The 228,766-nt window shown below is 61.7% G+C and carries 207 protein-coding genes, 2 tRNA genes and 5 pseudogenes (1 of these 214 cut by a window edge); 126 read left to right on the top strand and 88 right to left on the bottom strand.

The features are described from left to right. The 3 genes in view from NKJ73_RS15125 to NKJ73_RS15115 are tightly spaced (at most 56 nt apart) and all read right to left on the bottom strand, a layout consistent with a single transcriptional unit that may run on beyond the window. Positions 1 to 1,322: the 5' portion of a mandelate racemase/muconate lactonizing enzyme family protein gene (locus tag NKJ73_RS15125; protein WP_352569984.1), read on the bottom strand. It extends 40 nt beyond the left edge of the window; only the first 1,322 of its 1,362 coding nucleotides appear in the window; its start codon is at positions 1,320 to 1,322; its stop codon lies beyond the left edge, outside the window. Positions 1,323 to 1,378: 56 nt separating this feature from the next. Further along, a complete protein-coding gene (locus NKJ73_RS15120) occupies positions 1,379 to 2,545 on the bottom strand; it encodes a mandelate racemase/muconate lactonizing enzyme family protein (RefSeq protein WP_352449172.1) in 1,167 nt (388 codons plus the stop codon). Positions 2,546 to 2,599: 54 nt separating this feature from the next. Continuing rightward, on the bottom strand, positions 2,600 to 3,310 hold the full coding sequence (locus NKJ73_RS15115; protein WP_023679253.1) for a GntR family transcriptional regulator: 711 nt from the start codon (positions 3,308 to 3,310) through the stop codon (positions 2,600 to 2,602). Positions 3,311 to 3,518: 208 nt separating this feature from the next. On the opposite strand from NKJ73_RS15115, the gene NKJ73_RS15110 reads away from it, so the two are divergent. The 6 genes from NKJ73_RS15110 to NKJ73_RS15085 all read left to right on the top strand — a co-directional run bounded on the left by NKJ73_RS15110 (position 3,519) and on the right by NKJ73_RS15085 (position 9,997). Then, the gene (locus NKJ73_RS15110) at positions 3,519 to 4,997 is read left to right on the top strand and encodes an ABC transporter substrate-binding protein (protein WP_352569982.1); all 1,479 of its coding nucleotides are present in this window, start codon (positions 3,519 to 3,521) and stop codon (positions 4,995 to 4,997) included. A 76-nt stretch (positions 4,998 to 5,073) separates the two neighbouring features. Then, positions 5,074 to 6,033 (top strand): carbohydrate ABC transporter permease, encoded by a 960-nt coding sequence (locus NKJ73_RS15105; protein WP_352569980.1) that lies wholly within the window; start codon positions 5,074 to 5,076, stop codon positions 6,031 to 6,033. Beyond that, positions 6,030 to 6,920 carry a carbohydrate ABC transporter permease gene (locus tag NKJ73_RS15100; RefSeq protein WP_352569978.1) on the top strand — a complete coding sequence of 297 codons (891 nt, stop codon included), beginning with the start codon at positions 6,030 to 6,032 and terminating at the stop codon, positions 6,918 to 6,920. The genes NKJ73_RS15105 and NKJ73_RS15100 overlap by 4 nt, the downstream gene beginning before the upstream one ends. Positions 6,921 to 6,930: 10 nt before the next feature. Beyond that, complete coding sequence (locus tag NKJ73_RS15095) at positions 6,931 to 8,028, top strand: ABC transporter ATP-binding protein (RefSeq protein WP_352569977.1); 1,098 nt, start codon at positions 6,931 to 6,933, stop codon at positions 8,026 to 8,028. Between the two features lie 33 nt (positions 8,029 to 8,061). After that, entirely contained in the window at positions 8,062 to 9,225 is a 1,164-nt protein-coding gene (locus tag NKJ73_RS15090; RefSeq protein ID WP_352569976.1) for a mandelate racemase/muconate lactonizing enzyme family protein, read from the top strand. 22 nt (positions 9,226 to 9,247) lie between these two features. Continuing rightward, entirely contained in the window at positions 9,248 to 9,997 is a 750-nt protein-coding gene (locus NKJ73_RS15085; protein ID WP_352569974.1) for a ribonuclease activity regulator RraA, read from the top strand. Here the strand turns inward: NKJ73_RS15085 and NKJ73_RS15080 are convergent, their stop codons facing one another. Genes NKJ73_RS15080 through NKJ73_RS15070 form a run of 3 tightly spaced genes read right to left on the bottom strand, consistent with a single transcriptional unit; the run spans position 9,998 to position 13,560 of the window. After that, positions 9,998 to 10,819: an alpha/beta hydrolase gene (locus NKJ73_RS15080; RefSeq protein WP_352569973.1), complete on the bottom strand. Its 822-nt coding sequence runs from the start codon at positions 10,817 to 10,819 to the stop codon at positions 9,998 to 10,000. It lies immediately after the preceding gene. An 8-nt stretch (positions 10,820 to 10,827) separates the two neighbouring features. Then, positions 10,828 to 12,315, bottom strand: coding sequence for an NAD-dependent succinate-semialdehyde dehydrogenase (locus NKJ73_RS15075; protein ID WP_352569972.1), 1,488 nt, complete (start codon positions 12,313 to 12,315; stop codon positions 10,828 to 10,830). An 18-nt stretch (positions 12,316 to 12,333) separates the two neighbouring features. Beyond that, positions 12,334 to 13,560 (bottom strand): iron-containing alcohol dehydrogenase, encoded by a 1,227-nt coding sequence (locus tag NKJ73_RS15070; RefSeq protein ID WP_352569971.1) that lies wholly within the window; start codon positions 13,558 to 13,560, stop codon positions 12,334 to 12,336. Between the two features lie 322 nt (positions 13,561 to 13,882). Here NKJ73_RS15070 and NKJ73_RS15065 point away from each other — a divergent pair, with 322 nt between their 5' ends. Together NKJ73_RS15065 and NKJ73_RS15060 are read left to right on the top strand one after the other, a co-directional pair. Beyond that, a complete protein-coding gene (locus NKJ73_RS15065) occupies positions 13,883 to 14,584 on the top strand; it encodes a GntR family transcriptional regulator (protein WP_352569970.1) in 702 nt (233 codons plus the stop codon). 151 nt (positions 14,585 to 14,735) lie between these two features. Beyond that, complete coding sequence (locus tag NKJ73_RS15060) at positions 14,736 to 15,329, top strand: DJ-1/PfpI family protein (protein WP_352493019.1); 594 nt, start codon at positions 14,736 to 14,738, stop codon at positions 15,327 to 15,329. A 134-nt stretch (positions 15,330 to 15,463) separates the two neighbouring features. On the opposite strand, the gene NKJ73_RS15055 is transcribed toward NKJ73_RS15060, so the two are convergent. Next, positions 15,464 to 16,375 (bottom strand): GntR family transcriptional regulator, encoded by a 912-nt coding sequence (locus NKJ73_RS15055; protein ID WP_352569968.1) that lies wholly within the window; start codon positions 16,373 to 16,375, stop codon positions 15,464 to 15,466. A 168-nt stretch (positions 16,376 to 16,543) separates the two neighbouring features. On the opposite strand from NKJ73_RS15055, the gene NKJ73_RS15050 reads away from it, so the two are divergent. From NKJ73_RS15050 to NKJ73_RS15015, 7 genes and pseudogenes are all read left to right on the top strand, one after another. Beyond that, positions 16,544 to 17,596 carry an ABC transporter permease gene (locus tag NKJ73_RS15050; RefSeq protein ID WP_352569967.1) on the top strand — a complete coding sequence of 351 codons (1,053 nt, stop codon included), beginning with the start codon at positions 16,544 to 16,546 and terminating at the stop codon, positions 17,594 to 17,596. Further along, positions 17,593 to 18,379: pseudogene (locus NKJ73_RS15040) on the top strand (ATP-binding cassette domain-containing protein). The gene NKJ73_RS15050 and the pseudogene NKJ73_RS15040 overlap by 4 nt, the downstream one beginning before the upstream one ends. 93 nt (positions 18,380 to 18,472) lie before the next feature. Next, positions 18,473 to 19,387: a sugar ABC transporter substrate-binding protein gene (locus NKJ73_RS15035; protein WP_352569964.1), complete on the top strand. Its 915-nt coding sequence runs from the start codon at positions 18,473 to 18,475 to the stop codon at positions 19,385 to 19,387. Positions 19,388 to 19,630: 243 nt separating this feature from the next. After that, positions 19,631 to 20,655: pseudogene (locus tag NKJ73_RS15030) on the top strand (zinc-binding alcohol dehydrogenase family protein). 99 nt (positions 20,656 to 20,754) lie between these two features. Beyond that, positions 20,755 to 20,855 (top strand): annotated as a pseudogene (locus tag NKJ73_RS15025) (EamA family transporter); the annotation flags it as partial. Positions 20,856 to 20,988: 133 nt separating this feature from the next. Continuing rightward, entirely contained in the window at positions 20,989 to 21,216 is a 228-nt protein-coding gene (locus NKJ73_RS15020; RefSeq protein ID WP_352569963.1) for a CopG family transcriptional regulator, read from the top strand. Continuing rightward, the gene (locus NKJ73_RS15015; protein ID WP_352569962.1) at positions 21,213 to 21,650 is read left to right on the top strand and encodes a TA system VapC family ribonuclease toxin; all 438 of its coding nucleotides are present in this window, start codon (positions 21,213 to 21,215) and stop codon (positions 21,648 to 21,650) included. Before NKJ73_RS15020 ends, NKJ73_RS15015 begins: the two co-directional genes overlap by 4 nt. 289 nt (positions 21,651 to 21,939) lie before the next feature. Here NKJ73_RS15015 and NKJ73_RS15010 read toward each other — a convergent pair whose 3' ends face one another. Beyond that, positions 21,940 to 23,067, bottom strand: coding sequence for an NAD(P)/FAD-dependent oxidoreductase (locus NKJ73_RS15010; protein ID WP_352569960.1), 1,128 nt, complete (start codon positions 23,065 to 23,067; stop codon positions 21,940 to 21,942). 64 nt (positions 23,068 to 23,131) lie between these two features. Continuing rightward, the gene (locus tag NKJ73_RS15005) at positions 23,132 to 24,133 is read right to left on the bottom strand and encodes an SIS domain-containing protein (protein WP_352569959.1); all 1,002 of its coding nucleotides are present in this window, start codon (positions 24,131 to 24,133) and stop codon (positions 23,132 to 23,134) included. Between the two features lie 101 nt (positions 24,134 to 24,234). On the opposite strand from NKJ73_RS15005, the gene NKJ73_RS15000 reads away from it, so the two are divergent. From NKJ73_RS15000 to NKJ73_RS14985, 4 genes are all read left to right on the top strand, one after another. Next, on the top strand, positions 24,235 to 25,101 hold the full coding sequence (locus tag NKJ73_RS15000; protein WP_352569958.1) for a PfkB family carbohydrate kinase: 867 nt from the start codon (positions 24,235 to 24,237) through the stop codon (positions 25,099 to 25,101). Positions 25,102 to 25,260: 159 nt separating this feature from the next. After that, entirely contained in the window at positions 25,261 to 26,097 is an 837-nt protein-coding gene (locus NKJ73_RS14995) for an ABC transporter substrate-binding protein (protein WP_352569957.1), read from the top strand. A gap of 76 nt (positions 26,098 to 26,173) precedes the next feature. After that, positions 26,174 to 27,703, top strand: coding sequence for an amino acid ABC transporter permease/ATP-binding protein (locus NKJ73_RS14990; RefSeq protein WP_352569956.1), 1,530 nt, complete (start codon positions 26,174 to 26,176; stop codon positions 27,701 to 27,703). A 108-nt stretch (positions 27,704 to 27,811) separates the two neighbouring features. Then, positions 27,812 to 28,921, top strand: a complete 1,110-nt coding sequence (locus tag NKJ73_RS14985) for a LacI family DNA-binding transcriptional regulator (protein WP_352569955.1) — start codon at positions 27,812 to 27,814, stop codon at positions 28,919 to 28,921. Between the two features lie 717 nt (positions 28,922 to 29,638). On the opposite strand, the pseudogene NKJ73_RS14980 reads toward NKJ73_RS14985, so the two are convergent. From NKJ73_RS14980 to NKJ73_RS14970, 3 genes and pseudogenes are all read right to left on the bottom strand, one after another. Beyond that, positions 29,639 to 30,517, bottom strand: a pseudogene (locus NKJ73_RS14980) (metallophosphoesterase); the annotation flags it as partial. A 245-nt stretch (positions 30,518 to 30,762) separates the two neighbouring features. Continuing rightward, a complete protein-coding gene (locus tag NKJ73_RS14975; RefSeq protein ID WP_352569952.1) occupies positions 30,763 to 31,161 on the bottom strand; it encodes an ISAzo13-like element transposase-related protein in 399 nt (132 codons plus the stop codon). A 345-nt stretch (positions 31,162 to 31,506) separates the two neighbouring features. Beyond that, positions 31,507 to 33,063 (bottom strand): family 16 glycosylhydrolase, encoded by a 1,557-nt coding sequence (locus NKJ73_RS14970; protein WP_352569951.1) that lies wholly within the window; start codon positions 33,061 to 33,063, stop codon positions 31,507 to 31,509. Between the two features lie 1,502 nt (positions 33,064 to 34,565). Between NKJ73_RS14970 and NKJ73_RS14965 the strand changes: the two genes are divergently transcribed. After that, on the top strand, positions 34,566 to 35,399 hold the full coding sequence (locus NKJ73_RS14965) for a class I SAM-dependent methyltransferase (protein ID WP_352569950.1): 834 nt from the start codon (positions 34,566 to 34,568) through the stop codon (positions 35,397 to 35,399). Positions 35,400 to 35,527: 128 nt separating this feature from the next. Here the strand turns inward: NKJ73_RS14965 and NKJ73_RS14960 are convergent, their stop codons facing one another. The 5 genes from NKJ73_RS14960 to NKJ73_RS14940 are packed head-to-tail and all read right to left on the bottom strand — an operon-like array spanning position 35,528 to position 41,006. Then, positions 35,528 to 36,409: an NAD-dependent epimerase/dehydratase family protein gene (locus NKJ73_RS14960; RefSeq protein WP_352569949.1), complete on the bottom strand. Its 882-nt coding sequence runs from the start codon at positions 36,407 to 36,409 to the stop codon at positions 35,528 to 35,530. Between the two features lie 6 nt (positions 36,410 to 36,415). Next, complete coding sequence (locus NKJ73_RS14955) at positions 36,416 to 38,032, bottom strand: Rossmann-fold NAD(P)-binding domain-containing protein (RefSeq protein ID WP_352569948.1); 1,617 nt, start codon at positions 38,030 to 38,032, stop codon at positions 36,416 to 36,418. After that, positions 38,033 to 39,211 (bottom strand): glycosyltransferase family 2 protein, encoded by a 1,179-nt coding sequence (locus NKJ73_RS14950; protein WP_352569947.1) that lies wholly within the window; start codon positions 39,209 to 39,211, stop codon positions 38,033 to 38,035. It lies immediately after the preceding gene. Then, complete coding sequence (locus tag NKJ73_RS14945) at positions 39,199 to 39,720, bottom strand: glycosyltransferase family 2 protein (protein WP_352569946.1); 522 nt, start codon at positions 39,718 to 39,720, stop codon at positions 39,199 to 39,201. The genes NKJ73_RS14950 and NKJ73_RS14945 overlap by 13 nt, the downstream gene beginning before the upstream one ends. After that, on the bottom strand, positions 39,717 to 41,006 hold the full coding sequence (locus tag NKJ73_RS14940; RefSeq protein WP_502896647.1) for a glycoside hydrolase 5 family protein: 1,290 nt from the start codon (positions 41,004 to 41,006) through the stop codon (positions 39,717 to 39,719). Before NKJ73_RS14940 ends, NKJ73_RS14945 begins: the two co-directional genes overlap by 4 nt. Positions 41,007 to 41,340: 334 nt before the next feature. Between NKJ73_RS14940 and NKJ73_RS14935 the strand changes: the two genes are divergently transcribed. The 11 genes from NKJ73_RS14935 to NKJ73_RS14885 all read left to right on the top strand — a co-directional run bounded on the left by NKJ73_RS14935 (position 41,341) and on the right by NKJ73_RS14885 (position 54,141). After that, complete coding sequence (locus tag NKJ73_RS14935; RefSeq protein ID WP_352569945.1) at positions 41,341 to 43,020, top strand: glucosamine inositolphosphorylceramide transferase family protein; 1,680 nt, start codon at positions 41,341 to 41,343, stop codon at positions 43,018 to 43,020. Positions 43,021 to 43,721: 701 nt separating this feature from the next. Further along, positions 43,722 to 44,540, top strand: coding sequence for a glycosyltransferase family 2 protein (locus tag NKJ73_RS14930; RefSeq protein ID WP_352569944.1), 819 nt, complete (start codon positions 43,722 to 43,724; stop codon positions 44,538 to 44,540). Continuing rightward, a complete protein-coding gene (locus NKJ73_RS14925; RefSeq protein ID WP_352454206.1) occupies positions 44,528 to 45,673 on the top strand; it encodes a glycosyltransferase family 4 protein in 1,146 nt (381 codons plus the stop codon). Before NKJ73_RS14930 ends, NKJ73_RS14925 begins: the two co-directional genes overlap by 13 nt. Next, the gene (locus NKJ73_RS14920) at positions 45,673 to 47,649 is read left to right on the top strand and encodes a putative glycosyltransferase family protein (RefSeq protein WP_352569943.1); all 1,977 of its coding nucleotides are present in this window, start codon (positions 45,673 to 45,675) and stop codon (positions 47,647 to 47,649) included. Before NKJ73_RS14925 ends, NKJ73_RS14920 begins: the two co-directional genes overlap by 1 nt. A gap of 100 nt (positions 47,650 to 47,749) precedes the next feature. Next, positions 47,750 to 48,394, top strand: a complete 645-nt coding sequence (locus NKJ73_RS14915; RefSeq protein ID WP_352569942.1) for a hypothetical protein — start codon at positions 47,750 to 47,752, stop codon at positions 48,392 to 48,394. A gap of 14 nt (positions 48,395 to 48,408) precedes the next feature. Further along, the gene (locus NKJ73_RS14910; RefSeq protein ID WP_352569941.1) at positions 48,409 to 49,686 is read left to right on the top strand and encodes a glycosyltransferase family 4 protein; all 1,278 of its coding nucleotides are present in this window, start codon (positions 48,409 to 48,411) and stop codon (positions 49,684 to 49,686) included. Next, positions 49,677 to 51,011, top strand: a complete 1,335-nt coding sequence (locus NKJ73_RS14905) for a lipopolysaccharide biosynthesis protein (protein WP_352569940.1) — start codon at positions 49,677 to 49,679, stop codon at positions 51,009 to 51,011. The genes NKJ73_RS14910 and NKJ73_RS14905 overlap by 10 nt, the downstream gene beginning before the upstream one ends. Before the next feature lie 13 nt (positions 51,012 to 51,024). After that, positions 51,025 to 51,294 (top strand): hypothetical protein, encoded by a 270-nt coding sequence (locus NKJ73_RS14900; RefSeq protein WP_352569939.1) that lies wholly within the window; start codon positions 51,025 to 51,027, stop codon positions 51,292 to 51,294. A gap of 40 nt (positions 51,295 to 51,334) precedes the next feature. Then, positions 51,335 to 52,516, top strand: coding sequence for a GNAT family N-acetyltransferase (locus NKJ73_RS14895; protein ID WP_352569938.1), 1,182 nt, complete (start codon positions 51,335 to 51,337; stop codon positions 52,514 to 52,516). Positions 52,517 to 52,610: 94 nt separating this feature from the next. Then, positions 52,611 to 52,901, top strand: a complete 291-nt coding sequence (locus NKJ73_RS14890) for a hypothetical protein (RefSeq protein ID WP_352569937.1) — start codon at positions 52,611 to 52,613, stop codon at positions 52,899 to 52,901. Between the two features lie 70 nt (positions 52,902 to 52,971). Then, entirely contained in the window at positions 52,972 to 54,141 is a 1,170-nt protein-coding gene (locus NKJ73_RS14885; RefSeq protein ID WP_352569936.1) for an FAD-dependent oxidoreductase, read from the top strand. Between the two features lie 127 nt (positions 54,142 to 54,268). On the opposite strand, the pseudogene NKJ73_RS14880 reads toward NKJ73_RS14885, so the two are convergent. The 3 genes and pseudogenes from NKJ73_RS14880 to NKJ73_RS14870 all read right to left on the bottom strand — a co-directional run. Further along, positions 54,269 to 54,505 (bottom strand): annotated as a pseudogene (locus NKJ73_RS14880) (class I SAM-dependent methyltransferase); the annotation flags it as partial. A 514-nt stretch (positions 54,506 to 55,019) separates the two neighbouring features. Continuing rightward, positions 55,020 to 56,945 carry a polysaccharide biosynthesis/export family protein gene (locus tag NKJ73_RS14875; protein WP_352569935.1) on the bottom strand — a complete coding sequence of 642 codons (1,926 nt, stop codon included), beginning with the start codon at positions 56,943 to 56,945 and terminating at the stop codon, positions 55,020 to 55,022. A 531-nt stretch (positions 56,946 to 57,476) separates the two neighbouring features. Next, entirely contained in the window at positions 57,477 to 57,926 is a 450-nt protein-coding gene (locus NKJ73_RS14870) for a hypothetical protein (RefSeq protein ID WP_352569934.1), read from the bottom strand. Here NKJ73_RS14870 and NKJ73_RS14865 point away from each other — a divergent pair. Continuing rightward, entirely contained in the window at positions 57,904 to 58,725 is an 822-nt protein-coding gene (locus NKJ73_RS14865) for a LuxR C-terminal-related transcriptional regulator (RefSeq protein WP_352569932.1), read from the top strand. The two genes, NKJ73_RS14870 and NKJ73_RS14865, sit on opposite strands and share 23 nt — an antisense overlap. A gap of 336 nt (positions 58,726 to 59,061) precedes the next feature. After that, positions 59,062 to 59,328: a hypothetical protein gene (locus NKJ73_RS14860; RefSeq protein WP_352454217.1), complete on the top strand. Its 267-nt coding sequence runs from the start codon at positions 59,062 to 59,064 to the stop codon at positions 59,326 to 59,328. A gap of 114 nt (positions 59,329 to 59,442) precedes the next feature. Here the strand turns inward: NKJ73_RS14860 and NKJ73_RS14855 are convergent, their stop codons facing one another. Together NKJ73_RS14855 and NKJ73_RS14850 are read right to left on the bottom strand one after the other, a co-directional pair. After that, a complete protein-coding gene (locus NKJ73_RS14855; RefSeq protein ID WP_352454218.1) occupies positions 59,443 to 60,201 on the bottom strand; it encodes a LuxR C-terminal-related transcriptional regulator in 759 nt (252 codons plus the stop codon). 550 nt (positions 60,202 to 60,751) lie between these two features. After that, positions 60,752 to 61,408: a Crp/Fnr family transcriptional regulator gene (locus NKJ73_RS14850; protein WP_352454219.1), complete on the bottom strand. Its 657-nt coding sequence runs from the start codon at positions 61,406 to 61,408 to the stop codon at positions 60,752 to 60,754. A gap of 646 nt (positions 61,409 to 62,054) precedes the next feature. On the opposite strand from NKJ73_RS14850, the gene NKJ73_RS14845 reads away from it, so the two are divergent. Further along, on the top strand, positions 62,055 to 62,897 hold the full coding sequence (locus tag NKJ73_RS14845; protein WP_352569931.1) for a D-glutamate cyclase family protein: 843 nt from the start codon (positions 62,055 to 62,057) through the stop codon (positions 62,895 to 62,897). Positions 62,898 to 63,040: 143 nt separating this feature from the next. Beyond that, complete coding sequence (locus NKJ73_RS14840; protein WP_352569930.1) at positions 63,041 to 63,898, top strand: protein-L-isoaspartate O-methyltransferase family protein; 858 nt, start codon at positions 63,041 to 63,043, stop codon at positions 63,896 to 63,898. A gap of 229 nt (positions 63,899 to 64,127) precedes the next feature. On the opposite strand, the gene NKJ73_RS14835 is transcribed toward NKJ73_RS14840, so the two are convergent. Continuing rightward, entirely contained in the window at positions 64,128 to 64,391 is a 264-nt protein-coding gene (locus NKJ73_RS14835) for a glutathione S-transferase N-terminal domain-containing protein (protein WP_352569929.1), read from the bottom strand. Between the two features lie 307 nt (positions 64,392 to 64,698). On the opposite strand from NKJ73_RS14835, the gene NKJ73_RS14830 reads away from it, so the two are divergent. The 13 genes from NKJ73_RS14830 (at position 64,699) to NKJ73_RS14770 (ending at position 74,734) form a co-directional block, all read left to right on the top strand. Continuing rightward, positions 64,699 to 65,868: a coiled-coil domain-containing protein gene (locus NKJ73_RS14830; protein ID WP_352569928.1), complete on the top strand. Its 1,170-nt coding sequence runs from the start codon at positions 64,699 to 64,701 to the stop codon at positions 65,866 to 65,868. 40 nt (positions 65,869 to 65,908) lie between these two features. Further along, a complete protein-coding gene (locus NKJ73_RS14825; protein ID WP_352569927.1) occupies positions 65,909 to 66,637 on the top strand; it encodes a hypothetical protein in 729 nt (242 codons plus the stop codon). Between the two features lie 699 nt (positions 66,638 to 67,336). Further along, positions 67,337 to 67,513, top strand: a complete 177-nt coding sequence (locus NKJ73_RS14820; protein ID WP_352569926.1) for a hypothetical protein — start codon at positions 67,337 to 67,339, stop codon at positions 67,511 to 67,513. Between the two features lie 3 nt (positions 67,514 to 67,516). Further along, positions 67,517 to 67,759, top strand: a complete 243-nt coding sequence (locus tag NKJ73_RS14815; protein WP_352503357.1) for a DUF982 domain-containing protein — start codon at positions 67,517 to 67,519, stop codon at positions 67,757 to 67,759. 233 nt (positions 67,760 to 67,992) lie between these two features. After that, on the top strand, positions 67,993 to 68,238 hold the full coding sequence (locus tag NKJ73_RS14810; protein ID WP_352503356.1) for a DUF982 domain-containing protein: 246 nt from the start codon (positions 67,993 to 67,995) through the stop codon (positions 68,236 to 68,238). A gap of 8 nt (positions 68,239 to 68,246) precedes the next feature. Beyond that, complete coding sequence (locus NKJ73_RS14805; protein ID WP_352496211.1) at positions 68,247 to 68,492, top strand: DUF982 domain-containing protein; 246 nt, start codon at positions 68,247 to 68,249, stop codon at positions 68,490 to 68,492. Positions 68,493 to 68,500: 8 nt separating this feature from the next. Next, a complete protein-coding gene (locus NKJ73_RS14800) occupies positions 68,501 to 68,893 on the top strand; it encodes a DUF982 domain-containing protein (RefSeq protein WP_352569925.1) in 393 nt (130 codons plus the stop codon). A 38-nt stretch (positions 68,894 to 68,931) separates the two neighbouring features. Then, positions 68,932 to 69,594: a TetR/AcrR family transcriptional regulator gene (locus tag NKJ73_RS14795; RefSeq protein ID WP_352569923.1), complete on the top strand. Its 663-nt coding sequence runs from the start codon at positions 68,932 to 68,934 to the stop codon at positions 69,592 to 69,594. A gap of 111 nt (positions 69,595 to 69,705) precedes the next feature. Further along, the gene (locus NKJ73_RS14790; RefSeq protein WP_352569922.1) at positions 69,706 to 70,569 is read left to right on the top strand and encodes a TauD/TfdA dioxygenase family protein; all 864 of its coding nucleotides are present in this window, start codon (positions 69,706 to 69,708) and stop codon (positions 70,567 to 70,569) included. A 24-nt stretch (positions 70,570 to 70,593) separates the two neighbouring features. Further along, the gene (locus NKJ73_RS14785) at positions 70,594 to 71,541 is read left to right on the top strand and encodes a carbohydrate ABC transporter permease (RefSeq protein ID WP_352569921.1); all 948 of its coding nucleotides are present in this window, start codon (positions 70,594 to 70,596) and stop codon (positions 71,539 to 71,541) included. Continuing rightward, positions 71,531 to 72,367 carry a carbohydrate ABC transporter permease gene (locus NKJ73_RS14780; RefSeq protein ID WP_352569920.1) on the top strand — a complete coding sequence of 279 codons (837 nt, stop codon included), beginning with the start codon at positions 71,531 to 71,533 and terminating at the stop codon, positions 72,365 to 72,367. Before NKJ73_RS14785 ends, NKJ73_RS14780 begins: the two co-directional genes overlap by 11 nt. Positions 72,368 to 72,395: 28 nt before the next feature. Beyond that, positions 72,396 to 73,685, top strand: coding sequence for an ABC transporter substrate-binding protein (locus NKJ73_RS14775; RefSeq protein ID WP_352569919.1), 1,290 nt, complete (start codon positions 72,396 to 72,398; stop codon positions 73,683 to 73,685). 395 nt (positions 73,686 to 74,080) lie between these two features. After that, positions 74,081 to 74,734, top strand: a complete 654-nt coding sequence (locus tag NKJ73_RS14770) for an aromatic-ring hydroxylase C-terminal domain-containing protein (protein WP_352570003.1) — start codon at positions 74,081 to 74,083, stop codon at positions 74,732 to 74,734. A gap of 233 nt (positions 74,735 to 74,967) precedes the next feature. Here the strand turns inward: NKJ73_RS14770 and NKJ73_RS14765 are convergent, their stop codons facing one another. Next, complete coding sequence (locus NKJ73_RS14765) at positions 74,968 to 75,441, bottom strand: phosphatidylglycerophosphatase A family protein (protein ID WP_352569918.1); 474 nt, start codon at positions 75,439 to 75,441, stop codon at positions 74,968 to 74,970. 274 nt (positions 75,442 to 75,715) lie between these two features. Between NKJ73_RS14765 and NKJ73_RS14760 the strand changes: the two genes are divergently transcribed. From NKJ73_RS14760 to NKJ73_RS14750, 3 genes are all read left to right on the top strand, one after another. Next, positions 75,716 to 76,342, top strand: coding sequence for a CDP-alcohol phosphatidyltransferase family protein (locus NKJ73_RS14760; RefSeq protein WP_352569917.1), 627 nt, complete (start codon positions 75,716 to 75,718; stop codon positions 76,340 to 76,342). Positions 76,343 to 76,410: 68 nt separating this feature from the next. Continuing rightward, a complete protein-coding gene (locus tag NKJ73_RS14755; RefSeq protein ID WP_352570002.1) occupies positions 76,411 to 76,845 on the top strand; it encodes an antitoxin Xre-like helix-turn-helix domain-containing protein in 435 nt (144 codons plus the stop codon). Continuing rightward, positions 76,842 to 77,324, top strand: a complete 483-nt coding sequence (locus tag NKJ73_RS14750; protein ID WP_352569916.1) for an RES family NAD+ phosphorylase — start codon at positions 76,842 to 76,844, stop codon at positions 77,322 to 77,324. Before NKJ73_RS14755 ends, NKJ73_RS14750 begins: the two co-directional genes overlap by 4 nt. A gap of 51 nt (positions 77,325 to 77,375) precedes the next feature. Here the strand turns inward: NKJ73_RS14750 and NKJ73_RS14745 are convergent, their stop codons facing one another. The 6 genes from NKJ73_RS14745 to NKJ73_RS14720 form a co-directional block, all read right to left on the bottom strand. Continuing rightward, positions 77,376 to 78,395 (bottom strand): LLM class flavin-dependent oxidoreductase, encoded by a 1,020-nt coding sequence (locus NKJ73_RS14745; RefSeq protein ID WP_352569915.1) that lies wholly within the window; start codon positions 78,393 to 78,395, stop codon positions 77,376 to 77,378. A gap of 161 nt (positions 78,396 to 78,556) precedes the next feature. After that, entirely contained in the window at positions 78,557 to 78,763 is a 207-nt protein-coding gene (locus tag NKJ73_RS14740) for a hypothetical protein (protein WP_352569914.1), read from the bottom strand. A gap of 18 nt (positions 78,764 to 78,781) precedes the next feature. Next, positions 78,782 to 79,924 (bottom strand): DegT/DnrJ/EryC1/StrS family aminotransferase, encoded by a 1,143-nt coding sequence (locus NKJ73_RS14735; protein WP_352569913.1) that lies wholly within the window; start codon positions 79,922 to 79,924, stop codon positions 78,782 to 78,784. Positions 79,925 to 80,176: 252 nt separating this feature from the next. Then, the gene (locus NKJ73_RS14730) at positions 80,177 to 81,100 is read right to left on the bottom strand and encodes a carbohydrate kinase family protein (RefSeq protein ID WP_352569912.1); all 924 of its coding nucleotides are present in this window, start codon (positions 81,098 to 81,100) and stop codon (positions 80,177 to 80,179) included. Beyond that, entirely contained in the window at positions 81,097 to 81,543 is a 447-nt protein-coding gene (locus NKJ73_RS14725; protein ID WP_352569911.1) for an RbsD/FucU family protein, read from the bottom strand. Before NKJ73_RS14725 ends, NKJ73_RS14730 begins: the two co-directional genes overlap by 4 nt. Positions 81,544 to 81,545: 2 nt before the next feature. Continuing rightward, positions 81,546 to 82,775 (bottom strand): ROK family transcriptional regulator, encoded by a 1,230-nt coding sequence (locus tag NKJ73_RS14720; RefSeq protein ID WP_352569909.1) that lies wholly within the window; start codon positions 82,773 to 82,775, stop codon positions 81,546 to 81,548. Between the two features lie 229 nt (positions 82,776 to 83,004). Between NKJ73_RS14720 and NKJ73_RS14715 the strand changes: the two genes are divergently transcribed. From NKJ73_RS14715 to bglA, 10 genes are all read left to right on the top strand, one after another. Then, complete coding sequence (locus NKJ73_RS14715; protein ID WP_352449223.1) at positions 83,005 to 84,021, top strand: sugar ABC transporter substrate-binding protein; 1,017 nt, start codon at positions 83,005 to 83,007, stop codon at positions 84,019 to 84,021. Between the two features lie 88 nt (positions 84,022 to 84,109). After that, complete coding sequence (locus NKJ73_RS14710; protein WP_023679302.1) at positions 84,110 to 85,192, top strand: ABC transporter permease; 1,083 nt, start codon at positions 84,110 to 84,112, stop codon at positions 85,190 to 85,192. Then, positions 85,189 to 85,977 (top strand): ATP-binding cassette domain-containing protein, encoded by a 789-nt coding sequence (locus NKJ73_RS14705; RefSeq protein WP_023679303.1) that lies wholly within the window; start codon positions 85,189 to 85,191, stop codon positions 85,975 to 85,977. Before NKJ73_RS14710 ends, NKJ73_RS14705 begins: the two co-directional genes overlap by 4 nt. Positions 85,978 to 86,150: 173 nt before the next feature. Further along, positions 86,151 to 88,619: a glycogen/starch/alpha-glucan phosphorylase gene (locus NKJ73_RS14700; RefSeq protein ID WP_352569908.1), complete on the top strand. Its 2,469-nt coding sequence runs from the start codon at positions 86,151 to 86,153 to the stop codon at positions 88,617 to 88,619. 146 nt (positions 88,620 to 88,765) lie between these two features. Beyond that, on the top strand, positions 88,766 to 90,979 hold the full coding sequence (glgB, locus tag NKJ73_RS14695; protein WP_352569906.1) for a 1,4-alpha-glucan branching protein GlgB: 2,214 nt from the start codon (positions 88,766 to 88,768) through the stop codon (positions 90,977 to 90,979). A 35-nt stretch (positions 90,980 to 91,014) separates the two neighbouring features. Continuing rightward, entirely contained in the window at positions 91,015 to 92,280 is a 1,266-nt protein-coding gene (gene glgC, locus NKJ73_RS14690; protein WP_254819896.1) for a glucose-1-phosphate adenylyltransferase, read from the top strand. Positions 92,281 to 92,283: 3 nt separating this feature from the next. After that, a complete protein-coding gene (glgA, locus tag NKJ73_RS14685; protein ID WP_352569905.1) occupies positions 92,284 to 93,729 on the top strand; it encodes a glycogen synthase GlgA in 1,446 nt (481 codons plus the stop codon). 3 nt (positions 93,730 to 93,732) lie between these two features. Further along, positions 93,733 to 95,361, top strand: coding sequence for an alpha-D-glucose phosphate-specific phosphoglucomutase (locus NKJ73_RS14680; protein WP_352569904.1), 1,629 nt, complete (start codon positions 93,733 to 93,735; stop codon positions 95,359 to 95,361). Positions 95,362 to 95,605: 244 nt separating this feature from the next. Continuing rightward, a complete protein-coding gene (gene glgX, locus NKJ73_RS14675) occupies positions 95,606 to 97,612 on the top strand; it encodes a glycogen debranching protein GlgX (RefSeq protein ID WP_352569903.1) in 2,007 nt (668 codons plus the stop codon). Continuing rightward, positions 97,602 to 99,230 carry a beta-galactosidase BglA gene (bglA, locus tag NKJ73_RS14670; protein WP_352569902.1) on the top strand — a complete coding sequence of 543 codons (1,629 nt, stop codon included), beginning with the start codon at positions 97,602 to 97,604 and terminating at the stop codon, positions 99,228 to 99,230. Before glgX ends, bglA begins: the two co-directional genes overlap by 11 nt. 16 nt (positions 99,231 to 99,246) lie before the next feature. Here the strand turns inward: bglA and NKJ73_RS14665 are convergent, their stop codons facing one another. Both NKJ73_RS14665 and NKJ73_RS14660 read right to left on the bottom strand, forming a co-directional pair. Next, entirely contained in the window at positions 99,247 to 101,031 is a 1,785-nt protein-coding gene (locus NKJ73_RS14665) for a pilus assembly protein TadG-related protein (protein WP_352569901.1), read from the bottom strand. A 1-nt stretch (position 101,032) separates the two neighbouring features. Next, complete coding sequence (locus NKJ73_RS14660; RefSeq protein ID WP_352569900.1) at positions 101,033 to 101,512, bottom strand: TadE family protein; 480 nt, start codon at positions 101,510 to 101,512, stop codon at positions 101,033 to 101,035. Between the two features lie 382 nt (positions 101,513 to 101,894). Between NKJ73_RS14660 and NKJ73_RS14655 the strand changes: the two genes are divergently transcribed. From NKJ73_RS14655 to NKJ73_RS14640, 4 genes are all read left to right on the top strand, one after another. Continuing rightward, positions 101,895 to 103,487 (top strand): peptide ABC transporter substrate-binding protein, encoded by a 1,593-nt coding sequence (locus NKJ73_RS14655; protein ID WP_352569899.1) that lies wholly within the window; start codon positions 101,895 to 101,897, stop codon positions 103,485 to 103,487. Between the two features lie 159 nt (positions 103,488 to 103,646). Then, on the top strand, positions 103,647 to 104,570 hold the full coding sequence (locus tag NKJ73_RS14650) for an ABC transporter permease subunit (RefSeq protein ID WP_023679313.1): 924 nt from the start codon (positions 103,647 to 103,649) through the stop codon (positions 104,568 to 104,570). Beyond that, positions 104,563 to 105,681, top strand: a complete 1,119-nt coding sequence (locus NKJ73_RS14645; protein ID WP_352569898.1) for an ABC transporter permease — start codon at positions 104,563 to 104,565, stop codon at positions 105,679 to 105,681. Before NKJ73_RS14650 ends, NKJ73_RS14645 begins: the two co-directional genes overlap by 8 nt. A gap of 1 nt (position 105,682) precedes the next feature. Further along, positions 105,683 to 107,302, top strand: a complete 1,620-nt coding sequence (locus NKJ73_RS14640) for an ABC transporter ATP-binding protein (protein ID WP_352569897.1) — start codon at positions 105,683 to 105,685, stop codon at positions 107,300 to 107,302. A 70-nt stretch (positions 107,303 to 107,372) separates the two neighbouring features. On the opposite strand, the gene NKJ73_RS14635 is transcribed toward NKJ73_RS14640, so the two are convergent. Then, positions 107,373 to 107,449, bottom strand: a tRNA-Pro gene (locus NKJ73_RS14635). 205 nt (positions 107,450 to 107,654) lie between these two features. Between NKJ73_RS14635 and NKJ73_RS14630 the strand changes: the two genes are divergently transcribed. After that, positions 107,655 to 109,169, top strand: a complete 1,515-nt coding sequence (locus tag NKJ73_RS14630) for a phosphomannomutase/phosphoglucomutase (protein ID WP_502896646.1) — start codon at positions 107,655 to 107,657, stop codon at positions 109,167 to 109,169. Positions 109,170 to 109,186: 17 nt separating this feature from the next. Next, positions 109,187 to 111,457 (top strand): AGE family epimerase/isomerase, encoded by a 2,271-nt coding sequence (locus NKJ73_RS14625; RefSeq protein ID WP_352569895.1) that lies wholly within the window; start codon positions 109,187 to 109,189, stop codon positions 111,455 to 111,457. On the opposite strand, the gene betB is transcribed toward NKJ73_RS14625, so the two are convergent. The 5 genes from betB to betI are packed head-to-tail and all read right to left on the bottom strand — an operon-like array spanning position 111,421 to position 117,723. Beyond that, a complete protein-coding gene (betB, locus tag NKJ73_RS14620; protein ID WP_352569894.1) occupies positions 111,421 to 112,884 on the bottom strand; it encodes a betaine-aldehyde dehydrogenase in 1,464 nt (487 codons plus the stop codon). The two genes, NKJ73_RS14625 and betB, sit on opposite strands and share 37 nt — an antisense overlap. A 59-nt stretch (positions 112,885 to 112,943) precedes the next feature. Further along, on the bottom strand, positions 112,944 to 114,596 hold the full coding sequence (betA, locus tag NKJ73_RS14615) for a choline dehydrogenase (RefSeq protein WP_352569893.1): 1,653 nt from the start codon (positions 114,594 to 114,596) through the stop codon (positions 112,944 to 112,946). Between the two features lie 3 nt (positions 114,597 to 114,599). Further along, positions 114,600 to 115,607 (bottom strand): threonine/serine dehydratase family protein, encoded by a 1,008-nt coding sequence (locus NKJ73_RS14610; RefSeq protein WP_502896654.1) that lies wholly within the window; start codon positions 115,605 to 115,607, stop codon positions 114,600 to 114,602. After that, positions 115,607 to 117,136 carry a choline-sulfatase gene (gene betC / locus NKJ73_RS14605; RefSeq protein ID WP_352569891.1) on the bottom strand — a complete coding sequence of 510 codons (1,530 nt, stop codon included), beginning with the start codon at positions 117,134 to 117,136 and terminating at the stop codon, positions 115,607 to 115,609. Before betC ends, NKJ73_RS14610 begins: the two co-directional genes overlap by 1 nt. After that, positions 117,133 to 117,723, bottom strand: coding sequence for a transcriptional regulator BetI (gene betI / locus NKJ73_RS14600; RefSeq protein WP_352454288.1), 591 nt, complete (start codon positions 117,721 to 117,723; stop codon positions 117,133 to 117,135). Before betI ends, betC begins: the two co-directional genes overlap by 4 nt. A 224-nt stretch (positions 117,724 to 117,947) precedes the next feature. Here betI and NKJ73_RS14595 point away from each other — a divergent pair, with 224 nt between their 5' ends. Both NKJ73_RS14595 and NKJ73_RS14590 read left to right on the top strand, forming a co-directional pair. Then, positions 117,948 to 119,114, top strand: a complete 1,167-nt coding sequence (locus NKJ73_RS14595; RefSeq protein ID WP_352569890.1) for an acetyl-CoA acetyltransferase — start codon at positions 117,948 to 117,950, stop codon at positions 119,112 to 119,114. 26 nt (positions 119,115 to 119,140) lie between these two features. Next, positions 119,141 to 120,145: an asparaginase gene (locus NKJ73_RS14590; RefSeq protein ID WP_352569889.1), complete on the top strand. Its 1,005-nt coding sequence runs from the start codon at positions 119,141 to 119,143 to the stop codon at positions 120,143 to 120,145. Here the strand turns inward: NKJ73_RS14590 and NKJ73_RS14585 are convergent. After that, a complete protein-coding gene (locus NKJ73_RS14585) occupies positions 120,138 to 121,514 on the bottom strand; it encodes a TIGR03808 family TAT-translocated repetitive protein (protein WP_352569888.1) in 1,377 nt (458 codons plus the stop codon). The genes NKJ73_RS14590 and NKJ73_RS14585 overlap by 8 nt on opposite strands. 92 nt (positions 121,515 to 121,606) lie before the next feature. Continuing rightward, entirely contained in the window at positions 121,607 to 122,392 is a 786-nt protein-coding gene (locus NKJ73_RS14580) for a TetR/AcrR family transcriptional regulator (RefSeq protein ID WP_352569887.1), read from the bottom strand. 21 nt (positions 122,393 to 122,413) lie between these two features. Between NKJ73_RS14580 and NKJ73_RS14575 the strand changes: the two genes are divergently transcribed. Both NKJ73_RS14575 and NKJ73_RS14570 read left to right on the top strand, forming a co-directional pair. Beyond that, positions 122,414 to 123,232, top strand: a complete 819-nt coding sequence (locus NKJ73_RS14575) for a class I SAM-dependent methyltransferase (protein ID WP_352569886.1) — start codon at positions 122,414 to 122,416, stop codon at positions 123,230 to 123,232. A gap of 74 nt (positions 123,233 to 123,306) precedes the next feature. Beyond that, a complete protein-coding gene (locus NKJ73_RS14570; protein ID WP_352449075.1) occupies positions 123,307 to 123,780 on the top strand; it encodes a GreA/GreB family elongation factor in 474 nt (157 codons plus the stop codon). Here NKJ73_RS14570 and NKJ73_RS14565 read toward each other — a convergent pair. From NKJ73_RS14565 to NKJ73_RS14550, 4 genes are all read right to left on the bottom strand, one after another. Beyond that, on the bottom strand, positions 123,777 to 124,166 hold the full coding sequence (locus NKJ73_RS14565; RefSeq protein WP_352569885.1) for a type II toxin-antitoxin system death-on-curing family toxin: 390 nt from the start codon (positions 124,164 to 124,166) through the stop codon (positions 123,777 to 123,779). The genes NKJ73_RS14570 and NKJ73_RS14565 overlap by 4 nt on opposite strands. Next, a complete protein-coding gene (locus tag NKJ73_RS14560) occupies positions 124,163 to 124,384 on the bottom strand; it encodes an AbrB/MazE/SpoVT family DNA-binding domain-containing protein (protein ID WP_095496758.1) in 222 nt (73 codons plus the stop codon). The genes NKJ73_RS14565 and NKJ73_RS14560 overlap by 4 nt, the downstream gene beginning before the upstream one ends. A gap of 76 nt (positions 124,385 to 124,460) precedes the next feature. Next, positions 124,461 to 126,584 (bottom strand): methylmalonyl-CoA mutase, encoded by a 2,124-nt coding sequence (scpA, locus tag NKJ73_RS14555; protein WP_352569884.1) that lies wholly within the window; start codon positions 126,582 to 126,584, stop codon positions 124,461 to 124,463. Further along, positions 126,581 to 128,023, bottom strand: coding sequence for a methylmalonyl-CoA mutase subunit beta (locus NKJ73_RS14550; RefSeq protein ID WP_352569883.1), 1,443 nt, complete (start codon positions 128,021 to 128,023; stop codon positions 126,581 to 126,583). Before NKJ73_RS14550 ends, scpA begins: the two co-directional genes overlap by 4 nt. 275 nt (positions 128,024 to 128,298) lie before the next feature. Here NKJ73_RS14550 and NKJ73_RS14545 point away from each other — a divergent pair, with 275 nt between their 5' ends. From NKJ73_RS14545 to NKJ73_RS14525, 5 genes are all read left to right on the top strand, one after another. Continuing rightward, entirely contained in the window at positions 128,299 to 129,831 is a 1,533-nt protein-coding gene (locus tag NKJ73_RS14545; protein WP_352569882.1) for a helicase HerA-like C-terminal domain-containing protein, read from the top strand. Positions 129,832 to 130,265: 434 nt separating this feature from the next. Further along, entirely contained in the window at positions 130,266 to 131,303 is a 1,038-nt protein-coding gene (locus NKJ73_RS14540) for a YncE family protein (protein ID WP_352569881.1), read from the top strand. Between the two features lie 132 nt (positions 131,304 to 131,435). Then, complete coding sequence (locus NKJ73_RS14535) at positions 131,436 to 131,705, top strand: c-type cytochrome (protein ID WP_352532616.1); 270 nt, start codon at positions 131,436 to 131,438, stop codon at positions 131,703 to 131,705. 801 nt (positions 131,706 to 132,506) lie between these two features. Then, complete coding sequence (locus tag NKJ73_RS14530; protein ID WP_245274795.1) at positions 132,507 to 133,649, top strand: MFS transporter; 1,143 nt, start codon at positions 132,507 to 132,509, stop codon at positions 133,647 to 133,649. Between the two features lie 811 nt (positions 133,650 to 134,460). Continuing rightward, a complete protein-coding gene (locus NKJ73_RS14525) occupies positions 134,461 to 134,652 on the top strand; it encodes a DUF6494 family protein (protein ID WP_023679340.1) in 192 nt (63 codons plus the stop codon). Positions 134,653 to 135,072: 420 nt separating this feature from the next. Here the strand turns inward: NKJ73_RS14525 and NKJ73_RS14520 are convergent, their stop codons facing one another. The 4 genes from NKJ73_RS14520 to NKJ73_RS14505 form a co-directional block, all read right to left on the bottom strand. After that, positions 135,073 to 135,969, bottom strand: coding sequence for a hypothetical protein (locus NKJ73_RS14520; RefSeq protein WP_352569880.1), 897 nt, complete (start codon positions 135,967 to 135,969; stop codon positions 135,073 to 135,075). Between the two features lie 199 nt (positions 135,970 to 136,168). Further along, positions 136,169 to 137,224, bottom strand: coding sequence for a hypothetical protein (locus NKJ73_RS14515; RefSeq protein WP_031213483.1), 1,056 nt, complete (start codon positions 137,222 to 137,224; stop codon positions 136,169 to 136,171). Positions 137,225 to 137,776: 552 nt separating this feature from the next. Further along, positions 137,777 to 138,601: a L,D-transpeptidase gene (locus NKJ73_RS14510; RefSeq protein WP_023677853.1), complete on the bottom strand. Its 825-nt coding sequence runs from the start codon at positions 138,599 to 138,601 to the stop codon at positions 137,777 to 137,779. Positions 138,602 to 138,775: 174 nt separating this feature from the next. Further along, positions 138,776 to 139,438, bottom strand: a complete 663-nt coding sequence (locus NKJ73_RS14505; protein ID WP_023677852.1) for a haloacid dehalogenase type II — start codon at positions 139,436 to 139,438, stop codon at positions 138,776 to 138,778. 151 nt (positions 139,439 to 139,589) lie between these two features. On the opposite strand from NKJ73_RS14505, the gene NKJ73_RS14500 reads away from it, so the two are divergent. The 4 genes from NKJ73_RS14500 to NKJ73_RS14485 all read left to right on the top strand — a co-directional run bounded on the left by NKJ73_RS14500 (position 139,590) and on the right by NKJ73_RS14485 (position 142,751). Then, positions 139,590 to 140,468: a branched-chain amino acid aminotransferase gene (locus NKJ73_RS14500; RefSeq protein ID WP_352470990.1), complete on the top strand. Its 879-nt coding sequence runs from the start codon at positions 139,590 to 139,592 to the stop codon at positions 140,466 to 140,468. A gap of 107 nt (positions 140,469 to 140,575) precedes the next feature. After that, on the top strand, positions 140,576 to 141,172 hold the full coding sequence (locus NKJ73_RS14495) for a superoxide dismutase (protein ID WP_023677850.1): 597 nt from the start codon (positions 140,576 to 140,578) through the stop codon (positions 141,170 to 141,172). Between the two features lie 175 nt (positions 141,173 to 141,347). Next, positions 141,348 to 141,791: a c-type cytochrome gene (locus tag NKJ73_RS14490; RefSeq protein ID WP_352566539.1), complete on the top strand. Its 444-nt coding sequence runs from the start codon at positions 141,348 to 141,350 to the stop codon at positions 141,789 to 141,791. Between the two features lie 9 nt (positions 141,792 to 141,800). Next, positions 141,801 to 142,751: a cytochrome c gene (locus NKJ73_RS14485; RefSeq protein ID WP_352569879.1), complete on the top strand. Its 951-nt coding sequence runs from the start codon at positions 141,801 to 141,803 to the stop codon at positions 142,749 to 142,751. A gap of 11 nt (positions 142,752 to 142,762) precedes the next feature. On the opposite strand, the gene NKJ73_RS14480 is transcribed toward NKJ73_RS14485, so the two are convergent. The 3 genes from NKJ73_RS14480 to NKJ73_RS14470 all read right to left on the bottom strand — a co-directional run bounded on the left by NKJ73_RS14480 (position 142,763) and on the right by NKJ73_RS14470 (position 146,107). Then, positions 142,763 to 143,146, bottom strand: coding sequence for an SET domain-containing protein (locus NKJ73_RS14480; RefSeq protein ID WP_023677847.1), 384 nt, complete (start codon positions 143,144 to 143,146; stop codon positions 142,763 to 142,765). Positions 143,147 to 143,291: 145 nt separating this feature from the next. Continuing rightward, positions 143,292 to 143,918, bottom strand: a complete 627-nt coding sequence (locus tag NKJ73_RS14475) for a LysE family translocator (RefSeq protein ID WP_023677846.1) — start codon at positions 143,916 to 143,918, stop codon at positions 143,292 to 143,294. Positions 143,919 to 143,995: 77 nt separating this feature from the next. Continuing rightward, the gene (locus tag NKJ73_RS14470; RefSeq protein ID WP_352566131.1) at positions 143,996 to 146,107 is read right to left on the bottom strand and encodes a S9 family peptidase; all 2,112 of its coding nucleotides are present in this window, start codon (positions 146,105 to 146,107) and stop codon (positions 143,996 to 143,998) included. A gap of 674 nt (positions 146,108 to 146,781) precedes the next feature. Here NKJ73_RS14470 and NKJ73_RS14465 point away from each other — a divergent pair. Next, positions 146,782 to 147,207: a Ros/MucR family transcriptional regulator gene (locus tag NKJ73_RS14465; RefSeq protein WP_023677844.1), complete on the top strand. Its 426-nt coding sequence runs from the start codon at positions 146,782 to 146,784 to the stop codon at positions 147,205 to 147,207. 114 nt (positions 147,208 to 147,321) lie between these two features. On the opposite strand, the gene NKJ73_RS14460 is transcribed toward NKJ73_RS14465, so the two are convergent. Next, positions 147,322 to 147,750 (bottom strand): SufE family protein, encoded by a 429-nt coding sequence (locus NKJ73_RS14460; protein ID WP_023677843.1) that lies wholly within the window; start codon positions 147,748 to 147,750, stop codon positions 147,322 to 147,324. Positions 147,751 to 147,862: 112 nt separating this feature from the next. Then, positions 147,863 to 148,231: a DUF5330 domain-containing protein gene (locus NKJ73_RS14455; RefSeq protein ID WP_023677842.1), complete on the bottom strand. Its 369-nt coding sequence runs from the start codon at positions 148,229 to 148,231 to the stop codon at positions 147,863 to 147,865. A gap of 519 nt (positions 148,232 to 148,750) precedes the next feature. Between NKJ73_RS14455 and NKJ73_RS14450 the strand changes: the two genes are divergently transcribed. From NKJ73_RS14450 to NKJ73_RS14440, 3 genes are all read left to right on the top strand, one after another. After that, entirely contained in the window at positions 148,751 to 150,496 is a 1,746-nt protein-coding gene (locus NKJ73_RS14450) for an ATP-binding protein (RefSeq protein ID WP_352570001.1), read from the top strand. Further along, positions 150,471 to 151,238 carry a peptidoglycan-binding domain-containing protein gene (locus NKJ73_RS14445; RefSeq protein WP_352566132.1) on the top strand — a complete coding sequence of 256 codons (768 nt, stop codon included), beginning with the start codon at positions 150,471 to 150,473 and terminating at the stop codon, positions 151,236 to 151,238. Before NKJ73_RS14450 ends, NKJ73_RS14445 begins: the two co-directional genes overlap by 26 nt. Before the next feature lie 94 nt (positions 151,239 to 151,332). Then, positions 151,333 to 151,680 carry a DUF1491 family protein gene (locus tag NKJ73_RS14440; protein WP_352454316.1) on the top strand — a complete coding sequence of 116 codons (348 nt, stop codon included), beginning with the start codon at positions 151,333 to 151,335 and terminating at the stop codon, positions 151,678 to 151,680. Between the two features lie 10 nt (positions 151,681 to 151,690). Here the strand turns inward: NKJ73_RS14440 and NKJ73_RS14435 are convergent, their stop codons facing one another. Next, a complete protein-coding gene (locus NKJ73_RS14435; RefSeq protein WP_352569878.1) occupies positions 151,691 to 152,701 on the bottom strand; it encodes a DUF2336 domain-containing protein in 1,011 nt (336 codons plus the stop codon). Between the two features lie 187 nt (positions 152,702 to 152,888). Between NKJ73_RS14435 and NKJ73_RS14430 the strand changes: the two genes are divergently transcribed. After that, a complete protein-coding gene (locus tag NKJ73_RS14430; RefSeq protein WP_023677835.1) occupies positions 152,889 to 153,074 on the top strand; it encodes a hypothetical protein in 186 nt (61 codons plus the stop codon). Between the two features lie 14 nt (positions 153,075 to 153,088). On the opposite strand, the gene NKJ73_RS14425 is transcribed toward NKJ73_RS14430, so the two are convergent. The 5 genes from NKJ73_RS14425 to NKJ73_RS14405 form a co-directional block, all read right to left on the bottom strand. Beyond that, positions 153,089 to 153,637, bottom strand: a complete 549-nt coding sequence (locus NKJ73_RS14425) for a DUF1254 domain-containing protein (RefSeq protein ID WP_352569877.1) — start codon at positions 153,635 to 153,637, stop codon at positions 153,089 to 153,091. Then, complete coding sequence (locus NKJ73_RS14420) at positions 153,630 to 154,214, bottom strand: DUF1214 domain-containing protein (protein ID WP_352569876.1); 585 nt, start codon at positions 154,212 to 154,214, stop codon at positions 153,630 to 153,632. Before NKJ73_RS14420 ends, NKJ73_RS14425 begins: the two co-directional genes overlap by 8 nt. Positions 154,215 to 154,311: 97 nt before the next feature. Next, on the bottom strand, positions 154,312 to 156,471 hold the full coding sequence (locus tag NKJ73_RS14415) for a transglycosylase domain-containing protein (RefSeq protein ID WP_352569875.1): 2,160 nt from the start codon (positions 156,469 to 156,471) through the stop codon (positions 154,312 to 154,314). 175 nt (positions 156,472 to 156,646) lie between these two features. Beyond that, entirely contained in the window at positions 156,647 to 157,279 is a 633-nt protein-coding gene (locus tag NKJ73_RS14410) for an NAD(P)-dependent oxidoreductase (RefSeq protein WP_352569874.1), read from the bottom strand. A 19-nt stretch (positions 157,280 to 157,298) separates the two neighbouring features. After that, on the bottom strand, positions 157,299 to 158,192 hold the full coding sequence (locus tag NKJ73_RS14405; protein ID WP_352569872.1) for a class I SAM-dependent methyltransferase: 894 nt from the start codon (positions 158,190 to 158,192) through the stop codon (positions 157,299 to 157,301). Between the two features lie 129 nt (positions 158,193 to 158,321). Here NKJ73_RS14405 and NKJ73_RS14400 point away from each other — a divergent pair, with 129 nt between their 5' ends. The 16 genes from NKJ73_RS14400 to NKJ73_RS14325 all read left to right on the top strand — a co-directional run bounded on the left by NKJ73_RS14400 (position 158,322) and on the right by NKJ73_RS14325 (position 175,902). Then, complete coding sequence (locus tag NKJ73_RS14400) at positions 158,322 to 159,218, top strand: LysR family transcriptional regulator (RefSeq protein ID WP_352569871.1); 897 nt, start codon at positions 158,322 to 158,324, stop codon at positions 159,216 to 159,218. Between the two features lie 308 nt (positions 159,219 to 159,526). After that, entirely contained in the window at positions 159,527 to 159,799 is a 273-nt protein-coding gene (locus NKJ73_RS14395; RefSeq protein ID WP_352570000.1) for a hypothetical protein, read from the top strand. 157 nt (positions 159,800 to 159,956) lie between these two features. Continuing rightward, the gene (locus tag NKJ73_RS14390) at positions 159,957 to 160,421 is read left to right on the top strand and encodes a DUF3168 domain-containing protein (protein WP_352569870.1); all 465 of its coding nucleotides are present in this window, start codon (positions 159,957 to 159,959) and stop codon (positions 160,419 to 160,421) included. Positions 160,422 to 160,794: 373 nt separating this feature from the next. After that, entirely contained in the window at positions 160,795 to 161,094 is a 300-nt protein-coding gene (locus NKJ73_RS14385) for a hypothetical protein (protein ID WP_352569868.1), read from the top strand. 64 nt (positions 161,095 to 161,158) lie between these two features. Beyond that, positions 161,159 to 161,824 carry a response regulator transcription factor gene (locus tag NKJ73_RS14380; protein WP_352569867.1) on the top strand — a complete coding sequence of 222 codons (666 nt, stop codon included), beginning with the start codon at positions 161,159 to 161,161 and terminating at the stop codon, positions 161,822 to 161,824. Positions 161,825 to 161,834: 10 nt separating this feature from the next. After that, positions 161,835 to 163,262: an ATP-binding protein gene (locus NKJ73_RS14375; RefSeq protein ID WP_352454424.1), complete on the top strand. Its 1,428-nt coding sequence runs from the start codon at positions 161,835 to 161,837 to the stop codon at positions 163,260 to 163,262. A 121-nt stretch (positions 163,263 to 163,383) separates the two neighbouring features. Further along, positions 163,384 to 163,818 carry an RT0821/Lpp0805 family surface protein gene (locus tag NKJ73_RS14370; RefSeq protein ID WP_352569866.1) on the top strand — a complete coding sequence of 145 codons (435 nt, stop codon included), beginning with the start codon at positions 163,384 to 163,386 and terminating at the stop codon, positions 163,816 to 163,818. 222 nt (positions 163,819 to 164,040) lie between these two features. After that, positions 164,041 to 165,177, top strand: a complete 1,137-nt coding sequence (gene ccmI, locus NKJ73_RS14365) for a c-type cytochrome biogenesis protein CcmI (RefSeq protein WP_352569865.1) — start codon at positions 164,041 to 164,043, stop codon at positions 165,175 to 165,177. Between the two features lie 3 nt (positions 165,178 to 165,180). Beyond that, positions 165,181 to 165,624 (top strand): cytochrome c maturation protein CcmE, encoded by a 444-nt coding sequence (ccmE, locus tag NKJ73_RS14360; RefSeq protein ID WP_352454332.1) that lies wholly within the window; start codon positions 165,181 to 165,183, stop codon positions 165,622 to 165,624. A 14-nt stretch (positions 165,625 to 165,638) separates the two neighbouring features. Further along, positions 165,639 to 167,627: a heme lyase CcmF/NrfE family subunit gene (locus NKJ73_RS14355; RefSeq protein WP_352569864.1), complete on the top strand. Its 1,989-nt coding sequence runs from the start codon at positions 165,639 to 165,641 to the stop codon at positions 167,625 to 167,627. After that, entirely contained in the window at positions 167,624 to 168,088 is a 465-nt protein-coding gene (locus NKJ73_RS14350; RefSeq protein ID WP_352569863.1) for a cytochrome c-type biogenesis protein, read from the top strand. Before NKJ73_RS14355 ends, NKJ73_RS14350 begins: the two co-directional genes overlap by 4 nt. A gap of 116 nt (positions 168,089 to 168,204) precedes the next feature. After that, complete coding sequence (locus tag NKJ73_RS14345; protein ID WP_352569862.1) at positions 168,205 to 169,761, top strand: Do family serine endopeptidase; 1,557 nt, start codon at positions 168,205 to 168,207, stop codon at positions 169,759 to 169,761. Positions 169,762 to 170,160: 399 nt separating this feature from the next. Beyond that, positions 170,161 to 170,835, top strand: a complete 675-nt coding sequence (locus tag NKJ73_RS14340; protein ID WP_352454335.1) for a response regulator transcription factor — start codon at positions 170,161 to 170,163, stop codon at positions 170,833 to 170,835. Between the two features lie 6 nt (positions 170,836 to 170,841). Next, the gene (locus tag NKJ73_RS14335) at positions 170,842 to 172,311 is read left to right on the top strand and encodes a sensor histidine kinase (protein ID WP_352569861.1); all 1,470 of its coding nucleotides are present in this window, start codon (positions 170,842 to 170,844) and stop codon (positions 172,309 to 172,311) included. Continuing rightward, entirely contained in the window at positions 172,311 to 175,277 is a 2,967-nt protein-coding gene (locus NKJ73_RS14330) for a bifunctional [glutamine synthetase] adenylyltransferase/[glutamine synthetase]-adenylyl-L-tyrosine phosphorylase (RefSeq protein WP_352569859.1), read from the top strand. The genes NKJ73_RS14335 and NKJ73_RS14330 overlap by 1 nt, the downstream gene beginning before the upstream one ends. A gap of 145 nt (positions 175,278 to 175,422) precedes the next feature. Beyond that, the gene (locus NKJ73_RS14325) at positions 175,423 to 175,902 is read left to right on the top strand and encodes an EF-hand domain-containing protein (protein WP_352569858.1); all 480 of its coding nucleotides are present in this window, start codon (positions 175,423 to 175,425) and stop codon (positions 175,900 to 175,902) included. 51 nt (positions 175,903 to 175,953) lie between these two features. Here the strand turns inward: NKJ73_RS14325 and NKJ73_RS14320 are convergent, their stop codons facing one another. Together NKJ73_RS14320 and pepN are read right to left on the bottom strand one after the other, a co-directional pair. Next, positions 175,954 to 178,278 (bottom strand): PAS domain-containing sensor histidine kinase, encoded by a 2,325-nt coding sequence (locus NKJ73_RS14320; protein WP_352569857.1) that lies wholly within the window; start codon positions 178,276 to 178,278, stop codon positions 175,954 to 175,956. A gap of 189 nt (positions 178,279 to 178,467) precedes the next feature. Beyond that, the gene (gene pepN / locus NKJ73_RS14315) at positions 178,468 to 181,113 is read right to left on the bottom strand and encodes an aminopeptidase N (RefSeq protein WP_352569856.1); all 2,646 of its coding nucleotides are present in this window, start codon (positions 181,111 to 181,113) and stop codon (positions 178,468 to 178,470) included. A gap of 154 nt (positions 181,114 to 181,267) precedes the next feature. Between pepN and NKJ73_RS14310 the strand changes: the two genes are divergently transcribed. Both NKJ73_RS14310 and NKJ73_RS14305 read left to right on the top strand, forming a co-directional pair. After that, a complete protein-coding gene (locus NKJ73_RS14310) occupies positions 181,268 to 181,492 on the top strand; it encodes a hypothetical protein (protein ID WP_352570006.1) in 225 nt (74 codons plus the stop codon). After that, complete coding sequence (locus NKJ73_RS14305; RefSeq protein ID WP_502894781.1) at positions 181,489 to 182,466, top strand: DMT family transporter; 978 nt, start codon at positions 181,489 to 181,491, stop codon at positions 182,464 to 182,466. The genes NKJ73_RS14310 and NKJ73_RS14305 overlap by 4 nt, the downstream gene beginning before the upstream one ends. On the opposite strand, the gene NKJ73_RS14300 is transcribed toward NKJ73_RS14305, so the two are convergent. The 3 genes from NKJ73_RS14300 to NKJ73_RS14290 all read right to left on the bottom strand — a co-directional run bounded on the left by NKJ73_RS14300 (position 182,467) and on the right by NKJ73_RS14290 (position 184,951). Further along, on the bottom strand, positions 182,467 to 183,282 hold the full coding sequence (locus NKJ73_RS14300) for a helix-turn-helix domain-containing protein (RefSeq protein ID WP_352569855.1): 816 nt from the start codon (positions 183,280 to 183,282) through the stop codon (positions 182,467 to 182,469). 105 nt (positions 183,283 to 183,387) lie between these two features. Beyond that, on the bottom strand, positions 183,388 to 184,269 hold the full coding sequence (locus NKJ73_RS14295; protein WP_352569853.1) for a uracil-DNA glycosylase: 882 nt from the start codon (positions 184,267 to 184,269) through the stop codon (positions 183,388 to 183,390). 37 nt (positions 184,270 to 184,306) lie between these two features. Beyond that, positions 184,307 to 184,951: a hypothetical protein gene (locus NKJ73_RS14290; protein ID WP_352569852.1), complete on the bottom strand. Its 645-nt coding sequence runs from the start codon at positions 184,949 to 184,951 to the stop codon at positions 184,307 to 184,309. On the opposite strand from NKJ73_RS14290, the gene NKJ73_RS14285 reads away from it, so the two are divergent. From NKJ73_RS14285 to NKJ73_RS14275, 3 genes are all read left to right on the top strand, one after another. Then, a complete protein-coding gene (locus NKJ73_RS14285) occupies positions 184,902 to 185,084 on the top strand; it encodes a hypothetical protein (RefSeq protein WP_198023574.1) in 183 nt (60 codons plus the stop codon). The genes NKJ73_RS14290 and NKJ73_RS14285 overlap by 50 nt on opposite strands. Before the next feature lie 106 nt (positions 185,085 to 185,190). Continuing rightward, positions 185,191 to 186,870 carry an electron transfer flavoprotein-ubiquinone oxidoreductase gene (locus tag NKJ73_RS14280; protein WP_352569851.1) on the top strand — a complete coding sequence of 560 codons (1,680 nt, stop codon included), beginning with the start codon at positions 185,191 to 185,193 and terminating at the stop codon, positions 186,868 to 186,870. 111 nt (positions 186,871 to 186,981) lie between these two features. Next, entirely contained in the window at positions 186,982 to 187,578 is a 597-nt protein-coding gene (locus tag NKJ73_RS14275; protein ID WP_352454346.1) for a DUF922 domain-containing protein, read from the top strand. Between the two features lie 30 nt (positions 187,579 to 187,608). Here the strand turns inward: NKJ73_RS14275 and NKJ73_RS14270 are convergent, their stop codons facing one another. The 5 genes from NKJ73_RS14270 to NKJ73_RS14250 all read right to left on the bottom strand — a co-directional run bounded on the left by NKJ73_RS14270 (position 187,609) and on the right by NKJ73_RS14250 (position 191,251). Next, the gene (locus NKJ73_RS14270; protein WP_031212023.1) at positions 187,609 to 188,646 is read right to left on the bottom strand and encodes an endonuclease/exonuclease/phosphatase family protein; all 1,038 of its coding nucleotides are present in this window, start codon (positions 188,644 to 188,646) and stop codon (positions 187,609 to 187,611) included. 80 nt (positions 188,647 to 188,726) lie between these two features. Next, a complete protein-coding gene (locus tag NKJ73_RS14265) occupies positions 188,727 to 190,229 on the bottom strand; it encodes an AMP nucleosidase (RefSeq protein WP_023677804.1) in 1,503 nt (500 codons plus the stop codon). Between the two features lie 80 nt (positions 190,230 to 190,309). Further along, positions 190,310 to 190,504, bottom strand: a complete 195-nt coding sequence (locus NKJ73_RS14260; protein WP_352454349.1) for a hypothetical protein — start codon at positions 190,502 to 190,504, stop codon at positions 190,310 to 190,312. A 42-nt stretch (positions 190,505 to 190,546) separates the two neighbouring features. Continuing rightward, positions 190,547 to 190,696, bottom strand: coding sequence for a hypothetical protein (locus NKJ73_RS14255; RefSeq protein ID WP_352569850.1), 150 nt, complete (start codon positions 190,694 to 190,696; stop codon positions 190,547 to 190,549). A 210-nt stretch (positions 190,697 to 190,906) separates the two neighbouring features. Further along, a complete protein-coding gene (locus tag NKJ73_RS14250; RefSeq protein WP_023677801.1) occupies positions 190,907 to 191,251 on the bottom strand; it encodes a DUF2147 domain-containing protein in 345 nt (114 codons plus the stop codon). Between the two features lie 459 nt (positions 191,252 to 191,710). Here NKJ73_RS14250 and NKJ73_RS14245 point away from each other — a divergent pair, with 459 nt between their 5' ends. Together NKJ73_RS14245 and NKJ73_RS14240 are read left to right on the top strand one after the other, a co-directional pair. Then, entirely contained in the window at positions 191,711 to 191,977 is a 267-nt protein-coding gene (locus NKJ73_RS14245) for an SEL1-like repeat protein (protein ID WP_352569849.1), read from the top strand. A 379-nt stretch (positions 191,978 to 192,356) separates the two neighbouring features. Next, complete coding sequence (locus NKJ73_RS14240) at positions 192,357 to 193,478, top strand: branched-chain amino acid ABC transporter substrate-binding protein (protein WP_352569848.1); 1,122 nt, start codon at positions 192,357 to 192,359, stop codon at positions 193,476 to 193,478. Positions 193,479 to 193,576: 98 nt separating this feature from the next. On the opposite strand, the gene NKJ73_RS14235 is transcribed toward NKJ73_RS14240, so the two are convergent. The 11 genes from NKJ73_RS14235 to NKJ73_RS14185 form a co-directional block, all read right to left on the bottom strand. Then, on the bottom strand, positions 193,577 to 195,565 hold the full coding sequence (locus NKJ73_RS14235; protein WP_352569847.1) for an acetyl/propionyl/methylcrotonyl-CoA carboxylase subunit alpha: 1,989 nt from the start codon (positions 195,563 to 195,565) through the stop codon (positions 193,577 to 193,579). 111 nt (positions 195,566 to 195,676) lie between these two features. After that, complete coding sequence (locus NKJ73_RS14230) at positions 195,677 to 196,051, bottom strand: hypothetical protein (protein ID WP_352569846.1); 375 nt, start codon at positions 196,049 to 196,051, stop codon at positions 195,677 to 195,679. Between the two features lie 43 nt (positions 196,052 to 196,094). Then, on the bottom strand, positions 196,095 to 196,475 hold the full coding sequence (locus tag NKJ73_RS14225; RefSeq protein WP_352569844.1) for a hypothetical protein: 381 nt from the start codon (positions 196,473 to 196,475) through the stop codon (positions 196,095 to 196,097). Positions 196,476 to 196,504: 29 nt separating this feature from the next. Continuing rightward, the gene (locus tag NKJ73_RS14220) at positions 196,505 to 196,879 is read right to left on the bottom strand and encodes a hypothetical protein (protein ID WP_352569999.1); all 375 of its coding nucleotides are present in this window, start codon (positions 196,877 to 196,879) and stop codon (positions 196,505 to 196,507) included. A 115-nt stretch (positions 196,880 to 196,994) separates the two neighbouring features. Further along, the gene (locus tag NKJ73_RS14215; protein ID WP_352540759.1) at positions 196,995 to 197,525 is read right to left on the bottom strand and encodes an O-acetyl-ADP-ribose deacetylase; all 531 of its coding nucleotides are present in this window, start codon (positions 197,523 to 197,525) and stop codon (positions 196,995 to 196,997) included. 1 nt (position 197,526) lies between these two features. Then, positions 197,527 to 199,134, bottom strand: a complete 1,608-nt coding sequence (locus tag NKJ73_RS14210; protein ID WP_352569843.1) for a carboxyl transferase domain-containing protein — start codon at positions 199,132 to 199,134, stop codon at positions 197,527 to 197,529. A gap of 4 nt (positions 199,135 to 199,138) precedes the next feature. Then, positions 199,139 to 199,522 (bottom strand): type II toxin-antitoxin system VapC family toxin, encoded by a 384-nt coding sequence (locus tag NKJ73_RS14205; protein ID WP_023677795.1) that lies wholly within the window; start codon positions 199,520 to 199,522, stop codon positions 199,139 to 199,141. After that, a complete protein-coding gene (locus NKJ73_RS14200; protein ID WP_352449021.1) occupies positions 199,519 to 199,911 on the bottom strand; it encodes an AbrB/MazE/SpoVT family DNA-binding domain-containing protein in 393 nt (130 codons plus the stop codon). Before NKJ73_RS14200 ends, NKJ73_RS14205 begins: the two co-directional genes overlap by 4 nt. Positions 199,912 to 199,993: 82 nt before the next feature. After that, a complete protein-coding gene (locus tag NKJ73_RS14195) occupies positions 199,994 to 201,157 on the bottom strand; it encodes an isovaleryl-CoA dehydrogenase (protein WP_352454356.1) in 1,164 nt (387 codons plus the stop codon). Between the two features lie 48 nt (positions 201,158 to 201,205). Beyond that, positions 201,206 to 201,868: a TetR/AcrR family transcriptional regulator gene (locus tag NKJ73_RS14190; protein WP_023677792.1), complete on the bottom strand. Its 663-nt coding sequence runs from the start codon at positions 201,866 to 201,868 to the stop codon at positions 201,206 to 201,208. Between the two features lie 148 nt (positions 201,869 to 202,016). Continuing rightward, positions 202,017 to 202,295 (bottom strand): acylphosphatase, encoded by a 279-nt coding sequence (locus NKJ73_RS14185; RefSeq protein WP_352569842.1) that lies wholly within the window; start codon positions 202,293 to 202,295, stop codon positions 202,017 to 202,019. A 197-nt stretch (positions 202,296 to 202,492) separates the two neighbouring features. Here NKJ73_RS14185 and NKJ73_RS14180 point away from each other — a divergent pair, with 197 nt between their 5' ends. Beyond that, a complete protein-coding gene (locus tag NKJ73_RS14180; protein WP_023677790.1) occupies positions 202,493 to 202,993 on the top strand; it encodes a MarR family winged helix-turn-helix transcriptional regulator in 501 nt (166 codons plus the stop codon). 32 nt (positions 202,994 to 203,025) lie between these two features. Here the strand turns inward: NKJ73_RS14180 and NKJ73_RS14175 are convergent, their stop codons facing one another. Continuing rightward, the gene (locus NKJ73_RS14175; RefSeq protein ID WP_352569841.1) at positions 203,026 to 204,132 is read right to left on the bottom strand and encodes a pyridoxal phosphate-dependent aminotransferase; all 1,107 of its coding nucleotides are present in this window, start codon (positions 204,130 to 204,132) and stop codon (positions 203,026 to 203,028) included. A gap of 120 nt (positions 204,133 to 204,252) precedes the next feature. Here NKJ73_RS14175 and NKJ73_RS14170 point away from each other — a divergent pair, with 120 nt between their 5' ends. After that, complete coding sequence (locus NKJ73_RS14170; RefSeq protein WP_352569840.1) at positions 204,253 to 205,905, top strand: tetratricopeptide repeat-containing sulfotransferase family protein; 1,653 nt, start codon at positions 204,253 to 204,255, stop codon at positions 205,903 to 205,905. A gap of 80 nt (positions 205,906 to 205,985) precedes the next feature. Then, positions 205,986 to 207,638 (top strand): tetratricopeptide repeat-containing sulfotransferase family protein, encoded by a 1,653-nt coding sequence (locus NKJ73_RS14165; RefSeq protein ID WP_352569839.1) that lies wholly within the window; start codon positions 205,986 to 205,988, stop codon positions 207,636 to 207,638. A gap of 263 nt (positions 207,639 to 207,901) precedes the next feature. On the opposite strand, the gene NKJ73_RS14160 is transcribed toward NKJ73_RS14165, so the two are convergent. From NKJ73_RS14160 to NKJ73_RS14150, 3 genes are all read right to left on the bottom strand, one after another. Next, entirely contained in the window at positions 207,902 to 209,053 is a 1,152-nt protein-coding gene (locus NKJ73_RS14160) for a porin (RefSeq protein WP_352471037.1), read from the bottom strand. 134 nt (positions 209,054 to 209,187) lie between these two features. After that, entirely contained in the window at positions 209,188 to 209,430 is a 243-nt protein-coding gene (locus NKJ73_RS14155; RefSeq protein WP_023677785.1) for a GIY-YIG nuclease family protein, read from the bottom strand. A 222-nt stretch (positions 209,431 to 209,652) separates the two neighbouring features. Then, positions 209,653 to 209,743 (bottom strand) — tRNA-Ser (locus NKJ73_RS14150). 449 nt (positions 209,744 to 210,192) lie between these two features. Between NKJ73_RS14150 and NKJ73_RS14145 the strand changes: the two genes are divergently transcribed. Both NKJ73_RS14145 and NKJ73_RS14140 read left to right on the top strand, forming a co-directional pair. Further along, positions 210,193 to 211,389 (top strand): porin, encoded by a 1,197-nt coding sequence (locus NKJ73_RS14145; RefSeq protein ID WP_352569838.1) that lies wholly within the window; start codon positions 210,193 to 210,195, stop codon positions 211,387 to 211,389. A 238-nt stretch (positions 211,390 to 211,627) separates the two neighbouring features. Beyond that, positions 211,628 to 212,686 (top strand): tyrosine-type recombinase/integrase, encoded by a 1,059-nt coding sequence (locus NKJ73_RS14140; protein WP_352795750.1) that lies wholly within the window; start codon positions 211,628 to 211,630, stop codon positions 212,684 to 212,686. A gap of 306 nt (positions 212,687 to 212,992) precedes the next feature. On the opposite strand, the gene NKJ73_RS14135 is transcribed toward NKJ73_RS14140, so the two are convergent. Both NKJ73_RS14135 and NKJ73_RS14130 read right to left on the bottom strand, forming a co-directional pair. Next, on the bottom strand, positions 212,993 to 213,886 hold the full coding sequence (locus tag NKJ73_RS14135; protein ID WP_352569837.1) for an alpha/beta fold hydrolase: 894 nt from the start codon (positions 213,884 to 213,886) through the stop codon (positions 212,993 to 212,995). Between the two features lie 230 nt (positions 213,887 to 214,116). Beyond that, entirely contained in the window at positions 214,117 to 216,156 is a 2,040-nt protein-coding gene (locus NKJ73_RS14130) for a lytic transglycosylase domain-containing protein (protein ID WP_352569996.1), read from the bottom strand. Between the two features lie 327 nt (positions 216,157 to 216,483). On the opposite strand from NKJ73_RS14130, the gene dapA reads away from it, so the two are divergent. From dapA to NKJ73_RS14110, 4 genes are all read left to right on the top strand, one after another. After that, positions 216,484 to 217,365, top strand: coding sequence for a 4-hydroxy-tetrahydrodipicolinate synthase (dapA, locus tag NKJ73_RS14125; protein ID WP_352449009.1), 882 nt, complete (start codon positions 216,484 to 216,486; stop codon positions 217,363 to 217,365). A 25-nt stretch (positions 217,366 to 217,390) separates the two neighbouring features. After that, positions 217,391 to 217,870: an SsrA-binding protein SmpB gene (gene smpB, locus NKJ73_RS14120; protein WP_023768487.1), complete on the top strand. Its 480-nt coding sequence runs from the start codon at positions 217,391 to 217,393 to the stop codon at positions 217,868 to 217,870. A gap of 106 nt (positions 217,871 to 217,976) precedes the next feature. Further along, complete coding sequence (locus NKJ73_RS14115) at positions 217,977 to 218,705, top strand: GH25 family lysozyme (RefSeq protein WP_352569836.1); 729 nt, start codon at positions 217,977 to 217,979, stop codon at positions 218,703 to 218,705. A gap of 107 nt (positions 218,706 to 218,812) precedes the next feature. Next, positions 218,813 to 219,334, top strand: a complete 522-nt coding sequence (locus NKJ73_RS14110; protein WP_352454369.1) for a hypothetical protein — start codon at positions 218,813 to 218,815, stop codon at positions 219,332 to 219,334. A gap of 29 nt (positions 219,335 to 219,363) precedes the next feature. Here the strand turns inward: NKJ73_RS14110 and NKJ73_RS14105 are convergent, their stop codons facing one another. Both NKJ73_RS14105 and NKJ73_RS14100 read right to left on the bottom strand, forming a co-directional pair. After that, positions 219,364 to 220,041, bottom strand: a complete 678-nt coding sequence (locus tag NKJ73_RS14105) for a uracil-DNA glycosylase (RefSeq protein WP_352454370.1) — start codon at positions 220,039 to 220,041, stop codon at positions 219,364 to 219,366. Further along, positions 220,038 to 220,619 carry a LabA-like NYN domain-containing protein gene (locus NKJ73_RS14100; RefSeq protein ID WP_023677774.1) on the bottom strand — a complete coding sequence of 194 codons (582 nt, stop codon included), beginning with the start codon at positions 220,617 to 220,619 and terminating at the stop codon, positions 220,038 to 220,040. The genes NKJ73_RS14105 and NKJ73_RS14100 overlap by 4 nt, the downstream gene beginning before the upstream one ends. Before the next feature lie 278 nt (positions 220,620 to 220,897). Here NKJ73_RS14100 and rpoZ point away from each other — a divergent pair, with 278 nt between their 5' ends. The 9 genes from rpoZ (at position 220,898) to era (ending at position 228,490) form a co-directional block, all read left to right on the top strand. Further along, complete coding sequence (gene rpoZ, locus NKJ73_RS14095; RefSeq protein WP_023677773.1) at positions 220,898 to 221,299, top strand: DNA-directed RNA polymerase subunit omega; 402 nt, start codon at positions 220,898 to 220,900, stop codon at positions 221,297 to 221,299. A gap of 111 nt (positions 221,300 to 221,410) precedes the next feature. Continuing rightward, a complete protein-coding gene (locus NKJ73_RS14090) occupies positions 221,411 to 223,639 on the top strand; it encodes a RelA/SpoT family protein (protein WP_023677772.1) in 2,229 nt (742 codons plus the stop codon). Positions 223,640 to 223,755: 116 nt separating this feature from the next. Beyond that, the gene (gene pyrE, locus NKJ73_RS14085) at positions 223,756 to 224,334 is read left to right on the top strand and encodes an orotate phosphoribosyltransferase (RefSeq protein ID WP_352569834.1); all 579 of its coding nucleotides are present in this window, start codon (positions 223,756 to 223,758) and stop codon (positions 224,332 to 224,334) included. A gap of 42 nt (positions 224,335 to 224,376) precedes the next feature. Further along, a complete protein-coding gene (locus NKJ73_RS14080; RefSeq protein ID WP_352569833.1) occupies positions 224,377 to 224,787 on the top strand; it encodes a VOC family protein in 411 nt (136 codons plus the stop codon). 231 nt (positions 224,788 to 225,018) lie between these two features. Continuing rightward, positions 225,019 to 225,600: a DUF2062 domain-containing protein gene (locus NKJ73_RS14075; protein ID WP_023677769.1), complete on the top strand. Its 582-nt coding sequence runs from the start codon at positions 225,019 to 225,021 to the stop codon at positions 225,598 to 225,600. Then, positions 225,597 to 226,010, top strand: coding sequence for a holo-ACP synthase (acpS, locus tag NKJ73_RS14070; RefSeq protein WP_352569831.1), 414 nt, complete (start codon positions 225,597 to 225,599; stop codon positions 226,008 to 226,010). The genes NKJ73_RS14075 and acpS overlap by 4 nt, the downstream gene beginning before the upstream one ends. A gap of 77 nt (positions 226,011 to 226,087) precedes the next feature. Continuing rightward, entirely contained in the window at positions 226,088 to 226,837 is a 750-nt protein-coding gene (gene lepB, locus NKJ73_RS14065; protein ID WP_352569994.1) for a signal peptidase I, read from the top strand. A 4-nt stretch (positions 226,838 to 226,841) separates the two neighbouring features. After that, positions 226,842 to 227,567 carry a ribonuclease III gene (gene rnc, locus NKJ73_RS14060; protein ID WP_352569830.1) on the top strand — a complete coding sequence of 242 codons (726 nt, stop codon included), beginning with the start codon at positions 226,842 to 226,844 and terminating at the stop codon, positions 227,565 to 227,567. Continuing rightward, a complete protein-coding gene (gene era / locus NKJ73_RS14055) occupies positions 227,564 to 228,490 on the top strand; it encodes a GTPase Era (RefSeq protein WP_023677765.1) in 927 nt (308 codons plus the stop codon). The genes rnc and era overlap by 4 nt, the downstream gene beginning before the upstream one ends. The last annotated feature ends 276 nt before the right edge of the window (positions 228,491 to 228,766 follow it).

Genomic DNA, 228,766 nt, shown 5'->3' with positions numbered 1-228,766 from the left:
TGATCCGTGGGCTGCCAGATGCCGGTGACACCCGGCTGCAGATGTTGCGAGATCACCTCGTCGACGACGTCGTCAATCCCCAGGCCAGGTTTGTCCGGAACAGTAATAAAGCCGTCCTTCACGAGCGGCTTGGGAACGCCGGTGACGATATCGTCCCACCAGTCGACATCGGCAGAGTGGTATTCGAGCGCCATGAAGTTTTCGGTCGCGGTCGCGACATGTGCCGCGGCCATTGCGGCGATCGGACTTTCGGCCATATGGATGGCCATTGCGACGCCGTGGTCCTGGGCCATGTCGCCGATCTTCTTGGTCTCGAGGATGCCCCCGCTGGTGAGCAGGTCCGGGTGGATAATGGAGAGGCCGCCGCTCTTGAGCAGAGGCTCGAAGCCTTCCTTAAGGTAGATGTCCTCGCCGGTGCAGATCGGCACCGTGGTGGCGGCCTGCAGTTGCCGGAACTGCTCGGTGTACTGCCATGGGATCACATCCTCGAGCCAGGCCGGCACGTATTTTTCAATCCGCCTGGCGAGCCGAATGCCGTCCTGCAGCGAGATGTGGCCGACATGGTCAATGGCGAGCGGAATATCCATGCCGATAACATCGCGAACCTCGGCAATGTATTGTTCAAGCAGGTCGAGGCCCTTGTCGGAAAAGTGGAGGCCGGTAAACGGATGGGGGACGTTATGCAAATCGTAAGCGGCATTGCGGGCGCGCCGCTCGTCCATGGTCTTGACCGGGCCGCGGCCGGGATGGATGCGGTACCCTTCAAGTGAACCGGCAGGGGAGACGACCGCACCGGGTACATCCGCGATCTGCATCAGCCCCAGATCCATCTTGAGGAAGGTGAAGCCGAGCGCCATGCGCTGCTTGAGGCGCTTGCCGGTCTCGGTGCCGCTCGGCACGGTAGCGTCGGTGTCGCAATAGACGCGCACCTTCTCCCGAAACCGGCCGCCGAGCATCTGGTAGATGGGAACGCCATAGGCCTTGCCGGCGAGATCCCACAACGCGATCTCGACCGCCGAGACGCCGCCGCCTTGCCGGCCGTGGCCACCGAACTGCTTGATCCGGCGAAACAGGCGGTCGATGTCGCAAGGGTTCTCGCCAAGCAGCCGGCTCTTCAGCATCAGCGCGTAGGTGGCACTGGCGCCGTCGCGCACCTCGCCAAGCCCGACGATGCCCTGGTTGGTGTAAATCTTGAGCAGGGTTGAGGTGAACGGCGCGCCGACGATTTCGGCTACCCGCATGTCGGTGATGCGAAGCTGGGATGGCTTGGAGTTCGCGTTCACCCGATTGAGCGCTTCGTCGGCGCCACTTGTCTTTGCCATGACTTATCCTCATTTTCGGCTTGTCGCCCCGCCCCCTGGGCCGGCATAGAGTGTTGCTAGCCCAGCTCAATCTCGTGGGCCTGCAGGTAGTCGCGGTCCATCTCAATACCGAGACCAGGCTTCGACGTCAGCTTGAGGCTGCCGTTCGAAATGTCGAGTGGTCTGTCGATCAGGTGATCGTATTTGCCCAGGTTCCACTCCGATGTTTCGAGTTTGTAGAAGTTGGGAACGGTCATCATCACCTGCGCTCCCGCAACCACGTTGATCGGTCCCGCGGCGTCATGTGGCGAGACCGGCACGTAGTAGGCTTCGCACAGCGCAGAAATCTTCTTGAGTTCGGTAATGCCGCCGGTCCAGGTAACGTCGGGCATGATGTAGTCGGCGAGCCTGTTCTCGAGTACCGGCACGAAATCCCATTTCGTGTGGCCGCGCTCGCCCCACGAGATGGCGGTATTGACCTTCTCACGTACCTGCTTGAGGGCGTTAAGGCTCTCGGGCGGGCAGGGCTCCTCAAACCAGTCGATCTGGCCGGCCTCCTCGAGGCTCCGACAGAGGCGAATGGCGGTGGGGACATCGAAGCGGCCGTGCGCATCGATGAGAATGTCGACATCGGGTCCTGCCGTTTCGCGGATCAGAGCCGTGAGTTCGGCGGCTTCGCGCTCGTCCTTGCGAGTCATGCTGCCATCGAGGTAGCCGTCTCGCTGTTCGCGGGGCAGGCCATCGGCGCTGCGGCCCTGGTGGGGGTAGGGATCGAACTTGAGCGCAGTGTGTCCGGACTCGACAATGTCTAGAATTTCGCGGACCACAGCCTCCTTGCTGGTGAATTTGGCCTGGTTGGGATGGGTGTAGAGCGCGATTTCATCGCGTACCGGCCCGCCAAGCAGCTCGTAAATCGGCTTGCCGAGGACTTTGCCCCGGATGTCCCAGAGGGCAATATCGATGGCGCTCACGCATTCGACGGCGGCGCCGCGGCTTCCCATGTAGGTGAAGCTGCGGAAGATCTTGTGCCAGAGATGCTCGATACGCGCCGGATCCTCGCCTGTCACGGCGACGCCGATCTGCCGCAGGATCGTGCAGAGAGCGCGGTTGGCGAGCCTTGTCGTGGTGGTGATCTCTCCCCAGCCACTCACTCCCTCGTCGGTCGTCACTTCGACGAACAGGAACTCTCCCCAGTAGGAAGCATCGGACTTGATCAGCCACGGCCGAATGCTCGTGATTTTCATCTCAACTACCTTTGCCTGAAAATGGTCAGCTAACGATGTTCTGGACTGGACATTCTATCCGGCCCGAGCGGCGTTGCGCGCTCGCATCTGTTCGAGAATATGCCGGCCCGAACCCTCGACATGGCGGGAAACGAGTTCGGCCGCCTTGTCGGCCTCTCCCGCCTTCACAAGCGCGATGAGTTCGCGGTGCTCGCGCATGATCGCGGCACGTCGCGCCAGCGTGAAATTGAAACGACGGCTCACGGCTCGCAGCACTTCGCGATGCTTCCACCAAAGCTCGGCTGCGTGGCGGTTGTAGTGCCGCTGGTACATCACGGTGTGGAAAGCGGTATCCAGCTCACTATGCCTGAATGTGTCGGCGAAATTGTTCTCTTCGATCAGGCCTTGGAGACGTTCGAGTTCGGCGATGTCCTCGCCGGTCGCCATATTCACAAACCATCGTGTCAGGGCTGGCTCGATCAGAACACCGATCTCGTAGATATCTCGGACAAAATCTTGATCAATGGGTCGGACGCGCGCCCCGCGGTTGGCGACAAAGGTGACAAACCCTTCGCCGCGCAACAACTGCAGGGCCTCGCGCACAGGATTGGTCGAAGTGCCGTGACGCCGGGCGAGATCGGTGACGACAAGCCGTTCGTTGGCGGCAAGCCGTCCCTCGATGATATCTTCCCTGATCAATTCATAAAGCGAGGCGCCCTCGCTGGAGGCCCCGATGGGATCGGTCCCCACCGGTGGCATCGCTTTGAAATCGCTTATTTCGGCCAAGGCCGGCTCCCCAATTTAATACATACGTTGCCCGATATCACACACGGCTTTCGCAAACAATGTACGATTCTGCGCGTTGACAGGCAATCTATGATCTGAAAACGTACCAAGCGATCGAGAGGATACACTGAGCTGAAAGAAGCATCCTCGCGATCGAAACGAGCAAGGACCGCTTTAGGGCGGCATGGGAGAACCAGGGAGGATACCTATGACGAGAATTGCGCTCGGCAGTGCCGTCCTGCGCGGCACTGTCGCCACTGCTTTGATGGCATCCCTGACGTCTACATCGGCGCTGGGTGCACCGCCGGTCGACCTGAGCAAGTGGTCGCCGGAATATGTGCGCTCGATTGCGGGCACACAGGATTTTGACACGGCGGCCGATTGCGCCAAGGTCACACCACTCGACTACAAGGGGCGACTGACTTTCTGGTATCAGGGCGTGTTCGAGGGCGACCCCGACCTCCTGCGCCAGTACTACAAGGAATTCTTCGAGACCTTCCGCAAGACATATCCGAACATCCAGCTCGAGGAACAAGCCCTCACCTATAACGACCTTCTCGACAAGTTCCGCACCGCGCTCCTGGGCAATGCCGCGCCTATGGCGGTCCGCCTGCAAATCCTGGGTGGTACCGAGTTCGCCTCAAAGGGCTATCTGCAGCCGTTCAAGCCAGAGGACGTGGGGTATTCGACCGAGGATTTCTGGCCCGGCGCCATGAAGGCCGTGACCTGGGAGGGCGTGACCTACGGCATTCCGACCAACAATGAGACGATGGCGTTCATCTGGAACGCCGACATCTTCAAGCGTGCGGGCCTCGATCCAGACAAGGCTCCGGCAACCTGGGACGACGTCGTCAAATATTCCAAGCAGATCCACGACAAGCTTGGCATTGCCGGCTACGGCCTCGTGGCTCGCAAGAATGCCGGCAATACGCCGTACCGCTTCATGCCACAGCTATGGGCCTATGGCGGCGGCGTCTTCGACGAAGCGACGGCAAACCCGACCTATGAGCAGGTCCAGCTCGATAGCCCGCAGAGCAAGGCAGCGCTGCAAGCCTCCTACGACATGTATGTTCGCGACAAGTCGGTTCCGGTTTCGGCACTCACCAATCAGCAGGCCGATAATCAGCCCCTGTTCGTCGCCGGCCAGCTCGGCATGATGATCTCGCACCCGTCCGATTACAACGTCATGCTCGACCTGCAGAAAAAGGCGACGGGCACCGACAAGGACAAGGCGCAGACGGTCATCGACAACATGCGCTACGGCCTGATCCCGACTGGTCCCGACGGCAAGCGCGCCGTCGTGTTTGGCGGCTCGAACATTCACATCCTGAAACCCGAATATGTCGAGGGCGGCAAGGTAGACGAGCCGGCCGCGAAAGCTATCATCTGCATGTGGACGAGCCCTGAATGGTCGCTGAAGATGGCCTACGCCGGATCAAACCCGGGCAACCTCAACGGCTTCAAGACCAAGTGGATGAAGGAACGTCTGGACAACATCAAGTTCCTCGACGTCACCACCTCGATGCTGCCATACGGCATCCCGTTCCCAGCTCTGCCGCAGGCCCCCGAGATCATGAACATCATCATCCCGGACATGCTGCAGAATGCCCTGACCGGAGCGATGACCGTCGACGAGGCAGCGGACGACGCGGCCAAGAAGGTAAAAGACCTGATGGGCGGACTCTAGTCCAGGCCGGACCTACGACTGACGGCTGCGCCGCTGGCGCAGCCGCCTCGTTCCGAAGAAAAAGGGCACGCCACAAGTGACGATCGTGACCGGCAAGGCCGAGGCTCGCCGAAGATTGCAACCCGGTTGGTCCGGCGCGCTGCGGAAGATCTGGGAGCATCGCGCGGACTACGCGTACGTGCTCCCGGCGATCGCCGTGATGCTCATCGTCATCGCCTATCCGATCTACTACACGGTCGAGCTGTCGTTCTTTAAGACACCGCCTGGCCTGCAACTCCGCGACAAGACCTTCATCGGCTTCGACAACTACACGACCATCCTCACCAGTCAGGTGTTCTGGAAGGTCACCTGGAACACACTGATCTGGACTCTGGGGTCAACTTTCATCTCCTTTGTCCTGGGGTTTGCCACAGCGCTGGCGCTCCACCGCGACTTCATCGGCCGTGGTGTCCTGCGCGCCGTCCTGATCATCCCTTGGGTCATCAGCGCCGTCGCCGCCTCCTACATCTGGAAGTGGATCTACCATTCGGACTTCGGGATCATCGGCGCGGTGCTGGTCGGCCTCGGATTGGCCGCCCAGCCGCCGAATTTCATCGACAATGTCAGCACGGTGCTGCCCTCCCTGATCGTCGTCAATATCTGGCGCGAGTTTCCGTTTGCCATGATCATGATGATGGCCGGCCTGCAGACAGTCCCCGACCAATTGCTACGCGCCGCAAAAGTCGATGGTGCCAATGCATGGCAGCGCTTTTGGCACGTCACCTTCCCGCACTTGCGCAACGTCTCGGTGGTGACGATGCTGCTGCTCGCGGTGGCCAACTTCAATTCCTTCATCATCCCCTGGATCATGACCGGCGGCGGGCCGTCGAACGCATCGCATATCTGGATAACCTACATTTATGAGCTCGCCTTCGGACGGCAGCGCTGGGGCGTGGCATCGGCTTATTCGGTGCTCCTGTTCCTCACGCTGATGACGCTGGGCTACTTCTACGTCCGTGCGTTAAGCGGCAACGAGCGGAAAGAGGGCAGCGCATGAGCACGATTGCCGAGACAGCCCCTCGAGCCCAGACCCGTCGCCGCATGCGCGTCGACGGATGGCGGTGGGCCGGGCGCATATTCCTCGTGTTCATGCTGCTTTATACCGCGTTGCCGATGATCTGGATGCTGATCACCTCGATCAAGTCCGGATTCGCGGCGACGCAATTCCCGCCGCAATGGTGGCCGGACGAACCTACCCTCGCCAGCTATCAGAAACTGCTCGATCCGCAGAACAGCGTCGGCCAGGACTTCCTCCGCTTCTTCTGGAACAGCCTTTTGGTGTCGACCGTCACGACAATCCTTTCGGTGATCGTGGCTGTCCCAGCGGCCTACGCGTTTTCGCGCTTCAGTTTCCCCGGCCGCAATTTCCTGTTTTTTGCCGTGCTGCTGCGCAATATGTTCCCGGCGGTGATCTTTCTCGTGCCACTCTTCATCCTGATGCGCGCGATCGGTCTGATAAACACGCATGGCTCACTGATACTCACCTATCTCACCTTTGGCCTGCCGCTGGCGATTTGGCTGCTCAAGGGCTTTTACGACAATATCCCGGTGCAGCTTGAGCAGGCGGCGCGCATCGATGGCGCAACACGGTTCCAGGCCTTCATCATGATCGTGATGCCGCTCTCGACGCCGGGGATCATCGCCACCGCAATCTATTCCTTCATCGGCGCGTGGAACGAGTACATCTACGCCTACACCTTCCTCTCCAAGAACGAGCAGTTGACCCTGCCGGTCGGCATCCAACGCTTCTTCTCGGAAAATACGACGGACTTTCCGGGCCTGATGGCGGCCAGCTTCATGATGAGTGTGCCCGTCGTGGTGCTGTTCCTGGTCCTGCAACGATACTTCGTACGCGCCCTTACAGAAGGCGCGGTCAAGCACTAGGGAGTTGCCGATGGCCCACGTGGTCCTCCAAGATCTCGTCAAGAGCTATGGCAGCTTCAAAGCTGTCAACCACGTCTCGCTGACGGTCAATGACGGCGAGTTCGTTGCGCTCGTCGGCCCTTCAGGCTGCGGCAAGACAACCACGCTCAATCTCGTCGCTGGGCTGACCCCGATCACATCGGGCGACATCATCATCGGCGAGCGCGTGGTCAACGACCTCGACCCCAAGGACCGGGACATCGCAATGGTGTTCCAGAACTACGCGCTCTACCCGCAGAAATCGGTCTACAAGAACCTGGCGTTCCCGCTTCAGATGCGCAAACTCCCCAGGGACGAGATCGACAAGAAGGTCAAGGAAGCGGCGCGAGTGCTCGACATGACGCACCTGCTCGAGCGCAAGCCGCGCGAACTTTCGGGCGGGCAGCAGCAGCGTGTGGCTCTTGGCCGTGCCCTCGTTCGCGACCCCGCAGTGTTCCTCATGGACGAGCCACTGTCCAACCTCGATGCCAAACTGCGCGTGCAGATGCGGTCGGAGATCAAGCGTTTCCACCAGGACCTCAAGGCGACGATCATCTATGTGACGCACGACCAGCTCGAAGCCGTGACCATGGCTGACAAGATGGCGGTGATGAATGGCGGCTACCTGCAGCAATACGATTCACCGGCGCAGGTCTTTGCCCATCCGGTGAACATGTTCGTGGCCAGCTTCATCGGCAGCCCGGCGATGAGCCTTATTCCGCTGCAGGCCTCGACGGCAAACGGCAACACGGTGTTGACCGGCGCCGAGGGCTGGCGCCTTGAGCTCTCACCGCGCAATGCCCAGAAGGTGGCGAAAGCGACGACCCGGAAAGTCGTGCTCGGCGCACGTCACTCGACGATCAAGCTCCACAAGAGTGCGGTGCCAGGCAGCGTCCCGGCCAAAGCCTATACGGTGGAGCCGACCGGCGACGTCACCTTCGTTCAGGCGTTCCTGTCCGGCGCCATCGTCAACGTCAGCGTGCCGCCGAACATTGCCGTCGCGCCCGACGAGCAGATCTGGCTCGAGTTCGACCAGGAGCGGATGCATCTGTTCGATGGCGAAACTGAAATGGCCCTCAAGGCCAACTGAGATAGGGCGAATGCGCGTGAAACGTGGGCGTGGATGACTGAGAAGCTTAAGATCACCGCCATCAAGCCCTATCCGGTGTGGGTAGGAACGCGCAACCAGATGCTCGTCAAGGTCGAGACCGACCAGGGCATCTTCGGCTGGGGCGAGAGCGGCTTGAGCGGTCGCGAGAGGGCCGTGGCCGGCGCGGTCGAGCACTATCGCGAGTTTCTCATCGGCCGCGACCCGATGCAGATCGGGCGGATCTGGCAGGAGGTTTACCGCAGCCAGTACTTCGAAGGCGGGCGAGTCCTTCAGGCGGCGATTTCCGCCATCGACATCGCCCTTCACGACGTCAAGGGCAAGGCGCTGGGCGTGCCGGTCTACGAGCTGCTGGGCGGCAAGCAGCGCGACCGCGTTCCCACCTTTGCCTCGACCGGCGACGAGGCCGAGGGCGACGTTGCCATCGAACGCGCCCGCGAACTTCGCGCGCAGGGGTGGCAGGCGATCCGCTTCTTCCCCTTCGGGCAAAACAGCAAGGACATCTTCGAGCCGCGCGAGTCCATCGGCGCTACCGCGAGTATGCTGAACAAGGCGCGCGAGGCGCTGGGCAGCGACGTGGTCCTCGGCCTCGACTATCATCATCGGCTGTCGGTGGCAGAGGCGGCGAGCTTCTGCAACAAGCTCGGTCGCGGCGTGCTTGATTTCCTCGAGGAGCCGATACGGGCCGAAACGCCGGAGGCCTATGAATCGCTGCGCACGATGACCGACATCCCCTTTGCCATCGGCGAGGAATTTGCCAGCAAGTGGCAGTTCCTGCCCTACATTGAGCGCGGCATCCATCAGTTCAACCGGATCGATGTTTGCAATGTCGGCGGGCTCACCGAGGCGATGAAAATCGCTGGCTGGAGCGAGGCGCACTATGTGGACTTGATGCCGCACAATCCGCTTGGCCCAGTGTGCACGGCCGCGACCGTGCATCTCGCTGCCGCGGTACCCAACTTCGCGTGGCTCGAGACCAGGGCGCCCGAAACAAAGCTGGGCTTCGACAATTCCGACTTCTTCCCCGTGCAACCACGGCTCGACGGGACCGATTACCCGGTCGGCGATCTGCCGGGACTCGGCGTCGAGGTCAACGAAGTTGCGGTCCAGGCGCAGAGTTTGCGTTTCTGGGAAGCGCCTCACCTTAAGCGCCGCGATGGTTCTGTTACGAACTGGTAGTTCCATTCAATCGGAGTCCACAATGACGCATACTTCCGACATCATGCGGCCGCCTAAAGACCTGATCGACGCGCTAAGGGAGATCGGCGCCGCGACGGTAGCCGGCACGCTTGGCCACATGGGCTTCCGCAATCCGCACATGGTTGGTCCGGTGGCGCAAAACCACGGGAAGTCGATCGTCGGGCCGGCGTTGACGCTGCAGTTCCTGCCGCAGCGGCCTGACCTCTTCACCGAAGGAGAATATGCCGATCCGGAGACGCAGCTGCACCGACACGTGCTCTATCACGCGCAGGAGGGCGATGTGGTCGTGGTCGACGCGCGCGGCGATATGAGCTCGGGCGTCTTCGGCGATATGATGTCGACGTATTTCAAGGGCAGGGGCGGGGCGGGTATCGTCATCGATGGGTGCATGCGCGACCGGCCCAATGTCGAAAAGCTCGACCTGCCCCTATGGCTGCGCGGCTGGACGCCAAACTATCATGTGCAAACCAGCATCTATCCCAATGCCGTCAACGTTCCGATTGCCTGCGGCGGTGTCACGGTGATCCCCGGCGACATCATCGTCGCCGACGACGACGGGGTGGTGGTGCTTCCCGTCGCAATGGCCCCGAAGGTGATCGAAGAATCACAAAAGCATCACGATTGGGAGGAGTTCTCGCGAGCGAAGCTCATGGAGGGCGGCCCGTTGCAACGCTACTATCCGCTGCATGACGATGCCCGCGGGGAGTACGAGGAGTGGCGCAAAACAAACCGCCTGGAGAACCCGAGTTAGTCAGCGGGCCTTGGCGATCAGTTCTGTAAGGCAATCAGCAGCGTCCGTCCCTGGCACGCCAAGATCTCTGACACTGTCCATGTGGTTGCGGTTCGTGAGCACAAGCGATGTTACCAACGATCCCTGCCGCAGCAAGCCCGCTATGAATCGATCGGCTTGCTGATGGAAGGGTGGCGTCTCATTGGCTCCGACCAGAACCGCCGCCCTGGTTTGAGGATCATGCCGACAGGCGAGCGGCGTAAACATGGCGACTTCCTCGTCGGTGATTCCAATCTCGTCGGCGAGAAAGGAATCCTGGAGCGGTTTCAAATCGTAGAGCCCGCTCAGCAGAAGGGCTGCCCTCACATTCGAGGGGGTATGCTCGCCGTCGAACAGAAACGTTGCAAGATGGGCTCCAGCCGAATGACCACTGACGGTCAGGGCCGCCGGGCTTCCGCCATGATCGGCGATGTTGGCCAGGACCCAGTGCTTGGCCCGGCGCACCTGGTCGACGATCCTCGCCATTCGGACCTTGGGCATCAGAGCATAATCAAGGATGACGGCAATGGCCCCGGCCTGGGTAATCGTCGTCGCCATATATGAATAGTCGCGCTTGGAGAACGTTCTCCAGTAGCCGCCATGGACAAAGATGTGCACCGGAAGCGCCGTTCTTTTGCCCGCGGGAAAGAACAGGTCCATGGTCTCGGTCGGATCCGGTCCGTAGGCCACGTCAGCGGTCATCGCAATGGTGGCGCGGGCGACCTCGCTGCGATCAACGAAGTCCTGCACGATTTCGTCAAAATCCGCGACGTGGTCGCGGATGCGAAAGGGATCGCCTTGCATTCTTCTGCTCACATGCTGATGGCGAGGTATTTCGCCTCCATGAATTCCGCAATGCCGTGATGCTGCCCTCCCTCGCGGCCGAGCCCGCTCTGCTTGACGCCGCCGAAGGGGGCTGCCGGATCGGACATCAGCCCGCGGTTGAGAGCAATCATTCCGGCCTCGATCCGGGAGGCCACCCGCATGCCGCGCGCCAGATCGCGCGTGTAGATGTAGGCAGCAAGCCCATATTCGGTGTCATTGGCGCGCGCGATGACCTCGGCCTCCGTTTCGAAGCTGGAGATTGGCGCCACCGGCCCGAATATCTCCTCATGCGCCATCTTTGCGTCGCCCGGCACGTCGCGAAGCACTGTCGGAGGGTAGAAGAAACCACGTCCGGACAGGACTGAGCCGCCGCACAAGACCCGCGCGCCGCGTGTGACCGCGTCGACGACAAGGCGGTCTATCTTCTCGATCGCCTTTTTCGTGATCATAGGCCCGCATTCCGTGTCCGGGTCGGTGCCGGCGCCGACCTTGAGCGACGACATCCGCTTCTCGAGGCCCTCGCAGAAGGCTTCGTAGATGCCAGATTGGACGTAGAGGCGGTTTGCGGCCGTGCAGGCCTCGCCGGCGTTGCGCATCTTGGCCACCATTGCGCCATCGAGCGCCGCTTCGAGATCGGCGTCGTCGAACACAATGAACGGTGCGTTGCCGCCGAGTTCCATGGAACACGAGATCACATGCCTGGCAGCCTCTGCCAGCAGAGCGCGACCCACACCCGTCGAACCGGTGAAGGAGAGTTTGCGCACCCGCGGATCGGCCAGCATGGCGGCTGTCAAAGGCCCGGGACTGGAGGTTGTCAGGACGTTGACCACCCCTGGTGGAACGCCTGCGTCCTGGTAGAGCGCGGCCAGCGCATAGGCGGTGAGGGGTGTCTCACTGGCTGGCTTCAGGATCACCGTGCATCCAGCGGCAAGTGCCGGCGCGATCTTGCGCGTCGCCATCGCGGCAGGAAAATTCCAGGGCGTGATCAGGATGCATATGCCGATCGGTTCGTAGTCGACCACAATGCGATTGGTGCCGGAAGGCGCAGTACCGAATTCACCGGTAATGCGAACGGCCTCCTCGGCATTCCAACGGAAAAATTCCGCGGTATAAGCGATCTCGCCGCGGGCATCCCGCAGGGCCTTGCCGTTTTCCAGTGCGATGAGAGTAGCCAGTGCCTCCGATCGTTCCGTCATCAGCTCAAAGCAGCGTCTGAGGACCTCGGAACGCTTTCGCGGCGACGTTGTCCGCCAGCCATGGGCTGCTTTGGCAGCGGCGTCAACGGCGGCGGCCGCGTCCTCCAAGGTCGCATCGGGTACGGCAGCGATGATGGCTTCCGTCGACGGATCAATGACCGGAATTACCCTGCCATCCGCGGACTGCCGCCATTGGCCGCCAATATACAGCCGGTGCGAAATTGTGTGGAAGTCGCTGACGCCCTGATCATCCGACAGAACCTGTGAAAACGTGTTCATCTCGATATTCCCGATTGTTTACATGACGCAGCTGGCGAGGTCGCCATCAAAGGCGGCCTGGACCAGACGTCGCATGGACCTCAAATCGAATGGCCGCGGATTGTTCTTGATGAGGCGCTCGATACCGATCGCCTGTTCCGCCGTCCAATCGAGCTTGTCGGCAGGCAGCCCCAGCTCGGCCAACGTGGGGATGATCCCGATTGCCCCAAACAGCCGACTGACCTCGCCAATGGTCGCGTCGGCCAACTCTTCGGGCGTCCGGCCTTTTCCATCGAGGCAGAGCGCGCTGGCGATCTCGGCCATCTCGGTCGCTGCGGCTGTTCTGTTGTACTTCATGACGTATGGCAGCATGGTGGCGACACCCAATCCGTGAGGGGTGTGGGTGATCGCGCCAACCGGATATTGCACGGCGTGCGCTGCCGCCGTGCCGGCCGTTCCGAACGCGCAGCCGGCTGCAAGTGCACCCATCATGACGTCGGCCCGGGCGTCCTCGTCGGAGGGCCGGCGGTATGCCATTTCAAGGCTTCGGCCAAGCAGCTTGATCGCCAGCAGGGCGAAGTGATCGGTCAAGGCGGTTTTGCCGATAAAGACATGGTTCTGCGGAAGGCCGGGATCGGTCCCACGCCTGGCGGCGGTGAAGGCCTCGATTGCATGCGTCAGTGCATCGGCGCCTGCCATTGCCGTCAATCCCGGCGGGCATGTCATCGTCAGTTCAGGATCGCAGATGGCCGCGGCCGCGATCAGATACGGACTGGAGATGCCGACCTTCAGAGTGCGATCCGGATCGGAGATCACGGCGACCGGGGTCACTTCAGAGCCCGTGCCGGCTGTCGTCGGCACCGCGATCAACGGCAGCGTCGGACCGGGCACCTTGAACTCGCCGTAGTAATCCTGGAGCTGACCGCCGTGACTGATGAGCAACGCGGCGCATTTCGCCATGTCGAGACAACTGCCGCCGCCAATGCCGATCACCACGTCGGGCGCGAACTTCCGTGCTTCCTGGACGCAGACGGCAACGGTGTCCCGAGGAACGTCGGGCAGCACACGATCATGCACCAGTACGTCTATCGAGGCGGCTCGCAGCCCCGTGACAATCTCTGCGAACAGGCCCGTTGCGGCAAAACGTTCATCGGTGCAGACGAGTGCGCGACGCCCGAGCCTGGCCGCGACAACCGGGATGACGTGGCGTTGGCCCTTCCCGAAGAGGATTTCGCGCGGCAGCCTTAGGGCAGCGAAAAGGCTCATGACCTGCATCCTGTGATGATGACTGGATTGGAATGCGAGATGGCGTTCAACTCGGCCCCAAGGCCGGGTTCGATATAAACCCGTCTCGCAGCGCGGTTGCGTATCGACGTGCCGAACCATCGCCCGCAACGCTGGCGGTCCGTTCAGCAGGTGAGGAAGCACGGGCTGCCAGGGCGGCACGCTGTTCCAGCAGGGCCACTGCAAATTCGATTGCTTTGTCTCCTAGCTGCCGCAAATGATATCCTCTATAAAATCGTATAGGATATAGGATTGCATTGGCCGGAGCATCGTGTTAGCAACTCAATGTGTCAAGAGGCAAAACATGCAGGCCATGAACTTACCCAGCCTAGACGAAGCGAACCTCGCCGGCGGGCGTATCCAGCGCTCCAGCAGCCTGGTTGAGGACGTCTACGAAGCGATCTTTGCGCAACTCATGTCCCTGAAGATTGCGCCGGGCTCGCGCATCACCGTCGACAGCCTGGTCAAGGAATTCAACGTATCCCACACGCCGATTCGCGAGGCGCTCGGCCGGCTCGAAGGCGAAGGCCTGGTGCTGAAGACGCATCTGATCGGTTACCGCGCTGCGCCGCAGATTACGAAACGGCGGTTCGATGAACTCTACGAGCTTCGCCTGCTGCTCGAGCCTCATGGTGCAGCCAAGGCAGCGGTGCTCATGGACGAGGTAAAGCTCGCACAGCTTCAGACATCGGCCGGCGTCATGGCGCGCCGTGAGGGCAAGGACGAGCGCCTGCGGTATTCCAACTTCGCCCGCCAGGATGCCATTTTCCATGACAAGGTCATGGAATTCGCCAACAACGAACTCGTGCGCGAGACACTGGCGCACCAGCATACCCACTTCCACATATTTCGCCTGATGTTCCATTCGCGCGTCACCGAGGAGGCGCTTGACGAGCATGAGGCCATCCTGGCCGCTTTCGCTGCGGCCGATCCTGCCGCTGCCGAGCAGGCGATGCGTCGCCATATCGAGCATTCCCGCGACCGTTTGTTGCTGGCGTTCGACTGAGACTGTCCCGATGTCCCCGTACCCGCCGTTGACGGTCATCACGCAGGCCAGTGCCAACGAAGACTACTTCCCCGTTTCACCCTTCTAGAAACTCAAACCTACCAGGCGAGTACAGGTCTCGCCCGGCCGTTGTCACAGGAAAGGAAGTACCATGCCAGGCAAAAAGATCCTGATGCTGACCGGTGAATTCACCGAGGAATACGAAATCTTCGTCTACCAGCAGGCGATGGAAGCGGTGGGCCACACCGTGCACGTCGTGTGCCCAGACAAAAGCGCCGGAGACCTGATCAAAACATCGCTGCACGATTTCGAGGGCGATCAGACCTACACCGAAAAGCTCGGCCACTATGCGCTGATCAACAAGACCTTTTCCGACGCTGAGAAGCAGCTGGAGCAATACCACGCTGTGTACTGCGCCGGCGGCCGTGGCCCCGAATACATCCGCACCGACAAGCGCGTACAGGCGATGGTGCGCCACTTCCACGAAACCAAGAAGCCGATCTTCACGATCTGCCACGGCGTGCAGATCCTGATTGCGGTGGATGGCGTCGTGCGTGGCAAGAAGGTCGGCGCGCTGGCGGCTTGCGAGCCCGAAGTGACGCTTGCGGGCGGCACCTATATCGACCTGTCTCCAACGGAGGCATATGTGGATGGGACGATGGTTTCGGCAAAAGGCTGGACGGCGCTTGCTGCGTTCATCCGCGAATGCCTGAAGGTGCTGGGAACGGAAATCCGCCACGCTTAGACCTTCTTCCGACGCATCTTAAAGGGGTGCGTCGGTTCCCTTTCTGGAAGGGGAACTTGTCACCGCCAGTTCGGCCCGGATCATAAAACGCCTGCATCACGCTGAGTTTGCCTCCCATGGGCGGAGGTCTTTCGTTATGCATTGATGCTCGTTTCATCAAATCCCGTAAGCGAACGCATAAGTGTTTCCCTCGCTGAGGCCAGATGCGCTCGGCAGGCCACCTCAATCCGTGTGGAGTTGCGGCTCTCAAGCGCATCGATATAGGCAATGTGTTCGTGGATTGCGGCAAGGTTGCGCTGCTTTTCGTCCTGCTTGTTCCACTGATAGTGATAGTGAAAAATGAACGTGATGATGTCGTAGAAATCATCGATGAAGCGGTTCGGTGAGGCCTCGTTTATGAGCCGGTGAAACCGGTTGTCCAGGCCGGAGAAGTCGTGAAAACGGCCTTCAATTCGCTCCAGCAGGTCGGCATGCGCCATCTTGAGCGCTGCGAGTTTCGACCATAGCGGAGAACTGTCCGGCTGCAATGAAAACAGTTGTGCCGAACGCAGTTCGAACATCACCCGGATCTCGAAGAGCTCAAGTGCAAAGTCTTCGGTGAAACCCTTGAAAAGCCAGCCTGTATTCGGCCTTTTCTCGATCAGTCCAAACCGACTGAAGCGGATCAGGAATTCGCGAATTCCGTTGGTCGCAACACCGAATTGGCGCGCAAGCTCGAGCTCATTGATGCTGGTTCCGGGCCTGGTGTCACCCCGCAGCATCCACTCCATGAACTGTTGTTCGACATGCTTGGCGCGAGGCGTGGTTTCGGCGTCCGGATAGTAGTCGTTGTCGCTGACCGGGCGGCCCGTCGACCTGAGGCCGCTGCGTTCGATGACAAGTTCGCGGTGAACAAGTTCCCGCAAAACCTTTCTGACGGTTGTGCGGCTGACGCACATTCGCCGTCTAAGCTCATTTTCGGAAGGAAGTTCACCGGCCAGTTGCCCGTCGCGCAGCATATTTGCAGCTCGATTGAAGGCCTTCTTGTAGACGGTGTCGGTTCTCATCGGATTTTCCTTGGGAACAATACCTTGTCCTTTTTAGCATGAACTTTATCCATAAAAAACAACTTGACCCGCCTCGGTCGGTTGTTTTTTCTCGATAAGAAGAGGACCTGAACACGAATTGAGTTCTTGACGACGCGGCTCGCACAAGCCGCGGCGGGGAGGGGAAATTTGCCTGAAACGAGAAACACCGGCACGACTGTCGGCGAGGCCGCGTTGCCGGCATCCAGGAAGCCAGAAGCCATCCCCGGCCTTGCGCTTGGCCTGATGCTGCTGAGCGCTGGTCCGGTCGTCATCCTGGTGCTGCTGATCGCCGTTCTCAGCTTTCTGTCGCCCTATTTCCTGACGGGACGCAATCTCAGCAACATCCTCGCCCAAACGGCCGTCATCTCGGTTGTCGCGATGGGCCAGCATCTGGTCATCCTGACACGCGGCATCGATCTCTCCGTCGGCTCGAACCTTGCGCTGGCTTCCGTCGTCGGCGCGCTGAGCTTTCATGCCGGCGCCCCCACCATCGTCGTGATCGCGGTGATGGTTGGCTGCGGTGCCGCGGTCGGCGCCATCAACGGGCTCTTCTACGTCTTCGGCCGGCTGCCGCATCCTTTCATCATCACGCTGGCGACGTTGAGCATCGCCAAGGGGCTGGCGCTGCAACTGGCCGACGGCCGGGCCATCCCTGGCATGCCGGATTCGATCGATGCGCTTGGCCGCGACGCGGTCTGGGGTCTGCCTGGATCGGTGTTCGTCGTTGCCGGCGTTGCCGCGGTTCTTTTCATCATGGCTAAAACCATGGTCTGGGGGCGCTGGATTTATGCGGTCGGCGGCCGGCCCGACGCTGCATTGCGCATGGGTATTCCCGTGTCCTGGGTGCTGGTTTCCGTCTATGTCATCTCAGGGCTGTGTGCCGGCATCGGTTCCGTCATCCTTGCCGGCCGCACCGACGCCGGTTCGCCGTTGTTCGGCAATCTGCTGGAACTGGATACGATTGCGGCGGTGATCATTGGCGGCGCCAGTTTTCTTGGCGGACGCGGCCACCTCGGCCATGCCTTTATCGGCGCCATCATGATCGGCGTTATCCGCAACGCGCTCAACCTGCTCAACGTCAATGTCTTTTTCCAGCTCATCGTCATCGGCGTGGTTATCGTCATAGCGGTCGAGTCCGACGTGCTGCGCAATTACCTCGAAGGGCGTGTGCGTGTCCTGCAAGCCGGGAGGCAGTCATGAGTGCCGTTGCGGCCAAAGTCGATCACGCGGTCACGGCGGACAATCCCGTGCTGGCGGTACGCGGTGCTACCAAGCGTTTCGGTTCGGTTCTGGCCCTGGACGATGTCAGCATCGAGGTGCGGCGAGGCGAGATCGTCGGCCTGCTCGGCGACAATGGCGCGGGTAAATCGACGCTGACCAAATGCATCAGCGGGGTGCACCAACTCGATGCCGGCGCGATCTTTTTGGATGGTGCGCCAACGCAGATACGCTCCCCCTGCGGATGCGCGCTTCGCCGGCATCGAGACCGTCTATCAGGATCTGGCGCTGTTCGACAATCTGACGCCGGGGCAGAACTTCTTCGCCGGCCGCGAGCTGGCTGGCCCGCAATGGCTTCCGCGCGGCCTGCGATTTCTGCAGCAGCGCCGGATGGACGCCGAGACCCGCGCTCTGCTGGCAAACCTGAAGGTTACGTTGCCGCGGCTGGATGCCGTCGTCGCCATGATGTCTGGCGGTCAAAGGCAAGCGATCGCGGTGGCCCGCTCGACCGTGTTCGCCCGCAAGGTTGTCATTCTGGATGAGCCGACCGCCGCACTCGGCCTGCGTGAATCACGCCAGGTGCTCAATCTGGTCGCTGCGCTCCGCGACCAGGGCAATGCCGTCATCCTGATCACTCACAACATGGAACACGTCGTCGAGCTCGCCGATCGCGCGGTGGTGCTTCGCCAGGGCCGCAGGGTCGGCGAACTGGTGCCGACGAAGGGCAACAAACAGGAACTGGTTTCCATGATCGTTGGAGCCTGACCCGTTCGAAATTTGGAGACCTTTCCGGTCCGCAAATGCCTGAAGCGTCTTCCGCCGGGAGGCGTCTCAATCCAAGGGAGGAATACAATGCCAATGAACCGAAAACTGTTCGCAGGGCTGGCGATCGCCGTTGCGTTTTCCGTGCCGGCTTCGGCCGCAGACAAGATCAAGGTCGGCCTGATTACGAAATTCCCGGTGCCGTTCTACTCGACCATGGAGGACGCTGCCAAGAAATATGCGGCCGCTCATCCGGAGATCGAACTGGTCACAGGCCAGGGCCAGGCGGCTACCGACATTGAAGGCCAGATCGCTCTGATCGAATCCATGATCACGCAAGGCGTCAAGGGGCTTGCAATCACTCCGGTCGACCCGACGGTCGCGCCGGCGCTCGACAAGGCGGTGGCCGCCGGCATCAAGGTGGTTCTCGTCGACAACAGCATCCCCAACTGGAAAGGCCAGACTGCGTTGGTATCGACCAACAACCTCAATGGCGGCAAGATCGCCGGAGAATACCTCAAGACGGTGCTCAAGAGCGGTGACAAGATCGGTATCTTGCAAGGCGTTCCCGGCGTGCCGGCTCTGGATGACCGGGTCACGGGCATGATGGAGGGACTGGGCGACGTCAAGGTCGATGTCGTCGGCAAGGGTGCAACCAACTGCACGCTGGAGCTTGGTACGTCAGTGACCGAAGACATCCTGACCGCCAATCCGGATCTCAAGGCAATCTACTCGGCCTGCGGCCCGCCGATCCCTGGCGCCGTCAAGTCGATCAGCAATGCCGGTATTGCCAACGACAACCTCATAGTGGTCGGCTTCGACGCCTGCTGCGGAGAGATCGAAGCGATCAAGTCGGGAGCGGAGGACGCCAGCGTAGCTCAATTTCCCGCGAAAATGGGTGAGCTTGGCATCGACACTGTCATCAAGGCCATCCGTGGGGAACCCGTCGAGGCCAACGTGAATACCGGCGCCGGACTGGTGACGCTGCAGAACGTCAAGGACTTCGAGTGATCCACCAGTGGTGGGGGGGGGGGGGGGGGGCGCGCCCCGCGGGGGCGGCGGCCGCCGCGCGCGGAGGATGAGATAAGAAACCCCCCGGCCCCCCCCAACCTTAACCGCGGCCGCGGCCGGGGCCCGCCTCCCCACCTACTTCCTAGTGCGCGCCCCCCCGGGGGGCGGGGGGCGGCCCCCCCCCCCCCCACTTCCTGCCGGACTCCAGCTTAGCAAGGGTGAATTACAATCATGGGCCCCACCATCAAAGTCGTGCGATGCGCTGAGCCCGGCAGGCTGGTGTTTGAGGAGCAGCAGGCGCCAGGCACTCCGCCGGAGGGGTGGGCACTGGTCGATGTCGGCTATGTCGGGATATGCGGAACCGACTACCACATCTTCGAGGGCAGGCATCCTTATCTCGCCTATCCGCGCGTCATGGGCCATGAGGTTTCGGGAACAATCGCGGCAATCAACGCGCCCGTGGACCTGTCGGTCGGAGAGCAAATCCTCGTCAATCCTATCTTGCCTGCGGACATTGTGCCGCCTGCCGCCAGAGCAAGCCTAATTGCTGCATGGCGATCGAGGTGCTTGGCGTGCACCGTGACGGTGCCATGAGTGAGCAGATTCTCGTGCCGGCGCAGAACTTGATACCAGCGGCCGGCCTGTCACCGGTCGAGGCGGCCACGGTCGAGTTTCTGGCCATTGGTGCTCACGCGGTCCGCAGATCCATGGCGGGGCCGGGCATTCGCGCCTTGGTTATCGGCGCCGGGCCGATCGGCCTCGGCACCGCGCTCTTTGCGCGCATAGCGCAACAGAACGTGACCGTCATGGACGTCGATGCCGAGCGGCTGGCCTTTGCCGCAAGGCAATTGGGCTTCCTGGTGATCGACGGGTCGAAGGGATCGATCATCGAAACGATAGCGGAGCGCACTGCGGGAACAGGTTTCGACGTCGTCTTCGACGCAACGGGAAACAGCCGTTCGATCCAGTCCGCCTTTGCCTATGTTGCCCATGGCGGCGTCATGGTGATGGTCAGCGTCGTGCCGGACGACATAACCTTCTCCGATCCAGAGTTCCACAAACGGGAAATGATGCTGATCGGCAGTCGCAACGCGACGCGTAGCGATTTCCAGCACGTCATTGCCTCGATCTGCGCTGGAAAAATACCAATCGACCAGCTCGTCACCCACCGCACCACCCTGCGCGACAGCCCACGCGATATTGCGATCTGGGCGCAGCAGAAGTCTGGTCTGATCAAGGCCATTATCGACGTAGGGAGATCTGGCTGACGTCGGCAACACAATCAAGATATGTCATCGCAGCCCTGGTGCTGCATTAGGGAGGGGGGAGTGGCTCGGTGACGCCAGGCTAAGCGTCGCGCTTGACACGTTTTCGGCGTGGTTTTCCTCAGTGACAATTGTCCCTGCCGAACTGGCTTGGCGTTTCACTGATTGCAGCGGGCGCAGTTCTCGTCGCATACAAAGGTTGAAGCCGTGAGGCGACGATCCTTCCGGCACAAAACGTGTTCCATGCAAAGTCCACCGGGTATTCGCACCGCTTGAGTATCCGACGTCGGTATTCTATATGATGCGTGATGTTTGATGCGCGCCAAGGAGGGCGATATGAGAACCACACTGGCGATCGATGACGATGTCCTGGTCGCGGCCAAGGCCATGGCCCGGCAGCAGGATCGCAGCCTCGGCGAGGTCATCACCGATCTCGCCCGGCGCTCGCTGCGCCGGCCACAAGCCGGCGGCGAGCGTAACGGGATTCCTCTATTGTCGCCTCGGCCGGATGCACCTCCTGTCACGCTTGAGACGGTCAATGCCTTGCGAGACGAACTGCCTTGACGTTCCTGCTCGATGTCAATGTGCTGATCGCACTGATAGATCCTGGCCACGTCGCCCATGACGACGCGCATGGCTGGTTCGAAGAGACCGGTAACGCGGCATGGGCTACGTGTCCCATTACCGAAAACGGCGTCCTGCGCATCGTCGGCAACCAAAGATATCCTAATTCTCCCGGTTCGCCCGCCATCGTTGCGCAAATCGTTACCAAGTTGCGGGCTCTGCACGGGCACAGCTTCTGGCCCGACGATGTGAGCCTGGTTGGCTCCGGCGACATCGATGCAGCGAAAATCCTGACCTCGGCACAGGTCACGGATACGTACCTTCTCGCGCTCGCCAAGGCGCGCGGCGGCCAACTTGCCAGCTTTGACCGCAAGCTGTCAGCGGCGGCCGTGAAGGGCGGGAAGTCTGCACTGCACCTGATTCCCACAAGGTAGACCGCCGGGCTCTTCGGTGCAGTCTGCCTTTCGATCTTCTTGGCTTTGAATTGAGGATTCCGCAACTTGTCGCGCTCAGCGCACTCCAGTGGATCGCGAGCGGCTATCTGACCATAGTTTGCGGGGCATTCATGTCTCCCCTGCGCGTTCGCGCTTGGACGCGCGGCGCTGACACTCGTCGCCGTCTCTGTCGCCGCAAGACGACAACCCGATCACACGATCATGTCACCCATCTCTTCCCCAGGCCCGCTGCCCATCTGGACAGTTCGGCCTTGCCCCAATTGCCCTTTCAGCTGAAACGATTAGGGCGGAAGGTCGCAAGCATGGGATGCGGATTGCCTGAGGCGATTTCTTTGGCAAGCAATTCGCCGACGATCAATCCAAGCGTGGCGCCGCTGTGGCTAAAGGCGACGTGAAGCCCGGCGACGGTCTCGACGGAGCCAAGCACTGGCTCGCCGTCGCCCGGGATGGGCTTCGGGCCAACTGCATAGGTAGCGAGTTGGAGCCGCGGATTGCCCTGGAGCACCGCACTAGCCTCGTCGAGCAGTCCTTTGACGGTCTTGTCATGCACGATGTAAGTTCCGTCAGAGTTGACCACGACTTCTTCCTCCGACCACGCCGAATCCAAAACAAGTTCGCCATCCGGCGTCGGGCGCACCGCCACGCGCGGCGTATTCAGCACGGCACGGAGCTCGGTCCTGATCGGCTTGGTTTTCAAGAGGAGTGAAATCGGCGTAGCGTCGGGGATATGGACTCCGATCTCAGCAAGCATAACAGGCGTCGCTGGCCCAACGCAAAGGATCACTGCATCCGCCTTTACCGGCACACCATCGGCAGTGACGACGCCACGCGCGCGACCACCTGTGGCATCCATCCGCACGCGTCCGGCGTTCTGGACGAGCTTGCCGCCGCGGGAGCGGAACTCATTGAGCAGCAGATCGATCAGGCAGGGCAGGTCAACCCATCCTTCGCCAGGATTGAAGATGGCACCCTGCGGGGTGATGGCGCTGGCGTTGACGCCGGGCGTCACTGCGCCGACTTCGGCAGGGCCGAGCAGAAGCGCGTCATAGCCAATATCCTGCTCCAGCTGGCAGATGGACGCGATCTGGTTCGCCACATCATCCGCATCCCAGGTGAGGCCGCCGTCAAAGCGAAGCCACGACGCGGTTTCCGGCCTTGTGGCCGCCAGGGTCCGATAACGGTCGATGCCTGCAAGCCTCAAGCGGTGGTAGGCAGAGTCAGCACGTCGCGCTGAGTTCAGCCAGGAAAGTGAACGGCCGGATGCACCGTTAGCCGGCGCGCCGTCGTTGACAATGGTTACATCAACGCCAAGACGAGCAAGGTGCAACGCGGAAGAGATGCCGAAGATGCCCGCGCCGATAACAACGACATGGCGCAGCTTTGGGGAGGCAGTCATAGAGATATCCTTCTTCGCAGAAGACGGGCTGAGGGTTGTTGGATCGCTGCAGAGCGCGGCGGAACTAGTAGTCGGTGAGCTTCTTCATGTAGCGCCGGCCCTCAAGCATTGGCCGGCCGCGCAGACCGGCCAGCTCGTAGGCAAAACGCCATAGTGTGTCAAAAAAGACCAAGGGAACGAGATAGGGTTTGATGTGTTCTGACATACCACTGAGGTCGAGTTCCGTTCCATCGAGCACCAGGATGTTTTCCCGGCTGCCGTGCTTGAAAAGGAAATCGCGAGCGCGTTCCGTAAGGTGCCTCGTCTCGTCCAAACCCAGCAAGACCACGAAGCAAGCGTCCCGGTTCACCACCTCAAATGGGCCGTGAAAGAACTCGTTGGCATGTATGGCTTGCGAGTCGTACCACTGCATCTCCATCAACACGCAGATGGCGTAGGAATACGCCGCACCGTAGCTTGCACCGCTGGCCAGTGTGTAGATCGTATTGCACGGCGCGAAACGGGGTGCGAAGGCCTTAAACCGGTCGGCATAGGTCCGGTGCGCACGTTCGATCGCCGGCTGAAGATGGCTCAGGCTCATCAGCAGATCGGCGGTCAGCCCGGCATCCTCCCGAGCATCGATTAGGCCGGCGAGCAACATGTAGAGCACGCCGTAGTTGCTGCGGGCTGCATCGATCGGTTTGCCCGTCGTGTAGGAGGCCTGGTAGGCGACTGCGTGGTCGACCGCCTGCGCGAGGGGCGATATCTGGTCGAGCGTCATGCCGATTGTCGTCGCGCCTTGATCCTTTGCATGATTGGCCGCTCGCACGGTCTCGTGGGTGGTGCCTGTCTGCGAGCAAAGGATAACGAGCGCGTCAGGTCCCAACCGCCGCGGATCTCGGCAGACGAACTCATCCGCGTTGTAGATGTCGCAGGCGAATGTGCCGCTGTGACGGTCGACGAAGTATTTGCCTGCCATCATGATCGAGAGCGAGCCGCCGCACGCCACGAGGAATAGATGCGAAAACTGCCTGCCCGCCGTAGCGGCCAGGGCGCGTTCAACGTCGGCGGGGAGGGCGAAAATCATGAGGTTCCTCTTCTCGTTGACAGAGCTTGGGCCGGCGCACAATTGACAATGGCGGGCCATTGTGCGAACGTTATCACACCCTTTAAACTGAAAGTCCTGCGATGGTCAAGATTGCCGCGATGGGCGACAACGTGGTCGATTGTTATCTCGCTCGCGGCGAGATGTATCCTGGCGGAAATTGCCTCAATGTCTCGGTCTATGTCAGCCGCTTCGGCGGGCAGTCGGCCTATGTTGGGGCGATCGGCAAAGACCGGGCAGGGGACTTGATTCACGCCGCACTCAAGTCCGAGCGCGTGGACGTCACCCGATTGCGGCGCCTTGAAGGGCCGACCGCCTACTGCCTCATAGGTCACCGCAACGCCGATCGGATTTTCCTGGACTTCGATCTCGGAGTTTCGGCGTTCACGCCGACGCAAGAAGATCTGGATTTTCTCTCGGGTTTTCAGGCCGTCCACATCGGCCAGTCCAGCGGTCTGGACCCCTGGGTTGCCGCTGTATCAAGTAAGTCACTGTTGTCTTATGATTTTTCCACCCGGCGGGAACCGGGACACCGACGCGAGATTGGGCCCTATTGCTATCTGGCTTGCGTCTCGGGTGACGGTCTCGACGACAAGGAATTGGCCGCAATCGCAGCCGAATTGCTTGCATTTGGTTCAAAGTGGGTTCTTGTAACTCGCGGTCGGGCCGGCGCGGTGCTTCACGGCGCCACCGTCTCTTACCGAACCCCGGCGCGGTTGGTCGAACCCGTCGACACCCTGGGCGCGGGCGACACCTTCATCGCGAGAACGCTATTCGGCCTGCTTAAGGAAGAGACGCCTCAGGACATTCTTGGCCAAGCCGCGGAGGCGGCGGCTGCTACCTGCCGGTACTACGGGGCCATCGGCTATGCGGCGGCAATCGATCTAGGAAAGATCACGCCGGAGGCCCTCCGCGGAGCTCGGCGCATTCAAGACGAGAGAACCGTCTAGCTGCGAAATTCATTGAGCAATTGACGCGAGAAATGGACAATGCTAGTTCAAGTGATAACGTTCTCATTCATCCAACCAACGCCATGAAAGAGCGTTTTGATGGATGAGTCGTCGAGTGGGACCGCAGGCCGACTTCGGCCAATCGTAAGAGGAGAAGACATGCAAACGAATTCGAGCAGGCGCCAATTTGTGAAATCCGGTCTGGCGCTGACGATCGCGCTGGTGACAGGACTTGGCACGTTGGCCGCATCAACGCAGGCAAAAGCGGCCGACAACCCCTACAACCTCATCGACCCGACGATGATCAGCGTCGGAACCATGGGCGATGCGAAACCCTATGTCTTCACCGACGCCAACGGCAACTTCACCGGCTTCGACGCTGAACTCTTCCGCGACGTGGCGCGCCGGCTCGGGTTCAAGGAGGAGCAGGTCGTTTTCACCGGCCAAGAATTCTCGGCGCTGCTGCCGTCTGTCGCCAACGGCCGCTTCGACGTCGCTGTCGCCGCCATTGGCACGACCGCGGAGCGCAAGAAGACCGTGGATTTTGGCGACGGCTATCTCGCTGGCTACCTGTCGATCATTTCGGCTGATCCGGCTCTGACGACCAATGAGAGCACCGCCGGAAAGCGCATCGGCGTGATCCAGGGAACGCTGCAGGAAATCTATGCTGAGAAGAACCTGAAGGGCGACATCGTCAAATTCCCCGACAACAACACTGCGGTGGCGGCGCTGAACAACGGGACGATCGATGGCCATTTCACCGACTATGAGTCGGCCAAGCAGTATGTGGAGCGCTACAACAACCTTAAGATAACAATGAATGTGCCGTCCTTCGACGCGCCTGCCGGATTCGTGGTCAAGAAGGGCAACGACGCTTTCCGAAAAGCGCTAAACAAGGCACTGCGCGAGGCCATGGACGATGGCACCTGGAAACGGCTTCACGAGAAATGGTTCCCGGGTACCCCGATGCCGGATCAATATCTGCCAAAGAAGTAAATTCGCGCGCATTCGCTATCGTTTCCGGCCGGGTCCGTGAGCAACGGTGCCCGGCCGAGTTATAGATGGACTTGATATGAGCTGGTTCGACAACTTCGCCCGCAGCTTTCTTGATTTCCAGGCGATGGCAGAAGTTCTGCCGAACATGGTGATGGTCGGCCTCAAGAACACCCTGATCCTGGCCCTTGCCTCGACGTTTTTCGGGACGCTGATCGGTATCGTACTCGCCGTGATGGGGATTTCCGAGAACCAGCCGCTGAAACTCCTTGCCCGGGTCTACACCGATATCTTCCGCGGGCTTCCTGCCATTGTCACAATCCTAATCATTGGCCAAGGCTTCGCGCGGTTGGGCCGAGATCTGTTCGGTCCATCGCCTTATCCGCTGGGCATTCTGGCGCTCAGCCTGATCGCCGGCGCCTATATCGGGGAGATTTTCCGCGCCGGCATTCAGAGCGTCGAGCGTGGTCAGATCGACGCCACGCGCACTCTCGGCATGACATATGGCCAAGGCATGCGCCTGGTGGTGATCCCGCAAGGCATCCGCCGCGTCCTGCCTGCACTGGTCAACCAGTTTATCGGCAACGTCAAAGACTCCAGCCTGGTCTATTTTCTTGGTCTGCTCGCCTCCGAACGCGAATTGTTCCGCGTCGGCCAGGACCAGGCCGTGCTGACCGGCAACTTGTCGCCGCTGTTGCTGGCCGGCGTGTTCTATCTCGTGATCACGGTGCCGCTGACCCATCTCGTCAATTACATCGACGCGCGCATGCGCGTCGGCAAACGCATCACCGCTGTGCAAAGTGGCCTCAAGGAAGTCGCCGAGCTTGCCGAAGCGGTCGTGCCGGGCACAGAGACGTTGCCTGCAGCAGCGCCCACACGCTTCAAGGGTGGCGGTATTGAGGTCAAGAATATCGACATGGCCTATGGTGTCGTCCAGGTCCTCCATGACGTCAGTCTGAAAGTGGAGCCGGGGACTGTCACCTGCCTCATCGGTCCGTCGGGCTCGGGCAAGTCGACCTTGCTGCGTTGCCTCAACCGCCTCGTAGAGTGTCGAGCCGGTGACATTCTGCTTGATGGCGAAAGCATCTACAAACAGACCCCTGACCAACTCCGGCGGCGCGTCGGCATGGTTTTCCAGCAGTTCAATCTGTTCCCCGACCGCAGCGCGCTCGCCAACATCACCTTGGCGCTTCGCAAAGTTAAACGCATGTCGCGCGAGGAGGCTGAGGGCGCGGCCTTGGCGAGGCTGAATGAAGTCGGACTGCTGGAGCGTAAGGACCATCGGCCAGCCAATCTCTCGGGCGGGCAACAGCAGCGGGTGGCCATCGCGCGCGCCCTGGCCCTCGAACCCGAGATTATGCTGTTCGACGAAGTCACCAGCGCGCTCGATCCGGAATTGGTCAAAGGCGTCCTGAACTTGATGGCCGATCTTGGTCGGGGCGGGATGACGATGGTGGTCGTTACACACGAGATGAACTTCGCTCGCAAGGTCGCGAACCAGGTCGTATTTATGGACGAGGGGCGGATTGTCGAGGCAGGCCGACCAGAGGACCTATTCGATAACCCGCAAAGCCCGCGTCTTCGGCGCTTTTTGTCCGAGGTGCTGTGATTGCAATGGTGTGCGCAACGGGGGCTGTTGCGGTGTTCGCCCTTGCGGACGGGCTTAACTGCCGCTAGGTCGCCGGCACAACGCGCGCATGGGCGCTAGGTTTGCCGAGTGACTCAAAGATCACCCAAAAACGCAACTATCATAGAGGTCGCTCGCCGGGCCGGGGTGAGTTCCGCCACGGCCGGGCGTGTTCTTGGTGACTACGGCTACAGCAGCCCCGAGGTTCAGGAGAAGGTGCGCGCCGCAGCAGTTGAGCTGGGCTACCGCCCCAATCGCCTTGCCAAAGGTCTGATCACCGGCAAAACGCAGACTATCGGCGTAGTGGTTGGCGACATCGAAAGCCCATTCTACGCCAGCGTGCTGCGCGGAATAGGGGATGTCGCGCGCCGTGGCGGCTTCGGGGTTATCGTTACGAACAGTGATGAAAATGCCGAACTCGAGCAAGAGGCGGTGCAACTGCTGCTGGAAAAGCAGGTCGACGGTTTAATTGTCTCATCGACCTTCGTGGACGAGCCGGATCACCTTCGTGAAGCAGTCGCGGCTCGCTGTCCCGTCGTGCAGTTCGACCGCATGGTAGCGGGCCTGGAAACCGATTCAGTCGTGGTCGACAACGTTTCTGTAACGCATAGCAGCATCGCGGCGATGATAGCGGCCGGACACAGCCGCATCGGAATATTGGCGGAACTCGGGCCGGGCCAACGCGACGATGTTGGCTCGTTTGTGGCAAACGTTGATCTCTCCAGCGCTGATCTTCGCTACCATCATCCAAGCTGGCAGAGGCTATTGGGTTATCTCGAAGCCCATCGCGCCGCGGGCATTACGCCGGATCCGCAATTGATCCGTCGCGTGGCGCTCTATTCTAGCGAGGCAGCCCGCAAGGAGGCGCTCGATCTGCTGACAATGCGCAATGCACCGTCCGCTCTGTTTACGGCCGATGGTGTGATGTCGACAGGGGTTCTGGAGGCCATTTCCGCATTGAAGCTTGCGATTCCAGGAGACGTTTCGCTGCTCTGCTTCGACGATCTCGACTGGATGCAGTTCGTGGCCCAGGGTATCACAGCCATCGCGCAGCCGGCACATTTGATTGGAGCGGCGGCAGCGGAGCTTCTCTTGAAGAGGCTGGCGGAGGCCACGTTACCTTTCGAGCACCGTGTCCTTGCGGCCCGCTTGGTGGAGCGCAATTCAATTGCGGTTTATCTCACCCGCGAGCCCGTCTGATCCGGCCGCAACGGTCTATAGCTGGGGCTGAATTGCAGCCCCTCTCTATATCGAGGTCGATGCCATACAGGGATATTGACCTGCCGTATGTTTCTTCGCTTGCCTACACGCCATCGGCCATCTGCGGCTTGGCTCGGCTGAATGACAGCCCACTGCGGAACGCTGGATTTCAAAGAGGAATGTGTTCGGCGTGGTTCGGCCGACTATGTCCAGGATCACGGTTTTGATCCGCTATTGCGTGCAACAGTCCTAGCATGCTGCCGGGCGCAGGCCCCTTCAGGAATTTGAGTAGTCCTGAAACGCTGGTTCGCGCCGCCTCATCCAATAGGAGTATGCTCGCCGATGGCCCAAAGGAGATCTCGTGCAACCAGGGCCATTTGCATGCTCCAAGATGCGTTCTGCTCGGGCGCCAACGACAAGGATGGGGCTACAAGATGCCGTACCCATTCAGGTTTTCCCTTCCCCGAGAATGTGTCGAAGAAAGGTGTTTCGGGACGCCTGGCTCAGCTTCTTAAAGGCATTCTAGTGGATCGAGAGCTATCCGCCGACTCCGCCCGTCGGAGAAAGGGATGATAGACTGTGCCGCGTTCGTCTTGGATGCGATGGGAATACGGCATGTACACAACCATCAATACCCTCGTGCGAACGATCAACGGCGGACGGCAGGTCTCGTGATACAGCGGATGGTTCGTCTACAGGACGAGAGGACGTTTTGGGGCCGATATCGACGACCATGATCTCCGGCGACACGCCGAACCGCACCGGCAGCCATGATACGCCCAAACCCCCGGATACGATCATGTGCCTCCCACCCTCGACGACATGCCCATAAGCGAAGCGCTGTCCGTAGGCTGAATTGATGATGGGGGGGCCAACGAATGGCAAGCGCACCTGTCCGCCATGTGTATGGCCGCATAACGTCAGGCTGACACGGTCAGGGACAGTAATGAAGATGTCCGGTTCATGCGCAAGGAGCAATATCGGATTGCCGTCGTTGGGTATTCCGGCCATTGTTCCAGGCAGATCGTCGACGCCCTTGTACACGCCGCGAGAAAACTGCATGGCCCACTGGTCGCCAAGACCCGCGAGCCAGAATGCTGGGCCATCCTGCTGACGGATAAGCGTGGCGGTGTTCTCGAGGACCGGAATGCCATTGTCGACGAGGGCTGCGCGGACACTATCGACACCGTGCCACCAGTCGTGGTTGCCGAGAATGGCGTGGCAGCCGAGTGGCGCCGAAAGTTTCGAAAGAGAATTCCCCCAAACAGTGTCGGGCACGATCCCGGTGGCATAGCGTGGCAGCACGCCCATCACGTAGTCGCCAAGGAGAAGGATGATGTCGGGCTGCAGGCTATTCGAAACACCAACGATCTCGTCGATCCTGGAAACCGGCATCCAAGGCTCGCAGGCATGGATGTCAGCGACCACGACGATGCGCAGGGGCTTGGCAGTGGTCGGCCAGCGCGGCGGAAGGAGCTTGTAGTGCGTGACACTCAGTCGAAACCGAGGCTCAATCGCGATGGCATAACTCGCCAGACCGAATGCCGCGAGCGACACGGCGCCAAAGAGCTTCAGGAATGAGCGCCGCGACGTCAGCACTTGTGTTTTCCAGCAGAACTAGGTTGGTACTAGAGATCGCTGCGTATTCAGCTGCGGCAGCCTGGACCACATCAACCGCGTGAGAGGCCTCGCTGGTCAATAGTTTCCCAAATTGGCGTCACCTGCAAGCATTGGTCTTTATTGCGCAGGGAAGGGAGCTCGGGCTAGGACCCGTCAACTGCTCCGAATTGCCACTGATCTCGGGCGGATGGTGCAGTTCCATTCCGGATGAATGCGTCGCCTTAGATGGCGAGCGCCTCCATCTCGACATCGTTCATTTGATCCCGTTTTTCGTCGGCCGCGGAATCGACCGCGCGCCCGCTTCGGGTCCGCTTGGTTGTCGTGACTGCGATCAGCTCGACCAGGGCCACGCGATTGAGGAGGCGCCGTCCGCGCCAGCTTTGCGTGATGCGGCAGAACAGGGGTGTTCGATGTTGCGCCACGTCGATGTGCCCGTCGGATGGTGATGCAATGTGGAGCGCAAGGCCTGTCTCGCGAGTGAGTTGTTGCAGTTCGACCTTCCACAACCGGCTATGGTCATCCAGCTTCGAGCCGACCGCTTCCCGCCTTTGACCTATCGCCTCGACAAGATTGCGGCGCTCTCGAGTTGAAGCCGGAGGGCGAACTTTCGTCGGCTGCAAACCGGCTTCTTACCGCTCTCGCAGTGTTTCCTGCTTGTATCGCATCATTGGCGAGAGAAAGTAGCTGATGATGCTGCGCATGCCAGTCTGGGATGTTCATTCGGACTCGAAGCTTGGTAACTCCAGTCTCCTCGGTTCGGTCCGAATGGACAACCTGCGCAAAGCTCACAACTAGAGCGGTTCCATCCCGATGGCATCGGGATGGAACCCCATCTCTTTTGCTTGAGCAGATCATCGCCGAAAACCGGGCTCCCGCCTTTGGTACGCTGACTTCGGTTCGGCACCATGGCTTTGAGGTGCTGTTCATCCAGTCCTTATTTGGCCATGGCAGCCCCGCGTAGTCCTTCAGGTCACATAGAACGAGGCTGCGCTGAGCGACAGATGTGGGGAAAGGCTGGCGAACTGTATTTGAGATGCGCCGCCGGCCCCGTCACTGTCGAAAGAGAGCGCCCCGGTTGCACTGTCGTAGATGATGTGATCGGAGCTGTCATGCGCGGCTGCACCAATAAAGAAAGCTTTGGATGGAAGCCCTCCCGGCTGAAGCCCGGCAAAAACGGTATCGCTGAGATGGAACGTATCCTGGGAGCGCTTGAAGTCGGTGATCTTGTCGACATTACCGGCTCCAAGAGCAGTATTGAACGAGAAGGCATCGTGGCCTCCGTAGCCGGTCAAGACGTCGGCGCCGAGGCCGCCGTTAATGACATTGTTGCCGGCATTGCCCTGGATGGTCTGGGCGAACTCGTTGCCGGCGAGGGTCATTGCTTTCGTGCCTGACGCGTTATTGGTAGCGAGGAGCTCGATCTCCGAGCCGGCGGAAAGCGCATAGCTCACCGAGGCGAGCACACTGTCGTTGCCGCCGCCCACCGCCTCAACCACCTTCTCGTTGGCATTATCGGCATAATAGGTGTCGTTGCCGCCATAGCCAATCATCGTGTGGCCGCTGGTTCCGTGTAATACATCGGCGTCGCTGGTGCCGTACAAGGTGCCATCGCTGGTGCTGCCGGAAGAAGGAACCGTCCCGGTGCCAGACACGGGCTCGGTCCCGGTCGAGCCAGTGATTGGGGGAGTGACGTTGGCACCCGTCACCGCGTCACCGCTGCCTGCCTTCTGGTAAAGCTGAATCTGATCGACTTGCATCTGCATCGACGAAGGAGTCGAACCATCCAGAGCCGTATGCCATCCGGTCACGTTCGAATTCGCGACCCCATTGTTCATGATCAATTCCATCGGTTCATCCGGGATCGGCGCCTGTGCGCTGGTCACTTGCGCCATCTGATGCCCGTCGAGATACCAGGTGATCGATTGACCGGGCACCCAGTTGATGCCGTACGTGTGGAAGCCGGCCGTGAGGTCGGTCCCCGTATCAATGCTGTTTCCTACCCACCCTGACGGCGAGTGGAGGTGCCAGGAGAACATCTGGTCCGCCGGCCCCGAACCGGTAAATCCGCCCTCCTGCATGTCGATCTCGAAATTGTCGCCGCTGCTGCCGGCGCCATGGCCGGGCAACAGCCAAAGGGCCGGCCATGCGCCATCGCCGCTTGGCGCCTTCATGCTGATCTGAAGGTAGCCGCCATTGAATTCGAAGTTGCCGTAGCTGCTGACCGCGCCGGACGTGACAGGGTATGTCTGTGTGGTCCCCTGATTTATGCCGCTGATGGGCTGCTTGATCGCCGTGAGATCCAAGGCCCCGTTGCTCACGGAGACTTGGCTCGGCACATCGTAGTCGGCATAATATTGCGAGCCTGCGTTGCTTCCTCCTGATCCATTGCTATTCCATGGCCAGCCATTGGCGGCATTGCTGGTGATGTAGGTATGCCAGTCGCTGTCGAGCGCCGTACCGGAGAAGTTTTCCTCGAAGACGAGATCGCTAGAGGCAAAGCCTGCGGGGGCGGAAAGAGTCATTCAGTGATCCTCTTTGGTGTTGAAAACAGGGAATTCCACTGCCGCGCATCGCCAAGGCGCGCGGCAGATCGCATGCTCGCAGTTGGGCACTGCGAACGGAGTTTCAAAGTAGCGGAGATTTGGAAGTCCTCGCCCGGACATTATTGTCGAGCAAGCTGAACGTTGAACTCGCCATCCGAAGACGAATTTTGTCGAGGGTGCTGCCGCGCACGCAAGCTGTTCGGCGGTTCCAGCCGCAGCCAAATTGAAGTCGAGCGCAGCTCTTCCGGCACCGCCGAGCTGTTTAGTAAAAACACGGTGTATCCTTGGTTAGTTGTGTTTTTTTGTTGTAATTACGCCTGCGCCCTAAGTAAAACGCAGGCATTTCCGCTCGTTGGACTTATCCCGCTTACCGTCTTATACTATCAGGAAGTGATTAATCCGAGGACGATGTATCGAGCTAACACGAGCTTACTGCCATTTGCGGCGAGAATGAGGCTCAGTGAGAACTTATTAACACATTCTAATGTAGGACGTGTGTCGAACGGCCGCACCGAAGCGCCCTTCCGGACGTCCTACCAAAACCGTGTCCGTCGGCTGAAATGTTGCGCCGGTTTGAGCGCATGTGTTCGCGGGGTCGTTCGCATGTGAGGTCGTCGACAAGGATGGCCGGGATGTCTTCCGAGTTGCGTGGCGGACGAGCCGTCGAACCTATGGCTGGCGCTGCCGGTCCGATGTTCGACCGTGCCGTTTGCGCGGCCGATGCAGTCTCTACACGTATTGCTGAGGGATCTCGCCAGCGCCACGGCGGCGATGTCCCACATGATCTGCCTTCAATGATCGAAGGTGAGAGCTGGCCCTGCTATCGAGTGCAGGCCCTACAGCGCCGACAGGCCGTTCAATCGAACGCCAGCGTGCCTGCATGTAACGCGCCGAACCTGCAACCGCATCCAGGGGAAGTGCGATCGCTTAAGCGGCTTGTTGAAGTGGCTGATACTTGACCCCTATGGCGCGGCGCGTTCTCGCCGCGTGGCGCCTGCCACGAGTCTGAACCGCGCAGCCAGTGGCCAAAGCTCCACCTGGGGCACAGTCGATTAGCGTGCTCTTTTGCTGCATGGTCGTCTATGCAGGTTGACCGTCGTTCAGAACGCAAAGCCGACAATGCGGCATCGCTTGTCCCTGATCGGCGAAAATTTCTGCCAGTCAGCCTCGCTGTGGAACGAGAGGAGTTGGATTCCCATGAGCTACCTCAGATGGGCCGCGTGCCTTACGGGACCTCCCCGGAAGCTTCGCCGCCGGCGGCTTGACGCCATCGAGAGTGTCGTTACATTTGTAATGGCTAGGTTTTGTTTTTATCCGGTTGCGCCCACTGAGATGCGCGGTTCGCATGTAGCGTGTAGCCCCGAGGCAACGGAGGAACCCTGAGCGACCTCAAGACCGGTGCGGCTCCCTAACATTCGTCCATTCCCGAAATGTGAAGTGCGATCGACAGGACGACTTAGGATCCCCTTCTGGACCTGGCCTTGTGGCCATGCAGCGACCTCGATCGCTGGTCGATTTCAAGCCAAAAGAAACTATTAGTAACACCGAAATATTTGAGGCAACTTAATCTGGCTCAACCACAAAAGATGGCAGAGATGATGTCAAGTAATGACCTCTATACCGGAATAGATTATGCCGCTGCTAATCCGACTTGGCATGACGAAGATGGCGGTGTTAAGGCCGAGAACATCGCCAAGATCGTGCGCGCCAACAACATCAGTTGCCAGAAAATCGTCGATACAGGTTGTGGGACGGGAGGCGTTCTGGATGCTCTTCTTCGGCATGATATCTTCCGTGATTCAACAGCCATCGGCTACGATATCGCTCCCTACGCTATAAATTTGGCCAAACACCGAGAAAAAAACAACCTCAAATTTCACTGCGGCGACTTCTTTCAGACCGGCGAGAATTGCGATCTTCTTTTGTGCATCGATGTTTTCGAGCACGTTGATGATTATATTGGCTTCCTTCGAAGACTAAGAGGACGATCAAGATACTATACTTTTCATATTCCACTTGACATGAATGTCGTAGGACTTCTACGTGGTCAGCATCTTAAGCAACGCAAGGAGGTTGGTCACCTGCATTACTTTGATCAGGCAACGGCGCTAGCGACTCTGCGCGACACAGATTTTAAAATTATTGACGCACAGTACACTAGGACCGCGGAAGATATTCTGCAGATCCATCCCGAATGGAGAACCACTACAGCCATCCTCGGTAATGCCGCCCGAGGCATTGTCCGGACTATGGCCGGAGAGGACCTGTCGGTGCGCTTACTCGGCGGCGCCTCGTTGATCGTCCTCACGAGCTGAGGTGGTGTTCGTGCGCGTCGAGCGCGAACCGACCTTTGTGTGCTGGAGGCTCACGAAGGTGAAAGTTGCAGTGCCCGGGAAGTGTCAAAATGCTGTCACCCGCAGGGCCGGGCAAATCTCCCATATTTTTAACGTCGATCTCCGTCCAGCGAGAAGCTTCGAAACCTGATTCCGAGCTGCTTGAGCTGCCCTACCCCGGGAACCTCTGCCGCCGGGTGCACGAGCCCCAGGATGGAGTCGGATCGGAAGGGTAGGGGGACGTGCAGGGCCTCTCCTGCCCGGAGCATGCAACTGACAAGCTGCGAGGGCACCGGGACGGCACGCAGTGTTCTGCCTTGTGACGCGGCGATCTCGTTCATGAGCCGTCGGAACGGCACCGGTTCGGGGTTGGCCAGCCCTACCGGTTCCGGCAGGGGCATGTCCGACTCGGCAATACGCACCATGGCGGCTGCCATGTCTGCCTCATGCACGGTGAACTGATGGGAGCGCGCCCCGATGAGAGGTGTAACCGGCAGTTTGGTGAGTTTGCGCAGCGCGCCGGCCATCCCGGCCCAACCGGGGCCGTAAACCAGTCCGAGGCGGGTGGAGACGCCTCCCAGACTGCTGGCTGTGCGCTCACACGCCAGCTTGGCCTGGCCGTACAACTGTCGGGTTCCCTTGTAAGCGGACATCGAGGAGATGAAAATGACCCGGCGAACCCCTGCGTCGGCGGCATTGCGGAGGAGGTGCTGCGAGCCGGACACATTGACACCCCATACATCGCCGGCACTGATGAGACTCAGGTCCCATGCACTATGTATGAGCACATCTAGGTCGCTGAATGCGGGCCCCGACGGCGGGCGCTTAATCTCATATGGGCGCCATTCGGCGACGCCGGCCATTGCGGCGGCAGATGCGGAGGTCGCCCGGTTCGGGCGGGCGAACGCGATGACCTCATGCCCTTGCTGGGCGAAGGTAGCACGCAGGATGGACCCGACATACCCAGTCGCTCCGGTGATGCCGACCCGCATTGATGCTCACCCCGTCAGTTCCATCGCCTCGCAGGCGATGCGATGAGAATTGGCCATCACAGTCAGCGTAAAGGTAGTCGCCGGAACATTTGGGAAAACCGAACCGTCGATAAGATGAATCCGGTCCCAACGCGCCAGCCGCCCGACGCGGTCTGTCGTCGCACTCCGGGCGTCCCGCTCACTAGCGTGGGGAAAGCTGCCGCCAAAGTGGTAGCTCTTGGCCCCACCCGACCACAGCATTTGCGACGTGACCGGCCACAAATCAAGGTAAGGTGCTGCCCTATAGATGCGCTTTATTACGTCAGGCAGCGTCGGAGGCACGTCTTTGCCCCTGACGCTGGTCTCGCTGAACCCCTCGGAAGTAAGGGTAATCCGGGGTAGCTCATCAGGAGCTGCGGGCACCTGGGCTGTGATCCGTATCTTGGGTGACGCCCAGGATGGCAAATAGCCGAGGCCTACCGTCAATCGGCTCAGCAGCCGATCTGTCGCGAAGGCGGCGGCGGGATGTTGGAGGAAGCCGGGCAGCGCATCGTAGTATGCGTGGTTGAACGGGTAAAAGTGAACCTGTGAGACGTCGAAGCCTTCGTCGTCCCGGCCGATGACCATGTTGAACTGGTTGAGTGTGAACTCGCGCCTTGTACGTGGGTCGGGAGTCGGCTTCACGGACATCATTGGAAGAACGAACTGAGCCGATTCCGAAAGATGGACCGGCTGGTCCGATCCGAGCGAGCCCAGGATCAGCCGAGTGGTGCCGATAGCTCCGCAACCCACGAAGACCCGGTCGGCTGCGAATCGCTGGATCCGGCCGCTGGATAGCTCCCGAGCCTCCACGACTGCCGTGTCGGCCTCCTGGCCGACTCGAACCGCGAGCAGCCCGCTGTGGTAGTCGATCCTCCCGCTGCGCCTGAAGCGGTCGAAGCTGTGCGAGGCCGAGTAGATCAGCGACCGCGGGCACCCAGTCATGCACAGGCCGCAGGGCTGGCATTCGGGCGCCGAGAAGGCGAGCCGCGCGCGCCCTATGGTTATTCCGGTGGAGCGTACACGATCGCGGTGCCGGTCGTAGTTGGCCAGCACCATCTGCGTCCGCGGTGCCAGCGGCGGAAGCGGGTGCGGAGATCCGATGAGCGGAAACCACTCATCGAGATCGTCGGACTCTCCGGCGAACGGAATGTGACCAAGGATCGTCCGATAGTGCTCTTCCATATCCGAGAAACCGAACGGCCATCTCTTGAATGTGGCAGCGCTGAAGGGCATGATCTGGGCCCCCCAGACGTTGCTGAACCCTCCGTAGGCGCATGAGATCACAGCAGAGTTGACTCTACCCTGGGAGTGGACTCCGTCGAGTTGGCCCTTGTTGACAAACGGGAAATCGGATCCGTAGCTTCTCTTTTCAGGGAGCGAATCCGACTGTACGCGCTTGGGTTGCAATCCGATCCGGCGGACGTCCTCCTCATCCCAGTCGCCGACACGCAGCTTGGACAGCCTGGAGATTACCTCTTGCGTCTGGACGTCCAGCACGGTGCCCGGATCGAACACAGTTATCTTCTCGTCAGACTTCCCGGACAGCGCCAACACGGCGGCGGCTGCAGCCGGACCCGAACCAATGATTATCGAAGAAGGCATTCACTTCTCTCGCCCATTGGCTCGCGCGGCTGTGTTAAATACCTGCCTGGTGGCCTGTCGGCGCTGCCGGCGCAATCGCCGCGCCCGCTCGACATGACCGGCGGCGTGGCCTGCCGCGGCCAGACCTATGCCAATGATTATGGCCGAGGACCGGACCAGCCCGTGGGGGTCACCCTTGGCGGCTTGCCAAATCCCTCGCGGTACGCCCTTGGTCAGCGCGTACCAGACGAAGCGGGTTTCCGCACCCAGAGTTGCGGCGTCGCCCATCTGGGCAAGAGCCTCGATCTTCCCCTTGTTGACGAAGAAGCAGCGGCGCCAGAAGTACTTCCAACTCGGCCGTGAGGCGGGTACAAAGTGGCGGACGGTCGCTGCCGGTTCGTAGATGACAGCCTCACTACCCTTGATCTGCGCCACGCGGTGGCACATGTCCATGTCGTCGTGATTGTCGGAGTGGAACCCTCCCACCTGCTCAAGGAGGGTTCGCCGCACCGACATGTTGGCACCTATAAGATGAGCCAAGGGGCCTCGGCTTGTCGGAAGACCGTCATAAGCGCATCCGAACACCCAGTCGAACTGCACGGGAAACCAGGCCGGGCGGCTAGACTCGAAAACCGGTAGGGGGCGCCCGCCGACGGCGCCGATGCGCTCATCCTGATACGGGTCTGTGAGAATCCCGAGCCAGTCCTTGTCGGCCGCTGCATCGTCATCCAAGAACGCCAGAATGTCTCCCGCAGCTGTCTCGGCTGCCGTGTTTCGGGCCGACCCCAGGTGCCCGTCGTACTTGTTCTGGATCACCCGTATCGGAGGGGTGGATGCGGCGAAGCCAGCCCAGTACGCGGCACAACGGTGAAACAGGATTTCATTGTGGTCGATGCATACGATGATCTCGCAGGGTTGCAAGGTCTGCTCCTGAACCGAGGCCACCGACTGAAGCATCAGCTCCCATCTGTCCTCGGTGTAGGCACAGATAATCACCGAGATCGTGGGGGGGCGCGGGACCTGCCGGCGTTCGCTGGTGACGCCATGCTCGGTCTGCCCGGTTTTCGATCCAGGCTGACCGGTTGTGGCAACGCCAACGTCATTACCGCGGCGGGCGAAACCGATACTTAGGTTCCGGACGTGGCCCCGCTGGCCAACGCCAATCGGCGTACAGGATTGCGCAAGCATCAGAATACGCATCTAGGAATTCTCCCGACTTGAGCTGCCAATGTCTGCCCCAAGCTCTTCGATAGAAGGTGCGATAAAGCCAGACTTCCACGCGCTGGATTCGGCTTACCCGGAAGCCGGCTCTCAGCATAAAGAAACCACGAGGGCCCAGGTTTGCGCCACAGAGGCTCGAGGCGGCCGCCGACGCCAAGCACGCGCGGGTCGGCGTAGGGCATCAGCAACTCGTCCAGCCAGCGCTCATCGGCGATCGCATCGTCATCGAGAAACGCCACGACCGGCGCGGGCGCCAATCCGGCTCCCGTCGTGCGACCGCCGCACAGTCCACGCACGTTGGTATTAGGTGTGACGACGACACCCTCGATCTCGCGCCGGGCGCGCTCCAAGAGCGCCTCATCGTTGTCGACGACGAGGACGATCTCGCGGGCCGGGCAGGTCTGGCGGCGCACCGACGCGATGGCCGCGTTCAAATCGTCCCAGCGATCGAGTGTGTTGGCGCAGATCACGACGGAGGCTTCGGTCATGGCAACTGCCGGCTGGTTTCTGAGGCCGGGCTGGTTTCGCGTGTCTGCGTCGCCCGAGCCGTGGCGGCTTTGAGGATGTTCCAGAGCGGACCTCCGTCGTTGTGAATATCGAACTTGTCATATTCGTCGACGGGATAGCGTCCGTTGTCCTGCCGCGACACCAGCCGCCACACCATCCAGCCGGCGCAGTTGCGCTCGCGCGTCAGCGTGTCGAGCCACATCGCGTAAGCCTGGGCAAAGTTCTGATTGGAGCGGGCATAGCCGAACTCCTCCAGAAGCACCGGCTTGCCGGCGCGAACTGCCAACCGGCAGAACTCGGTGATCAAGCTGTCGAACTGCTGGACGGTGAGCTTGTAGTAGAGCGGGTAGCCGTGCCAGGTCCCGAAATCGAGAGTCGGGATCGTCAGATCCGATAGCTTCGACTCGACGTTAGCGTGCCCTGAGGTGACGAGATGGTTCGGATCGAGCGACTTCACGTAAGCCGTCATTTCGGTGGTCCAAGCCAATCGTAAGGCCTCCGGCTGCGCATTGCCTTCGTTCATTAGCTCCCAGGCCATGATGGTCGGATCATCCCGGTAGGCGAGCCCGGTGAGCGGGTTGACTCGCTGCACGACGTGGCTGACCCAGGTCCTGTAGTCGCGCTTCGTGCGCGGATCCTGGAAGAAAAACTCCGACTTCTCTTTGCTGAGGTCGGTGTCGTACTGGCTCTGCACGCCTGGGGCGTCCCGGCTCCCATACCAGGCCCGCATCTGCTGGGCGCCGCCTGTGAAGGCCCAGAAATCCAGGACGGCGATGATCAGCCTCAGGCGTCGCTTGCCGGCCTCGGCGATGAGGAAATCAACCTTCTGCATGCCGTCGGCGCCGTCATTGATCGCCATCCTGTTTTGGCTCGGGTCCCAGTAGAGCAGGTACGTGCCCTTGACCGCGAGATTGCTGGCTTCGCCTTCAAGCCGCCAATCCCAGATCGTAGGCTTGCTTCCGTCGAGCGACCCGATCACCGGCTGGAGGAAGGTGCGGACCACATTGGCGCCCATCGCCACCGCGTCATCGAGAACGCGGGTGACCTCATCCGGCGACCCGTAGGTCAGATAGTGGTTGTTTACGCCGGTCACGAAGAACGGCTTGCCGTCCAAGGTGAAGTTCGTTTCGGAAGTCTTGATGAAGGACGTTGCCGACGGGTCATCCGCGGCGCTCACGACTGCTGGAACGGACAGCAACGCGCACACCAGCACCCGCAGTCCGGCATTGCGCAGCCTATTTTTCACTCGTTGCCAGCCAACAATCACCCGTGCATGTGGCTCTCGCCGGGCGCCGAGTGCAACAGCCCCGAAGGATTACCTCCTCTGACCTCGCACAGCCCGGGCGTCGTTCGGGCATAGTGGTGCTTGGCCGATTCCGGTCGCTCGAGTATGGACCCGTGCTGTCAGACATCGCTCCCAACCAAGAGTTCGGCTCCTCTTATTGGCGAGTCCCCGCGGTAGTAATAGGTGGGAAATATTCTCGCGCTGTGACACGCGCCATCGCTTTCCATCTACCTCCCTGGCCCGCGGGCCCGCGGCGGAGTCTTGGTAAGGCGGATCGCCGCAGGCGGTTCTCGTCAAGCTGTGAGCCGGCGTCCTTTTGAAATCCGCGGTCAGAACAACAATGCGCATTTGCCTGAGTCTCGATCCATCGCGGCTACTTCGGTGGCACCTCTGGCTGGCAGAAGCGCTTGCTGAAGTGCCCGGCAACGAGGTCTCCTGCGCTTTGGCGGCCGGTCGCCGCCCGCTGCCGTTGACCTGCCGTCTGCTGCTCGAACTCGAACGACTGGTCTATGGCTTTCGCGGGAACGGCGCCACTGACTCCGTCGAGGCGGCGCTGCGGTCCCTGCCGCCGCCTCCGTCCGACCAAGTGGACGTGGTGATCGATTTGAGCGGAGAGGAGACGCGCCCGGCGGGGCTGCGGGTGCTGACGCCGCTCTTCAACGGCGTACCCGGCGAGATCGGCGTCATGGCGGCCGTGGCGAATGATCAGGACCTTCTCGTCGACCTGCACGACACGGCGCGCCCGTTGCGGCCGTGGATGGCCCGTCCGGCCAGTGTAGACCGTGGAGTGTTCTCAGCGAGTCTAGACAGCGTCCTCTCCTGCGCTGTGCTGCTGATCCTCAAAGCCTTGCGCGAGGAAACCGGTTCAGCTGCGTCCGGTGTCCCCGGTTCACGGACGGCCGTGCCTTCACTTGGCGCATCCTCGGCCCTTGCAAGGGCGACCGGCACGGTGGCATCGAAAGCGATCAGGTTTTTGGACGTCCTGGCAAGAGGCGGCAGGATGTGGGGGGTTGGCTGGCGCTTCGATGAATCGGCGAGCCTGCTCGACAAAGGCGAAGCAACCTTCTCGGTGCTCACCGGAAGCACCGACAGCTACCTTGCCGACCCGTTCCCGTTCCGGCGCCAGGGGCAGGATTTCATTTTTGTCGAACAGTACCTCTACTCGAAGAACCGGGGGTGCATTGCGGTCGTGGCAGCGGACCGGGACGGGACCGTCGGCGCACCCCAGATCGTCTTGGAGGAACCGCATCACCTCTCATACCCGTTCGTGTTCGAGCAGGACGGGCAGATCTGGATGATCCCCGAATCGGGGACGGCCAGGAATGTTAGCCTCTACAGGGCAGTGGAATTCCCTTACCGGTGGACGCGGGAGGCCTGCCTCATCGAGGGGATCGAGGGCTACGATACCACGCCTCTCTGCCATGAGGGCGGCTTTTGGTTTTTCGTCAGCCCAAGGCGGTGGAGCTCCACGTCTTGGGATGTCCTCAGCCTCTACCGTGCCGAGAGCCTGACCGGGTCTTGGACGCCCCATGCCGCCAACCCGGTCCTGATCGATGCCAGGCTCAGCCGCCCCGCAGGCGCCGTCATCCGACACGGCGGACGCACGCTACGCCCGGTCCAAGACTGCGCGCGCGGCTATGGCAGCGCGGTGACGTTCTGCCAGATCGATGCGCTCGGGGCGTCGGAGTTTGCCCAGACCCCGGTCGGTCGCATTTGGTCCGGAGCGTTGGGGTGTCACACCTACAACCGCCGGTCTGGCTTGGAGGTGATCGACCTGTTCGGGCATATCCGGGGTTTGCGAGAGGTCACGACCTCCTATCGTTTGCTGGTACCCGACGCGCCGGTCTCGGGACCGCGTGGGGTCTCGGGACCGCGTGGGCAGTCCCTCTCTTGGGCGGTCTCGTCCGGGTCAGCCACCCGTAGCCAGGTGGTCGAGCGCAAGGTACCCCGCCTGAGAAGGGCCGGGCGCGCCCGACCCTTCTCGGGCACAGAATAAGCTCGGAAATCACGGCCGAGTGAAGGAGCGAGCCCACCTGCACATTGCAGCTTCTGGCCAGTGGCAATGTCAGCGTTGTCTGGACGTTCATTTCTTCGCGCCGACGATCTTCGCTGCCTTCCGCACGGTTCGCTCAGTAGAAAATTGTCGCTTGTGAGCTAGTGCCGGCCGCGGGTCGATGGATGTCCTCGCTGGCGTTGAAGGTGGCCCCAGAGGTCTAAACGGGTTTGGCAATGCTGCCAACACAGCTGCTGAAGATGATCGGTGCCGCTGCCGCACTATCCGCGCAGGTAGTCTGGGCTGGAAAATACCTGAAGGGATACCCCAAAAGAGCTAATCATCTATTGTCTTTTCCTAACCATCCATCGTCCTTCCATTTCAGATCTGCATCAGTAATGCTCGCATAACTAAGATTCATAACTAAGATTAGGGGGAGGCTGCAAGCGTACCGATCTTCTTTCATCTCATCTTCATTTTATTATGGCCGGGAGTCCGCATATGGTTGGATCAAGCGCATCCGTGGATGTGGCGGTCATTGGAGCTGGCCCTCACGGCTTGTCGCTAGCCGCGCATTTGCTTGCGCGTGATGCGGAGCACCGGACGTATCACCCGGCCCATCATCTCGCCCGATACCTATCGGCAGTCCTGGCGCGCTTTCAGCCCGCCCCCTGGGTCCCATCGTACGACCTCAAAGCGCTGCCATGAACGCCCGTCTTTCCAGCATTGTCGCCCCCATCGGTGCCGCATCGCCGCCTGACCCGATCAATTTCGCGCTGCGGCGATCGTTGAGTCTGCCCCGAGTCAGCTTCGTCGTCCCGACGCTCAATGAAGCCAAGAACCTCCCTTGGCTTCTGCCGCGCATCCCCAACTGGGCGCATGAGATCATTATCGTGGATGGTCGTTCGACCGACGACACGGTCGCGGTCGCGCGCCGCCTGCGTGAGGACGTGAAGGTTGTCATGGAGCCCCGCCGGGGCAAGGGCGCTGCACTGCAAGCGGGATTCCTGGCCGCCACAGGCGACATCATCGTCATGCTGGACGCCGACGGCTCCATGGTCCCGGAGGAGGCGATCGTGTTTGTCAGTGCGCTGATGGCCGGCGCGGATCTCGTTAAGGGTTCACGATTTATCCAGGGCGCCGGCACCGGTGACATGTCGCTGTTCCGGATGTTCGGCAACACGGGCCTGACCCTGTTCGTGCGGCTGCTCTATGGCGGTTGGTTCTCCGATCTATGCTACGGATACATAGCCTTCTGGACCAAGCACGTCGCCACGCTGAACTGCGATTGCGACGGGTTCGAGATCGAGACCCTCATCAACGTGCGAGCTTTGAAGAACCACCTCAATATCGTCGAGGTGGCAAGTTTCGAGGCTCGGCGCATCAGCGGTGTGAGCCACCTGCGCCCCATCCCGGACGGCTGGCGCGTCCTCAAAACCATCCTGCGCGAGAGGCTGCACCAACAGCACAGGCGGAGCGCCACAGCCTGTGATGACGGTGGACAACCCCGATGCGAATCCTGATGGTTGCCGCTCGCTGCTACCCCTTCATGGGCGGCATCGAAACTCACATCCAGGAGGTCGGCCCTCGCTTGGCTGCGCGTGGCCACGCGGTTGACGTGCTCACTACCGATCCTTCGGGGGAGCTGCCGGTTGAGGAGGCGGTGCCCGGCATGCGCGTGCAGCGCGTGCCGGCCTGGCCGAGGGAGCTGGACCTCTACGTGGCGCCCCGCATTTATACCGCCATCCGGCGCGGGGTTTGGGATCTGATCCATTTCCAAGGTTACAACAGCTTCGTGGCGCCGATCGGGCTGCTGGCGGCCGTCCGCGGGGACCTTCCGTTCATCCTGACCTTCCACAGCGGCGGGCATTCCTCCCGGCTGCGCAACGCCATGCGCGGCACGCAGCACGCGCTGCTCCGGCCGCTAGTGGCCCGGGCCGCGCGGCTGATTGGCGTCTCCGAATTCGAAGCCAGCTTCTTCAGCGCGAGGATGGGCGTGCCGCGGGAACGGTTTGTGGTCATCCCGAACGGTGCCGCGATGCCGGTTGCGAGCCCCGGCGTCAAGGTCGATCCGCACCTGATCGTCTCGGGCGGCAGGTTGGAGCGTTACAAGGGCCATCACCGGGCGATTGCGGCCTTGCCCGAACTGATCCGCCGGGTACCGGATGCCCGACTGCACATCGTCGGAAGAGGCCCGTACGAGGGAGAATTACGACGCCTCGTCGCGACGCTCGGCCTCGAAAAGCGGGTCACCATTGCGGGAATCCCCGGATCCGAGCGGCAGAAAATGGCAGACCTCCTGGCGAGCGCCGCGCTCTTCATACTGTTCAGCGAATACGAAGCCCATCCGGTCGCCGTGATGGAAGCCCTTTCACTTCGCCGTCCGGTCCTCGTCAGCGACACGTCCGGTCTGCGGGAGCTGGCCACCAATGGCCTGTGCCGGGCGATCCCGTGCAACGCCGGTCCGGGAGAGCTGGCCGCCGCGATGGCCGAGGAACTCGAGTCCCGTCGGGAGGTCCCGGATTTGGCGCTGCCCGACTGGGATGCTTGCGCGCACGCGCTTAGCGACGTCTATTATGATGTCCTCGGCAACCGATCCACTGTCCCCTTGCCCCCCGGTGGTCTGACATCCTGGTCTCCTGCGAGGAGAGTATGATGCTGATGTTGCCAGCTCATTTCACCGCAGGAACCAGGATCAACCCGCTCCAGGTCGGGATCCGATTCGTCTTGGCCGTTGTCGGTCCCGACCTTCGCGACGGCAGCGCCGATGCCCCATCGCAACGCGCCAGTTCCGGATGGATCGCGGCTCTATGCCTAACGATCGCCGCGGCTCTACTCCTGGTCGTGGCCGGGCACGCAGCCGGGCGCCGGGACTATGACGTGGCGGCGCCGCTCTTCTGGTCCGGTGTCGTTCTCCTGGTCGCTCCGATCAGCCTTCGCATCGCCTGGCCGACAACAGCCAGGGGTGAGCGCCTGGTGCTCCTGTTCCTGCTTGCCGAAGCCCTGTTCTACTGCAAGGTAGTCTATTCCCCGACAAGCTTCAGCGGTTACGACGAGGTTTTGCACTGGATCGCGGCCGAGGATCTCATCACGGCCCGGCGGCTGTTCCTGTCCAACCCGCTTTTTCCTATCGGGTCAAGCTACCCCGGCCTGGAAATCCTGACGACCGCGATCGTCGATTTGACGGGACTGCCCTTGTTTGTGGCGGGAGCGCTCTTGTTGGTCATCCTTAAGGGCACGTTCATCGGTGCACTGTTTCTGTTCCTTGAAAGCATCGCCGGATCGCCGCGTATCTCGGCCGTCGCCTGTCTGGCCTATATGGGTTGCTCAACCTTCTTCCTGTTCGACTCGATGTTCTCTTACGAGAGCCTCGGCATGGTGCTGTGCCTGCTGACTTTCGCGGTTGAAGCAGCGTCCAAGGATCTCGTCGGGCAACCGAGGCTGAAGTCGCTCGGGTTGATTGCATTGCTGTTGGCAAGCCTCGCGGTCACGCATCACCTCTCGGCCGCCTTCGCCGCCATCTATTTCGGAGCGCTAGCGGCCCTCGAGGCTTTGCGCCGGCAAGACTCCCTTCGGATCAAGACCAGCATTGCCGTGGGTCTCGCCGCCATCCTCGCCATAGCCCTGCCGATCCTGTGGGTGCAGGCCCGTGACGTCCCTCTCACAGGCTATCTCGGTCCGGTGATCGAGTCCGGCTTCGACACATTGCTCGGGAAGATCCGAGGCGCGCCCACCCCGCCGTCGGAGCACCTCGGAGCGCCGGACAAGGCCCTCTACATGCGGCTCACCACTTTGCTGGCGCTCCTGCTGGTGGCGCTCGGACTGGCAACGGGATTCTTTCGGTCGCTGGCCCTGGCAGCGCCGAGCGGTGCGCGATCCGGTTGGCGTCCCATCCACGGCATTCTCAAACGCCGCTGGCGCGACAGCCGCCTCGTGCTGCTCAGCTTGCTGGCCTTCGGCCTCCCAGTCTCGGTGGCCTTCCGACTGACCGTCGCCGGCTGGGAAATCGGCAACCGCATGGGAACGTTCGTGTTCATCGGCGTTGGACTGGTCGTCGCGGTGAGCATCGTCCACTTCTGGCAGGGTCGCGCGCCACGCGGGTGGCGCCGCATCGCGCCTGCCGTTGCCTTGGTGATCATGGTCCTAGGCGGCGTGACGAGTTCTTCGATTAATCCGATCCATGGGCGCTACAGGGTGGGTGCAGATCAGGAATCGATCGAGCCGATGGGGATCGAAACGGCACTCTGGGCCAGGGAATGGCTCGGTGCCGGCAACCGGTTCACCACCGACCGTATCAACCGTCTTCTGCTTGCGGGTTACGGCCGGCAGGACGTCAGAGTCACCATCGTCAAAGGGATCGATCCCGCGCGCATATTCGATGCCGAGACATTGGGGCCCGACGAGTTTTGGGCGTTGGCGCGAAGCGACATCGATTTCCTGCTCATTGACCTTCGCCTGACCACGGCTCCGCCGGTGCTCGGCTTTTACTTTCAGCCGTGGCAAGCCCAGCAGGGAACTCCGCTCTCGGGCGCAGCGCTGCTCAAGTTCAATGACGTCAAGGGCGTCACCCGCATCTACGACAACGGCTGGATCGTCATCTACGATGTGAGAGGATTGCATGAGAATTGGTAGCAAGTGGGACCTTCTGGCCGCGTGCCTGTGGGCGGGGGCCGCAGTGGCTGCCGTTTCGGTTAGCGACAGCTTGCTCCTGCGTACTGCCCTGGGCGCGCCCATGGTGTTTTTCGTCTCGGGCCACGTGGTGCTGCGGGCCATGGGTGTCAGGACCACCTCCGCCTTGCAACACCTGGTCTACGCGGTCGGAGCAAGCCTCGCCGCCGGCATTGCCGGGGGCTTTGCCCTGAACGCCGCAGGCTTCCTTACACCGCTCGGGTGGGCGCTGTGGTTCTGGGCCGTGACGGCCGCCGCGGCGCTGCTGGCGGCCGGGCGCCGCGACACTCCCGATCTGCCAGCCTGGCCGGCACCAGCGCGGATCCGGTTCTGGCAGGGGGCCGCGCTCATGCTAGCGCTGCTTGTGGCGACCGGAGCCTACGCGGTTGCTGTCCGGGACGAAGCGGCCTACCGGGAATTCAAATACACCGCGTTCTGGTTGTTGCCGTCGGCCAGTGGCGAGTCCGGCCAGATCACCGTCGGCATCAGGAGCGCCGAGACCCAACCTCAGCGATTCGACCTGGAAATCACCCTTGATGGGCAGCCGTTCGCCATCTTCCGATCGCTCACCATCGCGCCGGGCGACACCTGGACACGGAAAATCCCGGTGCCCGTCTTGGGAACTCGCCAGACGGCCGAGGCGCGGCTCTATCGACCGGAAGACAACCGGCTCTATCGCAGCGTTTCGACGATGGTGCCGCGCATCTAGAACGAGGCTGGACCATGCGCATCCTGCTGCTATCACAGTTCTATCCTCCGGTGATCGGGGGAGAGGAGCGGCACGTCCGCAATCTCGGCGCGGCGCTGGCGCAGCGGGGCCATCATGTCAGCGTCGGGACTTTGATGCATCCTGGATCGCCTGAAACCGAGCTGGACGGCGCGGTCCGCGTGCATCGCCTGCAGGGAACGCTCCAGCGCCTGTCGGGCCTTCACACCGATCCCGAGCGGCGCCATGCACCGCCCTTTCCAGATCCCGAATTGGTGCTTGCCCTGAGGCGGCTGGTCGCTCGGGAGGAGCCGGACATAGTCCACGCCCATAACTGGATCTACGCGTCCTTCCTGCTGCTCAAAGGTTGGAGTAGGGCGCGCCTCGTGGTTACGCTCCACGATTACGGCCTTGTCTGCGCCAAGAAGAACTTCATGCATTTGGGCGCCCGTCTCTGCAGTGGCCCAGCGCCGGCCAAGTGCCTGCCCTGCGCCGCAGGACATTACGGGGCGGTGAAGGCAGCCGCGACCACTTTGGGCAACTGGGCGTCGAGTTTTGCCGCTCGGCGCGCGGTGGACCGTTTCATCGCGGTGAGCCACGCGGTGGCGCGCCACACCGGACTGACCGAAGGCCGCGCCCCCTACGAGATCATCCCCAACTTTGTGCCCGATGATGTTGCGATGCTTGGCCCGGAACATCCCTGTCTGCGTGAGCTACCCCGGGATGAATTCATCCTGTTCGTCGGTGATATGATGCGCCTCAAGGGCATTGACGTTCTCCTGCAAGCCTATGCCGGCCTAGAACGGGCGCCGCAGCTGGTCCTGATCGGGCGCCGGGTCGCCGATACGCCAACAGAGTTTCCGCCGAGCGTTCGCGTCTTCAATGCATGGCCGCATTCCGCCATCATGCATGCGTGGCGGCGCTCACTGTTCGGGGTGCTGCCGTCGGTCGGGCCCGAAGCCTGCGCGACGGTCATCATGGAAGCGATGGCTTCCGGCAAGGCGGTCGTCGCAACCGGCGTGGGCGGCATGCCGGATCTCGTCGATCATGGCGAAACCGGGCTTCTCGTGCCGCCCGGTGATGCGCACGTCCTTGCCCACGCAATGCAGACCCTTCTGCAGGACCGCGCCTTGCTCGCTCGCCTGGAGGCGACAAGCCTCGCCCGAGTCGGGCGCCTCAAGGCAGGAGCGGTCGTGACTCGGATCGAGCAGGTCTACCGGGACGTCGTGTGCCCAGCCGCTAGCAGGTCAGCGGTACCGGCGCAGCAAGGTTCGGGGGAGCCATCATGCCAATAGGTCTCGTGGGGACAGCCATTATTCGCGTCCGGCGAGAGCTTCAAAAGAGCGCCGCGCTCGTTCTGAATTCCGGCGCTGTGGCGATCGGAACGATTGCAACGGCCGGTCTTGGGTTTGTCTATTGGTGGCTCGCGGCCCGGCTGTTTCCGCCGGAGGTGATCGGCAAGGCCTCCGCCCTCCTGTCCGTGATGGCGCTCGTCGGCCTGCTGGGCGAAGCCGGGCTCGGGACCCTGCTGATGGGTGAAATCGTACGGCACCCCGGCAAGGGGCGCGGCCTCGTGGCCGCTGCAGCATCCGTCGGGGTGGCGCTGGCGGTCGGCCTGGCCTTGTTGTTTGTCTTCGGGGAGGCGTACCTCAACAGCTCGACCGGGCCGATCGGCGGCTGGTTCGAGGGTGTTACGTTCGTCCTCGGCTGCTGCCTGACCGTACTCTGCGCGATGGTCGATCTGGCGCTCGTCGGCAACCTGCGCAGCACCGGCAGGATGATCCGGCAGGTGCTGTTCTCCACGTTCAAGCTGATGCTGATCGCCGTCGCCGCTGCCGCTGGCTACACCTCCAATGCCGCGCTTCTTCTGAGCTGGGTGGCCAGCCTGGTGGCGTCCTGTATCGGCGTCGATCTCTTGACCCGGGGCGGTGCGCGTCGCCTCATTGGGCCTCCCGATTTCCAGCTGCTCCATACGCTCCGAAGCAAGGTCTTCGACCACTACGCGCTCGATGTCGCCTCGCAGGCACCAGTCGTCATCATGCCCTACCTTGTGCTGGTTCTCCTGTCGCCGATCACAAATGCCGCCCTCATGCCGTTGTGGATGCTGGTCTTCACGGCCTCGTTGATTCCAGCAGCCATGGCCACGATCCTGTTCCCTGTGATCAGAACAAGCCCGAAACAATCCAGACACGACATCCTTGTGTCGCTGTCGGCGTCATTGCTCTTCTCGCTGGCCTGTGCCGTCTTCGTCTTTACCTATTCGCAGGAGATCCTTGCGGTCTTCAATCCGGTCTATCCTGAGATCGCCGGTTCGAGCCTACACTTCCTCGGCTTCAGCCTGTTGGGATCAACGCTCAAATTTCATGCCTGTACGCTGGCGCGGTTGGGCGACAGGATGCGCAAGGCATCTCGCTGGTTCGCGCTTGGCGGATTGCTGGAGCTGTGCTTCGTGGTCGCGGGGGCGAAGCTTGATGGACTTCAAGGCCTGGTCCTAGGCTGGACGCTCGCGGTCAGCATCGAGGGTGCATGTGCCGCCCTGATTTTGGCCTTCGCGATGAAACTGGATTCTGCGGCCGGCCCCGCGCACGACCGACCGACCGCGTCGCCGCTCCAGACTTGAGGAGACACCGATTATGGCGCTGGATTGTCGACTGCAATTGGATGGCCGGTGGGCCATCGCGATCGGACTCGTCGGCGTCGAGCACTTCGGCTGGCCGTGGGTCAAAACGCACTTCCGCATCGGGGCGGGAGCGCTGCGGGTCCAACTGTTCTTCATTTTGAGTGGCTTCTTCAGACTGGAGCAGCCTGCGGGCGAAGTCATCCGCAAGTTCTTCCCTATAATTCGATCGGCGACCCGGACAAGGCACGCTACCTTTTGGGATTTCAAGCAGAACATTCTCTAGCAGCAGGACTGGCTAAACCTTTGTTACATAGGCACACCCAATGACGACGGCGAATATTGCTCTGCAAATTTTCACCGATATGGACGCGGTGGAAGCTCAATGGAGAACATTAGAGCAGCATGCGGATTGTACCGTATTCCAATTGTTTGATTGGCAGATGGAATGGTATCACCACATCGGCTCCAAAGAGAGACTGATCCCGGTGATCGTGCTGGGTCTCGACGATACCGGCGTGGCGGTTTTTATTCTACCATTGGCGATCGAACGCCATAGTCTGATCCGCCGGCTGGTCTGGTTTGGATCGGAATTGTGCGATTATAATTCGCCCATTCTGGCGATAAATTTTAGCGATCACGTGAAACCTGGGCGATTCGGCCGCCTGTGGAAAGACATAATGCGGGCGATTCAAGACTATCCTCGACTTCGTTTCGACACTGTTGAATTTTACAATATGCCCAGTGTTGTCGGCTCTCAACCTAATCCCTTTCTCGAGTTGCCGGTCTTGCTGGCTAATTGCGCCGGACATGTCGCAACCCTCCCGGAAGCGAACTGGAATCGGTTTTATGCGTCAAAGTTTTCGAATTCGACGCTGCATACCCACCGGCGCAAGGCCAAAAACCTCGCCAAGCAAGGTGGCGGCGCGATTCGCTTTGTAGACGTGCAAGATCAGGCCGAGATCGAGTGCACCATTGCAAAGCTGATCGAACAAAAACGGAGCAGCTATGCCCGAATGGGTGTTCATGATATGTTCGAACGTCCGGGTTTTCGCGAATTTTATTTGGCGATTGTCGCCAATCCTCGGTTGCGCGAGGTCATCCATGTCACGCGGCTGGATGTGGATGGGATTCCGGTGGCGACGGGTCTGGGTCTCCGGTTCAATTCCAGTTATTCACTGGTGATGTCGAGTTATCTGGAGGAGTTTGCCAAATACAGTCCCGGGCGTCAGCATATTCAGCAAATGATGCAATATGCCATTGGCCGGAAGATTCAGAAATTCGATTTCACGATCGGCGACGAGCCTTATAAGCTTTCGTGGTCCGATATCAATTTGCTTCTGTTTTTCCATTTTGATAGCAGAACTTTGCTCGGTCGTATTGTCGTTGCGGTGCGAATGGCGATTCATTACATACATACATGGTATGCCAAAACGCCGTTAGTAAAGCCGCCGCTGCGGCAGGTTTTTCGCAAGACAAGACGATCCTTGCATCGCATGTTTCTCTGACTGGACGATCGTGAGTTTGAACTTGGTGTGGGATACATCATAGCGCTTCGCGAAAAAAGTATGGTATAATTTAAGTTATCTGCGGGAGACGATGATGTATAGTGCAGATATTGGGATTGTAGGAGGCGGTCTGGGGCGGCTCTATCGCCGCCGCGACGCTCGGGCGAGCCGGATTTCGATCGTCCTGATCGACGTGCATCATCCCTGTGCGGAGGATTTTTGCTGCGAGAAAATTGAGGAGAAGCACTTCAAGTTGCTTCGCGAGACTGGCGGGTCGATGGAGGGGATTGCGTCAAAGCTGTTTACCGAACTGTGGATTGCGCGGTTTGGTCGCGTGATAAACAAGCGCGCTAGTTTGGTTTTGCAGCAAAAGACGGAGTCTTGAATTTTCTTCGACACCGTTTGGTGCCGTCATGATCGTGCTGTCAATGAAGTGGTGAGCGGAGGAGCGGGAATTGAATAATATTGATGTAGCGGTCCTCGGGGGTGGTACCGCCGGCTCGTTAGCCGCTGCGATGCTTGGCCGGATGGAGATTTCGACCATCCTTGTTGATATCCATCAAGTCTATCCAGTGGAGTTTCGCTGCGAAAAACTCGATGACGATCAAGTCGACTTGCTCAAAAAAACCGGGCTGGCGGATGCCGTATTGGCGGCTGCGACACCGATGACTGAGATATCGGTGGCCCGTCACGGTTATGTCATCGGTAAAAAGCATGGGAAACACGGCGAGCCTTGCGAATATGGGATGGCTTATCAGGATTTGGTAAATGTTATTCGCCGCCAGATTCCAGATAGTGTCCAATTCATCTGCGCTAAAGTGACCAAAATAACGACGAGCTCCGACCGGCAGAAAGTTACCCTGTCAAATGGTGACACATGGTCGACCCGATTGATTGTGGTGGCGACCGGCTTAAACAATGTCGTCCGGGGTGCGATCACTCGATCCGAGATCAGTAAATGCCACTCGATCAGTGTTGGTTTTGATCTCACCTCTAAAGCTGGTTTCAAATTTCAAGCTTTAACGTATTTTGCGGAAAAGCCAGGGCCCATGGGTTATGTGAGCATGTTTCCGATTGGTTCAAGAATGCGCGCCAATGTGTTCGTCTACCATGGTGATATACGCCATCCGTGGTGTCAGGAAGTGCGCACATCGCCGTTATCTGCATTGTATGCGGTAATGCCCCGATTGAAGCGTCTCCTTGGTGATGCTGTCGTGTCAAGCGATATTCAGATTCGACCCGTTGATCTTTACGCCGCGCAGAATCACGAACAGCAACCCGGTCTGGTATTGGTTGGTGACAGTTTTGCTACCAGCGATCCGGCGGCGGGTACCGGTCTCAATAAAGTGCTAACCGACGTTGATCGGTTACGCCATCATATTCCGACATGGTTAGCCACACCCGGAATGGGGGTCGAGAAAATCCGGACATACTACAATGACCCCGTCAAAGTTGCCTGTGATGAATGGTCGCTTGCTGAAGCATCTTACAACCGATCACTGGCGTCCGATACAACGCTTTTATGGCGTATTCGTCGGATGGGCAGGATTGGTCTCGACATGATGGGAATCTCGATCCCACAACTTCGCTTGGCGGCAAGCGCAGTTCGTTGGGGAGCAGGCTGAACTTGGCGGTATCGACAGCGTTGTTGGCAGCAACGAGCTCATTAACGCCCCATGGCCGAACAGCACAGCCTGCTTTCGAGGCCAATCCCCGTAAACGCGCGTGACAGCTCACGGTAGCTATATTCCTTCAGGTGGAATCCACATGCAACTTTGTCAAAGTATACCGAATGTCGTGAGGACCCGTGACCGCGTGTGTAGTGATGCAATAGTAGGCACCGCCAGGTACAAGAACACGGTATAGCTGCGAAAGCTGCCTTACTGCGTCGTCGGGGTGGAGGTGCTCCATCAACCGACCACTAAACACAAAATCAAGACTATTATCGGCGAAATGTAGATGGATACCATCGATCTTGACAAATTGAAAATTGACAGGCTTCTCCCAGGTGGCGGTAACGCGTCAGTTACGTCGATTGCATCTGATGAGCAATTATTGCACATGCTAAGGCTAAGCTTACAATAACCGGCCCCCAATTCGCCGAAACGCGCGCCTTTCTGGACAAAAAAGCTTGCTGTACACTTTAGCATGGAGGCTGAGCCGAGCGTCTTGATCTGAATTCAGCAGCTGAGTAGCCAGAGCCTTCTCGATTTGATAGTGCGCAAATTTCGCTCGGGCGTACGCGCGTCGTGACAAAATTCCGAGATCTTTGACCAATCCCCCTTGATTGGCACCTGCATCCCGTTCGATGTCATCTCACTGCAACTTTGTCAGTGATCCGAACTCCTGAGCGGAGGCCGACATGCAAGCGGAGGCGGACATGCTCGATCATGAATCGGTTCAAGCTGTCGGCGACGGCGAGTGGTCGGTTCGCGCTTCCCACTTCGTGCCGACGAGTTCATCCACGCAGACCAGCAATGCAGACCAATGTCCTTGCCGGGCGTCAATTCGGACCGATCCTCTCCTCCCTCACCACGCGGGCAGGCTCGACATCGTTGGGATTGCACGCTGCCGGCAAGCTCTCGCAGCTCGGCGACACGGTTGGGACCGACGAACCGGCCGGCTCTCTTGGCTCGCTTTCGCCTATGATGATGTTGACGAGGTCGCCTGGCTTTAACAGGGTCATCCCAACGGTCTCGATGCTGACCGGCCCGGCAACCGATTGCCGCACGATTTGATAAGTTGCGCTGTTTGCGTCCTTCGCAAACTGGGCGCGGGTCACCGGCATCGTGTACAGGACGCCTTCGCTGGCGTTCAACTCGCGCTGATTGGCCGCGATCTGACTCTCCATGGTCTCGATCTCGACCTCCAGATCGATCCTGAGGTCGGCCCTGGTCCGCAACACCTCAGACTCCAGCGAAGCGAGGCGCTGCTTGGCGGCCGCGTACTGGTTGAGGGCGTCCTGCCGGCGCTGTTCCGCGTCGGACAATTCGCCCTGGACTTGATCCATCACGGTCATGCTGACAACTTTGCGGTCCACGAGCGTGCGCATGCTGTTGACGCGCTCCTGGCGCAGCTTGATGAGTTCGTTGAGCGACTCCATGCGCCCATACGCGACAACGTCCTGCTTGGCCGCGTCCAGCGCACGCAGGGTCGCGCGCTCACGATCCTTGCGGGCCGTGGCGACGGCCTTGCGCCGGTCGCTCTGCTCGTTGACGAGTTTGGCAGCTTCGGTCGCGCCGGCCAGCTCCAGCAACTGGCGCGGGATTGTGGGTCTCGTACCGTCGCGCTCGGCCTTCAGCACGGCCGCGCGCGCGAGCAACTTCAACATGGCGTCGATTGCCCCGCTCCGCTTCTGGATCTCGCGTACGGCTTCGATCTTCTGCCACGGCTCGCCCTCGGCCCGGTCCAGTCCGCCTGCTAGCGCGATCGCGTGCAGGACGGTCATGCCGGCCGCGTACTTGAACGAGCCTGGATTCTTGACCGGCCCCAGCACGTAGATGGGCGGGCGTTCCAGCGGCAGGACGTTGACCAGTCCCTCGCGGCCCAGCAGTTGATTGAAGGTTTCCACCAGGTCGGCCTGTACCTGTTGCGTAGACCTGTTGGCGACCGGAATGGAGCCAAGCAAGGGCACGGAAATCGTGCCGTCCTCTTGGATAATATATTCGCCGCTCAGTTCCGGACGCTGCAGGATGCCGCGCAAGGCCGAGGGCGCGCGCCCCCACTTGTCTTCCTCGACCTCGACGCGCTCGTAGAACGCGACCTTGAGGCGATCGCCGACGCCAAACAGGTATCCGGTGGGCACGCTTGGTGCCTTGCTGCGGGTTTTGGGGAGTTCGGCATTGGTTTCGACACTCCGTTCGACTGACGCCACGCCCGCCGCATTCGGTCCTGACGCGATCGCACGGGAAGGTTCGGCCATGGCTTGAACCGGTTGTTCTTGCCAGCCATTGATGACAGCAGATACCTTCTGCATCACGGCTCCCGCGGCTCCGGAGACATCCTCGGCCTTCTGCATCACGGCTCCGGAAACATCGTCGGCCGTCTCCATCATGGCCCCGGAGACATCCTCGACCCTCTGCACAACGGTTGCGGAGACTTCCTCGACCTTCTGCGCCACGGCTGCGGAGGCAGCCTCGACCTTCTGCGCCACGGCTGCGGAGGCCGCCTCGACGTTTTGTATCACGGCTGCGGAGGCATCTTCGACCTTCTGTCTCACGGGCTGCATCACGGGTCGGGAGACTTCCTTGACCTGTGCCACGGCTCTGGAAACAATCTCTAGTGCCCCTAAGTTTTTGGCCGCGGCCCCGCCCAAGGCGGCGACCCCGGAGAGCCCGAAGACAAGCAGGATGGCCTTCAATCCCCTGCGCTGGGCCGCCTGTGACGAGGGAGCGACGGGCTCGCAATTGAATTCTGTATTAACGGCCATGGCGTGTGGCTTTCTCTTTCGATGGTGGCCATCCCGCCCGCCCGATGCGTCCGATCCGGTCGAGCAAGGCTCGACCGGATCGTGACCCTTCACCGCCGGCAGCACAACTGTCCCTTTGTGGGCACTCCATTCGGATAAAGGAGAATCTGGGGCAAACTCGTCCAACCGGATTGCTGCGCTCCAGGAGAGCTTCCTCGATGGTGACAGGACAAACGCGATCGAACGAAACGGAGGGCCGGAAACTTGGTTTGCCGACGTGCGTCTCTGTGGCTCCGACATGCATTGGCAGGATAGCTGGGCCGTTTCCCACTATGTTGTCCGGGCCCAGAAGAACGACGCGACCAAGCCGTCAGTCTTGGCAATCCTATCGGGTAATCATAGCGAAACTGGCCGCATCGCGTTTCTTTCGTCGGCTCTCACGTCTGGCTAGAATTCCGGCCCCGACAAAGCAAGATCCCTTGCAGCGTTACCCTAAATCGGCCGCGGCACGCATTGCCTCAGCTGCTGAAGCTCGGCGTGTGCGGCGTGTGCTCAGATCAGCGTGCCCGCGTCAGTGTCGGCTTCACCCGGCCCTGCGCGACATCCCCGAGTGGTCGACTGCCGCGGGGCGGCTCGCCTGAGCCCGCCGCTCGCCGCATAAACCGCGACGCTCTCCCGCCAGATCGGGGGCACCACCACGCCCACCGGAAAACAAGCCCTGGCAATCCTCACGGCCGCGCAGTCCTTTGCTACGATGGCCGCCTCCCTGAGCTGCTGAAACCAAGAGCTCGTGCCCTTGACCAAAAGCCCCAGGTTGAAGAATTCGGATACGCCTCGATGATGCTGCCCTACGCCTAAAGATGGTATTTGGGTGTAAGGGTTTCCGAGCGTAACATTAAGAACAAAAGAAACTGTGCGGCTGGCGCTTTGGAGCATCCCAATCGACATGTGTATCCCAATCGCGCCGAGCGAGAATGCGATGATGACAAGAAAATCTTTCATAACGGTGCTTGTCGAGCCGAGCGAGTTGCTTCGAGAAGCGCTTAGTCGAACCCTGAATGCGGCAAATTTTCGTATTCTTTTCTCCGCGGCGACTGTTCACGATCTTCTGCAGAAGCCGCTACCCCAGCACCGTTCCATCTTGCTCATCATAGATGTCGGCGATACTGATGCGGATGCTGAGTTCGCACAAATTGCAGACTTTAAGGCGATCTACCCGACCAGCCATGTCGTTGCGCTAGCCGATCACTGTCGAACGACCAATATAATCTCAGCTTTTCGTGCCGGGGCTAACGGGTATCTGACAAAGGTCGCTGCTTACGACACGTTCATTAAAGCTCTCGAATTGGTTACGCTAGGGCAAATCGTGTTGCCTACGGAAACTTCGATGGTAATTGAAGATATCAGACAAGGGTTGAGAAATGATGCTGTAGCTGCTGAGTTACCGAGCGCTGCAGTTAAAGTGGAGATTGAAGGTGAAGAACTAGTGATTTTGTCAAATCGGGAGAAGTCCATTCTGCGTCGCTTGATCGGAGGGGAATCCAACAAAGTCATCGCGCGCGAGATTAATATCGCCGAGGCTACAGTGAAGGTACACGTCAAGGCCATCCTTCGAAAGGTTCGGGTTCGCAACCGAACACAGGCCGCAGTTTGGGCAATGAACCATGGTATGCTTACTCCAGCGTCTGGCGACGGCCCGACGGGGAACGACACGATAGAACCTCAGTCAGCTCACCATCCGCATGACCTGCCTGAAGCACAAAACGGATACCTCTTTCTCGATGATGATCATCCAATATGACCTGCGATAGATCTTCGTTTGGGCTGGCGCATCCCTGTGCCAAACTTCGTTGCCGATCAACAAGGCATAGGGCTCAAATCGTTCCCGGGCTGGGCGAAGGAGCGCGGTGGAGACCGCACGCATCATGTGGACGGCGCCGATGTGACCACGACCCGGCCCTTTGTATTGGCGGCGGTCGTCTCAGATCCGGTTTCCTTACGCGTTGTCGCCTGTACTCAATAGCGTCGATTGCCGAATTAGATCGCCTCAAACGGCTCGAACTCACTGCGTGATTTGATAACAAATTGCAAAGCTCACGGATTTTATTGCCATTTTGAATCTGAGGAATTCATCAAAATGGGCCAAGCGAAGACTGTTTCTGGATTGTCATTCAGCGAAGTCCGGATCGGAACGGTTGAAGGCGGAGAATCCGGGGTGCTGGTGTGGAAACGCGACCAATTGGTGGCGGTCCTTACCCAAATCGACGAGGAAGCATATTCCACGAAAGGCAAATGGTTCCTCGAAACGGGATTCGGGCTGCTGAGCGGGCAGCACAAGAATTTCGATACGATCGAGGAGGCCATAGGATGGGTAGGAAGACACACCTTCCCCGAGCCTGCTTAGACAGCCGATTAGCCGCCGATTCCGCCCTTCGACTTTCACAATACATGTTTGATAGGGCGAATAGCCGAACATGGCCACAGGATTCACCCAAGGTGGGCAGTGTTATACTTGGGCTCACTCTTCAGGCAGAGTTCCTTCTGAGAGAAGATCGTTGACCTTGCAGGCGACTTCCGTGCGGTTGGTCGCCTTTAGCTTCTTCATGATATTGCGGATGTGGACCTTCACCGTGCTTTCGCGCAAATTCAGTTCGTAGGCGATGATCTTGTTCGCCTTGCCGCGCCGGAGCGCTAGCGCAACCTCGGCCTGCCTAAGCGTGAAAATGCCCGCCAAAGGCTGCGTGTCGCGGCGGCCCGACTCTATCAGGTGCCGCATAGCAAGGACACTGCTCGCCGGCACGAAGATGCCTCCCGCTGCCGCGAGGTTGATTGCCTCGACACAGACATCGATTCCAACAGAGGTCGGAATGTAGCCGCGTGCACCGCATTCGAGAGCGGTCAGTATCTGGGCAAGGTCTTCTGTCTCGGCCAGGACGACCACAGGGACCGATTTGAACTCGGATGAAATGTGCCTGATCTCGTCAGCGAGGCCATAATCTGTAACCTTCCGACTGCCAAGGTTGAAGAGTATGGCTGCAAGGGGAGGGGCAGAGCTCTTTCCGACGCGCCATTCCTCGACGGAACGCCACGCGGTGACATCCATACCGAGTTCGTGGTCCACGAGAGCCGATGCGAGACACTCGCGGTCTAGTGCCCTTCCGTCCAGAATGAGGAGGCATTCCCTGCCTGTCTGCCCGCGGACGGTTTCCGTTCCACCGGACGGGACTCCGGATCGATTTGCCGAAGTGTAATTGTGCAGTCCTGCTGTGGAGCCCATATCAATACCCGCTCTTCCACACAAGCCGCCTTGCGCCGGCCGATATGGTTTCCGCATTCTCTGGCATTGAAAAACTTGGTATTGCGCCTTGTGAAACGTCGAGGCTCGATTACTCCATTTGCGTCCTGTTTAGTTCCCGACCCAGCAGACACCCAACTTGGGTAAGTGTAGGGTTTATTTATAAGCAGTCTCTAACATAGGTTGCTTTTTTCATAATTTTCAGGGAACCGGCGCCAAGCCGGACCAAAAGGGCTGCAATCCGCCTGAAGACGCATGCACAGGACCACTTGGCCATCTCACCTAGCAGGCAGCCGAATGTTGATCGGCTGGTACCTTCGGCGATTCCCGCGGTAGACCAGAACTCCTGAAGGTGCCGTTGACATGGTTAGCGCACCGCGCTGATAGCCATGGCTCAACAATTTAGCTTGAGCCCCACCCGTGGATCTGCCGCAGTAAAAGGGGCTCCGCGCATATTTCAGCTACACACCGGCCTCGGTGCGACAGGCCGAGTTGCCGCCCGTCATGATAATCTCTTCAAGAGAGATAGCCGCTACCTGAGATACTCGCTGTCGAATCCGGCTGTTTCGACCAGCTTCTTGCGATTGATCACCTCTACATGGCCTGACTTGAAAGAGACGAGATCGGCCTTGCGGAGCTCCCTTAACGTTCGGTTGACGTGAACCGTGGTCATGCCGAGTATGTCGGCCAGTTCATGCTGGGCAAGAGGACACTCATACCTTCCATGCGCCGACAGCCCAACCCTGGAGAGCCTCACCTCCAACTCTAGCAGGAAGTGGGCGGTACGCCTCATCGCGTTCCGCCGCCCGGTATTCATGAGATGTTCGGCAAGGATGGCGTTCAGGCGCGCCAGAGAGCAGGCGATCTTCTTCCCGATTCGGCCTTCCGACAGGATGGCCTCGACCAGTTCCTTACTGGAAATTTCATAAACAGCTAGTTCGGTTATGGACGCCAGCGACGCAAGACGGGGTCCGTCCAAGCCACGGAAACCGACGACATCCCCCTTGAGGGGAGTGTCTATGATCTGCCGCTCTCCGTCCGGCAGTGCCTGATAAAGTATGCCCCAGCCCGATTTTACAATGAATATCTCACTGTTGTCGTCCTCCTGCCGGCATATCACCGAATGGGGTTTATAGATTTTTGCGGTAACACCGAGAAAATCGTTGTTCCCCCACTCGTCCTTCGACAACGTTCCCCCTATGGGATGCGAGCACATGAACTCCAATAGTGTCTGCATGAAGAATCGCGAACTTGCTTCTGGTTCCACACGACTTGCAATAGTTTCTCCCGAACAAATCGACAGAACGACCTCTTACCCTAGGGGCGGGGTTGCATACTGTCCTCGTCTGTTTGAATGAGGTAAACTGCAATTAATTTAAGGGGTTCAGCGGCGGTGAACTCTCCCGTGCAGCCGGACAACAGGCTCCGAAACGCTAATCACATTGCGGTCGCAACACTATGGCTTGGCTATGGAACGCAAAAGCTGACCCGCGATGCGGATGGCAATTACAGGTCAAGCAAAACGTCGCCTTGCGGGCGGCTGCAGCACGCCAGGACGTAGCCTGCCGATTTGGCTTCCGATGTCAGCCCGCCTAAGTCATGAACCGCGATCTTGGTTTCCTGCATGAGGCAAGCCGACAGATAGAAGCGATCGGCTGCCGCGAGTGTCAATGAAAATAAATATGAGCAAAAGCTAATAAAAAGTGCCATCCTTCGCCGGCCAATAAATACGATTTATCAATGAGGAAAGATTCTGATGATTTGACAAGCGGCAGACCCGCCGATGATCTTACGCGCTCTCGACGTGTCGTTGAAACGCGCATCCGTTGGAAGCCATGGCTCGCCCGATCACTTTACCGATCTACGAGGATTTGCGAATGGTCGATGCGGGCAGATTGCGCAGACTCGTCAGGATGGGTGCCTATGAAGGGCATACAGGAGGGCTTGCGCGCGGCAAGCTCCAGGCCAACGTCGTGATTGTGCCGCGCAGCTTTGCCGCCGATTTCTATCAGTTTTGTGTCCGCAATCCGAAACCCTGCCCTTTGGTCGGTGTGAGCCGTGCGGGCAGCCCATTTCTGCCTGCGCTGGGCGATATCGATATCCGGACCGATGCACCACAGTACAGCATCTATCACTTCGGCGAGATGATCCGCCAGACCACAGACATCATCGACCTGTGGCAAGATGACTTTGCGGCCTTCGCGCTCGGCAGTTCGCTCACCGTCGAGGCCGCACTTGTCGAACGAGGCGTGAAACTCCGGCGTATCGGCCGTGGAAAAACCGCCCCCAAGTTCCGCACCAAGATCGAGACGTCCCAAGTCGGACCGTTCGGTGGCGAAATGGTCGTCTCCATGCGTCCGATACGGCATAGCGAAGTCGACAAGGTTCGCGTGCTCACCGCGCGCTTTCCGCATGCGCACGGGTCTCCCATCCATGTCGGAGAGCCCACGACGGTCGGCATCCGAAATTTGATGGCTCCCGACTGGGGTGATGCCGTCGAAGTCTTGGACGGGGAGATCCCTGTATTCTGGGCGAGCAGCCTGACCGCCCAAGACGCTCTTGCTCGTGCCGAACTCGCGATCTCCATCACAGTCTCGCCGGGCCATATGCTGATCACCGACGTGGATGCACGAGCGCTGTCTTGGCCTAATTTCGAACTTGGCGCGAGCTTGCAATGATCGTGCTCAAGTCGGAGCTTGCCTGATCCAACGGCTCCGAATCACTTCGACTGCAGGGCGGACGCGAGGATAGGCACCCTTTGCCGCCGTTCGGTTTTCTGAGAGCATGACTCGGGTACGCGCAATCCGGGAGCCGATATTCCATGCCGACCAGAACCGATGTTAGTGAACCGCGCCGGTGGTTTGCCGAAGACCTGCGTGTCTCATCGCCTGTCTTGCACAACCCTGCAGTCATCGAGGCCTTCGCAAAGGTTCCGCGCGAACAGTACCTTGGCAACGGGCCTTGGCGTATCCATTCGAGATTGCAAATCGGGGCGGTCCATACCAGCCCTTCAGCCGCACTTCACGAGATTTACCACGACGTTCTGGTCTCGCTTGACGAAAAGCGCGGATTAAACAGCGGCTTGCCGTCGCTTTGGGCATTGGTTTTCGACCATCTGAACGTCGCCGCCGGCCAGACTGTCCTTCAGGTGGGTGCTGGTGTCGGCTATTTCACCGCCATCCTCGCTGAACTGACGGGTTCTGAAGGCCGCGTGATTGCATATGAGATCGACGAAGAACTGGCCCGGCGAGCGCAAAGCAATCTTGCTCATTATGCCCATGTAGAAGTGATATCCGGTGATGCAACGCAGGCAGTCGATCTGCCAAACCTCGATGTCGTGGCCGCCTTTGCCGGAGTGACGCACGTGCCGGAACGGTGGCTTTCAAATTTGTCCGACAAGGGTCGGATGGCGCTGCCGTTCACAGGTGAAGACCAACGAGGCTTCATGATGCTTCTGGAAAGGGCTGGCCGTGCGTTTCCTGTAAGATCACTTATGCCATGCGGGTTTTACCCCTGCAGCGGAGCTAGGCGCAGTGACGAAGAAAAGGCGTTGATGGCCGCCCTCAAGACTGCGCGAGGCAAGGTCACTGGTCTCGCGCAATACCATCGAGGACGACCAGCAAATGGCCTCGAGAACGCTTGGCTAGTTGCCGACGCATATTGGATTTCGAAAGCCTAGAGATCGATATCAATCTCGCGTGTCACCGTCGTAGGGTGTGGCACGCATTGAAGGGCGTTGCACGAAGGATCTATACCGTCAGTCGTGGCCTCCCCTGCAAGAAGTCGGGCAATCTCCGGAATTCCAGCCAGCTTAGACAAGTGGCGAGCGCGATGTGGCCGACATGGAGCGGCGCGTCGAATTCGACCTCGCGTTCCACAAAGTTATAGAATTTCGATGAGCTTCATCGTCATGCCTGCGCCCAAGGCAGGGTAACGCAGATGTTCAGGGCGGCGCTCGTTTCCCAGCGGATGGAAATGCCTGCGTCGCACATGCCGCCGGCGAGCGCCTGGAGGCGCAAGGCGGACCATTTTGCTCGCCCTCTTTCGGGGATGAGCCGACGACTGCTTTCGAGATCGTCGAGATAGCCGCAGATTACGCTCGAATCGAAGATCGTATAACCGTCATTGAGAACGAGAACGGGCACTTTGCCAAGCGGATTGATCGCAAACACATCCTCGTTGCGATTGATGGGGCTCGTCCTCCTCCAGAGCGTGACCTCCAGTATCTTGGAGGCTCTGGAGTGACCAGACAGAGCCGTTTTGAGCAGGGCAGCCTTTCGGGGTTTCAGACAACCCCCAGAGTAAATGAACGAAAGTTCCGTTCGTTCGAATGATGATAAGTAAGGAAATAGGAGACAGGCTTTACGCCTTATTCGGTGCCTTGGCGTTGCCGAGGGTGCTTCACTAGCATTGATCCAGCGCCGCGCGCATAAGTGGAGAATACAATAGCGGTGAGGCCGCGGTCGGTGAGGTTCAGTGATGAATCATCTGCAGATACGCGGCAGGGGGTGTAGCGCCATGCTATCCCTCGTTCCGTTATGTCTCGTTCTGCTGTTGGCATCTCCGGCAAATAGTCAGTTGGCGCCCGAAGCGTCAGCTGTTGCCGCAGCTAACGACAGCTCGTCGGTCGTGGTTTCCGAACACACCGAGGTCGACAAAGAACCGGGCAAGCCGCAACCGAGCGCGCTCGGATCCTATATATCTAGAGAGCTGGTGCTCAGCGAAACACAGGCACTCAAGGAGGGCGCGCAAACGCCGCTCGGCGAGCATGTGGAGGGTTTGCGCCGCGAATTGGCCGCAGCACGAGCGGAGCTAGACGTTATGCAGCGCGGCGCACGTGACCTAAGCGCCCAGGCACACGTACTGACAGACACGGTGGCTCAGCAAGCACAAGCCCTAAAAGAGCAGCAGCGAACAGACGAAGCGCTCGCGCTCGATCTGGAGACGGCGCAGCGCGTTATCGAAAGCTACAGGGCCGAAGCCAGTCTCTGGAACAGCGAGAAGGCTGCCACGCTTGGAGCGCATCCCTCTATGGAAGTCTCTCAGCTTGCTGCCAAGCGAGCGCTTGATGACGAGCGGCACAAGGTTGAGCTCTTGGAACAAGAACTTACTACGGCTCGCCAAACGATCGATGCTCTTAAGACAGGCGCAAATCTGGCAGCCGTCGAGCAGGCCAACGCCATAAGGGACCGACAGGTGGCCGAGGCCGCTGTAAAGCAAGCTCGAGAAGCACTCGAACTGGGACGCGAACGAGCAGATTCAGCTGTACGAGCCCTCGCCATCGTTCGCAAGGAACGCGATGCTTTAAAGCAGAACTCGATAGAATTGAGTGCGGCGCTGGACCAAGAGCGTGAAAGGGCTATCGGTCTAGCCCGCAGCCTCAGTGCCGCGCGTGAGGCAATTGATATTGTCAAGGGTAAGCGTCGCACTGCGGCTGTGGAGCGCGCGCCGAAAGCACGTACCCCCGCGAGTGCACATGCAAGTAGGCCATCGCGTTCGGGCTTCCAACCAGTCCGTAAACCGGGCTTGCCGGAAAAACAGAAAGTGAAGGTCCAAAAGTCACCGCAACCTGTTCTGCTGTCAACCATCGCTCTTCCCGCCGCATTGCTCCCAACGCGACCACCGAAAAAGCTCGACCTAGGCCAGTGAAGAATAGTGAGCGAAATGTATGCCGCAGGGGAGTATGATAATGAAAAAATACGTCGCAGCCGCGTTGACGATCGGGATCGCAATCGGGCCTGCCTCGGCTCTTGATGCAGGTGTAGGCGGCAATGTTGGCGGTGCCGGGGTCGGTGCTGGAGTGAGTGCCGGTTCGCAAGGCGTATCTGTGGGGGTGGGCACGAGCGTCGACGGTGTAGGCGGAGCAAGCGTTGGAGCTTCGGTCGGCGCAGATGACGGCTCAGTCGACGCAAGCGTTAGTGCCAGCGGCACCGTAGGTGACACAGGCGGAGGGATTTCGACGGATGTCGGTGTGGGCGACGATCCAGCCGCCGAAAACGAATCGGTTACCGCTCCCGGTAGTCCGGCCGCAGCCACCACAGCCACTGCCTCTCCCAAGACCGCCAGGCAATCGATCGTCCTGCCACCTGTCCTCCTGCCCTCTAAACCTGGTGACGGTGGGTCCGAGCGGGTCACCAAGGGCTATCCCGCTGAGTTTCTGGCACCGCTGAAAGCGAAAACCGGTACGCCAGCCGCAGTGGTGCGCGCCTGCCGCGCGGCGATCGTGTCCGCTGCGACGCCGCTTGGCGCCGTCCGTGTCCACGCGGTAAGCGCAGGTGCCTTGCGTCAACGTCGAGGCGCACTCACGGCGCCGATCGAGGTGCGAATAGACTACGCTAGACAAGGTGGCATCGAAGTCCGGCAGGCGCAAGTCAGTTGTCGCCTCGATGCGTCGGGCAGGGTCACTGCAATAATATAGCAGCCAAGCCTGTAAGAGGGACACACGGCGCTTAGCCGAGGTCGCTCGTGTTGGCTCGGTGATCAACCAGCGCCCGCGAGTGTGAGTTTCCTAGCCTCGACCTGTGGCCGCGCGCGCGTGCGTACTGGTCGCAAGACCTATCAAGAAGCGGACTCGCTGATATCGGAACAATCCTGACGAAGCATCGGCAGCCTTTGTCCCTAGACGGTGCGCCTGCCGTGCCCAAGCCCTCTTGGCGCACCGCCCAGGTGATCGTCATGACCAATGACAACCATGCTGTCCCCCGGTCGTCGGGTTGGGCAGGAACGGCTTGCGAACGCCGCGACATCGTCCATCTCGCGCGTCCCTTCATGGCATGCCTTGCAGGTAGTCACTTCCCGCCCTTCGGTCGCCACTTGCCATCGAACAGACCCGTGGCGGCACGTGGTCGATGTCGACGCCGCGAGCCGATCCGGCACAATAGATGCAGAACGGCTGCTGGCTGCGTAACTTCTGGCTCAGGCTCACGATGTTGGGTTCCAACTTCTCTGACGGGGATTGTTAGGGCCTCGCCAGTGGGAAACGAAGGGCGCGCGGGGGGCCTCGCGCGAGCCAGTTATCCGATCACCCGCCCAGATTTTTGTATCAAACATTCTGGCCCCCTTAAGGAACAAATCCGCTCGAGGTGCAGTTCGGTCCTTTTAAGATGTAGGCCCGAATGTGGTTGAAATCGATAAAGCCAAACAGAAGGTTATTGCCAAAGTTGTGCGGCACTGGATCACCTCAGAGGTAATCCGCAATTACCTTCGCAACCTGCTAAATCTGCCTGTAGAACGGGAGCTGCCGGCTGAGCAAAGGTATTTGCTGGAGGAACTTGATAGGGCCGACAAAGAGTGACGTATGGCTCTCCACTGGTTCAACCCTCCGGTCCCCGTCAAGACCGAGCGTCCCGGGATCATCCGCAACGTCAACAACGCCGAGAAAGCCGGCGAGGAGCTGATGAAGTGGACCAAGCGTGGCCCTTGCTGGGACCTCGCGGTGCGCGTTTGCATGGCCGTGATATTCGACGAGATGGAACCTGAGGAGGCCCGTAAGGCATTTCTGGCTGCTGCAAAAGAGGAGGGGACATTACTCCCCCAATGAGAACTAGCTAAATTGGATGCGGTATAAGCTTCTAGGTGTCTATTACCAACACCGCCTTCGCGCGAAAGGAGCCCGCCGCCAGTGAGGGAGAGGCGACGGACCCCCCCACAGCGGCTGCACATCCACGAAGAATCCCGCTGCCACCTCTAAACCCGCGAGGGCCTACATCGTTCCCTTAGCTGCGGCTAAAGCGGGGTTGGTCGGCGGGCTCTTGCCGCTCTAAGTTCCCCCTTATGGGTCCTCTCTGGTTCTCTCCACCGGTCTACGTGAAGACGAAACGTCCGGGCATTCGCAATGGGGTCAGCCACGTCGAGGGAGCCGCCGAGGAGCTCATGGGGTGGGACACAAAGGGCCCGAAGTGGACCAAGGCTGTCCAATCCTGCGTCGATGCATTCGAGGGCAAATCCTCCCCCCAAGAGGTCCGTGAAGCCTTCGAGGCGGCTGCCAAGGAGGCCAACGTGTATCTCTCCCCTGACTAGGAGGTATCATGGCAACCCATTGGTTCGTCCCTCCGGTGTTCGTGAAGACTGAAACCGGTGTCAGGCATGGCTGCAACAATGCGAGGGCAGCCCTTGAGCAGCTCAAAACGTGGACCCGGAGAGGACCCTGCTGGCATAAGGCGGTGACGCTGTGCCTGTCAGATCTGGAGGGCGATTCGATTGACCCTCAGGTGGTGCGAAAGGCCTTTGAGGCTGCCGCAAAGGAGGCCAAGATGTATCTCTCCCCTGAGTAGGAGGTGTCGTGGCAACCCATTGGTTCTCCCCTCCGGTGTACGTCAAGACCGACCGACCTGGGGTCACCTACGGGTGTAACAATGTCGAGGGTGCCGCCGAGGAACTCCTGAAGTGGATCAAGATGGGACCTAAGTGGAGGAAGGCTGTGCAACTATGCATCGACGCCGTCGAGGATCGGGCGACCCCGGAGGAGGCCCGTAAGGCCTTCGGGGCTGCTGCTAAGGAGGAGGGGATGTTCGTGCGAAACGTTGAATGTCGCGAACTGGCGCAAATTAGTTCCCACCTGAGCGTAGAAGAAGATCCATGTACGACGGGTACATCCCATGACATTGTATGGTGTAGCAACGCTGATCGCGTCTGTGCCGACCGGCGGACGGTTGCAGCACGTTTCGTATGCTGATTGTCGCGATGGCGAGCGGCATGAATTTCGGAAGGGATATGAGAGCCAACACTTCAGGATCTCCCGGCGATGAGGCGCACTCTACCCGCAGCAGAATCAAAGAGGTCGCGGCCGAGTTCTATGTCCTGCGCGGCCACGATGGTTTCAGCTTCGGCGATATAGCGACGGCAATCGGCACGACGCGCGCCAACATCCATCATCACTTCGGCAACAAGCGTCAGCTGATGGAGGAATTGATCGCGGACTTCGCCGCCAACGCCGAGGCCCGCATCAAGCGCTTCTGGACGACCCCCGATATCCGGTTCTTCGACCGTCTCGATATGCAGCTCGAGGATCTGCGCCGCTTCTATGAACGTTTCAACGCTGAGACGGGAGCCCGCAATATGTGGAGCCCGCTTTCGCGCCTTCGCCACGACCTCCCAGTTCTCGGCGAACCAGCCGAACATGCCCTGGAGCGTGTCAACCGGGTCTATGAACAGAGCCTACGCCATGCGGTGGACCAGGCTGTGAAGGATGGAGAACTTTCTCCCGACACGCTCAGGGACGAACTCGTGCACATGCTGCGCATTACCCTTCTGTCCTGTCCACCGATGACGCAGGACACCGGAAGCTTCGACGAGGTCGCTAGGACCTTCGCAGCACTGGCGGCGATCATCCGCGCAGCTTGGCAGGATGCGGGGAAGGGCTCGCGCCGAGGCTAGACATCCAGTGGATCAAAGCGAGGGCGAGTTGACAGATGTTAGCCTCCGGGTTACTTACTTACAGGTAAGTCAGCCCGTGGCGGCGACGAGGCGCGTACAAGGGAGGATCACGTGCTACGCGATGACGAATTCACCCGTTTCGAGGTCAGCCCCTTCACTGGAGCGCTCGGTGCAGAAATCCGCGGGATCGATCTGGCGGGCGCGAGCGAGGATGCTTTCGAAGACGTTCGCCGCGCGCTCTACCAGTATCATGCGCTCGCCGTGCGCGATCAGGAGCTTGACGCCGCTGGCGTCCACAAGGTCGCGCGCCGGTTCGGGCCATTTAGCGGCAATCCGGTGCACACGCCGATCGACGGCTTCGACGATATCGTGCGCTTCGTGCGCGAGCCGGACGACACGGGCAAGGTGATCGGCGAGGACTGGCACATGGACCTCGCCTGGCTACCAAAGCCGCCAGGCATTACGATCCTCTACGGTGAAGAGGTGCCGCCGGTCGGCGGCGACACATGCTTCTCAAGCCTCGAGAAGGCATATGACTCGCTTTCGCCGCGGCTGGTCGAAATCCTGCAAGGGCTGACGGGCGTCCATAGCGGCCGCGGGGTCTTCGCCATCAACGCGGCCCACAGTCGGCTGGGCGTCAAGGCCGATGTCGAGGCGATCGAGAATGCCGTCGTCGAGCACCCTGTGATCTGTCGGCACCCCGAGACTGGCCGGCGCTATGTCTTCGTCAGCAGCGTGATGACCAATTTTAAGGGGATGACGGAGGAAGAAAGCAAGCCGATGATCGACTTCCTGATGGCGCGGGCTGTCCGGCCCGAGTTCAACTGCAGGCTGCGTTGGGAACCGAAGACGCTCGGCATGTGGAACAATCCCCACGTCCTGCACACTGCCATCAACGATTATCCCGGATATCGCCGGGTGATGTACCGAACGACGGTGGAGGGCACCGTTCCACTTGCCGCCAGGGACGGCTGACGCGCAACCGCTCAGGGAGGAGCAATGGCATTTGGTTCCGAGGCGTCCGTCGGCCACAGAGGGGAAGGGGCGGCGGAAGCGGCTGGCGAGACCAAGAGGCGGCGCTTCGCGTTTTCGCCTGCCTATCTCTATGCGACGCCCGTGCACCTCCTGGTGCTTGGGATCATCGTGCTGCCCTCCATCTTCGTCCTGTGGCTGAGTTTCGAGGCCTCGTCATTCGGCCAATCGGCAAGCTTCGTTGGGCTCGATAACTATATCCGCGTCCTCACCGATCCATATTTTTGGGGTTCGATCTGGAACACGGTCCTCGTCGTCGCCGTCGCGGTTCATATCGAACTTCTGCTCGGTCTCGGCCTGGCTCTGCTTTTCGCCTCCGGGCTTCCCTTCCAGCGTGTCATGCTCGTCGTGGTGCTCGCTCCTTACGCTATCAGCGAGGTGACGGCGGTCGCAATGTGGCGCTTCCTGTTCGATCCAGACGTCGGGCCGATCACGCTGATGCTGCGATACACCGGGCTGCCGACGCTCGACTGGACGTTCATCCCTTCCCATGGCCTCATCCTCGTCGGCCTGCTGACAATCTGGCTGCACCTGCCATTCACATTCATCATTCTCTATGCGGCACGGCTCGCGGTTCCGAAGGAGCTCTACGAGGCTGGGCGCACCGACGGGGCCAACGCGTTCCAGCTCTTCCGCAACATCACGCTACCGCTTCTGGCGCCAGCGATCCTGATCGCGCTGCTCTTCCGCTACATCTTCGCCTTCCGCCTCTTTTCCGAGGTCTGGCTCCTGACCCAGGGCGGCCCGGCGCGCACGACCGAGGTCGTTTCCGTTTATCTCTATCAGGAAGGCTTCCGCTACAACTCGTTCGGCACGGCGGCCGCGACGGCGTGGATGATGGTCGTCATCTCGCTGCTGCTTGCGACTGGCTATGTATGGCGGCTGCGCAAGGAATCCGTGGCCAATGCGTTCTAAGCGTCTCGCCATCGGTGCCGGAAAGACGCTCGCTGTTGCGGCAATCGTCGTCTGGTCGCTGTTTCCGATCGGTTTCATCGTGCTCTCGTCGTTCAAACCCGGTCGCGAGATTTTCGCGGTTCCACCAGAGCTCTTCTTCGAACCGACCTTCGAGCACTACGCCTCGTTATGGCAGCGCTGGCCGGCCTTTTTCGACGGGCTCGTCAACAGCCTGATCATCACCACCGGGGCAACGGCGCTTGCCGTCATGGCAAGTTTGCTCGCTGGTTTCGCCTACTCGCGCTATCGAGGCGTCCGTTTCCTGGAGGGATCGGTGATGTTTCTGATCGGATCGCGGCTGATCCCGCCGATCGTCGTGACGCTGCCACTGTTCCCGGTCGTCAATCGGCTCGGGCTCAACGACACCCATCTGGTGCTGATCCTGCTCTACGCGACCTTCTTCGTCTCGCTCGGCACGCTCCTGATGCGCACGTTCATTGACCAGGTGCCGCGCGAACTCGACGAGGCGGCTGTCCTCGACGGCGCGCGGCCGCTGACGATCCTTGTGAAGATCATCTTGCCGCTCGTAGCGCCCGGCATGCTCGCCGTCGCCGTCTTCGTCGTCGTCTTCGCGTGGAACGAGTTTCTGTTCGCCTATATCTTCACCGCCAACCACGCCAAGACTGCGCCTTTGGTCCTTTCTGAGATGATCAGCTCGATCGATGGCGTCGACTGGGGCGTGCTCTTTGCGGCCTCTACCGTCCAATTGCTGCCGGTTCTCGTCTTCGTGGTCCTGATGAACCGGTTTCTTGTCGCCGGGTTGACCGCCGGCGCGACCAAGGGGTGACGACGTCACCGAGAAAGGGAGGAAGACAATGCCTTTGCACATGACACGCAGAGCCCTGCTGACGACCGCGATGGCCGCCGGCGCGACGGGCGCATTTGGCCGGTTGGCCCATGCTCAGGTAAAGACGCTGAACGTGCTTTGCCATCGCGTCCACCAAACCAACCTGACGACCGGCGCCGCCGGCAATGTCATCAAGCCCTGGGAGGACAAGAACAACGCCCAGATCTCCTGGACGACGCTCGACAGCAATCCGCTCCAGGACCGGCTATTCCGGGAGGCGAGCCTGAGCGAGACCGATTTCAACGTCGGCTATATCATCGACAACCGCATGACATCGCAGATCGCCTCGCTCTTCGAGCCGCTCGACGACCTCCGGAAAGCCGAGCCGATCGAGGATTTCGACGATATCGTCGAGGGCCTGCGCCAGTCGATGACCGTCGGCGGCAAGCTCGTCGGCATCCCGGTGCGCCATGCCACGCAGGGGCTTTTCTACAACGAGGAGCTGCTTCAGGAGGCCGGCATTTCGGCGCCACCGGACACGCTGGAGGAGCTGGTCGAGCAGGCGAAGAAGCTGACCTTCACCTCCAAGTCCAGTACGCCGGTCGTCGGCATGATCCTTGCGAGCGACCTCGCCGTCTTCCCGGTCATGTTCGCCCGCGCCTTTGGCGGCGATTTTATCGACAAGCAGTTCCGGGTGGTTCCCGATCCGGAGGCGATGGAAAAAGGCCTGTCCGTGCTCGCCGACCTCTTCAAGGCCGGGGCGCTCCCCCGCAGCTACGCCACGACGCGCAATGACGATATGGTGACTTGGATGCAGCAGGGACGCGCAGCCTTCGCGGTGCTGCCTTTCGCCCGCTACGCGCAGCTCAACAACAAGGAACAGTCGACCGCGCCGGGAAAGATCAAGGCGATCGAGTTCCCCGGCTCCAAGACCCTCGGCAGCGGTCAGGAAATGCACCCGGTCGTCGAATCCTGGGCTATGGCCATTCCCGCCAATTCGGCGGACAAGAAACTCTCCTGGAGCTATCTCCGCTTCGTAGCGAGCAAGGCGGCTACACTCGATATGGCGCGCAACGGCAATGGCCCCGTCCGCTCATCGACCTATGCCGAGCCGTCGTTCGCCGGGTCGCAGCCGCAGGCGAAGGTCGAGGCTGCCGCCCTTGCCAAGGCGAGACCAGCCTTCCCGGCTTTTCCCGAAGCCGCTCGCGCTCAGTCGACGTTTCTCGAGGAGGTTCAGCTCGCCGTCCTCGGTCGCAAGAACCCGAAGGAAGCGGTCGCCGCCATTGTCGACCGCGTCAAGCCGCTGATGCCAGCGTAATCGTATGGACCACGTCGCCAAGTCGCCTGGTACTTGCCAGGCGACCAACCGGCGAGGATCAGCACGGTCGTAAAGTGGTCGTCGGATGAGGCGATGTTCCATGGACCTGAATTCGATCGCGCGAGCTCAGGACTGCCTGGCAGTGCGCTGGCGCAGATAGCAGGTTCATCGCACCGCCGCCGATATCCCACTACGCGGCATAGGCAATGGCCGCTGACCGTCGGCGACTCCCCATGATCGAGGTAGATACCATGATGCCGCTTGTCGGCACGCATGGCCTACTGACTTTGTAGATGCTTTCGAGCGGCGCCGGGGACGCTTATCGCCTGCTACTCGATGTAGTGCACGGGCGCCGCCCCTCCGGGGGGACGTAATCAACCCTCGGACTTGCCAGCCTGTTTGCCTGGAAGCTTGCGATGGTAGCACGCGGGCATGCCGATCCCTCGTTGCTGGATAGCTATGACATGGAGCGCAGGCCGGTCATCGAGGCTACGTTGGCGCAAGCGCTCGCCCGCCTACAGAAATGGTTCGACGATCCGTCGAAGCGGTTGCCTCCTCCTGTTGCGATCGTCGAGGATTACGACGTGGTATTTGGCCAACGCTACACTGCAGGCATCGTGGCTCGGGAATCCACACCGGACGATCACCCGTTCCAAAAATCCGCCAAGCTGTCGGGTCGCCCTGGCACGCGTTTACCGCATTTCGCGGTCGGGCGCGCCGGCCGGCGGATTTCGAGTCTCGATTTGTGCGATCGCGATCTTCTTCTCCTCTGCGCTGACGAAGCATGGTGTCAGGCCGCTGACGCGATAAGCCAACGCCTCGGAATGCCGCTGACCTGCCACGCCTTGGGTGCCAATGACGATCTGATTGACTTGGACCATCGGTGGCCTTCCGCGCTCGGGGTTGAAAGCGGCGGTGCCGCCTTGGTCAGGCCGGACGGCTTTGTCGCGTGGCGGTCATCGCACGGTGTGCCTGATCCCGTACAGGTGCTGATCGAAACGCTTGACGGGTTTGGTTTCCGCACGCAGGCACACGAACACCATCGGTGAGCGGCGGCGAGTGCGGATGCCTCCTGCGTTCTGGCACGCCGATGTCGTCGCCGGGAATGCGGGCGATGCCAAGGGCGCAGACGGCCAGCGCACGAAGCCCGGCCGCTACGACTCCCTTGCCGATCCCATCGCCTGGAATGGCCGCGATCCTGTGGCTTCGCATCGGTCCGGTCTTCCCTTGTGGCGCTAAACTCCGATGAACCACCGTGGCCTTGGCAGACCGAATGTCGCCGTTACCGCAAATGGTCAATCAAACCGTTCAGCAGGAGCAGCAACGCCCCAGCGACGACAGCCGCGGCCGCGTCGTCCAGCATAATGCCGGCCCCACCCCTTACCTTGTCATGCATGATACGGATGGGCCAAGGCTTGACGACGTCGAAAAACCGGAAAGCAAGGAAGCCTGCTGCCCACCAGAGTGGGTCGATCGGAAGCATGGAAAGTGTCGCGGCGGCGCCGAAGGTCTCATCGATGACGACGATCTGCGGATCCTCCGCCCCGGTACGGGAGATAACATGCGATGACGCCCATACGCCAACGGCGAACAGGGCCGCATAGGCAAGCACGGTCAGCCAAGGCGATGCAGGTATCAGAGCTGCGGCAACAGCCACTCCAACTATTGCGCCGACCGTGCCCGGCCATATTGGAGATAATCCCGCGCCGACAGAGGTCGCGAGCAGGTAGGCGAACTTGGGTGGAAATTTATGCATCGAGTTTCGGCCGGCTTCCCACGGATCGCAAGCGATCATAGTCACATCGTTCGGGTGCTGCCGCCAGACTGCCGTTCGATTTGCTCCGTCAGCTTGGCGAGCGCCTTATTCCGCCGGCCGCATTCGCCAAAAAGAAATCGCTGTTGCGGCGAGTTGAGAATGTTGCTGAGCCCGGTCTCGGCCCGCTTTGACCAATTGGAACGGTAGCGACGGTGGAACAAACCCGCAAATTGCTGGTAAAGCTCGGTGAAACGACATCATCAGAGGAGCCGCCATGATCGCCGGTCTCATGAAAAGTCGCATCGACCCGCTATGGGAGCAGGCCGCCTCTCCGCTGATCGGGATCGGCATGACGCCGAACCAGGTTACGGCTAGCGGGCTCGTGCTCGTCGCTTTGTCGTCGGCCGCCTATGTCTATCACCATTCAAGTCTTGCCTTTGGCCTTTGCCTGGCGTTTGCCTTCACCTTCGATGCGCTGGACGGTGCGGTAGCCCGCCGGACAAATATGAGCACCAAGGCCGGTGGCTATTTCGATGCCGTCGTCGACCGTTATCAGGAATTGGCCGTCTTTGCGGCAATCGGCTGGGTCGCCGATCTGTGGGCGATCGCAATGTTCGCGTTCGCCGGCGGGATACTCACAAGTTACGCCAAGGCACGGACGGCGCTGGAAATTCCCGTAGAAAACCATGGTTGGCCGGATTTCTTCGAGCGGATGGAACGTCTGGTGTTCATTTGCGTGCTGCTCGCCGCGGACGGAGTCGCGACCGCCATGGGCGCGGCTTCGCCCTGGATTCTGGCGGGTGGGTTCGCGCTGTACGCAGTGCTGGCCAACGCCACAGCGCTACAACGGATCAGTCGTGCATTTGCGATGCTTAAACGAGCCGACGGCAACCAGCCGTGAGACCGCAAGAACGTTTGCATTCAGCCTCATGTGAGGCTATATACTGCTTCATATGAATGGAAGCAGAGATGTTAGCATTTGGAAATATAGCCGACGTGCTGGGGCTGTCGCCCAAGGAAACGGCTGCACGGTCGCCATTCGGGCTGATGGCTCGAATTGAAGGCGGATTGCCCATCGGCGCGCTCGAACGCGTCTCACAATTGCTGGCACCGGCCGATGCCCAATTCAAATACCGCCTCGTTCCAAAGGCAACCTATGAACGTCGCAAGAGGGGCGCTCTTCGACTGTCTTCGGAGGAGGGCATGCGGGTGGCACGGGTGGCTCGTGCATGGGACTTGGCCCTCGACGTCTGGAAGATCGAAGATGAGGCTCGTGACTTTCTATTTCGACCTCATCCCATGCTGGAAGACCGACGCCCGATCGAAATGGTCATCCGAAACGAGATCGGCGCCGAGCTGGTGATCGATATCCTTGCAGGCCTGAAATACGGCACTGCCGCTTGACGGCGCAGATACTCGATCGGACGCTGCCGTGCTTCAGGATCGGCGATCCTGCCGGCATCCATCCGTTCTTTGACGCGACGGGCTCGACGATCGCGCCCGGCCGCTGGAACACGCCTGGCAGCCCAGTGATTTACACCAGCGAGCACTATTCGACAGCGTTGCTGGAAAAGCTGGTGCACGGCAGCGGCAGACTGCCGCCCAACCAGCACTACGTCCAGATCATGGTTCCGCGCGGGCTAAGCTACGAGATATTTTCGCAGCCGTCGCTGCCGGGGTGGGATATGATGCCGGCAAAGGTGAGCAAGGAATTCGGCGAGACGTGGTATGTCGAGCGCCGCAGCGCGATCTTGATCGTGCCAAGCGTCGTGGCTCGCCTCGACAACAACGTGTTGATCAATCCGACCCATCCGGAGTTTGCCTTGATCACAGCCAGCCTGCATCAACCCGTATATTGGGACAGTCGCCTGTTCGGCTCCTGAGCAGGTCAGGAGGGGCAGGTTCCTGCCTGTGGCGTCGATTGTTCAAACTCGTCAGCGCCAGGCCAAGCCTGGGGCGACATGGGTCAGAATCGCCTCGATGACATGGGCGTTGTAGTCGACCCCGAGCTGGTTGGGGACGGTAAGCAGCAGCGTATCGGCCTCGGCGATGGCTTCGTCGCCCTTTAGCTGCTCGATGAGGATGTCCGGCTCGGCGGCATAGGAGCGGCCGAAGACGGCGCGCCTGTCTGCCTCGATGTAACCGAACTGATCTCCGCTCTCATTGCCGCCGAAATAGGCGCGGTCGCGATCGTCGACCAAGGCAAAAATGCTCCGGCTGACCGACACCCGCGGCTCGCGCGTGTGTCCGGCCGTCTTCCAGGCCTCACGAAAAGCCCGGATCTGTTCGGCCTGCTGGATGTGAAACGGCTTTCCGCCTTCATCGAATTTGAGCGTGGAGCTTTGCAGGTTCATCCCCAGCTTCGCCGCCCATTCCGCCGTGGCGTTGGTGGCGGCGCCCCACCAGATGCGGTCGCGCAGGCCCTCCGAGTGTGGTTCAACGCGAAGCAGGCCGGGCGGGTTGGGAAACATCGGCCGCGGATTGGGCTGCGCAAAGCCTTTGCCCAGCAACACTTCGAGCAGCACTTCGGTGTGTCTGCGTGCCATGTCGGCATCGCTCTCGCCCTCTTGCGGGGCATAGCCGAAGTAGCGCCATCCCTCGATTACCTGCTCCGGCGAGCCGCGGCTGATGCCCAGCTGCAGACGCCCTCCGGCGATTAGGTCGGCGGCGCCGGCGTCCTCGGCCATGTAGAGCGGGTTCTCATAGCGCATGTCGATCACCGCCGTGCCGATCTCGATTCGGCTGGTCTTCGCCCCAACCGCTGCCAGCAGCGGAAAGGGCGAGGCGAGCTGACGGGCGAAATGATGCACGCGGAAATACGCGCCGTCCGCACCCAGCTCCTCGGCCGCGACGGCCAGCTCGACGGACTGCAAAAGCGCGTCGGATGCCGTCCGCGTCTGCGATTGCGGCGAGGGCGTCCAGTGCCCGAACGAGAGGAAACCAATCTTCTTCATGAGAACCAGCCTAAAGGGGAGCCAGGTGCAGACTATGCTGCGGCGCGCAGCAAAGCATCGCAAAATCGGTGCCGATGATCGCCTGCCTTGACGCGCAAAGCTTGAATCGGCGGTTGTTGATCAACGATGCCGACCGTGCCGAGCTGCCGTCGGACGCGAGTCTAGGAAGGTGCCGCGAACGCGAGCAATATCGCGATGAGGATCAACAGCGGTCCCATCCATTTGAAGTGAACCCCAAAGTTGGTCCACCATGCTTGCTGCTGGCCCGGGCGAGCTTGGAACGGGTCCGCGAGAAATCCGAAGCCGACGCCAGCCATCCACAACCCGGCGCAGAACATGATGAACTCGTCGATGTACTCCGCGACCACGCTTCGAAACTTTCGAATTTATGCCGCCGCTACATGCGCCGAATTCGAGCCGATATAGTTACGGATCGTTTCGATGATCCGGTCCTGGTCAGCCTCGCTCAGATAGGGATGCATCGGCAGGCACAGGATGCGCTTCGGCAACTCTTCCGAAACGGCAAGGCCGGTCGGCGTGCGCGGATAATCGCGATAGGCAATCTGGCTGTGCAGCGGTTTCACATAGTAGATAACCGACGGAATGCCCTTTTCACCGAGATGTGCCTTGAGCCCGTCGCGTTTCGGCGTTTCGATGGCGTATTGCGCCCAGGCCGAGCGGCCGCCGCCCAGATTGCGCGCCGCCTTGACGATATCGCCGAGACCTTCGGCATAGCGATTGGCGACCGCTTGCCGCGCCACCATCTCGTCCTCGAGGATGGCCAGCTTCTCGATCAGGATCGCCGCCTGCAGCGTGTCGAGCCGCGAGTTGATGCCGACGCGGACATTGTCGTATTGCGTTTCGCCCTTGCCGTGGAAGGCGAACGAGCGCAACTGTTCGGCCAGCGCATCGTCATTGGTGAACATCGCACCGCCGTCGCCATAGCAGCCGAGCGGTTTTGCCGGATAGAAGCTGGTCGAGCCGACGGTGCCGAACGAGCCGCACATCTTGCCGTCAGCCGAGCCGCCGGTCGCCTGCGCCGCATCCTCGATGACCATCAGGCCTTCGCGGTTGGCGATGGCCATGATCGCCTCGTAATCGGCGGCGAGGCCGAACAGGTCGACGGGAATGATTGCCTTCGGCCTCAGCCGGCCTTCCGCCTTGATCATGGCAATCGCCGCCTCGAGGCTGGCGACGTCGATGTTGTAGCTGTCGGCATCGACGTCGACGAACACCGGTTCGGCCTTGGTCAGCGCCACCACTTCGGCCGTGGCGGCGAAGGTGAAGCTCGGCACGAACACCGCGTCGCCCTGGCCGATGCCGGCGGCAAACAGCGGCAGCAGCAGCGCATCGGTGCCGTTGGCGCAAGCGACCACATGCTTGGTGCCGATATAGGCGGCGAGCTTGTTTTCGAATTCGGTGACCTGAGGTCCGAGAATATAGCGGCCTTCGTCGACGACCCGGTCGATTGCCGCTTTCAGCCTGTCGCGGATGCGTTCGCGCTGCGCGCCAAGATCGATGAACTGCATGTCGGCCTCAAACGGTTTAGCCAGATAACCGGCCGCTGGTAGCAGACTTGGCACGGCCGAGAAAGCCGCAGGGCAAAACCCTGAATTGCTCAAGTGTCGCAGCCTGTTACCTCTGGTTTCCGATCTGCCCTCTTAAACGCGAGGAAATCCGGGCTTCGGCATGCTTGATGTGGCCTTTGTATCCCGCCCCACTGGCTGGGCGAAACATAAAGTGATCGCCGGCAAGCGGTCCGCGAGGCTGTTGCCAGCCGGTCAGGCGATTTCATGCCGCCATGGCGGGTTGGCGCCGGCCCGCGATACCGTCACCGCCGCGGCTTTGGCGCCGAGCGTCAGCGCCTTGTGGATGGCTTCTTCCGGCAAGCTGGCGATTGCCGTCTTCGAGAGCAGACCCTGCTCGTGCAAGGAGGCAAGAATGCCGGCATTGAATGTGTCGCCGGCGCCGACCGTATCGACCACCTCGACCTTGTCCGGCACGACGGTGACCCGGTGCTGGCTGCTGTAACCGACCGCGCCCTCGCTACCATGGGTGACGACGATCAGCTTCGGACCGCGCTCCAGCCAGTTCCGGACGACGTCCTCATGCGAGCCGGCTTCGCCGAACCAGTTCAGATCCTCGTCCGACAGTTTCACGATGTCGGCCATCGCCATCATGTTGCGGATGCGCCTGAGGTGCTTGGCCTTGTCCGGAATGAAGTTTGGCCGGATGTTGGGGTCGAGCATCATCACGCGGCGCTCATGCTCGCGTCGCATGAACTCTTCATAGGCCGACCCGGCTGGCTCCGAGATCAGGCTGATGGCGCCGAACAGCATGGCCTCGATCTCGCTGCCGAGTTCCGGCAGGTCCTCGATGGTCAGCATGCGTCCGGCGGTGTTCTCGTCATAGAATGTATAGGTCGCCTGGCCGTTGGTGAGCCGCACGAAGGCGAGCGTGGTCGGACGCGGCGAGGTGTGCGCATAGGTGGAACTGACCTTGCTGGCCTCCAGCGCCTCTCTGAACTGGCCCCCGAACAGATCCGACGACAGGCCGGAGAAAAAGGCAGCGGGCCCGCCGAGCCGGCCAAGCGCAATTGCCGAGTTGAAGACGGCACCGCCGACATAGGGCGCAAAGGCCGGCTCGCCCTCCGTCGTGGTGCGCGGCAGCATGTCGATCAGGGCTTCGCCGCAGCAGAGAATCATGAAGTCTTGCTTTCCGGCGGATAGATCACGCCCTTGCGAATGATGATGTTGGCATAGAGCCGCGGCTCGCTTGTCGCGACGATCGCGTGCGCGGCCTTGACCCGTGCATAGAAGTCGGCGCCGGCAAGCGCAACCACCTTGCGGCCCGGCGCACGTCTGGCGCAGATCGCTTCCATCTCATGGTGAACCGGATCGGCGAGCAGGGGATCGCCTTTGGCCGAGGCGCGAAACAGCGCCTGCGGCACGGCGTCGTCGACAGGCAATACGCTCAATACCGCATCGAGCACCGGGACGAGATGATGACCGTCGGCGCGGATCAGCCGCTGTGCCTGCTGTTCGGCCGGGTAGTTGCCGTCGACCAGCGCGATCTCGTCGCCATGGCCCATGGCGCGCAACATCGCCAGAAGCTCCGGGCCGAGCAGCGCCGGGATACCGATCAGCATGCTCAGAAGCTCCGGGAAATCGTGGTCGAGCCGATGAGGAAGCGCTCCGACAGCGGCAGGCTGGCGCCACCCAGCGCCCGCGCATGGATGCCGACCGTTCCCTCGCGAACGGCCGGCAGCCTCAGGCCTTCGCCGTCGATCCTGCCGATGGCTTCGATGACAGCATCGACAAGCCGCCGGCGCACGCCGAGCGGCATCCATCCGTCGATCACCGCCGCTTCGAAATCGATGACAGAGGACGCCGCCACAATGGCATAAGCGAGCGCCTGCGAAGCGCTGGCGATCCAGTCGTCGAGCTCGGCACCGATCTCGCCCCAGTCCCCCGGTGATGTCCACAGATGCGAGGCCTCGACGCCGCGTGCGTTGAGCGCCTTCTCCAGCATGGCGATCGACGCCACGTCAATCAACTGCGTCGGCTTGCCGTCAGGCCCGGGCACCGGCATTGAGCCCAGCGCGCCGGCATTGCCGGTTGGGCCGCCAAACAGCCGGCCGTTCAGCACGATGCCGCCGCCGGCAAAGGCGCCGATGTAGAAATAGACGAAATCGCGCGCCGCGCCCGCCGCGTGGCCGAACACGAGCTCGGCGCCGCAGGCCGAGGTGGCATCGTTCTGCAGATAGACTGGAAATTCGCATTGCGCCTGGATGTCGGCGCGGATGTCGCGATGGCGCCATTCGTCCATGATTTCACGCGGCGCGCCGGCGGTATCGGCCCAGTTCCACAATTCGAACGGCATGGCGATGCCAAGCCCGGCGATGCGTTTGTCCTGCGCAGGGGTGAGTTCGCCGCGCATCTTCTTCATGCCGCTCGTGACGAATTCCACCGTCTCGCGCGGCGCCGGATAGCGGTACGAATGCTGCAGCATCGAGCGCACATTGCCGAGGAAATCGATCAGCACCAGCTCGGCGCTGCGGCGGCCGATCTTCAGGCCGATGAAATAGGCGCCGTCGGGATTGAGCGCCATGGGTATCGAGGGCTGGCCGATCTTGCCGCGCAACGGCGCCTGGCGGACGAGCAGGTCGTCCTCCTCCAGCTCGCGCATGATGACGGACACTGTCTGCGCCGAAAGGCCCGTCATGCGCGCAATATCGGATTTGGCCAGGCTGCCGTGCTGACGCACCAGCGACAGCACCAGCCGCTCATTGTGGTCCCGCATGCCGCTTTGATTGGTGCCGCGGTGCAGACGGCTTTCGGCCGCATCGGGCGAACCGTGCCTCGTAACGCCGGTCTCCACCCCTGTTCCTCCCGTCGTTTCCCCTCAATGCTTTTGGTCTAGAGTGGGTGAACAATCCTGCGATGTCAATAATAAATAAGAGTGATTTAATTATTGACAGTGCTGGCGGACTGGTGTCTCTTGAGATCGGCGTCGACACTGGGAGATTTCGTCGGACGCGCTGCAGGTGCCGGTTGGCCGGCATCCTAAATGGTTCCATGGGAGGAAAATCGTGACCACGTCAAAACTGTTGAAATCCACCGTGTTTGCCGCGGCCGGACTGAGCCTGATGGCCTTTGCGTCAACGGCATCGGCCGCCGGGGTCGGCGCCTGCTTGATCACCAAGACCGACACCAATCCCTTCTTCGTCAAGATGAAGGAAGGTGCCGCCGCGAAAGCCAAGGAAATTGGTGTCGATCTGAAGGCCTACGCCGGCAAGGCGGAAGGTGACAATGAGGGCCAGGTTGCGGCGATCGAATCCTGCATCGCCGACGGCGCCAAGGGCATTTTGATCACCGCCACCGACACTGCGGCCATCGTGCCGGCGGTGAAGAAGGCGCGTGATGCAGGGGTGCTGGTGATCGCTCTGGACACCCAGCTCGAGCCTGCCGACGCCGCGGATGCGACGTTTGCGACCGACAATTTCAAGGCCGGCGAGCTTATCGGCTCCTGGGCAAAGGCCACCTTGGGCGACAAGGCCAAGGACGCGCACATCGCCTACATGGATCTTATCGCCAGCCAGCCCTCTGTCGACGTGCAGCGTGATCAAGGCTTCATGAAGGGCTTCGGCATCGACCTCGGCGACCCCAACAAGATCGGCGACGAAACCGACGCACGCAATGTCTGTCACGATCTGTCGAGCGGCAATGAGGATGGCGGGCACACTGCCATGGAGAATTGCCTGCAGAAGGATCCGGATATCAACGTCGTCTACACCATCAACGAACCTGCGGCCGCGGGCGCCTACCAGGCGCTGAAGGCCGTCGGCAAGGAGAAGGACGTCCTGATTGTCTCGGTCGATGGCGGCTGCCCGGGTGTCAAGAACGTTGCCGAGGGCGTGATCGGCGCCACTTCACAGCAATATCCACTGCTCATGGCCTCGCTCGGCATCGAGGCGATTAAGACCTTTGCCGACAGCGGCAAGAAGCCTGAGCCGTCGCCCGGTCTGAACTTCTACAACACCGGCGTGACGCTGATCACCGACAAGCCTGCCGCCGGCATCGAATCCATCGACACGAAGCAAGGCCTCAGCAAGTGCTGGGGTTGATTTGATCCCCTGATCGGCTCAACTTCAAAAGAACAATAGAGAATGTGGAGCGGTTTCGGCCGCTCCACATCACAGGCGGGAGGTCGACTTGAGCGTCGAAACAACCAGGAGCAAGGGACCGCAGGAATTCGAGACGGTCCTGGCCACTAGCGACACCAGCGTCGCTTCATTCGAGACGCATTCCCGCTCGACGCTGGAGAGCATCCAACACCGCTTGCACAAAAGCCCTGCCATGGTGCCGCTGATCATCCTGATCATCTCGGTGGCTCTGTTCGCAGTCGTCGTCGGCGGACGCTTCTTTTCTCCTTTCACCCTCACCCTGATCCTCCAGCAGGTGGCGATAACCGGCATGGTCGGCATCGCGCAGACACTGGTGGTGCTCACCGCCGGCATCGACCTGTCCGTCGGCGCCATCATGGTGCTGAGCTCGGTCGTCATGGGCCAGTTTGCCATGCACTACGGTGTCCCAGCGCCGGTGGCCGTTGCCGTCGGGCTGCTTGTCGGCGCGATTTGCGGCTTGATCAACGGCATTCTCATCGCCTGGGTGAAACTGCCGCCCTTCATCGTGACGCTCGGCACCTGGTCGATCTACGCTGCCATCAACTTCATCTATTCCGGTAACGAGACCATCCGCAGCCAGGATCTCGAGACGACGGCGCCGCTGCTGCAGTTTTTCGGCGGATCGTTCAGGATCGGCGGCGCCGTCTTCACCTATGGCGTGCTGTTGGTGCTGATCATGGCGGCAATTGCCTGGTACGTGCTCAATCACACCGCGTGGGGCCGGCATGTCTATGCGGTGGGCGACGACCCGGAGGCCGCGGAACTGTCGGGTGTGCGCGTCAGCCGGATGCTGGTCGCGGTCTACACGCTGACTGGTATCATTTGCGCCATCGCCGGCTGGGCCCTGATCGGACGCATCGGATCGGTCTCGCCGCAGGCCGGGCAGTTCGAGAACATCAATTCGATTACCGCCGTGGTGATCGGCGGCACTTCGCTGTTCGGCGGCCGCGGCTCCATCCTCGGGACCATCTTCGGTGCGCTGATCGTCGGCGTGTTCGCGCTCGGCCTCAGGCTTTGGGGGACAGACCCGCAATGGACGCAATTGTCCGTCGGAGCCCTTATCATCATCGCTGTTGGTATCGACCAGTGGATCAGGAAGATCTCGGCATGAACCAAACTCACGAACCGATCCTTACCGCGCGCAGCCTGGTCAAGCGCTACGGCCGCGTCACCGCTCTCGACAGCGCAGACTTCGACCTCTATCCGGGGGAAATCCTTGCTGTCATTGGCGACAACGGCGCCGGCAAGTCATCGCTTATCAAAGCCATTTCCGGAGCGGTCACCCCGGACGAAGGTGAGATACGGCTTGAAGGCAAGCCCATTGCCTTCAAATCGCCGATGGAGGCCCGCGAGGCCGGCATCGAGACCGTCTACCAGAACCTGGCGCTGTCGCCGGCGCTGTCGATCGCCGACAACATGTTCCTCGGCCGGGAGATCCGCAAGCCGGGGTTCCTCGGTGAATGGCTGCGCATGCTCGACCGTCCGGCGATGGAAAAGCGTGCCCGCGACAAGCTCACGGAGCTTGGCCTGATGACGATCCAGAACATCAGCCAGGCGGTGGAAACGCTTTCGGGCGGCCAGCGCCAAGGCGTGGCGGTGGCGCGTGCCGCCGCCTTCGGCTCGAAGATGGTCATCATGGATGAGCCGACCGCCGCGCTCGGCGTCAAGGAGAGCCGCCGCGTGCTCGAACTGATCCTCGACGTCAAACGGCGTGGCCTGCCGATCGTGCTGATTTCACACAACATGCCGCATGTTTTCGAGGTGGCGGACCGCATCCACATTCACCGGCTCGGCCGTCGCCTCTGCGTCATCGATCCGAAGCAGTATACGATGTCCGACGCGGTCGCCTTCATGACCGGCGCCAAGGTGCCGCCGGAAGCGGCGCTGGCGGCCTGAGCAAGAACTTGAGGCCCGTCGCGGAGGGCGCCCAACGCGGTGTTTCACGGCCAAATTGCCGCAGGGCAACCCGGCTTGCGATCACCCGAATCGATTGAACATCCGGTGGGATGCACTAGCATTGGCAGAGATGGTGAAAGCCGCATGATCCTGGCAACGTCACGAGAGGCAGCATGACGCGCGCGATGACAACCGAAGCTCCTCTGCCCACGCTCAAAAACCCGGATCCCAAGACGCTCGCCGAGGAAGTCTTGCAAGCCCTCAAATACAGGGTCGGCAAGGGCACCAACGTTGCAACCCAGTACGATTGGCTCACCGCCTCGATCAAGGTTGTACGCGACCGCATAGTCGATCACTGGATGCAGGCGACCCAAGAGGCCTACGCCCAGCAGGAAAAGCGCGTCTACTACCTGTCACTGGAATTCCTCATCGGCCGCCTGATGCGCGATGCCTTCTCCAATCTCGGCCTGATGGACAATATGCGCGAGGCGCTGTCGTCGCTTGGCGTCGACCTCGACATCATTGCTGCGCTCGAACCGGACGCTGCCCTTGGCAATGGCGGTCTTGGCCGGCTCGCCGCCTGCTTCATGGAAAGCATGGCGACCGTCAATATCCCCGCGCATGGCTACGGCATCCGCTACGCCAACGGCATGTTTCGGCAGGAGATCCATGACGGCTGGCAGGTGGAGCTGCCCGAGACATGGCTCGATCACGGCAATCCCTGGGAGTTCGAGCGCCGCGAACGCTCCTTCGAGGTCGGCTTCGGCGGCTCGGTAGAATCGGTCACGTCGAAGGACGGCCGGCTCGAGCGCCACGTCTGGAAGCCGACCGAACATGTTCTGGCAGTCGCCTATGATACGCCGGTTGTCGGCTGGCGGGCCAACCGCGTCAACACGCTGCGTCTGTGGTCCGGCATGCCGGTCGACCCGATCCTGCTCGACAAGTTCAACGCCGGCGATCACATCGGCGCGCTCGCCGAAAGCAACAAGGCCGATGCGTTGTCGCGCGTCCTTTACCCGGCCGATTCCCACAAGGCGGGCCAGGAGTTGCGGCTCAGGCAGGAGTATTTCTTCTCCACCGCCTCGCTGCAGGACATCGTCCAGCGTCATCTCAGCCAGTATGGCGACCTGCAATCGCTGCCCGACAAGGCGGCGATCCATCTCAACGACACCCATCCGGCGATCGCCGTAGCCGAGCTGATGCGCCTGTTGATGGATGTCCACGGCATGGATTTCGACCAGGCCTGGAGCATCACCAAGCGCACCTTCGGCTACACCAACCACACGCTCCTTCCCGAAGCGCTGGAAAGCTGGCCCGTGCCGCTGTTCGAGCGGCTGTTGCCGCGCCACATGCAGATCGTCTACGCCATCAACGCCGAGGTGCTGCTCGAGGCGCGCGCCTCCGACCAGTTCTCGGACGAGCAGATCAGCCGCATCTCGCTGATCCAGGAAAATGGCGATCGCCGCGTGCGTATGGGCAATCTGGCCTTTGTCGGCTCGCACTCGATCAACGGCGTGTCGGCACTGCATACAGAATTGATGAAGGAGACGGTGTTTGCCGACCTCCACAGGCTCTACCCGGATCGCATCAACAACAAGACCAACGGGATCACACCGCGGCGCTGGCTGATACAGTGCAATCCCGGCCTCACTGCGCTCACCCGAGAGGCGATTGGCGACGGCTTCCTCGACGACATCGACGAGATAAAGCGGCTTGATCCTTTCGCTGAGGACGCCGCCTTCCGCGACAAGTTCGCCGCCGTCAAACGGGCGAACAAGGCGAGGCTTGCCAAGCTCGTTGCCGACCGGCTCGGCATCAAGGTCGACCCATCGGCGCTGTTCGACATCCAAGTCAAGCGCATCCACGAATACAAGCGCCAGCTCTTGAACATTCTCGAAGCGGTCGCGCTTTACGACCAGATCCGCTCGCATCCGGAGCGCGACTGGATGCCTCGCGTCAAATTCTTCGGCGGCAAGGCGGCGCCCAGCTATCACAACGCCAAGCTGATCATCAAACTTGCCAATGACGTCGCCCGGGTCATCAACCGCGATCCGGCGGTGCGCGGCTTGCTGAAAGTGGTATTCGTGCCGAACTACAATGTCAGCCTGGCCGAGATCATGATGCCGGCCGCCGATCTTTCGGAGCAGATATCGACCGCCGGCATGGAAGCATCCGGCACCGGCAACATGAAGTTCGCGCTGAACGGCGCGCTGACCATCGGCACGCTCGACGGCGCCAATGTCGAGATCAAGGAATGCGTGGGCGACGACAATATCTTCATCTTCGGCCTGACCACCGATGAGGTCGCCGAGCGACGCAACAATGGTTACGATCCGCGCGCTGTGATCGAGGGATCGCCTGAATTGGCGCAGGCGCTGGCCGCGGTTTCATCCGGAGTCTTTTCACCTGACGATCCGGACCGTTATCGCGACCTGATCAACGGTCTTTACCAGAGCGACTGGTTCATGGTCGCCGCGGATTTCGATGCCTACGCCGCCACCCAGCGCGACGTCGATGCCATCTGGCGCAACAGCCCGGACTGGTACGCCAGAGCCATCCGCAATGTCGCGCGCGTCGGCTGGTTCTCGTCCGATCGAACGATCCGCCAATATGCGAAAGACATATGGCACGTGCCCGCCTGATATGATTGCATGAGGCCACGAACAATGTGGTCCTAGTGGAGTGGATTTGACCCTCGCATCCCTTGGAGGGTAAGGCGGCATGCGAATGTCGAATTCAAAACTCCACTAGAAACATACACTTGGTGCCCGGGGAGGGTCACTGCCTGATGAGCAAGCCGCGCGCGACCGTTGCGACAAGCGGGCCGGACGGACTGGCGCCAGCCGGCGATGTCGCGGCGATTGTCGCCGGCACGCACGGCGATCCGTTTGCCGTGCTTGGCGTGCATGAGGCGGGAAAGGGCTTTGTCGCCCGCTGCTTCGTCCCTCATGCCGAGTTCGTCACCGCCTATACGCTGACCGGCAAGAAGGCCGGCGAGCTGTCGAGACGCGACGACCGCGGTTTCTTCGAAGGCAAACTGTCGCTGCGCAAACGCCAGCCGCTGCGCTATCACGCCAGGAATTCCGGCGGTGACTGGTGGCTGACCGATCCATATTCCTTCGGTCCCGTGCTCGGCCCGATGGACGATTATTACATCGCCGAAGGGTCGCATCTCAGGCTGTTCGACAAGCTCGGCGCCCATCTCATCGACCATGAAGGTGCATCGGGTGTGCATTTTGCGGTGTGGGCGCCCAATGCAAGGCGCGTCTCGGTGGTCGGCGACTTCAACGAGTGGGACGGCCGCAGGCATACCATGCGCGTCCGCCGCGACACCGGCATCTGGGAGCTGTTCATTCCCGACATCGGCGCTGGCCGCCCGTATAAGTATGAAATCATCGGGCCGGATGGCGTGAGATTGCCGCTCAAAGCCGATCCGTTCGCCTTCAAGTCCGAACTGCGCCCGGCCACCGCCTCGGTGACGGCATTGCCGCCGGCGCATGAATGGGGTGACGAGGCGCACCGGAACTACTGGCGCAATGCCGACCACAGGCGCGAAGCCGTATCGATCTACGAGGTCCATGCCGGGTCATGGCGGCTTCACGACGACGGCAGCTTCCTGTCGTGGGATGAACTCGCCGACAGGCTGATCCCTTACGTGGTCGAGACCGGTTTTACCCACATTGAATTCATGCCGATCTCCGAACACCCTTATGACCCGTCCTGGGGCTACCAGACGACGGGTCTTTATGCGCCGACTGCCCGCTTTGGCGATCCGGACGGTTTTGCCCGCTTCGTCGACGGCGCCCACCGTGCAGGCATCGGCGTCATCCTCGACTGGGTGCCGGCGCATTTCCCGGTTGACGAACACGGTCTGGCAAAGTTCGACGGTACCGCGCTCTACGAACATGCCGATCCGCGCAAGGGCTTCCATCCCGACTGGAACACCGCGATCTATAATTTTGGGCGCCGCGAAGTGATTTCGTTCCTGGTCAACAATGCGCTGTTCTGGGCCGAGAAATATCACGTCGACGGACTGCGCGTCGATGCGGTCGCCTCGATGCTTTATCTCGATTATTCGCGCAAGGCCGGTGAATGGATTCCCAACGAGAAGGGCGGGCGGGAGAACCTCGAAGCGGTCAGCTTCCTGCAGCGTATGAACAAGGAGGTCTACGGCCACCATCCAGGTGTGATGACCATCGCCGAGGAATCGACCTCGTGGCCGAAAGTCTCGCAGCCGGTGCATGAAGGCGGACTGGGCTTCGGTTTTAAATGGAACATGGGCTTCATGCATGACACTTTGGAGTATTTCTCCAAGGAGCCGATCTTCCGCAAGCATCACCACAACGACATCACCTTCGGTCTGGTCTACGCCTTCAGCGAGAATTTCGTGCTGCCGCTGTCCCATGACGAAGTGGTGCACGGCAAGGGCACGCTGCTCAACAAGATGGCCGGCGACGACTGGCAGAAATTCGCGACGCTGCGCGCCTATTACGCGTTCATGTGGGGTTATCCCGGCAAGAAGCTGTTGTTCATGGGCCAGGAGTTCGCACAGCGCCGCGAGTGGAGCGAGGGGCGCGCGCTCGACTGGAACCTGCTCGATTTCCGGCTCCACCGCGGCGTCTGGCAGACGGTGCGCGATCTCAACTATCTCTACCGCTCGCGCCCCGCGCTGCATGCCCGCGACTGCGAGCCGGAGGGCTTTTCCTGGCTGATCGTCGACGACAGCGCGAACTCAGTATTTGCCTGGCTGCGCAGCGCGCCGGGCGGCAACCCGGTCGCGGTCATTTCCAATTTCACGCCGGTGCCGCGCGACAATTACCGCGTGCCGTTGCCGCACGCCGGAAAATGGCGCGAGATCATCAACACCGATGCCACGGATTATGGCGGTTCCGGCAAGGGCAATAGCGGCGGCGTCGAGGCTCAGGCGGAAGGAGGAGGCATTTCGGCGACGATGCTTTTGCCGCCGCTGTCGACGATCATGCTCGAATTCGTCCCGGACTGAGCTATGTCTGGAGCATCTAACCTGGGAGGATAGGAATGGCTGAAATAAAACGAACACAGCCGCTGGCACGCGACGCCATGGCTTATGTGCTGGCCGGCGGCCGTGGCAGCCGGCTCAAGGAACTGACCGACCGCCGGGCCAAGCCGGCGGTCTATTTCGGCGGCAAGACCCGCATCATCGATTTCGCGCTGTCCAATGCGCTCAATTCCGGTATCCGCCGCCTCGGCGTCGCCACCCAGTACAAGGCGCATTCGCTGATCCGCCACCTGCAGCGCGGTTGGAACTTCCTGCGGCCCGAGCGCAACGAGAGTTTCGATATCCTGCCGGCCAGCCAGCGTGTGTCGGAAACGCAATGGTACGAGGGCACCGCCGACGCCGTTTACCAGAACATCGACATCATCGAGGCCTATGGGCCGGAATACATGGTCATCCTGGCCGGCGACCACGTCTACAAGATGGACTACGAAATGATGCTGCGCCAGCATGTCGAGGCCGGCGCCGATGTCACCGTCGGCTGCCTCGAAGTGCCGCGCATGGAAGCCACCGGCTTCGGCGTCATGCATGTCGATCCCAAGGACACCATTATCTCCTTCATCGAAAAGCCCGCCGATCCGCCAGGCATTCCCGACAAGCCGGATTTTGCGCTGGCCTCGATGGGCATCTATGTGTTCAAGACCAAGTTCCTGATGGAGCAATTGCGTCGCGATGCGGCGGAGCCCGGCTCGAGCCGCGACTTCGGCAAGGACATCATCCCCTACATCGTCGAGCACGGAAAGGCGATCGCCCATCGCTTCGCCAAATCCTGCGTGCGCTCGACCGCCGAGAACGAGGCCTATTGGCGCGACGTCGGAACGGTCGACGCCTATTGGGAGGCCAATATCGACCTGACCGACATCACGCCGGAACTCGACCTTTACGACCGCGACTGGCCGATCTGGACTTATGCCGAGTTGAAGCCGCCGGCAAAGTTCGTGCATGACGAGGATGGCCGCCGCGGGTCGGCCGTGTCGTCTCTCGTGTCGGGCGATTGCATCGTTTCGGGCGCTTCGCTGAAGCGAAGCCTGATCTTCACCGGCGCGCGCATCAATTCCTATTCGACGCTGGAGGAGGTCGTCATGCTGCCGGACGTCCATGTCGGCCGCAACGCCAGGCTGAAGCGCGTGGTCATCGATCACGGCGTCAGGATCCCGGAGGGGCTGGTGGTCGGCGAGGATCCTGTCCTCGACGCCAAGCGTTTCCGCGTTTCGGAAAAAGGCATCTGCCTCGTCACGCAGGACATGATCAACAGGCTGGGATCGTAGTGCATGCAGGTTCTGTCGGTGGCGCCCGAGATCTTTCCGCTGGTCAAGACGGGCGGGCTCGCCGACGTGACCGGCGCCTTGCCCATGGCATTGGCCGGCAAGGGCGTCACCATGCGCACGCTCGTCCCCGGCTACCCGCAGGTGATGGGCGCCTTCAAGAAAAAGAAGGCGGTTCAGCAATATCCGCTGCTGCAGGGCGGCAAGGCGTCGGTGCACGCCGTCCAGATCGCCGGCCTCGACCTGTTCGTGCTCGACGCGCCGCATCTTTTCGACCGCCCCGGCGGTCCATACGGCAACGCGGCCGGCGCCGACTGGCCGGACAATTGGCGGCGGTTCGCTGCCTTGAGCCAGGTAGGCGGTGACATCGCCGGGGGCTCCATCTCGGGCTACCTGCCCGATATCGTCCATGCCCATGACTGGCAGTCGGCAATGTCGCTCGCCTACATGCGCTACGGCAAGGCGGTCGGCACGCCGTCGATGATCACCGTGCACAACCTCGCCTTCCAGGGTCAGTTCGGCGCCGGCATTTTTGGCGAGCTTGGCCTGCCGGCAGCGGCGATGGCGCTCGACGGCGTCGAATATTACGGCGGCGTCGGCTTCCTCAAGGCCGGCCTGCAGGCCGCCTGGGCGATCACCACGGTCAGCCCGACCTATGCGCAGGAAATCCGCTTGCCTGAATTCGGCATGGGCCTCGACGGCCTGATCAACATGCGCTCCGTCGATCTCCATGGCATCGTCAACGGCATCGATACCGAGATATGGAACCCGGAAACCGACAAGCATCTGGTCTCCAACTACACGGCAAAGACGCTTAAGGCGCGAATGCCCAACAAGGCCGCGGTCGAGGACCGCTTCAGCCTCGATCGCGATGACAGCCCGATCGTCTGCGTCATCAGCCGTTTGACCTGGCAAAAGGGCATGGACATATTGGCGGCGGCCGTCGACGGCATCGTTGCAAGAGGTGCGCGGCTGGCGATCCTCGGCTCCGGCGATGCCGGGCTCGAAGGCGCATTGCTTGCCGCCGCAGCCCGCAATCGCGGTCGCATCGGCGTCGTCGTCGGCTATGACGAGGGGCTCTCCCACACCATGCAGGGCGGCTGCGACGCAATCATTGTCCCATCGCGCTTCGAACCTTGCGGGCTGACACAGCTTTACGGCCTGCGCTATGGCTGCGTGCCGGTCGTCGCCCGTACCGGGGGCCTTGCCGACACGATCATCGATGCCAACGAAGCCGCCATCTCTGCCGGCGTTGCGACCGGTTTCCAGTTTGCGCCCGCCAATGCCGCCGCCTTGCTGCACGCCGTCCGCCGCCTTGTCGAGGCGCACGCCAATCCCGCAGTGTGGACGTCGATGCAGCGGCAAGGCATGAAGGCCGACGTTTCGTGGGACAAAAGCGCCGAAAAATATGTCCAACACTATCGCTTGCTGCTTTCGAAAAGGGCTGCCTGACTGATGATCCGCACCGTCGCCACCAAACCCCATCCCGACCAGAAGCCCGGCACCTCCGGGCTGCGCAAGAAAGTCCCGGTGTTCCAGCAGGAGCACTATGCCGAGAACTTCATCCAGTCGATCTTCGATGCGCTGGACGGGTTCGAGGGCAAAACCCTGGTGATCGGCGGCGACGGCCGCTTCTATAACCGCGAGGTCATCCAGAAGGCCATCGCCATGGCCGCGGCAAACGGCTTCGGCAAGGTGATGGTCGGGCAGGGCGGCATCCTGTCGACGCCGGCCGCTTCGCATGTCATCCGCAAATACAAGACCTTTGGCGGCATCATCCTGTCGGCTAGCCACAATCCGGGTGGCCCGCATGAGGATTTCGGCATCAAGTACAATGCCGGCAATGGCGGCCCGGCGCCGGAAAAGCTGACCGACGCGATCTTCGAAAAAACCAAGGCGATTTCAAGCTTCAAGATCGCCGATATCGGGCAGGTCGACATCGACACGATCGGCACGGTCAAGACGGGGGACATGACCGTCGAAATCATCGATCCTGTCGCCGACTATGCCGAACTGATGGAAAGCCTGTTCGATTTCGACGCATTGCGGGCGCTGTTCAAGTCGGGCTTCCGCATGCGCTTCGACGCCATGCATGCGGTGACCGGCCCCTACGCCAAGGAGATCCTCGAAAACCGGCTCGGCGCGCCCAACGGCACCGCCCGCAATTTCATTCCGCTGCCGGATTTCGGCGGCCATCATCCCGATCCCAATCTGGTGCATGCAAAACACCTCTACGACGAGATGATGGGGCCGGATGCGCCAGACTTTGGCGCCGCCTCAGATGGCGACGGCGACCGCAACCTGATCATCGGCAAGGGAATTTTCATCACCCCGTCTGATTCGGTGGCGATGCTCGCCGCCAACGCCCATCTGGCGCCGGGCTACAAGGCCGGGCTGAAAGGCATCGCCCGCTCGATGCCGACCAGCGGTGCTGCCGACCGGGTCGCCGAAAAGCTCGGCATCGGCATCTACGAGACGCCGACCGGCTGGAAATTTTTCGGCAATCTGCTCGATGCCGGCATGGCAACGATCTGCGGCGAGGAGAGTGCGGGGACCGGCTCCAACCATGTCCGCGAAAAGGACGGCCTGTGGGCTGTGCTTTTATGGCTCAACATCCTTGCCGTGCGCGGCGAAAGCGCCAAGCAGATCGTCACCCAGCATTGGGCGGCCTATGGCCGTAACTATTATTCGCGCCACGACTACGAGGAGGTCGAGATCGATCGTGCCAACGCGCTTGTCGACGAGCTGCGCGCCAAGCTCGGCTCGCTGCCTGGCACCAGCGTGCGCGGCATGACGATCGCCAGCGCCGATGATTTCGCCTATCACGATCCGGTCGACGGCTCGGTCAGCAAGAACCAGGGCATCAGGGTGTTGTTCGAAGGCGGCTCACGCGTCGTCTTCCGCCTGTCCGGCACCGGCACCTCGGGCGCGACGCTGCGGCTTTATGTCGAGCGCTACGAGCCGGACAAGAACCGCCACGATCTCGACACCCAGGAGGCACTTGCCGATCTGATCGTGGCGGCCGACGACATTGCCGGGATTCTCAGCCATACCGGCCGCGCCAAGCCGAGCGTGATTACGTGAGCCTAGAGCGGCGCGCCTTTCCTTCTCCCCTTGTGGGGTCCGAAGGACGGGGCGAGACCCGTGGCTCGCCCCCGAGCGGTGGATCGGCGCGTAGCGCCGAGACGGTTGAGGGGTGTTGGACGGATCGCCGTGGGTGCCAAGCTGGAGCACCCCTCATCCGTCGGCGACACCTTCCCCCACAAGGGGAGAAGGGGGAGCTATGGCAACGCCTCAAACTGTCTACGACCTGCTGCTGTGAGCGCGCGTGAGCCAACTCGGCGCAACTATCACCAAGGAAGGTATCCGCTTCGCCGCATGGTCCTCGTCGGCTCGGCGCATCTGGGTCTCGATTTTCGACGAACACGGCAACCGCGAAATCGACCGGCTGGAACTCCAGTCGGAAGGCGAGGGCGTCCACGCACTTTTTGTTGCCGGTCTCGCCGCCGGCACCCGATACGGGTTCCGCGCCGATGGCGACTACGCGCCGGAACACGGTCTCTGGTTCGATCCCGACAAGCTGCTGGCCGATCCCTATGCCGTCGAGATCGACAGGCCCTATGCCTATGACGGCCGGCTAGCCGCCCGCCGTGGCGCGGGGGCCGACACGGCGTCGCTGATGCCGAAGGCCATTGCTGGCGCCTTGCCGGAACCCTTGCCTGCCTTGCCGCCTCTGTTTCGGTCCGGCGGCCTCATCTACGAAGTGCCGGTACGCGCCTTCACAAAGCTGCATTCGGACATTCCCGAGAAGCAACGCGGCACCATTGGAGCGCTCGCTCACCCCCTCGTTGTCGAGCATCTGCAAAAACTCGGCGTGGCAGCCATTGAGTTGATGCCGGTGACTGCATCGATCGACGAACGGCATTTACCGCCGCTCGGTCTGCGCAACGCCTGGGGTTATAATCCCGTGACCTTCATGGCGCTCGATCCGCGACTGGCGCCCGGCGGTCTGGCCGAGTTGCGCGGAACGGTCGCCGCGCTGCGCGAGGCCGGCATCGGCACCATTCTCGACCTTGTGTTCAACCACACCGGCGAAAGCGACCGGCTCGGCCCGACATTGTCGCTGCGCGGCCTCGACAGCCGCGCCTATTATCGGCACGAGCCGGACGGCGCTCTGGTCAATGACACCGGAACCGGCAATACGGTTGCGTGCGATCATCAAGTCGTCCGGGAAATGGTTCTCGACACGCTTCGTCACTTTGTCCGCCATGCCGGCGTCGACGGTTTCCGCTTCGATCTGGCGCCCGTTCTGGGTCGGGTCGACGGCGTTTTCGACGCCGATGCGCCGCTGCTGAACGCCATTCGCAAAGATCCTGTTCTTGGCGACCGGGTGCTGATCGCCGAGCCTTGGGATATCGGACCGGATGGCTATCAGCTCGGCAATTTTCCGCCGCCCTTCCTCGAATGGAACGACAAATGCCGTGACGATATCCGCCGTTTCTGGCGCGGCGACGGCGGCATTGTCGGTGCCTTGGCGACGCGGCTTGCTGGTTCGTCCGATGTCTTTGCCAAACCAGGCCAGACAACGAGCCGCAGCATCAACTTCATCGCCGCGCATGACGGCATGACGCTGGCTGATATCGTTGCCTATGAGCACAAGCACAATGAGGCCAATGGCGAACAGAACCGCGATGGTCACGACGACAACCTGTCCTGGAACAATGGCCTCGAGGGCGAGACCGGCGACCAGTCAATCGTTACGGCCCGTTTCGATGACCAGTGCGCGCTGCTGGCGACGCTCTTTGCCTCGCGCGGCACGATCATGCTGACGGCCGGCGACGAGTTCGGCCGCACGCAGCGCGGCAACAACAACGCCTACGCGCAGGACAATGACATCACCTGGCTCGACTGGGCCGGGCGCGACCTGGCGCTCGAGCACCATACGGCTCTGCTCGCCAGGATGCGTCGTGTCGTGCCGGCGCTCTTGGACACAACGTTCCTGACCGGAGAACCGCCTGCGGGCTCGGAAATCCCAGACGTAGCCTGGCTGACGGAAACCGGCATGCCGCTCGACGAGGCCGCCTGGCACGATGCCAGGCGGCACCGGCTGGTCCTGGTTCTCGGGAGCGGTGAGAACAGTCGCCTTGCGGTGATCATCAACGGCGACCGCCGGGCCTGCATGTTCACGCTGCCGGAACGGGCGGGTTTTCTTTGGCGCCCAGCTATCGAACCGGATAGTAGCGATATCTCGCGGCCGGTGCCTGGGCGAACGGTCCTGTTCATGATCGAAAGCAGGACAGCGCGGGCGGGCGCAGGGGAGAGCCATGATGGCTGACAATGCCGAATGGTGGCGCGGCTGCGTCATCTGTCAGATCTACCCGCGCTCCTTCCAGGATACGACAGGCGACGGCAGCGGCGATCTCCGCGGCATCACCTCGAGGCTGGCCCATGTCGCATCGCTGGGTGTCGACGCGGTTTGGCTGTCGCCTTTCTTCAAGTCGCCAATGGCCGATATGGGCTACGACGTTTCGGATTACTGCGCCGTCGATCCGATGTTCGGCACATCAGAGGATTTCGACGCGCTGGTTGCCGAGGCACACCGGCTCGGCCTGAAGGTGATCATCGATCAGGTCTTGTCGCATTCGTCGGATCGGCACGAATGGTTCGTCGAAAGCCGCACGAGCCGCGACAACCCCAAGGCCGACTGGTACGTCTGGGCCGATGCGAAGCCCGACGGCACCGCCCCCAACAACTGGCTGTCGCTTTTCGGCGGCCCGGCCTGGGAATGGGACGCAACGCGCAGGCAATATTACCTGCACAATTTCCTCGCCTCGCAGCCGGACCTGAATTTCCACAACCCGCAGGTGCAGGACGCCTTGCTGGAAACGGTGCGGTTCTGGCTCGAGCGCGGCGTCGACGGTTTCCGGCTGGATACGGTCAACTATTACGTCCACGACCGCTGGCTGCGCAGCAACCCGCCTTTGGCGGAAAGCGTCGCCGGCACCAATGCGGCAACCAGCCCCTATCTCTATCAGGAGCATCTGTTCGACAAGAGCCAGCCGGAAAACCTTGCTTTCCTCAGGCGCTTCCGGGCCTTGCTTGACGAATATGAAGGCCGCGTCGCTGTCGGCGAGATTGGCGACGAAACTCGTTCCTTGCAGACACTCGCCGCCTATACCGGCGGTGGCGACAAGCTCCAAATGTCCTACACGTTCGACCTGCTCGGCCCGCAATTCTCGGCGTCGCATGTGCGTGGCTGTGTCGAGGCCTTCGAGAGTACGGTGTTCGACGGCTGGGTTTGCTGGGCGTTCTCCAACCACGATGTCGTGCGCCATGTCAGTCGATGGACAAGGCCGGGCGGCGATCCGGACAGGGTGGCGAAGTTCTCGATCGTGCTGCTTTCCTGCCTGCGCGGATCGATCTGCCTCTACCAGGGCGAAGAACTCGGGTTGGAGGAGGCCGAACTGGCATTCGAGGATTTGCGCGATCCTTTCGGCATCCGCTTCTGGCCGGCAATCAAGGGCCGGGATGGGTGCCGAACGCCGATGGTCTGGGAGGCTGGCGCCGACAATGCCGGCTTTTCGACGGGCAAGCCGTGGCTTCCGGTCCCGGCAAGCCATCGCGCCCGGGCGGTCGACGTCCAGGATGGCGAGCAAACCTCCGTCCTGGCGAGCTACCGGGCGATGCTGGCCTTGCGCAAGCAGCATCCGGCGCTGGTTCGAGGCTCGATCCGGTTCCTCGATGCCGAAGGCGACGTCCTTGCTTTCATTCGCGAAGGCGGTGACGAAAAGCTGCTCTGTGTCTTCAATTTCGCCGACGAGCCGGCCGGCTGGCAATTGCCACCGGATCTGGAAGCGATAGAGCCGATAGACCTTGGCGGTGCTGCCGGCGTCTTGCAGGAAAGAACTCTGTCGCTGCCGCCGCTGGGCTGCTTCCTCGGCCGGATCGGCTGAGCTCTATTTCATTATCTCATTGAACGAGCACGGAGCGCCCGCAAGTCGCGCCGACAACCCGCACATCGGCCTCGCCGACATGCACGCCGACAGCTGCAAGCACGTTATAGACCAGTTCGTCGACCGGCGCCGTCACGCCGTTCAGAACCGTTACCACCGCCGGCTTAACCGTTCCGAGCAGGGCCGTCACGTCCAGCCCGAGGCCCAGTGCATTGACCGAGAGCGAGAGGCCGCTGACCAGCGATGTCGTGAGTGATTGCGTCAGGTTTTTTGTGGCGACAGTTTTTATCGTCTTGTTGGCGATATCGGTGCTGTCGAACGTCAATGCGGTCGCATCGTTGTTGGTGATGGCAAGTGATGACGAACCCTTCACATCGAGCAGATTGAGGGTGAGCAGCAGAAGCTTTACGCTTACCTGTGCAATCGTGGCATCGGAGAACGATTGCGGATTGCTGAAATCGGCGAAGGCCGATGGGTTGTTGTCGGCGTCGCTGGTGGCAAGGTGCAGCGAGGCCACGCCAGGCTGCGCGGCGATCGAGACCTTGATGCTATCCGGCCGGCCCGTCGGGCAGCTGATGTCGGTTAGCTTGGCTTCCGCATAGGCGACTTCGACATGCAGAGGCAGGTTGACGGACAGCAGGCTGATGCCGCCGCCGAGATTGGAATTGCCGATGCCCACTGTGGTGACCAGCTTGATGCGCGTCTGCGCGGTGCGCACCACGGTGCCCTTTTCCCCGACGGCCAGCCAGGGTGAATATTGCATCGGTTCACCGATGGCGATGGCGAGCGTGGTGGAGGTAAGTCCCGGAATAGTGGCGCCGAGATCGACCTGGACCTGGTTTGAGCCATTGGCCAGCGAGGCGGCGGCACCCAGCATGCCCATCGCGCTTGCGTCGACGGAAAAGCCGGGAGACTTTTGTCCGAGGCCGAGCTTACCGATCGAGCCAAGATCGATAAGATGACTGAGGGGTATCTTGACCGTGTTGGTGGCCCTCGACGCGATCGTCTGCAGCACAAGTTTGCTGGCGCTGCCCGACCCGGACGCATTGGCCATGGCGGTCGCGATCTGGCCTACCGTCGCTTTTGACGCCAGCACGTCGGAATAGCTGACACCTGTCAGTTGCAACTGTACGGCAAGGGCATCGACGAACGAAAGCACGTTTACATCGGCCGAGATCAGCGCGTTGTAGTCCATGACGCTGAGCGAAATGTTGGCGCCCAGCAACTTGCTGAGAAGCGCGTTGAGGATGCCGCCATTGACGCTGAGGAGCCTGGACCCGACCGAGAACATCGCTTGCGGGGTCACACTGGCAATGGCTTCGGTGCCGACAACCGGAGTAGGGATGAGCGAACTGGCGAAATACCGGGCGGGGATTTTTTGCAGAGTGACGCGAACGGCGTTATAAGGCGTTTTGCCGGCTTCGAAGCGCTTGTCGACACCAACGGAGGACGCCGCTGAGTATCGGCCGCCGGTGACCGACACGACGGTTTTGCCAACCGTGGGAACGATTGTCTGACCTGCCTTTTGAACAATGATGCCGGGCATTCGGTTGTCACTGAGCGTAGTTACCGCCGCGGCTTCCATATTGTTGATGTTCGACGCCGCGGTGATCGCCGCCAGATCGGTCATCGCCTGGGCTTCCCTGCGCTCCGTGTAGATCGAACCTTCGTCGACAGCGAAGGCCGCCAACCCCAGCGCGAACGGTGCTATCAGCGCCGTCATGACGGCAAAGTTCGCCTTCTCGTCGCCAACCATCGAGCGAGCGATCCGCCCGATGCCCCTCAGCAAGAACTGCGACATTTCAAATGCCTCCAATCCTGATGGTCGACCTGCGTGAGATCGTGGTTTGCGGCATCGCAAGGCTGGGCAACAGGTTCCAGATCGGCAGGTTGCTGGCATCGTACTGGATCGACACGACGAACTGATTTCCGTCGGCCGTGCTGTCCGTCGCCTGATAGGTCAGCTTGCCGGAATCGACGAACGGGTATCCACTGGCATTGTTTTTGACGAAACTCGCCACCAGCGCCTGGCGCTCGGTTTGATTCAATCCGGCAATTGCGGTGCGGGCGGCATCGGCGGCGATTTGCTGCAAGGAGTTGCTTGCACCAAAATAGATACCATATGCAACCATTCCGAGCAAAAGAAAGATAAAGATTGGGGAAAGCAGGGCGAACTCGACCGCGGAAGTTCCGGACTCTTCTCCAATTTTGCGTAGATTCGTCCGTACTTGGCGCAATATTTTACGCTTCAATGCGACAGTATTACTGTCTATCTTGTTCATTGCCCTTGCCCGTTGGAACCCAAGGTCGATGTGCCGATCCCATCGAAATTTGTAACCCTTGGTTGCCTAAGAACCAATTAATACATTCCGGTAAACTGAAATGATCGGCCAGATTATTTCCCAGATCGGCGTTCTGGCCAGGAAACCCAGTCAAACTCATGGTTTCGACCATTGATTGGCCGTCCGCAAAACGACTGCCCCGGCCCCCTTACTTTGGGTGACCCCGAGAGTCTGTTGAAATAAAAAATCTCCACGTTACTGTTTGGCCACCAGCTGCCGGAAAAGGGAACCGGCTGCGCGCTCGAAAGGAACCAACCAATCGGTTTCGGGGCGTCAACACTTAGAGACGTGGCCGAAGGGCGACGTCATTAGGGAGAACTCCATGCTGAAACATGTGCTGAAGGCGACGGTACTCGCCACGACCATGGTCTTGGCCGCCGGTACGTTCTACACGCCGGCTTTCGCCGAGACCGTCTACAACCGCGGAGCCGCCGCCGAAGCGGAGACGCTCGATCCGCACAAGACCTCGACGGTCTACGAAGCCGATATCATACGCGACCTGTTCCAGGGACTGGTCATGCATGACCAGAAGACGAACCTCATTCCGGGCGCCGCCGAAAGCTGGACGGTGTCCGACGACGGCAAGGTCTACACCTTCAAGCTGCGCAAGGACGGCCTCTGGTCGGATGGCAGCCCGGTGACGGCGGACGACTTCGTCTATTCCTTCCGTCGGCTGGAAGATCCGGCCACCGCTGCCGAATACGCTTCCATGCTCTATCCCGTCAAGAATGCGGAGGAGGTCAATACCAAGAAGGGCAAGCCGGAGGATATGGGCGTCAAGGCGATTGACGCAAATACCCTCGAAGTCACGCTGAAGGCGCCAACGCCGTACTTCCTGGAGATGCTGACCCATCAGGCGACCTATCCTGTTAACAAGGCGTCTATCGAAAAGCTTGGCGCCGACTGGATCAAGGCAGGCAAGCTGGTCTCCAACGGGGCCTTTACAGCGGCGGAGTGGATCCCTAACGACCATTTGAAGCTGGTCAAGAATCCGAAATTCTGGGACGCCGCGAGCGTCAAGTTCGACGTCGTCAACTACATCCCGACCGAGGATCGCTCGTCGGCGATGAAGCGTTTCGAGGCGGGCGAACTCGACAGTTACGGCGACCTGCCGACCGAACAACTCGCCGATCTCAAAACCAAATTCGGCGACCAGGTCCGTGTCGGGCCATATCTCGGCATCTACTATTATGCGATCAAGACCGATAAGGCGCCGTGGGATAATGTCGAGCTGCGCAACGCCATCTCGATGGCGATCGATCGCGACTTCCTGGCGGAGAAAGTCTGGCAGAATTCGATGCTGCCCGGCTATTCCATGGTGCCTCCCGGCATCGAGGGCTATACGCCGGCAATGGCCAAATACGCCGACATGCCGCAGATCGACCGCGAGGACGCTGCCAAGAAGATCCTCGAGAAACTCGGCTATACACCCGAGCATCCGCTGAAAATGCAGATCCGCTACAACACTTCGGAGAACCACAAGAACACAGCGGTCGCCATTCAGGAACAGCTGAAGCCGCTTGGGGTCGAGATCACACTCCTCAATACCGACACCAAGACCCACTACTCCTTCCTCGAGCAGAAGGGTGACTATGACGTGGCGCGCGCCGCCTGGATTGCCGACTACAAGGATCCCGAAACCTTCCTCGGCATCTCCCGCAAAGCCAGCGGCAACAACTATTCGGTCTACAACAGCCCAAAATACGAGGCGGCGATGGACAAGGCGGCGGCCGCCGGCGGCAACCCTGCAGAACGCATGAAGGAACTCGCCGAGGCCGAGCGCATCCTCATCGATGACGTCGGCGAGATCCCGCTTCTCTATTACAGCTACCACGACATCGTTTCCTCGAAGTTGCATGGCTTCGACGACAATGTGATGGACATCCATCCGTCCCGCTTCATCAGCAAGGACTGATCCCTGGCCGGGCCACCGCGCATCGAATGCGCGGTGGCTTGCCGTCGCATCGGACCTCCGTGAATCGGATCGATTTCCGGAAAGCCGATGCGAAGATTTGAAGGCTAGAGCGCAATCGTCCAGCTGGACGCGCGTTGTTCTGGATCAAGCGGGGCACCGATGCTGCGTTACGTATTCCGGCGGCTTCTGACCGCCATTCCGACGCTGTTCGTCATCGTGACCATGGCGTTCTTCCTGATACGCGTCGCGCCGGGCGGCCCGTTCAACCAGGAGCGGGGCCTGAGCCCCGAGATCAGGGCCAATCTCGAAGCTCAGTTCGGCCTCAACGATCCGCTCTGGTTGCAGTACGTCCACTATCTCGGCAATCTTCTGCGCGGCAATTTCGGCCCCAGCTACAACATGCCGGATTTCACCGTCGGCGAGTTGTTCAAGGAGGGCCTGCCGATCTCAATCCAGCTCGGCGCTTCGGCGCTCATTCTGGCGCTGCTCCTCGGCAGCGTGCTCGGCAGTGTTGCCGCGCTCAACCAGAACAAGCTTGCCGACTATTCGGTGATCGCGCTGGCGACCGCCGGCAGCACCATTCCAACCTTCGTCATCGCCCCGGTAATCCAGCTTGCATTCGGATTGACCTGGAGGCTGCTGCCGATCGGCGGCTGGGGCGATGGAGCCCTCATCAATAAGGTCGGCCCGGTGCTGACGCTCGCCCTTCCGCAGATCGCCATCGTCGCCCGCCTGATGCGCGGCTCGATGATCGAATCGCTGCACTCGCATCACATCCGCACCGCGCGCGCTCTCGGCCTGTCCGACTGGTCGGTCGTCGTCAAGCATGCACTGCGCGGCGCCATCCTGCCGATCGTCTCCTTCACCGGTCCGGCAGCCGCAGCCCTTCTCACCGGCTCGGTCATCGTCGAGACCATCTTCTCTATCCCGGGCATCGGCCGCCATTTTGTCGTTGCTGCACTCAACCGCGACTACACGCTGGTGATGGGGACGGTGGTGGTCATCGCGCTCTTCACCATTGTCTTCAACCTGATCGTCGACGTCCTCTATGGGGTCGTCGATCCGAGGGTGCGCTATGACTGATATCGCAGTTGCCGCACCGGTCGTCGGCCGGTCCCTGTGGGGCGACGCCTGGGCGCGCCTCAAGGCCAATCGCGCGGCCATGTTCAGCCTCTATTATCTTGCTTTCATTGCAGTCATCAGCGTGTTTGGGCCCTGGTTCGTGCCGCATCAATACACCACAATCTATGCCGACTATGTCCGCACGCCGCCGAGCTTCTCTGCCTATCCGAAGGCCGACATGATCGAAGGCGCTCTCGATGAGGCGATCAGGCGTATGCGCGTCGACATCAAGGAGTGGCGGCAGGAGGACAGCCGTGTGTTCGTTACCGTCAAATCCTCCAAGCCGATCGACGACCGCAACATTCGCTACCTTGATCGTTCCGATACCTTTGATGACACAAAGATCGAGAGCAAATCGCCGGACGGTCTCGAAATGGTGATGAGTGCCTCGATCAAGCTGCAATATTTCCTGTTCGGCACCGACAATACCGGCCGCGATCTCCTGTCTCGAACGCTGATGGCCGGGCGCATATCGCTGGCCATCGGTCTGCTTGCCGGCATTGTGGCCGTGGTCATCGGCGTGCTCTACGGCGCCACCGCCGGCCTTGCCGGCGGCAGGGTCGACGAGGTGATGATGCGTGTCGTCGACGTGCTTTATTCTTTGCCGTTCATCTTCTTCGTCATCATGCTGGTGGTGTTCTTCGGCAGGAACTTCGTGCTGATGTTCCTGGCGGTCGGCGCGGTGCTGTGGCTCGACATGGCGCGCATCGTGCGCGGACAAGCGCTGTCGATCCGCCGGCAGGAATATGTCCAGGCGGCGGAGGCGATGGGCGTCGGCCAGCGCGGCATTCTGCTGCGCCATGTGATCCCCAATTTGCTCGGGCCGGTGGTGATCTACATGACGCTGCTCGTTCCGCAGGTCATCATCCTGGAGAGTTTTTTGTCGTTCCTCGGGCTCGGCGTCCAGGAGCCGATGACCAGCTGGGGCGTGCTGATCTCGGTTGGCGCCCAGAACATCGGCTCGGCCAACTGGCTGCTTCTGTTCCCGGCCTTCTTTCTCGTCTCCACGCTGTTCGCGCTGAATTTCGTCGGCGATGGGCTGCGCGACGCGCTCGACCCGAAGGATCGTTGAGATGGCCGCTTCCGAAACCATCCTCAGCGTCAAGGACCTTCGCGTCCGCTTCCGCACCCTCGACGGTGTGGTGGAGGCGGTGAAGGGCATCAATATCCACGTCAAATCAGGCGAGACCGTCGCCGTCGTCGGCGAATCCGGTTCCGGCAAGAGCCAGACGATGATGGCGGCGATGAGCCTGCTCGCCTCGAACGGCGAAGCCACCGGCACAGTCGATTATCGCGGCCGCAATCTTTTGACCTTGAGCAAACCCGAGCTCAACAAGATCCGCGGCCGCAAGATCAGCATGATCTTCCAGGAGCCGATGACGTCGCTAGACCCGCTCTATTCGATCGGCAACCAGCTGATCGAGCCGATCCGCAAGCATCGCGGACTTGGCGCCGCCGCGGCGCGCGAGGAGGCGCTCAAGCTGCTGCGGCTGGTCCATATTCCCGATCCGGAGCGGCGGATGAAATCCTATCCGCACGAGTTGTCGGGCGGTCAGCGCCAGCGCGTCATGATCGCCATGGCGCTGGCCAACGACCCCGACATACTGATCGCCGACGAGCCGACGACCGCACTCGACGTCACCATCCAGGCGCAGATCCTCATGCTGCTCGCCGAATTGCAGCGCAAGCTCGGCATGGCGATCGTCTTCATCACCCACGATCTCGGCATCGTCCGACGCTTTGCCGATCGGGTCTATGTGATGCGCTATGGCGAGGTGGTCGAGGAGGGCGAGGCGGAAGCGATCTTCGCCAACCCGCAGCACGGCTACACCAAGATGCTGCTTGCCGCCGAACCGACCGGCACCAAGGCGCCGCCGCCTCCGAATGCCCCTGTCCTGCTTGAAGGCAGGAACGTCGAGGTGACCTTCAAGATCGGCGGCGGATTTCTTGGCGGCGAGCCGCTGCTGCTGCGCGCCGTCGATCACATTTCGATACGGCTGAAGCGCAACCAGACGATCGGCATCGTCGGCGAATCCGGCTCGGGAAAATCGACGCTCGGCCGCGCCTTGCTGCGGCTCCTGCCCAGCGACGGTATCATCCGGCTTGGTGACCGCGACATTTCCCACGCCGACCGCCAGGCGATGCGGCCGCTGCGGCGCGAATTGCAGCTGGTTTTCCAGGATCCGTTCGGCTCGCTGTCGCCACGCATGACCGTCGGCCAGATCATCACCGAGGGGCTTCTGGTCCATGAGCCCAATCTGTCGGGCAGGCAGCGCGATCTCCGCGCGGTCGATGCCTTGCTCGAAGTCGGGCTCGACCCGAACACGCGCAACCGCTATCCGCATGAATTCTCCGGCGGTCAGCGGCAGCGCATCGCCATTGCGCGCGCCATGATACTCAAGCCGAAAGTGGTGGTGCTGGACGAGCCGACCTCGGCGCTGGACCGCTCCGTGCAGAAGCAGATCGTCGAATTGCTGCGCAAGCTGCAGGCCGACCACGAGCTGTCCTATCTGTTCATTAGCCACGATCTCGCCGTCGTGCGCGCCATGGCCGACTACATCATCGTCATGAAGCAGGGCAAGATCGTCGAGGAGGGACCGGCCGAGGCGATCTTCAGCAATCCGCAGGCAACCTATACGCAGACACTGATGGCCGCGGCCATCGACGTGACGCGATTTCGCCTGAGCGCATAGCGCGATCGGTCAGAACTGCGGCGGATGGTGGTTGTTTCGGGAACAAAAACAGCTAAGCCGCTGTTTTTTCTGGTCGGAGTGGCAGGATTTGAACCTGCGACCCCATCGTCCCGAACGATGTGCGCTACCAGGCTGCGCTACACTCCGTGACCAGACCGCGGGCTTATAGCCGCCGCGTTTGGTTACTGCAAGCGCCAATGGCAGCGCTTCTGTCGCATTTCTTTCGCTTTCGCCGCCACGTCATACAGGTTTCAGTTTCCTGTCGCACAAACACGGCTTAAAGGGCATCTGGGTAACCGTCCACTTGCCTCGAAGCACCTGATTCAGCCGCCTGGAGTTTGCAGCCTTGTCGATGAAGATCGTTAGCGATGTCAGACCAAACACTTTTGAGTTTGAAACCTCGGCGCTGATCAAGCCGTCCGGGTTTCGCGAATATGATGCGCGCTGGTGGTTCGGCCATCCCGGCTCGAACGAAACGCCGGAACTCAATCTGATCGGCGTCCAGGCGCTCGGCATGGGGCTCGGCACGCTGATCCGTCGCCTGGGTGCCGGACCCGACATCGTCACCGGTCACGATTTCCGCTCCTATTCGCTTGCCATAAAGCTGGCCCTGGTTTCCGGGCTGATGGCGGCCGGCGCACGGGTCAAGGATGTCGGGCTTGCTCTGTCGCCGATGGCTTATTTCGCCCAGTTCGCGCTCGACACGCCCTCCGTCGCCATGGTCACTGCCTCGCACAACGAGAATGGCTGGACCGGCGTCAAGATGGGCGCGGCGCGCCCGCTGACTTTTGGTCCGGAGGAGATGAGCGCGTTGAAGGCGATCGTGCTCTCAGGCGATTTCGATCTTGTCGGTGGCGGCTCCTATGACTTCGTTGCGGACTTCCGCAAAACCTACCTTGACGATCTGACAGCGGGAAAGGGTATCTCGAGGAAGCTCAAGGTGGTGGCCGCCTGCGGCAACGGCACCGCCGGGGCTTTCGCTCCCGAGGCACTGGAAAGGATCGGCTGCGAGGTGATCCCGCTCGACGTCGAGCTCGATCATACGTTCCCCAATTACAATCCCAACCCCGAAGACATGCTGATGCTGCACGCCATTCGCGACAAGGTGCTGGAAACGGGCGCCGATGTCGGGCTAGGCTTCGACGGCGACGGCGATCGCTGCGGCGTGGTCGACAATGAAGGCAACGAGATTTTCGCCGACAAGGTTGGCGTCATGCTGGCGCGCGACATTTCGCACCTCTATCCCGGCTCGACTTTCGTCGTCGACGTCAAGTCGACCGGATTGTTCATGACGGACAAGGTGCTGCGGGAAAATGGCGCGGTCACCGACTATTGGAAAACCGGTCACTCCTATATCAAGCGGCGCGTCGCCGAACTCGGCGCCGCCGCCGGTTTCGAAAAATCGGGCCATTTCTTCTTCAATCCGCCGATCGGCCGCGGCTATGACGATGGCCTGGTCACGGCCATCGCCATATGCCAGATGCTGGATCGCAGCCCGCAAAGCAGCATGGCCGACCTCTATCGCGATCTGCCGCTGACCTTCGGCACGCCGACCATGTCGCCACACTGCGCCGACGAGCTCAAATACGGCGTCGTCGAGCGGGTCGTAGGCGATTTTCGCAAGATGAAGGACGAGGGCACGGTCTTCGCCGGCCAGAAGATCGCCGAACTGATCACCGTCAACGGCGTCAGGGTCGTGGCGGAGGATGGTACATGGGGGTTGGTGCGGGCATCATCGAACAAGCCGGAGCTTGTGGTGGTGGTGGAGAGCCCGGTATCGTCCGAGCGGCGCCGGCAGATGTTCGAAGCCGTCGATGCGGTGCTGCGCCGCAGCCCCGAAGTCGGCGCCTACAATCAGACCTTTTGAGCACGAGGCTTGTTTTCATGACCGAACGGATCGTCAGTTTTGTGATGAGCGGCGGCGTCGGCTCGCGGCTGTGGCCGTTGTCGCGCGAGGACAATCCCAAGCAGTTCCATGATTTCTCCGGCGACGGCTCAATGCTGGCCAAGACGCTGCGCCGGCTCACCGCGCGGCCGGAAGGCGAAACGCCGGTTTTCCTGATTGCCTCGGAAAGGCATGCCGACCGCGTCCATGCCGACATTGCCGGTCACGAGCTTTCCGGCGGCGGCCCGCTGTTCGAGCCGACCGGACGCAACACCGCCGCGGCCGTCGCCTTGGCAAGCCTGCGCACGCTGTCGGAATTCGGCGACAGCCTGGTGCTGGTGGTGCCGTCCGATCATGAGATCGCGACGCCACAGCAATTCTGGCGGAGCATCGAGGCCGGCACGGCGGCCGCGCGCGAAGGCAGGCTGGTGGTGTTCGGCATCAAGCCCGCCCAACCCGAGACCGGTTACGGCTACATCGAGGTGGCCGGCGAGCGCGATGGCATCTGCGATGTCTCGCGTTTCGTCGAAAAACCCGATCTCGCCACGGCGCAGAGCTATCTCGAGGCCGGCAATTTCTACTGGAACACCGGCATCTTCCTGTTTCGCGCCAGTGCCATGCGCGACGCGTTCATGGCCTTCCAGCCCGACATCTGGAGCGCCACAGAGGCTGCCTACCAGGCTGCGACATCGGATCTTTCCGGCCTCTACATGCCTCTGGAGCTCTATGCCGCCATCCCATCGACATCGATCGACTATGCGATCATGGAGCGCGCCAGCGGCATCGCCATGGTGCCGGCCAGCTTTCGCTGGAACGATCTCGGCTCCTGGCAATCGCTGCTCGATGTCGGCCCCTCCGACAGGCAGGGCAATGTCATCGTCGGCGATGTCGTCGCCATCGATTGCGAGAACTCCTATATCCGCAGCGACGGCCGCCTGCTGTCGGCCATAGGGCTGAAGGACGTCGCCATCGTGTCGACCGCCGACGCCACTTTCGTTGCTCCGGTCAGCCACAGCCAGAACGTCAAGAAGATCGTCGAGCAGCTCGAAAAAAGCGGCCGCCTTGAGACCAGGTTCACGCCCGCCGACGACCGCGTCATCGAAAGCGGCGCCTGGCAGCGCCGCGTGCACCATTGGCTGTTCGAGGAGACGGTGCCGTTGTGGTCGACGGTCGGCGTCGATGAGCGCCATGGCGGTTTCCACGAGGCGCTCGGCTTCGATGCCGCCCCGCTGATGAAACCCAAGCGCATGCGCACGCAGGCCAGGCAGATCTACGCCTTCGCCGTCGCCAAGGCGCGCGGCTGGAACGGCCCGGCCGATCGGCTGATCAGCCACGGCCTCGAATTCATGGCCAGGCACGGACGTACCGACAATGGCGGCTGGGTACGCACGCTCAACGTCGACGGCACCGTCGCCGACGCTGCCGAGGATGCCTATGACCATTCCTGCGTGCTCCTGGCGCTGGCGCATGCCCATATGTGCGGCAATCCCGATGCGTTGCGGCTTGGCCAGGAGACCTTTGCGTTCATCGACGCGCATCTCGAGGACGAACGCCTGACCGGCTTCCGCGAGACCTCGAGCGGCGAGGGCGAGCGCCGCTCCAACCCGCACATGCATCTGCTCGAGGCATTCCTGGCCTGGCATCAGGCGACCGGCGAGCGCGCCTATCTTCGCCGCGCCGCGCGCATCGTCGATCTGTTTCGCAGCCATTTCTTCGACCCGGAAAGCTGGACGCTGGGTGAGTATTTCGACCATGAATGGCGGCCGGCCCCTGGCGAGAAGGGCACGTGGACGGAACCCGGCCATCATTTCGAATGGGCCTCGCTGCTGGTCGACTTCGCCGGGCGCAGCGGCCAGAGCGGCTTGACCGGCCTTGCCCGGAAACTTTATGCGTCGGCGATTGCCAATGGCCTGAACCGCGCCACGGGCCTCGCCTACGGCGCGGTCTCGCGGCAAGGACTGCCGCTCGACCGCGTCTCGCGCAGCTGGCCACAGGCCGAAGCGATCAAGGCGGCGATCGCGCTGGACGGTTCGGGCGGTCCGGACCTGAAGCCGGAGATCGAGGCGCGCGTCGGCCGGCTATTCCGCTGGCACATCAATCCGGCACCGCTCGGCCTGTGGATCGACCGCATCGACGAGCGTGGCCGCTCCCTGGCGAGCGAGGTGCCGGCCAGCATCTTCTACCATCTGGTCTGCGCGTTGACCCAGTATCTCGACGGCACGGCCCGCAAGGATCAGTACGGGCTGGCGACATCTCCGGTCTCGACATAGACCGACTTCAGCTGCGAATAGAGTGCCAGCGCCGCGAGCGAATTCTCGCGGCCGATGCCGGACTGCTTGAAGCCGCCGAAGGGGATTTCGACCGGCGTCAGATTGTAGGCGTTGATCCAGCAGGTACCGGCCTGCAATTCGGCGATGACGCGGTGGGCGCGCGCCAGGTCGCGCGTGAACACGCCAGCGGCGAGGCCGAATTCGGTATCGTTGGCGCGCTCGATCACCTCGTCCTCGCTGTCGAATTTCAGCACGCTCATGACCGGCCCGAAAATCTCCTCGCGGGCGATGCGCATCGTGTCGACGACACCGGTGAACACCGTCGGCTCGACGAAGAAGCCGCCCTGAAAACCCTGCAGCGAAGGCACGTTGCCGCCGCAGGCGAGCACCGCGCCATCCTGCTTGCCGGCCTCGATGTAAGAGACCACCTTGTCGTGCTGCGCCTTCGAGACCAGCGGCCCCATCTGCGTGTCCGGATCGAGCGGATCGCCGATGCGGATTTTCTTCGTCCGTTCGGTCAGCCTCTCGACGAAACGGTCATGGATGCCGCTCTGCACGAAGACCCGCGTGCCGTTGGAGCAGATCTGGCCGGTCGAATAGAAATTGCCGAGCATCGCGCCGCCGACGGCGTTTTCGAGGTTGGCGTCTTCGAAGACGATCAGCGGCGACTTGCCGCCGAGCTCCATCGTCGCGTGCTTCATCTTCGAGCCGGCGAGCGACAGCACTTTGCGGCCGGTTGGCACCGAGCCGGTCACCGAGACCTTGGCGACGACATCGTGGCCGACAAGGCCGGCTCCGACATCGCCAAAACCCTGCACGACGTTGAACAGCCCGTCGGGCAGCCCGGCCTCGGTGTAGATTTCGGCGAGCGCCAGCGCTGAAAGCGGCGTGTTCTCCGACGGCTTGAACACCATCGCATTGCCCATGGCGAGCGCCGGAGCGGATTTCCAGCCGGCGATCTGGATCGGGTAGTTCCAGGCGCCGATGCCGACGCACACGCCGAGCGCCTCGCGCCTGGTATAGGCAAAGGGTCCGCCGAGATCGACGGCCTCGCCATTAAAGGCGGTGACGGCACCGCCGAAATATTCGAGGCAGTCGGCCGCCGACGGGGCGTCCGCAACCAGCGTCTCCTGGATCGGCTTACCGGTATCCAGCGTCTCGATGCGCGCCAGATCGGCATTGCGCGCGCGCAAAATGTCGGCGGCACGGCGCAGGATGCGGCCGCGCTCGACCGGCTTCAGCCGCGCCCAGGCCGGCTGTGCCGCACGCGCGGCCTCGATCGCGAGTTCCAGCACGTTCGGCGTCGCCGAGCGCAGCATGGCGATGGTCTCGCCGGTTGCCGGATAGATAACCGGCAGCGCTGCGCCGCGCTCGTCGTCGATATAGCGGCCGTTGACATAATGCGATGCCGTTGGCTGGGCGCGCATGACTGTTCTCCAAATCGTCTTGTCGCGGCATGCGGAATATGCGTCCGCCGGATCATGGCCTATCTGTCCGACACCTGCCAGCGCGGATTGATCCATGGTTCCTGGTTGGACGGTGGCAGCGGCGTACGCCCGAGAATGTGGTCGGCGGCTTTCTCGCCGGTCATGATCGACGGCGCGTTGAGATTGCCGTTGGTGACGCGTGGAAAGATCGAGGAATCGGCGACCCGAAGCCCTTCTACGCCAATGACGCGGCATTCCGGATCGACGACGCTCATCGCATTATCGGCACGGCCCAACTTGCAGGTGCCGCAAGGGTGGTAGGCGCTTTCGGCGTGGTCGCGAATGAAGGCGTCGAGCTCTTCATCCGATTGTACATGCGAGCCCGGCGACAGTTCCTTGCCTCGGTACGGATCGAAGGCCGCTTGCCCGAAGATCTCGCGGGTCAGCCGGATGCAGTGGCGGAACTCCGTCCAGTCGTCCGGATGCGACATGTAGTTGAAGCGGATCACCGGGTTCGATTTGGGATCGGGCGAGCGCAGCGTGACTGAACCGCGCGACTTCGACCGCATCGGCCCGACATGCGCCTGGAAACCATGCGCCTTGGCCGCCGCCTTGCCGTCATAGCGGACCGCGGCCGGGATGAAGTGATACTGGATATCGGGATAGTCGACGCCGGCGCGCGAGCGCACGAAGGCGGCCGCCTCGAAATGATTGGTGGCACCGAGGCCGGATTTGAAGAACAGCCATTGTGCCCCGATCAGCGCCTTCGAGAACGGGTTCAAGACGGAGTTCAGCGTGATCGGCTTTGTCGATTCCTGCTGGATGTAAAGTTCCATATGGTCCTGCAGATTGCGGCCGACTCCGGGCCGGTCGGCGATCACCGGGATGCCGTTCTCCCTAAGGTGCTGGCCGGGGCCGATGCCGGACAGCATCAGGATCTTGGGCGAGTTGATCGAGGACGCGGCCATGATCACCTCGCGTCGCGCTCTGACCACCTGAATCCGTTTGCGCACTTCGATCTCGACGCCGGTGGCGCGTTGATTCTCGATGATTACCCGCCGGGCGAAACCCTTGACCAGGCTGACATTTTTCCGCCTCAGCGCCGGCCTCAGATAGGCGCTCGCGGCCGACCAGCGACGGCCGCCGCGGATGGTCTGCTCCATCGGCCCAAAGCCTTCCTGCTTCGCGCCGTTATAGTCGTCGGTCAGCTCGAAACCGGCCTGACGGCCTGCCTCGACGAAGGCGCCGTAGAGTGGGTTCGTCCTCGAGCCGCGCTGCACTGTCAGCGGGCCGCCGTGGCCGCGCCAGCCATTCTCGCCGCCATTGCTGTCCTCCATGCGCTTGAAGTACGGGAGCACATCGGCAAAGCCCCAGCCGGTCGCGCCCTGTTCGGCCCAATGGTCGAAGTCGCGGGCATGGCCGCGCACATAGACCATGCCGTTGATCGACGACGAGCCGCCGATGACCTTGCCGCGCGGCGTCGCCAGTACGCGGCCGCCGAGGTGCGGCTCCGGCTCGCTGGCAAAGCCCCAGTCGTAGAGGCTCATATTGAGCGGGATCGACAGTGCCGACGGCATCTGGATCAGCGGGCCGATATCGCTGCCGCCATATTCGATGACGATCACCGAATGCTTGCCGTCCTCCGACAGCCGGTAGGCCATGGCCGAACCGGCCGAGCCGGAGCCGATGATGACGAAATCCGCTTCAAGCATGGTTCATGCGCGCCCGTGGTTCATATGCGCAATGAAATCGGCCAGCGAGACGTTGCCGCCGGTTGCCATTACGAGAACGGTCTTGCCGGTGACGTCGACCTTGCCGCCGAGCAACGCCGCCAGCGAAGCAGCGCCGGATGGCTCGAGCACCAGCTTCAGCCGCTCGAAGGCGAGGCGCATGGCGCGCCGCACCGAAGCATCGTCGACGGTGACGCCGCGAACGCCGGCGGCCTTCACCGCTGCGAACGGCGCGTCGCCGGGCCGCCGCGACATCAGCCCGTCGCAGATCGATTTCGGCCCGATCGGCATGGTTTCGATGGCGCCATGCGCCAGCGACGAGCCCATGCCGTCAAAACCTTCCGGCTCGACGCCGATGATCTTCGTGGCTGGCGATAGATAGTGAAAGGCCAGTGAAACACCGCCGATCAGGCCGCCGCCGCCGACCGAGCAGAACAAGAGATCGGCCTCCGCTTGCCTGGCGGCGATCTGGTCGAATACCTCCAGCCCGGCACCGGCCTGGCCGGCAACGATCTCCGGATCGTCGAACGGGTGCAGCAGCGCCAGGCCTTCGCTCGCAGCGATCTCGCGCGCCTTGGCGGCGGCGACTTCCTCACGCGCGCGCTCGCCATGGTCAGTCAGCACCACGCGCGCGCCGTAACCCAATGTGGCGTCGCGCTTGGCGGCCGGCGCGTCGATCGGCATGACGATGGTGACGGGAATGCCAAGCGCTTGGCCAGCCGCCGCTAGCCCCTGCGCAAAATTGCCGGAGGAGTAGGCGACGACGCCCTTTTTGGCTTCGTCAGGCGAGAGCTTCTTCAGCCGCCAGTAGGCGCCGCGCACCTTGAACGATCCTGCCCATTGCAGCGATTCGGCCTTGACGAAGACGCGGGCGGCGCCGGTCTCGCGCGCGAGTGCCGCCGATTCCAGCAGCGGCGTGACCTGCATCGCCTTGGAGGTGACGGCATGGGCCTGCCTGAGATGGTCGAGCGAGGGGACGAGACTATCTGCCATCATTCGCCTCGCGGAAAGCGCTTTTGCTCTTCGAGCAGGTCGAGGTTCATGTGGTTGCGCATGTAGCGCTCCGATGCCTTCTGCAGCGGCTGGAATTCCCAGGGATAATGGGTGCCGTTGCGCAGCGCCGGGTAGACCACCCAGCGGCGTGCCTGGCTGGCACGCACCGCCGCGTCGAAGGCCGCCATGTCCCAGCGCGCCCGCACCTTGTCGGTGAAAGCGGCCACCAATGCCGCATTGGCCGGATCGGCGGCGAGATTGGTCAATTCCTGCGAATCCGATTCAAGATCAAACAGTTGCGGCGGATCGATCTCGCAATGGATGAATTTGTAGCGGCCCTCGCGCATCGCCACCATCGGCGCGTTGGAGCCTTCGGCGGCATATTCCATCAGCACCGGCGCGGAGCGTTTCTTTCCGTTCAGCAACGGCAGCAGCGACTGGCCGTCAGTCCACGGCGCAATCGCGCTGATGTCGATGCCGGCGAGGTCGCAAAGCGTCGGCGTCACGTCGAGATTGGAGACCGGCGTGTCGATCAGGCCGGCGGCGATGCCCTTGCCGGCGATCATCAGCGGCACCCGCGCCGAACCTTCGAAAAAGCACATCTTGAACCACAGGCCGCGCTCGCCCAGCATGTCGCCATGGTCCGAGCAGAACAGGATGATCGTGTCGTCGAGCATGTGTGTGTGCTCGAGCACCGACATCAATTCGCCGAGCTTGTCGTCGAGATAGGAGATGTTGGCGAAATAGCCGCGCCGTGCGCGGCGTATCTGCTCAGCGGTGATGTCGAACCTGTCATAGTCGCTGGCGCGGTAGAGCCGCTGCGAATGCGGGTCCTGCCTGTCGTAAGGAATGAAGCCGACCTCAGGCTCGAGCGCCGGGCAATCCTCGTAGAGGTCCCAGTATTGCCGCCGTGCGACGTAAGGATCGTGCGGATGGGTGAAGGAAACCGTCAAGCACCAGGGCCGATGTGCGGCATCGTCGGAGACGCGGGCAAAATCATAAAGCTTCTGCACCGCATGGAAGGCGACCTCGTCGTCATATTCCAGCTGGTTGGTGATCTCGGCAGTACCGGCGCCGCTGACGGAGCCGAGATTGTGATACCACCAGTCGATGCGCTCGCCGGGTTTGCGATAGTCGGGCGTCCAGCCGAAATCGGCCGGATAGATGTCGGTGGTCAGCCGCTCCTCGAAACCGTGCAACTGGTCCGGCCCGACGAAATGCATCTTGCCGGAGAGGCAGGTGTGATAACCTGCGGTGCGCAGATGATGGGCAAAGGTCGGGATCGAAGACGCGAATTCGGCAGCGTTGTCATAGACCCCGGTGCGTGACGGCAACTGGCCGCTCATGAATGCGGCGCGGCCCGGCGCGCAGAGCGGCGAGGCGGTGTAATTGTTGCAAAAACGCGCCGAACGCGCGGCGAGCGCCTTCAGATGCGGCGCGTGCAGGAAGTCCGCCGGCCCATCCGGAAACAGCGTTCCGTTGAGCTGATCGACCATGACGATCAGGATGTTGGGTCGCTTGGATGTCACTGCTTCTGCCGTCCGCTGAGCTTCGTTTCGAGATAGTCCTCGACCAGTGCAATCGCGGTCGCGGCATCGGGAACACCGTCCTTCAGCGCGCGCCTGATATAGAGCCCGTCGATCAGCGCCGCGGTCGCTTCGGCGACCCGGTCGGCCTCGCTTCTCGGCAGGATGCCGGCCAGCCCGCTGAGCAGATTGGAATGCAGCCGGCGCGCATAGACCTTGAGCAGCCGGCGGAGTGCTGCCGATTTCTGCGCCTCGACATAGAAGGCGAGCCAGGCGGCGATCGTTTCGGGCTGGAACTGGATGTCGGAGAAATTGACCGCGACCACCGCCGAGACGCGCTGGCGCGCCGTGCCGGCCGCGCGAAGTGCACGGCGCGTATCGGCGGTGAGTTCGCTCAGGATGTGCCGCATCGTCGCCAACAGCAATTCGTCCTTGACGCCGAAATAATGGTGGGCAAGCGCCGAGGACACGCCGGCGCGCCCGGCGATTTCCGACATCGTCACATCAAGCGAACCGCGCTCGCCGATCGCCGAGATCGTTGCGTCGATGAGCGCCCTGCGGCGCAACGGCTCCATTCCGAGTTTCGGCATTCCTGCTCCGGCCTATTGGGACAAGATTATTTTTTATTGACGCATCAATCAACAAAAATCCGGCCTGATTTGCTGGCAAAAGCCAGGCACTATGACCAGATGATCAAGATCAAGCGATTGTGCGGTTCTGGCCCCTTCACGAGGCCTGCGAAACGGTTCATGCTTGAACAATGCTGATGCGCGCGCAGTATCGCGTAGCCCGGGTCCACAGGATGGAGATCGCCATGACAGCATGCATCGTCGGCTGGGCGCATTCGCGCTTCGGCAAGCTCGAAGGCGAGACGCTGGAGGGCCTGATCACCAAGGTGGCAGTCGAGGCGCTCGATCATGCCGGCATCGGTCCAGATGACGTCGACGAGATCGTGCTCGGCCACTTCAACGCCGGGTTTTCCGCCCAGGATTTCACCGCGAGCCTGGTCCTCCAGGCCGATGACCGGCTGCGCTTCAAGCCGGCGACCCGCGTCGAGAACGCCTGCGCCACCGGCTCGGCGGCGGTCAGGCAAGGCATCCGCGCCATCGACGCCAATGCCGCCCGTATCGTGCTGGTGGTCGGCGCCGAGCAGATGACGACGACGCCCGGTCCCGATATCGGCAAGAACCTGCTCAAGGCCTCGTATCTGCCGGAGGACGGTGACACGCCGGCAGGCTTCGCTGGCGTCTTCGGCAAGATCGCCCAAGCCTATTTCCAGCGCTACGGCGACCAGTCGGATGCGCTGGCGATGATCGCCGCCAAGAACCACAAGAACGGCGTCGACAATCCCTACGCGCAGATGCGCAAGGATTTCGGCTACGAGTTCTGCCGGCAGGAAAGCGAAAAAAACCCCTTCGTCGCCGGTCCGCTGAAGCGCACAGACTGCTCGCTGGTGTCGGACGGTGCCGCCGCGCTTGTCCTTGCCGACACGGCCACGGCGCTGAAGATGCGCCGCGCCGTCGCCTTCCGCGCCAATGAGCATGTGCAGGATTTCCTGCCGATGTCGAAGCGCGACATTCTCGCCTTCGAAGGCTGCGAGCAGGCGTGGAACCAGGCGCTGAAGCAGGCGGGCGTGACGCTCGGCGACCTGTCCTTCGTCGAGACGCATGACTGTTTCACCATCGCCGAACTGATCGAGTATGAGGCGATGGGCCTGGCCAAGCCGGGGGAGGGCGCCAAGCTGGCCCTGGATGGCGAGACGGCGAAAGATGGAAGGCTGCCGGTCAATCCGTCCGGTGGACTGAAGGCCAAGGGCCACCCGATCGGTGCCACCGGCGTATCGATGCATGTGCTGAGCGCCATGCAGCTTGTCGGCGAGGCGGGCGGCATCCAGGTGCCGGGAGCAAAACTCGGCGGCATCTTCAATATGGGTGGTGCCGCGGTCGCCAACTACGTTTCCATTCTCGACCGGATCAGATAAACCCGCCCGCATTTGCGGGAGGTGACATGGCAAATCCGGTTCTGGTCGAAGTCTTGCGCGGCGCTATCGTCGAGAGCGCCCATCGCGGCGCTGTTGCCGTCTTCGACGCCGACGGCAAGCCCGTCTGGGAGATCGGCGACACGGCACAGCCGGTGTTCCCGCGCTCGGCGGTCAAGGCGATCCAGGCGTTGCCGCTGGTCGAGAGCGGCGCTGCCGATGCCTACGGCTTCGGTGACCGGGAGCTGGCGCTGGCCTGCGCCTCCCATTCCGGCGAGCCGCCGCATGTCGAGCTGGCACGCGCCATGCTGGCGAAAGCCGGCCTCGACGAGACGGCACTCGAATGCGGCGCGCATTGGCCGTCGAGCCACGGGGCGACGCTGGCGCTCGCGCGCGCCGGCCGTGCGCCGAACGCCTTGCATAACAATTGTTCCGGCAAGCACTCAGGCTTCCTATGCACCTGCGTTCACAGCGGCATCGCCCATCGTGGTTACGTCAAGGCTGGCCATGCCTCGCAGGAAATGGTGCGCGAAGCGATGCAGGCGGTGACCGGTGCTGCCCATGACGCCGATCACCGCGGCACCGACGGCTGCTCGATTCCGACCTATGCCGCGCCGTTGCGCAGCTTTGCCCTTGGCTTTGCCCGCATGGCGACAGGTGCCGGCTTCGAGCCGGTGCGCGCCCGGGCGGCGAAGCGGCTGCTTTCTGCCTGCATGGCCGAGCCGTTTTTCGTCGCCGGCACGGGCAGGTCCGACGTCGCGATGATGGAGGCCGCCCCGGGCCGGATTTTCGTCAAGGGAGGCGCCGAAGGTGTTTTTTGCGCCGCCGTTCCGGAGCTTGGCCTTGGCATCGCGCTGAAATGCGACGATGGCGCAGGCCGCGCCGCTGAAGTGATGGTCGCGGCCGTGCTGGCTAAGCTGCTGCACGCCGACCACGCGCTCGCTGCGAAATTGATCGAACAGGCAAATCCGCCCATCGAAAGCCGGATCGGCGCCAAAGTCGGCGCGCTCCGGCCGACGGCCACCCTCAACTGACGTGGTTGCGCTCGACGGTCAGATGCGCATAGCCGGCATTGCCTGATGCGGCGAGGTCGCCGGTCACTCGCTCGGCCCAGCGTTGGCCGACGATCGCGCCGTTCTGGACTCCGTCGATGACATTGTCGGAGATGATTGCCGTCCCGGCACCTTCGACCACGGTGACGACGATGCCGGTCCCCGCCTTGCGGACGATGTTTCCCGTAGCGACCACATTGCGCATGAACGGTCCCCAGCCGATCTGCATGCCGTAGAGCGGTGCATTCTCGACGACATTGCCGGAAACTGTGGTGTCTGCCTCGACGATGATGCCGACGCCGAAGCCGGGCGCATCGGCAGGGTAGGGGCCGCTGGTCGACAGGTTGCGGACTACGTTGCCGGAGCAGACGCCCATGCGCCCGCCTTCGTTGAAATTGACGATCGAAATACCGTTCGCAGCACAATCGACGATGTTGTTGCCGATGACCGCGCCTTCGAATGAGAATTCGGAATACACGGCCGTTTCGCCCGAGCGCGAGCAGGTATTGCCGGTGATCTGCAAATTGCTGGCACTGTTGGCGCGGATCGCCGAGAACGCGCAGTCCGAAACAATATTGCCGGAGATGATGACGTTGCCGGCGCGGAAGGCATTGATACCGTTGCCGTTCTGGCCGGTTCCGCCGCCGCGCGCCTGGATGCGTTCGATCCGGTTGCCGCTGACGATGGTGCCGTCTTCCGCTGCCTGCCAGCGGTGCACGAGGATGCCGCCATTGGCGCAGTCGGAGACGCTATTGCCTGATATTTCCAGGCCATCGGCCTCGACCGAATAGATGCCGGCATCGGCCGCACCGGATATCTCCAAGCGCTGGATGCGGCCCGAGGCGTGTTCGAGCGCCAGACCGTTCTTGCCGCTGCCGGTCATCTGGCAGTTGTCGACGACCAGATGGGCGATGCGGCGCAGATCGAGCAGGCCTTGCGTGTAGTCGCCCATCCAGCGGTTGCTGCCATCGAACACCAGCCCGCTGAGTTCGACATGCTCGGCCCGTTCGGCCATAATGAGATGGCCATTGCCGCCATAGACGATCCGCGATGCGCCCGGCACGCCGGACAGGCGCACGCGGCCGGGCAGCGACAGGTTGGAAACGATATAGATCCCCGGCGGCAGGAACACCGGCATGTCGCGGTCGTGCGCGTCGCGCAGCAGCTTGGTGAAAGCCTTGCTCTGATCGTCTAGCGCGCCGGGCCGGACGCCGAGCTCGGTTGCGTTGATCGCGCTACGCATCGCGGCTTTCTCGATGCCGGGAAGGTTTTTCGCCGCTGCATTGCCGATCGAAAGCCCCATGACGGCAAAGCCGGCGGTCTGCGCAAGCAGCGTTCGTCTGTTCAACATCGGCACAGATCCCTTGCGTCCAACGCTCACGCCGCAGGATTCGTGCCAGACTAGCCCGGTCGAACTCGTGGTGAAAATCTGACGCTTGGCCCCTATTCGATCCTCGTTGGCTCGGCGATCACCGCATTTACCCCGTTGAAGGCAAGTTGCAGGAATATCTGGTCGATCTCCGCGGGAGACAGCTTCGTATCCTTCTCAAGCCACCAGTGCATCACTTCAAAGAACGCGCCAACGATGAAGCGTGTGGCGATCTCAAGTCTGACTCCGCCTTCATCACCTTGGATATTCGCCAACTCATGGCGAACCTGCCTGCTTATCCAGCCGCGGATCTCTTCTGGCATTTCGCGCTTTTTCCCGCCCATCAGCGCACGGTGCATCTCCCGCGTGGCAAGAGCATGCTCGAACACCGGACCGCTGAAGGAAAAGCCCTTGGCATTTCTCTGCGAATGGCGTTCGGCACCACGTGCCTGCAAGCCCTTCATATGCTCGTCGATCGTTGCTTTCCTCAAGCGGTCCTTGTCGGGATAGTGCGTGTAGAAAGTCGAGCGGCCGACATCGGCTTCCCTGCAGATGTCCTCGACCGTGATCGCCGTATATCCCTTCTCGGCGGTCAATCTGAAAAGCGCCTGCTGCAGTCGGCTGCGGGTCCTGGCGACCCGACGGTCGATCGGTCCGGCTGGCATCGGCAACATCCTTTTCCGGCCAAAGGACACCAAATCGTCCAGTATTGGGCGCGTCGGTGCGATGTGGCCAGTAAAACTGATACTGGACACACTGTCCAGTATCCTATGCTCTTGCGGAAGGCCCGGCGCGATGCCCGGCTGGCCGGAGATAAAGCAATGCACCAACGTCTTTTCGGAACAATAGTTGGAGGGCATGCGCTAGTCGCGCTCGTCAAAATGGCCGTGGTGCTCGCGGCATTTTTCTCGTTGGGACAGGCAAATGCGGTCTTTTCCTTGGGAGTTCCCGTCCTCCTGCTTCATGCTGGTGCACTCGTCGTAGTCGCGAGCTTATTGATATGGCAAAGCGCTCACGGGCGGCTGTCCGCCAAGGACCGCAGACCGGCCGCCGGCGAGGAGAAGGCGCCGCATGTCGGCATCACGCTTCATTCCGCCGCCCTGTACGATATGCTGGCGTGGCTTCTGACCTTCGGTCGCGAACGTGCTTTTCGCGAAAGGATATTAAGCTTTGCGGAGCTGAATCCGGGAGAAGTGGTCCTGGATGTCGGGTGCGGCACCGGCACCACCGCGCTCCTCGTCAGACAGAAGGTGGGGCCGGAGGGGCGTGTGGACAGCGTCGACGCCTCCGCCGAAATGGTTGCGCGCGCAACGGCAAAGGCCCGGCGGGCAGGGTTACAAGTCGGGTTCTCGACCGCCACCGCTCAGGAACTGCCTTTCAAGGACGGGGAATTTGATGTCGTCCTCAGCACGCTGATGTTCCACCATCTTCCAAAGAAGGGCCGCGAGGAATTCGGCAGAGAAGCCTTCCGCGTCCTGAGGCCGGGCGGTCGTGTGCTTATCGTCGATTTTGCGAAACCGCCGCGCCGGAAGAGCACCTTTCGGCTCCACCGGCATGGTTACGTCGATTTGGACAAAGTTGCAGCGGATCTCGGTCGGCACGGCTTCAATATCGTTGAGCAAGGCGACGTCGGAACCAAGGGGCTCCGCTACCTAGTTGCGCAACCGGACCCCAAGCGGCTGTTAAACGTCGGGTATTGAACCCAGATTTCCGTCACCATCCTCTTCTTCAGCAATGGCTTGTGGAGTCGTCGCGCCGGGCCTAAGTTCGTCGGATGAGCAGGGCCTTCACCCGCGAGGAAGACAGCGAAAACGCCATTGCCGGCATCGGCGAGCGGCCGATCAGCCATCACCGCAATCTGGTCACGGAACGCGGCATGGCGCTGATCGATGCCGAGGTGGCCGCTCTGCGCGACGAACTGGGCAGAGCCGAGAAGAGGGCCGACCGCGAGCGCATCGCGCTGGTCTCGCGCGATCTCCGCTATTGGACGGCACGGCGGGAAAGCGCCGAGCTTTCGGTGCCGGAACCGGGCAGCGACCTGGTTCGTTTCGGCATGGGTGTCACCCTGGAAAGCGACGACGGCAAGAAGGTGCACTGGAAGATCGTCGGCGAGGACGAAGCCAATCCGGGCAAAGGGACAATTTCCCATATGTCGCCGATGGCGATGGCGCTGTTCGGCAAGAAGATCGGCGAAATTGCCGTGGTCAACGGCAAGGAATGGGAGATCGTCAAGCTCTCCGACAGTTAGTCTTCGAGCTTGACGACATGATCGCGGAAGAACGCCGCGGCACCAGCTTCGTCGATTTCGCCGGCGGCGACGCCCATGACGAATTCGTAAAGCATGCCGTTATTGGCCGTCAGGGCATAACCATTCACAATCAGAAATGCGCCGGCAGCGACAATGGCCGTGCGTTTGTTGCCGTCGACAAAGGCATGATTTCTGGCAATGCCGAAGACATAGGCGGCTGCGAGTTCCTCAACCGACGGGTCTCCGTAGTTGGCCTTGTTTTCGGCGCGAGCGAGCGCCGATTCGAGGGCATTTTCATCCCTCAAGCCTTGTGCTCCGCCGTGTCGGCGCAACTGCTCCGCGTGCATGGCTTCGACTGCACGCCGCGTCAGAAACTCCCAGCTCATTCGGCGAGCTTCTGAAGCGCGACCTTGTATTTGTCCATCACCTCGCGGGCAGCTTTCATTTGCCGCTCGAAGCTGTCGTCCACCGGCTTCAGCGCAAGACCGTCACCTGTTTCAACGATTTGAAGCTGGTCGCCGGCCTTCAGGTTCAGACGATCGAGAAGCTCCCTCGGCAGGATCACGCCTTCGGAATTGCCGATCTTGCGAATGGTCGTGTTCATGGTGAAGCATCCTGTTGCAACGCTGATTATAACTCAGCGTGTTTCTCGTTACAACAGACAGACATTATAACAAGCGTCAGCCGGCCTGCAGCAGCCGATCCATCAGCCGGTCCGCCGCTTCCGGGATGACCGTGCCGGGCGGGAAGATCTCAGTGGCGCCTGCCTGCCGGACTGCATCGTAATCCTGCGGTGGAATGACGCCGCCGGCGACGATCAGCATGTCGTCGCGGCCGAGCTTCTTCAGCGCCTGTTTGAGTTCGGGAATGAGCGTCAAATGGCCTGCTGCCAGCGACGAGGCGCCTACGATGTGCACGTCGTGCTCGACCGCCAGCCTGGCGATCTCGTCCGGCGTCTGGAACATCGGCCCGACGGTGACGTCGAAGCCTAGGTCGGCAAAGGCGGTGGCGATCACTTTCTGGCCGCGATCATGGCCGTCTTGCCCCATCTTGGCGACCAGAATGCGCGGCTTGCCGCCGGACTTCTCCTCGAACGCGACGATCTTGTCCTGCAGCCGGTCGACCACCGGATTGTCGCCGAGCGCGTTGCGATAGACGCCGGAGATCGTCTGCACCGAGGCGACATGGCGGCCGAAAACCTTTTCCAGCGCCAGCGAAATCTCGCCGACCGTGGCGTTGGCGCGTGCGGCCCGGATGGCGAATTCCAGCAGGTTTCCGTTACGCCCGGCAGCACGGGTAAGCGCATCGAGCGCGCTCTCGACGGCGGCGACGTCACGCGTGCCTTTCAGCCGCTGCAGCTTCGACAATTGCCGCGCCCTGACTTCGGCATTGTCGATCTTCAGCACGTCGACGTCGATGTCCGTGCCGGGACGGTGAGCATTGACACCGACCACGATCTGTTCGCCTGAATCGATGCGCGCCTGGGTGCGCGCGGCAGCCTCTTCGATGCGCAGCTTCGGTAGGCCCTTTTCGATCGCCGCGGCCATGCCGCCGAGGCTCTCGACCTCCTCGATATGCGCAAGCGCACGCGCCGCCAGATCATGCGTCAGCCGTTCGAGATAGGCAGAGCCGCCCCACGGGTCGATAATCCGCGTCGTGCCGGATTCCTTCTGCAGGATGAGCTGCGTGTTGCGGGCGATGCGGGCTGAGTGGTCGGTTGGCAGCGCCATTGCCTCGTCGAAGGAATTGGTGTGCAGCGACTGCGTGTGGCCTTGAGTGGCGGCCATCGCCTCGATCATGGTGCGGATGATGTTGTTGTAGGGATCCTGCGCCGTCAGCGACCAGCCCGAAGTCTGGCAATGGGTGCGCAGCGACAGCGAGCGCTCGTCTTTTGGCGAAAAGTTCTTCAGCATCAGGCTGGCCCACAAAAGGCGCGCTGCTCTCAGCTTCGCGACTTCCATGAAGAAATTCATGCCGATCGCCCAGAAGAAGGAAAGGCGCGGCGCGAAACGGTCGATGTCGAGACCGGCCGCGACGCCGGCGCGCGCATATTCGATACCGTCGGCAATCGTGTAGGCGAGCTCGAGATCCGCCGTCGCTCCCGCCTCCTGCATGTGGTAGCCGGAGATCGAGATCGAATTGAACTTCGGCATGTGCTTCGACGTGTAGGAAAAAATGTCCGACACGATCCGCATCGAAGGTTTTGGCGGATAGATGTAGGTGTTGCGCACCATGAACTCTTTCAGGATGTCGTTCTGAATGGTCCCAGTGAGATCCTTCTGCGCGACGCCCTGTTCCTCCGCCGCCACGATATAGAGCGCCATGATCGGCAGCACCGCGCCGTTCATCGTCATCGATACCGTCATCTCGTTAAGCGGGATGCCGTCGAACAACTGGCGCATGTCGAGAATGGAATCGATGGCGACGCCGGCCATGCCGACATCGCCGGCTACGCGCGGATGGTCGCTGTCGTAGCCGCGATGCGTGGCGAGATCGAAGGCGACCGACAGGCCCTTCTGGCCGGCGGCAAGGTTGCGACGGTAGAAGGCGTTGGACTCTTCGGCCGTCGAGAAGCCGGCATATTGCCGGATCGTCCAGGGTTGCTGGACATACATCGTCGGATAGGGGCCGCGCACGAAAGGCGGCAGGCCCGGATAGGTATCGAGGTGCGGCAAGCCCTTGAGATCGCCCTGGTTGTAGAGATGCTTGACGGCAATGCCTTCCGGCGTCATCCGCTGGCCTTTGACCTCGACCGGCACCCGCCGTGGCGGCGACCAGCCGATCTGGCTGAAATCCGGGATCATGGTACGGCTCCGATCGACTGATCGATGCGGATCGGAAATAGCGGCTCGCACACCGCAACGCCTTCGGTGAAGGCAGGCCGCCGCTCCGCCGCCAGCGTCTCGACCGGACGCTCAGTCTTCGACGGGTGCAGCGTCGTGCCGACGATCGCCCGTTCGCCCGCCTGGTAGGCAGTGTTGCGGCGGGCGGAAGCTGCCTGGACGCGTTTCTGGATATGGCCTTGCTCGAGGCTGGACAGCACGCCGCCTTCCGCCTCGATCTGCTGGAACTCTTGCCAGGCCGCCGCGCAGAGCTCCGAAGTCAGCGCCTCGACGGCGCCCGAACCGCAAACCGGATCGGCGACGTGGTCGATGTGGCTTTCATTGGCCATGATCAGTTGCGCGTTGCGGGCAACGCGGCGAGCAAAACCCGCGGGTAGGCCGTGCGCGATCGTGTGCGGCAGGATGGCGATCGAATCCGCGCCGCCGGCGGCAGCCGCGAAAGCGGCGATGGTGGTGCGCAGGATGTTGGTTTCCGGGTCGGCCGCCGTCATCATCCGGAAGGAGGTTTCGGCATGGATGCTGGCGGTGGAGGGCGGTATCGAGCAGGCCTCCTGGACACGCGCCCACAGCCTGCGCAACGCCCTGACCTTGGCCGTCGAAACGAACTGGTCCTGGTCGACGCTGAGCGCAAAACCGATATGCGGCGCCGCGTAGACGAGCGGCTGGCGCGCCTTCTCGAACAGCCTCAAATAGGAGACGGCCGAGGCGAGCATGGTGCCAAGCTCCTGCGCCTCGGTGGCGCCGGCATTGTGGAATACCCGCCCGTCGGCCTCCAGCAGCACGCCGGGCACACCCATCGAAAAGAAATGCGCCAGCGATTGCGGCATCGAAGCCTGTAAAGCCTCGATCGACATGCGCAGCCTGCCGGTCCCGGCAAAGATCGCCGCCGGATCTATGCCGAAGGAGAGGTTGAGCTTTGCCGGGTCGGAGCGGCGCTTGGTCAAAAACGCCACCAGCCAGTCGGCCACGGCACGGCTCCAGGGATGGGCGTCGATGCGGATCTGGATGCGGTTGAGCGGCACGCCGTCGAGCACGCCCTCCAGCGCCTCCGCCGTCCTCGGCAAGCCATAGCCGAAGGCGTTCGGCGCACCCTCGAAGACAAGCGACAGTCCGGTGGCACCCTGCGCGACGTCTTCCAGCGCCTGCGCACTGGCGCGGCCTATGTCCGGATCGTCGATGCGCTGGCTGACGATCCACGGTGATCCCGGGTTGGCGCGCACGACAGGCTCGGCGGTTACCGAACGCTCGTAGAGCGGCTCGATGCGGATGGCGTCGTCCGTGTGCGAGACGAGCTTTTCCTCGAAGGACCCGCCGGCCAGCGCCTTCTCCGCCAGCGCCAGCCATCGTTGCCGGTCGACGTTCGGAAGTTCGGCATCCTGGGTCAAGGCACCGGCGCCCATCGGTTCTCCTCGTTCTAGCGGCCGCAGCGGCCGACTATGTCAGTCTACGGTCCCCGGCCCGATATCACAATGCAGCACACATGCCGTGCAACACGCCTTCCGTGACGGTGACCGTCAACCGATTGCCAAACATGGGCAGGTTCCGCAAGCTCCAAAAGCCATTTTCGACGGTGCCCATTGTCGCTGCGCAATGGCCTCACTATACCTGCGGCGGGGCTCCCTTTTCTTCAAGGGATCAGGGCATTCAACCCTATAGGTTTGCGGAGACCGGACACATGGCCGACGATACCAGTATCTTCATAGGGGCCAGCCGCAAGCCGGACGACAGCTATCAGCGGCCCGAACAGCTTTTGCTGCAGTATGGCAATCGTCACGGCCTGGTCACCGGCGCGACCGGCACCGGCAAGACGGTGACCCTGCAGATATTGGCCGAGGGTTTCTCCAATGCCGGCGTGCCGGTATTCTGCGCCGACATCAAGGGCGACCTGTCGGGTATGGCCATGATGGGCACAGCGCAGGATTTCCTGGTCAAGCGGGCCGAGCAGGTCAAGCTCGATCCCTACGAATTCCAGGAATTCCCGGTCATCTTCTGGGATCTGTTCGGCGAGCAGGGCCACCCGATCCGCGCCACCATCTCGGAGATGGGGCCGCTGCTTCTGTCGCGGCTGATGAACCTCTCCGAGGCGCAGGAAGGCATCATGAACATCGCCTTCCGCATCGCCGACGAGGAAGGCCTTCTGCTGCTCGACTTGAAGGACCTGCAGTCACTGCTGGCCAACATCGCCGACCGCGCCGAAGAGATCGGCGCCCGCTACGGCAATGTGACCAAGCCTTCGGTCGGCGCGATCCAGCGCACGCTGCTGGTTCTGGAGCAGCAGGGAGCCGCGAATTTCTTCGGCGAGCCGGCATTGCGGATATCCGACATCATGCGCACCACGCGCGATGGACGCGGCGCCATCAGCGTGCTCGCCGCCGACAAGCTGATGATGAATCCGCGGCTCTATGCGACGTTCCTTCTGTGGCTGATGTCGGAACTGTTCGAGGAACTGCCGGAAGTCGGCGACCCGGACAAGCCGAAGCTTGTCTTTTTCTTCGACGAGGCACACCTTCTGTTCGACGACGCGCCGAAGGTGCTGATCGACCGCGTCGAGCAGGTGGTCCGGCTGATCCGCTCGAAAGGCGTCGGCGTTTATTTCGTCACGCAAAATCCGCTGGATATCCCTGAAACGGTGCTGGCCCAGCTCGGCAACCGCGTGCAGCACGCACTTCGTGCCTATACGCCGCGCGAACAGAAGGCCGTCAAGACGGCGGCCGAGACGTTCAGACCCAATCCCGATTTCGACTGCGCAACCGTGATCACGCAGCTCGGCACCGGCGAGGCGCTTGTCTCGACGCTGGAAGCCAAGGGCGTGCCGTCCATGGTGCAGCGAACGCTGATCCGCCCGCCGTCCTCGCGCCTTGGCCCGATCACGCCCGACGAGCGCCGCAAGCTGATCACAGAGAGCCCGGTTGCCGGACAGTACGACCAGACCGTCGATCGCGAATCGGCCTTCGAGATGCTGCAGAAGAAGGCCAAGGACGCCCAGGAGGCACAGGCGCAGCAACAGGACGCAGGCCGTTCGCGCTGGACCATTCCCGGCTTCGGCAATGACGATCCCCAGCCGACCGGCGGCCGCCGCGCGCCGCGCCCCTCCAACCGCCAGACGGTGGCGGAGGCGGCGATCAAATCCATCGTGCGCTCGGTCGGCTCGTCGGTCGGACGAGCGATCGTCCGCGGGATTTTGGGGAGCCTGTCCAGGGGGCGGTGAGGGGGCATCGGACCCGAAGGCGGGCATCTGTGTTGGCAAATTCTGTCTTGGCATCAAGCGCCAGCAGCCAGATCTGGTGGACAGAGGACGGCGGCTATGCGCCATTTGCCGACCTTCATTGCGTTTCTCCAAACCTGCCGTTCGCGCTACAGCCTGATACGACCATCAGCGGGCATAGCTGCGTCCTTGGCTCGGCGCTAATCAGTGCCGCTATCGCTTGGTTACGTCAGGGTAAAAATCTGATGCTGGACATCAGAGGTCGAACGGTCGGAGTCGACCACCCAAAACCGAAGTTCAATCCGCGACACTATCCAATTGCCCGTCGCTTGTAATCAAGAGGTCATTGGCCTAATCTGAACTGAGGGGATGAGCAGTCTCCCCTTCAGACGGCTTCCGTCAAGCACTGCGCAAGATCCTATTGAGGGATGGCGCGCGTGGATGGCAGGTTCCTTTCAATTGCACTTCACTTATTGTCGCGAATTGTCGCAACTGCTTTGATGGCTGCGGCAAACCTGCCGGTTGCGACGTTTGACGCTGCGGGCCAAGGCACGGAGCCGCCATTACGGCTCGAGGCCAGAATCCCACTCGGAGATGTGCGCGGCCGCATCGATCACATGGCGATCGATTTAAAGAGGCGGCGCTTGTTCGTTGCAGAACTCGGCAACAACAGCATGGCGGTGGTCGATCTCACCCATCGAACCGTGCTTCGCACAATCAAGGGATTACGGGAACCACAAGGTGTCGGCTACCTGCAAGGGACCGACACCCTGTATGTCGCGAATGCCGGCGACGGCTCGGTTCGATTGTTTCGAGGAGCCGATTATGCCGCTATCGGCAAAGTCGACCTAGGGGAAGATGCCGACAATGTTCGCGTGGATAGCGCGACCAATCGGGTCTTTGTGGGGTATGGCAGCGGTGCGCTGGCTGTCATCAATCCCACGACTAACCGGAAAACCGGCGATGTGCCGCTAAAGGCGCATCCCGAAAGTTTTCAGCTCGACGCGAGGACGAGCCACGTCTTTGTGAACCTGCCGGACGTTCATTCAATCGCGGTCGTCGACCGCACATCACTGGCTCAAATCGCAAGCTGGCCGACCGCCGGTTTGGCCGGTAATTTTCCGATGGCGTTGGACGACCCTCACCAGCACGTCCTTATAGCTTTTCGCCACCCTGCGTGGCTCGGCATCTTCTCCATGAGAGACGGTTCGCTCGTCGCGACTGCGAAGATTTGCGGTGATGCCGACGATGTTTTCGTCGACTCGAAACGGCAGCGAGCCTACATCAGCTGCGGAGACGGATTCATTGACGTGCTGGATACCCGGGACCCGCCATATCGACGCATCGCGCAGATTCCGACTGTGTCCGGTGCGCGCACTTCGCTCTTTGTTCCCGCGCTTGACCTGCTTCTTCTCGCGGTTCGAGCGGGCGGAGAGCAGCTGCCGGCAATCTGGGCGTTTCGTCCAACACCTTGAGGTGCGCACCCGTGTGGACGACGTTTTCCTGTTGAGCTGCATACCGATTGCCTATTCGGCATCGGGCGGAGATGCTTCAATGGCCAGGAGCTCTAAGCACTCAATCTCTTGCATCACCTTTCCAGCGATACCTTGCAAATCGCCGTACATGCCGACGGTCGACTCGATTACGCCTTGTTGGATGATGCTGAGCTCTATTGGATCATGCAAAACGGCATTAAAATGACCGGGATGCCTGCGTTTGGTTCAACGCACAACCAGGAAGAGCTATGGGCGATGGTGGCCTTTACCCGACGTCTTCCAGAGATGTCGCAATCGGAATACGAGAAAATCACCGAAGCCTCTGAAGGGCATCATCAGGCTGGAGGTGAAGACCGTGCACCGGCTGCGTTTCGCAAGTGAGTCGTACAGGGACTGCGGAAGGGCGGTCGTGATCGCTATCCGGTCGTGGCGACAAAGGGCCGCCTGATCCTCGGCTGTAGATCGTGTTCGCGCATCAGGCGACGAATCTTCCCTGCCGCCCAGGGCGGTGACGCTTGATAGCCAGGTTCGAATTTGTCGCGGAGGGCGCTGCTGGGATCACCGGTCCTAACTTGGTAAGACGTGGGTAGGTTGGATTGTCCGGTTCAATTGGTCATGACTGCCACGCAACGTCCGCGTCCGCGACCACGATCTGACGGAACTTCTTCCGCGATGGCAGCCTTCTTTTCAGGTTGCGACAGACGCAGGACATCTTCGAGACAGAGCGCGCCGCCATCTCCGCTGCCGCCGTCCCGCGCCGCGAATTCACGCGGGCCAACTTGAGGACTACCTGAGGACAACCGGGGCGACGCGTTGGTGTATATGACGCTCGGCACGGTGAAGTGGGTGGAGCTTGGTGTCCGCACGTCCTGTATGCAAGGTCACGGGCAGGTTCTGACCCTATTCCCGACCTTGACAGCCAAGCGCAATATGCGCCAGTTGCGTCTTCGGTCGTTGCAAGCCTTGACACGATATGAATCAGCATTGTTGGGCGGCAGCCTGAGGATTGAAACCGATATTCGCCTCGCTGGAATGTCTAACGCGACTCCGTCATGATCTTCCGGCCCTGTCGAGCGACGCTGCCAAAGCCGGTGACGCCAACGCAGGTGATGAGGGCAGGCTAGATCAGTGCAGCAGATCCGCCCGGCGACTTTTCTTTTTGCGGCCCGAGCCTTGCGCGACATGGGCGACGGCTTTGTGGCCGTTCTGTTGCCGGTCTATCTCCTCGCATTAGGCTTCGCGCCTCTGCAGGTCGGCATCATAGCAACCGGATCGCTGCTCGGTTCAGCGCTCTTAACCATCGCCGTCGGACTCCTTGGTGCCCGACACGATCACCGCCAACTCCTGTTTGCCGCCGCCAGTCTGATGGTCGCCACGGGTGTGGCCTTTGCTGTGGTCCACGACTACGCGCTGCTTTTGGTGATCGCCTTCGCAGGCACCATCAACCCGTCGGCCGGCAGCGTCAGCGTATTCGTGCCCTTAGAGCATGCCGTGCTCACACGCGAAGTCACCGACGCCGCGCGGACCAAGATGTTCGCGCGCTACAGCCTTGTGGGTGCGCTCGCAGCCGCGGTTGGCGCGCTCGCTTCGGTGACACCTGATCTTCTGGCTCCAGCCGGCCTCGATCAACTCACCGGCATCAAGGCGATGTTCGTGCTCTATGCGTTGCTGGGCCTGCTCGGCGGTCTCCTTTACGCGCAGATCCCGCAGCGCCGTCCAACGTCGGACTCCGGCAGCACGTCCGCGCTTGGCCCCTCGCGGAATATCGTTTTCAAGCTTGCGGCCCTTTTTAGCCTTGATGCCTTTGCCGGCGGCTTCCTCGTCCAGTCGCTGCTTGCCCTGTGGCTTTTCGAAAAATTCGACCTGTCGCTTTCGGAAGCGGGCTTTTTCTTCTTCTGGTCCGGCGTCCTTTCGGCGTTCTCATTCCCCGTTGCCGCCTGGCTGTCGCGGCACATCGGACTCATCAACACGATGGTGTTCACACACATTCCGTCCAGCATCGCCCTGATCCTGGCGGCCCTTGCGCCGACGCTCCCTCTGGCGCTCGCCCTGCTGCTGATCCGTGCCGCGCTTTCGCAGATGGACGTCCCGACGCGCTCATCTTACGTCATGGCGGTCGTCACGGAGGCGGAGCGGGCAGCCGCCGCGAGCTTCACATCGGTCCCGCGCAGCCTGGCTGCCGCAGCCAGTCCCGCCCTGGCGGGCGCTCTGTTCGCTGCCTCGTTCCGGGCTTGGCCCCTCCTCATCTGCGGTGCACTGAAGATCGCTTACGATCTGCTGCTGCTGATGCAGTTTCGGCACCTCAAGCCGCCGGAGGAACGCTGATATTTGGGTGCTTGACGGGGAGGGGTCAATCGCGAAGGCAAATGTTGGAAAGATCGTCGATCACTTCGGCTCTGACTCCGGACTTGTCGAATGCCTGATGTGACCCGACATCCTCGACGCGATGCCTGCAGACCATCACCCGCAGCGCAGCAGACAACGAAAGTCTCCGCTGGGCTCTGCCGATCAGGCAGGCCGTGCTTTGTAAAAGCGGCACCAACCATCGGGGCTGATTTCACCCGCGACAATCTAGGATGCATTCGGCTTCAGGAAATGGGTGCACCCGGCGCAGCGGCGACCTTTGTTTGGAACATCCTAATAAAGCGCCACAGGCTTTGGGGTTGTTTCGGCGCCGCGCGCCGCAGGCTGACCTGTCATGCAGGAAGCAAGCCCACCTGCACCGGCAAATCGCCGCGCCGGTCGTCGACGCCTTAAGAAATTTCCGGCGAGACAGCGCTTGGCCTGGCTTACGTTGTGCCGACCCGCAATTTATCTCACCACGATCTTCTTTAATGGTCTTTCCTCCCAATCGAACCCAAAGAAGCGCCGAGTGCTGATCAGATCGATTTGAGGTACTCGATCAGATCACTCTTTTCCTGATCGGTCAGATCAAGGCCGAGATGGCCGTCATAGTGCTCCTTCTGCGCAAGACGTCGATCGGTTCCACTCCTCCTGCCAGGGGTCGATCAAGTTTAAGGACCCGACGTCTCCTCCCGGCTCGAGGTCTATTTCAATAAAACCGTACGTCACCGTCCTGCTTCCTTGATCCCTTGCCTTCCCTTACAATCCCTTCCGGACACAGAGGAGTTCCGCCATGAGCGAAGACGCCGTCAACATGTCGATCCGCAAGTTCCTGAAGGAAGTCGGCGTCACCTCACAGCGCAAGATCGAGGAGACGGTGCGCGAAGGGCAAATCGGCGGCAAGAAGCTGAAGGTCCGCATGACGCTGACGGCGGAAGGCACCGGCCTCAACCACGTGGTGGACGGCGAGATCGAACTTCCATAAGCCGGGCGAAGCGACCTAGCGAAACGTCCAACGCGGCCGAAAGCCGTCGAGACGGATCAGCGGTTGGAATGGCGTCTGGCCGGGTCGATGTAGTACCGCTCACCCCACGCTCTTGCGACTCTGAGGGAACGCGAAAGACCGACCCAACCAAGCCGTTTGACCCGCGCTGGCAGCTGCTGAGTAGGCGAAGTCAGCATCGCCTCGATCGCGCCACGAACGGTCATTGGTCAGCTACTAACGGAATGTCTCGATCCCATTACTTGCCGTTCGATAGCGCGGACGGACATAACAGTCACGTGGCCTCATTGCGATCATGAGGCGTGCACCCTACCATTTGCCTGGCGGCCTTTAGGGGTCATCACCGTCGGGGGAGGCGTCTGCGCTGCCACCTTCTAAAACGTCGTCGCTTGCGACGCGGTTCTACTTACCGGCGTTGCTCAAGCTGAACAGATCGACGCGATCACGAGAGGGTAGCTCCGGCTGGTCCGCAACGACGAAAGCAGTCTTGTTCCAGCTAACGTCGAATTGGTCGAGCTTACTCACTAGCTTCCTGCGCTCTGCGGCGGAATGCAGCGCTTTGAGTGCCTGCGTTTCATCGGTGCTGATCCCGAGCAACCTTCCACCCGTGGCAGTAAGGTAGGCCAGCAACCAGCCAATAACGAAAGAAGCCGCTCGAATTATTGGCGTTGTGTCCAACAGCAGCGGAACAGAGAAGATCGAGCCCAAGACCACACCAATGCCGATTCTGACGGCTCTGTTGCGGCGAAGGGTCCCCTCGACATCAGTGCAAAGGGCCTCAATCGCATAACGGTCCTCACGGTGCTTGGCCTCCAGCTTTGCGCCCAAGATTGTTGCTTCTTGCTCCCTCTCCTTCTGTATCGTCTCAATTCGTTCATTGACCTTGTTTAACCGTTTTTTCCCTTCGGCTTTTGCCTTGTTGACCGCTTCCAGCCCTTTCTGACGTTCCTCTTCGAGGTGCGGATGCAGCATCTCCTGCCACAAAAGCGGGAGGTTTTCCTCGGTCACGACGTTGGACACACCTAGCGTTTTATCCATGAGGGCCTGCGCGCTGCGATCCTGCGAAATCAGCAAATCGAGCTGGCGGCTCTTGTCGTCATCCCCCAGCGCATCAGTGAGCCGCTTCACGGCCGCTACCACTCCCGGACGGATCGCGAGCACATGTTCGCAGCTTGCCAGCAGCATTCGTTTTGGAATGTTGAGATCACCGGCCCCCATGCCTGTGCGGAGCCAGATGGCGGTCGCAAGTACGCGGCGATGAACGACGGGCGGCACCGTTTCGTCAGGCAGTCCGCTCATTTGGACACACGCTCGGCGGACAATTTGGGCAAGAAGACCGTTCCGAGTCAGGCCGACCGCGTGCGACTTGAATATGTCTCGGCTAGTTCTGCCCCGCCGCTGTCTGACAATGAAGGCAGTGATGTCGGTGTCGTGTTCACGCGCCAACGGATTCTCGGCGTAACTGAGCCTGCCGTAAAGGTCCTGCCAGTTGTCCTTGTTAAAGAACTGGTGCTCGGATGGCCTGCTCCCGGGTTCGATACGTAGCCTTCACACCCACTGCGTCCAACAGGGGAGCAGGGTTGCGCGACACCTCGTTCACATACTCCCGCAAGACCTCACGCCTCAATAGGGCATGCGCAGTCGGGCCTGTAGGGCGCGGATTCTTCAAGACGGCTTGCAGGTTATTCTTTATCTCGTCGAGGCTCTGCCCGAAAATTCGAACCGAGGCCCCGATCCTGATGAGTTCGGCCACGACAGGGGCAGTGTTCTCGCGCGCCAACTTCCCGGAGACACCGAGAAGTTCCATCGCAACTGGCGCATCCAGATAGACAACGAGGTCGGTCTTATCGACCGAGGTCACCGGCTTCACAAAGTCCTGAACGACCTCGGTCAGAAGCCCGATAGCTGCAATCCGGGCAAGTACCTCAGCACTGCCTTGGTTCTCCTCGATTGCATGTTTGACGAAGCGCGCGCACAGGAATTTCTCTTCGTCTCGGAGGGAGGTCGTATTGGGGATTTCTACTACCTGCCGCAGCTTTCCTGACGCATCCGGTTTGACGCCCGCTTTGAACTCGATGCTCTTCTCGCTGAACGCTTCGACGTAAAGGAGCCATTCGACAAGGATGTCCTCGAACTCTTCGACGTCTCGGGGGATTGTAGTGAGTGGCGAAAGCGCTTCGGAGAACTCCTTAAACTGAGTGGCGATGCGGCGTAGCTCAGCCTCAACGGTCTGAGTGGATGCATCCGGCTCGCCGTTGTCAGCCATCTGAATCGTATACGTGGTATCCTTGGCACCTGCGATGTCAGCAACAATCCAGCCGTGACGCTCTAAGTAAGGGACAAATGTCTCGACCAGATCGGAGTTGAAGTTCCACTTGTACATATCGCGAATTGCTGCGGCGATGACATCTGGGTCGAGTTTGCTGCCATTGTGACGGCGCAAGATCGGATCGAAGAACGGCAGCAACCCTTCCAGCACGTTTCCGCTGTCATTTCCGAGTGCAGACAACGCCCCGTAAATGCGAACCGCCGACCGAGTAAGTTGCGTTGCCATGACCCGTATTGAACCGTTGCCTACGGTTGCAGACTAAGGGTCAACGTGGTCGCAGGCTACTGCTTATTGTGCATGTCAAGATGATCATGGTCGGTAATTGTTATGGTCAACGTCGCGGATAGACGCGAACAGCTTCCACCTCTCTTAGCCAAATCAATCCGAAGCGATCCGGCGCCCTAGTGGACGCTCCGCTTCCGAGCCGAGGCGTCGCAGTATGGTCACATCGGGGAAGGTCCGCTTCCGCTCATCGCAAACAGCCTCGAACCGTCGGGCTGAATGACCGCAAACAATAATCCATAGCCGACGATCGCGATCACTGGCCTTGGAATGTCTGGCAAGGGTCAGGAGCGCTGGTTGCGCTCAACGTCGGGTTTCGGGAAGGAGAAACGGCCCAGGACGGGCAGCAATGGGTAGGGAACGCTGGTTGCGTTGAATGTCGGCTATCGGGGGGCTCGGCATAAGCATCGGACCTAAAAGCGGGCACGGGCAAGCCGACGCTCGGCAAAGCCAGCAGGAGCCGTGAGCAATCCCGCCTCCGCGCTTTCGACCAGCTCAAAAGATCGAGTTTGTGATCGATTTTATCGGGCCGAGCAGGATCGATCCTTCCGGCACGCCAGCGTCGATCGGGATGGCTTTGCGGTTTGCTGTCGCCACCATCGGCTGACCGATGTCGGCCGTCACCACGACCGGGGTCTTGTTCGGCACACGATCATAGAGATCGATGATGTCCTGGTTCATCAGGCGCACACAGCCCGACGACACCGACTTGCCGATCGACCGCCATTCCGGCGAACCGTGCAAGCGGTAGAGCGTGTCCTGGTTGCCCTGGAAGAGATAAAGCGCCCGCGCGCCAAGCGGGTTCTTGAGCCCACCGGGCATGCCGCCATTGTCGGCGCTGTACGGCTTCAACTCCGGCTGCCGGGCGATCATGTCGTCCGGCGGCGTCCATTTCGGCCATTTCTGCTTCCATTGGACCACCGCATCGCCCGACCATTCGAAGCCGGCGCGGCCGAGGCCGACACCGTAGCGGATCGCCTGGCCGCCCGGGCGCACCAGGTAGAGGAAGTGATTGGTGGTGTCGACGACGATGGTGCCCGGCTGCTGCCCGGTCGGATCGTCAACGATCTGGCGCAGGAACTGCGGGTCGATCTTGTCGGCCGGTATGGCCGGCAGCTCGAAGCCGCCATCCGACATCGGCCCATACATCGTCACATAGTCGCCGAGCGCCGGCTCGACATAGGTCGGCGGCGGTGGCTCGACCGGTTGTTGCGACAGCGTGGTGCAACTGGAGACCGCGACCGAGGCGGCGCCAAGGGCTGCTGCGTTGAGAAAACCGCGACGGCTCAGGCGAAAAGAGGACGATGGGGGTGTGAACATGATTGCCTTTTTTAAGTCTCAAATCGCAACAAAGCATAAATGCGTCCTGTTGCGCGCGGTTGCCCGAGCAATGCCCGGCGCGATAGGCGGTTCCAATTCTGGCCGCAGGGTGGACAAGCAAAGGCAAAGCTGTGACCGGATCGTCACTGTTGCGCCGACGCAACATTTCCGGTGTCACCCCCCGGCGACCAGACCTTCAAGGGACGGCAGGATCAGGGCCGGTGGAAAATCCCGGTATTCCTCAGGCTGATTGGCGCGGTTGATCCACACTGTCCTGAAGCCGAATTTGGTGGCGCCGGCGACGTCCCAGCGGTTGGATGACTGGAAAGAGACAGCGCCCGGATAGAGGCGCCAGCCCGTGGTGACCATGTCGTAGACCGACGGATCGGTCTTGAAGCGCCTGACGCTGTCGACGGAAAAGACGTCGTCCAGGACCTGGTCGAGCGCGGCGGACTTGACGGCCGCTTGCAGCATCTCAGGCGAACCGTTGGACAGGATCGCCAGCCTTGCCCCCGATGCCTTGAGCGCCTTGAGCACGGCCGGTACCTCCGGATAGCAGTCCAGCCGCCAATAGGCCTCGAGCAGCTTCGCCCTCAGCCCGGCATCGGCGGATGGAACCTTGCGCAGGGCGAAGTCGAGGGCCTGCTCGGTGAGCTGCCAGAAATCGGCATAGGCCCCCATCAGCGTCCTGACCCAGGAATATTCCAGCTGCTTGGCGCGCCAGATATCGGACAGCAACTGGCCGTCCGGCCCGATCTGGTCGGCGTGACGGCGCACGGCCGCATGCACGTCGAACAGCGTGCCATAGGCGTCGAAAACGTAAGCCGCGAACTGCATTCGACAGTTTTGAGGCCGCATAAGGCAAGGCGCAAGCGCTGATTGCAGTCCGCCAGCCCGCTGGCCTCAACAAATCTCAGCCATGCCGGTTGACGGCGGCCGCCAAAGCATCTTCCAATGCGCCGCAACAAGCATCGAACGGAACCTGGCAATGACATTGGCGACAGCGGCGCAATCCGCGACATGGACCTTCGTCGACGGCGACTGGTACGAGGGCAATGTTGCCATTCTAGGGCCGCGCAGCCACGCCATGTGGCTCGGCACCAGCGTGTTCGACGGCGCTCGCTGGTTCGAGGGCGTCGCTCCCGATCTCGATCGCCATGCAGCGCGGGTAAATGCCTCGGCGATCGCGCTCGGTCTGAAACCGACGATGAGCACCGACAGGATCGTCGGCCTGACCTGGGACGGGCTGAAGAAGTTCGACGGCAAGACGGCGGTCTATATCAGGCCGATGTATTGGGCCGAGCATGGCGGCTATATGGGCGTGCCGGCCGACCCGGCCTCGACGCGTTTCTGCCTTTGCCTCTACGAATCGCCGATGATCTCGCCGGCGGGGTTTTCGGTGACGGTGTCGCCGTTCCGGCGCCCGACCATCGAGACCATGCCGACCAACGCCAAGGCCGGCTGCCTTTATCCCAACAACGGCCGTGCCATCCTCGAAGCCAAGATGCGCGGCTTCGACAATGCGCTCGTGCTCGACATGCTGGGCAATGTCGCCGAGACCGGCACCTCGAATATTTTCCTGGTCAAGGACGGCCATGTCCTGACGCCGGCGCCGAACGGCACCTTCCTGTCCGGCATTACCCGCGCGCGCACCATGGCCCTGCTAGGCGAATACGGTTTCACGACGACGGAAAAGACGCTGTCGATCCGCGATTTCCTGGAGGCGGACGAAATCTTCTCGACCGGAAACCACTCGAAAGTCGTGCCGGTCACCCGTATCGAGGATCGCAATCTGCAGCCGGGACCGGTGGCCAAGAAGGCGCGCGAACTCTATTGGGAATGGGCGCATTCGACTTCGCCCGGCTGACCCGCTAAAAAGCGGCCGGCGCTTCGTTTCCGGAGTTGTTCCAGACCAATCCAGTCCTATGTTAGTCCGGTATCGACACCGGATTTTTCCACGAGGGAGTACGACCGATGGCTTTTGAATTGCCCGCCTTGCCCTATGATTACGAGGCTTTGCAGCCTTACATGTCCAAGGAAACGCTGGAATATCACCACGACAAGCACCACAAGGCCTATGTCGATAACGGCAACAAGCTGGCCGCCGAGGCGGGCATGGGCGATTTGTCGGTCGAAGAGGCCGTCAAACAGTCCTTCGGCAAGAATGCGGGCCTCTTCAACAATGCCGCCCAGCACTACAATCACATCCATTTCTGGAAATGGATGAAGAAGGGCGGCGGTGGCAACAAGCTGCCGGGCGCATTGCAAAAGGCGGTCGACAGCGATCTTGGTGGCTACGACAAGTTCAAGGCCGACTTCATCGCCGCCGGCACCACCCAGTTCGGTTCGGGCTGGGCCTGGGTCTCGGTCAAGGACGGCAAGCTGGCGATCTCGAAGACGCCGAATGGCGAGAACCCGCTCGTCCATGGCGCGACGCCGATCCTCGGCGTCGATGTCTGGGAACATTCCTATTACATCGATTATCGCAACGCCCGGCCGAAATATCTCGAAGCCTTCGTCGACAGTCTCATCAACTGGGACTATGTGCTCGAACTCTACGAAAAGGCCTGATCCGTTCCAGAAAGCCCCGGCAGAACCGGGGCTTTTCTTTTTCTGCATCAGAACGACAGCTGCAAAAATTTCACGCAAGCGTGAGGCGAAGCGTCGGAATTTTTAAGCCATCCTTGCCGTTTGTCATCGGGGTGGGACCGCATTCTGAATTTGCCTTCAACATGGAGCCAAGTGAATGAGAAAGCTTATCCTCGCCATCTCGATGCTCGCCTTCGCCGGTTCGGCGGCATTTGCCGACCCGGTAGCCGACCGGCAGGCCCTGATGAAGGAACGTGGCAAGATCGCCGCCGGATTGTCGAAAGTGGTCAAGGGCGAGACGCCCTACGACGCCGCTTCGGTGCTGACGGCGTTGCAGGCACTGCAGGTCAATGCCGAGAAATTCCATGCCGGCGTCGACACGCTTTTCCCGGCGGGCAGCGACACCAGCGACACGACGGCGTCCCCAAAAATCTGGCAGGACATGGCCGGCTTCAAGACGGCTGAAGGCAAGTACCTCGCCGACGTCAAGGCGGCGGTCGCCGCAGCACCTGCGGATGCCGACGCGTTGAAGGCGCAGTTCAACACCATTGGCGGCGGCTGCGGCAACTGTCATCAAAACTACAGGGTGAAAAAAGGCTGATAGCGGGCAATGCGCTTGCTGAAGAAACTTGTCGGCGCCGCCCTCGTTCTGGGCGGCGCGGCCGCGATTGCCGGCTGGTTCCTGTCGGCTCCGGTCAGGCTCGATGCCGCAACGCTGGCTGAGCTTGGTCCTGGCGACGCCGCCAGGGGCAAGCGCATCTTCTACGCCGGCGGCTGCACATCCTGTCATGCCAAGCCTGGCTCGCAAGGCGACGCCCGTCTTCAGCTGGCGGGCGGCCTTGAACTCAAGACGCCATTCGGCACCTTCGTGCCGCCGAACATATCGCAGGATACCAGGGACGGCATCGGCGCCTGGTCGGTCGAGGACTTTGCCAACGCCATGCTGAAGGGCGTGTCGCCGTCGGGCGAGCATCTCTATCCGGCATTTCCCTATGCTTCCTACGCGCGCATGAAGCCGGCCGACATTGCCGATCTCTATGCATTCCTGAAGACGTTACCCGCGGTCGCCGGCAAGGCGCCCGCCAATTCGCTGGCATTTCCCTTCAACGTCCGACGCGGTCTTGGCTTGTGGAAGCTGCTCTATTTGAGTGACCAGCCGGTCGTTTCCTTTCCCGACGGCACACCGGATCCGGTGTTGACAGGCCGCTATCTGGTCGAAGGCCCCGGCCATTGCGGCGAATGCCACACGCCGCGGGATCTTGCCGGCGGCACCAGGAAGAGCCAATGGCTGGCAGGTGCGGCCGCCGCCGAAGGCAGCGGCATCGTGCCGAACATCACGTCGGGCGAGGGCGGCATCGCGGACTGGTCCGAGGCCGACATCGCCAACTATCTCGAAACCGGCTTCACGCCGGATTTCGATACGGTCGGCGGCGCAATGGTAGACGTGCAGCGGAACATGGCCGTGCTGACCCCGGAGGACCGCGCGGCGATCGCCGCCTACCTGAAAGCCGTGCCGCCGCACCCCAACGGCTATCCGGCGCGCAAGAAGCCGTCGAGCTGACGGCCGTTGCGTCAGCGGTCGCCGAGAAAGTCGAAGCCGGTTTCGAAGAAGTGATTGTAGTCGCAGGTCATTTCCTCGCCGGGCCCAATGTCGCGCAAGGCATAGGTCTCCTCCGGCTGCGAGACGTCGCAATTCGGGTCGTCGGCATGGTTCATGTAGCGCGCATCGTCGGCTTCGAAGACGATGTAATTCGGGTCGCGCCGGTCCGGATAGGCGTAGCGGTCGAGATAGGTTCTGACCGGCCCGGTTTCCCGCTCGTAGGCCGCTACCTCGATGCGCCGGTCGTATTTCGGGTCGAGCTTCCAGACCAGCGTGCCGCGGGCAATGTGGTTCTTGGCAAAGACGCCGATGCCCTGGATGGGCGATTTGTCGAGATAGACATCGACGAGCAACATGGCAGATCCCTGGGTGATTGTGTGTTGGCGCGGCTGTGAAAAGGCCGCGCACTGGGTAGCGCGCGGCCTTTGCAATTGCGAGCGGAAAATCAGCTGTGCCTGCCCATTATCCGAAGCCTCGTACGGCTCGTCGCCTGTCGAGACCCTAGCGCTGTTGCAGCGCCAGCCGGATGCCTAAGGCGCAATAGATACCGCCGACAGCCTTGCCTTGCCATCTCAGCACCGTCGGGTTTCGGCGCAGGAATGCACCGAGGCCGCCCGCACCCACGGCGAAAACCACCGTGCTGACGAGGCCCAACAGAACAAAGATGATGCCCAATATCGCCAGTTGAAGCATCACCGATCCGTTTTCAGGCCGCACGAACTGCGGAAGAAATGCGAGGAAGAAAAGCGCGGTCTTGGGATTGAGAACCTCGGTCAAAACAGCCTGCCGAAATGCTTTGGCAGCGGGGATCGCAAGTGCGCCGGCGGCCGGATAGGCCGGCGTTTTCTCGATGATCGCGCGAATGCCGAGATAAATGAGGTAGGCTGCGCCGATGTACTTCACGATGTTGAAAAGCGCCGCCGACGTGGCAATTATCGCCGAAATGCCGACGATCGCCATGAAGGTGTGAACCACGTCGCCGGCCGCGATCCCGGCGCCGGTCGCAATGCCCACCCTGGTTCCGGAACTGGTTGCCCGCGCCACCGTCAGAAGAGTGGCGGGACCCGGGATGAAGACAAAGCCAAGCACAACCGCGACATAAGCTATCAACGTGGCGAGATCGATCATTGGTGGGCTCCGCAACTCTCACCGCCAATGAAGCCACGTCGCGGAACGGAAGGCAATGACCGCTCATCCGCCGATGCTCACGCCGCAAGCTCGGCCTTGCCCGTCACCTTGAGCGCGAAGGCGTAGGTGAAGGCGATTTCCTCCAGTCTTGAAAACCGGCCGGAGGCGCCGGCATGGCCTGAATCCAGGTTGATCTTGAACAGCACCGGATTCCCACCTGTCTTGCGGTCGCGCAGCCGCGCCACCCATTTGGCCGGCTCCCAATAAGTGACGCGCGGGTCGGTCAGGCCGGCCAGCGCCAGGATCGGCGGATAGTCGAGTGCGGCGACATTGTCGTAGGGCGAGTAGGCGGCGATGGTCCGGTAATCCTCCGCCGACGCGATCGGATTGCCCCATTCCGGCCATTCCGGCGGCGTCAGCGGCAAGCTGGCGTCGAGCATGGTGGTGAGCACGTCGACGAAGGGAACCTCGGCGACGATGCCGCCGAAGCATTGCGGCGCCATGTTGGCGACCGCGCCCATCAGCATGCCGCCGGCCGAACCGCCTTGCGCAACGATGCGGTCATGCTGCGTATAGCGTTCGGCGACAAGGTGGTGGGCGGCAGCGACAAAATCGGTGAACGTGTTCATCTTGTTCGCCCGCTTGCCGTCGTCGTACCAGCCATAGCCCTTGTCCTTGCCGCCGCGAACATGGGCTATCGCGTAGACAAAGCCGCGGTCGACCAGCGAAAACAGATTGGTGTTGAACGCGGCGGGTACGGCTATGCCGTAAGATCCGTAGCCGTAAAGCAGGCAAGGGGCGGACCCGTCGAGCGGTGTGTCGCGGTGATGGAGGAGCGAGATCGGCACCAGTTCGCCGTCGGCGGCAGGCGCCATCAGCCGGCGCGTGACGTAGTGCTCCGGGTCGTGGCCGGACGGCACTTCCTGGGTCTTGAGCAGCACCCGCTCGCGGGTGCGCATGTTGTAATCGAAGACCTGCGCCGGGGTCGTCATCGACGAATAGGAAAAGCGCATGATCTCGGTGTCGTATTCGTAGGAGCCGGACAGGCCGAGCGAGAAGGCTTCCTCGTCGAAGGAGATCAGGTGCTCCTCGCCGCTCTTGCGGTCGCGCACGACGATGCGCGGCAGGCCTTCCTTGCGCTCGAGCCGGACCATGTGGTCCTTGAAGCCGATCACCGAAAGGATCAGCCGGCCCGCTTCGTGCGGCACCAGTTCCTGCCAGTTGGCGCGCACCGGATCATGGGCCGGCGCCGTCATGATCTTGAAGTCCTTGGCGCCGTCGGCATTGGTGAGGATGAAGAAGATGTCGCCGCCTTCCTCGAGTTCGTACTGCAGGCCCGTCTGGCGCGCCGCAACCAGCTTCGGCTCTGCGAACGGATCGTCGGCGCTCATGATGCGGTATTCCGAGGTCTCATGGTCGTTGATGCCGATCATGATCCACTCGTTGGAGCGCGTGCCGCCGACATCCATGAAGAAGCCGGGATCGGTCTCCTCGTAGATCAGCCGGTCGTTTTCAGGACCGTCGCCAAGCGCATGGAACAGCACTTTGGAAGGACGGTGGTTGGGGTCGAGGCGGGTGTAGAAAAAACCGTCATTGCCGGCATCCCACACACCGCCGCCGCCGGTGTCCGGGACCCTGTCCGCCAGATCGTTGCCGCCGGCCAGATCGCGGACGCGCAGCGTGTAGAATTCGGAACCCTTGTCGTCGAAGGCCCAGAGCAGCTTGCTGTGGTCGTCCGAATGATCGACGCCGCCCAGGCGGAAATAGGGCTTGCCCTCGGCCTCGGCATCGCCGTCGAGCAATATCTGCTTGTCGCCGCCGTCACGCGCCGTGCGGAAATAACGCGGCTGCTGGCCGCCAAGCTTGAAGGAGGAGCCGTAGGCGTAAGGTCCGTCCTTCATCGGCACGGAAGAATCGTCTTCCTTGATGCGTCCCTTCATTTCCGCGAAAAGCTGCTTCTGCAGTTGGACCGTATCGGCCATCAGCGCCGCCTGGTAAGCATTCTCGGCTTCGAGGTGGGCGCGGATTTGGCCGTCGAGCAGGGACGGATCCCTGAACATCTCTTGCCAATTGGCGGCCCTCAGCCAGCCATAATCGTCCGTCCGCGTTATGCCGTGATGCGTGTCGAAGATCGGCCGCTTCTCCGGCTGCGGCGGCGTGGCGGTCGGAAACACTGGGGTTCTGGTCATTGCGTCTCGCTGTGGAAGCTACTTGAATGGCGAATGAACACGCCGAGCAGCGCGGGTTCAAGGGCTATGATCTATTGTCGTGGTGGCTCGAGAGGACGGGCTGGAGGAGCGGATAACGAATATTTCTTCTCGGACTGCCGCGGTTCTCGCCGTCGCTGCGATGACCCTGCCAGTGCCGGTCAATCTCATGCAACTGCCTTCGCGGCTTGGCAAGTGGCCGATATGGCTGGGTCTACGGAAATACATTACCCCATTTCAATGACACAGCGCACCGCTCCGGCGACGGCTCGCGAGCAACAGTAACGCTTCGCAACCTATGATTTTACTGAATCCGCCGATCATCCAGGCTGTAATGCCGCCGGCAGGGTCAAGCATCGAACTCTATTTACCTGCTGCCGTTTGTGTAATGGCTGCTTGCCGCGGCGTCAGTCGATGCTGGTCTGACCAGAAAAAACGGCAAAGTTACGCTTTGCACGAAAGAGTGAAGCTGAATATGGAAGATTTGACTTGTATCGCTGAATAGACCGAAAGAAGCGAATTGACTTACTTGGCGGCCCGGCCCATTAAGATGCCGCGACGCGAATCGCGGAGGCTTTTTCCTGCACAAGTTCGCGCGATGCCCAACTATCGAAACGGGCGCAAACAGAAACAATTCTCGTTGGGGCCTGAACGCCATGGATATTACCGAAACACCTTCCAGAAACAGTGACGCGCTGATCGAGCTCACCGCCGACGTGGTGGCTGCCTATGTCAGCAACAATCCCGTACCGGTCGGCGAACTGCCGAACCTTATCGCCGATGTCCATGCCGCTCTCGGGCGTGTCGGCGGGGCCGCCGAGCAGCCGCCTGCCGACAAGCAGAAGCCGGCGGTAAATCCGAAGCGGTCGGTGCATGACGACTACATCATCTGTCTCGAAGACGGCAAGAAGTTCAAGTCGCTCAAGCGTCACTTGATGACCCACTATGATCTGACGCCCGACCAGTATCGTGAAAAGTGGAACCTGGACCCGAGCTATCCGATGGTTGCGCCCAATTACGCGGCCGCCCGTTCGCAGCTCGCCAAGAAGATGGGTCTCGGCCGCAAGCGCAAGGGACGCTGACAAGCGGCTCTTCCGGTTTGATACTCAAACGGCGCCTACAGGCGCCGTTTTCGCATTGTGGGGAGACCAAGCTCAGGCCGCCAGTTCTTCATGCCGCCGGCAATTGCCGTCCGGTCAGGCGGTCTGCTTCAGCGCTGCCTCGGCGTCACGCTTGATGCGCTTGACCATCGAGCGAAGACCATTGGCGCGCTGCGGCGACAGGTGCTCGTCAAGTCCGAGTGCCTTCAATGTGGCCTCTGCGTCGGTCCTCTGGATTTCGCTGGCCGGCCGTCCCGAAAACAGCGCCAGCATGATGGCGACCAGGCCGCGCACGATATGCGCGTCGGAATCGCCCTTGAAGGTGATAACGGGGTCGACACCCCCGCCTTGCTCGGTGGTCAGCCAGACCTGGCTGACGCAGCCGGGCACCTTGTTGGCTTGTATGCGTTGCTCGTCGGGAAACGGCGGCAGCGCTTCACCCAGTTCAATCACATAGCGATAGCGGTCTTCCCACTCGTCGAGCAGGGAAAAGTCGTCGCGGATGGTCTGGATCGTCGTCGTCATTCCCCCGGATATAGTCATCCGGCGCTGCCACGTCACGGAAAAAGAGGAGAAACGCCGCAGGTGCCGAGAGCGAGAGCCTTGCGGTTTAGCGATGAATTCGGCCGAAACAGTCTCAGTTCTTCGCCGGCAAGTGCACTTTCGCCGGCAAATCGACTTTCGCCGGCAACACGATTTCCTCGGACACGCTGCCGGTGGTCGTCACCGTATCGGGTTCAGCGGCCTTGTCGTCCAGCATGGCGGCCGCGATCTTGGCGGTCTCCCTGGCCCGGGCGGTGATGGTGTGCATTGCCGATTTGCCGGTCTCGCACACGTCCGGCTTGCGCTCGCAGATGCCGGCGATATCGCCGACGGCTTCGCGCGCCGCAAACAGCGCCTGGAGCGGCCCGACGCTTTCGCGGCCCGCATCATCGGCGCCGACACCCAGCGGCAGCGCCAGAAGCACCAGCGAAAACCAGAAAGCAGCTCTTATCAGAAAGCCCATCTGTCTGTCCTTTATGACGTCATGCATCCGAACCGCACGACCCTTGTACCGCGATACTGACACAGACGCGCAAAGGACGGCTTGTCCCGAAAGCAACAGTTTTCCTTAAATTTTAGGTAGATTCGAAACGAAGCGTTTTGAAGTTCATTTGCCTCGAACGGCTCAGATTTTATTCAGCAAATGATAACCATCCAACCTATTGTTTTTCATTATCATTTTCTTAATCGGCGACAGTTTGATGCCATCGGTCGTAGGTTCAGGCGCGGGCGGTGTGGATAACGCTCCGTTTACTATGGCGGCAATTGCCCCGGTTTTTCCCCGCCGGTATCCCGATATTTGCAGCCTGCCGGGGGACCATCGGCCCAGCCTTATCCATTCCTTAAACGCTGGATGCGAGTTTCGGAATCGACAAAAGCCGCCTGCAAAGCAGGGCCGTTCACGACCGGGTGCGTTGAGTTGAGTGCGATCAAGGCCAGATACGCCGAGTTGCCGGGCGCGATAGCCGCCGGTTGCGAACGGATGGTTCATCCGTCCGTGCTCGGCCAGAGCGATCGTCGCCGCCACAGTCGGTTCATTGGCGCCATGCTGGCGGCTCCTTTCTTCAGCGCGGGTGCAGCGGTGACGCTGGTCACGTCGGGCATGGGCGCGGCCGTGACCGTGGCTGCCATCTTTGCGGCGTTCGGCCTTTGCTGGTTCGCCGCCCTGCTGGTGGCTGCATCGGTCAAGATGACCCTGGCCGGCCAACTCGCCTTGGTCGTCGGCAGCGTTGCCCTCGGTGCCCTTATCGCTGCCGCCGGCGGTGTGGCCTCGCCGGTTGCCTTGCTCGCGGTGGCGGTGCCGTTTGAAGCGTGGTGGATCGGCCAGTCGCGCCGTGCCGTGATCTGGGGCGCCATATCGGCCTTTGTCGCAGTCTTGCTGCAGCCTTTAGCCGGTTCCGTCTTGCCGCTCGACCAGACCGAAATCGCCGCATGGCACTGGCTGGTACCACTGGCCTGGGCACTCACGCTCATTCCGCGTATCGCTCCGCTTCGCGGCGCCGCCAGCGCACAGTTCGATCCGGCCGGCAGCCACCGGCTCGAAGACCTCATCGACGCCGTCGTGCTGCGAATCGCGGCGCATGGCGAGGTTCTGGACGTCTCGGCTAAGGCACGCACTATGCTGCGGCTGCCACCGGAGCTGCTTTTCGGCACCGGACTTTTCGATCGCATCCATCTGTCCGACCGCGTCCCGTATCTCAGTGCGCTGGCCGATATGCGCGATGGCGCCCTGTCGCGCCGGCTCGACCTTCGCGTACGGCTGCCGCAGAGCAGTGGCGTGACGGCCGACAATTACCGGCCGTTCTCGCTCGAGATGATGCGCGCGCCGGGGCAGGAGACTGTCTTTACGCTTCTTCTGCGCGAGAACGACGAACTGGCCGGACTGCGCCAGGAGCTTGCCGCCGCCAATGAGGCGGCTGCCTCCGCCGAGGTGGCGAAAGGACGCTTCCTTGCCGTCGTCAGCCATGAGTTGCGCACCCCGCTCAATGCCATCATCGGCTTTTCCGACATGTTGCTGCACGAGATGTTCGGCAGCTTCAAGGATCCGCGCCAGAAGGAATATGTCGGGCTGGTCAGGGATTCGGGCCAGCACCTGCTCGCCGTCGTCACCTCGATACTCGACGTATCGCGGATCGAATCGGGCGCCTACGCGACCGAACCGGAACCGTTCCGCTTCCGCGAAGCGGTCGAGATGTGCCAATCGATGATGCGCCTGCAAGCCGAGGCAAAGGCCATCGATCTGCAGGCCCAGATCGCGCCGGACGCAGGCGAAATAAATGCCGACCGTCGCGCCGTGCAGCAGATCCTGATCAATCTCGTCTCTAACGCGATCAAGTTCACGCCCGAAGGCGGCAATGTCGTCATCGGCGCCAAGCGCATCGGCTCGCGGCTGCATTTCTGGGTCCGGGATACTGGCATCGGCATCGCCGAGGAAGATTTCGCCAATCTCGGCAAGCCGTTCATGCAGATCCAGAACGACTATACCCGCCGTTTCGAAGGCACAGGCCTCGGGCTCTCGCTGGTGAAGGGGCTGGTGGCGCTGCACGAGGGCACCATGTCGATCGAAAGCATGCCGGGCGAGGGCACTACGGTGACGATCAGCCTTCCCGTGAGCGGCCCGACGGGCCGCTCGGCGGAGAAGGCCGGCGTGGTGCCGATGTCCGCGGCCAAAGCCAGAGCGGACGGTGGCAAGGGGGAGAGCAATGGGTCGCTCCGCAAAACAGCCTAAGGCGGTCAAACGCCGCGGCAATGCCTTCGAGCACGGAGCTATGGCTCTGGGCAGCCTGATCTCGCGCAATCCTGTTGTGGTCGGCGGCTCCACCGCATTCCTGGTGACGCTGTTCTACGTCTCGGCGAACGCGCTTTGGTACCAGCCATTTCCGCATGCCGGCGCGTTTTTCGCCACCAGGAGTATCGAGCGCTTTCCCCGGGCGGACAGCGACGAGCCCGAAACCACCATCAATATCGTGCGTCCGGCCGCTGCGCCGATCAAGAGCGACCCGGTCGTCGAACAGGTCCAGGGCATTTTGAAGGATCTCGATTTCTATTCCGGCACCGTGGACGGGATTCCCGGACCGAATACGCGCAAGGCCATCCAGGCCTATCAGCAGAAGGTCGGATTGAATGCCTCCGGCGAGATCGACAGCGTCCTGCTGGATCAACTGGGTGCCACGCCGACGACCGCAGCCGTGGTTCCGCATCCCGTGCCGCGGCCGGTCGAAACGGTCGCTGTTCCAGCCGCCATTCCAGCGTCCGCACCGGCAAATGCGGTGGCGCCGGATCCCCGCATCGTCAAGATCCAGGCCGGACTGAAAGCGTTCGGCAATGACGACATTCAATTGGATGGCGTCGTAGGCGCGCGCACCAAGGCCGCGATCAAGGAATTCCAGGCGCTGTTCGGCTTGCCGGAGACCGGCGAGCCAGACGAGATCGTCTACGTCAAGATGCGCGAGATCGGCCTGACCAACTAAGGGTCGTGACGGCCGCTCGCCGGTCGCTCGGCAAAGACCGGTTACGGTTTTCCGGCCAATGCTGTAAGGACCGCCGCATGTCCAGGAATTCTCCATGCGGGTAACCACCGATCTGTGGGTGTCGGCGCTGTTGCGCCGGGTTTTCAGCGCCGGCGGCTTTGCCGCCGTGGTCAAGCGCGGCGCGACGGAAGCCGGCGCGGTTTTCGTGCTGGCGCGGGGCAGGCTGGGGGAGATAGCGCTGTTCGGGCCGGCGCCGCAGACGAGTTACGATTCAGCCAGGCCGGACGACCGTTTTTTCAGCCTGCTTGGCGAAGGCGACGATGCCGCCATCTTCGACGCGCGGCTGGAGCGCGAGAAGAGATTCGATCCGGATATCTGGGTGGTCGAGATCGAGGCGGGCGCCATTCCCGTCGAGGAGCTTATCTCGGTCAAGGCGTCGTAACGGCAAGCCTTCAGATGCGACGCGCCTTTGGGGTGGCGGCTATATCGGCGCTGTTCGGCTTGCGCAGGTCGGCATTTGCGGCGACGCGCCCAGGCTTGCGAACAATTTTCGATACGGTGTCGGCCTTCCAGCCGCGGAGCCTGTCCAACGCCGCGTCGCGGTGCAGCAGGCGGTAGCGGTCGAGGAAGATGCGGATCGCCTGCGGGTGCGGAAACTCGGTCGGATAGATGGCCGCCGTGATCAGGAACGCCTTGTCTTCACTAAGGTCGAGCGCGCGCAAGGCGGCCAGCAGCGGTGTGTAATTGTGGCTCGCGGTGAGCGTCCGCGCCGTTGAAAAATCGACTTCGAGCGCATCGGCGAGCGCTGTCTGGAAGAATGCCGCATTGCCGGTCAGCGCGGTCTCGCGCAGCTTGACATAGGTTTGTGGCTCGACGAACGGACTGATGGCGGCGCCGCTCTCGGCGCGCATCATGGATCGCAGCCTGCGGCGTACAGTTTCAGCGGCATCGGAAGCCTCTTGCCTGTTGACCTCGCCCGCAACCACTTCGGCGTTTTCGGACGCGGCTTTGGCGGTTGTTTCCGGCTGCTGCTGCGACCGCACCAGCGTCGGCCTTTCGAGCACTTTGATGAGATCCGCGATCGTTTGATTGAGATCCTTGCGGCGGGCAATGGCACGGGCATGCGGCAGGCCGTGACGCCCGATCAGCGCGATCAGGTCGACGTCGCTGAGGGCGCGCGAGCGGATCAGCAGCGGAGCGGCGATGTCGACCCGCTCCTGGCAAAGCCGCCGCACCAGCGCGGCAGGTGCATATTCGCATTCGGAAAGGGCTGCCGCGACGTAGCGGCGCGATTCGACCGAGACATTCTCGAAAAGCGGCAGCGTCAGGTCTTCGAGCTGCGCGATTTCCCGGCGCGAAGGGCGGGTGAGCGAGCAGAACGCCGATACCGCGGCGCGAAACAGCCTTTCGGCCTTTCCCGATTCAGCTCCTGCTGCGATTTGCCTGAAATCCGAAGCTGACACGAAGGATACGCCCGACACTCGACACGATCTGGACAGCGCTCTGCCGGGCTGTACCGGTTTCGCGTTTCCCAAGAACAAAGATCAATTTAGCGGCGATCCGTTAGCGCTCCGTTAACCTACTACCTTCTTAATCGACTATGGAGGCGTTGCGTTGTGCTCCGGGGCAACCGAGAGGAATACGCGAACCATGGGCATGGTACTGTCTTTCGTGCCGCGAACGGCGGCAACCAATCGAGCACAACAAGCCGCGCCGGCGGCAGTGATCATCTTTCCCGGGGTGCGCTACGAGCAGCGGCCGCTGACGGGCGAAACGCGGCCGGCCGGCCCCGACAAGCCGGGACCTTCGGGAACATTGCCGGTACCGCATCACTGAGCATCGGAACCGGCTTAAAAATCCTGCAGTTCGCAGGAACTCTGTTCGAGAAACCGCGAGACGATCGGCTTCCAGCTGTCGTCGGGCACGAACGAACGGACGACGAATACGCCTTCCTCTATCGGCGCCTCGACGAAGATGGCCCCCTGCAGTTCCTCGGGAAGATCCTTGCGGACCTCGATCATCTGGGCCGGCGTCAGCACAACGGTGTCGAGCACGCCTGCGGTCGCGCTGTGGTCGTTGAACGAGTAGATGTTGTGGCCGCCGCGGTCGTAGACCGATATCGACCAGAACGGCACCTTTCCCGGTGCCTTGACCCGCATCATCCCATCGGCAAGATCGAAGCGGCATGCCGCCGCATAAAACAGCGGATCGACCGATTTCACCACCGGCGCGCCGCCGGCTTCCGCGTCGAGCCTGGTCATCTTGTAGAGATCCGAAGCCATGGCCAATCGCGACCAGGCGTCGCGTTCGGAAAACTCGGGGACGAGCAGCAGCACGATGATGTGCACGATGCCGGCGCCGAGCAGGCCGAGCAGCACGGCATGCAGCAGGCTACGCATTGCAGCCGACCTTCTGGATCTGCGGCAGCGTGACGTCCGAGAGACCGGTGCTGCTGGCGATCGGCGTGTCGTAGAACGTAAGCACCAAGTACATCTTGCCGGCGCCGCTGGTCAGCAGCCAGTTGCCGGGCACAGGGCGGCTGCCGACGGAAATGACCACCGAATTGTCGGCCTGGCGCAGCACTTGATAGGACTGCAGCGCAGCCGGCCTCGGCTTGCCGGTCTCGACCACGCCAAGCGACTGGTCGGCGGCATAAAGCGTCCAGAACCGGGCGGTGGGAAAGCCGCCCGCAATCTTGTAGGCACATTGCCGCTTGAGCTGTTCGCCGCCGGAATCGCGCTCGGCGATGAAGGACAGTCCTTCCGCCTGTCCGAGCGCCAGCACGCCTTCGCGAGCCACGCGGGCCTTCGAATAGGGATCTGCCGTCGGCGTGCCGATATCGGGGAAGGCGGTCCATTGGCCGATCCTGATGGCGCCGACGCCATCCTGCAGCTTCAGTGCATACCAGACGCTGCCGCCACCGCCGACGACGGCTATGGCAAGCGAAAGCAGTGTCAGGAAGGCGTTCTTGAGCATGAGGAGGCAGGGAACCGAAGGCCGGGACTGAAAGATTGCCGCTCGGGGATATCGCGGCGCAGGGCCTTGTGGCAAGCGGCCCTGTGGAATTGACCGCTCAGAGCGCCGACAGGGTCTCCGGCGCAGCGGGCGCGTCGAGCACGGGTGCCGCCTGGAACAGCTTCGTGAGTTCCTTCAGGGTCTGGGTGGTCCGGCTGGACAGCACCGGCGGACGCTCGGCGGCGGCATCGGCTGCTGCCTGTTCGGCGCTCTTCTTCTCCGCTTCCTCGGCCTTGGCAGCGATTTCGGCATCGACGAAGGGGTGATCGAGGCCGGGGATCGGTCTGAGGTCGATATTCTGGTGCGCATAGAGCATCAGGCGCTGCCACACCATGGCCGGCAGCGTGCCGCCGGTCATCTTGTTGGTCGCGGTGAAGTCGTCATTACCGAGCCAGACGGCGGCCGTGTAGTTGCCGGTAAAGCCGACAAACCAGGCATCGCGGTAGGACTGGGTCGTGCCGGTCTTGCCGGCGACGACGATGTTTGGAAGGGCTGCGCGCCGGGCAGTGCCGATCACCGGCACCGCCGCCAGCATGGTGTTCATGTATTTGAGCGCCTGCTCCGATAGCACCCGGTGCGGCGGCGGCGCATCCTTGGCGAAGTCGTAGACCACCTCGCCGGTACGGGTGAAGAGTTGGCTGACGCCGTGCCGGGTTCCGGCAAAGCCGTTCTGGGCAAACACGCTGTAACCCGTCGCCTGGTCCATCACGGTCATGCCCGACGTGCCGAGCACCATGGTCTTGTGCGATTCAAGCGGCGACTCGACGCCCATCGCCTCGGCCATCGCCTTGATCGGCTTGATGCCGAGATAATCCTTGGCCAGCCGCACCGGCACCGTGTTGATCGATTTGGCCATCGCCGTGATCAGCGTGACGTTGCCGGCCGACCCGCCATTGTAATTGTGGGGCGACCAGCTGCCCCAGGAGATGGGTCCGCCGGAAACCACCGAATCCGGCGTGAAGCCATGCTCCATCGCCGTCGCATAGACATAGGGCTTGAACGAGGAGCCGGTCTGGCGAAGCGCTTTGGTGGCGCGGTTGAACTGGCTGGCGCCGTAGTCGCGGCCGCCGACGATCGCCCTGACCGCGCCATTGGTCTCGATGACGACGATGGCGCCCTCGGTGACGTTGTATTCCTTGCCGAACTGGCGGAGGTGGAACTCCATCGATTCTTCGGCCGCCTTCTGGATGTTGGCATCGAAGGTGGTGTGGGCGACAAGCGAGTGCGGGCCACCTTTGGCGGCGATCTTCTTGACCTCGTCGAAGGCCCAGTCGAGGTAATAGTCGGGGCTCTTCTGCTCGCCGCGGTCGACGATTTCGGCCGGGTGCAGCCTTGCCTGCAGCACCTGGCCTTCGGTCATGAAGCCGGAATCGACCAGATTGGACAGCACCACGTTGGCCCGCGCCCGGGCGGCGGGCAGGTTTATGTGCGGCGCATATTTGGTCGGCGCCTTGAACAGGCCGGCCAGCATCGCCGCCTCGGCAAGGTTCAGGTCCTTGACGCTCTTGCCGAAATAGAAATCGGCTGCCGCCTCGATGCCGAAGGTGCCGCCGCCCATATAGGCGCGGTCGAGGTAAAGCTGCAGGATTTCCTTCTTCGACAGATTGGCTTCGAGCCACAGCGACAGGAACGCTTCCTTGATCTTGCGCTCGAACGTCCGCTCATTGGTCAGGAACAGGTTCTTGGCCAGCTGCTGGGTGATGCTCGAGCCACCCTGGACGACGGAATTTGCCCGCACATTCTCGAATATGGCGCGCGACAGGCCGAGCACATCGATGCCGTAATGGTCGAAGAAACGGCGGTCTTCGGTCGCCAGCACCGCCTTGATGACATGGTCGGGCATCTCGTCGACCGGCACCGAATCGCGCTGGATGATGCCGCGCTGGCCGATCTCGTTGCCGTAGCGGTCGAGGAAGGTGACGGCGAAGTCGCCTTGCGTGCGCCAGTCGCCGGCGGTTATCTGGAAGGCCGGCAAGGCCAGCGCCAAAAGCACGACGATGCCGCCGGCACCGAGCGTAAAGCCTTCACTCAACAGTTCGATCAGGCCACGGCGCCAGCCGCCGACGCGGAAACGCCGCGAGAAGATGGTCGCCGCTTCCCAGAACTGGCGCGCCCTGAAGCCGATTTCGTAGACCGAGGAATCGATCCATGCATCCACCGCCAGCAGCCTTGCGGCGATCGGACCTCTTCTCTTGCGTGGTTCCAAAGGACTGGCCATTCCAGGATCCGGCTGCGGCGATGCCGCCAACTGAGAAACCGCATACCGGCAATTTCACGGCGGCGCGCCGCTATGACTATTCGTCCATTTTGGCGCTGCCTACAAGGACGATGAAGATAAGGGCGATGAAGATAAGCGGGAGGTTTGTCGAGGGGAAGACGGCTCCCGTGCGGCGTCAGCGCAGGATGCTGACTGTCCTGCGCGAGTAGGTGGTGTCGTTGATCTGGGCGAGCATGAAGGCCGCTACGTCGGCCCGCGCCAGTGTCGGCAGCAGCGATGCCGCCCGGATGCCATTGCCATGGCGGAATTCACCCGTTGCCGCCCCATTGCTCAGCTTGGGCGGCCGCACGATGGTCCAGCCGAGACTGGATTGAACGACCAGGCTTTCCTTCACCTCATGGTCCGTCACCTCATGGCGCAGCACCAATGGCACGATGATGTTGCCCAACAGGAGGCCTAGTTGCCGCCGGCCGTCGCGAACGCCAAGGAATGAAAGATAGATGAGCCGTTCGGGGCCGGCCTGCTGCATCGCCGCGACGATGAAGCCGATGCCGGCAACGACGGCCGGATCGCGTTTCAGCGGCACGCCCACCCCAAGACAGCTGAAAACCGCATCATACCTAACAACGGCGCGTTCGACTGCCTGCCGATCGGCGACGTTTCCGACGATCACCTTGAGATTTTCGTGGCTGATGGCAAGCTTGCCCGGCGTGCGGACGAAGGCGGTCACCGCATGGCCCTTCGCCAACGCCGCCGAGACAAGCAGTCGACCCGTCGCACCGGAAGCGCCGAAGATCAGCAGTTTCATCGTCCGCTCCTGGAAACCGTTAGCCCCGCTTACGCCCGGCGACGAAGGCGACAGGCGCCCCGGTCGGGCCGGGCAGCAACCGGCTGTCGGCATAGCCGCTCTGATCGACCAGGTCCTGGGCTGCGCCCTTTTCAAAGACCGTGCCGCCCCACATTGTGGTGCGGAAGCGGGCGAGGGCGTCTCCCAGTGCATCCGGTCCAGGATTGACCATTGCCAGCAGCAGCCAGCCGCCGGGCCGCAACGCGGCGTGGCTGCGCTTGACGATGGCCCTGACATCCGGCTCGGGGATGAAGGCGCTTGGTACGAAAACAAGGTCGAACGCGTCCGTGTCCGCAATATCCTGGCCCAGCCCGGTGTGCAGTTCGATGCGATGTTCGAGCCCGGCTGCCCTGACGTTGGCAGCGGCCTGCGCGATGGCTTCAGGCAGGGGATCGACACCGACCGCCTTCAGGCCGGGCCATTGCCGCAGCATCGACACCGACAGGGCGCCGACGCCGACGCCGATATCCAGGAAGGCTGCGCCCGGTGCGGCGAGCCTCTCCGGCAAACCGGTCAGTTGTGGCGCGATCAGCCGCTTCAGCAACGCCGGGAAGCCAGATGAAACGTCGCCGAAGGCCTGGCGTAAACGGGCTTCCAGGGCCTCGACGCTTTCGGAGGAGCGCGACAGCAGCTTGCCACCTGAAAGCAGGTCGACCCGGATGCTGGCCAGCACCGGCGTGAGTTCGATGACGCCAGCACTTGATACGACGTCGGAGGCGCCGAGTTCGGCAAGCACGGCCCCTGTGCGCCGGGCCACACTGCCCTCGAGTGGCGTGCCGGAAATACGCGCCTCCATCGCCAAACCGAGCGCCACCAACGCATTGGCCGACGTCGCGTGCCGCGCCACCATCGTTCGCAAACCTTCGATATCCATCGATCGCTTCCCTGAATTGGATCAGGCCTATTCTCGCGCGGACGTCAAATTCAGGCGATTTGCAATTTCCGGGCATGCTTGTGCAAAACTGCACAGGTGCGCGGCGAGGAATTGATCTAGACTAGGTTCGTGATCAAGACCGGCGAACCGGACTGGAACGATCTGCGCTACTTTCTCGCTGCCGCCCGCGCGGGAACGTTGTCGGGAGCTGCGCGCGTGCTCGGCGTGCGTCACACGACGATCAGCCGGCGCCTGGCTGCTCTTGAGGCGGCACTCGGGGTTTCGCTTGTCGTGCGCACGCGGCAAGGTATCGAGATCACGCCGCTTGGCCAGACATTGCTGCCGCTCGGTGATGACCTTGAACGTACCATGCAAGCACTGACGGCGCTTGTGCGTTCGGGCAAGAATAGCGTTCGGCTGGCACTGCCGTCGGGCTTCAGCCCCCTTTTTGCCGAGCGTATGGCCGGGTTCCATAAGGCCCACCCCGATATCAATCTTGAACTGACGAGCGGCAGCAGGCCCGTGGACCTGCAGCACGGCGAGGCCGACCTAGCGGTCAGGATCGGCACCATCGCCGACGACGATTTGATCGCGCAGAAGCTTTGTGTTGCGGGCTGGTCGACCTACGCGTCCCAGCGCTATCTCGACCGTCACCCGATGCCCATCGACCCTCGCCAGCTGGCCGGACACGAGATCATTGGATTTCACGCAAGCCTTGCCGGCGTCCCCGGCGCCAAATGGGTTGAGGCGCACGGCGCCGGCGCGACAATTGTCCTTCGCGTTGCCGAAATGACGGAAATGCTGGCGGCGGCTCTGAGTGGCGCCGGTCTGGCGGTAATGCCCTGCATGTTGGCCGAAGCTGAACCGCGGATGGTGCGCCTTGCCCCCGACATTCTCGGCAGTCATCCGGTGTCGCTCGTCTATCGCCGTGAAATCGGGGCGGAGGCGCCGGTGCGCGCCGTCATCCGCTTCGTTTCTACCATCATCAAGGACCATGCCGAGGTGATCAGCGGCGAGACGCAGTAGGGGCATGGTGCAGCCGCTTGCGCGAGGTGCCGAGGATTGGCAGTCGTCACACGGGACGCTTGTCCCGCTCTTTGCGGGTCGCACCTTATCGTCCGGCGTTGGTTCTCTCGGAAGACTCGCTGGATACTCGATTTGCGGGAGCGCCAGAGAATCTTGCGATCCCGATAATATTAACAGGTATTATTTCCGCTAGGTCTCTCACCACAGTTGGGTCATGCCAAATGCCTGAGAATTGAATTTCCGCTGTGAAACACCTATCTTACAGTGAAATTCACGTTTTCGACTTTAGCTGCAAGGAGATTTTACGGATGGCCCAAGGCAATCAGAACATCATGGGAAAATCTGAGGCTCGCTTCATGGAAAATCAAAAGAAGGCGGCGGAGCGGAACAAAGCAACTGCCGAATATCTCTCGGAGGCGAAGGCCAGGACCATCAAGACGGCAAGGCTGAGGGAATTGCGACTGGCCAAGGAAGAGGCGGACCGCGCGGCGGCAGCTCTGAATCCGGTCGCCCCGAAGAAGAAGCGGGCGTCGCGGGCACTCAAGCAGGCCGTATCCGCATCGACGCAGCCCAAATCATGAGCCTGACATTTCCCATTCCAGCTGCAGCCAGGAAGCAAACGCATCCGCTTCGTCGGCCGTGCCGTCGCGGGTTGCAGGAGCAGGGCTTATTGCCGAGATCATGAAGGTTCATAATCCGCATGAGACGCGCTGATTCGCGCTTTGGCGGGATGCCTTCATGCAACGCAGCTACGCAGCCGGGAGCTCGACGCGACGGGCGAAGGGAAAGACGATGACCGCGCCGGCCGTCGAATTGCAGAAGGCCATATTCGATGCTGTGAATGGCGATCCCGATTTATCGGCGGCATTGGGCGACGCAAGATTGTTCGACCGTGCGCCGGAAAATGTTGCGTTCCCCCACATGACCTTCGGCCGCACCAGCGTCTACGATTGGGCAACGGGAATGGAGAACGACGCAGAACAGTTGCTGACGTTGCATGTCTGGTCGAAATCAGAGGCCAGCAAGGAAACCAATGACATCATGGACCTTGTTAGCACCCGCCTGCGCGATACGGCTCTCTCGCTCGGCGAACATCGCCGCGCCTACCTCAAGCTCGAATTCGCCGAAGCCCGCTACGACGAGGACCTTTCGGCCCATCACGGGCTGCTGCGCTTCCGTGCCGTGATCAAGGACGAGGGCTGAGCACCGGGCACTTTTTGCAAATCGGACAATTTTGTTCTTGCTTTGTGCCGGCAGCTATGCTACTAATTCCCCTATGGTGCTGATGGCGCCAGCGACCCGCCGCAGAGGCGGGTTTTTTGTTTCAGGTTCGGTTCGCCTGAACTGCCATCGGTTGCCTTGGGCCGGATGCTTCGTCCTCCCAAATGGTCCTGCCCGCCAGATGATGCCGGTTGTCGGCGAAGGATTGGAGGGCTAGGTTAAACATTGGCGATTTCGCGGAGCCGGGCGGCGAAATGGCAATCCGGTAATCTCGCGCTTCAGGGGTGTGGCGGGCATGCATTCGAGCGTTCACCGTTCATATCACGTTCAGCACCGGCGCGTTAGAACGCTGACCATGAAAACCCTTCGCTCCCACTTCCGGACCGCGGCACTGGCGCTGTCAGCCGCCGGTCTGCTTGCGTCGCAAGCGATGGCGATCCCCGCTGTCGTGCCCGAGTGGACTCAGCCGGTCGTCGTCGCCGCGTCCGACTGCTACGCGATCGGCCAGCAGGTGGCCGAGCAGAATGGCGGCACCCTGGCCAAGGCCTCGCAGTCGACACGCGGCGGCCAGCCGGTCTGCGTCATCGTCGTGCTCGTTCCGGGCAAGGACGGGCAGCGTCCCCGTCGCTCCGAGATCGTCGTTCCGCTGAACTGAACCGTGCCGTTTCCCAGTCTGCCGGAATCGGCCTATATCTGACCAGTTTCAACAGGCCTCCCGCATGCGCGTACTCGTCGTCGAAGATGACAAGGATCTCAACCGGCAGATCGGCGACGCGCTGGTCGATGCCGGTTATGTCGTCGACCGCGCTTTCGACGGCGAGGAAGGGCACTTTCTCGGCGACACCGAGCCCTACGATGCCGTCGTGCTCGACATCGGCCTGCCGCAGATGGACGGCATCAGCGTGGTCGAACGCTGGCGGCGCGGCGGCCGCAAGATGCCGGTGCTGATCCTGACGGCACGCGACCGCTGGAGCGACAAGGTTGCCGGCATCGACGCCGGCGCCGACGACTACGTCACCAAACCCTTCCACATCGAGGAAATCCTGGCCAGGGTGCGGGCCTTGATCCGGCGTGCTGCCGGGCACGCTTCGTCCGAACTGACCTGCGGGCCGCTCCGCCTCGACACCAAGGTCTCCAAGGCCGACGTCGACGGCGTGCCGCTGAAGCTGACCTCGCACGAATTCCGCTTGCTTGCCTATTTGATGCACCATATGGGCGAGGTGGTGTCCCGGACCGAGCTGGTCGAGCATCTCTACGACCAGGATTTCGACCGCGATTCCAACACCATCGAGGTCTTTGTCGGACGGCTTCGCAAGAAGATGGGCATCGACATGATCGAAACTGTTCGCGGCATGGGCTACCGCATGCGTAAGCCGGAGGCGTAACGCGGAACCGCTGCCTACAAAACCCGCCGTCTCGAACACGCCGTCGCTGCGGTCATGGCCGCGTTCGGTGGCGTTTCGCGTCATCGCCTTTTCCACGGTCTGGGCGATCCTCACTCTGGTCGTCATCTTCACCTTGATCACCACGCTCTATCGCCAGGCCAGCGAGCGCGGTTTCGACAGCCTGCTTTCGGCGCATCTGTTCAACCTGATCGGCTCGGTCGGCGTTTCTGAAAGCGGCCAATTGACCGGCGCCCCCGACCTTGGTGATTTGAGGTTCTCGGAACCGAATTCCGGCTGGTACTGGTCGGTCGAGCCTGCCTCGGAAGGCGTGCACGGCGATCTCCATTCGTCGTCGATGACCAAGGCGATCCCGTCGCCAAGCGTTGCCGAGGTGCCCTTCAATGCCAGCTTCCAGCGCAGCTATTCAGCGGACGGCATCGAAGGCGAGCAGTTGGAGGTGTTCGAGAGCGAGTTCGTGCTCGATGCGAAAAACCGCGCCGCGCGCTTCCGCGTCATGGGCAACCAGACCGAGCTCGAGCAGGAAATCGCCACCTTCCAGCGGCGCCTTTTGACCTATCTGTCGCTGTTCGGCGTCGGCATGATCGCCATCAATGCGATTGCCATCCTGCTCGGCCTGCAGCCGCTGCGCCGGGTCAGGAATGCGCTTGCCATGGTGCGCGAAGGAACCGCGCAGCGCCTAGACGGCCGTTTCCCGGCCGAGATCGAGCCGCTCGCCAACGAGACCAATGCGCTGATCGAGAACAACAGGCGTATCGTCGAGCGGTCGCGCACACAGGTCGGCAACCTGGCTCACTCGCTGAAGACGCCGCTTGCCGTGCTGCTCAACGAGGGACGGGCGCTGGGTGGCGCCAAGGGTCAGCTGATCGCCGAGCAGGCCGCTTCCATGCAAAAGCAAGTGGACCATTATCTGCAACGTGCCCGCGTCGCCGCGCAGCGCGACAGCGTCGTCTACCGTACGCCGGTGGCGCCGCTGGTCCAGCGCATGGTTCGGGTGCTGCAGAAGCTCAACCCGCAGACGGCGCTGTCGCTCTCACTGCCGGCCACCGACATCGTCTTTGCCGGCGAACGCGAGGACCTGGAGGAGCTGCTCGGCAATCTGCTCGACAATGCGATGAAATGGGCAAGGAGCGCGGTCGCCGTTTCGGTCAAGCCAATCTCCAGCAAGGGTGGCGCTGGCACGGAAGGCGCAGCCAACCTGTTCGAGATCAGCATCGAGGATGACGGCCCCGGCATTCCCGACGACAAGGCGCGCGAGGTGTTGCAGCGCGGCCGGCGGCTCGACGAGACAAAACCGGGCAGCGGGCTCGGACTTGCCATTGTCGCCGACCTTGTCAACGAGTATGGAGGCTCTCTGGCGCTGGAACGATCCGTCATGGGTGGATTGAAGGCGATGGTTCGATTGCGGAGCCTTCAGTAATGCTTTTCCAGATTGCTTTTCCAGGTGGCCGGCCGCGGCCAAATTTCCGACAAACATCGACATTATGGCCGCGCCAGCTGCTGACAGCGCGGCGGTCCAGCTCAAGAAAGCCGGTATTGGCATGAAGATTCGCGTCGCGCTCGTTTCCGCCCTGCTCGCCGTCTCCGGCTGCACAACGCTCGGCAAGGGCCCGGCCGTTACGGTGACGCCGGCCGCGACGCCCCCCAGCGGCGCCAAGGTGGCGACGACGATCATCTCCGCCATGGGCGGCGGCCTCGTCGGCGGCTCTATCGGCGCCGGCCTGAGCGAGACCGAGAAGCGCAGCGCGCTCGAGGCGGAATACAAGGCGCTTGAATACACGGCGAGCGGCCAGAAAGTGGCTTGGAAGAGCGACGGTTCGGCCCATCGCGGCGAAGTGGTCGCCGCCCAGCCCTATCGCGTCGGCTCGCAGGACTGCCGGCAATACACCCATACGGTGTTTACCGGCACCGTCGGCGCCACCGCGCGCGGAACCGCGTGCCGCAATGCCGACGGCAGCTGGACGCCGCTGACGTAGCTGGCCGGCCGTCGATCCGCCGATTCCGGTCCGGCACTAAAGCGCGTCGCGTTCGACCGGCCTCATGCGACGCGCTTTAGGTTCTTGTTTTGATGCATGGTCGTTATCGCAAAACCGCTGCACACTTTTGCGCGACATGCATTATCGATCGGAGCGGCCCCGCCAAAGCGTCGCAGCACGCTTGTGTTGGCAGGGCAAGGGTCTCGTTCTATTGGAAGAGCCATGCTGTTCTGGGTCATAGCCGCAATCCTGACGCTGGGCGCAAGCCTGGCGGTGCTGCTGCCGTTGGCCGGCGGGTCGAAGAACGCGTCCGCTGCCGGCGATCACGACCTTGAAGTCTATCGCGACCAGCTGGCCGAGCTTGACCGCGATATGGCGCGTGGCCTGATCCAGCCAATGGAGGCCGAAGAGGCACGCGCCGAAATCGCCCGCCGCATCCTTCGCCTGAGCAATGCCGGCCACGCCGACGACACGGCGACGCAGCCGTCGCGGTCGACAAGGCTGGTGGCGACGGCGGCCGTGCTGCTGGTTCCGCTGGTCAGCTGGGGCCTCTATGGCCAGCTCGGCTCACCCGACCTGCCGTCGCAGCCGCTCAGCGAACGCCTGGCCAAGAACCCCGCCGACAGCTCGGTCGACGAGCTGATAGCCCGCGCCGAGGCGCACCTGGCGGCCAACCCATCCGATGGCCGCGGCTGGGACGTGCTGGCGCCGGTCTATCTGCGCATGCAGCGACACGCCGATGCGGTGACCGCCTATCGCAACGCCATCCGCCTCGACGGCGACAGCGCCGCCCGCCAGGCGGGTCTTGGCGAGGCGATCGCCAATGCGGCCGGCGGCATTGTCTCCGCCGAAGCGCAGGCGGCTTTCGAGGCGGCGTTGAAGCTCGATCCGGCCAATCCGAAGGCCTCGTTCTATCTCGCCATGGGCATGGCACAGGAAGGCCGCATAGCTGAAGCCACGGCGGCCTGGCAAAAGATGCTTGCCGCCTTGCCGCAGGGCTCGCCGTGGCGCGGCGCCGTCGAGCAGGCGCTGGCCGAATCCGCCGCCCGCAGCGTCGCTTCGGAGGCGCCCGCGAAAGGGCCGACCGCCGAGGATATCGATGCTGCTTCCTCGATGTCGCCGCAGGACCGGCAAGCCATGATCAGCACCATGGTTGCCGGCCTCGACGAAAAGCTTCGGCAAAATCCGCGCGACGAGGAAGGGTGGATGCAGCTCGTTCGTTCCTATGCCGTGCTGGGCAAGACAGATCAGGCGCGTGACGCGCTCAATCGCGGTATCGCCGTCTTTGGCGCGGACAGCGACCAGGCCAGGAAATTCACCGCCTTTGCCGCCTCGCTTGGCGTGACGGCGACGGAGTAGACGATGACGCGCAAGCAGAAACGACTGTCGGTGATCGCAGCGGGGCTGGGGTTTCTCGGTGTTGCCACCGGGCTGACCTTCTATGCGCTTGGCCAGAAGGCCTCCTATTTCTACATGCCGGCCGATCTGGCCACCGCCAGCCTTCAGCCGGGCCAGCGCATCAGGCTCGGCGGTCTCGTCGAAAAAGGCACGGTCGAGCGTAGCCAAGGCGCCACCGTCGCCTTTTCGGTGACCGACAACCAGAAGGACGTCAAGGTCACCTATACCGGCATTCTTCCCGACCTCTTCCGGGAAGGACAGGGCGTGATCACCGAAGGCTCGTTTGGCCCCGATGGCGTCTTTGTCGCCGACAGCGTACTGGCCAAGCATGACGAGACTTATATGCCGAAGGAGGTAGCCGACGGCCTCAAGGCCAAGGGCGTATGGCAGGAGAGCAAGAGTGACTAGCGGGTGCGGTGACAATGGTTGAAACCGGACATTTCGCCCTGATCCTGGCGTTTGCGCTGGCCCTGGTGCAGACGATGGTGCCGCTGTTCGGTGCGCGCACCGGCAACCACAAGATGATGGCCGTCGGCGCACCGGCCGCGCTGACCGGCTTTGCCTTGACGGCGCTGTCTTTCGTGGCGCTGGCAACCGCCTACGCCGGCTCCGACTTCTCGGTTGAGAGCGTCTGGGAGAACTCGCATTCGCTGCAGCCGCTGATCTACAAGATCACCGGAACCTGGGGCAATCACGAAGGTTCGATGCTGCTCTGGGTGCTGATCCTGACCTTCTTCGGCGCGCTCGTCGCCGTCTTCGGCGGCAATCTTCCGGCGACGCTCCGGGCCAATGTGCTTGCCGTGCAGGGAGCGATCGGCGCCACTTTCTTCCTGTTCATCCTGACGACGTCGAACCCGTTCGTCAGGCTCAATCCGGCGCCTATCGAGGGCCGCGATCTCAACCCGATCCTGCAGGACCTCGGCCTCGCCATCCATCCGCCGCTGCTTTATCTCGGCTATGTCGGTTTCTCGATCTGCTTTTCCTTCTCTGTCGCTGCCCTCATCGAGGGCCGCATTGACGCTTCGTGGGCGCGCTGGGTAAGGCCGTGGACATTGGTTGCCTGGATGTTCCTCACCGGCGGCATCGCCATGGGCTCCTACTGGGCCTATTACGAGCTCGGCTGGGGCGGCTTCTGGTTCTGGGATCCGGTCGAGAACGCATCCTTCATGCCGTGGCTGGCGGGCACGGCGCTGCTGCATTCGGCGATCGTCATGGAAAAGCGCTCGGCGCTGAAGATCTGGACGCTGCTTCTGGCGATCCTGACCTTCTCACTGTCGCTGCTCGGCACCTTCCTGGTGCGCTCCGGCGTGCTGACCTCGGTGCACGCATTCGCCACCGATCCGACGCGCGGCGTTTTCATCCTCTGCATCCTGACGCTGTTCATCGGCGGCTCGCTGGCGCTGTTTGCCTTGCGCGCCTCCCGGCTGACGGCCGGCGGGCTGTTTCACCCGATCTCGCGCGAAGGCGCGCTGGTCCTGAACAATCTGTTCCTGACCACCGCCACCGCCACCGTGCTGGTCGGCACGCTCTACCCGCTCGTCGTCGAAGCCCTGTCTGCCGACAAGATTTCGGTCGGCGCGCCGTTCTTCAACCTGACATTCGGCCCGCTGATGGTGCCGCTCTTGGTCGTCGTGCCGTTCGGGCCGCTCCTCGCCTGGAAGCGCGGTGACATTTTCGCGGTCGCCCAGCGCCTGATGGCGGCTTTCGCGGCGGCGCTGCTCGCCGTGCTGGTGACGGCCCTGTTCATCGATGGCGCTTCGGTGTTGGCGGCACTCGGTGTCGGCCTTGCCTTCTGGCTGATCTGCGGCGCGCTCTCCGATCTCGCCGTCAAATCCGGCTTCGGCACCGTCGCGCCCGCCACCATGCTCAGGCGCTTCGCCGGCCTACCGCGCTCGGTCTTCGGCACAGCGCTTGCGCATCTCGGCCTCGGGCTGACAACGCTCGGCATTGTCGGCACGCTTTGCTTCGGCACCGAAAAAATCCTGTCGATGCATGCCGGCGAGACCGTCGAACTGTCCGGCCACAAGCTGCGCTTCGAGGGACTCTACCCGGCCCAGGGGCCTAACTACAGTGAGGATCGCGGCCGCTTCGCCCTGCTTGGCGCCGACGGCAGCGTCACCGGCGAGATCACCTCGGCCAAGCGCTCATATCCGGTGCGCCAGATGACCACAACCGAATCCGGCATCAGGACGATCGGCTTCAGCCAGCTCTATCTTTCGCTTGGCGACGAGGGCAGCGATGGCTCTGTGGTCGTTCGTCTGTGGTGGAAGCCGCTGGTGACGCTGATCTGGGGCGGCGGAATGGTGATGATGGCGGGCGCGGCGATGTCGCTGCTCGACCGCCGCCTGCGCGTCGGCGCACCGTCGCGCCGCAAGGCTGCGGCCGGCGTGCCATCGGCGAGCCCGCAATGAAAAGGGTCACGCTGGCCTCGCTGGTCCTGCTGCTGGCGCTGTTGTTCGCCGGCGCCGTGCAGGCGGTCAAGCCCGACGAGGTGCTCGCCGACCCGGCACTCGAGGCGAGGGCGCGCGCTTTGTCGGAAGGCCTGCGCTGCATGGTCTGCCAGAACCAGTCGATCGACGAGTCCGATGCCGACCTCGCCCGCGACCTGCGCATCCTTGTGCGCCAGCGCCTGGTCGCCGGCGATACCGATCGGCAGGTGATGGACTATGTCGTTTCGCGCTACGGCGAATTCGTGCTGCTGAAGCCACGCTTCAATCTGCGCAATGTTTTGCTCTGGGGGACGCCAGTTCTTCTGCTGCTCGTTGGCGGGACATTCATCCTGCTGGCCGCCCGCTCGCGCCATTCGACGGTGACCGCTGCATTAACTGCCGAGGAACAGGCGGCGCTGGACAAGATGCTCCGCCGCGATTGATCGATACATTACGAAAGTTTCATGTACCGGAAATGGCGCCGTAATGTGCGGCCCTCTATTTCCTTTGTCGAGGATGCCAATCAAGGGGCGTCCCTTGAAAAGAGGATACGATAACCATGAATGTTGCCCCCAATTCATATCTTCGCACCCGTAAACGCCTGCTGGCCGCAGCCGCATCCCTGGCCATTGCCGGCGCGATCGGCTTTGGTGCTGTTGCCACCGGGACAGCCCCGGTGCTGGCCGACGCCGTGCGTGTCGAGGCACCGCAGGTCCCGAGCTTCGCCGATGTGGTCGAGCGCGTTTCGCCGGCGGTCGTCAGCGTGCGCGTCAAGGCCAAGATCCAGTCGACGGCCGATGACGGTTCCGGCCAGATGGACGACGAGGACGGCTTAGGCAATCTTCCCGACAACCCGCAGCTGCGCCGGTTCTTCCGCGAATTCCGCGGCTTTGGCGATCAAGGCGGCGATCAGGGCCCGAACGGAATGCGCCGTTTTGGACACCGTGACCGCAACAACGACCAGCCGCGGCCGGTGGCGCAAGGGTCCGGTTTCTTCATCTCCGATGACGGCTATCTCGTCACCAACAACCATGTCGTCGAGGAGGGCACCGCCTTCACCGTGGTGACCAATGACGGCAAGGAACTCGACGCCAAGCTGATCGGCACCGATCCGCGCACCGATCTTGCCGTGCTCAAGGTCGATGACGGCAGCAAGTTCACCTATGTCGACTTCGCCGATGATTCCAAGGTTCGCGTCGGCGACTGGGTGGTGGCTGTCGGCAATCCGTTCGGCCTCGGCGGCACGGTTACCGCCGGCATCGTCTCGGCCCGCGGCCGCGATATCGGCGCCGGTCCCTATGACGACTTCATCCAGATCGACGCCTCGGTGAACCGCGGCAATTCGGGCGGCCCGACCTTCAACCTCAACGGCCAGGTTGTCGGCATCAACACCGCGATCTTCTCGCCGTCGGGCGGCAGCGTCGGCATTGCCTTCGATATTCCCGCTTCGACCGCCAAGCAGGTCGTGCAGGATCTGATGAAGAACGGTACAGTCCAGCGCGGCTGGCTCGGCGTCGAAATCCAGCCGGTCACGCCCGAAATCGCCGAGTCGCTTGGCCTTGGGTCCGGCAAGGGCGCGCTCGTTGCCAGCGCACAGGACAACGGTCCCGGCAAGAAGGCCGGCATCACCGCCGGTGACGTGATCACCCAGGTGGACGGCAAGGACGTTGCTTCGCCGAAGGAACTCGCCCGCCTGATCGGCGCTTACCCGCCCGGCAAATCTGTCGATGTCACGGTGTGGCGCAACGGCAAGAGCGAGGCGGTTAAGGTCGATCTCGGCAAGCTGCCGTCGAGCGACAAGCAGGCCTCGGCCGACCAGCAGCCTGCCCCCGCGCCGAAGACCGACACGCTCGCCGATCTCGGCCTGACCGTCACCAAGTCTGACAATGGCAAGGGCCTTGTGGTGACCGATGTCGACCCCGACAGCGATGCCGCCGATCGCGGCATCCAGCCCGGCGACGTCATCACCTCCGTCAATTCGGCGGAAGTGAACGGCGCCGGCGACGTCGACAAGGCGATGGCCGACGCGGTGAAGTCCGGCCGCAAGGCGGTGCTGATGCAGATCACCCGCGACGACAGCAACCGCTTCGTCGCACTGCCTGTCGCCAAGGGCTGAGCGCATGACCCCGAACACGTATTCCGTTTTCGGAAAGGCTCATGCGCCGATTCAAGGTGCTAGAGCGTCCTTTGCGCGTCCAAGAGGACGCGCGGCGCTCTAGTGGTCGACTTTTCCGATGCGGCGGTTTTCAACACCCCCGAGCCACCGCACGGGAAAGCACGGGGCCTGAATACGTTAGTCAGTCATCGTGTTCCGCCCCAGCGGCAGCGGGCCTCCCATCGCCCGCTGCCGCTCGAACATGCCGCTCAAGGCGTGAAGCGATTTTAGGCTACGACATGCTAAAACAAAGACTTACCGCGTATCCCTGAATCACTTTGTTCGCGATACGTCATGGAGAAGGCCACGATGCATATGCCGGCCACTCAATCTTCCAGTGAAATCGCGTATAACGGTTCTATGAAGATTCTCGTCATAGAAGACGATCGCGAGGCAGCCGACTACCTGCAGAAGGCGTTCGCCGAGGCCGGCCATACCGCCCATGTCGCCGGCGACGGCGAAACCGGCTTCGCGCTCGCCGATTCCGGCGACTATGACGTCATGGTCATTGACCGCATGATGCCGCGTCGCGACGGCCTGTCCGTCATTGCCGGGCTCAGGTCCCGGGGCAATACGACGCCCGTGCTGATCCTGTCGGCGCTCGGCGAAGTCGACGACCGGGTCACCGGTCTGCGCGCCGGCGGCGACGACTATCTGACCAAACCCTACGCCTTTTCCGAACTGCTCGCCCGCGTCGAGGTGCTGAACCGCCGCGCCAGCGCCAGGGAAGCCGAAACCGTCTACCGGGTCGGTGATCTCGAACTCGACCGGCTGTCGCACTCGGTGCGCCGCGCCGGGCGCGAGATAACGCTGCAGCCGCGCGAGTTCCGCCTGCTCGAATATCTGATGCGCCATGCCGGCCAGGTGGTGACGCGCACCATGCTGCTCGAGAATGTCTGGGACTACCATTTCGATCCGCAGACCAACGTCATCGACGTTCATATCTCGCGGCTGCGGGGCAAGATCGAGAAGGGCTTCGACAAGCCGATCCTGCACACGGTTCGCGGCGCCGGCTACATGCTGAAAAGCGGCTAGAACCCCATGACTCTTTCCGTGCCGGCCATCATGAAGACGACGGCAGCGCGGCTTTCGGCGCTCTACCTCCTGCTGTTCGCCATCTGCGCGGTGCTGCTCGTGTTTTACATGACCTCGCTGTCGGCGCGCATGCTGACCGGCCAGACCCAGGACACGATCAACGACGAGGTGCTCGGCCTCGCCCGCGCCTATCAGCGCGGCGGCTTGCCGCTGCTGGTCCGTGTCGTCGAGCAGCGCTCCCGCCAGCCCGGCGCCAATCTCTATCTGATCGCCGATGCCAACGGCCAGATCCTGACCGGCAACGTGCAGAGCCTGGAGCCGGGCGTGATCGAGGCCGAGGGCTGGACCACCGAACCGTTCTCCTACCGCCGCTTCGGTGAGGGCGAGCTCGAGCGGCAGCGCAACCCGGTCGCCGACCCGAACGAGCCCGCCCAGAGCGAAGTCCAGGCCGAAGGCGAGAAAGGCCACAACGCCATTGCCCTGGTGCTGCGCCTGCCCAACCAGATGATCATGCTGGTCGGCCGCGACCTCGGCGAGCCGGAGCGCTTCCGCGCCGTCATTCGCCGCGCTCTGATGCTGGCGCTCGGCATGATGGGCGTCGGCGGGCTGCTGATCTGGTTTTTTGTCGGGCGCGCGGCGCTGAAGCGCATCGACAGCGTGTCCGAGGCGAGCCGCCGTATCCTGGGCGGCGATCTTTCCGGCCGGCTGCCGGTCACCGGCGCTGGCGACGAGTTCGACCGGCTGTCGGAAAACCTCAATTCCATGCTGGCCAGGATCGCCACGCTCAACGAGGGCCTGAAGCAGGTCTCCGACAACATCGCCCACGACCTGAAAACGCCGCTGACCAGGCTGCGCAATCGCGCCGAGGCGACGCTTTCCGGCAAGCACAACACCAGCGACTACCGGCAGGCGCTGGAAGGAACGATCGCCGAATCCGATCAGCTGATAAAGACCTTCAACGCCATCCTGATGATCTCGCGACTGGAAGCCGGCTATTCCTCGGAAAGCACCACCAGGGTTGATCTGGCCGCTGCCGTGCACGACGTCGTCGAACTCTACGAGCCGGTAGCGGAGGAGGCGGGCGTGACGCTCGAAACTTCGGTGCAAGGTTCCTTCGCCGTCAACGGCAATCGCGAGCTGATTGGCCAGGCGCTGTCCAACATCGTCGACAACGCGATCAAATATTCGACCGACTCGACCTCCAGGCCTACGGTTCGCGTGACGCTGGAGCGTGTCGGCAGCGAGATCAGACTCGCCGTCTCCGACAACGGCCAGGGCATTCCCGACGATGTCGACCGCGCCAGGGTGACCGAGCGTTTCGTGCGGCTGGAAAAGAGCCGCTCGCAGCCGGGTTCCGGCCTTGGCTTGAGCCTCGCCAAGGCGATCGTGACGTTCCACAATGGACGGCTTGAGCTTCTGCCCGGCAATCCCGGATTGTCCGTCGTCATGAGTTTTCCCGGGCGGGAGGATCGCTGATGGTAGCGAGGATGGCAGTGCGACGCCTCGAAACGGACTGGCTGTTGAAGCCGGCGATAAAGCTCGTTCCGCTGGATGCAAGCCGCGCCAGGCAGGGATTGTCGGAGATCGCCGACGCCGCGCGGCAAAAAGAACTGCCGCGACTGGCGAAATTCTTGGCAGGCAAGGGGGTCGTCCAGGATTTCCTCGCCGCCGTGTTCGACCTGTCGCCGTTCCTGCGCGATACCGCGCGCCGCCGGCCGCGGAGACTCGATGCGCTTTTCGACGAGACCATCGAGGCGCGGCTATCATCGATCGGCGCCGCGGTCGACAAGGCAGCACGCGTACAGGCCGTCTCCGAAAGCAGCCTGATGATGGAGCTGCGCCAATGCAAGGCGGAGGCGCATTTCCTGATCGCCTTGGCCGATCTCGCCGGCGAAGCCGAGACCTCGCTGACGGTGCGGCGACTGAGCGACCTTGCCGACGCCTGCACGCGTGCGGCTGTCGATTTCCTGCTCCGCGACGCGCATGAGCAAGGCAAGCTCCGATTGCCGGATGCCAAAAATCCGGCGCGACGCTCGGGCTGGATTCTGCTCGGCATGGGCAAGCTCGGCGCGCATGAGTTGAACTTTTCCTCCGACATCGACCTCGTCGTCTTCTTCGACCCCGATGCGCCAGCTGTCGTCGATCCGCTCGATGCAACCGAGCTGTTTTCGCGCCTGACCCGCCGGCTGGTCCGCATTCTCCAGGACCGCACCGAGCATGGTTATGTCTTCCGCACCGATCTCAGGCTTCGTCCCGACCCCGGCTCGACGCCGCTGGCGATCCCGGTCGAGGCGGCGCTGCGCTACTATGAGGCGCGCGGCCAGAACTGGGAGCGCGCCGCCATGATCAAGGCGCGCCCGGTGGCCGGCGATGTTGCCGCCGGCGCCGCGTTCGTGAAGGGACTGCAGCCCTATATCTGGCGCAAATACATGGACTACGCGGCGATTGCCGACGTCCATTCGATCAAGCGCCAGATCCACGCCCACAAGGGCCATGGCGAGGTCGCGGTCAAAGGCCACAACGTCAAGCTCGGCCGCGGCGGCATCCGCGAGATCGAGTTCTTCGTCCAGACCCAGCAACTCATCGCCGGCGGCCGCTTTCCCGAACTGAGCGGCCGCGAGACCGTGCCGATGCTCGGCGAGCTCGCCGCGCGCGGCTGGATCACCGCCGACGCGCGCGATGCGCTCACCAGGCAATACTGGTTCCTGCGCCGCGTCGAACATGCCATCCAGATGGTTGCCGACCAGCAGACGCATATCCTGCCGGAGGACGAAGAGGGGCTGGAGCGCGTCGCCCGCATGCTGGGCTTTGCCGATGCGGCAGGCTTTGCCGAAACGTTCCGCGCGGCGCTGCACCAGGTCGAGCGCCACTATGCAGCGCTGTTCGAAACCGCGCCGGAGCTTTCGGCCGGCATCGGCAATCTGGTCTTTACCGGCGACGTCGACGATCCCGACACCTTGCAGACCTTGCAGCGGCTCGGCTTCCAGCGGCCGAGCGACATCTGCCGGGTTATCCGCGGCTGGCACTTCGGCCGCTACCGCGTCACCAGGTCGGCGGAAGCGCGCGAGCGGCTGACCGAACTGACGCCGGCGCTGCTGCAAGCCTTCGGCCAGACGCGGCGGGCGGACGACGCAGTGATCCGCTTCGACGAATTCCTTGCCGGCCTGCCTGCCGGCATCCAGCTGTTTTCGCTGCTGCAGTCGAATCCGGCTTTGCTGAAGCTGATGGCGACTATCATGGGCGCGGCACCGCGGCTGGCCGCCATCATCACGCGCCGGCCGCATGTCTTCGATGGGCTGCTCGATCCGGCGCTGCTGAGCGAACTGCCAAACCGCGCCTATCTGTCGGCGCGCCTTGCCGCCTTCCTCGAAGGCGACAGAGCCTATGAAGACGTGCTCGACCGGCTGCGCATCTTTGCTTCGGAGCAAAAATTCCTGATCGGCGTCAGGCTGCTTGCCGGGTCGATCGACCCGCCGCGCGCCGGCCGCGCTTTTTCCGATCTCGCCGACCTGACCATCGAGGCGGCATTGCAGGCGGTGATGGCGGAATTCGCTTTGCGTCATGGCTATATTGCCGGCGGCCGGGTCGCGCTGCTCGGCATGGGCAAGCTCGGCAGCCGCGAACTGACGGCGGGCTCCGACGTCGACCTCATCCTGCTCTACGATCACGACGCCGATGCGGAGGAGTCCGACGGCGACAAGCCGCTTGCCCCCTCGCATTACTACAGCCGGCTGACACAGCGGCTGATCGCCGCCGTTTCGGCGCCGACCGCCGAGGGCGTGCTCTACGAGCTCGACCTTCGCCTGCGGCCGTCCGGCAACAAGGGGCCGGTGGCCACCCATGTCGACGCCTTCAAGAAGTATCAGCGCCAGGAAGCCTGGACATGGGAGCACATGGCGCTGGCGCGCGCCCGCACGATCGGCGGCGATGCCGAGCTCTGCCGCGAGGTCGAGGGAGAAGTTGCCGCAGTGCTCGCTCTGCCGCGCGATCCAGCCAAGGTGATGGCCGAGGCATCCGAGATGCGCGCCATGGTCGACAAGGAGAAGCCGCCGCGCGATCCCTGGGACATCAAGCTGATCCCGGGCGGCCTCATCGATCTCGAATTCATTGCCCAGATTGCGCTGATCACCGGAAAGATCGAGGCAGGCCGCAGGGCCACCGGCACGGCTGAGGTCCTGTCGCGCCTGGCGCCGGATTTCACCAGCGCCCAGGTCAGGCAGGAACTGGTGGATGCCTATTCGCTCTATCTGGCGCTGACCCAGATGATACGGCTTTGCCTCACCGGCGCGTTCGAACGAGACGACGTTCCGCCAGGGCTTTCGGATCTGCTTCTGGCCGTCACCGACCTGCCAGATTTCGGGGTGCTTGAAGCGCATCTCGGGGAGACGTCGCAGAAGGTCAGAAAGGATTTCGACCTTCTGCTTCGTGCGAAACAACCGTGACGGCAACCAGCCGTACGGGCGAGAGCATCGGGCCCAAAATTGCGACCTGCTTTGGGAGGTTCCGATGTTCAATCAAAGAGATAGAGCGGGGGATTGAAGGTCCGCCGCTCTAGCATCGGGGGTGACGATGCAACAGGAGAAGACCATGAGAAAGACGACCAGACTTGCACTCGTTTTCGCAGCCCTGGCCGGCGCCGTCGGCACCGCTGCCTATGCAGACGAGCACTCCGGGGCCGGGCCGCGCGACGGCATGATGATGCGCCTCGGCAAGGTCATGAAGGACAATGACGGCACCATCACCTTCGACCAGTTCTCCGACGCCATGAACGCGCGGCTGAAGAAGATGGTCGCCGACAATGGCGGCAAGCTGACCGTGGCACAGCTCGCCGACGCGCTGGAGAAAGCACGCTTCGAGCAGATGGCCAGGCGCATCATCGCCCGTTACGACACCAAGGGCGACGGCACGCTGACCGCCGACGACATCACAAGCCGCCAGAAGAAGGTCTTCGCCATGCTCGACCGTGACAATGACGGGAAAATCGAGAAGAACGAACTGCCGAAGGGTCCCGGCCGTCACCGCCAATGGGACGGCGAGGGCAATGATGGCGCTGACGGCATGCAGTGAGAATTGACAACCGCTCCGGCGGCGCGAGCCGCCGGAGACTTATTTTGTCATTCAGGCAGCGGCCCTGACCGCCTGCGCGGCTTTCTTGATCGGGATGCGTACCGAGACGATCGTTCCGACGCTTTCGGTCGAGCGGATCTTCAACGCGCCACCCTGAAGCTCGGCCAGCGAGCGCGAGATGGCGAGGCCGAGGCCGGAGCCGGCATGGCTCTTGGAGAACTGGTTTTGCACCTGTTCGAATGGCCGCCCGAGCTTGCTCAGCGCCGCCTTCGGGATGCCGCAGCCATTGTCCTCGATCGTCAGGATCAGCGCGCTGGAAATGCTGCGGGCTCTGACCGAGATGTGGCCGCCTTGCCCGGTGAACTTCACCGCATTGGACAGAAGGTTGATGAGGATCTGCTTGATCGCCCTGCGGTCGGCGAACAGCGTCAGCGAATCGGCGATGCGGGTTTCGACGGTGATCGACTTTTCCGCCGCCTGCAGAGAGACGACGCGAACCGTCTCCCTGATAAGCGGGCAGAGATCGATTTCTTCCTGATCCAGTGCGAACTGGCCGGCCTCGATCTTCGACATGTCGAGAATGTCATTGATCACGCCGAGAAGATATTTGCCGCTGCCGTTGATGTCGGTGGCATACTCTTCGTAGCGCGGCGAACCCAGCGGCCCGAACAGCCGCCGTTCCATCAGTTCCGAGAAGCCGATGATCGCGTTGAGCGGGGTGCGCAACTCGTGCGACATGTTGGCCAGGAATTCGGATTTCGCCCGGTTCGCCGCTTCGGCGCGCTCGGTTTCCTTCATGTATTTGCGATTGAGTTCGACGAGCTCACGAGCCCGTTCTTCTTCCGCGCGGCGGGCAAGGCTGAGGTCATGGATTGTCGCCATCAGCCGGCGCTCGCTGTCGACCAGCTTCTCCTGGTGCAGCTTGATCTGGGTGATGTCGGAGCCGACAGAGACGGTACCGCCGTCCCTTGTCCGCAACTCGTTCACCTGCAGCCAGCGGCCGTCGGCAAGCTGGCGCTCGAAGGTCACGCCTCCCTGCGGTCCGTTGGTGTTGGCAAGCCGCCGCTCCGAGGCGAAGGCCAGCATGCGTTCCTCCAGAACGGCGCGCGGAGCGCCCGGCATCACGTCGCGATCCAACAGGCCGTTGTCCTGCTGGTATTTGGAATTGCACATGATCAGGCGCTCGGACGAATCCCACAGCACGAAAGATTCGTTGATGTTTTCGATGGCCGTCCTCAGGCGCAGGTCCGCCGCTTCGGAGCGCAGCGCCAGATGCCGCTGCTCGGTGACGTCGACGGCGATGCCGATCAGCTGGATCTCCGGCGCTTCCGGGTCGATAACGTGTGCTCTTGCGCGCATCCAAATCCATTGCCCGTCGGCATGGCGCATCCGGAACACCTGGTCGATATGGTCGATCTCGCGTGCGACGATCCTGTTGGCGAGTTCGAACAAATCGCCGTCCTCGGGATGAATGATTTCATCGACTTCGCCGAACGACAGCATCGTGTCACAAGGCTCGTAGCCCAGCATGTCGTACATCGAGCGCGACCAGTACATCTTGCCGCGCACCATGTCCCAATCCCACAGGCCGCAGCGGCCGCGCACCAGCGCCATGTCGATGCGCTGGTGGGCTTCGAGATAGATGCGATCGGCGGCCTGGGCGCGCGCCGCCTGGCCGAAATAGGCGTAGAGGATGATGATCAGCACGCCGGCCGTCAGCACGAACAGCGTGACGTTGAGCGAGACCGTCTTGCGCCAGGCGTCAAAAACTGCCTCCTGCGGCACGAACGCGGCCGCGGCACCCCTTCGGCCATTCGCCAGGCTCACTGCCGCGTACCAGTCCTGTCCGCCGATGTTGACCTCCATTACCCCGGCGCGGTCGCCGAACATGAACAGCGGCTGCCCGCCCTGCACGACGCCATCGAGCGATCGCCCCTCCCAGTGCATCGACTGCGGCGATACGGCAATGATCTTGAAGGCGCTATCGGTGATCGCCAGTACGTGGCTTCGGCCCATCGCGCCCTGACGACCGGTGCTCTCCAGCAGGTCCTGGATCGCGCCGGGCGCGGAAACCATGGTCGCGTCGGCGATCGAACTGGCCAGTTGGCCGGCGGCCAGCGCAAGGATCGCCTTGGCGTCGCGCTCGATCTCGTCGCGCTCGTTCATCAGCGACAGAAAGCGCAGTACTGCGATGATCAACAGAAACATGATGATGAGGGCCGGGATCGATCGCCGCAACAGCGGCTCGGCTGCCAGCAGCCGTCGGTAGGCAGGTTCGGCGATGAGCCGCGTATTGCCCGCGAGACCGTCGCTTCGCGCCTCGCGACGCTCAAACGCCGTCCCACCGGGCGCGCCCCACGCGTCCGCCTTCGCCATAAATGGCACTCCCCGATTTTCTGTCCCGCTTGACGATCCGGCAACGCCGCACTTCCGAATCGTCACTAAAGAATCAAAGGTGATTCGCCTTGTCCAGAGGCGCGACGAAAAAAGATTAAAAATCGACTAAAATAATGGGGTTTTCGGGTGGTCTTCCCTTTTTCCCACAAGGGGAGAACGGGAGGTCGCTTACGCCAGGGTGCGCTCGACGATGTCTCGCAAATCGGCCGACAGCTTCTCGGTATTGGCGATCGAAAGCAACGCCTCCCTTGCCTTGGCCTGCCGCACCGGTTCGAGCGAGCGCCACGACCTGAGCGCCGTCGCCAGCCTGGCGGCCACCTGCGGGTTGCGTTTTTCGACCTGCAGCACCGTTTCGACGAAAAGCCGGTAGCCTTGGCCGTCGGCGCGATGGAAGCCGGTCTGGTTGGCGCTGGAAAACGTACCGATGAGTGCCCGTACCCGGTTCGGGTTGGCCATCGAGAACGCCGGGTGGCTGGTCAAGGCGCGCACCGCGTCCACGGTTTGCGGGCCGGGCACGCTGGCCTGGGTCTGGAACCATTTGTCCATGACCAGCGGATCGGTTCCATATTTCGCCTCGAAATCGGCCAGTGCCATGGTCGCCTCAGGTGAGCCATGGTGACGGTGCGCAAGAACGGTCAACGCCGCGGCACGATCCGTCATGTTGGTCGCCGATTGGAAGTGCCCGGCAGCGAGTCCCGCACCTCCCGGCAGCAAGGAGAGATAGTCCAGCAGGACATTGCGCAGAGCCCGCCGCCCGGCACTGGCCGCGTCCGGGCTGAACGGGCCATTGTCGGCGAGCCGATCGTAAAGTTTGGAGAATATCTCGCGGTTGGCCTCGGCGATCGCAACTGCCAGCGCCTCGCGCGCCGCGAAAATGGCGTCGGGGTCGATGTTCTTGCCGATGTCGCGGGCGATATCGGCCTCGCCGGGCAGCGCCAGGGCCAGTGCCCGATAGGCGGGTTCGAGTGCTTCGTCGCCGGCTGTCTTGCCGGCAAGCTCGGTCAGCCGGGCGCTGATCTCGGTTGGCCTGTGGTCCAGGATCTGGCGGAAACCGGCAATCAGCGCATCGGTCAAAAGCGTGTTGAACGACTGCCAGCGCGAGAAGGCGTCACTGTCGTGGCCAGCCAGAAAAAACTGGTCGTCGGGCCGCTGCTCGACCGAAAGTGTCACCGGCGCCGAAAAGCCGCGGTTGAGCGACATGGCCGGACGCTCGACAATCCCGGAAAACCTGACGACATGGCGGCGTTTGCGGATATGGATGACACCGTCCTCGACATTCGCCCCTTCGACGCCGCTATGGGCTATCGCCTCGCCACCGGCGCCAACCAGGCCGAAGGCAAGCGGAATGTGCATCAGCCGCTTTCGGCTTTCCGCCGGTGTTGGCGGCACCGACTGCTCGATTTCGAGCGTGAATTCCCGCGCCGCCGGATTATACGCCGAACTGACGGTCAGGTTCGGCGTACCGGCCTGATGATACCACAGCGAAAACTGCGACAGGTCGCGACCTGAGACGTCTTCGAACACTTTGATGAAGTCTTCGATCGTCGCCGCCTGGCCGTCGTGACGTTCGAAGTAGAGGTCCATGCCGGCGCGGAACGTCTCGGCGCCGAGGATGGTATGGATCATGCGCACGACTTCCGAGCCTTTTTCGTAGACCGTCGCCGTGTAGAAATTGTTGATCTCGCGGTAGCGGCGAGGCCGGACCGGATGCGCCAGCGGCCCTTGGTCCTCGGGAAACTGATGGGCGCGCAGCGTACGCACCTCGGCGATGCGCTTGACGGCGCGCGAGCGCTGATCGGCCGAGAATTCGTGGTCGCGGAAAACCGTCAGCCCTTCCTTCAGGCAAAGCTGGAACCAGTCGCGGCAAGTGATTCTGTTACCTGTCCAATTGTGGAAATACTCATGCGCGATGATGGCTTCGATATTGGCGAAATCGGCGTCGGTCGCAGTTTCCTGGTCGGCAAGAACGTACTTATCGTTGAAGATGTTGAGGCCCTTGTTCTCCATTGCGCCCATATTGAAGTCGGACACGGCGACGATGTTGAAGACATCGAGGTCGTATTCGCGGCCGAATGCCTCCTCGTCCCATTTCATTGACCGTTTCAAAGCGTCCATGGCGTAGCCGGCGAGCCTCTCCTTGCCCGGTTCGACATAGATTCCGAGCTCGACCTTGCGGCCAGACAGGGTGACGAGACTGTCCGAGATCTTGCCGAGGTCGCCCGCCACCAGCGCAAACAAATAGGACGGCTTGGGGAAGGGGTCGTGCCAGACCGCATAGTGCCAGCCGCCGGCAAGCTCGCCGCCATCGGCCGGGTTGCCGTTGGACAAAAGCAGCGGCGCCTCACGGCGCTGAGCTTCGATGCGGACCGTATAGACCGACAGGATGTCGGGACGGTCGAGGAAATAAGTGATGCGGCGAAAGCCTTCGGCCTCGCATTGTGTGCAATAGACGTCGCTCGAGCGATAGAGGCCCATTAGCGCTTCGTTCTGCGCCGGCGCCAACACGGTTTCAATTCTCAGCTGGAAGCGCCTTGTCGCAGGGGGGCTGATGATTGTCAGTTGATCGGGCGTGGCGAGAAAATCCGCAGGGCTCGGTTCCTGGCCGTCGATGGCGATGCTGCGGAGCGTCAGCCCGTCGCCATCCAGCACCAGTGGCACCGACGCCGCAATCCCGTCGCGGCGTTCGACCGTCAGCACGGCGGTCACATGCGTTGCTTCAGGCGAAAGGCGGAAAGTCAGGCTGGTTTCCGGAATGAGATAATCACTGGGGCGATAGTCTTCGAGCTTGAAGACCTGGCCGGTATCTGTGCGCATTCCTTGATTTTTCCTGTCGATCCGGGAGCGGCGGGCGGGTCCGCTGGTCCAAATAATTTGAAGTCTGCGCTCTTTACACGAAACGTTCCCTCGACAAAACTGCAGCGACGTCTATTTCAGGCGATCATTTCCCAAGCATCATCGCGAGGCTTCCATGACCGTCGTCACGCCGAAATTCGGAACGAGCGCCTCTGTGTTGCGTCGCGAGGATATGGCCTTCATCAAGGGCGCGCGGGAGGCGGGTACGATCGGGTCGACGCCTGCCGCGCTCAATGCGGTGACCGACGCGCTCTACCGCACCTACGGCATCAGGCATATCGACATGCCGGCAACGCCGGCGTGCATCTGGGCGGCGATCGAGGAAGCAAAAGGGGCGTGACAGCCAGACCGGATTTGCCAGTGCTTGCAGCTGGCGACCTTGCCGGCGAGCACAGCACGCTGACCGGGATCTTGCTCAAGATCGTATCGGTGGCGGTCTTCGTCGGCATGTCGTCCTGCATCAAGGCGGCAGGCACCGTGCCGGCGGGCCAGATCGTCTTCTTCCGCTCCTTCTTTGCCATTTTTCCGATCATCGCCTTCCTCGCCTTCCAGGGAAAACTCGGAACCGCCTTTTCGACAAAGCGCCCGCTCAACCACATTGCGCGCGGCGTCGTCGGTGTCTGTGCCATGGGGCTCGGCTTCTTCGCGCTGACGCGGCTGCCGCTGCCGGAGGCGATCACACTGAACTACGCGCAGCCGCTGCTGGTCGTTGTGTTCAGTTCGATCTTCCTCGGCGAAGCCATCCGCATCTATCGCTGGAGTGCGGTTGCCGTCGGCCTGGTCGGGGTGCTGATCATCTCGTGGCCGGAACTGACGCTGCTCAGTTCGGGCGCTGCCCTTGGCGATCAGGAGGTGCTTGGCGTCATCGCCGCCCTCATAGCCGCGGCGATCTCGGCCATCGCCATGCTCCTGGTTCGCAACCTCGTCCAGAGCGAGCGGACGGCGACCATCGTGCTGTGGTTTTCGGTAACCGCGAGCGTCATGGCGCTGCTTTCGCTGCCATTCGGCTGGCAGGCGCTGACGCCAGCACAGGCGGGGCTTCTGATTGCCGCGGGTTTTTGCGGCGGGCTTGGCCAGATCCTGATGACCTCGGCCTATCGCCATGCCGAGGCTTCCGTCGTAGCACCTTTCGAATACACTTCGATGATCCTCGGCGTCGTCGTCGGCTATCTGGTCTTTGGCGACGTCGCCACGATCAACATGCTGGTCGGCGGCATGATCGTGGTTGCGGCGGGGATTTTCATCATCTGGCGCGAGCGCCAGCTGGGTCTCGAACGCACCCGCACCCGCAAGGCCGTCGCGCCGGAAGGGTGATCAGCCCGCTGCGTCGGTCCGCTCTTTCGCCAGCCGCATCAGCACCGCCCGCGTCTGCTCGTCGGCGGGGAAAAAAGATTCGATCGCCAGCTCCGACAGCGTCACGTCGAGCGGCGTGCCGAACACGGTGATGGTGCTGATGAACGACAGCACCGCGTCGCCATGGGCAAGCTTGAGCGGATGGACAATCGCGTTCGGTTCGACCGGCGCCGGCCGGCTGCTTTTAGGGCCGGACGGATATGCCCGAAGCTCGCGCTCGAGCTCGACCAGAACCGGATCGGCGGCAGCGTCGTTCTGCCGCTTCAGCCGCTCCAGAAGATGCGTCCGCCATTCCGCAGGGTTGACGATGCGCGGCGCGATGCCGCCGGGATGCAGGCTGAGGCGCAACACGTTGACCGGCGGCTTCAGCAGGGACGCGTCGGCGACATTGGCGAGGAACGGGCCGATGGCGGCGTTCGCCGACACCAGGTTCCAATGCCGGTCCACGGCAAGCGCCGGGAACGGCTCGTGCGCCTTGAGCACGGTCTCGACCGCCGCCATCGCCGGTGCCATCGAGGCATCGTCAAGTGGTCGTTCGCTGAAGCTCGGGGCAAAGCCGGCGGCCAGCAGCAGCTGGTTGCGCTGCCTGAGCGGGATCGAGAGCTGCTCTGCCAGATGCAACACCATATCACGCGAGGGCGCGGCGCGGCCGCTTTCCACGAAACTCAGATGCCGCTGCGAGATCTCGGCCTCCATAGCAAGGTCGAGCTGGCTCATGCGCCGGCGTGTACGCCATTCGCGAATGAGACTGCCGGCGGAAATCTGGGCTGCTGTCATGACGAGATGACTAGGCCGGAAGTGGGCGCATTTCAATTACCTGCTAGGTCATGATGCCGCCCTTCCTTCCTCGCAAGGGGAGGACGGAAGACGCGTTCTGCACCGTTACCCAAGTGCCCGCAACTTCGCCTTCACTTCGAGGAAATCCCGCCACGCCAGCTTCTTGTGCGCCGGCGTTCTCAACAAATAGGCCGGATGCAGGGTCGGCATGGCGGGAATGGCGACGCCAGACGGGGTCGTGTGGACCCGCCAGTTGCCGCGCAGCCGCAATATGCCTTCGGAGGTGTTGAGCAGGGTCTTTGCCGACGGGCCGCCGAGATTGACCAGCACCTTCGGATTGACCAGTTCGATCTGCCGCTCGATGAACGGCCGGCAGATCTCGGTCTCGTGCGGCGTCGGCGTGCGGTTGCCCGGCGGCCGCCAGGGAATCACGTTGGCGATGTAGGCAGATGTCCGGTCAAGACCGATCGCGGCCAGCATGCGGTCGAGCAGCCGGCCCGAGCGGCCGACGAACGGCAAGCCCTCTATGTCCTCGTCGCGGCCCGGTGCTTCGCCGACCAGCATCACCGCGGCAGTCGGATTGCCGTCGGCGAACACCAGGTTCTTGGCGGTGAATTTAAGATTGCAGCCGTCGAATGCCGCCATGTGCTGGCGAAGCTCGTCGAGGCTTGCCGCCGATCTCGCCAGTTGCCGCGCCAATGCCGCCTGCGCCTCGTCGGGCACCGTTGACATGGCCGCGGACGTTCGCACTGCCGGTGCCGTATTCGGTCTCTCGCCCATTTCGGCGCGCGACACGCTCGTCGAGCGATGAGGCGATGCATTTTCACCGGCCGGCAGAGCGGCCGCCGCAGGCACCCGCTCCGGCGGCCTGGCTTCTGCAAACCTGTTTACCGGCTGTTCTTCAAGTGCCTCGTCGACGCCGGCGCTGGCGTAGAAGGCCAGCAGCTCGGCGAGATCGGCTCGGCTAGTGTGGGGGGCGGCAGTCATGGTTTCACATTCGGCCGCGGAGCTTGAATTTGCAAGTTCAGCTCGACGGTATGCGCGGATCCTGCACCAGATAGAACGTCCAGCGCGGCGTGTAGTCGGTGATCAGGAAATAGAAGCTGGCGGTCTTCAGCGGGTCGATCTTGCCGTTCTTGAACAGCAGGCGGTCATACGGTTCGAAATTGCGGTCGAAATCGGCGTAGCTGCTCGACCAGATATTTTCGGGCGTTTTGTTGCGCTGGTCGAACGACAGGCCATCGCCGAACACGCTCGGCTGGTCGAGGATCTCCTGGAGTTCGAACTGGAACTCGACCCAGGCTTGGCCGCTATTGTTGAGCACGTCGATGCGCATATACATCAGACCATTGGCGAAGTCTCCCGCCTTGCCGAACGGCTGGATCGGCCTTGTCGTGCGAATGGCCAGCGTTACCGGCGTCGCTGAATTCAGCTCTTCGGTGATGACCAGCGGATCCTCCTTCGTGCCGATGCCGGAAGCCCCGGTGATGCGGAAACCGCCGCGCTCGTCGGAAAAGGAATAGGCGCCGGTCGCCCAGACCAGTTGCTGCTCGGCACGGGCATCGAGGGCCGTCAGTGGCAGAAGCGCCAAGAGCACCGCACGGCAAAACCGGCCGGGCGTGAAAAAAAAGCGCGTCGATGAAAAGCCAGCCGGCCCGAATATGCGCATGGCGGGAAGTATGGCCGATAAGCAAGCCGTCGAACAATTAAAAACATCAGTGCGACATATCTGTGCAAACGGAATAGGATTGAAGATTGATGCTCGTCACCGCGAATCTGTGCGGCAGGACGCGACTTTTTGACGAAATCGGTATTGTCACGTCCGCGCCGGTTTCCCGTCGCTATTTGATGCGCTATGCAGCGCGTGAGCCAGCAAGATGCCGGGAATAGCGAGCCAGTGAGGGATCGATGAGCGATATCGAACGCGAAAGCATGGAATTCGACGTGGTCATCGTCGGCGCCGGCCCGGCCGGCCTCGCCGCCGCGATCCGTCTCAAGCAGGTCAATCCCGAGCTTTCCGTCGTCGTGCTGGAAAAGGGCGGCGAAGTCGGTGCGCACATCCTGTCCGGCGCCGTCGTCGATCCGATCGGCATCGACCGGCTGCTGCCCGGCTGGCGCGAAGAGGAGGGTCATCCCTTCAGGACACCGGTCACCGACGACCATTTCCTGGTTCTCGGCCCCGCCGGTTCGTTCCGTCTGCCCAATATCCTGATGCCGCCGCTGATGAACAATCACGGCAACTATATCGTCTCGCTCGGCAATGTCTGCCGCTGGCTGGCGACCAAGGCCGAGGCGCTGGGCGTCGAGATCTATCCGGGCTTTGCCGCGGTCGGCCTGCTCTACAACGAGGCCGGTGCGGCCACCGGCGTCGTCACCGGCGACATGGGCGTCGAGAAGGACGGCACGCACGGTCCGGGCTTTGCGCCGGGCATGGCGCTGATGGGCAAATATGTCTTGATCGGCGAGGGCGCGCGCGGCTCGCTGGCCAAGCAACTGATCGCCAAACACCACCTTTCCGACGGTCGTGAGCCCGGAAAATACGGCATCGGCCTCAAGGAACTCTGGCAGATCAAACCGGAAAACCACCGGCCCGGCCTTGTCCAGCATTCCTTCGGCTGGCCGCTCGATATGAAGACCGGCGGCGGCTCCTTCCTCTACCATCTCGAGGACAACCAGGTGGCAGTCGGCTTCGTCGTTCACCTGAACTACAAGAACCCCTATCTGTCGCCCTTTGACGAGTTCCAGCGCTTCAAGACCCATCCGGCGATCCGCGGCACCTTCGAGGGTGCCAAGCGGCTGGGCTACGGTGCCCGCGCCATCACCGAAGGCGGCTGGCAGTCGGTGCCGAAACTGTCCTTTCCCGGCGGTGCGCTGATCGGCTGCGCGGCCGGCTTCGTCAACGTGCCGCGCATCAAGGGCTCGCACAATGCCGTGCTCTCCGGAATGCTGGCGGCCGAGCATGTCTGTGATGCGATAGCCGCCGGCCGCACCAATGACGAGCTGGCCTCCTACGAGGCCACCTGGCGCGCCACCGATATCGGCAAGGACCTGAAGAAAGTGCGCAACGTCAAGCCGCTATGGTCGCGCTTCGGCACCATTGTCGGCGTCGGCCTTGGCGGCCTCGACATGTGGCTGAACACGCTGTTCGGCTTCTCGCCCTTCGGCACGATGAAGCACGGCAGGGCCGACTACGCGACGCTGGAACCGGCCGCCGCGCACCAGAAGATCGCCTACCCGAAGCCGGACGGGGTGCTGACCTTCGACCGGCTGTCGTCGGTGTTCCTGTCCAACACCAACCACGAGGAGAACGAGCCGGTGCATCTGCTCGTCGCCGACATGGACCTGCAGAAGCGCTCCGAGCATGACGTCTATGCGGGGCCCTCGACGCGTTACTGCCCGGCCAGCGTCTACGAATGGGTCGACAAGGATGGCAATGCCGCCGCCGATCCTGCGGCCAAGGATGTGCGCTTCGTCATCAACGCGCAGAACTGCGTGCACTGCAAGACTTGCGACATCAAGGACCCGAACCAGAACATAAATTGGGTGCCGCCACAGGGCGGCGAGGGCCCGGTCTACCAGAACATGTAAGTCACAAGGTTTGCTCCGGACTAAACAAGATGAGGAGCAGCGCAACCGTAGGATTGTTGAATAAACCGCCTGCCTGTGTTTCCTTTCTGCGGCGACAGGGAGGAAGGAAAAATGCGCCTGGCAGTTCTGACGAGCGTTGTGGCGATCGGGGCATTGTGCGCCCCTGCAGCCTTGGCCGGCACTAAGGTGCTGGTCAAGACACGAACTTACAGCATTGCCGGAACCACCGGCGCGGCCCTGATCGAGGCCATGGATCGCAGTGGGCCGAAGCACGGCTTCATGACCCACGCCATCGCGCAGACCGGCTACAGCGTCGATGATTGGACCTTCGACGCCCATCGGGAAAACGGCGTCTGCCGCCTGCGCCAGGCCAACGGGACGCTCAATCTCTTCTATACCTATCCCAAACTAGTCTCAGCCACGTCGCCTGCGCTGCAGAAGCGCTGGAAGCGGTTCTTCGCTGGCGTCCGCGCCCATGAAGAGACCCATGGCCGCATCGCCAGACAGATGATGCGGGCCACCGAAAAGTCGGTTCGAGGGCTGACAGTCGGTGATGACCCGCACTGTTTCGAGGCACGTCGCGAGGCAAAGCGCCGGATCAATGCCATCTATGCCGAATACGAGGCAAAGCAGATCGCCTTCGATGCGCACGAGCATCGCGACGGCGGCCCTGTCGAGCACCTCATCCGCGCTTTTGTGGGCCAGTAATAAGCCAGGTCGAGATTGGACTGCGGATTTTCAGCTTCGCGTCCCGCCAGGCAGCGCCGCAAGCGCGGTCGCCGTCTGGTGCTCGTCGAGCGGCTTTTGTTCATCCGACCGTAGCGAAAACTCCACCAGCACCGGCAGATGGTCTGAGCCGGTGTCCTCAAGGGTCGACGCCGAACGGATAACGATGGCGCCCTTGCTGAAAACCTGGTCGATCGGCAGTCCGGCGAAGCGCAGGAAATCCGGCAGCCTTCTGTAGAGCCAGGTCGGCCCGACCGACGGCATTACAGTCAGCTTGCCAAGCGATGCGACGCGCCGGACGGCGGCGCTCCATGGCGCTGCGTTGCAGTCGCCTGCCAGGATTGACGTCTCGCCAAGCGAGGCGATTTCGCCAGACAACCCTCCAATCTGCCGTGATTGGTTGTGCGGCCATGGCCAGGTGAGGTGGATGGCGGCGACATCGACGTCGGTTCCGCCGAAATCGACCGTGGCGATCGCCATCGCGCCGCGGCTGTCGCAGTGCGGCTCCGTGCCTATGGCAAACGGTCGTCTGGACAGCAGCGCAACGCCGAACACGCCATTGGGATATGGGCAGAGGATCCGGTGGGGATAGGCGCCGGATAGCAGCCCAAGCTTTGCCTTCCATATCTCGGACACCTCGTCGAGGGTGATCACATCAGGCTGGGTCCGGCCGATCAGCGACAGCACCTTCTCAGGCGTTGGATTGTTGAACCTGAGGTTCATCTGCAGCAGGCGGTAGACTGGCTCGTCACCGGGTTTGGCTTCGTAGGCGGCCTGCACCTGCCATAGCCGCGAAAGCGGCAAGGCATTCGACGTGGTGGCAAAGGAGGCTATCGCAAACAGCAATGCGGCCGCGGCCTGCAGGCGAAACGAGGTGGTGAGCAGCGGCAGCGCGCAAAGCGCCATCAGCACCGAAAAATGCACGCGGAAATGAGCAAAGGAATCGAGGGCCGGATGCAGCGATCCGAAGAACCCGGCCACCAGCGCGGCCGAGAGTGCAAGCATTGCGACGAATGCCAGCGCAACCGTCATGTCCCGAACACGTGCCATCGCCTTGTCTATCGGCAGAAGTGCGGCTCAATCAAGATGACGAAATGTCCTGACCTGGACAGACACATGCGATTCGGCATTTACTGGAAGGCAGTTTCCGAAAAGCTCCTGAGTTTGCGCGAATGCAGTCGGTCCATCGGCATTTCAGCCAGCTTCTCCATCGCCCTGATGCCGATGGTCAGGTGCTGCGCTACTTGCCGCTTGTAGAACTCGGTCGCCATGCCCGGCAACTTCAATTCGCCATGCAGCGGCTTGTCGGATACGCAAAGCAGCGTGCCATAGGGCACCCGGAAGCGGAAGCCGTTGGCGGCGATCGTCGCCGATTCCATGTCGAGCGCGATCGCCCGTGACTGCGACAGCCGCTGGACCGGCCCGCGCTGGTCGCGCAGCTCCCAATTGCGGTTGTCGATAGTGGCGACGGTGCCAGTGCGCATGATGCGCTTGAGATCATATCCGGAAAGCCCGGTGACCTCGGCGACCGCTTCCTGCAGAGCCACCTGGATTTCGGCTAGCGGCGGGATCGGCACCCAGACCGGAAGATCGTCGTCGAGGACATGATCTTCTCGTACATAGGCATGGGCCAGCACATAATCCCCGAGCGCCTGCGTGTTGCGCAGGCCGGCGCAATGGCCGAGCATCACCCAGGCATGCGGCCGGAGCACCGCAATATGGTCGGTGATCGTCTTGGCGTTGGAAGGCCCAACGCCGATATTGACCATGGTGATGCCGCCATGATTCGGCTTCTTCAGATGATAGGCCGGCATCTGCGGCAGGCGAGGCGGCGCAGCACCCTCACCGGGCGCGCCGTCCCCTGCTTTGGTCACGATGTTGCCCGGCTCGACGAACTCGACATATCCGTCACCGCCATTGGCCATCAATTCGCGTGCACGGGCGACGAATTCGTCGATGTAGAACTGGTAGTTGGTGAACAGCACGAAGTTCTGGAAATGCTGGGGACTAGTCGCCGTATAATGCGACATCCGGTGCAGCGAATAGTCGATCCGTTGCGCGGTGAACGGCGCCAGCGGCCGTGCCTCGCCCAATGCCACTTCGAACGTGCCGTTGGCGATCTGGTCGTCGGTGCCGTCGAGATCCGGCACGTCGAACAGGTCACGGATCGGCCGTTTGATGCGCTCGGCAGCAGTGCCGTCGACATGCGTGCCTTCGAGGAAGGCGAAATGCAGCGGGATGGGAGTGGTCGATTCCGAAACCGTGACGGGAACGCCGTGGTTGCGCATGATCAGCCGAAGCTGTTCGGTGAGGTAGCTTTCGAAAAGAGCAGGCTGGGTGACGGTGGTTGAGAAATGCCCCGGCGTCGGCATGTGGCCATAGGCCTGCCGCGAGTCGATTTGCGTGAAGGAACTCGTGGTGACGCCGATCTCCGGATAGAAAGCCCGGTAACGTTTGTTGTTGTCGCCGCCCGCGGCGAGCGCGGCAAATGAATCGCGCAGGAACTTGGTGTTGCGGTCGTAAAGCACCTGTAGGGCCGCGACGGCCTTCTTGGCGTCGTTGAAGCTCTGCCGGCCAAACGGCTCCGGCGTGACCACCGATTCAATGGCTTGGGGATAGATTCGCTTTTCCATGACCCAATATAGAGAGTTGGACGCGCGGTTGGGAGGGGGTAAGGCGGCCTCAATACGCGCTGTCGGCGTTTTTCGGTCTGCTAACCGCGCTGCAGGCTAACCAGCAGCACAAAGCCGAGGCCTGACTTCCTCAACGCAGGCGCCTCGATCGTCGAGCCGGCATTGGTGCGCATCGTCGGCACTGCCAGTACCGGTACCGAAAGAACAGTCAGGATGAGCGCCGCGCGCGGCAGCAGCCGAAGCGTCTTGAGGGTGTTGGCGGCGAGGCGGTTCATTGGCGTTTTGCTTTTCTCTAAAGGTTCAGCTCTTTGTCGGGTTCAGTGGCGAAGCTGGTTCGGGCAACCGAGCCGGCAGGAAATGGCGACGTCCCAGGCGCGGGCCGGGCGGCCGGCTTCGGCGACAAGGACGGCGAACATGCCGAACAGGCTCATCAGCAGGCAGACGATGGTGAAGCGGCGGGCAAGCATTGCGCGGTGTCTCCTTCAACACGCATGACAATGCCTTGCCCAGGGTGAACCGGCTCTGATCCCGGCGTTCATCTGGGGTTCAAAAATGGTTGATGATCTCTGAGAGGGTCCGCCTTGAGTGCAGCGACCCATGGCGACGCCATGGCTGCGAGGCCGATAACATGAAAACGGGGCCGACTGGCCCCGCTCACCCCGGCAGGAAGGGCACGATCAGAGCTTGTGCCAGGTCTGGCTCTTGCAGATCAGCCCGCCGAGCACGCAGCCGCTCATCTTGAGCGAACTGCCGGAAAGCGAAGCCTTGCCCGAATAGGTCTTGTCGGTTTCCGGGTCGGTTATGGTGCCGGCATATTTGTTGTCGCCGGCAACCTTCAGTGAACCGATGTTCTTGCCGGCAAATTTGCCGGATTTGAGCGTAATCGAAAATGCCCCGCCGCCACCCGAAATGGCGGCAGTCGATCCGGCTTGCGTTTTCCAATTGCCTTCGATCGGATCGGCCCATGCCGCGCCGGTCATCATTATTGCGGCCGCGAGCGCCAGGCTCACTTGTCGAAACATGTCTTTCCTCCCTCAGGTAAGTCCAATCGGGCTCCGTCCCGGGTGTCTGCCCCTTACGCAAACGTAAGCTAGTCCAGCTCCCGGAAAAACAAAAGCGGTGCCGCGACGGAAGGGTTGCGGGTTTTTGCCCGCTCCCGAACGGCCGCGCCGGCGAAAAATGAAACGGGCCGCACACGTCTTTGTCTTCTGTGGTTAGCGGAGTCTTGATCCGCGCCTCGCAAGTTTTCTTCAAATCTTGTGCAAACCGGCGCGATTGCTGGCTTTGTATCCTTAACGAATTTTCGCGTTTACCTCTTGTTTTAGCTTTGTTTTCCTCAAATTAAGCACGCCATTTAACGACGGATTCAAGCCTCCGGGGCATTCTCGAAAGCATCGAAAGAGCGGCCGCCCCCGACGGTAATCAAGGACACCGAGGGACAGACGGAGACAGCTCTCGGGAGCCAGAACAGGGGATTTGAAATGGCACGTTTTGAAATGCTTGAAGCCGGCTTCGGCGCCACGGGGGCAACTGCCCAGGCCGATATTCTTTTCGAGTTGGGCATGATGTATGCGACTGGCCGCGATTGCGAGACCGATGTTGTCGCCGCCCACAAATGGTTCAACATCGCCGCGATCAAGGGTTCGGCCCGCGCCGCGGAACTGCGCTCCGAATTGTCTGCCGCCATGTCGAAGGTCGAGATCGCCAAGGCGCTGCGCGAAGCTCGCGAATGGATGACGATGCACTGAATTCGCCGGCATCGACTTCACAAGGGTACTGACCTCACAACAGGGACGCTTCGGGTCAAGGCCGCGCAGAGGGCCGGGCTCGAAAAATCAAGGCCGCGCAAGACGGCTGAGCCAACAAGATCAAGAACACGGCGGCAAGCTGTGCAATAGACAGAGAAGGCGAGCGGGTCCTGGCGCCGATGCGTTGGGAAGCTCATGGCAAAAGCCGCGACCGGCCGGAACAAGGCTGGCGCGGCTTTGTCTTTGGGACTGCGTGTTGCAGGCCCAATCGAGTGCCGACGATGCGTCTAGACAGCCCCGGTGAAGGATGAAATTCTCCCGCCACTCTGGAAGAGGCGCGGCCGGGATGGTCGCGCGAGAATGGAGGAGTTGTGTCACCATGAAGAAATTCAGTATTTTGAGCGCCGCCATATTTGGCCTGATGATGACCGCGCCGGTCGCCTTCGCCGACGACATCACCTTTTCGGTGGTCGGACCGATGACCGGTCAGCTTGCCACCATCGGCGATCAGTTCAAGCAGGGCGCGCAAGCCGCCGCCGACGCGATCAACGCGGCGGGCGGCGTCGACGGCCGCCAGGTCAAGCTCGACATCGAGGATGACCAGTGCGATCCGAAGCAGGCGGTTTCGGTCGCCAACCGCATCATCGCCAACGGTGTCAAGTTCATCGATGGCCACGCCTGCTCAGGCTCCAGCATCCCGGCCTCCGCTGTCTACGCCGAAGCCGGTGCGCTGATGATGAGTCCGGCTTCCTCGAACCCGGTGTTGACCGACGCAGCGGCGAAAGCCGGCTGGCCGACGATCATGCGCCTCTATACGCGCGACGATGCGCAGGGCGCTTTCATCGGTCCCTGGATCGCCAAGAAATATGCCGGCAAGAATGTCGTCATCCTGCACGACAAGAGCGCCTATGGGCAGGGCGTGGCCGATGCCGTGAAGGCAACGATGAACCAGAACGGTCTCAATGAAATCCTCTACGAGGGCATCAACGCTGGCGAGAAGGACTATTCCGCTCTTGTTACCAAGCTCAAGGAGCTGAAAGCCGACGTCGTCTATTTCGGCGGCTATCACCCCGAAGCCGGCCTGATCCTGCGCCAGTCGGCGGAGCAGAACCTCAAGTTCCAGTTGATCATGCCGGACTCGATCGCTTCGCCGGAATTCTGGCAGGTTGCCGGTCCGGCCGGCGAAGGCACCATGTTCGTCTTCCCGTCGGATCCGCAGGCGAAGCCCGAAGCCAAGGAAGCCATCGCCAAGATCAAGGCCGGCGGCTTCGTGCCGGAGGGCTTCACGCTGTTTTCCTATGCGGTGATCCAGGCCTTCGCCGAAGGCATCAAACGCGCCGGCAGCGACGATCCGGCAAAAGTCGCCGAAGCGTTGAAGAACGGCCAGCCGATCAGCACGGTTGTCGGGTCAGTCACCTTCGACGAGAAGGGCGACCTCAAAAACGCCAGCTACGACATCAACCAGTGGCACGACGGCAAATACGCGCCGATCCAGCCGTGATGGCCGCGGCGCCGCAAGACGCGCTGCTGTAATTGAACATGGCCGGGGTCAAACCCGGCCATGTTGTTTTTGGCGACGCCTTTGTCACGCGTTCGAGATCACTTCGTGGATAGGGAAACAGCAGTCAACTGAGGTTCCTCGGCAAAGCGAACCAGCACGGTGCCGTCGGTTACCTGCGCGCCTTCGGCAGCAATCTCGGCGATAACCCCGTCATGGGGCGCGGCAATGGTGTGCTCCATCTTCATCGCCTCCAGGATCAGCAGCGGCTGGCCCTTGATCACGGACTCGCCTCTGGCTGCACGCACCAATTTGACCAGGCCGGGCATTGGCGCGCGCAGGCTGCCGGAAGCGGCGGCGGCTTCGTCGGCTCGGGCCAGCGGATCCGGCACAGCAAAACCGTAGCCGATTGCACCATCGAAGACCGTGACGTGGCCCGGCCAGCGGGCGAGGCGAGGCGCCGCGCGGAGATCACGCGAATTGGCGCTGTCATAGGGCGCATCCAGCGCCACCTCGAACCGCCCGTCCGGCCGCACCGACACGCGCGCGCCGATCTCCTGCTCGCCAAACTTCAGCAGCATGCGCCGCACTACAGCGTGGAAATGCGCATAGCCGGCCAGCGACAACCAGGGATCGTCCGAGGACGGCAAGTCGCGCGCACCGGACGCGGCAAGTGCCGCGGCGGCAATCGTCTCACCGCCCGGCGGCGGAACCGCCGTCAACGCCTGCTGATGCCTAGCGATCAGGCCGGTATCGACATCGCCCGCCGCAAAATCCGCATCAGCGACCAGCGCGGCAAGAAAGCCAGTGTTGACCGTTGAGCCGGCGATTTCGGTCTGCGACAGCGCTGCGCCAAGCGCTGTGAGCGCTGCCCGTCTGTCCTTGCCGTGGATGATCAGCTTGGCGATCATCGGGTCGTAAAACGGCGAAATCGCATCGCCGGCGCGCACACCGGTTTCGATGCGCATGGTCGCACCCTCCGGTGCCGGCTGCGGAAATTTCAAATGGTGCAAGGTGCCGGTCGCCGGCAAAAACCCTCTTGCCGCGTCCTCGGCATAGATACGCGCCTCGAAGGCGTGGCCGGAGAGCGCGATCTCGCTCTGCGTCTTCGGCAGTTTTTCGCCGGAGGCTACCCGCAACTGCCACTCGACCAGGTCGATGCCGGTGACCATTTCGGTGACGGGGTGCTCGACCTGCAGGCGGGTGTTCATTTCCATGAACCAGAAACGGTCGGCCTTCAGACCTTGCGAGGCATCGACGATGAACTCGATGGTACCGGCGCCGGAATAGTGGATTGCCTTGGCGGCTTTCACCGCCGCCTCGGTCATCGCCTTGCGCAGTGCCGGCGTCATGCCCGGGGCAGGCGCCTCCTCGATCACCTTCTGGTGGCGGCGCTGTGCCGAGCAGTCACGTTCGTGAAGATGCACGGCGTTGCCGAAATTGTCACCAAACACCTGCACTTCGATGTGGCGAGGCTTGTCGACATATTTTTCCACCAAGACGCGGTCGTCACCGAACGCGGCTTTCGCCTCGCGCCGCGCGCCCGACAGTGCTTCCGAAAAATCATCGGGATGCTCGACGCGCCGCATGCCTTTGCCGCCGCCGCCGGCGCGCGCCTTGATCAGTACGGGGTAGCCTATCTCGCGCGCCTTGGAGGCGAGCAACACGATCTCCTGCGCTTCGCCATGGTAGCCCGGAACGACAGGCACGCCGGCCTTTTCCATCAGCCGCTTGGCCGCGTCCTTCAGTCCCATGGCGCGGATCGAGGCCGCCGACGGGCCAATGAAGATCAGCCCCGCCGCGACCACCTGGTCGACGAAATCAGGGTTTTCCGAAAGAAAGCCGTAGCCCGGATGGATGGCCTCGGCACCTTTGGCCAAGGCCGCCGCAATGATCTTGTCGCCGCGCAGATAGCTTTCGTTGGCGGGAGAGGCGCCGATATGCACCGCTTCGTCGGCCATTTCGACATGCAAGGCGCGATCGTCGGCGTCGGAATAGACGGCGACGCTGCGCACACCCATCCTGCGTGCCGTGCGGATCACCCGGCAGGCGATCTCGCCACGGTTGGCGATCAGGATCTTGGCGAACATCGGGCCTCCACAGGCAGAGCTGCCGCCAACGGCGCGAATTCTCGTCACGCGAACTGCGGCAATGCCCTGCTTTGTAGTCTGGCGGTCAAAGGGTAGGCAAGCGAGGCCTGCCTACTTTGAGGCCGCCATTTCGCAAGCTCCCCCGGTCGTGACCCTGTAACGGTCGCGGGTGACCTGGCAGGATTTCATCGCCATATCCTCGGCAGCCTTTTGCGAGGGCGCATTCAAGCGCGAGCCGCACAGGATGTACAACGAACGCACCCGGGAATACGGAGTGGTCGCATAAGCTGAATGGCCGCTGGCCGCCACATAGGCCTTATATGCCTTGGTGCATGGCCGATCCGCGGTCGCCGGAAAATACGGGTAGAAGCGGACGTCGCCCTTGCTTCCAGCCAGCGATTCCGCCGCGCCGACATTGGGGCTCGAGATTAGAAGCAACCCGGTTATCAGCGAGAAGACTGCTTGTTTGACGCTTATAGATTTCATTTTTCCCACCCATTGAATACGTCGAAGGCCGACGAGTGTCGGTCTATTTGGAGGCAGCTATGGCGCAGGCCCCTGCAGTCGTGACCTTGTACTTGCTGCGCGCGGACTGGCAGGATTTCAACGCCAGCGCCTCCGCAGCCTTCTGGGATGTTGCATTCAGATAAGCACCGCAAATAGTGAATTCGGTTGCCCAGTTGAATGGCGTCATCGCATAGGCCGAGTGACCGCCAGCCGCCACATAGTCCTTGTAATTCTTGCCGCAGCCTCCGATTGTACCCGGTGCAAAATAGACCGGAAAGCGGCTGTCGCCCTTGCTTCCCGTCAGCGATTCGGCGGCGCCGACATTCGGTGCAGAGGCCACAAGCAGTGCAAGTACCGACATGGTTGCTCGCTTGATTGATAAAGATTTCATTGCCAAACCCATTTGAACCCCAAACACTGAAATATATTCGCCTACTTGGAGGCAGCGATTTCGCAGCCGCCGCCTGTTGTAACTCTGTAACTGTTGCGGGCGGCCTGACAGGATTTCAACGCCAATTCTTCGGCAGCTTGCTGTGACGGTGCATTCAAGCGCGAGCCGCAGATGATGTACAGAAAACGCACCCGGGAATACGGAGTGGTTGCATAGGCTGAATGGCCGCCGGCCGCTACATAGGCCTTGTAGGCCCTGGTACACGGATCCTTCGGGCTCTGCGGCAAATAGGGATAGAAACGGGTCTCGCCCTTGCTTCCCGCCAGCGACTCCGCTGCACAGATGCCAGGCATTGCTAATATAAGCAATCCCGCAAGTATATGCACAGTTGTTCTCTGAAAAACCCGCCGCCTCATCTTCGCCCAATCCCCATTGGTATTTGCGATGATCAATAGCCGTGATTCTTTCGTCTGGCCAGATCGAGAAGCAAAAAATAGTCTGGAGATGTGGTGGGTTGTCTCCCGCGCAGGGTCACACCCTGCCGAGTGCAGCGACGACCCGCTGATACAATTCGGCCGTCGGCTCGTCGAAGCAGCAGAAAATGACGGTTTCCGGAACGATGTTCTGGCCGATGAAGGCGCTCACGGTCCCGACAGCAATTTGCGTCGCCTGATCTTTCGGATAGCGGTAGGCCCCGGTCGAGATCGCAGGAAACGCCACCGTCCGGCAGTCCTTTGCGGCGGCGATTTCGAGCGACCGGCGATAGCAGGAGGCGAGCAGTTCGGCTTCTCCTTTGCTGCCACCTTGCCAGACCGGCCCGACCGTATGTATGACGTAGCGCGCGGGCAGCCTGTAGCCCTTGGTGATTTTTGCGTCTCCGACCTTGCAGCCATGCAAGGTCCGGCATTCTGCCACAAGCTCGGGGCCGGCCGCGCGGTGGATAGCGCCGTCGACGCCGCCGCCTCCGAGAAGAGAGGTATTGGCGGCGTTGACGATGGCATCGACCGCCAGCTTCGTGATGTCGCCGGTTTGAATGCGAATCCTCTGGCCGATTTCGCTCATCTCACATCCTGAACACGCCGAATTTTGTCTCCTCGATCTCGGCGTTGAGCGCGGCCGAAAGGCTGAGCGCCAGCACCTCGCGGGTCTTGGCCGGGTCGATGATGCCGTCGTCCCAGAGCCTTGCCGACGAATAGAGCGGGTGTCCCTCGTGCTCGTACTTCATCAGGATCGGCTTCTTGAATTTCGCTTCCTCCTCAGCGCTCCATTCCCCGCCCTTGCGCTCGATGCCTTCGCGCTTGACCACGGCCAGCACCGTTGCCGCCTGCTCGCCGCCCATCACCGAAATGCGGGCATTCGGCCACATCCACAGGAAGCGTGGCGAATAGGCGCGTCCGCACATGCCGTAATTGCCGGCACCGAATGAGCCGCCGATGATCACGGTCACCTTCGGCACCTTGGCCGTTGCGACCGCCATGACCAGCTTGGCGCCGTCCTTGGCGATGCCGCCGGCCTCGTATTTTCGCCCGACCATGAAGCCGGTGATGTTCTGCAGGAAAATCAGCGGGATCTTGCGCTGGCAGCACAGCTCTATGAAGTGCGCGCCCTTCAGCGCGCTTTCCGAAAACAGCACGCCATTGTTGGCGACGATGCCGACCGGCATGCCGCTGAGATGGGCGAAACCGGTGACCAGCGTGGTGCCATAATTCTGCTTGAACTCATCGAACTCGGAACCGTCGACGGTGCGGGCGATTACCTCGCGCACGTCGTAGGGCTGGCGCAGATCCGTCGGCACGATGCCGTAGAGTTCATGTGGATCGTGAAGCGGCGGAATCGATTTCTGTAAGGCAAGGCTTACAGTCTTGTTCCGATTCAGGTTTTTGACGATGCGCCGGCATATGGCCAGCGCATGCTCGTCGTCGAGCGCATAGTGGTCGGCAACGCCGGAAAGCCTTGTGTGCACGTCGGCGCCACCGAGGTCCTCGGCGGTGACGTCCTCGCCGGTGGCCGCCTTCACCAGCGGCGGCCCGCCGAGAAAGATGGTCGCCTGGTTGCGCACCATGATTGTCTCGTCCGACATCGCAGGCACATAGGCGCCGCCGGCCGTGCACGAACCCATGACGCAGGCGATCTGCGGAATGCCGGCGGCCGACATGTTGGCCTGGTTGTAGAAGATGCGGCCGAAATGATCGCGGTCGGGAAACACCTCGTCCTGGTTGGGCAGATTGGCGCCGCCGCTGTCGACCAGATAGACGCAAGGCAGATTGTTCTGCAATGCGATCTCCTGTGCACGCAGATGCTTCTTCACCGTCAGTGGATAATAGGTGCCGCCCTTCACCGTGGCGTCATTGACGACGACCATCACTTCGGTGCCTTCGACGCGGCCGATGCCGGCGATGAGGCCGGCCGAAGGGATGTCCTCGCCATACATCGACCATGCCGCGAACTGGCCGATTTCGAGGAAGGGTGAGCCTGTATCGAGCAATTGGGCTAGGCGTTGCCGCGGCAGGAGCTTGCCGCGGGAGACGTGCCGCTCACGCGCCTCTTCCGAGCCACCGCGCTCGATGGCGGCGGCTTTTTCAGCAATATCGGCGACCAGCGCCCGCATGCGCTCGGCATTGGCGCGGAAGGCATCGGAGGCGGACGACATCTGAGAGGTGAGGGCGGCCATGGCGCTACCGGATCAGCTCGATCTTGCAGCCGACATCGAGGTCGCCCCAATCGCGATCAGCGGTGACGGCAATGGCATTCTCGCGAATTGCCAGCGCCAGGCAAGCCCGATCGCCCAGCGACAAGCCGCGATGCCGCGTCAATTGGCGAAGCTGCCCAGCGGCGATGCCCATCGCGTCGTCGAAAACGGCGATCGGCATGCCGAGACTGGCGAGGTCGTCCGCGGCCTGTTCCATGCTGCGTCCCTTGTCGATCAGCTTGGCGATGATTTCGGCCGCATTGACTGAACTGCATTGTGCGTCCGGCGCGAACCCCAAAGCATTGTCGGTGCCTTGCTCGTTGAGCAGGATTGCGAGCGCCGCCGAACTGTCCATGACGTAGGGCTTCATTTCGTCCGCTTTCCCGTTGTCCCTTCGGCGTGAAGCCGGTCGAGACGCTTGTCACTTCGACGCTGCTCTTCCCGTCGCTCTTTCAGAAATTCGTCGACGACGCTTTCACCGGGCTGTTTCAACGCTGACAATTCGGCCTGGACGCGTCGCAGATTCTGCAGCCACGATCTTACCCGCAGCTCGCCGTTTTCGACATGCAAGATCATGTCCTCGCCAGGCTTCACGCCCATCTCCTCGCGCATCGCGGCAGGAATGACGAAGCGCCCGCCCTCGCCAAGCTTGACACGCTCGCGTTTCGCCGGAGCACGAAGCTGTGGTTGGCGAGCGCCGGCATCGAACCGTGCTTGCGGATCTTCGTCAAATCCGGACTTTCCCGTTTTGCCAGCCATGGTCCGTCTCGCCTGTGTTGTGGCACATATTCCGAAGTGTGCCACATCGTGCGGCTTCTGGCAAAATCTCAAAAAGACGCCATCAGGCGCCCTCCACCATGATTTCCCGCCCAATCAGCCAGCGACGGATTTCGCTGGTGCCGGCGCCGATCTCGTAGAGCTTGGCGTCGCGCAAAAGCCGGCCGGTCGGGTAGTCGTTGATGTAGCCGTTGCCGCCCAAAAGCTGGATGGCGTCGAGCGCCATCAGCGTTGCCTTTTCGGCGGCGAAGAGAATACAGCCGGCAGCATCCTTGCGGGCCGTCTCACCGCGATCGCAAGCGGCGGCCACGGCATAGACGTAGGCGCGCGCCGCGTTCATCGTCGCATACATGTCGGCTAGCTTGCCTTGCACCAGCTGGAACTCGCCGATCGGCTGGCCGAACTGCCTGCGTTCGTGCACGTAAGGGATCGCCACGTCGAGGCACGCAGCCATCAGCCCGATCGGGCCGCCGGCCAGCACGGCGCGTTCGTAGTCGAGGCCCGACATCAGCACCTCGACGCCGCGCCCTTCCTCGTGCAGCACATTGTCGAACGGCACTTCGACATTCTCGAACACCAGCTCGCCGGTGTTCGAGCCGCGCATGCCGAGCTTGTCGAGCTTTTGCGCCACGGAAAAACCGGCAAAGGCCTTTTCGACGATGAAAGCGGTGATGCCGCGCGAATGGAGTTCCGGATCGGTCCTGGCGTAGACGACCAGCGTCTCGGCATCCGGCCCGTTGGTGATCCACATTTTGGTGCCATTGAGTACATAGCGATCATTGCGCTTTTCGGCGCGCAGGCGCAGCGACACCACATCGGAGCCGGCTCCCGATTCCGACATCGCCAGTGCGCCGACCTTCTCGCCGCTGCAGAGCGAAGGCAGATATTTTTCCTTCTGCGCCTGCGTCGCCCAGCGGTTGATCTGGTTGACGCAGAGGTTGGAATGGGCGCCGTAGGAGAGGCCGACCGAGGCCGAGGCGCGCGAAATCTCCTCCATCGCCACGACATGGGCGAGGTAGCCCATGCCGCTGCCGCCGAAATCGGGATCGGCGGTGATGCCGAGCAGGCCGAGCCCGCCGAGCTCCGCCCACAGATGTGCCGGGAATTCGTTCGAGCGGTCGATCTCGGCGGCGATCGGTGCGATCTTTTCCTGGGCGAAGCGCCGCACCAGGTCGCGCAGCGCCTCGATGTCTTCGTCAAGCCCGAAGTTGAGCGTATGCGTGTACATGCCGTTCCTCCCGGCGCACGACCGCGAAAATCGGGATCATGCGCGAAATCAAAGTGCTGCAGCGTCCGTTGCGCGCTCGAATGGACGCACGGCGCCGTGGCTCGTCGTCGCGCCATCGCTCTTTGCTCCAACAAGGCGCATTGTCATTGCTAGATATGTAGCGGTGACTTCGGCGATCGACAGCCGTTCGCCCGGCCGGAACCAGACGATGACGCCGGTCATCATCTGGATCAGCGCCATGGCGGTGAGCCCGGTGTCTTCGATGCTGAATAACCCCGCTTCGACGCCGTCGCGCAGGATGGCGCGCAGCTCCTTCTCGTAGGCCGTGCGCATGCGCAGGATCTGCGTGAGTTTTTCATGCGACAGGCTGCGCAGCTCCATGTTCGAGACATGGGTGGAGTGGCGGCGTTCGATATGGAAAGCGATGTGGTTTTCGACATAAGCGGCAAGCCGCGCTGCCGGATCGGCGCCGACAGGGCGTGTTGCGCGCCACGCCTCGATCAAGCCTTCCATATGCTCACGCATCAGCATGAACAGAAGGTCCTGCTTGGTCGGGAAGTAGCGGTACAGCGCCGCTGCCTGGACGCCGACCTCGGCCGCCAGTTGGCGCATCGACATCGCCTCGTAGCCGAGACGCGCAATCAGGCTGACCGCCGCCTCGCGGACCGCAGCTTCGGTCTTCTCTCCGTCGGAACCGGTCGTACGCGCCATGACAAGCCGCCTTTTCGCGGACAATAAAACAAACGTTCAATTAATTCAAGGACCGAGGCATGTCCGGGCAGGGCAATGGCTTCAGGTTTGCTCTATCTGCACCCTAGAGATTTGTGCGATGGAAGCGAATGAGCAGGATCATGCCTTGCTAGGCAACAATCCTGAAACCCGCGGACATGTTGCGTGACTCGATCTCCTCGACATCGACCTTCGAAACTGCTGCCCCTGGCGGCCCTTGCCAAAGACGTTCGATCATTGTCGAGACCGCCACACCGGCCCCTGCAATCAAGGCTGTCACCGAGCCGTCAACTTCGTTGCGCACCCACCCGGCAAGGCCAAGCGCCGACGCCTCGCGCCGCGCCCAGACCCGGTAGCTGACGCCTTGCACCTTGCCGTATATGCGTACCTGCACCGTACGATCGGTCATCGCGCTCTCCATCCTTTGAGTCGAGTCTGGCGCATCGCCGTGCAAATTCAACCGCGCAACGTGCATCGAAGGTCTCTCTCCGGTCGCTATCCGCCAGCTTCACGTGCGAGATAGGCGGCGTCTCCATTAATGATTGACTAAGTCAAATAATAGGCGATCATGGCCCTGACGGAGCGGTCCGTCCGAAGGAGGTCGACATGCCGGCCGATCGGAATGCCCTCGTCGCGGAGATACGTGGCTTCAATCGCTTCTACACGCGCCTGATCGGGCTGCTCGACCTGACCTTGACGCACAGCGCCTATACGCTGGGCGAGGCGCGGCTGCTGTTCGAATTGGGCGGCCGATCCCGCGCTGTCGCCAATAGCGGCGGTGAGGCAGGGTTTCTTGCACGGGCGTTCCACCTCGATCTCCGGCCGGCGGCCTCCGAAATCGCTGCCGAACTCCGGCTCGATCCGGCCTATGTCACACGCGTCCTGAGGAGGTTCGCCGCCGCTGGCCTGACCGAGACACGCTCTGACCCAGCCGATCGGCGCAGACGTATCCTGTCGCTGACCGCTCGCGGAAGTGCTGAGCTCGCCAGGCTTCAGGCTGCGGCGGATCGCGACCTCGCCCGGCTGACGGCCGGCCTCGCCGATGACGCGGCTGCCGAATTATCGGACGCCTTGAAGTGCGTCATGCGCCTGCTCGGGGAGAAATAGCGGGCAGCACTGGAATCCCGGCGTTGCGCTCTTCAATTCCCCCGCGCTGCCGCCAGTGCGCCAGGCAGTTCCTCGGCAAAGATGTCGAGCTCGTGGTCGAGGCCGACACTGACCCGGATGCAGCGGTCGAGAACCGGCACCATCGGCTTGCGGATGAAGACGTCGCGTGACAACAGCGCCTGCAGCACTTTCAGTGCGAAAGCGCCGTCGCGGCCGCAGTCGATGGTGACGAAATTGGTCGCCGAAGCCAGCGGCTTCAGCCCGTTCGCTTCGGCTATTGCGGCGATACGCCGGCGGCCGGCGGCGACCCGCGCCACCACGCTATCCAGCCAGGCCTGATCGGCAAGCGCCTCGACACCGGCGATCTGCGCCATGCGGCTGACGCCATAGTGGTTGCGGATCTTCTCGAAGTCCCGAATCACCTGGGCCTCGGCCACCGCATAGCCGCAGCGTATGCCGGCCAGCCCATAGGCCTTGGAGAAGGTGCGCATGCGGATGACGTTCGGCCGCGCGACATCGATCGGCGGCAGCGCTGAGGCTGGCCCTAATTCGCCATAGGCTTCGTCGAGCACCAGCATTGTGGTCTCCGGCAAGGCTTCGATGAAGCGGCTGAGCTCGGCGGCTTCCCACCAGCTGCCCATCGGATTGTCCGGATTGGACAGGTAGACCAGTGGCGCCTTTTCCCTGGCCACTGCCGCCAGCAGGCCGTCGAGGTTTTCCCGATCGTTCTCGTAGGGCACTGCGACCAGCCGGCCGCCGACGCCGGCAACATGAAAGTTGAAGGTCGGATAGGCGCCGAGCGAGGTCACCACCGCGTCGCCGGGCGCCACATACATGCGCGCGACCAGGCTGAGCAGCCCGTCTATGCCTTCGCCGACGACGACGTTTTCGGCGCCGACGCCGAGATGCCTGGCTACGGCTACCTTCAAATCGTGATTATCGGGGTCGCAATACATCCACATGTCGCCGGCAATCTCGGCCATGCGGGCAACGACGCGCGGCGAAGGGCCAAAGCTGCTCTCATTGGCGCCGATGCGGGCGCGAAAGGCGCGGCCGCGATCACGCTCCTGCGCCTCCGGGCCGACAAACGGTACCGTGGAGGGAAGCGCGTCGATGAGCGGCGTAAGGGGAGGGCGCATGGCAAAGGCTCGTTCGAAAAGGGGCCTTCTTGCTAGCCTGCCGGCTTGGCCTGCGCAAGTTCCGCGGCAGGCGGGAACGTCAGGCTGGATTCTCCCGGATCATTTTGCTAGCGAGACATGATGAGCAACCGACTGCCGCCCGCTTGGTCCAAGCACATAAAGTCCCGCCCGGCGCCGAAAGTGCAACCGCCGAAGGCGAAACCGCCGTCGCGCGCGCAGGCCGACGATGCGCTGCTGCGACAGGCGTATGGCTTGCAGCAGGCCAAGCGGTTGGCCGAGGCTGAGGAACTGTGCCGTCGCGTGCTGGAGCGCACGCCCAACCATCCCTTGGCTTCGTATATCATGGGCACGCTATTCATCGGGCTCGACAATGAAATGGCGCTGCGATATTTGGCCCGAGCCGTCGGCGAGGAGCCTCAAAACCCCTTTTATCACCTTAGTCTGGGTGAAGTTTATCTAAAAGTCAGCGAATATTCGCCCGCAATCAGGCATATTCAGCAAGCATTGAAGTTGAAGCCCGATTTGCTGGAGGCGCTTTGCGCATTAGGACGCGCTTACGTCGAATTCGACAAGGCTGACATGGCTGTCCCGGTTTACGAGAAAGCGCTCAAGATCAACCGCGATCATCCTCGCGTTCGGACAGGACTGGCCAGCGCACTCACCGGTCTCGGTCGCGTGGACGAAGCCGAAGTCTATCTGAAAGAAGCGATCGAACGTCGCATCGCGATGCCCGCTGCCTATAACGAGCTTGTGCATACGCGCAAATTCACCGAAGAGCCGGCCGAACTTAAGTCCATCCTGCGCGAACTGGGCTACCCAAAGCTTGACCCCGAAAGTGCGATGAGACTTCATCACGCAGCCGGCAAGGTGCTGAACGACCTTGGGCGCTACGAAGACGCGATAGATCATTTCAAGAAAGGCAAGCAGGCCGCAGGCTATAAGTTTGATCTGGAAACCTATCGCCGCTGGGTCGACTCCACGATCGAGTTCTTCAACCCGGATATGTTGGCTGCCAAGGCAGGTTATGGAAGCCCATCGGAAGTGCCCGTGTTTGTATTGGGTATGCCCCGCTCGGGGACCACCCTGACCGAGCAGATTTGCGCGAGCCACCCGGATGTTCACGGCGCAGGAGAACTCAGCAAGCTAAGACGAACCGCAAATGCTATCGGCCTTACGAGGCTTTCGGCACAGGGCTTGGCCCAATCGATCGTGCCGATCACCCCCGACCTAGCCAAGATGCTGACCGAGGGGCACCTGTCCTACCTTCGTGAGCGTGCGCCGACCGCACTTCGCATAGTCGACAAAATGCCCCAGAATTTCGAGCTGATAGGCCTCATAGGCCTTCTTTTCCCCAACGCGCGGATTATTCACTGTCGCCGCGACGCCATCGACAATTGCCTCTCATGTTTTTTCCTGAATTTCTCCAAGGGACACAGCTACATCGCCGACCTGCAGACGCTCGGGCTGTACTACCGTGAATACGATCGCCTGATGCGGCATTGGGACAAGGTTTTTCCAGGACGCATCTTCGAAAATCGCTACGAGACGCTGGTTGCGGATCAGGAGGCACAATCGCGCCGTCTTATCGATTATCTTGGATTGCCCTGGGACGATGCCTGCCTGCGCTTCTTCGACAAGGAGGGATCGGTCAACACGGCCAGTCGCTGGCAAGTCCGGCAGCCGATCTACAGGTCATCTGTCAAGCGCTGGAAAAATTATGAGGGCAAGATCCAGCCGCTGATCGACGCCTTGGGCGACCTAGCCGAACTTTGAACAAGGAGGGCGCCCGACAGGATAGGCCAGCCCTTCAGGCCAGGCTGGATTCTCCTGGACCATTTTGCTAGCGAGACATGATGAGCAACCGACTGCCGCCCGCTTGGTCCAAACACATAAAGTCCCGTTCGGCGCCGAAAGTGCAGCCGTCGAAAGTGAAATCGCCCTCGCGCGCGCAAGCTGACGACATGCTGCTGCGACAGGCGCTCGAACTTCAGCAAGCCAAGCGGCTCCCGGAGGCGGAGGAATTATGCCATCGCGTTCTCGCCCGCACGCCCAACCACCCGCTTTCGCTCTACATCCTCGGCACGTTGGGGCTCGGTATCGACGACGAGTTGGCTCTCAAATATTTTGCGCGGGCAGTAAGCCAGACGCCTCAGAATCCATATTTCCACCTTAGCCTGGGAGAGGCCGGTCTGAAGCTTGGCGACAGCTTGCTTGCGATCAGGCACCTGCAGCGCGCCTGCGAATTGAAACCCGATCTGGTGGAAGCGCTTTGCGGACTGGCGCGTGCCTACGTCAACTTCGACAAGGCCGAGATGGCTTTGCCCCTTTACGAGAAGGCGCTAAAGATCAACGGCGACCATCCCATGGTCCGGATTGGTCTGGCTGGTGCGCTCACCAGCCTCGGCCGCATGGACGAAGCCAGAGCCTATCTCGATCAGGCAATAGAACGTCGCGTCGATGTTGGGGCAGCCTACAATTACCTGGTCGACACGCAAAAGTTCACCGAAAAACCTGCCGAGCTCGACTCTATCCTGCGCGAACTCTCCAATCCCAGGCTCGAACCCGTTGCTGCATCGCAGCTCCACCACGCGGCAGGAAAAGTGCTGAACGACCTTCAACGCTATGAAGAGGCGATAGATCACTTCAAGAGGGCGAAAAAGGCCGCTGGTCACGATTTCGACCTGGAGTACTACCGCCGAAGCGTCGATTCCATGATCGAGATATTCAGCCCATCACTATTGGAAGCCAAGGCTGGCCACGGCAGTCCGTCTGAAGTGCCTGTGTTTGTGCTGGGCATGCCCCGGTCGGGGACGACGCTGACCGAGCAGATCTGCGCGAGCCATCCGGATGTCCATGGCGCCGGGGAGCTTACGAAGCTGCGGCGAATCGCGAACTCGATGGGCTTTAGAATACTGTCGGATGAGGACCTGCGCAGTTCGATTATGTCGATGACGAGGGATCAGTCGAGGGCGCTGGCCGAAGAATACCTGTCCTATCTGCGTCAGCACGCGCCTGCCGCGCCCCGCATCGTCGACAAGATGCCGCACAACTTCGAGTTTATCGGCGTGATTGGAATTCTCTTTCCCAACGCACGCATCATTCATTGCCGGCGCGATGCCATCGACAATTGCGTCTCCTGCTTCGTCTTGCATTTCACCAAGGACCACGGCTACAACGCCGACCTTGAGACACTCGGGTTGTACTACCGCGAATATGATCGCTTGATGCGGCACTGGGACAAGGTCTTTCCCGGACGTATTTTCGAAAGCCGCTATGAGACGCTGGTTGCGGATCAGGAGACGCAATCGCGCGGTCTCATCGATCATCTCGGCTTGCCTTGGGACGATTCGTGCCTGCGCTTTTTCGAGAGGAGCGGATCGGTCAATACCCCGAGCCGCTGGCAGGTCCGGCAGCCGATCTATAGTTCATCCGTCAAACGCTGGAAAAAGTATGAGAGCGCAATTCAGCCGCTGATTGACGCCTTGGGCGATCTGGCTGAAATTTGAACAAGTAGGATGCGCCCGATCGGCCGAGGTCGATCGTGACTTGCTGTCGAGATACATTGATCCGGTAGGCCAGCTCTTCAGATCGGCCCAAGTTTTTCTTTTGCACGAACAAGCGTGCGGAGCGAGCATTGCATTCGACCAGCCCTGCGATCGGCTGCTCAGCAGCAGCCTGCATTATGCATCGAGAGTTGACAGCTGCGTCGCGCCGATACGAAAAACCCGGCGGTTGCCCGCCGGGTTCAATCTCAATCTAGCTCGGACTGTTAGAATGAGCGCTGGAAGCGGAGCATGCCGCCGACGCTGTCCTTGTCGTCGGCATTGGTCCAGTTGCGATCGTAGGCTTTGTCAAACTGACCGTCGCGGGCCCAATCGACTTCGGCAGTGATCGTGAGACCGGGAACGATATCGTAGGCAATGTTCGCGGCGACGCCGTAGTTTTTGTCATCGTCAGCCGACGCCTGGAGGTTGAACGAGGTCTTCTCGTTTATGGTGTAAGTGCCACCACCCCAGACTGCCCAGTTGCCGCCCCACTGCTTGTAGAAGTTGCGGTCGATGTTGTCGTCAGAGCCGTAGCCGGCCATGATGAACAGTGTCAGGTTCTGTATCGGCGTAACGTCGACGCGAACCTTGCCGGCCCACTCTTCCCAGGTGCTGTCATAGGCGGCGACACCGGTGATCGAGCCCCAGCCCTGCGTGTATTTGATACCGCCGACGACATAGGGGACATAGCTGTCGATGGAATCATTGCCGCTGTTGCTGTCTTGGAAAATGCCAGGATCAGCGGCGGCACTGCCCGAACCGGTTTCCAACGAAGCCACGGCCGAGAAGCCGTTTCCGGCATCGAAGTAATACTGGACGACATTGGTGTCGAAGCCGCCGTAGGGGACCAGCGTATCCTGGATGACGTTGCCGGCGTAGCCGATGAAGGTATCAAAGGCCGATTCGTCCTTGCCGACGCGCAGACCACCGAGCTGGACCCAGGCAAAGTTCAGCGAAACGCTCGTACCGCCATTGAAGTTGTCATCAAGGTAATCGTTGTGGTTACCCCAGTTGAAGCGCGTCTCGGTGTAGGTCTTCAAGGTGCCGAGCTCGGTTTCCTGGCCGGTCCAGGTCTTCAGCGTGAAGCGGGCGTGCTTGTAGTAAGTATCCTGCGAGTCGCCGTCCTGCTGATCGGTGGTCTTTGCACCGTCGAATGAGCCGACGTCACCGATGCCGATGTCATAGCGGACGTAGCCGCCGATGCGCAGGCAGGTTTCGGTGCCGGGGATGTAGAAATAGCCAGCGCCGTAGACGTCGCAAATCTTGACGTATTCAGCGGGTTCCGGCTCGGCGACGACGACGGCGTCGGCGGCGCGCGCACCGGAAACTGCGATCAGTGCCGCAGCGGAGCCGAGAAGAAGGCTCTTGATGTTCATTTTCTGACCTCCAGTCAGAATCGAACGAAAGAGCGGAATTGGCACCGTGTGTTTCTGTCGTAAGTAGCTGAGATTGCGTTATTATTTGGGAAAACCGCTGATTATTGCACGATCACGTGAGGAGCGGCAGATGGTCACCAAAGGCGTTTGCTGGCAAAAGCATGCCCGGAACCGGATTTGAGATAACGCTCGAATGAGGTCGCCTTGGCTTGGTTCGAGAAGGCGATGCAGGTCACGATCCGCCATGGCAGGAATTTGGAGGTATGGCTGGATTTTCCGGCGTTATGCTCAGCGATCCGTCGCTTCAGGTCCGAGGTCACACCGATATAGCGCTCGCCTTCCGCAGTCTTGCTTTCCAGCAGATATACATACCACACGAACCGGCCCTCCCTCGCCAACGCATTGGAGTGCATCCTCCTTCGCAAGGAGGAATATGCCAACCCCGATTTTGCAAGCGTTCCAAGAGGTTGCGGCCCTCCTTCGCTACGGCTTCGGAGGGCATCCTGCATCGCGCGGAGAGGGGATTCGCTGGACTTGTCCTGCGAAGCGCGCAGCGCGAAGCAGGATGGCCTGCCACCCGAAGCCCGCAGGGCGTAGGGTGGCGGAGAGGATGGGATTCGAACCCACGAGAAGCTTTTGACCTCTACTCCCTTAGCAGGGGAGCGCCTTCGACCACTCGGCCACCTCTCCGTTGCGCCGGTGGATAAAGAAAAGCGCCGGCACAATCAACAAGCTGGCGCTATTATCCTTGAAAAATCGACCCTTCGCCAAAGCGCCGCCCGGCGATGTGGCGATTCTGCGGCAATTCCCTGGTTCGCGACTCGGGCCATGGTCACATTTCAGGCCGACCATCGCCGGAATCCGCCGTTTGCAACGGCTTGCGAAGGGCTGTTGGTTAACGGGAGCTTTCGGAGTGAGGCCAAATCGTGTCATTTGTGCAACAACGCTGGGGTATAGCGCCAACACAAACCTTTTGCCGGTACGATCGTGGTTGAACGCCGCCGTCTCATGGGTAATGTCGGGTTTGAAGGAGCGGCGCGGTGCGCATCTTTTTCGGTAGTGGGGATGGGGCAGGGAACGCTGTCCTTCAGCAAAGAATACCCAGACCCGTTTTTTAACTTTTGACTGGAGGTCAGAAAATGAACATCAAGAGCCTTCTTCTCGGCTCCGCTGCGGCACTGATCGCAGTTTCCGGTGCGCGCGCCGCCGACGCCGTCGTCGTCGCCGAGCCGGAACCCGCTGAATACGTCAAGATCTGCGACGTCTACGGCGCTGGCTACTACTACATCCCCGGCACCGAAATCTGCCTGCGCATCGGCGGCTATGTCCGCTATGACATCTCCGTGGGCCAGGCTGGCTCGTTCGACGGCGCCAGGTACCAGGACCTGTCGGATGCCTTGGATGGTGAAGACAACGTCAACGACGGCTATTACAAGCAGGCTCGCTTCACACTGAGGACCTACACCGGCCAGGAAACCGAGATGGGCACCTTGAAGACCTACACCGAGACCCGCTTCAACTGGGGAACCGGTTATCAAACCGTGCCTGGGTTCGACGAGCACTTTTCCAGGTTTGGTAGCAGAGGCGTTTCGCTGAATTTCGCCTGGATCCAGCTCGGTGGTCTTCGCGTCGGTAAGGACGAAACAGCCTTCAACACGTTCACCGGCTACGCCGGCAACGTCATCCAGGATACGATCGTTCCCTACGGCGGCTTCGACACCAATGTCGTCCAGTACTACTTCGATGCCGGCAACGGCTTCTCGGCCGTGGCGTCGTTGGAAACCGGTGAAGGCTTTATCCTTAACAGCGCCAATACTGCCATCACTCTCGGTCACGACTCGGTCGACAGCTATGTTCCGTATATCGTTGGCGGCGTGAAGTACACGCAGGGCTGGGGTTCCATCAGCGGTGTTGTTGCCTATGACAGCAGCCTGGAAGAATGGGCCGGCAAGGTTCGCCTCGACGTGACGCCGATGCAGAACCTGTCGCTGTTCCTGATGGCCGGCTACGGCTCTGACGACAATCTCCCGCGCAACTTCTACAAGCAGTGGGGCGGTAACTGGGCAGTCTGGGGTGGTGGCACCTACACCATCAACGAGAAGACCTCGTTCAACCTGCAGGCGTCGTATGACGAAGCCAAGGAAGCTGGCGTCGCGGCCAATATCGCCTACGATATCGTTCCCGGCATGACGATCACGGCCGAAGTGGACTGGGCTCATAACAGCCACCACATCGATAGCGACTCGCTGCCCGGTTATGAATACAACTGGACCGGCATCCCGGGCGACAAGAAAAACGCCGTTGGCGGCTTCCTCCGCTTCCAGCGCTCGTTCTAAGGGCTGGACTTAAAGCAAGTGAAATCCAGCCCGGGCGCTTTAACGCCCGGGCTGTTTTTGTTTTCGCGACTGGTCGCAAACAGAAGGAAAAGGGGGTTCGGTAGCTGAACAGGGTTGTGGAACGATGTCGTTGGGATCCGCCACTGGTGGATGAAATCGGCCGCAGCGCTTAAAACTCTTGAAAGGGCACCGCCAAGCAGGTAGGTCTAGGCCTATCCACTCGGGGGTGTGGCGAATAATGACGAACGATGCGATTCAAGAGGGAGGAACCTCTGATCATTTTTCGATGTTTTCTTCTCAAACTGCCAAGATAAAATACAGTTATAACAAGATACGAGAAGTAAAGTCGCACAGGATCGGAGAACTTTTTTCAGCATACCGGGACATACTTTGGGATGACGGGCGGCATAAATACAATGTCAGCTCCTTCATCGGCGAAATAGACGAGATCCTCCTTGGGGAGCGTTTCAGCGCCTTTGACCAAAGCACCCTCGACAATCTTATCGGCACCTTGCGCCAGCGCGGCAACAGCAACGCAACCATCAATCGGAAGATGGCTGCCCTCAGCAAACTGCTGCGCAAGGCTCACAAGATGGGAGATATCCACAGCCTGCCCGAGTTCCGCCGCCAGAAGGAGCGGGCGGGACGGATTCGTTTCCTCGAAAGGGACGAGGAGGCCCGGCTGTTCGCTGCCATCAAGAGCCGCAGCGAGGACGCTTATCGGCTTTCCGTCTTTCTCGTCGACACCGGTTGCCGCCTCGGCGAAGCGCTGGGTTTGATCTGGAACGATATCCAGGAGCACCGCGTCAGTTTCTGGATCACCAAATCCGGCCGCAGCCGCACCATTCCGATGACCGAGCGGGTAAAAGAGGTGATCAAGCTGCCAGCGACCGAGGGCCGCCGGCCCAAGGGCCCGTTCACCAAGCTCAGCCAGGCGCAGTTTCGTGCCATCTGGAACGATGCTAAGGCCGAAGTCGGGCTTGGCGCCGACGATCAGGTCGTGCCGCATATATTGCGCCATACTTGCGCTTCGCGTCTCGTCCAGGGCGGCATCGACATCAGGCGCGTACAGATGTGGCTCGGTCACCAGACGCTGTCGATGACCATGCGCTACGCCCATCTGGCCACCAACGACCTCGACGGCTGCGTCACCGTGCTGGAAACGCCTCGGTCCGGTGGCTCGGACATCGGCGGTGCAAGCGCTTTGTCTGCTCCACCTCCGGCAAGGCGAGGGCCAAAAGGCGAGCCGGCCGCAAGCAAGGCCCCAAAGCCAGCGAAGAGAAGCGCCAAATCCTGACGGATCTGACGTGAGATATCAGCCAGCCGCTCAGGGTTGCGCTGCCCCTCATTGCCCTGCCGGGCATTTCTCCCCGTATAGCGACGGGGAGAAAGGCGCCCTTGCGAAAGATTTCGCTAATCCCCAGCGTTGCAGACACCTCCCTTCTCCCCGTCGCTATACGGGGAGAAGGTGCCGGCAGGCGGATGAGGGGCAGCGCCGACATCGATAAAATTATTTCACCGCTAATTCCGGAACTGTCAACAGCCGTCGGAATGCTTTGACCGACGCAAAACCTGCGCGTGAATTACTTCGCTCGGTCGAGTTTTACTTCCCACCACCCCGCCGCTCCGCCCGTTCGAAAAAACCAGCGATCCTGCCCGGCAGGATCCCGGACTCCAAAAACGGTGCATGCCCCTGGCCGTCGGCGGTGATCGTCTCGATATCGGTATGGCGCGTCCGCATCTGCTCGAGCGTTTCGGCGGACAGCAGCTTCGAATTCGCGCCGCGTATGACGAGCATCGGGATGGCCGCCAGCGCGTCGAACTGTGGCCAAAGATCGGCCAGCGGCCGGCTGGGATCGAGCCCCGCCAGCGTCTCGACCAGTTTCGGATCGAAATCGGGCAGAAATCCCTCCTCGGTCTCGCGGTAGAGGGCTGATGCCATCCGCTCCCAATCCGCATCGGTCAGCGCCGCAAAATCCGCGCCATGGGTGCTGCGCAGGCCGCGGACCACCTCTGCGTACGTCTTCGGCCTGGGCGCGAGGTCGAGATAGGAGCGGATATGGGCGAGACCTTGCGACTCGATCACCGGGCCGATGTCGTTGAAGACGATGGCCTTCAGCACTGGCGGCCGCATCGCCCCGAGCACATGGATGATCAGTCCGCCGCGCGACGTCCCAATGAAGGCTGCCTTCTCGATGTTCAGCGCCGCCAGCCCGGCAAGGATATCGCCCGCCTCGATGCCGATATTGTAATGGCCGATATCGGCATCGTAGGCGGACTGCCCGCGCCCGCGATAGTCGAAGGCGACGACGTTGCGCTTCGCTTGCGCCGACAGATAAAGCGCCAATTCGTGAAAGTCACGGCAATTGCGGGTCAGGCCGGGCAGGCAAACGACTGGCCAGCGGCCGGAATTCGCTTCGCCGTAGATGCGGGCGTGCAGGGACAGCCCGTCCGGCGCGGCGTAGAAGAAATCGGAGAAGCCTTCGTCGTTTGGCATGTACACTCGATTCCGTGCTGCTGTCAGATCGTTGCGACTGCTACAGGCGAGGGCAGGGGCGGTCAAATCGGGGGCTCTTCCTTCTCTCCTTGTGGGAGAAGGTGGATCGGCGCGTTAGCGCCGAGACGGTTGGGGGGTGTTGGACGGAGCGCTGTCGGAACCAAGCTGGAGCACCCTCATCCGACCGAGCTTCGCTCGGCCACCTTCTCCCACAAGGGGGGAAGGAAAGGCTAACCCCGGCCGTTCACCAGATCTCCGACAATATCGTACTTGCCGGAGATACGCATCTTGTAGACCTCGTAATTCTCCATCACGCGCTGAACGTAACTTCTTGTTTCCGTATAGGGAATCCGCTCGATCCAGTCGACGACTGCATCGACGTCCTTGCCGTGCGGGTCGCCGTATTTCGCCACCCACTGGGCGGCGCGGGCGGGACCGGCATTGTAGCCGGCGAAGGTCAGCACGTAGGAGCCGTCGAAGCGGCCGAGCTGCTCGCCGAGAAAGGCAGCGCCCAGCGTCGCATTGTAGCCGGCATCGGTGGTCAGCCGGGCCTGAGAAAATGTCATGCCGGCCTTCTTCGCCAATTGCTTGGCCGTGCCTGGCATCAGCTGCAGCAGTCCTCGCGCGCCGGCGCTGGAGACGGCGCCGATGTTGAACTCGCTTTCCTGGCGGGCAATCGCATAGGCCAGCGCCTTGCCCGAGCCGGAAATGTTGGCGGTGTCGGGAATGACGCCGAGCGGATGCGACAGCGCGCCGACGTCGATGCCACGTGCGCCGGCGATCTTGCCGACCTTCAGCGCCATGAAATGGTTGCCTTGTCTTTCCGCCAGCATCGCAAGCAGCGCCAGTTCGCCGGGGCTGCTCAACTGCCCGGCAAGGTCGCGGTAGAGGGTTTCGGCATAGCGGTCATAGCCAGCCTGCTGCAGCCGCTCGATGGCGCTGACAGCCTCGCGGGTGGCAAAATTCCGGCGGTCGGCGGCACTTGGCTGCGGGTAGACGATATTGAGGGTCCGCTGGCCGACACGCTCGCCGGCGAGCTGGCCGTAAAAGGTCGTGCCGTAGCTGGCGGCGCGGCTGAAATAATCCTTGGCACTGCCGGGACCGCCGACCTCGGCGGCACGGCCGAGCCAGTAATAGGCGCGCGACAGCGACATCGGCCCTTGGGCGAGCTCCGCGATTTGCGCAAAATGCTTGGCGGCGGTGCTCGGGTCGTTGAGGCCGCGCAGCGCGTACCAGCCTGCATGGAATTCCGCCTCGGCAGCATTGGCGGGACTTTCGGCGGCATGCGCGGCGACTATTCTGTAGGCGGTCTTCATGTCGCCCTGGTCGACCAGCTCGCGCGACAGCACCCGGCGTTCGACCCACCAGGCGTCCGGATCGACCAGCGCGTCGCGGTCGCCCGGCGCCTTCAGCACCAGCGCGGCGGCATCGGAAAATTTCTGTTGCTTGCGCAGATATTCGGCTTCGGCAAACAGATAGCCGGCCGCCCGCTGCGCTGCCGGCACCGCCTTCAGCAGCTTGGCCGCGTTCTTGTCGCCTTTGGTGACTGCCGCCCAGGCATCGGCCAATTGCTGGGCGCCGGCGAGACCGGCGACGCGCAGCGCCGAAGCGACCCGATCGGCATAAAACATGCGCTCCATGCGGAAGCGATGGTCGGCGGCCGGGATCAGCGCGCCGAACTCGCGGATGACCGCCGCCTCGTCCGTGGCTTCGAGCTTTTCGGTGCGCCAGAATGGCGACAGCACCGAGCGCGCCGCCTTCGTATCGCCCAGCGCTACATAGGAGCGGGCAAGGATCACCACGCCCTCGAAGGTCAGCGGCTGGCTGCCGTCGAACGCCCGCACCACGACCTGTGGCGCGGGGTTCTCGCGATAGAGCGCGCGCTCGCTGTTCTTGCGCAAGGCCATCGTGCCCGGCCAGTTCGGCAGCATCTTCGCGGCATCGGCGATTTCGCCGCTCGGCACCTGGTCGCCGCCATAGAGCGCAATCGCCCAGGCAAGGATGTGCCGATCGAGCGATTTGGCCGGCAGCGTTTCGCGCACTTGGCGCGCGCGCTGAATGTCGTTTGCCGCCAGCGCATCGAGACCGCTCTTCAGCGCCGCGACGCTGGCGGATGGCGAAGGGGACTGCTGCAGTGCATCGTTCTGCGGCTCCGTCATCGGGATCGCCGACGTGACCTGCCCATCGACGCTGCCGCCGATCGCCGCGCCGGGGATCAGCACAACGATCGCGCCGAGAAGCGCGAAAAGATGAAGCCGCCTGGTCGGCATGGATTTGGTCATTTCCTATTCTTCGATGCTACCACGGGCACAGATGAACTGCAGTCTATTCGTATGTGATGAAGGGCCCGTAAAGAAAACCTTATCGAGGTCGTTCGAATTGCAATTGCTGGCGCAATGCTTGCCGCGCAACAATGTCGAGACTATGGTGCGCCGCTTCGCTTTCGGCTAGAAGGCGCGCACGACAAACACCTACAGCGCCGCGCGTCTTCTCAGACGCGCAAGGGACGCTGTAGCAATTTAAATTTGGCGCATGATCCTTTCCGAAATCGACTGCGATTTTCGGGGTCATGCGCTAGTCCCAAGGAGTTGGACGACATGCTAAGAGGCTCGCTGACCGCGCTCGTCACACCGTTCGAAAAGAGCGGCCGTTTCGACGAGAAAGCCTTTCGCGCGTTCATCGCCTGGCAGATCGCCGAAGGCACGACGGGCGTGGTCCCGGTCGGCACCACCGGCGAGTCGCCGACGCTGTCGCATGACGAGCACCGCCAAGTCGTCAAGGTTTGCATCGAGGTCGCCAAAGGCCGGGTTCCGGTCGTCGCCGGCGCCGGCTCCAACAACACCGATGAGGCAGTCGGCCTGGTCCAGTATGCCGAGAAGGCGGGCGCCGACGCGGCCCTTGTCGTCACGCCCTATTACAACAGACCGACGCAGCGCGGCCTCTATGCGCATTTCGCCGCCGTCGCCAAGGCAACCAGCCTGCCGATCATCATCTACAACATTCCGCCGCGCTCGGTGGTCGACATGAGCCCCGAGACGATGGGCCAGTTGGTGCATGACTTCAAGAACATCGTCGGCGTCAAGGATGCCACCGGCAAGGTCGAGCGGGTTTCGGAGCAGCGCGCCACCTGTGGCAAGGATTTCATCCAGCTCTCCGGCGAAGACGCCTCGGCGCTCGGCTTCAACGCGCATGGCGGCGTCGGTTGCATCTCGGTGACGGCAAATGTCGCGCCCAGGCTTTGCGCTGAATTCCAGGAGGCAACGCTTTCCGGTGACTGCGCCAAGGCGCTCGACCTGCAGGACCGTCTGTTGCCGCTGCACAAGGCGATTTTCATGGAGCCCGGCGTTTCCGGCGCGAAATATGCGCTGTCGAAGCTGGGCAAGGTCGAGAACGTGCTGCGCTCGCCGCTAATGACGGTCGAGCCGTCGACCGCCGAGAAGATCGACGCGGCGATGAAGCACGCCGGCTTGATAAACTAGGGACGAGGCGCCACCTCTCCGCATCATGAATCAAGTCAGAAAAGCCGATCCCAACAACAAGACCGTTGCGGAAAACCGCAAGGCGCGGTTTTCCTATGAGGTGCTCGACACGATCGAGGCCGGCCTGGTGCTGACCGGTACGGAAGTGAAATCGCTGCGCCAGGGCCAGGCCAATATCCAGGACAGCTACGCCTCGGTCGAGGGCGGCGAGATCTGGCTGATCAACTCCTATTTGCCGGAGTATCTGCAGGCCAACCGCTTCAACCATGAGCCGCGCCGCCGCCGCAAACTGCTGCTCAACAAGCGCGAGATGGCCAAGCTGGCGCAAAGCGTCGACCGCGAAGGCATGACGCTGGTGCCGCTGAAGATCTACTTCAACGACCAGGGCCGTGCCAAGCTGCTGCTCGCCGTTGGCCGCGGCAAGAAGCTGCACGACAAGCGCGAGACCGAAAAGCAGCGCGACTGGTCGCGCGAGAAGGGCCGGCTGCTGAAAGAGCGAGGGTGAGGGGCGGTCCGCGAAGCGGAAAAAAAGCCAGCGATTTGGCTTTTCGAGCGACGAACGCCCGGAGCCATAGCGGCGGGCAGGGCGGACCAAAAGGGATAGGTCTCGTTTGAAAAACCGGATCGTCTTATGGGGCGCGGCCGGTCTGCTCGTGGCGGGCCTCGTTCTGGCCGGCGGCTATACCTACTTCCAGACGTTTTCTCCGGATCGCGGCAAATATCCGGTCAGGGGCATCGACGTCTCCCATCATCAGCGGCAGATCGACTGGCGGCGTGTTGCCGCCGACGATGTCGCCTTCGCCGTGATCAAGGCGACGGAAGGCGGCGATCATGTCGACGATGCCTTCGCCGCCAATTTGCGCGCGGCCCGCGCCGCCGGTCTTGCCGTCGGTGCCTATCATTTCTTCACCTTCTGCAGACCGGGTGCCGATCAGGCACGCAACTTCATCTCGGTGGTGCCGCACGATCAGCCTTTGCTGCCGCCGGTGGTAGACATCGAGTTCGGCGGCAATTGCCCGCAGCGGCCAACTCCCGAACAGCTGAGCGCCGAACTCTCCGCCTTCCTCGGCCCGGTCGAGGCGGCGTTCGGCAAGACGGCGATCCTCTATGTGACCGACGAGGCGGCGCAAGCCTATGCCGGGCAGCTAGCCAGCCGCCCGCGCTGGCTGCGTTCGCTGGCGCTGCGGCCGGGCCATGACAACTGGATCTACTGGCAGTATCACAACCGGGGCCGCGTCGACGGCATCAGCGGCGACGTCGACCTGAATGTTCTCCAGGGCGGACCTGCGACGCTGGCCGCATTGTTTGCCGCAGCGCCTGAAGCGACGGCGTCGGATTGACGCTATTCCTGTCCACCAAAACACCCTCGATGGCCCGAAGACAGAGCGACGAAGCGTTCCCCATGTGGCTATTCATATCGCAGGCGGCGCCGTGCTAAGTACATTTGATGCCGGAGCGCCCTTCATCAACCAATGACAGCAACGCCCCGCCTGCTGCGACGGACGGCGGCGACCCCCGCCTGGCATTTGTCTATGCGGAGGCGGTGCGTGGCCTCCAGCACCAGCAGGGCGTGGTTGAAAGTCTCAATACGCGCGCCGGCAATCTGATCTTCGCAACCGCGTTCGCGAGTTCTCTCCTCGGAGGCAGGGCGCTCCTGGATGGCGTGGGGCCTTGGGACTGGCTGGCGCTGACATTGCTTTTTCTTATCGGGCTGCTGGTCGCGATTATGGTGTGGCCGTATTATAACTATACGTTCCGTTTCGATCCAGAGAAGCTGCTCCAGGACTTCGTCGATCAGCACCCTCCCGCAACCCTGGACGGGATGCACCGAGCGCTTGCGCTGCGCATCAAATCCGACATGGCCAGCAATTGGCGGATCATCCAACGCCTGCGCGTCGCGCTGCAGCTTGCACTGTTTCTGTGGTTGCTGGATCTCCTGGCCTGGTTGTTCGCGATCGCCCGAATCTAGGGCTCGTGCCCTGGCGGCGTCGTCCGACTCTATGTCTTCAGAAAAGCTTCTATCTGACTGAAGACGTTGACGAACATCGCTTCCGTCAACACGCCGGTATTGGTGTTGTAGCGCGAGCAATGATAGCTGGAAAACAGCGTGATGCCATTGGCCTGCTGCTGCCCACCATGCCGGAACGGATAGGCGGCAACGCGTTGGCCGAGCGCCCGCACGGTCGACTGGTGCGCGATCGAGCCAAGCGCCAGCACAGCGCGCAGATTTGGAAATCGCGCGATCGTCGGCACCAGGAACGTCCGGCAGGTCGCTATCTCGGCGCCAACCGGCTTGTTCTCCGGCGGCACGCAGCGCACCGCATTGGTAATCGCCGTACCGACAAGCTCCAGCCCGTCATCCGGTCGCGCTTTGAATTCGCCGCGCGCAAAGCCGTGCGCGATCAGCGTGTTGTAGAGCAGGTCGCCGGCAAAATCGCCGGTGAAGGGACGCCCCGTCCGGTTTGCCCCGCGCAGGCCCGGCGCCAGCCCGACGATCAGCAGACGCACTGCATCCTCGCCTTCCGGCGGCAAAAAGGTCGGCACCGGCGCGTTGAACCAGGACGGCTCGCGCCGCCGCCACTCGGCGATGAAGTCGTGCAACCGCGGGCAGAGCGGGCAATCGCGATCGGGTTCGGGGGAGACGACCAGGGGCGCGGTCAAGGCAACGACCGTCAATAGTCTTCCTCGTCGACTTCGGCCGGTTCGGGCCGGCGCACCGGCCGCTCCGACGGATCGCGGCCGACTTCATTCTTGAGCGTCATCAAGTCGATGAAATGGTCGGCCTGGCGGCGCAGATCGTCGGAGATCATCGGCGGCTGCGAAGCCATGGTCGAGACGATCGACACCTTGCGCCCGCGCCGCTGCAGCGCCTCGACCAGCGTGCGGAAATCGCCGTCGCCCGAAAAGATGACATAATGGTCGACGACATCGGCAAGCTCGAGCGCATCGACGGTCAGCTCGATATCCATATTGCCCTTAATCTTGCGCCGGCCGGTCGAGTCGGTGAATTCCTTGGCCGGTTTGGTCACCACCTTGAAGCCGTTATAGTCGAGCCAGTCGATCAGCGGCCGTATCGAGGAGTATTCCTGATCCTCGACCAGCGCGGTGTAGTAATAAGCGCGCAGCAGATAGCCGCGTTTCTGGAAGCTCGCCAGAAGTTTGCGGTAATCGATGTCAAAGCCCAGCGCGCGCGAGGTGGCGTAGAGATTGGCACCGTCGATAAAGAGAGCGATTTTTTCACGAGGATCGAACATGGAAAATGTCCTTTTTCGAAATAAGCGGTCGTCTAAATGGGTGGCGACTATCGGCCGGTCTGATAATAGACCTGTTGGCCTTCATCGTTCGAGATAACGCCAGTTTTACGGCAATCCAAGGCACCATGCGGCACCGCAAGCAATTGTGATCGGCGCTGTGTCGTCGCAGGCGGCCCGCGTCAGAGCTGCGCACCGCCATAAAAGCTTGTATTTTGGCGGCGTTCGGGTTATGGACCGCGCCTGTTTTCCATCAAATCCAGGCATGAAAGGGGCAACTCATGGCCCGCGTAACCGTTGAAGATTGCATCGACAAGGTCGACAACCGCTTCGAGCTGGTGCTCCTGGCCGGCCACCGCGCCCGTCAGATCAGCCAGGGCGCGCAGATCACCGTACCGCGCGACAACGACAAGAACCCGGTCGTTGCGCTCCGCGAAATCGCCGAAGAGACGCTGTCGCCGGACGACCTCAAGGAAGATCTCATCCATTCGCTGCAGAAGCATGTCGAGGTCGATGAGCCGGAAGCCGATGGCGAGGCGATTGCCGACCAGACCGGCAGCGCCGTTGCAGCCACCGATGCCGACGACGCCGAGGACAACGTCACCTTCGATCGCATGACCGAAGAAGACCTGTTGGCTGGCATCGAAGGCCTGGTGCCGCCGGAAAAAAGCGACGATTATTGATCTTAGCGACAACTGCCGACACTTTCGCGTCGGCAGTTTCGTGGCTATCTATGACATGCGCCGTACGCCAGTGCGGCGCATGATTCATTTCAGCATTGCGAGATCCCGCCCATGATGCGTCAGTATGAGCTTGTCGAGCGCGTGCAGCGCTACAAGCCTGACGTCAACGAGGCGCTGCTCAACAAGGCCTATGTTTACGCCATGCAGAAGCATGGCCACCAGAAACGCGCCTCCGGCGACCCGTATTTCTCGCATCCGCTCGAAGTCGCCGCCATCCTCACCGAAATGCACATGGACGAGGCGACGATCGCCGTTGCCTTGCTGCACGACACGATCGAGGACACCACGGCGACCAGGGCCGAGATCGACGAATTGTTCGGCCCGGAAATGGGCAAGCTGGTCGAGGGCCTGACCAAGCTGAAGAAGCTCGACCTCGTCTCGAAGAAGGCCGAGCAGGCGGAGAACCTGCGCAAGCTGTTGCTGGCGATCTCGGAAGACGTGCGCGTGCTTCTGGTCAAGCTCGCCGACCGCCTGCACAATATGCGCACGCTCGACCATGTGCCGGAAGCCAAGCGCCTGCGCATCGCCGAAGAGACGATGGACATCTACGCGCCGCTGGCCGGCCGCATGGGCATGCAAGGCATGCGCGAGGAGCTGGAGGAGATTGCCTTCCGCTTCATCAATCCGGAAGCCTACCGCGCCGTCACCGCACGGCTGGCCGAAATCTTCGAGCGCAACAAGGGCGTGCTGTCGGAGATCGAGAAGGCGCTCTCCACGCTGTTCGACAAATATTCGATCAAGGCCGAGGTCAAGAGCCGGCAGAAGAAGCCGTGGTCGGTATTCCGCAAGATGGAGGCCAAGGCGCTGTCGTTCGAGCAGCTGTCCGACATTTTCGGCTTCCGCGTCGTTGTCGAGACGGTCGAGGACTGTTACCGCGCGCTCGGCGCCATCCACACCACCTGGTCGATGGTGCCCGGCCGCTTCAAAGATTACATCTCGACGCCGAAGCAGAACGACTACCGCTCGATCCACACCACCATCGTCGGCCCGTCGCGCCAGCGCGTCGAATTGCAGATCCGCACCTATCAAATGAACAAGATCGCCGAATACGGCGTCGCGGCTCATTCGATCTATAAGGATACCGGTGGCAAGATGAATGGTGCCGCCCATGCGATCTCGAAGGAAACCAATGCCTATGCCTGGCTGCGGCGCACCATCGAGCAGCTTGCCGAAGGCGACAATCCCGAGGACTTCCTCGAAAACACCAAGCTGGAACTGTTTCAGGACCAGGTATTCTGCTTCACGCCGAAGGGCATGCTGATCGCGCTGCCGCGCGGCGCCACGCCGATTGACTTTGCCTATGCCGTCCACACCGACGTCGGCGACACTTGCGTCGGCGCCAAGGTCAATGGCCGCATCATGCCGCTGATGACGGAGCTGAAGAACGGCGACGAGGTCGAGATCATCCGCTCGAAGGCGCAGGTCCCGCCGGCGGCGTGGGAATCGGTGGTCGTTACCGGCAAGGCACGCTCAGCCATCCGCCGCGCCACCAAGAACGCCATTCGCAAGCAATATTCGGGTCTCGGTATCCGCATTCTGGAGCGCGCCTTCGAACGCTCTGGCAAGACCTTCACCAAGGAAAGCCTGAAGCCGGTGCTGCACCGGCTGGCGCGCAAGGACATCGAGGATGTACTGGCCGCGGTCGGCCGAGGCGAACTTGCCTCCACCGATGTCATGAAGGCGGTGTTTCCCGACTACAAGGACGAGCGTGTCACGCTGGTCGCGCCCAAGCAGCGCGAGGAGGGCTGGTCGAAGATCCGCAACGCCGCCGGCATGCTGTTCCAGATTCCGGGCCGCGCTGCACGCAAGGACAAGAACCAGCCGCGCGACGACGCGGTGCCGATCCGCGGTGTGCGCGGCGATCTGCCGGTGCGCTTCGCACCGGAGGGGGCAGTGCCAGGCGATCGCATCGTCGGCATCGTGCAGCCGGGAACCGGTATCACCATCTATCCGATCCAGTCGCCGGCGCTGCAGGCCTTTGACGACCAGCCCGAGCGCTGGATCGACGTGCGCTGGGATATTGACGAGCGCACCAAGGAGCGGTTCCCGGCGCGCGTCTCGGTCACCGCCATCAACGCGCCGGGTTCGCTGGCCGACATTGCACAGGTCGTCGCATCCAACGACGCCAATATCCACACTCTGTCGATGGTGCGCACCGCGCCCGATTTCACCGAAATGCTGATCGATCTTGAAGTGTGGGACCTCAAGCACTTGAACCGGCTGCTGTCGCAGCTAAAGGACAATTCGAGCGTCAGCGATGCAAGGCGCGTGAATGGGTGAATAGTGAATAGTGAATAGTGAATAGTGAATAGTGAATAGTGAAAGAGGGTGCTCTCACTACCCTACTACCATTCACCATTCACCATTCACCATTCACCATGGACATGGAGTGAACGATGAACACCGATGAAGTGCTGGGCATTTTCCGCGAGGCCGGCGCTGTTCTCGAAGGGCATTTCATCCTGACGTCGGGCCTGCGCAGCCCGGTCTTCCTGCAGAAGGCGCGCGTTTTCATGCATGCCGACAAGACCGAGCGCTTGTGCAAGGCGCTCGCCGAAAAGATCCGCACTGGCGTGCCCGGCAGGATCGACTACGTCGTCGGCCCGGCGATCGGCGGGCTGATCCCGGCCTATGAGACCTCGCGCCATCTTGGTGCGCCGGCGATCTGGGTCGAGCGGGAAGGGGGCGAATTCAGGCTGCGCCGCTTCGAGATCGCCAAGGGATCGCGCGTCGTCATTGTCGAGGACATCGTCACCACCGGCCTGTCGATCCGCGAGACCATCGACTGTCTGCGCGCACTTGGCGCCGATGTCGTTGCCGCTGCGTGCATCATCGACCGCTCGGCCGGCAAGACCGATGTCGGCGTGCCGCTGATCGCGCTCGCCGAATATGAAGTTCCGGCCTATCCAGCCGACATGCTGCCGCCCGAGCTCGCCGCCATACCGGCGATCAAGCCGGGCAGCCGCAATATCTAATGCATGTCGCCCAAAAGTGTGCGGCGGTTTTGGGACAACGACATGCATAAAAACAAGTCAAGAGACGCTGCCGTGATTGCTGGCATCGATCATTTCGTGCTGACAGTTCGTTCGGTGGACGATACCTGCGCCTTCTATCAGCGCGTGCTTGGCTTCAAGCGCCTCGACGAGCCGGACCGACCAACGGCGCTGCTGTTTGGAACTCAGAAGATCAATGTGCATCAGGTCGGGCGTACCTTCGAGCCGAAGGCCAAGGCGCCGACGCCGGGCTCCGGAGATTTCTGCTTGATTGCTGCCCGGCCGCTCGCCGAGATATGTGCCAACCTCGCCGCCAATGGCGTGGTGATAGAGGTCGGCCCGGTCGAGCGTGTCGGCGCTCGTGGCGCGATAATGTCGGTCTATTTTCGTGACCCGGACGGCAACCTCGTCGAGGTCAGCGAATATCGATCCTAAGCGACGCTCCTTAAATTCGCCGCGATCATGCCCTGTTCAGAACGGCGATACCCAAGGCTGGCGCGACCGGCCACCGAGCGGATGCCCTCGGCCTCGTTGTTCTTCGGCCAGCGCATCGCTATATCAAAGTCGTAGTTGCTTTTCGGCGACCGCAGAGCGCAGCATGGGGCTGTCGCGCCCGGCTGGAGAAGCCGGCGTGAAGCTATTGACGGAACTAGGAACAGGAACAGAGTGCTTTTTCGACGGCGCAAGCCTGATGGTTTTTTCGAGCGGGTGCGTACTTATTTGTGGCCGCGCCGCTCGTTCTCGCGCTCGCTGCGGTATTTTTCCAAGCGCATCCTGCGGCTTAGGGCCACGCCGCATGCCGTGGCCGCAGGTGTTGCGGCGGGCGTATTCGCGTCGTTTTTCCCGCTTGGCTTTCACTTCATCATTGCTGCCATCCTGTGCTGGCTGATCGCCGGCAATCTGGTCGCGGCAGCACTCGGCACGGTCTTCGGCAACCCCCTGACCTTTCCGCTGCTATGGGCCGCCTCCTGGGAGGTCGGCAAGCTGATCCTGCATGAACACCTGCCGGCGCATGGCCCGCCCGCGCATCTCGGCGACATGCTGCATAATCTTTCCTTTGCGCAATTGTGGGGACCGGTGCTGAAGCCGATGACGATCGGCGCAATACCGCTCGGCCTGGTTTTCGGCCTGCTGTTTTACGGCATCACCCGCTGGGGCATGGTCACGTTCCACGAGCAGCGCCGCAAGCGGCTGGCCGAAAGAGCGGCAAAGGCTGGAAAAACCGGGCCGGAAGTTCCTGCCGAATGATTATCGGTATTGGCAGCGACCTCATCGACATCAGACGCATCGAGAAGTCGCTGGAACGCCATGGCCAACGCTTCATCCAGCGCATCTACACCGAGATCGAACAGGCGCGCTCCAAAAACCGCGCGGCGCGTGCGGCCTCCTACGCCAAGCGTTTCGCTGCCAAGGAAGCCTGCGCCAAGGCATTGGGTACCGGTATGGCGCAGGGTGTGTTCTGGCGCGACATGGGGGTCGTCAACCTGGCCAGCGGCAAGCCGACCATGGCGCTGACCAATGGGGCGGCAGCGCGGCTGGACGAAATTCTGCCTGAAGGGCACCGCGCGGTGATCCACCTCACCATCACCGATGATTTTCCGCTCGCTCAAGCCTTTGTGATCATTGAAGCGTTGCCGGTCGAAGAAGCGCCACATTGATTGCATCTGACCACCCGCATGACGTTGCCCAGCGCGCGCCGAGACTCTATACCATCCAACGCACAATCGAGGACGACATGAGCGTGGCTGAAAAAACCCAGAAGAAATCCGGCGGACTTGGCGAAACCGTCAGCGTCATAGTCCAGGCCCTGCTGCTTGCGCTGGTCATCCGCACGCTCCTGTTCCAGCCGTTCTCGATCCCGTCCGGGTCGATGCGGCCGACTTTGCTCGAAGGCGACTATCTCTTCGTCACCAAGTGGTCCTACGGCTTCTCCCGCTATTCACTGCCGTTCGGGCCGAACATCTTTTCGGGCCGCATCTGGGGCTCAGAGCCGAAGCGCGGCGACGTGGTGGTGTTCAAGTTTCCGCCGGATCCTTCTGTCGATTATATCAAGCGCGTCGTCGGCCTGCCGGGCGACAAGATCCAGGTCAAGGATGGCCAGCTCTTCATCAACGACGTGGGCGTGCCGCGCGTCAAGGTCGGGCAGATCGACAACCGCGACATCACCGAGGAGAACGGGCCGGTCGATGTCTATCACGAGACGCTGCCGAACGGCGTCAGTTACGACACGCTCGACCTGACGCAGGCTTCGATCGGCGACAATACCAAAGAGTTCAAGGTGCCGCCCGGTCACTATTTCATGATGGGCGACAATCGCGACAACTCGTCGGACAGCCGCTTCACCGTCGGCTTCGTGCCGGACGAGAATTTGGTCGGCCGCGCCAACCTCATTTTCTTCTCGATCGGCGGCAGCGCCAGCCCGCTCGAAATCTGGAAATGGCCGTCACTGATGCGCGCCTCGCGCCTGTTCCATTTCGTCAATTAGGGCCATGGCGGCGACGAAACGGCTGACCGCCGATGCGCTCGCCGAGGCGCTCAGGGAGCGCACCGGCCACAGTTTTGGCGACCATCAGCGCCTGCAGCGGGCGCTGACCCATGCCAGCGCTCGCGGCAGTCACGCCGGCATCGACTACGAACGTTTCGAATTCCTGGGCGACCGCGTTCTCGGCCTTGTCGTTGCCGATATGCTGCTGGCGGCATTTCCCGAGGCCGCCGAGGGTGAGCTGTCGCTGAGATTGAACGCTCTGGTCAACGCTGAAGCCCTGGCGGAAATTGCCGAGGAGATCGGCCTGCCGGAACTTATTCGCGCCGGTTCGGACGTACGCGGCCTCGACGGGCGCAAGCGCGTCAATCTGCGCGCCGATGCATTGGAATCGCTGATCGCCGTGCTCTATCTCGACGGAGGGTTGGAAGCGGCCCGTGCCTTCATCCACAGATACTGGCAGCCGCGCTCGCAAGCCATTGACGCCGCCCGTCGCGATGCGAAAACCGAACTCCAGGAATGGGCGCATCAGGCGGCAGGCGCAGTGCCGGTTTACATAATCGACAGCCGTGAGGGACCGGACCACGATCCGCTGTTCACCGTCAGTGTCAAGGTCGGCGCCTATCCGCCGGCGACCGGCAGCGGGCGCTCCAAGCGCGAGGCGGAGCAGGCTGCAGCCGCGGCACTTCTGCAGCGGGAAGGCGTCTGGCTCGATCAAGGGAGTGCCGCATGACCGCCACCGAAGCTCCGGCAACAGAAGCTCCCGCTACCCGCTCCGGCTTCGTGGCGCTGATCGGCGCGCCCAATGCGGGGAAATCGACGCTGGTCAACCAATTGGTCGGCGCCAAGGTGTCGATCGTGACGCACAAGGTGCAGACCACGCGCGCTATCGTGCGCGGCATTGCCACCCACAACAACGCGCAGATCGTCTTCGTCGACACGCCGGGCATATTCAAGCCGAAGCGCCGGCTGGACACCGCGATGGTGACCACAGCGTGGGGCGGTGCCAAGGACGCCGATATCGTGCTGCTCTTGATCGATGCCGAGCGCGGCATCCGGGGCGATGCCGACGCCATCCTCGAGCGGCTGAAGGATGTCCGGCAGCCGATGGTGTTGATCCTCAACAAGGTCGATCGGGTCAAGCACGAGACGTTGCTGGCATTGTCGGCGGCAGCCAACGAAAGGGTGCCGTTCAAGCGCACCTTCATGGTTTCGGCGCTGACCGGGTCCGGCTGCAAGGACCTGCTCGACTATCTCGCCGAGACCTTGCCGGCCGGCCCCTGGTACTATCCGGAGGACCAGATCTCCGACCTGCCGATGCGCCAGCTCGCGGCCGAGATCACCCGCGAAAAGCTCTATCTCAGGCTGCATCAGGAACTGCCTTATTCCTCCCACATCGAGACCGAAAAATGGGAAGAGAAGAAGGACGGCTCTGTGCGCATCGACCAGACAATCTATGTCGAGCGTGACAGCCAGAAGAAGATCGTGCTCGGCCATAAGGGCGAGACGATCCGCGCCATCGGCCAGGCCGCGCGCATGGAAATCGCAGGCATACTCGAGCAGAAGGTGCACCTCTTCCTGTTCGTCAAGGTACGCGAGAACTGGGGCGACGATCCCGAGCGCTACCGCGAAATGGGGCTCGAATTTCCGCACTGAGCCTGTTTTGGCGATCCGCCGAGCGGCCTGTTGGCCGCCTCAGGATTCTGAGCGGTCGCCGGGCTGCCCGCTTGGTCGACTTTGCATTTTGAACAACGGCCGAGTCATTCCGGGAGGCCATGCGTCGACCACGTCGTCGACCCGTTCCTCATTGGTACCGGCGCGACGGGAAATTCTGAGCGGTTTCTGAGAGTTGTGTGCGTCAAGTTCTGCAAAATGGCGTGGCATTGCGGTGACGTCGGCGTGTCCGCCGCGCAGCCCCCGTGTTTAGCGGAG

The sequence above is a fragment of the Mesorhizobium sp. M0074 genome (assembly GCF_040322975.1).
Classification (GTDB): domain Bacteria; phylum Pseudomonadota; class Alphaproteobacteria; order Rhizobiales; family Rhizobiaceae; genus Mesorhizobium.
Note: the sequence above shows the minus strand (reverse complement) of the source record. Positions and strands in the feature narration are given on the sequence as shown.

Excerpts from the sequence above, each read along its gene's own strand:
- NKJ73_RS15120 (WP_352449172.1), bottom strand. The coding sequence starts at position 2,545 with ATGAAAATCACGAGCATTCGGCCGTGGCTGATCAAGTCCGATGCTTCC.
- NKJ73_RS15110 (WP_352569982.1), top strand. The coding sequence starts at position 3,519 with ATGACGAGAATTGCGCTCGGCAGTGCCGTCCTGCGCGGCACTGTCGCC.
- NKJ73_RS15100 (WP_352569978.1), top strand. The coding sequence starts at position 6,030 with ATGAGCACGATTGCCGAGACAGCCCCTCGAGCCCAGACCCGTCGCCGC.
- NKJ73_RS15095 (WP_352569977.1), top strand. The coding sequence starts at position 6,931 with ATGGCCCACGTGGTCCTCCAAGATCTCGTCAAGAGCTATGGCAGCTTC.
- NKJ73_RS15090 (WP_352569976.1), top strand. The coding sequence starts at position 8,062 with ATGACTGAGAAGCTTAAGATCACCGCCATCAAGCCCTATCCGGTGTGG.
- NKJ73_RS15085 (WP_352569974.1), top strand. The coding sequence starts at position 9,248 with ATGACGCATACTTCCGACATCATGCGGCCGCCTAAAGACCTGATCGAC.
- NKJ73_RS15080 (WP_352569973.1), bottom strand. The coding sequence starts at position 10,819 with ATGCAAGGCGATCCCTTTCGCATCCGCGACCACGTCGCGGATTTTGAC.
- NKJ73_RS15075 (WP_352569972.1), bottom strand. The coding sequence starts at position 12,315 with ATGAACACGTTTTCACAGGTTCTGTCGGATGATCAGGGCGTCAGCGAC.
- NKJ73_RS15070 (WP_352569971.1), bottom strand. The coding sequence starts at position 13,560 with ATGAGCCTTTTCGCTGCCCTAAGGCTGCCGCGCGAAATCCTCTTCGGG.
- NKJ73_RS15065 (WP_352569970.1), top strand. The coding sequence starts at position 13,883 with ATGCAGGCCATGAACTTACCCAGCCTAGACGAAGCGAACCTCGCCGGC.
- NKJ73_RS15060 (WP_352493019.1), top strand. The coding sequence starts at position 14,736 with ATGCCAGGCAAAAAGATCCTGATGCTGACCGGTGAATTCACCGAGGAA.
- NKJ73_RS15055 (WP_352569968.1), bottom strand. The coding sequence starts at position 16,375 with ATGAGAACCGACACCGTCTACAAGAAGGCCTTCAATCGAGCTGCAAAT.
- NKJ73_RS15035 (WP_352569964.1), top strand. The coding sequence starts at position 18,473 with ATGAACCGAAAACTGTTCGCAGGGCTGGCGATCGCCGTTGCGTTTTCC.
- NKJ73_RS15020 (WP_352569963.1), top strand. The coding sequence starts at position 20,989 with ATGAGAACCACACTGGCGATCGATGACGATGTCCTGGTCGCGGCCAAG.
- NKJ73_RS15010 (WP_352569960.1), bottom strand. The coding sequence starts at position 23,067 with ATGACTGCCTCCCCAAAGCTGCGCCATGTCGTTGTTATCGGCGCGGGC.
- NKJ73_RS15005 (WP_352569959.1), bottom strand. The coding sequence starts at position 24,133 with ATGATTTTCGCCCTCCCCGCCGACGTTGAACGCGCCCTGGCCGCTACG.
- NKJ73_RS15000 (WP_352569958.1), top strand. The coding sequence starts at position 24,235 with ATGGTCAAGATTGCCGCGATGGGCGACAACGTGGTCGATTGTTATCTC.
- NKJ73_RS14995 (WP_352569957.1), top strand. The coding sequence starts at position 25,261 with ATGCAAACGAATTCGAGCAGGCGCCAATTTGTGAAATCCGGTCTGGCG.
- NKJ73_RS14990 (WP_352569956.1), top strand. The coding sequence starts at position 26,174 with ATGAGCTGGTTCGACAACTTCGCCCGCAGCTTTCTTGATTTCCAGGCG.
- NKJ73_RS14970 (WP_352569951.1), bottom strand. The coding sequence starts at position 33,063 with ATGACTCTTTCCGCCCCCGCAGGCTTTGCCTCTAGCGATCTCGTCTTC.
- NKJ73_RS14960 (WP_352569949.1), bottom strand. The coding sequence starts at position 36,409 with ATGCGGGTCGGCATCACCGGAGCGACTGGGTATGTCGGGTCCATCCTG.
- NKJ73_RS14955 (WP_352569948.1), bottom strand. The coding sequence starts at position 38,032 with ATGCCTTCTTCGATAATCATTGGTTCGGGTCCGGCTGCAGCCGCCGCC.
- NKJ73_RS14950 (WP_352569947.1), bottom strand. The coding sequence starts at position 39,211 with ATGCGTATTCTGATGCTTGCGCAATCCTGTACGCCGATTGGCGTTGGC.
- NKJ73_RS14945 (WP_352569946.1), bottom strand. The coding sequence starts at position 39,720 with ATGACCGAAGCCTCCGTCGTGATCTGCGCCAACACACTCGATCGCTGG.
- NKJ73_RS14930 (WP_352569944.1), top strand. The coding sequence starts at position 43,722 with ATGAACGCCCGTCTTTCCAGCATTGTCGCCCCCATCGGTGCCGCATCG.
- NKJ73_RS14925 (WP_352454206.1), top strand. The coding sequence starts at position 44,528 with ATGCGAATCCTGATGGTTGCCGCTCGCTGCTACCCCTTCATGGGCGGC.
- NKJ73_RS14920 (WP_352569943.1), top strand. The coding sequence starts at position 45,673 with ATGCTGATGTTGCCAGCTCATTTCACCGCAGGAACCAGGATCAACCCG.
- NKJ73_RS14915 (WP_352569942.1), top strand. The coding sequence starts at position 47,750 with ATGGTGTTTTTCGTCTCGGGCCACGTGGTGCTGCGGGCCATGGGTGTC.
- NKJ73_RS14910 (WP_352569941.1), top strand. The coding sequence starts at position 48,409 with ATGCGCATCCTGCTGCTATCACAGTTCTATCCTCCGGTGATCGGGGGA.
- NKJ73_RS14905 (WP_352569940.1), top strand. The coding sequence starts at position 49,677 with ATGCCAATAGGTCTCGTGGGGACAGCCATTATTCGCGTCCGGCGAGAG.
- NKJ73_RS14900 (WP_352569939.1), top strand. The coding sequence starts at position 51,025 with ATGGCGCTGGATTGTCGACTGCAATTGGATGGCCGGTGGGCCATCGCG.
- NKJ73_RS14895 (WP_352569938.1), top strand. The coding sequence starts at position 51,335 with ATGACGACGGCGAATATTGCTCTGCAAATTTTCACCGATATGGACGCG.
- NKJ73_RS14890 (WP_352569937.1), top strand. The coding sequence starts at position 52,611 with ATGTATAGTGCAGATATTGGGATTGTAGGAGGCGGTCTGGGGCGGCTC.
- NKJ73_RS14875 (WP_352569935.1), bottom strand. The coding sequence starts at position 56,945 with ATGGCCGTTAATACAGAATTCAATTGCGAGCCCGTCGCTCCCTCGTCA.
- NKJ73_RS14865 (WP_352569932.1), top strand. The coding sequence starts at position 57,904 with ATGATGACAAGAAAATCTTTCATAACGGTGCTTGTCGAGCCGAGCGAG.
- NKJ73_RS14870 (WP_352569934.1), bottom strand. The coding sequence starts at position 57,926 with ATGAAAGATTTTCTTGTCATCATCGCATTCTCGCTCGGCGCGATTGGG.
- NKJ73_RS14860 (WP_352454217.1), top strand. The coding sequence starts at position 59,062 with ATGGGCCAAGCGAAGACTGTTTCTGGATTGTCATTCAGCGAAGTCCGG.
- NKJ73_RS14855 (WP_352454218.1), bottom strand. The coding sequence starts at position 60,201 with ATGGGCTCCACAGCAGGACTGCACAATTACACTTCGGCAAATCGATCC.
- NKJ73_RS14845 (WP_352569931.1), top strand. The coding sequence starts at position 62,055 with ATGGCTCGCCCGATCACTTTACCGATCTACGAGGATTTGCGAATGGTC.
- NKJ73_RS14840 (WP_352569930.1), top strand. The coding sequence starts at position 63,041 with ATGCCGACCAGAACCGATGTTAGTGAACCGCGCCGGTGGTTTGCCGAA.
- NKJ73_RS14830 (WP_352569928.1), top strand. The coding sequence starts at position 64,699 with ATGAATCATCTGCAGATACGCGGCAGGGGGTGTAGCGCCATGCTATCC.
- NKJ73_RS14825 (WP_352569927.1), top strand. The coding sequence starts at position 65,909 with ATGAAAAAATACGTCGCAGCCGCGTTGACGATCGGGATCGCAATCGGG.
- NKJ73_RS14815 (WP_352503357.1), top strand. The coding sequence starts at position 67,517 with ATGGCTCTCCACTGGTTCAACCCTCCGGTCCCCGTCAAGACCGAGCGT.
- NKJ73_RS14810 (WP_352503356.1), top strand. The coding sequence starts at position 67,993 with ATGGGTCCTCTCTGGTTCTCTCCACCGGTCTACGTGAAGACGAAACGT.
- NKJ73_RS14805 (WP_352496211.1), top strand. The coding sequence starts at position 68,247 with ATGGCAACCCATTGGTTCGTCCCTCCGGTGTTCGTGAAGACTGAAACC.
- NKJ73_RS14795 (WP_352569923.1), top strand. The coding sequence starts at position 68,932 with ATGAGAGCCAACACTTCAGGATCTCCCGGCGATGAGGCGCACTCTACC.
- NKJ73_RS14785 (WP_352569921.1), top strand. The coding sequence starts at position 70,594 with ATGGCATTTGGTTCCGAGGCGTCCGTCGGCCACAGAGGGGAAGGGGCG.
- NKJ73_RS14780 (WP_352569920.1), top strand. The coding sequence starts at position 71,531 with ATGCGTTCTAAGCGTCTCGCCATCGGTGCCGGAAAGACGCTCGCTGTT.
- NKJ73_RS14775 (WP_352569919.1), top strand. The coding sequence starts at position 72,396 with ATGCCTTTGCACATGACACGCAGAGCCCTGCTGACGACCGCGATGGCC.
- NKJ73_RS14765 (WP_352569918.1), bottom strand. The coding sequence starts at position 75,441 with ATGCATAAATTTCCACCCAAGTTCGCCTACCTGCTCGCGACCTCTGTC.
- NKJ73_RS14760 (WP_352569917.1), top strand. The coding sequence starts at position 75,716 with ATGATCGCCGGTCTCATGAAAAGTCGCATCGACCCGCTATGGGAGCAG.
- NKJ73_RS14755 (WP_352570002.1), top strand. The coding sequence starts at position 76,411 with ATGTTAGCATTTGGAAATATAGCCGACGTGCTGGGGCTGTCGCCCAAG.
- NKJ73_RS14745 (WP_352569915.1), bottom strand. The coding sequence starts at position 78,395 with ATGAAGAAGATTGGTTTCCTCTCGTTCGGGCACTGGACGCCCTCGCCG.
- NKJ73_RS14735 (WP_352569913.1), bottom strand. The coding sequence starts at position 79,924 with ATGCAGTTCATCGATCTTGGCGCGCAGCGCGAACGCATCCGCGACAGG.
- NKJ73_RS14730 (WP_352569912.1), bottom strand. The coding sequence starts at position 81,100 with ATGATTCTCTGCTGCGGCGAAGCCCTGATCGACATGCTGCCGCGCACC.
- NKJ73_RS14725 (WP_352569911.1), bottom strand. The coding sequence starts at position 81,543 with ATGCTGATCGGTATCCCGGCGCTGCTCGGCCCGGAGCTTCTGGCGATG.
- NKJ73_RS14705 (WP_023679303.1), top strand. The coding sequence starts at position 85,189 with ATGAACCAAACTCACGAACCGATCCTTACCGCGCGCAGCCTGGTCAAG.
- NKJ73_RS14700 (WP_352569908.1), top strand. The coding sequence starts at position 86,151 with ATGACGCGCGCGATGACAACCGAAGCTCCTCTGCCCACGCTCAAAAAC.
- glgB (WP_352569906.1), top strand. The coding sequence starts at position 88,766 with ATGAGCAAGCCGCGCGCGACCGTTGCGACAAGCGGGCCGGACGGACTG.
- glgC (WP_254819896.1), top strand. The coding sequence starts at position 91,015 with ATGGCTGAAATAAAACGAACACAGCCGCTGGCACGCGACGCCATGGCT.
- glgA (WP_352569905.1), top strand. The coding sequence starts at position 92,284 with ATGCAGGTTCTGTCGGTGGCGCCCGAGATCTTTCCGCTGGTCAAGACG.
- NKJ73_RS14680 (WP_352569904.1), top strand. The coding sequence starts at position 93,733 with ATGATCCGCACCGTCGCCACCAAACCCCATCCCGACCAGAAGCCCGGC.
- bglA (WP_352569902.1), top strand. The coding sequence starts at position 97,602 with ATGATGGCTGACAATGCCGAATGGTGGCGCGGCTGCGTCATCTGTCAG.
- NKJ73_RS14665 (WP_352569901.1), bottom strand. The coding sequence starts at position 101,031 with ATGTCGCAGTTCTTGCTGAGGGGCATCGGGCGGATCGCTCGCTCGATG.
- NKJ73_RS14660 (WP_352569900.1), bottom strand. The coding sequence starts at position 101,512 with ATGAACAAGATAGACAGTAATACTGTCGCATTGAAGCGTAAAATATTG.
- NKJ73_RS14655 (WP_352569899.1), top strand. The coding sequence starts at position 101,895 with ATGCTGAAACATGTGCTGAAGGCGACGGTACTCGCCACGACCATGGTC.
- NKJ73_RS14650 (WP_023679313.1), top strand. The coding sequence starts at position 103,647 with ATGCTGCGTTACGTATTCCGGCGGCTTCTGACCGCCATTCCGACGCTG.
- NKJ73_RS14645 (WP_352569898.1), top strand. The coding sequence starts at position 104,563 with ATGACTGATATCGCAGTTGCCGCACCGGTCGTCGGCCGGTCCCTGTGG.
- NKJ73_RS14640 (WP_352569897.1), top strand. The coding sequence starts at position 105,683 with ATGGCCGCTTCCGAAACCATCCTCAGCGTCAAGGACCTTCGCGTCCGC.
- NKJ73_RS14630 (WP_502896646.1), top strand. The coding sequence starts at position 107,655 with ATGAAGATCGTTAGCGATGTCAGACCAAACACTTTTGAGTTTGAAACC.
- NKJ73_RS14625 (WP_352569895.1), top strand. The coding sequence starts at position 109,187 with ATGACCGAACGGATCGTCAGTTTTGTGATGAGCGGCGGCGTCGGCTCG.
- betB (WP_352569894.1), bottom strand. The coding sequence starts at position 112,884 with ATGCGCGCCCAGCCAACGGCATCGCATTATGTCAACGGCCGCTATATC.
- betA (WP_352569893.1), bottom strand. The coding sequence starts at position 114,596 with ATGCTTGAAGCGGATTTCGTCATCATCGGCTCCGGCTCGGCCGGTTCG.
- NKJ73_RS14610 (WP_502896654.1), bottom strand. The coding sequence starts at position 115,607 with ATGGCAGATAGTCTCGTCCCCTCGCTCGACCATCTCAGGCAGGCCCAT.
- betI (WP_352454288.1), bottom strand. The coding sequence starts at position 117,723 with ATGCCGAAACTCGGAATGGAGCCGTTGCGCCGCAGGGCGCTCATCGAC.
- NKJ73_RS14595 (WP_352569890.1), top strand. The coding sequence starts at position 117,948 with ATGACAGCATGCATCGTCGGCTGGGCGCATTCGCGCTTCGGCAAGCTC.
- NKJ73_RS14590 (WP_352569889.1), top strand. The coding sequence starts at position 119,141 with ATGGCAAATCCGGTTCTGGTCGAAGTCTTGCGCGGCGCTATCGTCGAG.
- NKJ73_RS14585 (WP_352569888.1), bottom strand. The coding sequence starts at position 121,514 with ATGTTGAACAGACGAACGCTGCTTGCGCAGACCGCCGGCTTTGCCGTC.
- NKJ73_RS14580 (WP_352569887.1), bottom strand. The coding sequence starts at position 122,392 with ATGCCCTCCAACTATTGTTCCGAAAAGACGTTGGTGCATTGCTTTATC.
- NKJ73_RS14575 (WP_352569886.1), top strand. The coding sequence starts at position 122,414 with ATGGCCGTGGTGCTCGCGGCATTTTTCTCGTTGGGACAGGCAAATGCG.
- NKJ73_RS14570 (WP_352449075.1), top strand. The coding sequence starts at position 123,307 with ATGAGCAGGGCCTTCACCCGCGAGGAAGACAGCGAAAACGCCATTGCC.
- NKJ73_RS14565 (WP_352569885.1), bottom strand. The coding sequence starts at position 124,166 with ATGAGCTGGGAGTTTCTGACGCGGCGTGCAGTCGAAGCCATGCACGCG.
- NKJ73_RS14560 (WP_095496758.1), bottom strand. The coding sequence starts at position 124,384 with ATGAACACGACCATTCGCAAGATCGGCAATTCCGAAGGCGTGATCCTG.
- scpA (WP_352569884.1), bottom strand. The coding sequence starts at position 126,584 with ATGATCCCGGATTTCAGCCAGATCGGCTGGTCGCCGCCACGGCGGGTG.
- NKJ73_RS14550 (WP_352569883.1), bottom strand. The coding sequence starts at position 128,023 with ATGGGCGCCGGTGCCTTGACCCAGGATGCCGAACTTCCGAACGTCGAC.
- NKJ73_RS14545 (WP_352569882.1), top strand. The coding sequence starts at position 128,299 with ATGGCCGACGATACCAGTATCTTCATAGGGGCCAGCCGCAAGCCGGAC.
- NKJ73_RS14530 (WP_245274795.1), top strand. The coding sequence starts at position 132,507 with ATGGGCGACGGCTTTGTGGCCGTTCTGTTGCCGGTCTATCTCCTCGCA.
- NKJ73_RS14525 (WP_023679340.1), top strand. The coding sequence starts at position 134,461 with ATGAGCGAAGACGCCGTCAACATGTCGATCCGCAAGTTCCTGAAGGAA.
- NKJ73_RS14520 (WP_352569880.1), bottom strand. The coding sequence starts at position 135,969 with ATGAGCGGACTGCCTGACGAAACGGTGCCGCCCGTCGTTCATCGCCGC.
- NKJ73_RS14515 (WP_031213483.1), bottom strand. The coding sequence starts at position 137,224 with ATGGCAACGCAACTTACTCGGTCGGCGGTTCGCATTTACGGGGCGTTG.
- NKJ73_RS14510 (WP_023677853.1), bottom strand. The coding sequence starts at position 138,601 with ATGTTCACACCCCCATCGTCCTCTTTTCGCCTGAGCCGTCGCGGTTTT.
- NKJ73_RS14505 (WP_023677852.1), bottom strand. The coding sequence starts at position 139,438 with ATGCAGTTCGCGGCTTACGTTTTCGACGCCTATGGCACGCTGTTCGAC.
- NKJ73_RS14500 (WP_352470990.1), top strand. The coding sequence starts at position 139,590 with ATGACATTGGCGACAGCGGCGCAATCCGCGACATGGACCTTCGTCGAC.
- NKJ73_RS14495 (WP_023677850.1), top strand. The coding sequence starts at position 140,576 with ATGGCTTTTGAATTGCCCGCCTTGCCCTATGATTACGAGGCTTTGCAG.
- NKJ73_RS14490 (WP_352566539.1), top strand. The coding sequence starts at position 141,348 with ATGAGAAAGCTTATCCTCGCCATCTCGATGCTCGCCTTCGCCGGTTCG.
- NKJ73_RS14485 (WP_352569879.1), top strand. The coding sequence starts at position 141,801 with ATGCGCTTGCTGAAGAAACTTGTCGGCGCCGCCCTCGTTCTGGGCGGC.
- NKJ73_RS14480 (WP_023677847.1), bottom strand. The coding sequence starts at position 143,146 with ATGTTGCTCGTCGATGTCTATCTCGACAAATCGCCCATCCAGGGCATC.
- NKJ73_RS14475 (WP_023677846.1), bottom strand. The coding sequence starts at position 143,918 with ATGATCGATCTCGCCACGTTGATAGCTTATGTCGCGGTTGTGCTTGGC.
- NKJ73_RS14470 (WP_352566131.1), bottom strand. The coding sequence starts at position 146,107 with ATGACCAGAACCCCAGTGTTTCCGACCGCCACGCCGCCGCAGCCGGAG.
- NKJ73_RS14465 (WP_023677844.1), top strand. The coding sequence starts at position 146,782 with ATGGATATTACCGAAACACCTTCCAGAAACAGTGACGCGCTGATCGAG.
- NKJ73_RS14460 (WP_023677843.1), bottom strand. The coding sequence starts at position 147,750 with ATGACGACGACGATCCAGACCATCCGCGACGACTTTTCCCTGCTCGAC.
- NKJ73_RS14455 (WP_023677842.1), bottom strand. The coding sequence starts at position 148,231 with ATGGGCTTTCTGATAAGAGCTGCTTTCTGGTTTTCGCTGGTGCTTCTG.
- NKJ73_RS14450 (WP_352570001.1), top strand. The coding sequence starts at position 148,751 with ATGGTTCATCCGTCCGTGCTCGGCCAGAGCGATCGTCGCCGCCACAGT.
- NKJ73_RS14445 (WP_352566132.1), top strand. The coding sequence starts at position 150,471 with ATGGGTCGCTCCGCAAAACAGCCTAAGGCGGTCAAACGCCGCGGCAAT.
- NKJ73_RS14440 (WP_352454316.1), top strand. The coding sequence starts at position 151,333 with ATGCGGGTAACCACCGATCTGTGGGTGTCGGCGCTGTTGCGCCGGGTT.
- NKJ73_RS14430 (WP_023677835.1), top strand. The coding sequence starts at position 152,889 with ATGGGCATGGTACTGTCTTTCGTGCCGCGAACGGCGGCAACCAATCGA.
- NKJ73_RS14425 (WP_352569877.1), bottom strand. The coding sequence starts at position 153,637 with ATGCGTAGCCTGCTGCATGCCGTGCTGCTCGGCCTGCTCGGCGCCGGC.
- NKJ73_RS14420 (WP_352569876.1), bottom strand. The coding sequence starts at position 154,214 with ATGCTCAAGAACGCCTTCCTGACACTGCTTTCGCTTGCCATAGCCGTC.
- NKJ73_RS14415 (WP_352569875.1), bottom strand. The coding sequence starts at position 156,471 with ATGGCCAGTCCTTTGGAACCACGCAAGAGAAGAGGTCCGATCGCCGCA.
- NKJ73_RS14410 (WP_352569874.1), bottom strand. The coding sequence starts at position 157,279 with ATGAAACTGCTGATCTTCGGCGCTTCCGGTGCGACGGGTCGACTGCTT.
- NKJ73_RS14405 (WP_352569872.1), bottom strand. The coding sequence starts at position 158,192 with ATGGATATCGAAGGTTTGCGAACGATGGTGGCGCGGCACGCGACGTCG.
- NKJ73_RS14395 (WP_352570000.1), top strand. The coding sequence starts at position 159,527 with ATGGCCCAAGGCAATCAGAACATCATGGGAAAATCTGAGGCTCGCTTC.
- NKJ73_RS14390 (WP_352569870.1), top strand. The coding sequence starts at position 159,957 with ATGCAACGCAGCTACGCAGCCGGGAGCTCGACGCGACGGGCGAAGGGA.
- NKJ73_RS14385 (WP_352569868.1), top strand. The coding sequence starts at position 160,795 with ATGAAAACCCTTCGCTCCCACTTCCGGACCGCGGCACTGGCGCTGTCA.
- NKJ73_RS14380 (WP_352569867.1), top strand. The coding sequence starts at position 161,159 with ATGCGCGTACTCGTCGTCGAAGATGACAAGGATCTCAACCGGCAGATC.
- NKJ73_RS14370 (WP_352569866.1), top strand. The coding sequence starts at position 163,384 with ATGAAGATTCGCGTCGCGCTCGTTTCCGCCCTGCTCGCCGTCTCCGGC.
- ccmI (WP_352569865.1), top strand. The coding sequence starts at position 164,041 with ATGCTGTTCTGGGTCATAGCCGCAATCCTGACGCTGGGCGCAAGCCTG.
- ccmE (WP_352454332.1), top strand. The coding sequence starts at position 165,181 with ATGACGCGCAAGCAGAAACGACTGTCGGTGATCGCAGCGGGGCTGGGG.
- NKJ73_RS14355 (WP_352569864.1), top strand. The coding sequence starts at position 165,639 with ATGGTTGAAACCGGACATTTCGCCCTGATCCTGGCGTTTGCGCTGGCC.
- NKJ73_RS14350 (WP_352569863.1), top strand. The coding sequence starts at position 167,624 with ATGAAAAGGGTCACGCTGGCCTCGCTGGTCCTGCTGCTGGCGCTGTTG.
- NKJ73_RS14345 (WP_352569862.1), top strand. The coding sequence starts at position 168,205 with ATGAATGTTGCCCCCAATTCATATCTTCGCACCCGTAAACGCCTGCTG.
- NKJ73_RS14340 (WP_352454335.1), top strand. The coding sequence starts at position 170,161 with ATGAAGATTCTCGTCATAGAAGACGATCGCGAGGCAGCCGACTACCTG.
- NKJ73_RS14335 (WP_352569861.1), top strand. The coding sequence starts at position 170,842 with ATGACTCTTTCCGTGCCGGCCATCATGAAGACGACGGCAGCGCGGCTT.
- NKJ73_RS14330 (WP_352569859.1), top strand. The coding sequence starts at position 172,311 with ATGGTAGCGAGGATGGCAGTGCGACGCCTCGAAACGGACTGGCTGTTG.
- NKJ73_RS14325 (WP_352569858.1), top strand. The coding sequence starts at position 175,423 with ATGAGAAAGACGACCAGACTTGCACTCGTTTTCGCAGCCCTGGCCGGC.
- NKJ73_RS14320 (WP_352569857.1), bottom strand. The coding sequence starts at position 178,278 with ATGGCGAAGGCGGACGCGTGGGGCGCGCCCGGTGGGACGGCGTTTGAG.
- pepN (WP_352569856.1), bottom strand. The coding sequence starts at position 181,113 with ATGCGCACAGATACCGGCCAGGTCTTCAAGCTCGAAGACTATCGCCCC.
- NKJ73_RS14310 (WP_352570006.1), top strand. The coding sequence starts at position 181,268 with ATGACCGTCGTCACGCCGAAATTCGGAACGAGCGCCTCTGTGTTGCGT.
- NKJ73_RS14300 (WP_352569855.1), bottom strand. The coding sequence starts at position 183,282 with ATGACAGCAGCCCAGATTTCCGCCGGCAGTCTCATTCGCGAATGGCGT.
- NKJ73_RS14295 (WP_352569853.1), bottom strand. The coding sequence starts at position 184,269 with ATGACTGCCGCCCCCCACACTAGCCGAGCCGATCTCGCCGAGCTGCTG.
- NKJ73_RS14290 (WP_352569852.1), bottom strand. The coding sequence starts at position 184,951 with ATGCGCATATTCGGGCCGGCTGGCTTTTCATCGACGCGCTTTTTTTTC.
- NKJ73_RS14280 (WP_352569851.1), top strand. The coding sequence starts at position 185,191 with ATGAGCGATATCGAACGCGAAAGCATGGAATTCGACGTGGTCATCGTC.
- NKJ73_RS14275 (WP_352454346.1), top strand. The coding sequence starts at position 186,982 with ATGCGCCTGGCAGTTCTGACGAGCGTTGTGGCGATCGGGGCATTGTGC.
- NKJ73_RS14270 (WP_031212023.1), bottom strand. The coding sequence starts at position 188,646 with ATGGCACGTGTTCGGGACATGACGGTTGCGCTGGCATTCGTCGCAATG.
- NKJ73_RS14265 (WP_023677804.1), bottom strand. The coding sequence starts at position 190,229 with ATGGAAAAGCGAATCTATCCCCAAGCCATTGAATCGGTGGTCACGCCG.
- NKJ73_RS14260 (WP_352454349.1), bottom strand. The coding sequence starts at position 190,504 with ATGAACCGCCTCGCCGCCAACACCCTCAAGACGCTTCGGCTGCTGCCG.
- NKJ73_RS14255 (WP_352569850.1), bottom strand. The coding sequence starts at position 190,696 with ATGCTTGCCCGCCGCTTCACCATCGTCTGCCTGCTGATGAGCCTGTTC.
- NKJ73_RS14250 (WP_023677801.1), bottom strand. The coding sequence starts at position 191,251 with ATGTTTCGACAAGTGAGCCTGGCGCTCGCGGCCGCAATAATGATGACC.
- NKJ73_RS14245 (WP_352569849.1), top strand. The coding sequence starts at position 191,711 with ATGGCACGTTTTGAAATGCTTGAAGCCGGCTTCGGCGCCACGGGGGCA.
- NKJ73_RS14240 (WP_352569848.1), top strand. The coding sequence starts at position 192,357 with ATGAAGAAATTCAGTATTTTGAGCGCCGCCATATTTGGCCTGATGATG.
- NKJ73_RS14235 (WP_352569847.1), bottom strand. The coding sequence starts at position 195,565 with ATGTTCGCCAAGATCCTGATCGCCAACCGTGGCGAGATCGCCTGCCGG.
- NKJ73_RS14230 (WP_352569846.1), bottom strand. The coding sequence starts at position 196,051 with ATGAAATCTATAAGCGTCAAACAAGCAGTCTTCTCGCTGATAACCGGG.
- NKJ73_RS14225 (WP_352569844.1), bottom strand. The coding sequence starts at position 196,475 with ATGGGTTTGGCAATGAAATCTTTATCAATCAAGCGAGCAACCATGTCG.
- NKJ73_RS14220 (WP_352569999.1), bottom strand. The coding sequence starts at position 196,879 with ATGAGGCGGCGGGTTTTTCAGAGAACAACTGTGCATATACTTGCGGGA.
- NKJ73_RS14215 (WP_352540759.1), bottom strand. The coding sequence starts at position 197,525 with ATGAGCGAAATCGGCCAGAGGATTCGCATTCAAACCGGCGACATCACG.
- NKJ73_RS14210 (WP_352569843.1), bottom strand. The coding sequence starts at position 199,134 with ATGGCCGCCCTCACCTCTCAGATGTCGTCCGCCTCCGATGCCTTCCGC.
- NKJ73_RS14205 (WP_023677795.1), bottom strand. The coding sequence starts at position 199,522 with ATGAAGCCCTACGTCATGGACAGTTCGGCGGCGCTCGCAATCCTGCTC.
- NKJ73_RS14200 (WP_352449021.1), bottom strand. The coding sequence starts at position 199,911 with ATGGCTGGCAAAACGGGAAAGTCCGGATTTGACGAAGATCCGCAAGCA.
- NKJ73_RS14195 (WP_352454356.1), bottom strand. The coding sequence starts at position 201,157 with ATGTACACGCATACGCTCAACTTCGGGCTTGACGAAGACATCGAGGCG.
- NKJ73_RS14190 (WP_023677792.1), bottom strand. The coding sequence starts at position 201,868 with ATGGCGCGTACGACCGGTTCCGACGGAGAGAAGACCGAAGCTGCGGTC.
- NKJ73_RS14185 (WP_352569842.1), bottom strand. The coding sequence starts at position 202,295 with ATGACCGATCGTACGGTGCAGGTACGCATATACGGCAAGGTGCAAGGC.
- NKJ73_RS14180 (WP_023677790.1), top strand. The coding sequence starts at position 202,493 with ATGCCGGCCGATCGGAATGCCCTCGTCGCGGAGATACGTGGCTTCAAT.
- NKJ73_RS14175 (WP_352569841.1), bottom strand. The coding sequence starts at position 204,132 with ATGCGCCCTCCCCTTACGCCGCTCATCGACGCGCTTCCCTCCACGGTA.
- NKJ73_RS14170 (WP_352569840.1), top strand. The coding sequence starts at position 204,253 with ATGAGCAACCGACTGCCGCCCGCTTGGTCCAAGCACATAAAGTCCCGC.
- NKJ73_RS14165 (WP_352569839.1), top strand. The coding sequence starts at position 205,986 with ATGAGCAACCGACTGCCGCCCGCTTGGTCCAAACACATAAAGTCCCGT.
- NKJ73_RS14160 (WP_352471037.1), bottom strand. The coding sequence starts at position 209,053 with ATGAACATCAAGAGCCTTCTTCTCGGCTCCGCTGCGGCACTGATCGCA.
- NKJ73_RS14145 (WP_352569838.1), top strand. The coding sequence starts at position 210,193 with ATGAACATCAAGAGCCTTCTTCTCGGCTCCGCTGCGGCACTGATCGCA.
- NKJ73_RS14140 (WP_352795750.1), top strand. The coding sequence starts at position 211,628 with ATGACGAACGATGCGATTCAAGAGGGAGGAACCTCTGATCATTTTTCG.
- NKJ73_RS14135 (WP_352569837.1), bottom strand. The coding sequence starts at position 213,886 with ATGCCAAACGACGAAGGCTTCTCCGATTTCTTCTACGCCGCGCCGGAC.
- NKJ73_RS14130 (WP_352569996.1), bottom strand. The coding sequence starts at position 216,156 with ATGCCGACCAGGCGGCTTCATCTTTTCGCGCTTCTCGGCGCGATCGTT.
- dapA (WP_352449009.1), top strand. The coding sequence starts at position 216,484 with ATGCTAAGAGGCTCGCTGACCGCGCTCGTCACACCGTTCGAAAAGAGC.
- smpB (WP_023768487.1), top strand. The coding sequence starts at position 217,391 with ATGAATCAAGTCAGAAAAGCCGATCCCAACAACAAGACCGTTGCGGAA.
- NKJ73_RS14110 (WP_352454369.1), top strand. The coding sequence starts at position 218,813 with ATGCCGGAGCGCCCTTCATCAACCAATGACAGCAACGCCCCGCCTGCT.
- NKJ73_RS14100 (WP_023677774.1), bottom strand. The coding sequence starts at position 220,619 with ATGTTCGATCCTCGTGAAAAAATCGCTCTCTTTATCGACGGTGCCAAT.
- rpoZ (WP_023677773.1), top strand. The coding sequence starts at position 220,898 with ATGGCCCGCGTAACCGTTGAAGATTGCATCGACAAGGTCGACAACCGC.
- NKJ73_RS14090 (WP_023677772.1), top strand. The coding sequence starts at position 221,411 with ATGATGCGTCAGTATGAGCTTGTCGAGCGCGTGCAGCGCTACAAGCCT.
- pyrE (WP_352569834.1), top strand. The coding sequence starts at position 223,756 with ATGAACACCGATGAAGTGCTGGGCATTTTCCGCGAGGCCGGCGCTGTT.
- NKJ73_RS14080 (WP_352569833.1), top strand. The coding sequence starts at position 224,377 with ATGCATAAAAACAAGTCAAGAGACGCTGCCGTGATTGCTGGCATCGAT.
- acpS (WP_352569831.1), top strand. The coding sequence starts at position 225,597 with ATGATTATCGGTATTGGCAGCGACCTCATCGACATCAGACGCATCGAG.
- lepB (WP_352569994.1), top strand. The coding sequence starts at position 226,088 with ATGAGCGTGGCTGAAAAAACCCAGAAGAAATCCGGCGGACTTGGCGAA.
- rnc (WP_352569830.1), top strand. The coding sequence starts at position 226,842 with ATGGCGGCGACGAAACGGCTGACCGCCGATGCGCTCGCCGAGGCGCTC.
- era (WP_023677765.1), top strand. The coding sequence starts at position 227,564 with ATGACCGCCACCGAAGCTCCGGCAACAGAAGCTCCCGCTACCCGCTCC.